Here is a 230,686-nt window from a genome sequence, read left to right as displayed (position 1 = left end):
CGATCCCGGACTGGTGTACCCGGCGGGTCCGAACGACTACCGCAGCTACATGGTCAGTCTCGGTGTCCAGTTCGCGCCGCCGTTCGACACCCTTCCGCCGGTCTCCGGCACGGACCTGAACCAGGCGTCGATCGCGATCGGCGGGCTGGCCGGCGTCCAGACGGTGACACGCACGGTGAGGAACGTCGGCTCCACGACGGCGACCTACACCGCCACGGCGAGCGTCCCCGGCTTCACCACCGTGGTGTCGCCGTCCAGGTTCACGCTGGCACCGAACGCGACGCAGACCTTCACGGTGACGTTCAGCCGGACCACGGCTCCGCTGGGCGCGTATGCCACCGGCAATTTGACGTGGTCGGACGGAACCCACAGCGCGCGGAGCCCAATCGCGCTGCGGCCCGTGGCTGTGAGGGCGCCGAGCGAGGTGACCGGGGCGATCACGGCCGGGTCGACGACCTTCGCCGTCACGCCCGGCTCCACGGCCCCGGCGCTGGGCACATCTGTCGCCGGGATGGCCGGGGTGACGCCGGTCGCCGACAGTGTCACGACCGGACCCTTCGACACCAACAACCCGGTTTTGGGTGCCGGCACGAAGGTCTACCACGTGACGGTTCCGAACGATAACAAGGCGGCCCGGTTCGACCTTGTCTCCAACGACAAGACGGCCGACCTCGACCTGTTCGTCTACAAGGCGGGCACGCTCGTGGCCCTGTCGGCCTCCGGCTCGTCGGACGAGCGGGTGACACTGACGGCACCGGCTCCGGGCACGTACGACGTCTACGTCAACGGGTTCGCAACGCCCGGCGGCTCGACCTCGTACGCCCTCAGCAACTGGGTGGTGGCGAACAGCGCCGCGGGCAACCTGAATGTCAGTGACAGCCCGGTTACCGCCGGCGTACCGGTAACGCTGACCGCGACCTGGACGGGTCTCGACCCGGCCAAGCGGTACTTCGGTGTGATCTCCTACGCCGGCGCCACCAACGTCACCTTCATCACGGTGGGCTGACCTCGGCAGGCACGAAACACGCAGGGGCCCGGCAGCTTCAGCTGCCGGGCCCCTCTCTGCCTGTCGAGCCGTCGGGTCACCCGTGGAGCTGCGCGCCCCAGCCGCCGCGGGCGTGCCGCGCTACACGCCGAACGCCGCGAGGACCTTGCGGACCGACTCGGCCGGCGCTCCGTCGGTCACCGGCGTAATCGACGCCTTCGATCGCCATCACACACCGTCGACCAGGATCTTGTTGATCTGCGCGGAGGATCCGAAGGACGAGAGGTTGCCGGTGCCGGTGTTGCGGACAGCCGAGACGCCAACGGTGATGGTGACGTTGACTCCGAACACGACGTGCGCGAGCAGCACGGCCAGGAAGCCCAGGCCGCCAGTGTTGCAGGGGGCCAGGATGGAGTCGATCTGCGTCCCTGAGGTGGTGACGCTTCCGCCGGAAGCCCATCGTAGGCGCATCTGCGCCGACTCGCCTGCGCCGGAACATTGCCCTGCTCACCGGTGACGCCCCGGCCACGCTTGCTTCCCTAGTCGCGCCCACTGCCCGTACCGGCGGGCGTCAAACACCTGGTGGCTCGGCGATTTCTTGAACCACCCCAGTCGTGCGGTCGACCACTTAAGGTCGTCCGCGCGTCTGCCTACCTGACACCGCCTTCAAGGTCGCCCAGGACGGGGCGCTGAAGGACCTGAAGGCCGGGAACCGGTCGCGGTGGAAGGGAACAATTCCGGGGGTACGATCGCCGCCACCACGGTCACCGGCCCGGCCAGGTAGTCGGGGGGTGCGGCCAGGTCGAGCGACGGGGAGGCTCGACCTGGCCGCGTGCACGTGTCGTGACCGACCTATGTGAGGCGGAAGTAGTCGAGGTTGAACCCGCCCGTCTCGCAGTACACCGTGACCAGTTGATCGCCCGCCGCCAGGACGACCGGCACGTGCACCGACTGGTAGGCGCCCCAGCCGCCCGTGTCCGGCACCGACGCGGTCGCCAGCACCTGGCCGCTCGCGTCACGGAACGACAGCGCGTTGGCCGCCACGGCACCCGTGCCGTTGGCGACGCGCAGCTCAAGGTCGTACGTTCCGGCCTGCCCGACCTCGACGCGGTACGTCAGCCAGTTGCCGGCAGCCGTCCAGCCGATGTTCTGCCCGCCGCTGGCGGCCGGGTTGCTCTCGACGAAGCAGCAGCCGCCCTCGACCCAGCCGTGCTGCTCGACGTACGACTCGGCCTCGACCTTCTCGCCGATGGGCGCACCGTGCGGCCGCACGGTCAGGTGGACGGTCACCGTGTCGCTCGCCTGGCCGTCGGTGACGACGAAGGTCAGGTCCTGCTCACCGGCCACGGTGGGGTGGATCGTCACGAGCGCGGTGGTGCCGTCGATGCTGACGCCGTCCGGCAGATCGGTAGCGTAGAAGGCGAGCGGATCGCCATCGGCGTCGGTCGCCGTCAGCGGCACCTGCACGGTGCTGTACTGGTCGACGATCACATCGGCCATGTTGTCCAGCACCGGGGCATGATTCCCCTTCGTCTTCGGCAGGTCCCCCTTCCACTGGAACGTGGCGAACGAGTGCGCCGGCACGGTCTCGACGAAGGACTGGCCGGCGAGCACCACGCGCACCTTGGTGTCAACATCGTTGCTGTTGCTGATGACGGCGACGATGTTGTCGGCCTTGTCCCGGTAGACCACGTTGCTGATGCCGTTCGCCGGGGCGCTCGACTCCAGGCGTACGTCGTCCGGGCTGAGGTACCGCGCGAACTGCCCCAACTGGTACAGCTCGTCGCGGACGGTGAAGTCACGGGTCGTGGTGTTGACGGTGACCAGGCGGTTGGGCCACTTCGTGGTCCGGCCGATTTCCGCCCAGTCGACGTTGTTGTCGCGCGCGGGCGTCCAGTGCAGTATCCCACCGTCCTGGTCAGTGGCCTGCGCCCACATGATGTACGAGCTGGCGTCCAGGCGGAAGTAGCTCAGGAGGGTGTCCGGGGAGACGCTGCCCGTCTCGGTCATCTCGACGGGCTTACCGTACTGCTCGTACGCGTCGCGCATGACGGTCGGGTCGCCCCAGTAAGGGTGGAAGGCAATGGCGTCGGCTGCCGCGCGGACCTGCGCTCCGGTCACCGAGCCATCCGGTGCGTCCTCGAAGATGCGGTAGTAGTTCTTCGTCTCAGCGCTGTTCGGGTCGCGCCAGTCCCAGAAGTTGAAGTCGTGCACGTAGAGCTGGGTGTCCAGGTTGGCCGCGGCGAACTCGCGCTTGATCGCGATGGCCAGCTTCTGCTGCTGCTCCACACTGATGTCCATCGCCGGGTAGACGACGTCCATGCCGGGCTCGTTCAGCAGCGTCAGCCCACCGATTCTGATGCCCTGCTCCGCGTATGCCCGGACGAACTTGACGTAGTAGCGGGCGAAGACGTCGATGCAGTCATCGCGCAGCTTGCCGACCTGGTAGTAGCTCGTCGTGCTGCCCGGTCGGAGCGCGACCTCACCGGTGAACCGGTTGTTCGTCTTCATCCAGGCCGGGGCGCTCCACGCGGACGCGAAGAAGGTGGCGTGCGGGTTGTAGCGCTGGATCAACTTGATGGTGTCGATGATGTGCAGGTCGATGTCGCGCTGGATGGAGAAGTACTTCAGGTCGAAGTCTTCGGTGACGCCCGCAGGCAGGTCGTCCTCGGACCAGAACGGCAGGTGCTCGATGACGTCGGGGCTGCCGATCGTCACGCGGAACCGATCGAGGCCCGCCCCGGTCTTCGGGTCGACGAGCAGCCGGATGGCCTCCTCCCGCTTCGCCGGGTCGAGCTTCCACAGGTTGGACACGCTCGTCTCGTCCAGGGAAAAGCCGACGCCGCGGTAGCGCTGACGCGTCTGGCTGGGGTCGACGACAACGGTGGCGTCGGCGGCCGTGCCCTTGTCATTGCCGACCCGAACGGTGGGCAACTGCTGCCACTGGCGCTCGGCGCCGGTGGAGTACGTCCCGGTCACGAACGAGCCAGAGTCGGCCGTCGCCGGCGGCGCCGCTGCCAGCACAGTGACGGTTGTCGATACGACGGCGAGTGTCGCGGTGATGGATTGCCTCACGGCGCCTCCAGATGTCGAGGGAAGTGTCCACGCGACAGGATCCGGCGCCGACTGCCGGTGCCGGTGAATCCGCAGCCGCGGGTGGTGGTGGTTCTCGCGTCGGGGGTGCGGGGGATGATCAGGCCTCCCCGTCTGCGGAGCCTAACTTTGGTCGATGCTTAATTCAAGATCTGACTTAATCACCGGTGGCCGGGGAACCCCGTGCTCGCCAACACCGGCGTAGCCCTCGCACAACCCGCCGCACGTCGGCGACCGCCTCGCGGGCCAGCGCGGCCAGGTCGGCCAGCGCGGCGACCACGGCCGGTTGACTGGCGAGCCGGGCCTGGGCCTCTGGGGCTCGGATACTCGGTTCGGCGTCTGAAGTGCGGTTCTGTGAGAGCTCGAGCCCTGCGCAGCCGTCTTGCTCGTGGCCATGAGCGCGTCGTTGCTGTACCGGCTGCTTCGCCAGATCCTGCAGATGTTGCCCCAGATCGCCCGCGACGGTGGGGCCAAGGGTGTGGAGATCCTGGTGCTCCGCCATCAGATGGCGGTGCTGCGCCGCCAGGTGACCCGCCCCGACCTGCAACCGGCCGACCGGGTGGTGCTGGCGGTGCTGTCGCGGCTGCTGCGGACCTGGAAACCGGACGGCTTGGCGCAAGTGATCACCGCAACCGCCTCAGATCCGGCCTGGCTGCAACTTCGCGCGGCCATCAACAACGCGCGTAACCATGGGAGGTAACCGAATCGAGCTGGTGACCCCATCGCCGGACTCTCGGCATTGGAGGATATTGCTGGCCGATCAGCGCGGCCCACGGACGCAGACGCCTTCGGATCCGCCGAGAGTTCACCACGCAGAAAGTCCTGGTCAACGCGCTCCCGGTGGGATCGGAGTCTCAATAAGCGGGACACTTGTCGGCGCTTGGGCGATGCCACGCAGGGTCGGACATCGATCAACCTGCCTGCCTGTCGGTCGGTCCGTGCGGTCGACGGGACCGCCGGCGCAAGGGGGTTGGCAGCGACGGCACTGTGACCACTTCGGTCTTCTCTGGGAGGTCACAGCCGCCAGACTGCTCGCATCGTCGCTGGTCAAGGCACCATCGGCCATCGGGTCTGGGTGAACACTTTGGACGCGGTGACCACTTCGGCGAGGTGCTCCCAATCTGCACCCATTTGCAAGGTGCCGGCCGGTCGGAACTCCTTACCGCTGTGACCTGCAGATACTCCCCTAGCAGCGGACATTGAGGACCGTAGAAGTCCGCTCAGTGCCGTTGAGCGCGCTTCGGTGTGAAGCAGGATGCTGCACCCACTCTCACCTGCAGAAACGGAAACCCGCAGGTAGGGGCCGATGCAGTTGAGTGCAGTTGGGCGCCGTTGCGTGCAATCCACCGCCGTTCAGTGCACCCGGCTGCTCCCCACCTGCTCCCCCGATTCCCGTGGCTGGCTCCGCATCAGTTGCATGCGACAGCCGCGCAGGCCACCGCGGCAGGCGACGCGGTAGCGGCCTTGACGTCGGGCGGATGGCGCAAGACATCCGGGCACTGGGGCATGGCGTCGACCTAGTCGACGCCGTCGACCTTCGCCAGTTCCGCGGCAAACTCGGCGTCAGTGAGCGCGCCACGCTGGTGTTGCCGGGTCAGCGCGTGGATGTTGCGCCGCTTGTCAGCGGTTAGGACATCGTGGGCCGTGCGTGTCCGGCTGACTCCGGCGGGTGCGCTCGGCGGCCGGTTACCGGCGGCAAAGGGCTCCGCCGGTCGAGGGGGGGCCGCCGTCTGCTGGCGGCGCTGCGCGTCACGGTGGTCTGGGGGGTTGCGAAGATAAACGGATCTTCGACGACACTCCCCCTGACCGTCCCGCCGGACACCGACGGGCCTGACCGCGCAGGGGATCCCATGCAGCCGTTGCACCCGGAGCCGACCTCACGGCGCCCGGTCTGGATGTGGGCCGGCGCCGCTGCGGGGCTCGGACTCGCCCTCACCATGTTCCTCAACAACAGCGGACCGCGCACCCGCGCCGCGACGAGCCGGCCGACCACCGGTACCTTCGTGGTCTCCGGCGCAGTGATGCTCGGCGACGGCGCATCCTTCACCAGGGACGGCCACGGCGGCTGCGCCGGCACCGACGCCCACGCCGACGTCACCGACGGTGCTCCGGTGCTCATCACGACCACAGGCGGGTTGGCCGTTGGGAGGCTGACCGACCCGCGCGCGCTCACTGACGGCACCTGTCGATTCTGGTTCTCCGTCCGCGGGGTGCCGACCGGGCAGGACGCCTACCTGGTCATGGTCGCCGACCGGGACCCCCGCCAGTACGCCGAACAGGAGCTGACCGGCGCGCTGGTGAGCCTGCGCGTCGACTGAAACCGGCCAGAGGTTCAGCGGCCCCAGGTTGGTGGCCAGTTCCCGGAACCGCGGCGGGGACCAGTTCTACCTGCGTCACTCGGCACCGGCCGGCACCAGGTGCGGGGCGTAGAGGCGAAGACCAGCCAGCGCCTCCCTACGCGCACCGGGCAGCAGGCAGGCGAAGATCGGTTCGTCGACGCGTCCCGATTCCGCCCAGATACCGTCGGCCTGCCCGGGGCCCAGCAGTAGAACGCGAGGTGGCGCTTCCGGGACGGTCACCGTCCCAGCAGTATCCGGCCTGCCCGCCGGAGGTCCTGCGAGGCTCTGCTCTCTCTACTCGCCGCGGAGGCCGGGCACCTTCACGACGATGAACTCGCTGTCGTCCGCGCGGCCGGGGTTGCGGCCCGTGTTAGGGAAATTGTTGTCACAGCCGAGCAGCAACCGGTTGCCGGCAATCTGATGGATGGCCTCGATCGACTCGCACGTCACGCGGTACGGGTCGCCGAGTCCCACGTCGCCGTTGTGGACGGGGGGCAGGGAAACCAGGTCCGGGTCGGGCACGGCCACCAGGTCGACGGTCGTCGTCTTCACGAGGGACCCGCCTGCAGCGGTATCGGTGAGGTTGATGAGGTACACCTTCCGGAACAGCGCGTTCAGCCCGAGACCGCCGTCGCGCTCGATCACCGCGAGGTGGTGCCGGTCGAGGGCAGCCATGTCTGACACGAAGTAGCCGGGCTGCTCGGTCTGGTACAGCCAGACCCGTCCCGTGAAGGCCTCGTCGCGGACGCTGAACTCGAAGACGTGGCGCCGCGTGGTGCCGAGTTCGGCCACCGTCGCCCCCTCCAACGCCGGGTACAGGTACTGGCCGTCCGGGCTGATGGCCATGGCCTCGAAGCCGCGGCTGTTGGGCTGGGTTGCCGCCGCACCGCCGAGGTGGGGGTTGTTGGGCGACCGCAGGCCGCCCGGAGCCGCGAAGGGCGGGTCGAGCAGTTTGCCGGTGGCGTCGAAGTGCAGCACCCACGGGCCGAACTCGTCGCCGACCCACAGGTCCCCATCAGCGCCACGCTGCAGGGACTCAGGATCGATGTCGCCGCCGGTCAACGACCGTTCGGTCGTCCCCTCGTTGACGATCGTGAAGCCGATCAGACCGTCGGGGTCACGGAACTGAATGAACTCGTTCAGATCGACGGCGACCTCGCCGCTTCCATCCTTGGCGGTCTTGAAGTCCGGCCGGATGTAGTAGGCGCGGATGAGGAAGTCCCTCGAGTTCGCCTTGGCGCCGAACCCGTTGTCTGGCATGGCGAGGTATTCCCCCGGGTGTCGGCCAGCGACGATCGCCGAGAACCCCTCGACCGGCTGCGAAGGCAGCGGGAGTGTGATCCCGTTGACGGTCCCGGGAGGCAAGAGGATCCCGGAGGGCGGGCCGGGGGCGTACGTCTCGACCGGCAGCACGGCGCGACCGAGCAAGGTCGGTTGCCCGCTTCCGGTGTCATCGGCGTGTGCGCAGAGGGATGGGATCGGCACCGTCGCCGCGAGCGCGACAGCGGCGAACGTAAACAGTCGCTTGATCATCACCGGCTCCTCAGGACGGTGTGAACCACTAGTGAGCTTGCGTAAGCCCGTGTCCCGGGTACACGTTGCCGAGGTCCGACGCCCGCACGGGACCGACTCGGTCTCCAGCCTGACCCAAATCGGAGCGCGTGACCATCCGCTCAACGATGCGATTGCGTGGACGATTGACCGGCCCGTGTCGGTCCGGAGTCAGATCGCCAGGGCGAGGTCGGCGAACGCCGCGGCCACCCGCGTTGCCGGCGACGCGTCGACGGCGAGTTCGTAGTGTCCGCGGCGGAGGTTCTGCATGAACGCGTGTCCGGCGATGATGACCTGTGCTGTCTTGTCGGTCCGTATACGGCGCATCGGTCTCAACCGGTGCTTGAGCTGGCTGCGATCAGCCTCGATCGGATTATTGGCGTATTGCTCGACGTGGTGCCACGCGGACGGGACCAACTGGTCGACCACGGCGGGGTAGACCGGCGCTGCGTCGGTGACGACTTCGCTGGGGTCACCTTCAACGTCGACAGCGCGCGTCGGAAGAACCGCCGGGCGGCGCCGGCGTCACGGCGGGCCGAGACCAGAACGTCGATGACCTGCCCGTACTGGTCGACCGCCCGGTACACATACCGCCATGCCCCGTTGACCCTGACGTACGTCTCGTCGACATACCACCTTCCCACGCACGTAGCGATTTTCGAGTCCGTCACTCACCCAGGCGCCTGCGGAGGCTCCGCCACCGGTCATGGCGGTGGCGTGGCAGCGGGCGACTGCAAATAATCCGAGGGTATATACGCGGCGTATACCTTCGGTGTAGTCTGCTGGCATGAGCGTTCCCCTCACCCTTCTCGGCCTGCTCGATCGCGAGCCCAGTCACGGGTACGACCTGAAGCGCGACTACGACGCCTACTTCGGACGCGGCAAGCCGCTGCCGTACGGGCAGGTCTACGCGACCCTCAGCCGCCTGGCCCGGGACGGCAAGGTGGTGATCAGCGAGATCGGCCCCGGCGCCGGACCCGACCGGAAGCGTTACATCATCACCGACCTGGGCGCGACCGAGGTCGACCACTGGCTGACCGAGCCGGTCGAGCCGGAGCCGCACCTGCAGACCGTGCTCTTCGCCAAGGTCGTGCTCGCGCTGATGCTGGACCGTCCTGCCGACGAATACCTCGACACGCAGCGCAGCGCACACCTGCAGCGGATGCGCGAGCTCACCGAGATCAAGCGCACCGGCGGCCTCGTCGACGCGCTGCTCGCCGACCACGGCCTGTACCACCTAGAGGCGGACCTCCGGTGGATCGAGATGACCGGCGCCCGGCTGGACGCCCTGAGGAAAGCGGTGCGGCCATGACCATCGTGATCGAAGCGCGGAGCGTGACGTTCTCGTTCGGCGAGACCCCCGCGCTGCGGGGCGCGAGCATCGCCGTGGACGCGGGCGAGATCCTCGCCATCATGGGGCCCAGCGGCTCGGGTAAGTCGACGCTGCTGCACTGCCTGGCCGGCATCCTGGTGCCCGACTCCGGCGAGATCCTGTTCGACGGCCGCCGGGTCGACGCCATGACCGAGACCGAGCGCAGCAGCCTGCGCCGGGACCGCTTCGGGTTCGTGTTCCAGTTCGGACAACTCGTCCCCGAGCTCACCGCGGCGGAGAACGTCGCCCTGCCCCTGCTGCTCAGCGGGGTCCGCCGGACGGAGGCGCTGCGCAAGGCGTACGGCTGGTTCGAGCGGCTCGGCCTGGACGGCATGGAGCAGCGACGCTCGGGAGAGCTGTCCGGGGGGCAGGCCCAGCGCGTGGCCCTGGCCCGCGGCCTGGTCGCCGAGCCGGAGGTCCTCTTCGCCGACGAGCCGACCGGGGCGCTCGACTCGCTCACCGGCGAGCAGGTGATGAACCTGTTGGTCGCCGCGGCCCGCGAGCAGGGCACCACCGTCATCCTGGTCACCCACGAGCCACGGGTCGCCGCGTACGCCGATCGCGAGGTCATCGTCCGCGACGGACGCGTGAACCTGCCGGAGAGGATCGCGTCATGATCGGCTTCGGGCTACGCCTCGCCCTGGCCGGCGGCCGGGAGGCGCTCACCCGCCTCGTCATCATCGCCGCCGCCGTCGCGATCGGCGCCGGGCTGCTGCTGGCCACCCTCGCCGGGGTCAACGCCGTCAACACCCAGCTCACCCGGTACGCCTCGATGTACCCCATGCAGACGTCGGGCGGCCACGCCGACCCGCTGTGGTGGTCGACGCGGGAGGACTACTTCCACGGCACCCAGATCATCCGCATCGACGTCGCCGCGACCGGACCGCATGCACCCACCCCGATCGGCATTCCGAAGACGCCGGGGCCGGGCGAGTACTACGCCTCGCCGTCGTTGCGGAAGCTGCTGGCCGCCAACCCGGCCGACCAGCTCGCCAACCGCTACCCCGGACGTGACCTCGGCTCGATCGGTCGGGCGGCGCTGGCATCGCCGGACACCCTGCTCGTCATCGTCGGCGGAACACCCGACACGGTCGCGAAGCTGCCTCGGGCACGGCAGATCTCCAGCATCGGCGACAACACTCCGGCACTCCCCGAGACCGTGGTGGACCTGATCCTGGGCGTGATCGCCGGCGGACTGCTGTTCCCCGTACTGATCTTCATCGGCACCGCCACCCGGCTCAGCGCCGCCCGCCGGGAGCAGCGGTTCGCCGCGATGCGCCTGGTCGGCGCGACACCGAAACAGATCTCGCTGATCGCGGCAGTCGAGGCGGCCGCGGCGGCCGTCGCCGGTACCGCGATCGGCTTCATCCTGTTCTTCGCGTTCCGCGGTTGGCTCGCGAACATCCCCTTCACCGGCATGCGGTTCTTCACCAGTGACATGTTCCTCAGACCGCTGGACGTCCTGGTGGTCGCGCTCGGCGTTCCGGCCGGCGCGGCGCTGGCGGCGCGGGTCTCGCTCCGGCGCGTTCGGATCTCCCCGCTCGGCGTCACCCGGCGGGTCACCCCCCGCCCCCCACGCGCGTACCGGCTGATCCCGCTCGTGCTCGGCGTCGCCGTGCTGGCATTCGCCCTGGTCTACCGGCCCCCCACGTCGGACGGCCAGACCGCCATCTTCCTGCCCGGGTTGCTGCTGATCATGACCGGCCTGATCCTCGCCGGTCCCTGGCTGACCATGATCGGCGCCCGGGTCATGGCGCGGCGCGCCAGCCGGCCCGCCACGCTCATCGCCGCGCGGCGCCTCGCCGACAACCCGAAGGCCGGCTTCCGGGCGATCAGCGGGATCATGCTCGCCCTCTTCGTCACGAGCGTGGCCGTCGGCGTGATCACCACGATCGTCGCCAACCGCGGCCCGGCGCCGATCGGATCGATCGGCGCCGGCACGATGTCCACCGTCTTCACCGAGAACCCGCCGTCGGTGCCCGACACGGTGCTGACCGACCTGCGCGCGATCCCCGGCGTGCGCAGCGCGACGGTGGTCCGCGAGAACCCGGTCCGCGGCAGCGATGGGTGGGTGGTCGCGTGCACCGATCTCCCGGCGGCGTACGGCCGGTGCGCCGACGGCGCCACCGTTGCCGAGGTGCCGATGAGCCTCATGCCCTTCGAGCAACCGGCATCGTCCACGAGGGTCTGGCCCGCCGCATCCGTCACGGTCGGCGACCTCCAGCGGTTGCCGGTGGCGTCGATCGTCGTCGGAACCGACGCTTCGGTCGCCGCGCTGGAACGCTCGCGCACCGTCCTCGAGGTTGCCTACCCGACGGAATTCTGGGTGGCCCCGAACGTGCCCGGCGACTTCGAGTCGGACTTCGCCAACACGCTGCGCGGCTGGAAACAGCTGGCCAATGTCATCATCGTCGCCAGCCTCGCACTCGCCGGCTGCAGCCTCGCGGTCAGCGTGGTCGGCGGACTGAGCGAACGCAAGCGCCCGTTCAGCCTGCTGCGACTCAGCGGCGCGCAGGTGCGGGTCCTGCGCCGCGTGGTCGCCCTGGAAAGCGCCGTACCGATGCTCGCCGTCGCCGTGGTCGCGATCGGCATGGGCTTCCTCGCCGCACAGCTGTTCCTCAAGGCGCAGATGGACTACACGCTCACCGCGCCGGGCGTCGGGTTCTACGCGATCGTCATCGTCGGCCTGGCCGCCTGCCTCGCCATCATCGCCTCCACCCTGCCGTTGCTGGAGCGCATCACCGGACCGGAGACCGCACGCAGCGAATGATTGGGCCATTCCGCGTAACGACAGGTGCTCGGTAACCGATCGCGCTTCGGTGCGGCAACACGCCGGATCCGTTGTAGTCCAACGCAAAGACGCAGAATCTCGGTATCAAGGTGGTCCTCCAACAGGTCAACTTCATACCGGGCTTCTGCGTCGACGATGAGCGTCACATACACCTCGATGCTGCCGGAAAGCGACGAGACGCTGGACTTCCTGACCCATCTGCTGATAGCTGAACGCGTGCGGCGGGGCACCCGCGGCCAGACGGGTCCCCGGCGCGTTCGGCGATGCCCCGAAGCGGTTCGCCGACGCAAAAGCGCGCAAGGACGCTATCGCCCGATGATCCCGTCCGGCTCTTTTGATCGTCGGAAGACTGCCTGAGCTGCAAGACTCGCTTGCCCCACAGACATCCGATGCGGGTCTGTCAATAGCTCCTCTGTCAAGCCTCGAGTACGCAGTCGGTGCGTAAGGCCTGGTAGACGACGTCAGATAGGCGTCGTTTCAGCACGCGGACGTTTCGAGGCCGCCGTCGCCGGAGTTCTTGCGACGTGCGATGAGGTCCTTGGCGGGCTGGTGACAGCGGGCCTGGGTCATCGCGATGCGGTGTAGGGCGGCGTTGAGCTGGCGGTTTCCGGTACGGCTGAGTCGGTGGCGGGTCCGGTTGGATCGTCTACGCTGACAGCCGCGGCCGCCACGCCATCTGAATTTGTTTCCACAAAACGTTGATGATCACGTGGCGGCCGTCTCCGCGCGTCCCGACACGTCGCCGCCCCCGCAGGCAAGCCACCAGCCACCGTCTACATAATGCTCCCCAGCTGGACTACTAGAGTTCGCTCCACAATTGGCTCCACGAACTTGACAGCATTCCTGGCGGCCGGGAACGATTTCGGTAAGCGACGCCAGGCCACGTGCGCGGCGTGGGGATGGTTACAGCCCGGGAGGCAGCGACATGCCCAGCGCGCAGTTGTACGACACCATCGGAGCCACTTACACCGTGACGCGGCGCACCGAGCCGCGGATCGCCGCAAGGGTCTGGGCTGCGCTCGGCGATGCGCGGACGGTATTGAATGTCGGGGCTGGTACCGGCTCCTACGAGCCCGCCGACCGTGACGTCACCCGCGGTGGAACCGTCGGCGCTCATGCGTGCGCAGCGCCCCGCAGGCGCCGCGCCGTGCGTGGCTGCCGCTGCGGAGAGCCTTCCGTTCGAGGACCAGTCCTTCGACGCAGCGATGGCTTTTGCCACCATCCATCACTGGCAGGACCCGATCGCGGGCCTGCGCGAGATGCGGCGCGTTGCTCGCCGCGTGGTGGTGTTCACGCACGACACCAGTGACACCGGATGGCTTCGTCGGTTCTGGCTTAGGGCGCGTCTCATTTGGTGAGGCGGCGGTAGCAGATCAGGGTGCTGGCGATGGTGGCGAAGGCTTCGAAGTGATCGCCCTTGCGGTCATAGCGGCGAACGAGGCGCCGGTAGCGCATCAGCCAGGACATGCAGGCTTCAACGACCCAGCGGTGCCGGCCCAGACGCGTGGAGGACTCGATGCCCTTACGGGCGATGCGTACCTTGATGCCCCGTCGCCGGACCTCGCGGCGCAGCTCGCGGGCGTCGTACGCCTTGTCGGCGTGCAACTTGTCTGGCCGCCACCGGCGGCGCCCGCTGGGTGTGCGGATCGCCGGGACGCTGTCGAGCATGGGCAGCAGCAGTTGGCTGTCGTGGACGTTCGCGGCGGTGACCAGCACAGCCAGGGGCAGCCCCTTCCGGTCGCAGATGACATGGAGTTTGCTGCCTGGTTTGCCGCGGTCGACCGGGTTTGGGCCAGTCAGATCGCCCCCTTTTCCGCCCGCACACTGATCGAGTCGACCACCGCCCTCGACCAGTCGATCCGCCGGTCGGCGCCGAGCCGGTCCAGGGTCGCCTCGTGCAGCCGGAGCCACAAACCGGCCGCGGTCCACTCGGTGAACCTGCGGTGCGCGGTGGCCCTGGTGACACCGAACGACGCCTCAGGCAGCTTCCACCAGGAACAACCCGCCTGGGTCACGTACACGATCGCGGCCAGCACCGCCCGGTCATCCACCCGCCGGCGACCACCACCCTGCCGACGAACCGGCGCGGGCGGGATCAACGGCGCCGCAATCTCCCAGAGATCATCCGGCGCCCAGGTGCGGATCATGACCTCGTCCACGGGAGCAGATCATGCCCCCAGGCCAACGACCATCCAAATGAGACGCGCCCTTACTCGCGACTACCTTCCTGAAGTCGCGGACCTACTTGTCGGCCGGCCTTCGCTGACCGAGCTGGCCCGCGCGATCGGAGCCCGCGTCGAGCCGGTGCTCATCCCGTGGGACTGCGCTGACGGCTTCTTCGAGGCCTACTGGCGCCGGCCCGAGGCATACCTGGACGAGAACGTCCGTCGCGGGGTATCGGTCTGGGCCAGAGTCGGGCCGGACGCCGAGCAGAGGGCAGTGCACAGCCTCCGTGATGACCTCGCCTCAGGTCGGTGGGCAGAACGCAACCGCGACCTCGTCGCTCTCGATGCAGCACAGCTTGACCTTCGCCTGCTCGTAACCTGAACCCCGCCGCAGACTGGGTACAAGTTGCTGCCCGCACCGGCTGGGCAGGCCCACCTCGCATCGGTCAAAGGGTCAGCTTCAAACCCTCGCTCCATGGTTTCGTACGTCAAGTGTCAGTGCGCTGGCGATGGCAGTGGCGGTCACCGCGGCCGCCACTGCCATCTGAAATTGGCTCCGTCGCGTGACGGGTTGAACGCCCGCGGCCGCCAGCCGGCCGGACGGCCGCCCGACCCCGTGGTCCGGGCGGGCGTCCGGCGCCGTGGCGGTGTCACTCGCAGAACACCTGCACCTTGCTGTCGGCGTCGTCGACGTCGACGGTGAGCTCATCGAGTTGCTCGATGAGCTCCTCGATGTGCTGCGGCTTGAGCTGGGTGAGGTCGATCGGTACCCCTGACTTGTTCAGCTCCGCATTGAGCTTGGTGAGCGCCTGCGGAGGGATAAGGCTCGTGAGCCGGACCCCAGCGCGCAGCAGCTGCAGCGGGACCCGGACGTTGACCCGGCTTGGCCCGTCGCCGCCGGAGTCGTCCTCCGAGTTCACCACCACGCGCAGGTACTTCGGTCGGGGTTTCGGGCGGAGCGCGGCTCCCGGCGGCGACTCGGGCCGTTCTCGTTCAAGGGCGTCGATCAGCCGCTCGGCCTCGTCCGCGGTGATCTTGCCCTCGGCTAGCATCCGCAGGATCTGGCGGCGCTGCTCGTTCATTGTTGCTCCTCCCCCTCTGACTCATCTGACGCTTACCAGCACGGCCGTTCGGCCGTCCTCAACCTCGAACCGGGTGCCGGGCAACGCCCACAGCAGTTGCCCGGTGCCGCGCAGCGCGCCCACCGGGCTCACCCGGGTGGCGAGGCATGCGACCAGCACGACGAGTAGCAGCAGCGGTGACAGCACCAGCAGTACCGGCAGGACAGGGACGTACAGCCGCAGCCAGCGGCCGTCGGGACGGCGATGGCGTACCGTCACCAGGTACGGAATCATCGGGACCCCTCCAGCTCGGCCAGCGCCTCCTGGACGCTGATCTCCCCCCGCCGCAGGCGGTCAACGACGTCGGCGCCGGTGGGCGCCGGGTCGGTGTCGACGAAGTCGAGGTGCTCCGCGATCCGGTTCAGCCGGGACTTGATCGTCGGGTAGCTCACCCCGAAGACCCGCTCCATCTCCTTGATCGAACCGTGCGACCGTACGAACGCGGCAACGAACACCTGGTCGTCGACGCTGAGCTGAGCCAGCTGCGGCAGCTCGAACTGACCCTCGACCACGACGCCGCTGCCGGCGAGGCGGACCCGCTCGACCACGAACGGCTGTCCGCGCGTCAGGTCCGTCAGTTCCTGCCAGTCCACCCTCGGCTCCCTTACTCTCGGCGAGGTGCTCGCCATTCATTTGTATCTTGATTTTTTTAAGGCGTCAACGCGTGGATCTTGATTTTTCTAATTTGATCTTCAATCCCTTGGGCCGCCGACTTCCGTCGTAGGCTGCATCCCGCACGTGACGAACAGGAGTCTGAGGTGGCCGAGACGACGCTGACCGAGGTGATGGCCGAGCTGGCCGAGCTCGAGGACCCCAAGACACGCGAGGTGAACGAGAAACACGGTGACGATCACGGTGTGAACCTCAGCAAGCTGCGCGCGCTCGCGAAGCGGCTGAAGACGCAGCAGGAACTCGCGTGCCAGCTCTGGGAGACGGATGACACCGCGGCTAGACTGCTGGCGATCCTGATCTGCCGCCCGAAGGCGTTCGAGCGTGACGAGTTGGACGTCATGTTGCGCGAGGCGCGCACCCCCAAGGTGCACGACTGGCTCGTGAACTACGTGGTCAAGAAGAACCCGCACTCCGAAGAGCTGCGCCTGGCCTGGTCCGCCGATCCGGATCCAGTGGTCGCGAGTGCCGGCTGGGCGCTGACCACCGAACGCGTGGCGAAGAAGCCCGAGGGCCTCGACCTCGCAGGACTGCTCGACGTCATCGAGGCGGAGATGAGAGACGCCCCGGATCGCCTGCAGTGGGCGATGAACCACTGCCTGGCTCAGATCGGGATCGAGCACGCCGAGCACCGCGCCCGTGCAATCGGCATCGGTGAGCGCCTGGAGGTGCTCAAGGACTACCCGACTCCCCCGAACTGCACGTCTCCGTTCGCGCCCATCTGGATCACCGAGATGGTGCGCCGACAGCACGATAAGTAGGAAGGTCCGCGCTCACGCTCGTGCCGCTACTCCCTAAGAACACGGCACCCGATACGAACCGGCCGTGAGGCGCCGAGCTGGTGTCGCGGGGTGTCCCGGTCAACGACGTCCAGGCGGTGATGGGCCACAAGAAGGCGTCGACCACGCTGAACCTCTACACCCATCGTTCCGACGGACGGCACGCCCGCGCGGAGAAATTGTCAAATGTTGTGGATCGGAGCGAGTCGGATCAAGCCGGGCGAGGGCGGTCTCTTGACCTGGAGGTCATCTCCGGACGGGATAGTACGGATCATGGGATCCTGGCCTGCATGGCCGAACCGATCGATTCCTCGCTCGCCGATGCCGAACTGGCCGCCTTCATCGAGGCCGTTCGGCAGGATCCCGGACCTCCTGCCCGTGCTGTGGGAGCGGCGGATCTGCGACGCGCGCAACGGCTCCGTGTCGAAGCCCGCCCCCCAGGCCCCGAGATCGCCTGGGTCGAGGATCTGACGGTCGGTTCGGCCGCCGTGGGGGCGCGCCTCTACCGGCCGTCGGCGGCGGCTCAGCCGCTGGTGGTGTTCCTCCACGGCGGGATGTGGACGATTGGCGATCTTGAGTCGCACGACCGGGCGTGTCGCCGCTTGGCGCTCAAGACCGGTACCGCCGTGCTGAGCGTCGACTTCCGACGCGCTCCGGAGCACCCGTGGCCGGCCGCCGTCGATGACTGCGTGGACGTCATCCGGTGGGCGGCGACCAGCGGGGGCTCGAGCACCGGCATCGGGGGCCCGACAGTCGTCATGGGCGACAGCTCTGGCGGAAACCTCGCCGCGCTCGCCTGCCTGCGCCTGCGCGATGAGGGCGGACCACTGCCGGCCGCTCAGATCCTGGTGTATCCCAACACCGATCTGACACTCTCCTATCCCAGCGCGCGGACGAAGACCACGGGTTGGGGCCTGATTACCGACGACGTCGCGTGGGGGGCTGAGCAATGGGTCCCGGATCCCTCCCGGCGCGCCGACGCCGAGGTCAGTCCGGTGTTCGCCGCCGACCTTGGCGGGCTGCCGCCCGCCGTTGTTGTCACTGCGGAGCACGATCCGCTTCGGGATGAGGGCAACGCGTATGCGGCCCGGCTGGCGGCCGCGGACGTACCGGTCAGGCACCGCTGCGAGGCCGGGATGGTGCACGGATTCCTCACCCTCGACACCATCTCGCCCGCCGCGGCGGCGGCCGGAGACCGAGTCTTCGCTGACGTCGCCGATCTGGCCGTCCGCCTCCGGTGACGTCACATCAGGCGGCGAGGGCCTCGGGGCGCTCGACCAGGACGCCGCGTGGGTGGTCGACCGCACGTTCGGCTGGCTGGTGCACAACCGGCGGCTGGCCCATGGCTTCGACCATGACCGTCAACTCCGAGGCATGATCACAATCGCGATGATGCGACTCATGACGATACGTCTGGCCGGCCGGACGGTCCGCTGAAGCAACGCCGTCGCGCGCGCAAAGCCACCGGACCAGCAACGCCGAACAGGTCCTCGCAACGCAGCCGCCCGTTACCCCGACACCCTGACTAATCCTCACCCCATCGGTACGTTTCCGGCCGCCGTCAACGGGTAGCACGCGCCATGCCTGGCCTGTCACTGGTGCCCCTCGGCGCCAGCCTCGTGCTCGCCGATCCGGCGCAGCTGCTGCCGGCGCGCGAGCAGATGGCCTTCACTCTCGGCTTCCACATCATCCTGGTGCCGTTCGGGGTGGCCTTCACATTCCTGATGCTGATCGCGAACGCCCGCGGCATTCGCCGGAACGACGAGACTGCGCTGCTGCTGGCCCGGCGCTGGTCACAGGTGGCGGCGGTGCTGTTCGCCGTCGGCGCCGTCTCCGGCACGGTGCTGTCGTTCGAGCTCGGGCTGCTCTGGCCGCGACTGATGGGCAACTACGGCGCGGCGTTCGGCATCCCATTCGCGATCGAGGGTCTGTTCTTCTTCCTGGAAGCGATCTTCGTCGCCATCTACGTCTACGGGTGGCGGCGGATGCGCCCATGGCCACACTTCTGGACCGGGGTGCCGGTGGTGCTCTCCGGGATCGGCGGCACGCTGTCGGTGGTCGCGGCGAACGCCTGGATGAACCAGCCGGGCGGATTCACCATGCGGGACGGCAAGATCGTGGAGGTCCGCCCACTCGAGGTGATCTTCAACGACGCGTTCTGGTACGAGGCCATCCACATGCTGCTGGCCGCGTACATGGTCGCCGGGTTCGTCGTCGCCGGCGTTTACGCGGCCGGGATGCTGCGCGGCCGCCGCGACCGCTACCACCGGCTCGGCCTGCTGATACCGCTGACCGTCGCGGCGCTGGCCACCCCGGTACAGATCTTCGTCGGCGACATCGCCGCGCGCGAGGTCTTCCGAAACGAGCCGGCGAAGTTCGCCGCGATCGAGGCCGTCCCGACCACGAGCACCCACGTACCGGAGGTGCTGGGCGGCTACTACGCGAACGGAGAGGCGCACGGCGGCATCAAGATCCCCTCCGGGGGCTCGCTCCTGTCCGGTTACTCGCCGTCCACCCGCATCCAGGGCCTGGACGCCATACCCGCCGAGCTGCGGCCGTCGGACCGGCTGGTCACAATCGTCCACCTCAGCTTCGACGTGATGGTCGGCATCGGCTCCGCGCTGCTGGCCCTCTCCGCCTGGTACGCGCTGGCCTGGTGGCGCCGGCGCGACCTGCCGCGCAGCAGATGGTTCCTACGGGCGACCACGGTCAGCGGTTTGCTCGCGGTGGTGGCGCTGGAGGCGGGCTGGGTGGTCACCGAGGTCGGCCGGCAGCCGTGGACGGTCCGCGGTCACCTCCTCACCCGGGACGCGGTCACAACCTCCGGCAACCTGTGGCCGTTCTTCGCCGCCACCGTCGCGCTCTATGCCGCGGTCGGCGCCACCACCGTGTACGTCCTGCGACTGCTGCGCCACCGCTGGCGCGACCAGGGCGGGGCTACCGAGACGGACGTGCCCTACGGCCCACCCCGGTCCTCGGAGTCCGCGCCCGCGGGAGGGCAGGCGTGAGTACTTTCGCCGCCGTCGTGCTGTTCATCGGCGTCACCGCCTACGCCGTGCTCGGCGGCGCGGACTACGGTGCCGGCTTCTGGGATCTCACCGCCGGTGGTGCGCGACGTGGGCAGGCCCCCCGGCACCTAATCGACCATACGTTGGCACCGGTGTGGGAGGCCAACCACGTATGGCTGATCTTCTGCCTGGTGATGCTCTGGACAGGCTTCCCGTCCGCCTTCGCCGCGATCATGACCACGCTCTACATCCCGCTGGGCCTCACCGCGCTGGGCATCGTGATCCGCGGCAGCGGGTTCGCATTCCGAAAGGTGGTGGTGAAGACCGACCAACAGCGGGCGACCGGGGCGGCGTTCGCCACCTCGTCGGTGATCACACCGTTCTTCCTCGGCACGGTCGTCGGCGGAATCGCCTCCGGGCGGGTGCCCGCCGACGGACACGGCAATCCCGTGACCAGCTGGGTCAACCCGACGTCGCTGCTCGGCGGGGTGCTCGCGGTCGGGGTGTGCGCGTTCGTCGCCGCGGTGTTCCTCACCGCCGAGGCCCGTACCCACGCCGACGCCCGCCTGGAGCGCTGGTTCCGCCGTCGAGCCCAGGCCAGCGCCGTGGCGACCGGCGCCGTGGCGCTGGCGGGCATCGCCATCCTGCACGCTGACGCCGGGCGCCTGTTCTCCGGGCTGACCGGCCGCGGCCTGCCCCTGGTGCTGGTCTCCGCGGCATGCGGGCTGGCCAGCATCGCCCTGCTTCACCGGGCCGCGCCCCGGTTGCTGCAGGCGCTCGCCGTCAGCGCGGCCGGCACGGTGGTGGTCGGCTGGGGCGTCGCGCAGTACCCGTACCTACTGGGCACCCACCTACGTATCGACGAGGCCGCGGCTCCCGACGCCACCCTGGCGTCGCTCACCCTCGTCGCCGCCGCGGCGCTCCTGCTCGTCGTGCCGGCCATGGCGCTGCTGTTCGTCCTGCATCAGCGCGGTCGTCTGGACACCGCCTGACTCCGTTCACGCCGGCGCCGTGCCGGACCGCGGCCGGTTCAAGATTCGTTGGTGGTCTCGCGGACCGGCATTGCGTTAGGGCGACGTAGGCTCCAGCGGATGGAGGAGATGGCCTTCTGGAGCATCGTCGAGGGTTGTCGCGCAGAGACTGGTGGCAACACCGAGCGTCTTGCCCAGCTGGTCCTGCGTCGCCTCAAGACGCTGAGCCCGGACCCGATCAGGAATCGAGAAGCGGCGGGGTGTCGTCGGGCCATAGCCTTCTTTCAGGCAGCAGGCACCACGCCGAGCCTTGAACGACGAAGGGGAGCCCGAGAATGTCCGCGAAGAGTTCGACGACCGTGTCAGACGGCTTCAGCGCCGAGGAGCGTGCCGCGATGAAGGAGCGTGCCGCCGAGCTGCGCGCCGAGGGCAAGAAGGGCGCCAAGAAGGCCGACGAGCTGCAGGCGGTCCTCGACCGGATCGCGCAGATGGCGCCGGAAGATCGTGCGCTCGCCGAGCGCGTGCACGCGACGGTGACCGCTGCCGCCCCGGGGCTGTCGCCAAAGACCTGGTACGGGATGCCCGCTTACGCGAACCCGGACGGCAAGATCGTCGTCTTCTTCCAGGACTCGGGCAAGTTCAACTACCGGTACTCGACCGTGGGCTTTCAAGACACGGCCAACCTCGACGACGGGGACCTGTGGCCGGTGTCGTACGCGCTCCAGCAGTGGAGCCCGGCGGTAGAGAAGAAGCTCGTCGAGCTGGTGAGGGCCGCGGTGTCCTGACGGACGGCGACTGGGTTGCTGCGTGTGGCCGGCTCATACCGGGCTGCCTGACGCGTCAGGCAGCGCGAACCAGCGGCCTCCAACCACGCAGCGGTCGGGGGCGGTGGCGGGATCACCGGACCAGGTCGCCCGCCGGGCCGCCAAGGGCAGCGCCGGCGGGCGGCCACCGACCTTCGACCGGGTGACCCACAAGAAGCGCAACGTCGTGGAAGCCTGCTTCAACCGCCTCAAACGGTGGCGGGATCGCCACCTGCTACGCCAAACGTGCGTCCCCCTACCGGGCCAGCCTCGTCCTGATCGCCGCCGTCATCTGGCTTCCATGATCGACGGGACAGGCCCTAGTCCAGGCTGTGCCGGCAGGTGCCCCACCCTGCCGGCACGCCAATGTCGGCTTGCGGGGCAGGAGGCGAAAGCCTCACGACCCGCAGTAGATGTCAGGGCTTGAGGATCAGCCGGATTGGGCTGCCTTCTTTCTTCACCAGCCTGTCGACGCCTCGGGGCGCCTCGGACAGCGGGAGCACATCGCTGATCGACCCGGAAAGGTCGAGGCGGTGGTGGCCCACCAGGGAGACGAGCTGCTCGACGTGCTCCGGTGCGCTGCCGTAGTGGCCGCGGATCTGCTGCTTCAGATAGCTGAACAGGGTGGTCTGGTGAATGGTCAGCGGCTGGGGCGCCAGTCCGACCAGGACCAGCCGGCCCTCGTTGGCGAGGACGGTCTGGGCCTGGGTCCAGACCGGCGGGGCGCCTGCCAGGTCGAACGCGACGTCGAGGCCGCGCCCGCCGGTGATCCGGCGTACCTGCTCGGCGAAATCGGGGGCGCCGGGGTCGAGGGCGTGGTCGGCACCCAGGGCGAGGGCCCGGGTCCGGGCATCCGGGATCGGATCCACGGCGACGATGGGGGCGGCCCCGACGAGACGCAGCAACTGGACGGCGTGGGCGCCGAGACCGCCCAACCCCCACACGCCGACGGCCTGGGTGGGGCGTACCTCACCGGTGCCAACGATCGCACCCCAGGGTGTGGAGACCGCGTCGGGGATGATCGCGGCCTGCTCCAGGGGAAGGTCGTCGGGGACGCCGACGAGGGTGAAGTGCTCGGCGATGGCGTACTCGGCCCAGCCGCCGTCGTAGTCGACCCCGCGGGTCAGCGGGTGCTGGCACTGGCCCACCCGCCCCAGGAGGCAGGGCGGGCAGGCGCCGCAGGGCTGGCCGGCCTGCAGCAGCACGCGCCGCCCGACCTGCCATTCGGCGGGCACCTGCTCCCCGACGGCGTCGATCACGCCGGCCACCTCGTGCCCGAGGGTCACCTTGTCCACGACGGTGTCCAGCCGCAGGCTCCCGTCGATGAGGTGAACGTCGGACAGGCAGATGCCGGCCGCGGCGACCTTGATCCTCACCTGGCCCGGTCCCGGCTGCGGGACGGGTACCTCCTCCATCGCGAACCGCCCCGTCTTGTAGTCGAGCCGGCCGGCAAGCATGGTGGACATGACATTCTCCTTGTCTCGCGGTGCGTGCGGTCGCCCCCACCGCGCGGGGCATGGGTGTCGGGTGCGGCGGCCCGCGCCGCACCGCCGAACCGGCAATCAGGCGAAGACGTCCTGCTGGTAGCGCCCGTCGGTGTCGAGCTGGTCGAGCCACTTCTCGGCGTCGTCGGCACTGCCGCCCGTGTGGCTGCGGTAGATGCCAGCCAGCGCCTGGCGTACCGACGGGGCCATCCGCCGGCCGTCGCCGCAGACGTAGATGTGGGCGCCGTTCTGGATCGCGTCCCAGATGGCGTCGCCGTCGGCGGTGATGGCGTCCTGGACGTACTTGTGCGGGTGATCGGGCACGGTGGAGAACGCCAGGTGCACCTCGGCGAGGCCGGCCTGCCGCCAGGCCTGCATCTCTTCGCGGTAGAACCAGTCGTGCTCCGGGTGCCGGCAGCCGTAGAACACCTTCGACAGGCCGACCTCGACACCGCTTGCCTGCTGAGCGGCGCGCTCCTGCAGGAAGCCGCGCAGCGGAGCGAAGCCGGTGCCGGGACCGACGAGGATCATCGGCGTGGCCGGGTCGGCCGGCGGGTGGAACGGCGGGGCCGGGACGCGTACGTACCCGAAGAACACGTCGCCGGGCCGAAGCCGGGCCATGTACTGGGAGGCCAGGCCGCGGTACTCCCCGTCGCCGGACAGTGCCGGACCCTCCACCAGGCCGACGGTCAGTCGCGGCCGGTTCGGCTCGACCATCGCCGCGGAGGAGATGGAGTAGAACCGGGGCCGGATCGGCCCGGCCAGCTCCAGTAAGGCGGCCAGCGGCAAATCGACGGCGGGGAACCGCTCCAGCAGGGTGAGGACCGAGACTCGCTTGGCGAGGATCTCGTCCTGGTAGCGCTGGCGCGCCTCGTCGGTCTCCTCGAGGTACCCCTGGAGCTGGCTGGTGGTCCACGGGCACTGGGTGTGCTCGGCCAGCGCCCGCAGGTGCGTGCGAGTGGCCACCTCCTGCAGTTCGACGAACTCCGTCAGCAGCAGCTCCGCGGTCACGGGCACATCGGTCGGCAGATGGGTGCCGGTGCTGGCGTCCTCGCGGCGCAGCCGTACCACCTGGTCGCGGGGTACCCGCAGCAGCCGCAGCGCCCGGGTCACCAGCTCGGGGTCATTCTTACCGAAGACGGCCAGGTGGTTGCCGGTCTCGTAGCCGACCCCGTCGGGCAGCCCGACGGTGATCGACAACGCCTGCGGGCGGGGTGCCTCCATGCTGAAGTCCCACAGCCCGGTCGGGTCGCCGACCAGCTCCTCGCTGGCCACGACGGTGATCGGGTACGCCTTCTCGGAAACCACTGCCGGGCGCACCTGCGCCTCGGTGAGGACCTCCAGCGACAGCCGTGGGCCGGTGATGGCGCTGGTGTCCGCACCGTATTGCTCGGCCAGCGCCGTCCACAGTGCGTTTATCCACGTGGTGGCCATGCCGTCGAAGTCGCCGTTCGCGTCGACCTCACCGCGCGGCACGATCGGCGTGGCACCGGCCGCCAGCAGCGCCGCCTCCACCCGCTTGGGGAATGCCTGGTAGGTGATCCAGTGCGTGTTGCCGTTGCCGAGCACCGCGAACCGCACCTGCGACATCGAATCCGCGGTCAGTCCGCCGGCGGCGGCGAGGGCGTCGAAGCGCTGCGCGTTGTCGGGGGCCTTGCCGTTGTAGCTCGGCGTGACCACGACGAGGATCCCGTCGGTGGGCGGGTTGTCGGCCAGTTCGTCCAGCGTGAGCACAGTGGTGTCGAAGCCGGACTGCTCGGCCCGGCCGGCCAGCTGCCGCGCGAGATCCTCCGACGCGCCCAGGTTCGAGCCGTACGCGACGCGCAGCGTGACGCCGACGGCGTTCACCGCGACCGCCGCCGCCTGCGGCTCCGGCATCGCCCGCAGCTCGCTGTCGAACCGCTCGTACGGCTGGCGGGAGCGCACTCGCACCATGAAGTTCTCCGGCTTGCGAGTGAGCGTCTCCTTGACCTTGATCTGATAGTCGTTCGGGTCGGTGATCGCGAAGTTCTGCAGGACCAGGGCCAGGGCGAGCCGGGCCTCGGTGAGGGCGAACTGCCGGCCGATGCAGGCCCGCTCGCCGTTGCCGAACGGCTTGTAGGCGTGCGGGTGGTGCTGGGCGATGTTCTCCGGCAGCCACCGGTCGATGTCGAACTCGGTCGGCCGGTCCCACGCCTTGGGGTGCTTGTGCAGCGCCGGGATCACGACCATGACCTGCTGGTCCTTCGGCAGTGCGTACCGGCCACCGAGCACGGTGTCCTCGTACGGCGCCAGGGCGATCGCCGGGATGGGGCCCCACAGGCGCAGGGTCTCGTCCAGGACCCGCGGGATCACGTTCAGCTTCATGATCGTCTCGTAGGTGGGCACCGTGTCACCGGGCAGCAGCCGGTCGACCTCCGCGTACGCCTGGGCCAGCACGTGCGGGTTGCGCAGCAGCTGGTACAGGGCGTACGACAGCAGACCGCTGGTGGTCTCGTGCCCGGCGATGAGGAACGTCACCACGTTGTTGCGGATGTTCTCGTCGGACAGCGGCTCGCCGGTCTCGGGGTCGACCGCGCCGAGCATCAGGCTGAGCAGGTCACGGCGGTCATCGCCCCCACCCGCGCGGCGCTCGCGGATGACCTCCTCGACGAGCGAGTGCATGACGCGGACGTTCTCCTCGAAGGTCCGAATCTGCCGGCGCCGAAGTGCGGTGACGAAGGGTGGCTGCTTCAGCCGCCCCATGGCCTCGTGCAGCGAGTCCGCCAGGGCCTGCAGGAACGGGTGCACCTCCTCGCTGCCGAAGGAGTCGAACCGGTAGTCGAAGCCGGTGATTCCGATCGTGTCGAGGGTCAGCCGGGTCATGTCGGCGACGACGTCGAGGTCCTTGCCCTCGTCGCGCCGCCACTTGCCGACCAGCGCATCGGCAACCTCGAGCATCTCCGGGAAGTACGACTTCATCGACCGTTGGCTGAACGCGGGCATCAGGATCCGGTGCGCCTTGCCCCAGTTCGGCTCGTCCCCCCTCGCGGTGAACAGGCCGTCACCGGCGATCGCCCGCACGTCGCTGTGCGGCTTCTCGATCGGCTTGTAGAAGCGCGACTCGTCGCACAGCTCCGCCACCAGGTCCGGGTCCGAAACCAGGACGAGCTCGCGGCCGGGCAGCGCGAGCCGGTAGATGCCCTCAGGGAACTGACCGGCCATCTCCTCGAAGAACGCCGCCGGTCCGTCGGACGGGATCTGCAGCGCGTTCCCGACGATCGGAACCCCGCGCGGGGCGGGGATGGTCGTGAGGTTGCTCGACACGTGGGTTCCTTTCCTGAGGTTGCCGGCGGTGACCGGCCAATGGATCCGGGTGCCGGACGTCAGCCATACGCTGTATGGCTGCTGCTACCATACGGTGTATGGCTACGACCGGACAGGCCGCAAGCGGCCGAGGAGACGCACGTCTCACCGAAAAGGGCATCTACACCGCGGCGCTCCGACTCGTCGACGCCGACGGGGTGGGCGCGCTGAGCATGCGGAAGCTGGCCGCGGTGCTGGGCGTCAACCCGATGTCGCTCTACCACCACGTGCCGAATAAGGCCGCGCTGCTACGCGGCATCAAGAACCTCGTCGCCGCGCAGTTCCAGCCGCAGGTCGACGGCGGCACCTGGCAGGAACAGCTGCACCGGTTCGCGACGGACTTCCGAGCGCTGGCGCACCGACACCCCAACCTCATCGTGCACAGCCTGGCCAGCCCGGACTTCATCGAGCCGGAAGACCCGTTCTGGATCGGGCTGACCGGCATCCTCACCAGCGCGGGCGTGCCGGCCACGGAGGTCGCCCCCGTCGGAGCGGTCCTCACCAGCCTCTTCTCCGGCTTCCTCCTCGCCGAGATCAACGGAACCCTCGGTCGCCTCGCCGCCATGCGACCCGCGCCGGGACGGGCGGAATCGACCGCCGCATCCCGCGCAGGCGCGGACGCCAATGACCGTTTCGAGTTGGCGGTCCAGACCCTCATCGCGGGCCTCAAGGCTCACCTCCCGCCCGCAACCGCCCGCTGACCTCCACCTGTGGCCCGTGACTTCGCCGGTGGGTCCGGGACGCCCTGACGACGATCAAGGAGAAGGATCAGGAGTCAGCTCGCCGGCAATGCGACCCCTGGCTCGGCCTCGCAACCGTTTGCCTGGTCCCGGGTCACTGGCTTGCGGTCATCCGCAGTCGTTGACGTAGCAACGCCAGGCGGCGAGCGGCGGCCGGGTACGGAAGGGCTTCTGCCAAGGCGGCCGCCCGGCGGAAAGCGTCCGCCGCATCCCGCTCGCGGCCCAGCTCCGCCAGGGCGGCAGCGTGCACCGTCCGCGCGTCCGTCTCCGCAAGCCGCTCCCCCGCCCGCTCCGCGCGTGCAGCCTCCGCCGCCGCCACCTCGACAGCCTCCTGGACGCGCCCGCATGCCAGCCACGCGCGGGCCGTCAGGTGCGCCGACCTCGTCCTTCGATCTGCCAGGAGCGCTGACGCCTCCTCCCGGCGCCCCTCCTGCAACGCCAACTCGGCGCGCACCGACCGCACCTCGTCCTGGGCCTGAAAGTCCCCCTGCGCGCGCGCCGCGCGCTCGGCCTCGTCCAGCAGCACCCCCGCACCGGGGTCTCCCATCCGGATCCGCACCCGGGCGAGGGCTGCCAGAGCGTACGGCACGCACCAGCCGAGGCCCGGCCCCGTCTCCCGCGCCGCGGCCTCCGCCAGGTCCCGGGCCTCGGCTGTCTCCTCCATCATCAGGTGGATCTTGGCCAGGTTCGCCCGCTCGAAGACGGTCGCCGTCGGATCGCCGGACCGCTCGGCGAGGTCCAACGCCCGCCGTCCGGTGTCGATGGCCTCCCGTAACCGCCCGGCCCGAAGAGCGATCTCCCGCAGGACCGAGAGGACCAGGGCGAGTAGCTGCGGATCGCCGTACGCCTTCGCGTGCGGCAGGGCGCGTTGCGCGACCAGGCCGGTCTTCCGGAAACGCCCGGCCAGGCCCAGGGACGTCGCGCGCATCGCCAATGCCCGGGCCAGCAGCCCCCGCCGCTCCGGATCCGGCACGGCCTGTGCTGCGGTCTCCGCCGCCCGCGCGGCCGCCGCTGACTCCTCGTACCGGCCGGCGACGAAACAGAGCACAGCCCTGGCCAGATGGTGGGCGCTCGCCGTCGCCGCCGGCGTGTCGGGAGCGGGCGGAGCGGCATCGAGCAACCGCAGACCCTCGTCCGTGCTCCGGGTCTTCGCCATGAGCTCGGCGAGCCGGGCGGCGGCGAGAACCCGTCCGTCCCGGTCGCCGTGGCGTTCCATCTCCGTCAGAGCCTCGCGGAGCAGCCGGGCCGCGTCCTCGAACCGGCCCATCCGGCGCAGCACGGCGCTGTGGTCCATCCGTGCGCGCGCCGATTCGCCGACGAGCGCGTCGAGCCGGTCGGTGAGCTCCGTGTAGTAGCGGTCTGCGGTGTCGTTCGCGTAATGCGCCGCCGCCCGTTCCGCTGCCCGCCGCAGATACCCGGTGGCGCGCGGGTCGTCAGCGCCCGTCAACTGGACCGCGAGCGTGTCCACGGCATCCGGCCGGCGCCGGAGCACCGCCTCCGCGTATGCGGAGTGCAGCAGCCGCCGCCGGGCCGCCGACAGCATCTGGTAGCAGGTCATCCGGATCAGGGGATGGCGAAAGGCAAGCCCGGCCACCGGACGGCCCTCGACGGCCACGGGCCGCTCCTCCAGCACCGAGGCGGCGACAGCGGCCTCCACGGCCTCCGTCGCCTCGGCCGCCGACAGCGGTGGCTGCCCGCAGCGCCGGGCGACGTCCAGGACCTCGGCGAGTGCCGCGTCCTGACCCGCCACGGCGACCACGTCCACCACTCGGCGGGCTGTCGGGTCGAGTCGTCCGAGCCGCTGGGCGACCACCTGTCGGATTCCCTCGGGTGCTCCCGAGACGCCCACGACCCCGTCCCGCAGCGCACGCGCCAGTTCGAGGGCGAAGAGCGGATTACCCAGGGACAGTTCCCACACCCGTTCGGGTACGGCAGCGGCCGAGGAGCCGAGCGCGTCGGCCGCCAGCTCGAGACACGCCTCCCGGGGCAGGCGGGGTGGTGCGACAGCGCGGGCGAGCGACTGGCGGACCAGCACGTCCAACGTGTGCCGCCGGGGATCGGAGCCGGGCAGCTCCTCGGGGCGCAGCGTGGCGAGAAAACGCCAACCCATACCGTTCTCCCGGGCCCGCCGGGCGAGGTAGCTGAGGAGCTGGAACGAGCCCGCGTCGGCGGCATGGAGGTCGTCCAGCACCACCATGACCGGCCGCTCCGCCGCCAGTTCCCCGAACAGCGCGGTCGCTGCCTGGAACAGCCGGTCCCGCTCCTCCTCGGGGCTGCGCCACGACCTCGGCTCCACCCTCCCCAACGGCAGGAGCCCGGCCAGTTCCGGATACTCCGCGCCCATGCTGGCCCGCTCCTCAAGGGAGCGGTCTGCCAGCCAGCCCTCAACCGCCTCCGCGAACGGGCCGTACGGCCGGCGCCCTTCCGCGTCGTGGCCGGCGCCCCACAGCACGGCCGCCCCCTTTTCGGCGGCCCGCCGCGCCGCCTCGGCGACGAGGCGCGTCTTGCCGAGCCCGGCCTCTCCGGTGACGAGGAGGACGGGCGTGGTGTCGACCTCCAGCAGCTCGGCCAGCACGTCATCCCGGCCGCGCAGCGGCAGGGCGGGTGGTAGCCGCACCGCCGCCGGCAGCGCAGGCTGGGTTGACCGGGCGGCCGAGGTGGGCGCGGCGAGGGCTCGACGGTACAGCGCTTCCGTCTCGGCGCCCGGCCGCACCCCGATCTCCGCGTCCAGCGCCTCCCGGCACAGGTGGTACTGGGTTACCGCCCTGCGTCGGAGCCCCTGCCAGAGGAACGCCTCGATGAGGACGCGGTGGGCGTACTCCTCGGCGGGTGCGGCCGCCAGGACCTGCTCGGCCGCCTCCACCGCTTCCTCGCTGGCACCCGCCGAAAGATGGGCGGCGGCCAGTGCGAGGAGGGTCTTCTCCCGAAGCGCGGCCAGTCGTTCCCGGCGGGCCCGCGACCACGGCGCGTACCGGTCCTCGGGAAGAAGCTCGCCGGTGAACGCGTCGAGCGCGGCCGCCAGTTCTGCTCGGCCGCCGTGCGCCAGCGCTGCCTCCGCGAGCCGTTCGGCTTCGTCGGCGTCGATCCACACGGCGTGCGGATCCAACCGCAGCAGCGCCCCCTCGCCGATCAGGTAGGACGACGTGGCCCGGGACGCGAGTTCCGGTTCGACGGCCCGGCGGGCGGCGTGCAGCGCCACCCGCAGGCTGCGCAGCGCTGCCTGGGGATCGGCATCCGGCCAGCAGATCTCCATCGCCTCCTCGCGATGGAGGCGATGGTCCGGGGCGACTGCGAGCAGCTTGAGCAGCGTCCGGGCACTCGGCCGGGGCCACCGCTGCGCGAGCGGCGGCCCGTCGTTCCGGTAGACCCGGAAGCCGCCGAGGAGGTGCAGCCGCAGCACCTGGGTCTCCCTACGCTGATGAGGGCTCCCACAATAGCGGGAGCCCCCATCAGCGGTGTCAAGTCAGGAATTGGTAACGACGCCCGTCACCATTCCATGCATCCGGCTGTCGACCCCCAGCTCGTGCCGGCTGCCGGACAGTTCGGCCACCCGGTCCTGCCCGAAGTTCTCGTTGTGCAGGCCGACGATCTCGTCCACGCCGTCACCGGTGAGGTCCCCGATCACCACGTTCTGCATCGCGTACCGCTGCAGCCGGGCCTCGTGATCCGGGTAAAGACCGCCCTTGAGTACCGAAGGATCCCAGATGTAGAACGTGCTTTGCGTGCCACCGACGAGCAGCCGGCGCCCACCGGGACCGGTCGCGAAACCGGCTCGGTGGAGGGGCCCCACCGTGTAGATCAGGTAGTCGTTGCCGTCCGCGCCGAAGGTCTGCAGCGAGGCCGTCCCGGCGAGGATCAGGCCCTCGTCGCCGGTGAACCAGTTGCCGAGCGTGAAGGATCCACCACCGATCGCGGTCTTCACCACCTCGCCCGTGCGGACGTCGTGGAACTCGAAGAACTCCCGCCACAAGCCGTCATCTTCGCGCACGACCCAGGTGGTGACGACCGCATGCCCGTCCGCGTACGGGATCGCGGGCGAGGCGTACACGCCGTGGAAGAGCTGCGCACCGTAGATCTTCGGGTCGCTACCCGTCCACACCGGCCTGGCGGTCCAGGCAACCGTACCGGTCCGGGCGTCCAGAGCCATCTGCCCGACCGTGACGGGCTCACGCTGGTAGGCCGTCTGGTACGAACCGACCACCCGGCCGCCGGCCACCGCCAGGTCCGAGAAGGCCACCGGCCCCGTGCCCTGGGGAGCGTAGGACCACAGTTGGCGGCCACCACCCCGGTAGGCGCGGACGGCGTCGGTCGGCACGAGCACGTCGTCAGCGCCGTCGCCGTTCAGATCGGCCACGGTCACCGAGCGGACGACCTGCCCCGGCTGATCGATGGTCACCCTGACCCGACCGGTGGTGGTGTCGATGATCACCGCGGCGGTCTCGGCGGCCACCACCAGGTCGTCGCGGCGTCCGTCACCGTCCGTGTCACCCGGCACGATGTCGCCGTACACGGGGCCGGGCAGGGTGGCCTGCCACAGCACCCGTGGCTTGCCCGCAACCAGCGACGGACCGTCGAACGCCCACAGGCCGCGGGACTGGCCGCCAACCAGCAGGTCCTTGCGGCCGTCTGCGTTCACGTCGACCGCGACGCCGCTGGACAGGTCGGCAAGGAGCGGTACGAGCCCCGCCGACGTGCCGTTGTCCAGCCGGTAGAAGTGGATGTTCTGGTCGTTGTCGATGGTGCGTACCAGCCAGTCGTCGCCGGCCTGGTACGGCTCGGCGTAGATCGGGGAGGCGACCACGCCCTTCTGCGACCACCGCACCGAACCGTCCGTGCCGCTGAGCACGGTGATCGTGCCGTAGCGGCGGGTCCCCGAGTTGACGGCGCGGCCCTTGTCCGCGGTCGTCACGTACGAGGCGATGGCCTTGCCGTTCGCGATCCGCAGGCCGAGAACGCTGTCACCATCCCGGTCGTTCGACTCGTCCCGCTTCAGCGTGTACGACCAGAGTTCCGTCCCGCCGTCACCGCGCAGGCCGCGCACCGTCGCCGCGTTGATGTCGAGGTCGTCGTCGAAGGTGGCTTCGGCGACCGCGTACTCGACGCCGTCGCCGCCCTTCAGCTCGCCGACCGCCAGCTCGGTACCGACCGCGTTGACCCGCTCATCGAGCACGGTCCGGACGCCGTTGGCCAGGTCGTAGCCGACCAGCTGGTACCGCACCCCGTCGGTGTAGTCGGACTGCTCGATGGCGACGAGCCGGTTCCGGGACGGGTCGACGACCGCCTCCCGCCCGTACATCGTGCCGGCGGTTTGCCAACGCGGCGCGCCGTTCGCCGTGTCGATCACGAGGGTCTGGCTCGCGGCCGGGTCGGTGTCGGTCTTCCGCACGTACCAGGAGAGGGCTGCCGCGGTGTCGGAGAGCGCGGTGACCGAGGCCCACCGGCCGTCGCGCTGGCCGGTGTCGTACGACCAGGTCGCCGCCGGGGTCAGTCGCCCGTCGGCGAACGTGAAGCGGAAGCCGTACAACTTCGTCGTCAACGTCTGGTCGGCGCCGAAGTTGTTGGACGGCTGGTCGGCGACGAGCAGGGTCGTGCCGGCGAGGGCGACCTGCTGGGCGTCGGGGAAGATCCGCGACCACAGGGTCGCCCCGGTCTTCCCGTCGAGGACGGTGACGAAGCTACCCGTCGTCAGGGAGGAGCCCGGGGACCTGAACGGGCGGTACGGGTTGGAGCCCACCCTCGCGGTGAAGACGACGTCAGCCACCCCGTCGCCGGTCAGGTCGCCCTGCGCGAAGCCCCGGTCGGCGAGGTCCGCGTACGGACTGTTGGCCTCGTAGCCGATGGTGATCCGAGCCGGATACGGCTCTCGCTCCCACGGCCGCAGCGGCATGACCTGCCAGTCGGCGTAGAAGGACTCGTTGTCGCGCTTCCACACCGTCCGGCCGTCCGTCGTGAAACGGGTGATCATGCCGAGACTGTGCACGCCGAGGAAATCGCCCTTGCCGCCGCCGAGTGGGGCGGTTTCGGCGTTCCCCCGGTACGTCTCCAGCGCGGACGCCTCGGTGAGGGTGACGGGTGTCGCTTCCTGCACCTGCTCGGCCGGCGGTTCGGCGGTGTCGCTCGGCGCGGTCGCCTGCTGGGCAGCGGGGGCCGCCTCGAACCGACTTTCGAGTTCAGCGGCCTGGGCCTCGGTCAGGATTCGCGCCTGCGACCCGTCCTCGGCGTACGCCGGGTTGGTGATCGCGGGGAGCGCGGCAAGCGCGAGCCCGGGCGCGAGCAGGGCACAGGCGAGGCGCACGGCGCCTCGGGATCGGTTCTTCATCATGCCGCCTTGAGGGTGATACGGAGGGCGCTGTGGTCGGTGATGACCGGTTCGTTGAAGGAGTACTGCACGGCATCGGTGCCGGCCTGGTTCTCGATGCCGACGGTCGCTGATCCGCCCTTCTCCAGCGCCGAGGCGCCGTCGATGGACTGGTACTGCAGGACGATCGCACCGGTCGCCTCTTCGAAGACCGCCTCGAAGGTCACGCGCCGGCTCGAGTCGGCGGCGAAGGCCGCGTTCTCCCAGACGATCGCGAACTTCCGCTGTCCGGTTGTGCCGGTGACAGCGGTCTTCACGGCCGACCTCTTGTCGAGGACGAGGTCGTCCCAGTAGGCAGCGAGGATGCCGTTCGGCTGCGACGTTGCCGGCAGGGCGGTGTTGACATAGTCGCCGAGCCGCGGGGCGAGGAAGTTCACCAGCCCGTTGGTGGTGACGCTCGCCTGGTTGTACGAGACGCCGTAGAACTTCACCGGGAACGGCAGGGCGACGCTCTTGGCGTTCTCGTCACCGGAGAGGGCGACCTTGGTGGCGCCGCTGACCCAGGAGTACGCGGCGGGCAGGCAGCTGTTGCCGAAGGCGTCGCTGTGGGCGGGCAGTCGGACCGGCACGCTCTCATCGCCGTCCACGGTCAGGGCCTGCTGATAGCTGCCGTTGCACAGGACCGGCGCGGCGGGCGTCGCCACCAGGGTGAAGGATCCTTCGGCGACGGCCGGGAAACGGAAGGCGCCGGCGGCGTCCGACACGGCCGGGGCGAGCGGCGCCTCGACGATCCGTACGCTGGCACCGGCCAGCGGCTTGCCCGTCGCGTCGTACACCGTGCCGGTCACGGCGTGCCGGGGAACGGCGTCCAGCGCGATGTCGTGGGAGAGGGCCTGGCCGTCGGTGACGGTGAGGTTCTCCGTGGCCGTGCGGTAGCCGTAGCTGACGCTGGTGAGGGTGTACGCGCCGGCCGCCAGGACCAGCCGGTAGGCGCCCGAGGCATTCGTGGTCACGGTGCGCTGGCCGCTCTGGCCCGTAGCGGTGATGGTGATTCCGGCCAGGCCGGCGCCGGTGGCCCGGTCGGTGGCGGTGCCGGTGATGGTGGCCGCGGTGTGCGGGGCCCGGTCGACGGCGGCGAAGATGTCGAGCTTGCCCTCGCCCCAGACGTTGTTGGCGTCGGCGGTGCCGCCGCAGTGGGTGTCGTCGACGTCCCGCGCGGAGTCGTTCAGAGCTGCCCGGGTGGCGTCGATGTTGCCGACGAGGGAGGGGGCCGCCGACCAGAGCAGGGCGACGGCACCGGCGACGTGCGGGGTCGCCATGGACGTACCGGAAATCGTCCGGTAACCGCCGCCCGGCCAGGCGGAGCGGACGTTGACGCCGGGCGCGGCGATGTTCGGCTTCATGGACCCGTCGACGAGGGAGGGGCCGAAGCCGGAGAAGTAGGCGATGGCTCCGGTCGCGTCGTACGCACCGACCCCGTACGACGGGGCCTGGGCACCCGGCGCCTCGGTGGTCGAACAGTTGAATCCGTCGCCGGCGTTGCCGGCGGCGAACGCCTCGAAGATGCCGGCCGCGTTCCAGGCCTCGATCATGTCCTGGTAGAAGGCGGTGTTCCCGCCGCCCCAGGAGTTGTTGACGATGTCCGGGGCGAGATCGGGCCGGGGGTTCTGCCCGTTCTGGTCGGTCGGCGCGAGAATCCACTGGCCGGCCTTCAACAGCGAGGTGTCCGTGCAGTAGTTGGCCTCGCAGCCCTTGACGGCGACCCACTTCGCGCCCGGAGCGACGCCGATCCCGCCCGCGCCGGCGATGGTGCCCATGGTGTGGGTGCCGTGGCCGTTGTTGTCGCAGGGGGTGCCGCTGTCGGGGCACTCGCCGCTCGCGTCGTACCAGTTGTAGTTGTGGTTGTAGGTGCCGTCGCCGAGGCTGCCCCGGTAGTTGCCCGCCAGGGCCGGATGGGTGAACTGCACGCCCGAGTCGACGTTGGCGACGACGACGCCCTCGCCGCGGTCGGCGTACTGGGACCAGACCTGGTCGGCGCCGATGTCCTTGACGCCCCACTCCGGGTCGGCGGTCTCGGTCGTGATGACGGGCCCCATCGCGACGGTGTCGATGGCGTAGCGCTGCTCCCGCCGCAGGGCGGCGACATCGGGCCGGGCGGCGAGCCGCTCGACCAGGTCCCGGCCGCCGGTGACCTTCACGGCGTTCGCGATCCAGTACGACTCGTAGCCGACCTTCGCCTGGTCCAGGTAGCCGGTCAGCGAGCTCTGGTCCCGGGTGGCCTCGGCGCGCAGCGTCTGGTACGCGGCGGCCTTCCGCTCCTTGCCGCGCTGGCGAATGGCACCGGACAGGTCGGGACGGCTGTCCAGGACGACGAAGAAGGTCGCCTCCTGACCGGCGGCAACGGCGGCGGCGAGACCCGGGTCGACGGCCGCATGGTGCCGGGGTGCGGCGGTCGCGGCCGGCGCGGCGAGTACGCCGACGACGGTGACGGCAACCGCCGCCCAGGCGGTGGCCGCGCGCCGCAGGGGTGAACGGGGGAAGTGCATTTATACAGCTCCTCGATCGCCGATACAGGGGCAAGCCGGTAACTCCGCTTCACGGGAGACCGCCGGAGGGGCGACGGGAAAGCACGGAGCTGGCCTGGTCGGGCAGGCTACGGCTGGACCGTTACTGGGGAATTACTGGCGCAGCGCACCCAGCACCGCAGCGATCGGCGCGAGGGGCGCCGGACATGGCAGGTTTATCGCCTCCCGCCGCGGCTACTCCGCCTCGTGTTTCCTGGCCGGAGGTCTGGGCTTGCCGAGACAGGGGAACGCCGTACGCGCCTGCGGCGGCGAAGCAGACTGATGCCGGATGGATGAGCCGGGCCGCGAGCGGCGCGTACGGGAGGAGGCCAACTGGCAGCGGGCGAGCATCCTCGAGTTGTTCTTCGACCTCGTCTTCGTCTTCGCGCTCAATCGGATCAGCTTGCGGCTCCTGGACGAGTTTCACTCCGGAGGGCTCGGGTTCAGTGAGTTCGCTGAGACCCTGCTGCTGTTTCTGGGGCTCTGGTTCATGTGGCAGACCACTGCCGCGTTGACCAGCCGAGTGCATCCGGATTCGCGGCCGGGTCAGTTCTTCGTGTTCTCCTCGATGGCCGGTGCCACCGTCATGGCGGTTTCGGTGCCGCAGGGGTTCGAGGAGCGGGCCCTGGTCTTCGCCGGTGCGTGGGTTGCGGTGCGGGTCAGCCTTCTGTTGGTCTATTTCTTGGTCAGGCAAGTGCGGACCGAGGGGTCCGCACTACCGGGGTTGCTGTCGCTCGGCGGAAGCACAGTTCCGTGGATCGCGGGGGCGTTGGTGCACGACCCGCTTCTGCGCGGTGCGCTCTGGGCACTTGCGCTAGCCATCGAGTTCCCCGGGTTCGTGGTCGGCTTTCGCCGATGGGCCGGCACACAGGTCGCGGGCGAGCACCTGGCCGAGCGGTTGCAGCAGATTTTCTTGATCAGCTTGGGCGAGGCCGTCTTCGTGTCCGGCCTGGCGTTCTCCGACAGCGACATAACCCTCCCCCACGGGATGGGGTTCGCGCTGGCCTTCGTCGGCATCGTGCAGCTCTGGCGCATCTACTTCTACCGGGCCGGCCTGCTCCTGCCGCTGGCCATCACCGCCGCCCGCGATCCGGCCCGGCAATCCGTGACGGCCGCCTTGAATCATCTGATCATGATCTCCGGTGTCGTCCTCGCTGGTGTCGGCTTCGAGCTGTACATCATCGAGCCCACCGGCCGGCCGGAACCGAACTGGCTCGTGGCCATCCTCGGCGGTCCTGCACTCTTCCTGGTCGGGCGGGCTCCCTTCGAGCTGCAGGTCTTCGGCCGGATCTCCCCGTCGCGGCTGATCGGGCTCCTCGCCCTCGGCCTGCTGATCCCGGCCGTGTGGCACGCTCCTCCGCTGGTCGCCGGTGCCGGCGCCACGGCCGTGCTGGTCGGAATCGTCGTCGCGGACGCGTGGCGCGCCCGCGGGCGAGAGCCCGAGCCACCCGCCCCGCTGATGTAGTTCCTCGCGCAGCATGAGCCCCATCCGCTGCGAGGCGGACGCGTCAGCCGCGCGGCCAGCGACTCTGGCCGGCACGGAGCGCCGATCGACCACACGTCCCCGGCGTCGACCCGTCCCATCGCCGCTATCGACGCGCCCGAGGCCAGGAACCCGCGCCACCCGCCCCGCGGATCTGACCTATCGGGGAATCCCGCCCGAATCCCGCCCCTCACGGAGCGAGCGTCAGCGCCGCTGGCCAAGCCGGCCGACCTCGTACGGATTTGCTGATGGATCTCGACCAGTGCGCAGCTGGGCAGCGGTTCCTGCTGCGCGACCGGGATAGGAAGTTCACCGAGGTCTTCGACGCGGTGTTCACCGCCGAGGGCATCGAGGTGATCAGGACTCGCCGCAGGCCCCCGGGCGAATCTTCACCGGCGCAGTGAATCTCGCTCGACCAGGAGGTCGGGCGGCACGCGACACGGTGCCGGTGGAGCGGGTATGAGTTGATCGAGGGTCAACGCGGCGTTGATCAGCGCAAGGTGACTGAAGGCTTGGGGAAAGTTGCCGAGCTGCTCGCCGGTCGGGCCGATCTCCTCCCCGTAAAGACCGAGGTGGGTGCTGTAGGTGAGCATCTTCTCGAAATTGATCAGCGCGTCGTCGACACGTCCCGAGCGGGCCAGGGCTTCGACGTACCAGAAGGTGCACATGCTGAAGGTGCCTTCGCTGCCGCGCAGGCCGTCGGGCGACGCGGAGGGGTTGTACCGGTAGACCAGGCTGTCGGAGACGAGCTCGTGGTCCAGCGCCCGCAGTGTTGACTGCCACATCGGATCGTCGGGCGCGATGAACCCCACGCTCGGCATGGAGAGCAGCGCCGCGTCCAGGACGTCGCTGCCGTAGTGCTGCACGAACGCTCGGCGTCCTGGGTGGTATCCCCGGTTCATGATCTGGCGGTAGATCGTGGTTCGTTCGGTGGTCCAGCGGTCGATGTCGGCGGGTACCCCGTGCCGCTGAGCGAGGCGGATGGCCCGGTCGAGAGCGACCCAGGACATGAGGCGGCCGAAGGTGAAGTCCCGGCGGCCGCCCCGGGTCTCCCAGATCCCTTGATCGGGTCTGTCCCAGTGCTCGCAGAGCCAGTCGATGAGCTTCACGGTGTTGAGCCACGCCTGATAGGAGCTGCGCAGCCCATGCGTGTCAGCCAACTGGATGGCGCTCAGCGCTTCGCCGTAAATGTCGAGCTGGAGCTGGTCGGCGGCGGCGTTGCCGATCCGCACGGGGCGGGAGCGTAGGTAGCCCTCGAGGTGGTCGAGATCCTCCTCGTCGAGGGCTGTCGAGCCGTCGACGCGGTACATGTGGTGCAGCGGTGCTGCGCGGTCTGCCGCCTCGGAGATCCGGTCGTTGAGCCATCGCAGATATCGGCGCGCTTCCTCGGTGAAGCCGAGCCCGAGCAGGGCGTAGACCGACCACGAGGCGTCGCGGATCCAGGTGTACCGGTAGTCCCAGTTCCGCGTCCCGCCGATCTGCTCCGGCAGGCCGGCGGTGGGAGCGGCGATCAGGGCACCGGTCGGCGCGTACGTCAAAAGCTTCAGCGTCAGGGCGGAGCGCTCCACCGCTTCCCGCCACCGTCCGACATAGCAGGAGCCGCCGAGCCAGTCCCGCCAGAAGTCCCGGGTCTGCTCGTACATGGACCGAATTTCCGCCGGTCTGATGAGCCGGGGTGGCTCGGTCGACCCGGTTTCGACGAGCACCCCGCTGGTGGCACCCTCGCGCAGGGTGGCGAAGGCGCGCACCCCGTCGCCGTCGCGTTCGATCGCGACGTCGTCCGGGGGCTGGTCGGCGTGGCGGACCCGATGCGCCGTCATGCTGAGCGTCGGGCTGCGGAAAACGGCGCCGTCGGCGTACATCTCGACCTCGTGCGGGTCGCGCCCATAGTTGAAGCGCGGCTGGCAATCCATCCGGAACTGCATGGTGCCCCGAACCACGCTGATCAGCCGGACGAGGCGATGGCGATCGGTCGCCGTATCGCCGGCCACCGGCATGAAGTCGATGACCTCGCCCACGCCGGCGGGAGTCAGGAAACGGGTGATCAGGATCGGTGTCCCCGGAAGGTACAACTGCTCCTTCCTGACGTAGTCGGCGCCATGGGGCGCGATACGGAAATACCCGCCCTTTTTGTGGTCGAGCAGTCCGGCGAACACGCTGGGCGAGTCGAACCGCGGCGCGCAGAACCAGTCAAGGGTGCCGTCGTCCGCGATCAGCGCCGCCGTCTGCAGGTCGCCGATCAGGCCGTGTGACTCGACGAATGGATACAACTCCACTCACCGCCCTCCTGCCAGGACTCCTGCAACATGCTCCTCACCGTAAGTGCTGGCGGGAGCTCAGCGGCGCACATCGGTCAGGACCAGCGCCAGGATCACGGTGCATGTCGTCGCGAGCATGGATGACGCCCGAAGCTGATCGCTGTTGATGTGTTCCGTCCTGAGACAGCGGGACCCGGATCGCGCGGTGCGGCCTTCGCCCATTACCGCCCACTGACCCGGACTTTCATGCGAAGCGGTCAGCCGCATCGCTACCGAGGCGAAGCCGGCCTGCGACTTGCCGGTAGCGGGCGGAGTGGCATCGGCCCGGGATGCCGGCCGGGACGGATGCGGGTCGCGCTAATCCTTGCCTGCCACGTTTTCGCACGTCAACGTCGATGTGTGACGGCCCTCGCAACGGGAACGCTGGATCGGGAAAGGGGGAGTCCAAGTGTCCGATCCGACGCAGGTAGCGCGGGACGCGCTCCAGCGGATTCACCTGGCCGCCGTCAAGTACCGGGACGACGGGCTGCACCAGGCGGCCAAGGAGGTCACTTCCGTGGCTCGCTCGCTGGGGCACGATCCGGGGCCGATCGAGACGTACCGCCCCTGCCCCGCCTGTGGTGCCGAGCGCCAGGGGCAAACTGCCTCAAAGTGCCGGGGCACTCGATGGTGAGCGGGATGCATCCCGAGCGAACGCAGGAGTAGCACGAAGGAGGACCCCTGTCTCACCTCACGCGGCTAGAAGCGTCGGGCGTCCACGTCGCCGGTCGAACTTCCGCTGGCGCGTCTGGCTGCCCTCGCCGGTCCGCGCCGGGCTGCTCGGCCGGGTTGTCGCCATCGGCCCGCGTGGATCCGCGCGGTCTGCCGACAGAGATCACGCCGACACGCCGAACCACAGTGGACGGACCTGACCTTGCCAGCGGGAAGGAAGCCCTGGTCAGCGCTTTGCCGCTGAGATCGATGTGCCAGAGAGTAGGAGGCGGCGAACACCTTTTCGTCGAGCTTCGCCTCATCGGACGGTCATCTCTGGGTGAGGTCGAGGGCGATGTCCATGATCATGTCTTCCTGGCCGCCGATGAGTTTGCGCCGGCCGGCTTCGCGCAGGATGTCCCGGGCATCGAGCCCGTACTGCCGTGCGGCGGTTTCGGCATGGCGCAAAAAGCTGGAGTAGACGCCGGCGTAGCCGAGGGTGAGGGTTTCCCGGTCGACGCGGACGGGTCGATCCTGCAGCGGGCGGACGAGGTCGTCGGCGGCGTCCTGGAGAGCGAACAGGTCGCAGCCGTGTTGCCAGCCTTGCAGCGTGGCCACGGCGATGAACGGTTCGATCGGGCAGTTCCCGGCGCCGGCGCCGTGGCCGGCGAGTGAGGCGTCGACACGGGTGGCGCCCTCCTCGACGGCGACGAGGCTGTTGGCCACGGCCAGGGACAGGTTCTCGTGGGCGTGGATGCCGATCTCGGTGCCGGGGTCGAGGACGTCGCGGTAGGCGCGGACCCGGTCGCGGACGCCGTCGAGGGTGAGCCGTCCGCCGGAGTCGGTGACGTAGACGCAGTGGGCGCCGTACGACTCCATGAGCCTGGCCTGGGCGGCGAGCTGTCCGGGTTCGACGAGGTGGCTCATCATGAGGAATCCCGACACGTCCATGCCCAACTCGCGGGCCGTGGCGATGTGCTGGGCGGCGATGTCCGCCTCGGTGCAGTGGGTGGCCACCCGGACCGACCGTACGCCGAGGGCGTGGGCCTGTTTGAGGTCGTGGATGGTGCCGATGCCGGGCAGGAGCAGGGTGGTGAGGCGGGCGCGGGCGACGGCGGCCGCGGCGGCTTCGATCCACTGCCGGTCGGTGTGGCTGCCGGGGCCGTAGGTGAGGCTGCCGCCGGAGAGCCCGTCGCCGTGGGCGACCTCGATGCCGTCGACGCCGGCGGCGTCGAGCGCGGTGACGATCCGGGTGACGTCGGCCGGGGTGATCCGGTGCCGGGTCGCGTGCATGCCGTCGCGCAGGGTGACGTCCTGGATGAACAGGCGGCGGGCAGGTGTGGTCGCGGTCATCGGCTGGCTCCCTTGGCTGCGGCGAGGCGTTCGGCGACCCGGAGTGCCGCGGAGGTCATGATGTCGAGGTTGCCGGCGTAGGCCGGGAGGTAGTGCGCGGCGCCTTCGACCTCCAGCAGGACGCTCACCTTGGTGGTGACCGCTGTCGTGTCGTCGGGCAGCAGGGTGTGCACCGGTTCGTCCGGTGCCAGCGGGGTGAACTGCACGGGCTGCTTGAGCCGGTAGCCGGGGACGTACGCGGCGACCTCTTTGATCATCTGCTCGATGCTGTCGCGGACGGCCTCGTGGTCAGCGGGACCGATGAGGCACTGCACGGTGTCCCGCATGATCATCGGCGGCTCGGCGGGGTTGAGGATGATGATGGCCTTGCCCCGCCGGGCGCCGCCGACCTGCTCGATGGCGGCGGCCGTGGTCTCGGTGAATTCGTCGATGTTGGCGCGGGTGCCGGGGCCGGCCGACCGTGAGGCGATGGAGGCGACGATCTCGGCGTACGGCACGGGCGTCACTCGGGACACCGCCGCGGCGACGGGGATGGTGGCCTGTCCCCCGCAGGTGACCATGTTGAGGTTGCGGGCGCCGAGGTGCGCGTCGAGATTGACGGCGGGCACGACGTACGGCCCGATCGCGGCCGGGGTGAGATCGACGAGCATCTTGCCGTACGGGGCGAGGGCGGCGGCGTTGGCCCGGTGCGCGCTCGCGGAGGTGGCGTCGAAGACGACGGCGATGTCGGCGAAGTCGGGCATCGCGATGAGGCCGGCAACGCCCTCGGCGGTGGTGGGCACACCGAGGCGGCGGGCCCGGGCGAGGCCGTCAGAGGCGGGGTCGATGCCGACCATCGCGGCCATCTCGAGGTGCTGCGACAGGCGCAGGACTTTGATCATCAGGTCCGTGCCGATGTTGCCGGATCCGATGACGGCGACCTTCGTACGCGACATCAACTGCCGCCTTTCGTGACGGGGGTGGTGAAGGTGGCCTCGACGCTGCCGAGGCCGGTGAGGTCTGCGCGGACGTGCATGGCCTGGTCGACCCGGACCATCGGCCCGAGTGCGCCGGAGAGCACGACGTCGCCGGCGCGGAGCGGGTCGCCGTGGGCCAGGGCGGTCCGGGCGAGCCAGGCGAGGGCCTCCAGCGGGTCGCCGAGGCACGCCTCGCCCGAGCCGGTCGAGGCGGGCACACCGTCCACGAACATGGTCATCTGCACCGCCGCCGGTTCGACGGCGTCGAGGGGGACCCCGTCGGCGCCGAGGACGAACAGGCCGCTGGAGCCGTTGTCGGCGACGGTGTCGGCGAAGCTGATGTCCCAGCCGGCGATGCGGCTGTCCACGATCTCCAGCGCGGGCACCGCGTAGGCGACCCGTCGGCGCACGGTGACGGCGGTGACGCCCGGGTCGACGACGTCGTCGGCGAGGACGAAGGCGATCTCGGCCTCGACGCGGGGTTGCAGCAGCCGGTCGAGGCTGATCACCGCGGACTCCGCGCACGCCATGTCGTCGAAGAGCATGCCGAAGTCGGGCCGGTCGACGCCGAGCTGGCGCTGCACTGCCAGGGAGGTGAGCCCGACCTTGCGCCCGACCGGCCGCCTGCCGTCCCGGACCCCGGCTTCGGTCAACCGGCGCTGAACGGCGTAGGCGAGGGTCTCGTCGTCGGGGCCGATGAGGTCGCGGACCGGCGGACACGGCGTGCGGGTCTCCGCGGCGGTGCGCAACCGACGAAAGGCTGCGGCAACGGGATCGGTGGTGCCGGTGGTCATTGGGCCTCCGTGGCGGGACTGCCGCCGGTCAGGCGGGTGAGGCTGTCGTACAGGGTGCGGCCGAGCAGTTCGAACAGCCGCGGGAGATCAACGCTGTCGCCGCCGATCTCCTTGGCGATGAACAGCCCGTCGGTGGCGGCGATGGCGTACGTGGTGATCGTTTCGATCGTGTCCCGGTCGGCGTCCGGGGCGACCCTGGCGAGCACGGCGGCGAGCCGCGCGCGGGCGGTTTCCCGGACCTGCAGGAACACGCGCCGGGCGCTGGGCTCGTCCGGGCGGCGCTCGAGGGTGAGCATGAGCCCGAGGCGAAGGAAGTCGGGCGAGTCCAGCAGGGTCTTGGCGACCTTCACCGCCATCGCGGCGAGGCGTTCCGGCATCGGCTCGCTGTCGTCGCCGGGGAGGGCGAGTACGTCGACCCAGATGTCGAAGCTGCGCTCGATGACGGCGGCGATGAGGTCGTCCTTGTTCTTGAAGTGCCAGTAGATCGAGCTGGCGGGCAGGCCGCACTTCTCGCTGACCAGGGCGATGCTGGTGCCCTCGTAGCCGCGCTCACCGGCCACCTCCGCGGCGGCGTCGAGGATGCGCCGGCGGGACTCCTCGCCGTTGGCCCGGCGCTTGCGTCCGCCGCGAGATTCCGTCATCGCTCGCTCCCTGTGTTTCCGGCTGATGTCTTGACGACGCTAGGAGCGAAGCTTACCGTAGCGGCCACTACAACTGGAACGATCACTACATTAACAGCACCGGGTCGTGGGAGGTCAAGTGAGCGTCGGGGAGAGCACCGCCGAGCAACGGCTGGTACGAGTCGGTGCGCGGGACATCGCCGTCACCGAGCGGGGAGCCGGGGAGGCGGTGGTGCTGCTGCACGGCGGCGGGCCGGGGGCCTCCGGGATGTCGAACTACGCCCGCAACGTCGACGCCCTCGCACAGCGGTTCCGGGTGATCGTGCCGGACCTGCCCGGCTACGGCCGGTCCAGCAAGCACATCGACCAGTCCGACCCGTTCGGTGACCTCGCCGGCGCCCTTCGTGGGCTGCTGGACGCGCTCGGCATCGACCGCGCCCACCTGGTCGGCAACTCCTACGGTGGCGCCGCGGCGCTGCGGCTCACGCTGGACCGGCCCGACCGGATCAGACGTCTGGTCCTCATGGGCCCGGGCGGGATCGGCACGACCCGACGTCCGCCGACGCCCGGCTTGAAGCGGCTGCTCGCCTACTACGGCGGCGAAGGTCCGACCCGGGCCAAGCTCGAACGGTTCATCCGCGACGACCTGGTCTACGACGGCACGGCCGTCCCCGCCGAGATGATCGAGGAGCGGTACCAGGCGAGCATCGACCCGGAGGTGGTCGCCAACCCGCCGCTGCGGCGCCCCGCCGGGCTACGCACCCTGCTGCGGATGGATCTGCTACGCGACCAGCGGCTGTCCCGGGCCGCCACGCCGACGCTCGTGTTGTGGGGCGCCGACGACAAGGTCAACCGACCGTCCGGCGGGCTGCTCCTCGCCGAGCGGATGCCCCGTTGCGACCTGTACCTGGTCGCCGGGACCGGCCACTGGGTGCAGTGGGAGCGCCCGGATCTGTTCAACGCCCTCACCACCGCCTTCCTCTGCGAGGGGTCCAAATGAACGTCTTCGGCAAGGTCCACCTGGGCTATCTGGGTATCGAGACCACCCGGTTCGGTGACTGGCGCCGCTTCGGCGCCGACGGCGTCGGCCTGCACGTCGACGAACTCGACCGCGACCGGATGCGCTTCCGGCTGGACGACCACGAGTGCCGCCTGCTGCTGCAACGGGGCCCCGCCGAGGACGTGACCACGGTCGGCTGGCACGTCGACGACCACGACGCGTTCGACGACATCGTCGCCCGCATCACTGACCGCGGCGTCACCGTCGAGCAGGGCCGCGACGAGGAAGCCGCGCTGCGCGGCGTGCAACGGCTGGTGCGCTTCCCGGGGCCGAAGGGCCTGGTCCAGGAGCTGTACACCACTCCGGTCACCACCACCACCCCGCTGCACATGCAGGCCAGCGGTTTCGTCACCGGCGACGCCGGCATGGGTCACATCGCCATCACCTCACGGCAACCGGACGCCATCCACCGCTACTACGACAACCTGCTCGACGCCCGGCTCAGCGACTTCATCGTCGAGACGATCAGCCGGGTGCGCTTCCGGATCCGGTTCCTGCGGGTCAACGGCCGCCACCACTCCGTCGCCGTGGCCAACACCGAGGGCCTGCGCATCGATCCGATCCGCACCACGATCCAGCACCTCAACACCCAGGTCGCCACGTTGGACGACATGACCGCCTCCTACCTGCGACTCAAGCAGCTCGGCTTCACCATGGCCCTGGGCATCGGGCAGCACACCAACGACAAGGAACTCTCCTACTACGTCCGGACGCCCTCCGGCTTCGAGTGGGAGATCGGCTGGAACCCGATCGTCGTGGACGAGGCCACCTGGGAACCCACCACCCACCAGGGGATCAGCATCTGGGGCCACACCCCGGAGGGCCAGACCGTCATCGACAAGCTCAACCAGTTCCGCCACGGCGCGACCTCGCTGCGCCGCGCGGAGATCACCGTCCCGGCACTGAGCGGAGCCACCGCATGAACACCGAACTGCACGAATACGACGTGATCATCGTCGGTTACGGGCCGGCCGGCGTCACCGCCGCCAATCTGCTCGGCGGCATGGGCGTACGGGTCGCCGTGGTGGAGCGCGACGCCGCGATCTACCCCCGGGCGCGGGCGATCTCCACCGACGAGGAGACGATCCGGATCTGGCAGTCGATCGGCCTCGCGGAGCGGCTCAAGGAGGACATGCTCGCCGGCCGGCCGATCGATTTTGTCGACGCGCGCGGCCGGTCGTTCCTGAGCCTCGCGCCGGCTCCTCGGGGCAACGGGCACCCGCCGCAGCTGTTCATCTACCAGCCGGCCATGGAGCAGGTCCTCCGCGACGGCGTACGCCGCTACCCGAACGTCGAGGTCCTCCTCGGCCACGACTGTCAGCTCGTCGAGCAGGACAGCGACACTGTCACCGTCACCGTGCGGGACCTGACCGACGACGCGGTACGAGCCCTGCGGGCGGCGTACCTCATCGCCGCGGACGGCGGCTCCAGCCCGATCCGGACCGGGCTGGGCGTCGGCTTCGACGGCCGCACCTACCACGACCGGTGGGTCGTCATCGACACCAAGGTCAAGCGGGGCTGGGACACCGTCGACCGCCTGCGCTTCCACTGCGACCCCGCCCGGCCCGCCGTGGACTGCCCGACCCCGCTGGGCCACCACCGCTGGGAGTTCCCCGTCCTGCCCGGCGAGGACGAACAGGATCTGGTCAGCCACGACTACATCTGGCGGCTGCTGCGCCGCTACGGCCGAACGCCCGACGAGGTCGAGATCCTCCGCGCGGTCATCTACAGCCACCACGTCCGCTTCGCCGCCCGGTGGCGCGTCGGTCGGATCTTCCTCGCCGGCGACGCGGCACACGCGATGCCGCCGTGGATCGGCGAGGGCATGTCCTCCGGCGTACGCGACGCGGGCAACCTGTGCTGGAAGCTGGCCGGGGTGCTGCGGGGTGAGCTACCCGATGACGTTCTGGACAGCTACGAGGTCGAGCGCAAACCACACGTGCGGGAGATGACCGCGCAGGCGGTCCGCTTCGGGCGCATCATCACCGAGCGACGTCCCGGGCTGACGGCCCTGCGCAACATCGCGTTCCGGCTCGTCATGCGGGTCCCGGCCATCCGCGCCTACATGCAGGAGGCCGGGTGGTTCCCGGACAACAGCTACCCGAAGGGCCTGCTGGACCACACCGGTGGCAATCGGGCGGTCGGCAAGCAGCTCCCACAGCCCTGGGTCCGGACAGACGGCGGTGACCGGGCCCGTCTCGACGAAATGCTCGCCGGTCGGTGGACGCTGTTGCACACCGGCCCGGCGCGGCCTTGGCCGGCCTGGGCGGCCGGCGGCGTCACGTGCCTGCAGGTCACGCCGGCGGGCTCGGCCCCCGCGCCCGGCACGATCGTGGACGACGAGGACGTGCTCATCCCCTGGATGCGCCAGCACCACGCCACCGTGCTCGCACTGCGCCCCGACGTCGTTGTCTACGCCGCCGCCACCGGTGACGCCGACCTGCCCCGCCCACCGTTCGTCCACCCGCCACAGAGCCCCGTCGCCGAACAGACGCCCCCGCCCGCCGCGACAGCGACGCCCTGACCTGACCCAACTCCATTGCATCGACGCCCATCACCACGTCGCCCACGCCATCAAGGAGAGCTGCCATGCTCAACCTCGCGCTCATGCTCGAAGGCAGCGCCGAACGGCTGCCGAGCAGGTCGGCCGTCGTCCTCGGTAACACTCGCTTGTCGTACGCCGAACTCAACGGCGCGGCGAACCAGGTCGCGAACCTTCTCGTCGAAAGCGGCATCCGCCCCGGCGACCGCGTCGCGCTGTCGTGCCCGAACCTGCCGTACTTCCCGATCGTCTACTACGGCATCCTCAAGGCGGGCGCCGTCGTCGTACCGCTGAACGTGCTGCTCAAGGCCGGCGAGATCGCCTATCACCTGCGGGATTCGGGCGCCAAGGCGTACTTCTGCTTCGAGGGCACTCCCGAGCTGCCCATGGGGGCCGAGGGCAGGCAGGGATTCGGCGGGGCCCCCGGGTGCGACCACCTCTTCCTCATCACCGCGGACCTCCTGGCGCCGAGCCCGATCGAGGGCGCCCGCACGCTGGGCTCCGCACTCGCCGGCCAGTCCCCCCGGTTCGAGACCGTGGTTACCGAGGCCACGGATACCGCGGTGATCCTCTACACCAGCGGGACGACGGGACAGCCCAAGGGCGCCGAACTGACCCACGCCAACATGGTCATGAACGCCCTCTCGTGCTGGCGCCTCTTCGGCGCCGTCGATGAGGACGTCCACCTGGTGACGCTGCCGCTCTTCCACTCGTTCGGGCAGACGGTGCAGCTGAACGCGGGCCTGTACGGTGGCGCCACGCTGGTTCTCCTGCCCCGGTTCGACGCTGGCACGGCACTCGCGCTGATGGTGCGAGAGCGGGTCACCTTCTTCGCCGGAGTTCCGACGATGTACTGGGGACTGCTCTCCGTGAGCCGGGAGAACGGGAACGCTCCGGCGATCGCGGCCAACCTGCGCATGGCGATCTCCGGCGGTGCCGCCCTCCCCGTGGAGATCCTCGAGCAGGTGGAGAAGGTCTACGGCGTCCGGATCCGGGAGGGCTACGGCCTCTCCGAGACCAGCCCCGTCGCATCGTTCAACCACCCCGGCCGGGAGGCCAAGCCCGGTTCGATCGGGCAGCCGATCTGGGGCGTGCAGATGACGCTCGTCGACGCCGACTGGAACGAGGTCCCGGAGGGCGAGTCGGGCGAGATCGCGATCCGGGGGCACAACGTCATGAAGGGCTACCACGGCCGCCCCGACGCCACCGCGGAGGTGATCCGGGACGGGTGGTTCCGCACGGGTGACGTCGCCCGCCGCGACGAGGACGGTTACTACTTCATCGTCGACCGGGCCAAGGACATGATCGTCCGCGGTGGCTTCAACGTGTACCCCCGGGAGATCGAGGAGACCATCATGACGCACCCCGACGTGAGCCTGGTGGCCGTGGTCGGCGTGCCGCACGAGTCGCACGGCGAGGAGGTGAAAGCCTTCGTGATCCGTAACCCGGGATCCCAGCTGACCGAGGACGAACTGGTGGACTGGTGCAGGGAGCGAATGGCGAGCTACAAGTACCCCCGCCTCGTCGAGTTCCGAGACGAACTGCCCATGACCTCCACCGGCAAGATCTTGAAGCGCAAGCTTCGCGACGAGGCGTGAACTGAACCCACGGATGTCGAGGGCTGGGTCCAGCGGGACGCGGGTCTGCACGCACCGTGGGCCCAGCCCCGAGGGTTCGAGCAAGGCTCAGGTGCGTGCGGTGCTGGCGAGTTCGTCGGCGTAGGCGCGGGCGTCGATGGCGTCCAGCACGGCCAGTTGAGCGTTGTAGGCCGCCCACTCGGCGAAGTCGAGGGCGTCGGCCGCGCCGCCTTCGGCCCAGTCCGCGTCGCTGGCGGCGGCCTTCGCGTCCAACTGCCGAGTCCGCCTGTCGATCTTGGCCTTGATGTCCTCGGTCTTTGCGGCGGCGTCGGCCTTCATCTGCGCCCACTGGCTCCGCTCGTCGGGGGCGGCCTGCTGCACGCGTTGTTGTGCCTCGGCTGCGGACCGGTTGAGCTCGCTCTGGGTTTGATCGATTCGCTGCCGGAGCTGCTCACGGGACTCGGCGGCGGCTGCCTGCACCTCGGTCTTGGCCGCCGCGGCACGCTGTTGCAGTGCGTCGAGTCGGTCGGAGAAGTCCATGGTTCCTCCCTGTTTTCCGTCATTGCCGGTCACAACTGCCTCCCTCCAGCCGACCTTCGTAAGCGCCGAGGTGAGCTGGCATCACCCGTGCCGGATGATGTGACGCCCGGTTCCGCCGCTGCATCCGACCGTCCGTGTCGCCCCGCACCATTGCGGCTGGCTCCGGCTGACCGCGCCTCCGGGGAGGGCCGACTGGCCGGAGCTGGCCAGAAGGGCTGCCCGCACAGAGAGCGAAGTCCCGAGACCGGATATCCGGACCTCCGTTTCGTGATTGAGTGTCAGCAGTGACGGGTGTGTCCTTGAGCCTGCCCGAAATGCCAAGCGGACTGCGGCTCGACCTCCTCGACATCGAAGCCTCGTGCCCAACCTGGGTCGGAGCAGTGGACGGTGGTGACGTGCGGATCGCGGTGGCACTCGGCGCAGGCGGGGCGCGCGGCTATGCGCACATCGGGGCGATCCAGGTCCTTGAGGAGCGTGGGTTCGACATCGTTGCGATCGCTGGCTCTTCCATGGGCGCCCTCGTCGGGGGGCTGTACGCAGCGGGCAAGCTCGACGCGTACGCCGAGTGGGTGCGCACCATCGGCCAACGCGACGTGCTGCGCCTGCTCGATCCGGCCGTCGGCGCGCCCGGCGCGTTCCGGGCCGAGAAGCTCATGGCCCGGGTCAGGGAACTGCTCGACGGCGTACGCATCGAACAGCTGCCCATGCCCTTCACGGCGGTAGCGACCGACCTGTGGGCCGGCCGAGCCGTGTGGTTTCAGCACGGCCCGGTGGACGTCGCGGTGCGCGCCTCCATCGCCTTGCCACCCGCCATCACCCCGGTCATGATCAACGGCCGGCTCCTCGCCGACGGTGGCCTGATAGAGCCGCTGCCGATGGCGCCCACCACCTTCATGCCAGCCGACGCGGTCGTCGCCGTGTCCCTCAAGGCTGCCCGCGCCGACTCCCACCCTGGGGCAGCTGTCCGGGAATCGGCCGACCCGCCGGGACAAGGGGGGCGGGACCACCCGCGGGGCCCCGCCGGATTCGTCGACCGGGTGATCTCCCCCGGCGGCGTGTCTGGTGACGGCAGCCCGACGACGGACGCCGCCGCGGAAACCATCACCACCGACGACGGGCCACCTGGCCAACTCCCCGCCGACCTGCGCGTATCCGACGTCATGAGCCTGTCATTGGAGGCCGTACGGGATCTTCTCATCCGCTACCAGTTGGCCGGCTACCCGCCGGACCTGCTGATCGAGATACCGACGAACGCCGTCCGGACGTACGACTTCCACCGGGCGGCCGACATGATCGAAGTCGGCCGGCGGGCAGCGCTCGATGCCCTCGCGTCGAGCCCGTTCGCCTGACGGCGCCCCCAGAGATCGAGACCACTCCGCTGGTTTTCGTTTGTTTCGCAGCGGGTAGCCGCGCCCGGTGAGCGACGCCGACGATCGGTCCATGGCTCGCCGGACGCTGATCGTCATCGGTCTGGTCCTCGCCACCCTGGCCGGGCTGGCGTTGGTGTGGGAGACCCGGCGGGTGCTGATGTGGGTGGTGGTCGCCGCGTTCTTCGCGGTTGCCCTGAATCCGCTGGTGGATCGGGTGCAGCGACGGCTCGTCCGGCGTCGGGCGGCGGCCACGCTGGTCGTGTTCGTGGCCAGCTTCGTGGCTCTCGCCGCGCTCGGCGTGCTCATCGTGGTGCCCCTGCTGGACGAGCTGGCCCGGTTCACCGACCGGGCCCCGGACCTGTTGCGCGAGGCTCGGGCCGGGCGAGGACCGGTCGGCGAACTGCTGGAGCGGTTCCACCTGCGGCAGTACGCCGACGTCCACGCCGATCAGTTCCAGCGCTTCGGCGGCCAGCTCGGCCGGTCGACGGTCGGGCTGGTCCGCGGAGCGGCGCAGGGCGTCGCCGGAGTGCTGACGGTGGTGGTGCTGGCGTACCTGATGGTGGTGCAGGGGCCGCGGATCACCGCCGGGACGCTGGCCCTGGCCGGCGGCGCCCGGGCCGAGCGGCTGCGCCGCATCGGCCGGGAGTCGGCGCGCACCATCACCGGCTACCTGAGCGGAAACCTCCTGATCAGCCTCATCTGTGGCCTGGCGACCTTCGTGGTGCTCGCGCTCACCGGCGTGCCGTTCGCCGCCGTGATCGCGCTGCTGGTCGCCATCGCGGACCTGATCCCGCTGGTGGGGGCGACCCTCGGCGCCATCGTCGCGGGCGGCGCGGGCTTCCTGCACTCGCCCACCGCCGGGGTCGTCGTGCTGGTCTTCTTCGTGGTCTACCAGCAGGTCGAGAACCACCTGCTGCAACCGGTCATCATGTCCCGCGCGGTCCAGCTGAACCCACTGACCGTGCTGGTCAGCGTGCTGCTCGCCGCGGAGCTGGGCGGCCTCCTGGGAGCCCTGCTGGCCATCCCGGCCGCCGGCATCGCGCGAATTTTGCTGCGTGAGTTCGTGCCCGCCGACCGGCAGGCCGGCTCCATGCCAGCCGAGCCCGGCCCCGCAGACCGCACGGGGGGACCTGCACCGTCTGAGCGGCCTCGGTCAGGGTGGCCCGGACCAGCCGGCGGGCGCCCATCCGGAGGACGACGCGACGGCCGGCAGCCGGCACCTGGCGACCGGGACCGGCCACCGGCCGACGAATGACAGGGCTCACCGGCGGCGTGCCGCCACCTCAAGCGCGCCCGCCCGGTCCAGGTGGAGCGCCCCGCTTGAGGTTTGACCCGGACCGAGCGGGCGCGGTCTGGTGGCCTCCGGTATGCGACGGGGCGGCGCCAAAGCGGCTGGCCATCCCGGAGCGCCGGGGCCAGGGCGAGCAGCCCTGGCCGCCGGAGGCCGGATCCGGGTCGTGGGGCTGGACCCCCGGAGGCAGCTTCCTTGCCGGATCGGCGCGGTACCCGCTGCGCAGACCGGCTGCCGTAGCGGCCGCGTCCCGCTGAGTGGGTGGGCAGGAAGGGCCGGCCCCGGGCAGTAGTCGTTGTGCGGCGGCCATGTCGGCAACGTTCGAGGCCCAACGGCACGGTCCGACTACGGTTAAGACGGGCATAAACGGTAGGAACGGGCGGCCGATGACGACGGGTAAGTTAGGGGTACTGCTGCGAAGACCCGGGCAGGGGCGGCCGGCATTCCTGGAACTGTTCTTCGACCTGGTGTTCGTCCTCGCGTTCTTCCGGCTCTCGCAGCAGCTGCTAGAGCATCTGAGCTGGACTGGCACGTTCCAGACACTGGTGTTGCTGCTCCCTGTGTTGGCGGTTTGGATCTCTACGGCGAGGTTGCTGGACGCGTTCGACCCGCAGCATCCGCTGGTACAGCTGCTGACCATGCCCATCATGTTCGGCACCCTCGTGATGGCGGCTGCGACGCCTGAGGCGTTCGGCCGCAAGGGCTTGGTCTTCGCAGGTGCGTACCTCACCGTCCGGCTTGGTGGCCTGGCTGTCGCCATCGTCTTTTTGCGTGGCCACGAGGCACAGCCCAGCGCGGTGCGGCTACTGTTCTGGGTCGGCATGGCTACGGTGCCATGGATCGCGGGTGGGCTCCTGACCGGCTGGGTGCGTGGAGCGTTGTGGATAACGGCGGCGGTCATGGAGTACGCGGGGATCGCACTCGGCTTCCCCACGCCGCGACTGGGCCGCAGCGGCGAGCGTCGACTCGAGGTCGTGGTTTCCGAGGAGCACACGGCCGAGCGGTACCAGCAGTTCTTCATCATTGCGCTCGGCGAGCCGATCCTGGTGACCGGACTGACATTCGGAAGCGGCGAGTTCGGGGCTGACCGCAGTGCCGCGGCCCTGGTGGCGTTCGCCACCACGGCACTGCTGTGGCGCATCTACATCCACCGCGCCGGAGCACTGCTGGCCGGCGCCATGACAATGGCCCCCAACCCACGCCGCGTTGCTGTCCTGACGATCTACTCCCACATGATCATGGTCGCCGGCATCGTCACCATCGCCGTCGGCGACGAACTCCTCATCACCCACCCGCTCGGACACCCGGACCCGGCCTGGACCGCCGTCATCCTCGCCGGACCCGCCCTGTTCCTCGCCGGACGAGCCACCTTCGAGTACGCGGTATTCGGCCGCGTGTCCGCCCCCCGCGTGATCGGCGCACTCGCCCTGGTCGCCCTTACCCCAGCAATGCGGCCGCTGCCGCTGCTGGCGGTAGCCACCACCGCCGCCCTCATCCTGGCCGGCGTCGCCGTAGCCGACATGCTCCGCACTCGAAGACTTCCATCCGAGCAGCCGTCACCATCTCGTTAGACGAATCGAACCCGCACTGTCAGATTGGGAATCCGGTTGAGTCGCGGGCTGTCTCCTGTGCCTGGTGCTGCCGCAACGGCTCGGGTCCAGCATCGTGGGTGATCTGAGGGGGTCGCTGTCGGCAATAAGCTGCCCGGCGTCGCCGAGCGCATAGCCATGGGAGCGGATGCAACCGAATCGCCTCGACTGGGAGAACGGGTCGCAGGTTTGTGAGGGCCGGGCGGGGTACCCCCCGCCATGGCCGCTGACCGGAGCCCCCTGCCCCGCCCTGAGGAGGTGGTCGAGCAGGGCAGAGACCTGGTGGCGCAGGCTGCACGCCGTGGTGGTAAGGCCGGCCGACTGCGGCTGCGTCAGGTTGAGATCGTCCTGGTCATCGCGGCCCAGTGCGGGCTCGCCGCCACCCTGGCCTGGGGGCTCGCGCACGAGGTGGCGGGGCGTCCCGCGCCGGTCTTCGCGCCCAGCGCGGCCGTCGGCACGATTGTCGCCGCACTCGGACAGCGCGCCCGACGTACGGCCGAACTGATGCTGGGCGTCGGGCTGGGCCTGCTCATCAGCGACCTTTCACTGCGTTACCTCGGGTTCGGGGCCTGGCAGATCGGCGTGGTGGTGGCGCTGGCCATCGCCGTCGCCCTGCTGATGACCGGGCACAGCGGCGCGCTGGTCGCCCAGGCCGGCAGCACCGCCGTGCTGCTCTCCACGCTGTCACCGGTCCAGCACAATCTCGAATGGGAGCGGCTCATCGAAGCCGGGTCGGGCGCTGTCGTCGGCCTGGTGGTGGTGGCGTTACTGGTGCCGATCGACCCGATGCGCACTCTCGAGCGCGCCGCCGCACCGCTGACCGAGACACTCGCATCGCAGCTTCGGGAGGTCGCACACGCGCTGAGACAGCGGGACCCGGACCGCGCGGTGCGGGCACTCGACCAGCTTCGCGGTATGGACGGCGACCTCAACCGGCTGCACGAGGCGCTGGGTGGCGCCGAGGAGGTGACGATGATCTCGCCGGTCCGGTGGAGGCGGCGCCGCGATGTCGAACGCTACCGGCGCGGGATCCAGTACATGGATCGAGTGGCGCTCGCGTGCCGGTCTATGTCCCGCTGGGCGGCGACCTCGCTGCAGTACGACGAGCCGGTGCCGGAGGAACTCATTGCCGCCGTGGAGAGGCTCGCCGAGACGGTCCGAGTGCTGCAGCGGGAGGCACGACAGGCTGGGCCGTTCGAGCAGACCCGCGAGGCGGTACTGGACGTCGCTCGGCTGGTCGGCAAGGCGTGCCGAAAAGGCCTGAGAGCGTACGGAAGTGCCATGGTGATCCAGCTCCGCACGGCGTCGAGTGACCTGCTCCGGGCGACCGGGTACGAAACGGACACGGCCAACCGTGTGGTACGGGAGGCGGTCAACGCCTAGATCAGTCGAGGGCCCTCCTGGCTGGGTGGACGTCGGTTAGGGACGGCCATCGAGGGCGGGCAGTGGCCGCTGGCAGATCTCGTGGGCCTGGTCGGGCGGAGGGCCGAGCACGCGCAGCAGGTCCTCGGTGACCCGGTCGGTGGCTTCGGCGTCGTCACGCTCGGGGTGGTACAGCAGGATGCCGCGCCGACGCAGCGGCGCTGCCGTACGTCTGCCCGGACCGGTCGTGGAGGTCGACGATCTCCGACAGCAGCCCGCGGTCTTCGACCTCCCGCGGCCCGGGGTCGGCCTCTCGATACAGCCGCACCGCACGCCGGCGCAACTTATAGGGCGACACAGCAGTCGCTGCGGGCAGTGCCAATGTCGGCAACGTTCAAGGCCCTACGGCATGGTACGACTACGGTCAAGACCGGCAGAAACGGCAGAAACGGGCGGCCGATGACGACGGGCAGGGCGAGCAAGCTGCTACGAAGGCCCGGGCAGGGGCGGGCGGGATTCCTGGAACTGTTCTTGGACCTGGTGTTCGTCCTGGCGTTCTCCCGGCTCTCGCAGGAGCTGCTGAAGCATCCGAGCTGGACTGGCGCGTTCCAGACACTGGTGTTGCTGTTCGCCGTGCTGTTTGTCTGGATCGCTGCCACGAGGTTTACGGACACGTTCGACCCGCGACATCCGCTGATCCAGCTGGTGGTCATGTCGATCATGTTCGGCACCCTCATGATGGCGGCTGCGGCGCCGGAGGCGTTCGGCCGGCGGGGCCTGGTCTTCGCAGGTGTGTACGTCTTCGTCCGGCTTGGTATCTTCGCTGTCGCGATCCTTCTGTTGCGGGGCCACGAGGGGCAGCGCAACGCGCTGCGGCTACTGTTCTGGGTCGGCGTGAGCGCGGTGCTCTGGATCGCGGGGGCTTTCCTGCCCGGCTGGGTGCGGGGAGCGCTGTGGATGACGGCGGCGGCCGTGGAGTTCGTGGGGATCGCACTCGGCTTCCCCACGCCGCGGCTGGGCCGCAGCGGCGAGCGTCGACTCGAGGTCGTGGTCTCCGAAGAACACGTGGCCGAGCGGTTCCGGCAGTTCTTCATCATCGCGCTCGGCGAGCCGATCCTGGTGACCGGACTGGCATTCGCAAACGGCCCGTTCGGGGCTGACCGCAGCGCCGCGGCCCTGGTGGCGTTCGCCACCACGGCACTGCTGTGGCGCATCTACATCCACCGCGCCGGAGCACTGATAGCCGGCGCCATCACAGCGGCCCCCAACCGACTCCGCGTTGCTGTCCTGGCGGTCTACGCCCACGTGATCATGATCGCCGGCATCGTCACCATTGCCGTCGGCGACGAACTCGTCATCACCCACCCGCTCGGACACCCGGACCCGGCCTGGATCGCCGTCATCCTCGGCGGACCCGCCCTGTTCCTCGCCGGACGAGCCATCTTCGAGTACGCGGTGTTCGGCCGCGTGTCCGCCCCCCGCGTGATCGGCGCACTCGCCCTGGTCGCCCTCACCCCGGCAATGCGGCCGGTGCCGCCGCTCGCGGTAGCCACCACCGCCGCCCTCATCCTGGCCGGCGTCGCCGTAGCCGACGCGGCCCGTGCCCGACGATTCCCATCCGAGCAGCCATCACCACCCGGTTGAACGATCACGAGCGGGCAGAGATCCAGCGGTCAACTGTCCTGGTGCTGCCGCAACGGCTCGCGGCCGGCATCGTGGGTGGTCTGAGCGGGGTCGCAACGCCCATAAGCTGCCCGGCTTCGCCGAGCGGGTAGCCATGGGAGCGGGGGCAACCGAATCGCCTCGACAGGAAGCTCGACAGGGAGGAGAACGGATCGCCGGGTTTGTAAGGGCCGGGCGGGGTAACCCCCGCCATGGCTGCTGAGCGGGGAGACCTGTCTCGCCCCAACGCCGCTGCCGGGCACGCCAAGGACCTGGCGGCGAAGGCCCGGCGTCACGGTGGCGAAGCAGGCCGGCTGAGGCTGCGCCTGTTCACGATCATTCTGTTCGTAGCAGCTCAATGTGGGCTTGCCGCCACGTTGTCCTGGGGGCTGGCGCACGACGTCCTGGGTCGCCCCGCACCGATCTTCGCGCCCAGCGCGGCCGTCGGCACGATCGTCGCCGCCCTCGGGCAGCGCGCCTTACGTACCGCCGAGATGCTGCTCGGCGTCGGGCTGGGCCTGCTCGTCAGTGACTTTCTCATTCGCTCCCTCGGGTTCGGGCCCTGGCAGATCGGCCTGGTGGTAATGCTGGCCATCGCCGTCGCCCTGTTGATGACCGGGCGCAGCGGTGCGCTGGTCGCTCAGGCGGGCAGTACCGCTGTGCTGATCGCCACGTTCTCCCACGTGCAGCAGGGCCTCGAATGGGCGCGGATCGTCGACGCGGGAGTGGGCGGCGCCATCGGGCTGGCGGTAGTGGCGTTGCTGCTACCGATCAACCCGATGCGCATTCTCGAGCGGGCTGTCGCACCGGTCGCCGCGACCCTCCACACGCAGCTTCGAGAGGTGGCACACGCACTCGCCCGGCGTGACCCGGACCGCGCGATACGGGCGCTGGACCAGCTGACCGGCATGGAACCCGACCTCGCCCGGCTGCACGAGGCCCTGGCTGGCGCCGAGGAGGTAACGACGATCGCGCCGCTACGCTGGCAACGCCGAATCGATGTCAAGCACTACCGGCGCGGCATCCAGCACATCGATCGGGTGATCCTCGGGTGCCGGGCGCTGGCCCGCTGGGCCGCGACCACGTTGCAATACGACGAGCCGGTCCCGGAGGAACTCCCCGGCGCAGTGGATAGGCTCGCCGAGGCGATCCAGTTGCTGAGGCGGGAGGCGCGGGCGGGTGGGCCGTTCGACCAGACCCGCAACGCGGTGTTGGACGGGGCGCGCCTGGCCGGCCAGGCGTACCACAGGGGCGTCAAGCCCTTCTCGGACGCCGTGGTGATCCAGCTGCGCACCATGGCGAGTGACCTGCTCCGGGCGACCGGGTATGAGCCGGAGACGGCCAACCGGATGGTGCGCGAGGCGGCCACTTCCTAGGAGCGGCCCGCTCGGGCGGATGAACATCGGCCTACGGGCGACGGCCATCCAGGTCGGGCAGCGGGCGTTGGCAGATCTCGTGGGCCTCGTCGGCCGCGAGGCCGAGCATGCGCAGCACGTCCTCCGTGACCTGGTCGGTGGCTGCGGCGTCGTCACGCTCGGGGTGGTCGTGCAGCAGTTGGCCAAGGCACAGCGCGGCTCCGGCCACGATCACCATCGCCAATTCGGGCTCGCGCACACGGAATCGGCCGGCGCGGACGCCGTCTTCGATGTCGCGCCGGGCTCGCGGCGCGAGTCCCCTGTCTGAACCGGCCAGGGCCAGGCCGTTGTTGAGCAGGACCTTGCTCAGTTCGGGATTCCGGCGGTGGAGGCGTCCGGTCAGCCGGAAGCTCTGCGCGAAGACGTGAGCCGGATCGTCCAGGCCGAGGGTCAGCTCGTCGAGCAGGCCGCCGTAGCGGTCGAGTGCGTCTTCCACCGCGGCCTGGAAGAGCTGCTCCCTGCTGTCGAAGTGGTTGTAGAACGTGCCCATACCCACGTCCGCGGCCTGGGTGAGTTCGAGAATCGGGACGTTCAGCTTGCCAGCCGCGATGAAGGCCTGCGCCGCGCGAACGAGCGCGAAACGGGTGCGCGCTTTCCGCCGTTCCAGGCGGTTCGGGGCGGGCCTGGTCTGCTGCGCCATGCCTGCTTACTCACCTCTCCCAGGTCGGTCTGCGCCCACCTTAACCCCGGCGACCCTCAGACATGACGGAATCGTCATCTGCCCTTGACTGACGTTACCCTCGTAAGTGACGATTTCGTCAACACCTTGAAAGGAGCGGGACATGATCGAGCAACACGACCCGCACACCGGTCTGCACAGCGAGCAGGGTGCCCGGCCGGGCGAGCACCCGGGGCGGGCGCGCAACCCGGTCGTCAAGGTGCACGACCTGGCCTGGCTGGAGTTCCAGAAGCCCGATCTGGAGCGGGCCGAGGTCTTCGCCCGGGCCTTCGGCTTCACCACGTCGCTGCGTACTCAGGACGAGCTGCACCTGCGGGGCACCGACCCCGGATCCCCCTGCGTGCTCATCCGCCGGGGCCCCCGGTCCCGGTTCATCGGCCCCGCGTTCAGGGCTGCCGAGCCGAACGACGTGCTGCGGCTCGCGGACGCGACCGGGCGGACCATGGCCAGCCTGCCGGAGAGCCTGGGCGGGGTGACCGTGGACCTGGTCGACCCGAGCGGGACGCGGATCCGCGTGGTCGCGGACACGCACGAACTCCCCGCGCTGCCCACGCAGCAACCCCTGACCTTCAACGTCGGACACGACGTGGCACGGACCAACGCCACTCAGCGGCCGCCGCGGGAGCCGGCCAAGGTGCAGCGCCTCGGTCACGTCGTGCTGCAGACGACCAGGTACCGGGAGACGCTCAACTGGTACCTCGAGCACCTGGGCCTGATCGTCAGCGACTTCCTCTACCACCAGGGGCAGCGCGAGCGGGGCCCGGTCATGAGCTTCATCCGCTGCGACCGCGGCAGCGCACCCACCGACCATCACACCCTCGCCATGACCCTCGGGCCGGCCACCCGGTACGTGCACTCCGCCTACCAGGTCCCCGACCTCGACTCGCTGGCCGCCGGCGGGGAGCACCTGCTCGACCGGGGCTACCAGCGGTCCTGGGGGATCGGCCGGCACATCCAGGGCAGCCAGATCTTCGACTACTGGCGCGACCCGGACGACTTCCTGGTCGAGCACTTCACCGACGGCGACCTGTTCGACTGCACGCTCGAGCCCGGCTGGGCCCCGATGAGCGCCTCGGGGCTCGCCCAGTGGGGTCCGCCCGCCACCAAGGACTTTCTCGGCATGAGACCCGGTCGGGAATCGCTTCGCGAGCTGCGCGCGGTCATCGGCGCGCTGCGCGAGGACAACGAATTCGACCTCCACCGCCTCCGCGGCCTGATGAAAGCGTTCACCTCATGAGCACCTCCGTCCTGCGCACCGCCGACGCCTGGTGGGTGCTTACCCCCACCGGCGCCGCCAAGGTGCACACCAGCGCGACCACCACCAGCGAGCTGCTGGCCGACCGGCCGGCGATCCTCGCGGCCGCGACGAGCAGCGACACCGTTCCGGTGGACGACCTTGCGCTGGTCTCCCCGGTGACGGCGCCCTGCCGCGTCGTCGCCCAGATGACGAACTTCGCCTCGCACGTCAAGGACAGCGGCGGAGATCCCGCAACCGTCCCCTTGACCTTCTTCCGCAAGACCTCGGGCTCGATCAGTGGGCCGTTCGCCGACGTGGTCCGCCCCGCCCACGTGCGTCTGCTCGACTACGAGGTGGAGATCGGCCTGGTCTTCGGCCGCGAGATGCCGGTCGGCACGACCGTCACCGACGACAACCTCGCCGACTACGTCGCGGGCCTGGTGGTCACCAACGACATCTCGGCACGCGACGTGCAGCTGCCCAAGACCCAGTTCTACGAGGGCAAGTCCTACCCGACCTTCACCCCGGTCGGCCCCGCGCTGGTGCTGCTCGACGCCGAAGAACTCAAGCGGTTCATCGACCTCCGGCTGAAGCTGTGGGTCAACGGCGAGCTTCGGCAGGACATGACCGTCGCCGACATGATCTACCGCCCGGCCCAGGCGCTGCAGGCGCTGACCCGCTTCCAGCGGGTCGACCCCGGCGACCTGCTGCTGACCGGCACGCCCGTCGGGACGGCCCTGAGCGCGCCGCCGAAGCCGATCGCGTTCGTCGCCTCGCTGCTGCCGCCCGCGGTGAAGTGGAAGATGTTCTTCAAGGGTCAGGCTCGCAACCCCAGGTACCTCAAGGATGGCGACGTCGTCGAGGCCACCATCGCCACCGACGACGGCGCGATCGATCTGGGTCGCCAGCGCACGGTTGTGCGGTACGCCCAATGACCGGGCCCCTGCTGTGGCCGGACTACGCCACGCCCGCGGACCTCGCCGCGATCGAGGCCGTTCCGCTCGAGGCGCGGGGCCTGCCGGAATCGACGTACGCGTTGCTCGCGCGAGCGGCCACGCGCTGGCCGGACCGTACGGCGCTCAACGTCCTGCCGGACGCCGCCCGCTGGCGCGAGCCGCTGCGCCGTACCTTCGCCGAACTCCTGGCCGAGGTCCACCGGTACGCGAACCTGCTCCATGACCTCGGCGTGCGGCGGGGTGACGCGGTCGCCCTGATGTCACCCAACTGCGCCGAGCTGATCACCGCGACGCTGGCCGCGCAGCTCGCCGGGATCGCGGCGCCGCTGGGCGGCGGACTGTCGCGGCAGCACCTCGCCGAGCTCCTCCGGCGCTCCGGTGCCCGCGTGCTGGTCACGGCCGGGCCCGAACTCGCGCCGGACACGTGGGACACCGCGCAGGCGCTCGCCCGCGGCGGACTGCTCGACGCGATCCTCGTGCTCCGGCCCACCGGGGCGGCGGACGCGCCCCAGCCGCTGCCGGCCATCGACGGCGTACGCGTCGGCTACCTCGGCGAACTCGCGGCGCCCTTGAATCCGGCCACCTTCGACGGTGCCCTACCCCGGCCCTCCGACCTGGCCGCGATGTTCCACACCGGCGGCACGACCGGCGCGCCGAAGCTGGCCGCGCACACGCACGCCAACGAGGTCGCCGACGCGTGGATGCTGGCCGCCAGCTCCCTGTTCGACGAGGAGACCGTGGTCTTTGCGGCCCTCCCGCTGTTCCACGTCAACGCACTCGTGGTCACCCTGCTCGCGCCGCTGTTCAAGGGGCAGGCTGTGGTGTGGGCCGGCCCGCTCGGCTACCGCGACCCCGCGCTCTTCGGCGAGTTCTGGAAGATCGTCGAGCACTACCGGATCGCCGCCATGAGCGCGGTGCCCACCGTGTACGCCGTACTGGCGCAGGTCCCGATCGACGCCGACATCAGCAGCCTGCGATTTCCGATGGTGGGGGCCTCGCCGCTGCCCACCGCGGTCCGGGACAACTTCCAGGCCCACACCGGGATAACCCTGGTCGAGGGCTACGGGCTTACCGAGGCGACGTGCGCGAGCGCACGTACCTTCCCCGACGCGTCGCGGCCGGGCTCGGTCGGGCAGCGCCTGCCCTACCAGCGGGTGCGGGTGGTCGCCGCGGACGGCACGTGGGAGGACCGACCCGTCGGCGCGACCGGCGTGCTGGCGATCAGCGGCCCGACAGTCTTCCCCGGCTACGTCACCGACCGTGACGAGAATGGCCACGTCCTGGACGGCCTTGGCAAGGTGGTCGACGGCTGGCTGGACACCGGCGACCTCGCGCGCCTCGACGAGGACGGCTTCGTCTACCTCGCCGGCCGGGCCAAGGACCTCATCATCCGCGGCGGACACAACATCGACCCCGCGATCATCGAGGACACGCTGCTGGCCCACCCGCAGGTCACCGCGGCCAGCGCGGTCGGGCGCCCCGACGCCCACGCCGGCGAGGTACCCGTCGCCTACGTCACCCTCGCGCCAGGCGCCATCGTGACGGAGGACGACCTGCGCGACTGGGCGAGCGACCAGGTGCCCGACCGCACCGCCGCGCCCAAGACCGTGACGATCCTCGACGAACTGCCCGTCACCGCCGTGGGCAAGCTCTACAAGCTCGCCCTGCGGAAGGACGCCGTCCGCGCGGAACTCCGTGCCGCGCTCGACCAGATCCCTGGAGTACAGGACATCGAGGCCGCGATCGAGGGCAGCTCCATCGTGGCAACTGTGAAAATTCATCCCTCTGCCCAGGAGAAGGCCGTCAAGGCGATCCTGGGCCGGTATGCCATTGAATGGCGATTGGTGGTTGTGTCATGACGCTCGCTGCGGCCATCCTCGCGGTACTGCTCGCGCTGGTCTTCCTCGCCCTAGGCACGGCCAAGATCCTGGCCTTGCAACCGATGCGGGAGCTGGCCGCGGAGGCCGGTTTCTCCGTCGCCGCCTATCGCCGCATCGGCCTGCTCGAGGTCGCCGGAGCGGTTGGACTGCTCGTCGGCCTGTTCCAGCCGCTGATCGGCGTCCTCGCCGCGGCCGGGCTGCTGCTCCTGCTCGGCGGAGCCGTCGTCGTACACCTGCGCAAGGGAGACGGCCCGCGCAAGTACGCCCCGGCGCTCGTCTGCGGGCTCCTGGCCGCCACCTACCTCGTTCTTCAGCTGGCGGCATGATGACAGTGGTTCCGGTCGTGATCGTCGGCGCGGGCCCCACCGGGCTCACCGCCGCGACGCTGCTCGCCCAGTACGGCGTCGAGTGCCTGATCCTCGAGCAGTGGGGGTCGGTCTATCCCCAGCCCCGGGCCGTCGCCCTCGACGACGAGGTCCACCGCATCCTGGCGCGCCTCGGGCTGCGGGACGGGTTCGCCGCCATCTCCAGGCCCCACCGGGGTCTGCGTCTCCTCGACCGAAACATGCGGGTGCTCGCCGAGTTCCAACGCGACATGGCGGAGGGCCGGCACGGCTACCCCCCGGGGAGCATGTTCGACCAGCCGGAACTGGAGGCGATCCTCCGTCAGAATCTCAAGCAGTACGACACCGTCACCCTTCGCGGCAACACCGAGGTCACCGCGCTGACCCAGGACGCCGGCGGCGTACGGATCGACGTTACCGACACGGCCACGGGCGAGCATGATGTCGTCCGCGCGGCGTACGTCCTCGGTTGCGACGGCGCCAACAGCCTGACCAGGGCCTCGATCGGCGCCACTATGCAGGACCTGAAGTTCACACAACGCTGGCTCGTCATCGATGTGGTCACCGAGGCCGACCTCGGCCAGTGGGAAGGGGTGCACCAGCTCTCCGACCCGGCCCGCGCCGGCACGTACATGCGAATCGGGAAGACCCGCTACCGGTGGGAGTTCCAGCTGACGCCGGGTGAAACCGCGGACGACTTCCGCGACATGGCCCAGCTGCATCCGTTGATCGCGCGGTGGACCGGAAACATCCCCGTCGGGGAGCTGGAGGTCATCCGTGCGGCGGAGTACACCTTCCGCGCGCAGGTCGCCGACCGCTGGCGCGACCGGCGGGTGTTCCTGCTCGGCGACGCCGCCCACCTCACCCCACCGTTCATCGGTCAGGGCATGTGTGCCGGGCTGCGCGACGGGATGAACCTCGCCTGGAAACTCGCCGGCGTGCTCGACGGGACCCTGCCCGAGACCGTGCTCGACACCTACGAGATCGAACGCAAGCACCACGCCCGCGCCATGATCAAGCTGGCGAAGATGATCGGCACCGCGATGACGGCCGGCGGCAGAGTCGGCGACGTCATCCGCCGCGCGGTGGCGCCGCGGCTGCACCTCGTACCCGGCCTCAAGGAACTGGCCACCGACAGCCAGACACCCCCGCTGCACCGGTCCGACCTGGTGAAACGGCCACGCCTGCGCCGCACCCTCGCGGGCCGACTGTGCCCGAACGCGACCGTCGACGGCGATCGCCGATTCGACGACGTGGCCGCCGGCCGATTCGCGATCGTCACATCTCACGAGCCGTCCCCCACCCAACGAGCCGACATTGAACGGCGTGGAGCAGTTCTCATCACTGCGGAACCCGGCAGCGAGCTACACCAATGGCTGAGGACAGGTGGGGCCCGGGTGGCGATCGTCCGTCCCGACGGCACCGTCCTCAGTGCCGGCCGCCAGCTGCCCGCCTGTCACTGACTCACACCGCCGTATCCGCCGCTCGCATTCCTCACCAGACTGCCCAGCCGGAGGCCCCTCCCCCACCATCCCGAAACTGATCCGTGCTGACGCCGGACATCCGGTTCTCACTTTCGTGATCCGGCGTCGGCACCGATGAGTGTGCCGTCGAGGGGTTGTTGGTCAGCGTTTCGTCCGCTTCGCAGCGGGTAGCTGCGCCCGGTGAGCGACGCCGACGGCCGGTCCATCGCTCGCGCTCACCGGCGTGCCGTTCGCCGCCGTGATCGCCCTGCTGGTCGCCATCGCCGACCTGATCCCCCTGGTGGGGGCGACCCTCGGCGCCATCATCGCGGGCGGCGCCGGCTTCCTGCACTCCCCCACCGCCGGACTGGTCGTGCTGGTCTTCTTCGTGATCTACCAGCAGGTCGAGAACCACCTGCTGCAACCGGTCATCATGTCCCACGCGGTCCGACTGAACCCACTGACCGTGCTTGTCAGCGTGCTGATCGCCGCCGAGCTGGGCGGCCTCGTCGGAGCCCCGCTGGCCGGTGGGCAGGAAGGGCTGCCCCCCGGGCAGTAGTCGCTGTGCGCGGCTTCTATGTCGGCAACGTTCAAGGCCCAACGCATGGTACGACTACGGTTAAGGCGGACAGAAACGGCAGAAATGGGCGGTTGATGACGGCGGGTAGGTTGGGCGTACTGCTGCGAAGACCCGAGCAGCCGCGGGCGGCATTCCTGGAACTCTTCTCCGACCTGGTGTTCGTCCTCGCCTTCGTCCGGCTCTCGCAGCACCTGCTGGAGCATCTGAGCTGGACTGGCGCGTTCCAGACAGTGGTGTTGCTGTTCGCCATGATGCATGTCTGGGTCTCTACGGCGAGGTTTACGGACCTGTTCGACCCGCTGCATCCGCTGGTACAGCTGTTCACCATGCCGATCATTTTCGGCACCCTCGTGATGGCGGCTGCGACGCCTGAGGCGTTCGGTCGGCGGGGCCTGGTCTTCATAGGGGCGTACCTCACCGTCCGCCTTGGTGGCCTCGCTATCGCCATCTTCTTTTTGCGTGGCCACGAGGTGCAGCCCAGCGCGGTGCGAATACTGTTCTGGGTCGGCGTGGCTGCGGTGCCATGGATCGCGGGTGCGTTCCTAACCGGCTGGGTGCGTGGAGCGCTGTGGCTGACGGCGGCGGGCGTGGAGTACGCGGGGATCGCACTCGGCTTCCCCACGCCGAGGCTGGGCCGCGGCGGCGCGCGTCGATTCGAGATCGTGGCCTCCCCAGAGCACGTGGCCGAGCGGTTCCAGCAGTTTTTCATCGTCGCGCTCGGCGAGCCGATCCTGGTGACCGGACTGACATTCGGAAGCGGCGAGTTCGGGGCTGACCGCAGCGCCGCGGCCCTGGTGGCGTTCGCCACCACGGCACTGCTGTGGCGCATCTACATCCACCGCGCCGGAGCACTGCTGGCCGACGCCATCACAGCGACCACCAACCTAAACCGCGTTGCTATCGCGACGATCTACGCCCACGTGATCATGGCCGCCGGCATTGTCACCATCGCCGTCGGCGACGAACTCGTCGTCACCCACCCGCTCGGACACCCGGACCCGGCCTGGATCGCCGTCATCCTCGGCGGACCCGCCCTGTTCCTCGCCGGACGAGCCACCTTCGAGTACGCGGTATTCGGCCGCGTGTCCGCCCCCCGCGTGATCGGCGCACTCGCCCTGGTCGCCCTCACCCCAGCAATGCGGCCGGTGCCGCCGCTCGCGGTAGCCACCACCGCCGCCCTCATCCTCGCCGGCGTCGCCGTAGCCGACGCGGCCCGTACCCGACGATTCCCATCCGAGCAGCCGTCACCACCCGGTTAGCGGGTGGGGTGACCGTTACCTTTCAGTGCGCTCTAGCGAGCGTGTGATCGGTAGTCCCGCCTTGCGGTGGGACGGTCCCGGTCTGACCAGCGGTGGCCGTGCCGGGTTGACGCTTCACAGCCAGCTGCCCCGGACAGGTCGGTGCGGCCGTCGACGACGACGAAGAAGGTCGCCTCCTGACCGGCGCCAACGGCGGCGGCGAGGCCCGGATCGACGATCGCATTGTGCCGGGGCGCGGCGGCCGCGGCCGGCACGGCAAGCCCGCCGACGACGGTCACGGCAGGAAAGCCGCCGGAAGGGCGACCGGGAAGCGCGGAGCTGGCCTGGTCGGGCAGGCTACGGCTGAACCGTTACTGGCGAATTACTGACGCGGCGCGGGAGCCACCCGTGGGTGGAACCGTCAGTGGCGGAGTGGGTGGCCCAACCGCCTCTCCCCTCTTCATGAGCCCCGGGGGCGCTGGAAACCGACGCCACGCTCGATGGGCGCGGCTAACGTGCGGCGCCGGCCCGCCGCTTGGTCCACACGTCGAACGCGACGGCGGCGAGAAGCACCAGCCCCTTGACCAGCATCACCTGCTCACTGGGAGCCCCGATCAGGGACATGCCGTTGTTGATGACGCCCATGATGAGGCCCCCGGTGATCGCGCCGACCACCTTGCCGACGCCGCCCTGGACGGCGGCGCCGCCGATGAAGGCCGCTGCGATGGCATCGAGCTCGAACTGGTTGCCGGCGGTCGGGCCGGCCTGGTTGAGGCGGCCGGCGAAGATGATGCCGGCGAGGGCGGACAGCACCCCCATGTTCACAAAGATCCAGAAGACATTGGACTTGACCTTGACGCCGGACAGGACGGCGGCTTGCAGGTTTCCGCCGACGGCGTAGATCTGCCGGCCGAACACGGCCCGGTTCATCAGCAGGCTGTAGCCGAGCACCAGGGCGGCGAGCAGCACGAGGACCCAGGGCAGGTTGCGGAATCGGGCGAGCTGCACAACGATCCCGAGGACGAGGAACGCAGCGAGCGCGATCTTGGCGAGGAAAGTCGGCAGCGGATCGACCGCCTGGTGGTAGCCCAGCCGGGCGGCGCGGGTGCGCCACTGGGTGATGGCTATTCCGGCCACGGCCGTGATGCCGACGAGCAGGCTGAACAGGTCCGCACCGCCGAGCGGTCCGAGGCCGACGTTGCCGAGGTAGCCCTGGGTGAAGCCGTTGGACAGGGTGCGGATCTCCTCGGGGAACGGGCCGATGCCCTGGTTACCGAGCACGGTCAGGGTGAGCGCGCGGAACAGCAGCATGCCGGCGAGGGTGACGATGAACGCCGGAATCCCGAAGTAGGCGATCCAGTAGCCCTGCCAGGCACCGATGAGAGCGCCTGCGATGAGGGTGATGACCAGGGCGAGCGGCCACGGCACGCCCATGTTGACGGTGAGGACGGCGGTGATCGCGCCGGTGACCGCGACCACGGAACCGACCGACAGGTCGATGTGTCCGGCGATGATGATCAAGATCATGCCGATGGCGAGGATCAGGATGTAGGAGTTCTGAACGATGATGTTGCTGATGTTCTGCGGCTGCAGCATCGCGCCGTTGGTCAGCACGGTGAACAGCAACACGATCAGCGCGAACGCGACGTAGATGCCGGACTGACGCAGGTTGACGGTGAAGCGGCGTGGCGCGCGGCCGGCCGGTTGCCCCGGCTGGGCCAGCGTGGTGTCGGCCATCGCAAGGTCGGCGTTGGTGGGTGCGACGCTGGTCATGCTGGTCTCCCGTTTACTGTCTCTTGGTCATGTACTGCATGAGCCGCTCCTGCGTGGCATGCTCGCGGGGCACCTCGCCCGTAATCCGGCCGGCGGACAACGTGTAGATTCGGTCGCACAGCCCCAGCAGCTCGGGCAGCTCGGAGGAGATCACGAGCACGGCCCTACCCTCGTCGGCGAGCCGGTTGATGATCGTGTAAATCTCGTACTTGGCCCCGACGTCGATGCCCCGGGTCGGCTCGTCCAGGATCAACACGTCCGCGTCGGTGAACATCCACTTCGACAGGACGACCTTCTGCTGGTTTCCGCCGCTGAGTTTGCCGGTGACGCTGAGCACGCTGGGGGCCTTGATGTTCATGCTGGCCCGGTACTCGTCGGCGACCCGGTACTCCTCGTTGTCGTTGACCCATCCGCGCGTCGCCAGTTTGCCGAGCGCTGCGGCGGAGACATTGCGCTTGACGTCCTCGATCAGGTTGAGGCCGTACCGTTTCCGGTCCTCGGTGACGTACGCGATGCCGTGCCGGATGGCGTCGCGCACGGACTTCAGGTGGATCTCCCTGCCGTCCTTGACGACCCGCCCGGTGATGTTCGTGCCGTACGAGCGGCCGAACACGCTCATCGCCAGCTCCGTCCGCCCGGCGCCCATCAGCCCGGCCAGCCCGACGATCTCCCCGCGGCGCAGCACCAGGTTGGCGCCGGACACCACGACCCGGCCGTGCTGGGTCGGGCTGTGCACGGTCCAGCCCTCGACGCGGAGCAGCTCCTCGCCGATCTTCGGCGTGTGTGGCGGGAAGCGGTGGCTCAGGTCCCGGCCCACCATCCCGGAGATGATCCGGTCCTCGGTCACCTCGTCGGTGGCCATGTCGAGGGTCTCGATGGTGCGCCCGTCGCGGAGGATGGTGATGGCGTCCGCGATCGCGAGGACCTCGTTGAGTTTGTGCGAGATGATCACGCAGGTGATCCCCGCGTCACGCAGCCCGCGCAGCAGATCCAGCAGGTGCCCCGAGTCCTCGTCGTTCAACGCCGCGGTCGGCTCGTCGAGGATCAGCAGCTTCACCTCCTTGGAAAGCGCCTTGGCGATCTCCACCAGCTGCTGCTTGCCCACCCCGAGATCCCTCACCGGGGTCACCGCATTCTCGGCCAGGCCCACCCGCGCCAGCAGCAGTGCCGCTTCGTGGTTGGTCTTGTTCCAGTCGATCAGGCCGCGGTGCGCCTGTTCGTTGCCGAGGAAGATGTTCTCCGCGATCGACAACTGCGGGCACAGTGCGAGCTCCTGATGAATGATGACGATCCCGCGGTGCTCGCTATCGCGGATGCCGGAGAATCGGCACGGCTCGCCGTCGAAGTGGATCTCGCCCTGGTAGGTGCCGTGCGGGTACACCCCGGACAGCACCTTCATCAGCGTGGACTTACCCGCGCCGTTCTCCCCGCTGATCGCGTGGACCTCCCCCCGGCGCACGGACAGGTTGACGTCCTGGAGCGCCGTGACTCCGGGAAACGTCTTGGTGATGCCCTGCATCTGCAGGATGTGGTCCGTCATCGCCGCACTCCCTCCGCCGGCACGTGTACTACGAGGTTGACGACTCCCGCCGCGCCGAGTGTCGGGCGCGGCGGGAGTCACCGCGGATCAGCCCAGCTGCGCGCCGGTGTAGTAACCGGTGTCGACGAGCGCCTGCTTGTAGTTGCTCTTGTCTACGATGACGGGCTGCAGCAGGTACGACGGCACCACCTTGACCCCGTTGTCGTAGTCCTTGTCGTTGTTCACCTGCGGTTTGCTCCCCTTGAGCACGGCGTCGGCCATCTGCACCGTCACCTTGGCGAGCTCGCGGGTGTCCTTGTAGATCGTCGAGTACTGCTCACCCGCGATGATGGACTTCACCGACGCCAGCTCCGCGTCCTGGCCAGTGACGACCGGGTACGGCTGGCCGGCGGTGCCGTAACCGTTGCTCTTGAGGGCCGACAGGATGCCGATCGACAGCCCGTCGTACGGCGACAGCACCCCGTCGACCGTGGCGCCGCCCGTGTACGTCGAGGTCAGCAGGTCCTCCATGCGCTTCTGCGCGGTGGCCGGGTCCCAGCGCAGGATGGCGACGGTCTTGAAGTCCTTCTGGCCGCTCTTCACCACGAGCGCGCCCTTGTCGATGTGCGGCTGCAGCACGCTCATCGCACCGTTGAAGAAGAACGTGGCGTTGTTGTCGTCCGGCGAGCCAGCGAACAGCTCGATGTTGAACGGCCCCTTCGCCTCACCGGGCGAGCCGTCCGGCTTGAGCAGCTTGAGGCCCACCAGCAGCGAGGTCGCCTGCTGCACACCGACCTTGAAGTTGTCGAACGTCGCGTAGTAGTCGACGTTCGGGCTCTTGCGGATGAGCCGGTCGTACGCGATGACCGAGATGTTCTTGTCCCTCGCCTGCTGCAGCTGCGTGGTCAGCGCGGTGCCGTCGATGGACGCGATGATGAGCAGCTTGGCGCCCTTGGTGATCTGGTTCTCCAGCTGGTTGACCTGGGTCGGGATGTCGTTCTCGGCGTACTGCAGGTCGACCTTGTAGCCGAGCGCCTCCAGCTGCTTCTTGACGTTCTCGCCGTCGCTGATCCACCGCTCCGACGACTTGGTGGGCATGGTGACGCCGACCAGTGCGCCGGCGTTGTTGCCGGACTGTGCCTGCTGGTCGACGGTCTTGGTGCTGGAACCGCAGGCGGTCAGGGCTGTGGCGAGCACGATGGCTGCCGCCGCTGATGCAGCACGGGTGATGACCATGGTGTCTCCTCTGTGGTGGGAAAGGGGTACCTCGGCCGGGTCTAGCGGCTGTGCATCAGCCGGTAGTAGGCCTGGTTCCACCGCAGCCGGTCACCCAGGTCGGACGGGGTGGTGCGGTGGTCGATGAGCAGGAATTCGGTGTTCAGCATGTCGGCGAAGTCCCGCAACGTCTCCGCGCCGACTGCCTGGGTCAGCACGGTGTGGTGCGGTCCGCCGGCCATGAGCCACGCCTCGGCGGAGGTGGACAGCGACGGGGCCGGCTTCCACACCGCGCGGGCAACCGGCAGGTTGGGCAGCGGCTCATCCGGCGGTGTCACCTCGACCGTGTTGGCGACCAGCCGGAACCGGTCGCCGAGGTCCGTCATGCCGATCACCACGCCGGCGCCCGCGGTGGCGTCGAACACCAGTCGTACCGGGTCCTCCCGGTCGCCGATGCTCAGCGGATGGATCTCGCAGGACGGCTGGAGCGCGGCGATGCTCGGGCAGACCTCGAGCATGTGCGCCCCGAGAATCTTCGGCTCGCCCGGCCCCAGGTGGTAGGTGTAGTCCTCCATGAAGGAGGTGCCCCGCCCGCTGCCGGCCCCCATGGCCTTGATCGCGGCGAGGAGAGCGGAGGTCTTCCAGTCCCCCTCGCCGCCGAAGCCGTAGCCGTCGGCCATCAGCCGTTGCACCGCCAGACCGGGTAGTTGCCGCAGGCCGCCGAGGTCCTGGAAGTTCGTGGTGAACGCGCCGAAGCCGCCCGCGGTGAGGAAGTCCCGCAGGCCGACCTCGATGCGCGCGGCGTACCGCAGGGACTCGTGGCGCCCGCCACCCCGGGCCAGTTCCGCTACGAGGCGGTACGCGTCGGCGTACTCGGCGACGAGCGCGTCGACCTCGTCAGTGGATGCGTCGTCGACCGCGGCGACCAGGTCGTTGACGCCGTAGGTGTTGACCGAGAAGCCGAACCGCAGCTCGGCCTCGACCTTGTCCCCCTCGGTCACCGCGACGTCCCGCATGTTGTCGCCGAACCGTGCCAGGCGCAGCCCGCGCAGGTGGTCCAGGCCGAGGGCGGCGCGGATCCAGCCGTCGAGTCGGGCGATCATCTCGGGGTCGGCGGCGTGGCCGACAACGGTCTTGCGGGTCACCCCGAGCCGCGTCTGGATGTAGCCGAACTCCCGGTCACCGTGCGCGGCCTGGTTGAGATTCATGAAATCCATGTCGATTGACGCCCAGGGGAGCGCCGCGTTGAGCTGGGTGTGCAGGTGCAGCAGCGGCTTGCGCAGCACGTCCAGGCCAGCGATCCACATCTTGGCCGGTGAGAACGTGTGCATCCAGGCGATGACGCCCACGCAGCCGGGGTCCGCGTTGGCCTCGAGCATCACGTGGCGTATCGCGGTCGAGTCGGTCAGCACCGGCTTCCAGACGATCTCGGCGGCGAGTTGACCCGAGGACACCAGGGTTCGCTGGATCTGCTGGGACTGGTCGGCGACCTGGTCGAGGGTTTCCGGTCCGTAAAGGTGCTGGCTGCCGGTGAGGAACCAGACCTCGGGTTTCGTGGCCGATGCCATGGCGGGTTCTCCTGTCGGGGTGCGGCTCACGCCTGCCCGTAGACGTTCTGGTAGCGGTCGTAGAGGGCGTCGATGTCGCTCTGCCGCATCGGCAGCGGTGCGCCGAGCTGACGGGCGATGTGGACGGTGCGGGCGACGTCCTCGCACATCACGGCGGCTTTGACCGCCGCTCGGGCGTGGGTCCCGATGGTGAAGACGCCGTGGTTGCGCATGAGGACGGCCGGTGAGCGGTGGGTCCGGAGCGTGGCCACGATGCCGCGACCGATGGAGTCGTCGCCGATGAGCGCGAACGGGCCGACCGGAATCTCGCCGCCGAACTCGTCGGCGATCATGGTGAGCACGCACGGGATGGGCTCACCGCGGGCGGCCCAGGCGGTCGCGTACGTGGAGTGGGTGTGCACGACGCCGCCCACGTGTGGCATGTGCTTGTAGACGTACGCGTGGGCGGCGGTGTCCGACGACGGTGCCAGGTCTCCGTCGACCAGGTTGGCGTCGAGGTCGGTGATGACCATGTTCTCCGGGCGGATGTCGTCGTAGCTGACCCCCGACGGCTTGATGACCAGCAGGTCCGCACCGGGCACGCGGGCCGAGACGTTGCCGGCCGTCCACACCACGAGTGCGTTTCGGGGCAGCTCGGCGTGCAATGCCGCCACCTGGGCGCGCAGCGACGTGATGGTGGCGTTGACCGACTGGATGACGCTCATCGGGCCACCGCCGAACGCTGGATCGCACGCAGCTTACGCATCAGCTTGTTGTCGCCTCGGCCGAAGTGGTCGTGCAGCGTGGTGTACTCGGCGAAGAGTTCGTCGTAGACCGCGGCGTCCGCCTCGTGCGGGGTGTACGCCGCGCGTTCGGCGCGGCCCATCCGCGCGGCCGCCGTGCGTACGTCCGGATACGCTCCGGCGGCGACCGCGGCGTGGATGGCCGCACCCAGCGCGGGTGCCTGCTCCGACGGAACTATGGACAGCGGTAGTCGGGTCACATCGCTGTAGATCTGCATGAGCATCGGGTTCTTGACGAGTCCGCCCGCGACGACCAGCTCGGTGACCGGCACCCCGGCGTCCCGGAAGGTCTCGATGATGGTTCGGGTGCCGAAGGCGGTGGCTTCGATGAGCGCCCGGTAGATGTCCTCCGGCCGGGTGGCCAGCGTCTCTCCCACCAACAGGCCGGACAGCTCGTGATCGACGAGCACCGAGCGGTTGCCGCTGTGCCAGTCCAGGGCGAGCAGGCCGTGCTCCCCCACCCGCTGGGTCGACGCCAGTCTGGTGAGGTACTCGTGGATGCTCAAGCCTTCGGCGCGGGCCCGGGTCGTGTAGCTGGCCGGCACGTGCGTCCGCACGAAGTGCGCGAAGATGTCGCCCACGCCGCTCTGCCCGGCCTCGTAGCCCCAGAGCCCCTTGACGATGCCGTTCTTCACCACGCCGCACATGCCGGGCACGACGCGTAGCTCCCTGCCGTTCATGATGTGGCAGGTCGAGGTGCCCATGATGGCGACCATCTGCCCGGGGTCGAGCGCGTTGGCCGCGGCTGCCGTGACGTGGGCGTCCACGTTGCCGACGGCGACCGGGATGCCGGGCGGCAGACCGGTCCACGCCGCCGCCCGGTCGGTCAGCGTGCCGGCGGTGTCCCCCAGCTGGCCGATGGGCTGGTCGAGCTTGGTCGCGACGAAGTCGGCGAACGCGGGATTGAGCTCGGCGAGGAAGTCCGGGCCGGGATACTGCCCGTCCTGGTAGATGCCCTTGTAGCCGGCGGTGCAGGCGTTGCGGACGTAGCGGCCGGTGAGCTGCCAGACGATCCAGTCCGCTGCCTCCACCCAGCGCTGCATGGCCGCGTAGCTCGTCGGATCCTCCTCCAGCAGCTGTAGCGCCTTGGCGAACTCCCACTCCGAGGAGATCTGGCCGCCGTAGCGGGCCAGCCATGGTTCGTTCCGCTTCGCGGCGAGCTGGTTGATCCGGTCGGCCTGTGGCTGGGCGGCGTGGTGCCGCCAGAGCTTGACGTAGGCGTGGGGCCGGGCGGTGAGCTGGTCCAGCTCGGACAGCGGGGTACCGTCGGCGAGCGTCGGGATCATGGTGCACGCGGTGAAGTCCGTGCCGACGCCGGTGACGTCGGCCGGGTCGATTCCCGCTTCATGCACCGCCTGCGGCACCGCCACCTGCAGCACCTCGCGGTAGTCCTGGGGCACCTGCAGCGCCCATTCCGGAGGCAGCGGCTGGCCGCCGGGCAGGGCCTCGGTCACCACCGCGTGGGGGTACTCGTGCACGGCCGACCCCAGCTCGGCACCGTCGGAGACGCGGACCACCAGGGCTCGTCCCGAGAGCGTCCCGTAGTCGACGCCCACCACGTACTTCTCGTCGCTCATGTGCTGGTCCTTGTCGGGGGGGCGGTGCTCTGGCGCACCACGAGCTTGGGAATGACCAATGGCGAGGGCTGGAGGTCATCGCCGTTGATCGCCTGGGTGATGACGTCTATCGCACGTCGACCGATGGCCTCGAAGTCCTGCTCGATCGTCGTCAGCGGCGGGATGAGGTAGGCGGCCTCGGGGACGTCGTCAAACCCGACGACGGAGATGTCCTCCGGCACCCGCCGACCGCGCTCGTGCAGCGCGCGGAGCACACCGATCGCCATCTGGTCGTTCGCCGCGAAGACCGCGGTGGTCTCCGACATCTCGCAGATCCGCAGCCCGGCGGCATACCCGCTCGCGGAACTCCAGTCGCCGGGCACCGGCTCGGCCGGGCGCAGCCCCGCCTCACTCATCGCCAGGCGCCAGCCCTCTACCCGGGCGCGCGCCTCCGCCCAGTTGAGCGGACCGCTGACGTGCACGATCTCGCGGTGCCCGAGCTTCAGGAGGTGCTCGGTGGCCAGCCGAGCGCCGAGCACCTGGTCGACGCCGACCGTGCGGGACGCCTTGGACAGGTCCCCCTCCACGACGACGAAGGGGACGCCGGAGCGCTGCTTGCGCACCACCTCGAGAGCCTCGTCGTGACCGGCGATCATGACGATGCCCTCCACGCCGACCCGCATGAGATGGTCGGTGGCGTCGTCGAGGGCTCGCCGCGTCACCTCGGACAGGCTCACCGAGGTGGCGAAGTACCCGGCAGCCCGCGCGGCGTCCTCAACGCTCCGGTGAATACTCGTCGGACCGAACAGCGTCCTGGCGGTGCCGATGATGCCGATCATCCCGGAGCGTCCGCGCACGAGGGCGCGGGCGGCGGTGTTGGGACGGTAGCCGAGCCGTTCGATGGCCTGGAGCACCCGCTCCCGGGTCTCCGGCTTGATGCTGGCCGACCCGTTGATCACCCGGGACACCGTCTGGTGCGACACGCCCGCCAGGCGAGCGACGTCGGCCATCACCGGCGCCTTGGCGGCAGCCGCCGTCACGGCTGCCTCCGCATGAAGACCCTCTGCATCACGATGAAGAGGAGCAGCAGGGTTCCGATCGCGATCTTTGTCCACCATGAGCTAAGCGTGCCTTGGAACGAGATCAACGTCTGGATGACACCCAGGACGAGAACGCCGAGCAGCGACCCGAGGACGTAACCGACGCCGCCCGAGAGCAGCGTGCCGCCGATCACGACGGAGGCGATGGCGTCCAGTTCCATGCCGACGGCGTGCAGGCCGTAGCCGGAGAGCATGTAGAGGGCGAAGAGGAGCCCGGCGATCGCGGAGCAGAGCCCGCTGATGACGTAGACGCCGACCTTGACCCTGGCGACCGGCAGGCCCATGAGCATCGCCGAGTTCTCGTTGCCGCCGACCGCGTAGGCGGTGCGTCCGAATCGGGTGCGGTGCAGGACCCAGCCGGCCACCGCCACGATGGCCAGCGCGATCACCACACTCCAGGTGATCGACACGTTCGCGGACAGCGGCAGGGAGGCGGTGGCGAAGCTGCGGAAGGTCGGGTCCTTGATGGAGATCGACTGGACGCCGACCACGAAGCACAGCCCTCGGGCGAGGAACATGCCGGCGAGCGTCACGATGAACGGCTGGATCTCGAAGTAGTGGATGACCAGGCCCATCAGCAGGCCGAGTGTCGACCCCATGGCCAGCACCAGCAGCACCACGAGCGGCGCCGGCAGACCGGCCCCCAGGCCGGCCGCGGCCACCATCGTCGACAGCGCGACCACCGCGCCCACCGACAGGTCGATCCCGCCGGTCACGATGACGAAGGTCATGCCCACGGCGAGCACGATCAGGAAGGAATTGTCGATGAACAGGTTGGCCACGACCTGGCCGGAGGTGAACCCGTCGTAGCGGCCGGCGCCGACGCCGAAGAGGAGCACGAAGAGCACGAACGTGGCGAGTACCGGGACGACCCGGCCGGGGATCGACCGGCCGCCCGCAAGCGTCCCGAGCAGGCCCTTCTCCTTGACCGGCGTTGCTGTGGTCGTCATGGCTGGGCCACCTTCTCCACCAGGGGTTCAGTCGGGGTCTGCGTACCCTGCCGGGCCGTTGGCTCGGCCTCCGGGTCCGGCGGGGCGTGCCGTCGCCGGGTGCGGCCCAGCAGGGCGGCCCGCACCTTGGGCGCCTGCAGGAGGCACACGGCGATGACGACGACGGCTTTGAAGACGAGGGTGATCTGGGGGTCAATGCCCATGCTGTACACCGTCGTCGTGAGCGTCTGGATGATGAGCGCGCCCAGCAGCGTGCCGGTGAGGCTGTACCGACCGCCGGCCAGCGAGGTGCCGCCGATGACGACGGCCAGGATCGCGTCCATCTCGATCCATAGGCCGGCGTTGTTGGCGTCGGCGGCGCTGACGTTGGAGCTGATCATCAGGCCGGCGACGCCGGCGCAGATGGCGGCGAACACGTAGACGGTCCACCGGATGGTGCGGGCGCGCAGGCCGGCCAGCCGGCTCGCCTCCGGGTTGATCCCGACCGACTCGATGAGCAGGCCGAGCGCGGTCCGGCGGGTCACGAGGGCGACGAGCACGAACACGGCGACGGCGATGAGGATCGAGACGGGCAGCACCAGGAAGCCGGCGCCGACGGTACGGAACGTCGGGTTGCGCACGGTGATGATCTGGCCGTCGGTGATGAGCATCGCAATGCCACGCCCGGCGGTCATGAGAACGAGCGTCGCGATGATCGGTTGCATGCCGAGGCCGGCGACGAGGAAGCCGTTCCACAGGCCGAGGACGGCGCAGAGCGCGAGCGCGGTCCCCATGCCGACGAAGGCGGCCCCGGCGCTGCCCGGCTCGGCCGCGCCCACGATGGAGGAGCAGGTGACCGCTCCGGAGATGGCGACGACCGCGCCGACTGACAGGTCGATCCCCCGGGTGGCGATGACCAGGCACATGCCGAGCGCGATGAGCATGGTCGGCGCGCCGTTCTTGAGGATGTCGATGAGGCTGCCGTAGAGGTGGCCGTCCTGGAAGCGCAGGGCGAGGAACGACGGGCGGACGACCGCGTTGGCCGCCAGCAGCACCACGATGGCCACCAGGGGCCACAGCAGTCCGCTGTTGCGGAAGCGGTCCAGGGGGCGCGTGGAGGTCATGCCGCCACCGCCTCGGAGCCCTCGTCCACGCGGGCGATGAGCCGCATGATGTCATCGACGGTGGCGTGCTGGTCGAGCTCGGCGATCTTGGCCCGGTCCTTCATCACCACGACGCGGTGGCTCAGGCGTACGACCTCCTCGAGCTCGGCGGAGATGTAGACCACGGCCATGCCTTCCTGGGCAAGCTCGGCGACGAGCTTCTGGATCTGGGTCTTGGCCCCGATGTCGATGCCGCGGGTGGGCTCGTCGAGGATGAGCAGCTTCGGCTTGGTGACCAGCCAGCGGGCGAGCAGCACCTTCTGCTGGTTGCCACCGGAGAGCTTGCCCACGAGCGCGTCGGGGTTCACCGGTCTGATGTCCAGCGCCTTGATCCACTTCTCCACCAGCTGGTCCTTGGTCTTACGGGGGATGGGCCGGGCCCAGCCGCTGGCGGCCTGCATGGCCAGAATCAGGTTGTCCCGGACGCTGAGGTCGGCCAGCACTCCCTCGCCCTTGCGGTCCTCGGAGCAGAAGGCGATCCCGGCGGCGATGGCGACGCGGGGGTTCCGCAGGTGCACCACCTTGCCGTCGACGGTCACCTGGCCGCTGTCCGGACGGTCCGCCCCGAAGAGCAGCCGCGCGAGCTCGGTGCGCCCGGAGCCGAGGAGTCCGGCCAGGCCCACCACCTCGCCGCGATTGATCTGCAGGTCAAACGGTGTGACGGAGCCCTTGCGGCCGACACCGGTGGCCTGCAGCACGGGGGCGGTGGAGGCCACCTCGCCGGCCTGTCCGGCGAGCCGCTCGACCTCCGCCAACGCGCCAAGCTCGCGGCCGATCATGAGGGAGACCAGCTCGAGCCGGCCGAGGTCGGCGCTCCGGTGCTCCCCCACCAGCCGGCCGTTGCGCAACACCGTCATCCGGTCGGAGATTTCGTACACCTGCTCGAGGAAGTGGGAGACGAAGAGGATGGCGACGCCCCGGTCCCGCAGGACTCGCATGATGCGGAAGAGTTCGGCGACCTCGTCCTGGTCGAGGCTGGAGGTCGGCTCGTCGAGAACGAGGACCTTGGCGTCCACGGCGACGGCACGGGTGATCGCCACGAGCTGCTGGATGGCGATGGGATGCTCGGCGAGGACGGAGCCGGGGTCGATGTGGAGTCCCATCTCGGCGAGCAGCTCGGCGGCGCGGGCCCGGGTCGCCCTGCCGTCGATCGCGCCGAGCCGCCGCGGCTCGCGGCCGAGCAGGATGTTCTCCGCGACCGTCAGGTTGGGGCAGAGGTTGACCTCCTGGTAGACGGTGCTGATCCCGGCGTCCTGGGCCTCGGCCGGGCCGGAGAACGACACCTCCCGCCCCTCGATCGTCGTGACGCCGGCGATCGGGCTGTAGACGCCGGTCAACGCCTTAATGAGCGTCGACTTGCCCGCGCCGTTCTCCCCCATGAGGGCGTGCACCTCGCCGGGGAAGAGCCGGAAGTCCACCTCCTGCAAGGCCTTCACACCCGGGAACTCCACCGAGATCCCGCGCATCTGCACGAGCGCGGCCGGTTCGGCCGCATGCGGCGCCTGCTTCGCGTCCACCGACATGGTGGTCCTCCCATATGTGCTACGAGCCATGGCCGGCTGTGGGCCGGACGCCGGGGGTTGCGCCCCCGCCATCCGTGGGAATGGCGGGGGCGCGGTGGGTGGAGAATCGGCCCGACCTCAGTACTTGCGGTTGGGCAACTCGGTCTTCGCCTGCTCCTGCGTGAACGTCGTCTCCTCCGTCACCACGCGCTGGGGCACCTGCTCGCCCTTGACGACCTTCTTGGCGAGATCCATCAGCTGGGGACCGAGCAGCGGGTTGCACTCGACGATGTAGTTGATCTTGCCGTCGGCGAGCGCCTGCACGCCGTCGTGCACCGCGTCGACCGTGATGATCTTGATGTCGACACCGGGCTTCTTGCCGGCCGCCTCGATGGCCTCGATGGCGCCCAGACCCATGTCGTCGTTGTGGGCGTAGACCACGTCGATCTTGGGGTTGGACTTGAGGAAGGCCTCCATGACCTGCTTGCCGCCGGACCGGGTGAAATCGCCGGTCTGGGAGGCGATGACCTTGATCTGCGAGGCGGCCTTGATCGCGTCGGCGAAGCCCTGCTTGCGGTCGATGGCGGGGGCGGCACCCGTCGTACCCTGCAGCTCGACCACGTTGACCTCGCTCTTGCCCTGGGACTCCTCCACCAGCCACTCACCGGCCTTCTTGCCCTCGGCGACGAAGTCCGAGCCGAGGAAGGTCTTGTAGAGCGAGGTGTCCTCCGAATCCACCGCGCGGTCGGTGAGGATCACGGGGATGTCGGCTCGCTTGGCTTCGAGCAGCACGGCGTCCCAGCCGGTCTCCACGACGGGACTGAAGGCGATGACGTCGACCTTCTGCTGGATGTAGCTGCGGATCGCCTTGATCTGGTTCTCCTGCTTCTGCTGGCCATCCGAGAACTTGAGGTCGATCCCGGCCTCCTTGGCCGACTCCTGGACGGACTTCGTGTTGGCGGTACGCCAGCCGGACTCGGCACCGACCTGGGCGAAGCCCATGGTGATGGTGTCGTTTCCGGCTCCGCCGCCACCGGACGCGGCCGAGTCACCGCCGCATCCCGCCAGGCCGACGGCCAGCACCACGCCAGCGACGGCCGCGAGGAACTTCTTCGACATTGGACTTTCCTCCACTTTCTGACGCCATGGTGGGCCCCTCCGTGCGGCTCGTACCTGGTTCGCCGCCTGGCAACCACTGCCCATCTGGCGCAGAAGTGTGAGCGTTAACATCTGCGGATGTCAACCCCCCGTGTCCTCTTTGTCAACAGAAGATGTCGCTGCAGGTAGGAGTATTGACACGATCGGAGGCCGTACGTATGTTAGCGCTCACTTTCGAGCATGTTAACGCTCACTTCGCAAGTCAAAGGCGTTCCTCGAAGCGCAACTGCTCCAGACAGCACCCGGCTGCACCACCCGTCCCGACGCCCGGCCTCGGCCGAGTCACCAGGAGGAAGCCCGGCAATGTCCCCGTCCCGGCACCGCCCGGCGCGCCACTCCGCGCCCCACCGAACCCGCCGCCTGCTCGCCGGCGTCACCGCACTTGTCACCAGCCTGGTCAGCGTCACCGCCCTGGCCCCGCCCAGCCAGGCGGCCACTCTCGACGACGGCCTGGTCCTGCACTACGACCTGACCCAGACCAGCGGACCCGTGACCGACAGCTCGGGGCACGGCCGCAACGGCACGCTCAGCGGCGACGCGACCTGGCAGGGCCCGGACGGCCTGCGCCTCGGCGGCGCCAACGGCCACGTCCGGCTGCCCGACAACATCCTGCGGAACCTCACCGACATCACCGTCTCGGTGCAGGTCAACATGGCGACCGACCAGGCCGCGCCGTACTTCATCTGGGGGCTCGGGAACACCGGTTCTGACGGCGTCGGCAACGGCTACCTGTTCAACACCGGCAATGCCTTCCGCGCCTCCATCGCCAGCGGCAACTGGTCCACTGAGCAGACCGTGACCACCGGCCGCAATCTCACCCGGGGCAGCTGGCGCACCATCACCTACACCCTCGGCGGCGGCACCGCAGTGCTCTATGAGGACGGCGTCGAGGTCGCCCGCAAGTCCGGCATCACCCTCACACCCGGGTCGATCGGCGGCGGCACCACCACCGCCAACTACCTCGGCCGTTCGGTCTACACCACCGACCGGTACCTCAAGGGTCAGGTCCGCGACTTCCGCATCTACGACCGGGCCGTGACCGCCGACGAAGCCCACACCCTCGGCGAACAGACCGCCTCCGGAAGGGCCGCGGCGGACGCGGCAGCCCTCGACCTGGGCGACACGTCCGGGGTCACGGAGAACCTGAGCCTGCCGACCCGCGGTGCCGGCGGCTCCACCATCACCTGGTCGTCGAGCAATCCCACGATCGTGTCGGACACCGGCGTGGTCACCCGTCCCGCACCCGGATCCGGCAACGCGACCGTGACGCTGACCGCCACCGCGTCGTACGCCGGCTACGCCGCCACCCGGGAGTTCGCCGTCACCGTCGTCGAGGACATCACCGACCAGGAGAAGGTCGAGGCAGCCCTCGCGGCCATCGTCATCCACGACCAGGACGCGATCCGCGGCAACATCACGCTGCCCACCCGGGGAGCCCGCGACGTCACGCTGGCGTGGACCGCCAAGGACTCCTCCGTCGTCAGCAGCACCGGTGAGGTGACCCGGCCGCGGTACGGGTCGGGCGCGGTCAAGGCCCGCCTCAGCGTACGGGCGACCAAGGGTGCGGCCAGCGGCGTACGCAATTTCACCCTGACCGTCCTCCCGCTGCCGAAGAAGGATCCCCTCGAGGGCTACGGCTTCGCCTACTTCACCGGTGAGGGCAGCGCTGACGGCGAGCAGATCTACTTCGCGGCGAGCCGCGGGAACGACCCGCTCAAGTACGACGAGCTCAACGGCGGCCGCCCCGTCCTCACCTCCACCGAGGGCGACGAGGGCGTGCGCGACCCGTTCATCATCCGCAGCCCGGAGGGCGACAAGTTCTACCTCATCGCCACCGACCTCAAGATCTACGGCAACGGCGACTGGGACGCCAGCCAGCGCACCGGCAGCAAGTACATCGAGGTCTGGGAGTCGACCGACCTGGTGAACTGGTCCCAGCAGCGCCATGTGCGCGTCTCTCCCGACACCGCCGGTAACACCTGGGCGCCCGAGGCCTACTACGACGACACCATCGGCGCCTTCGTGGTGTTCTGGGCCGCCAAGCTCTACGCGCCGGAGGACACCGCGCACGCCGGCAACACCTACAACCGGATGCTGTACGCGACGACCCGCGACTTCCGCACCTTCAGTGAGCCCAGGGTGTGGGTCGACCCCGGCTACTCGGTGATCGACTCGACCGTGATCAAACACGGCGGCACCTACTACCGCTTCACCAAGGACGAGCGGAACAACACCTCGAGTACCCCGTGCAGCAAGTTCATCCTGGAGCAGAAGTCGACCCAACTGCGCAGCACGAGCTGGGACTTCGTCCAGGACTGCATCGGCAAGGCGACGGACACCTCCGCGGGCATCGCCCAGGGCGAGGGTCCGACGATCTTCAAGAGCAACACCGAGGACAAGTGGTACCTGTTCATCGACGAGTTCGGGGGGCGCGGCTACGTGCCGTTCGAGACCACCGACCTCGACGGCGGGCGGTTCACCATGTCGACCGGCTACGACCTGCCGGCCCACCCGCGGCACGGCACCGTCCTGCCGGTCACCAAGGCCGAGCTCGACCGCCTGCGCCAGGGCCCCTCGCCGACTCCGGCGACCAGGAAGGGCGTCATCGCGGACTACCACCTCGCCGGCGGCAGCGGCACGACGGTGGCCGACAGCTCCGGCAACGGCCGGGACGCCACCATCCACGGCGGGGTCACCCGGGGCAGCGACGCGATGACGTTCGACGGCACCGACGGCTACGTCGACCTGCCGGACAACCTGCTGACCGGCCTGTCCGACGTGAGCGTCTCCGCCCGGGTGTGGATCGATCCGGCGCAGGCCACGCCGTACTTCATCTGGGGCCTGGGCAACACCACGAACGGCGCCGGCAACGGCTACCTGTTCGCCACCGGCAACTCCTACCGCACCGCCATCGCGACCGGGAACTGGTCGACCGAGCAGAACACCGGCACCGGACGCGACCTGAGCCGGGGCAGCTGGCACACCATCACCTGGACGCTCTCCGGCGGGGTGGCCCGCCTCTACGACAACGGCGTCGAGGTGGCACGCAACACCGGCGTCACGACCAAGCCGGGTGACCTCGGCGGCGGCATCACCACGGCCAACTACCTGGGCCGCTCCCTCTACGCCGCCGACCGCTACTTCACGGGCCGGATGCGCGGCTTCACCCTGTGGAACCGGGGCCTGTCGGCCAGCGAGGTGCTCGCCCTGCCCGGAAACGAGACCGCCATCGGCGCGGTGAAACTGGACGCGCTCAAGGTGCCGGCCATCATCGACAACGACGGCGGCACGGTGACCCTGCCGGTCAAGCCGGGCACCGACCTGACCGCTCTCGCACCCGAGTTCGGGATCAGCGACGGCGCACAGGTCAGCCCCGGCAACGAGTCCGTCCAGGACTTCACGCGACCGGTCACCTACACCGTGACGGGCGCCGACGGCAGCAGCCGCGTCTGGACCGTCAAGGCGGTCACCATGAACAGCCCGGTGCTACCCGGCTACAACGCCGACCCGAACATCGTCCGCTTCGGCGACACCTACTACATCTACGCCACCACCGACGGCTACCCGGGCTGGTCCAGCACCACCTTCAAGACCTGGTCGAGCAAGGACCTCGTGCACTGGACCGAACACCGTACCATCCTCGACCTCGGCCCCGACGTGTCGTGGGCCGACGGGCGGGCCTGGGCGCCGGCCGCGACCGAGAAGAACGGAAAGTACTACTTCTACTTCTGCGCCGACGCCAAGATCGGCGTGGCCGTCGCCGACTCCCCCACCGGCCCGTTCGTCGACGCGCTCGGCAAGCCGCTCGTCGCCGCCAATCCCGACGGCGGCCAGGCGATCGACCCAGCGGTCTTCACCGACGACGACGGCCAGAGCTATCTCTACTGGGGCAACGGCAACGCCTACGTCGTGCCGCTCAACCCGGACATGACGTCGTTCGATCCCGCCAAGGTCAAGCGGATCACGGGGCTGACCGGCTTCCGCGAAGGCCTCTTCATGGCCAAGCGCGGCGGCACGTACCACCTCAGCTGGTCCATCGACGACACCGGCAGCGAGAACTACCGCGTCGGCTACGCCACCGCCACGAGCCCGATGGCCGACGGGCTGGTCAACCGGGGCGAGATCCTCACCAAGGACGTCAGCCTCGGCATCCTCGGCACCGGGCACCACAGCATGATCCAGGTGCCGGGCACCGACGACTGGTACATCGCCTACCACCGCTTCGCCGTTCCAGGCGGCGACGGCACCCACCGCGAGGTGACCATCGACCGTCTGCGGTTCAACGCCGACGGCGCGATCGCCAACGTGGTGCCGACGCTGGAGAGCATCCCGCCGCTGGCGCAGTGAGTCCCGGGCGGGCGTCGCACCGTCCGGTGACGCCCGCCCGACCGTACCCGTCATCGCTCCCACCAACGACAGGGAGGCCATCACCCATGCGCACCCACCGCCTCGTCGCGGGACTGGTCACCGGACTCGTCACCACGACGTTGTCTACCAGCACGCCCGCCCTCGGCGCCGATGCGGCCCCGGCGCTCGACTACACGATCAACGTCGACGCGACCGGCACCGGCCCCGCCATCGACCCCGCCATGTACGGGGTGTTCTTCGAGGACATCAACCGGGCCGCCGACGGCGGACTCTACGCCGAACTCGTCCAGAACCGCTCCTTCGAGTACCTTCCGGTCGACAACGGCTCCTACACCGGCCTCACGTCGTGGAGCCCGGTCTCCTCCTCCGGCGGCAGCGGCAGCATCGCCACCGTCAGCGACGACGCCCGACTCAACGAGCGCAACCGCACGTACCTCAAGGTGACGCTCACCAACGCCGGTGCCGGCACCTACGGCGTGCTGAACTCCGGCTACAACACCGGCATCGCGCTCGAGGCCGGCAAGGCCTACGACTTCTCCGTCTGGGCCCGGACGGATGCTGCTGGCGGCACGCCGTTGACCATCACCCTGCGCAACCAGGACGGCACGACCAGGTACGCCGCGCCGGTCGCGCTCTCGGTCCAGGACGACGCCTGGCGCAGGTACACCGGCACGTTCGTGGCCACCGGCACGACCGACGCGGCCCGCCTGGCGGTGGAGGCCGGAGGCGACGGCACCCTGCGCCTCGACATGGTCTCGCTCTTCCCCCGCGACACGTTTGAGGGCCGCCCCAACGGCCTGCGCAAGGACCTCGCCGAGAAGATCGGCGCCCTGCGCCCGGGCTTCGTGCGCTTTCCCGGCGGGTGCATCGTCAACACCGGCAGCATGTACGGCTACGACGCCGCCAGCGGATACCCACGCGCTCGCGCCTACCAGTGGAAGGACACCATCGGCCCGGTCGAGGAGCGGGCGACCAACGCCAACTTCTGGGGCTACAACCAGTCCAACGGCCTCGGCTACTACGAGTACTTCCAGTTCTCTGAGGACATCGGCGCCAAGCCGGTGCCGGTGGTGCCGGCGCTGGTCACCGGTTGCGGGCAGAACCGGGCCGTCGACGACGAGGCGCTGCTGCAGCGGCACATCCAGGACACCCTCGACCTCATCGAGTTCGCCAACGGCGCGGTGACGTCGACCTGGGGCGCCAAGCGCGCGGCCATGGGTCACCCGGCGCCGTTCGGCCTCGACCGGATCGAAGTCGGTAACGAGGAGAACCTGCCCGACGCCTTCATGGCCCGCTTCGTGAAGTTCCGCGACGCCATCGCGGCGAAGTACCCGGACATCACCGTGATCAGCAACTCCGGCCCGGACGACATGGGGACGACGTTCGACCGGGCCTGGGAGCTCAATCGCGCCAACGGCGTGGAGATGGTCGACGAGCACTACTACAACGACCCGAGCTGGTTCCTGCAGAACAACAAGCGCTACGACAGCTACGACCGCTCCGGCGCCAAGGTGTGGCTGGGCGAGTACGCGTCGTGGGACAACAAGCTCTACAACGCGCTCGCCGAGGGCGCGTACCTGACCGGCCTGGAGCGCAACGCCGACGTGGTGACGATGGCGTCCTACGCGCCGCTGCTCGCCAACATTGACTACGTCCAGTGGCGGCCGGACCTGATCTGGTTCGACAACGACCAGTCCTGGGGCTCGGCCAACTACGAGGTGCAGAAGCTGTTCATGACCAACGTCGGTGACCGGGTCGTGCCGAGCACCTCCAGCGGCGCGGTAAAGGCACCCGAGCCCGTCACCGGCGCGGTCGGCCTGTCCACGTGGCGGACCGCGGCCAAGTACGACGACGTGGCGGTCACCTCGGCCGACGGCACACCGCTCTTCAGCGACGACTTCTCCAACGGCGCCGACCGGTGGACGCCGATCGCAGGCCGCGGCGCCTGGTCGGTCGTGGACGGCGCCTACGTCCAGTCCGACACGGGGGCGGAGAACACCATGGTTGAGGCGGGTGACGAGAGCTGGCGCGACTACGACCTCAGCGTCAAGGCGACCAAGCTCTCCGGTGCCGAGGGCTTCCTGGTCGGCTTCGGGGTGAAGGACTCCGGCAACTACTACTGGTGGAACCTCGGCGGCTGGAACAACACCCAGGGCGCGGTGGAGAAGGCTGTCAACGGCGGCAAGACCACGCTGATCGCCAAGCCCAACACCATCGAGACCGGCCGCACGTACGACATCAGGATCCAGATCCGCGACACCAAGGTCACCCTGCTGCTCGACGGGCAGGTGTGGGGCAGCTTCGACGACAACGCCGTCACCGAGCCCTTCGCCCAGGTCGTCACCCGCGACGTCGCGTCCAAGCAGCTGATCATCAAGGTCGTCAACGCCCAGGACGCCCCGGCCCGCACCACGATCAACCTCGGGGCCGGCGTGCGGGTGATGGACAAGGCGCAAATGACCGTCATCAGCGGTGACCCGCAGCAGCTCAACACCCGCACGGCGCAGCCGATCAAGCCGATGACCAGCACGATCAAGGGCGTCGCGCCCACCTTCACCCGGATCTTCGAGCCCAACTCGGTGACCTTCATCCGAGTGCAGACCAGGTAGGAGCCGCAGATGAGCATCCACCTCACCCGACGAACCCTCCTGCGCGGCGGCCTCGGCGTGGCGGCGACTGGGCTAATCCTGCCCGCCGTCGGCGAGGATGCTTGGGCAACGCCCTCGCCCACGCCCACGGACGCCGACATCTACGGCGCCCCGACCGCCAGCCCCCTCGTCTGGCAGCGGGCCGACCCGTTCGTCACGCCGCGCACCGACGGCCTCTACTACTTCACCGCCTCCGTCCCGGAGTACGACCGGCTCATCGTCCGCGCCTCGCCGACGATTGAAGGGCTGGGCAGCGCCGCGGAGACGGTGGTGTGGCGTCGCCCGGCCAGCGGGAAGATGGGCGGCCACATCTGGGCGCCGGAGCTGCACCGGATCGACGGCCGCTGGTATCTCTACTTCGCGGCCGGCGACTCCGACGACGTCTTCCGGATCCGGATGTACGCCATGGAGTCGATCGCCGCCGACCCCCGCGACGTCAGCGGCTGGTCGTCACCGCGCCAGATCATCACGCCGTGGGACAGCTTCGCGCTCGACGCCACCACCTTCGAGCACGACGGGCAGCGCTACCTCGTCTGGGCGCAGAGCGAGCCGGAGATCAACGTCAACAGCAGCCTCTACATCGCGCGGATGACCTCACCGTTCACCTTTACCGGCACACCGGCCCGCATCGCCACCCCCACCAGGTCATGGGAGGTCGAGGGCTTCCGGGTCAACGAGGGGCCGGCGGTGCTCAAGCGTGACGGCCGGATCTTCATGACCTTCTCGGCCAGCGCCACCGACGCCCGCTACTGCCTGGGCCTGCTCACCGCAGACGCCCGCGCCAACCTGCTCGACCCGGCCACCTGGAGCAAGAGCCCGGACCCGGTGTTCACGACCAACGAGCAGACCCGCCAGTACGGCCCAGGCCACAACAGCTTCACCGTGGCCGAGGACGGCGAGACGGACGTGCTCGTCTACCACGCCCGCGATTACCGGGACATCGTGGGTGACCCGCTCTACGACCCCAACCGGCACGCCCGGGCGCAGCGGCTGTACTGGTACGACGACGGCACTCCGCTGTTCGGTGTGCCGGTCGGCAAGGGCGGACCGATCCTGCGGCTGTCGCCTGGGGACGCCTCGTCCGCGTTCGTGCGCCACTACGCGTACGCGCTGCGGGTCGACCCGAGCGTGCGCGAACTCGCAGACTCCCAGTTCCGGTTCGTGCCGGGGCTTGCCGGCGAGGGCACCGTCTCCATCCGGTCGGTGAACTTCCCGGACCGCTACTGGCGGGTGGACGGCACGAGCCTGCGGATCGACCCGGTCGAGGACGGGAGTGGGTACGCCGCGCAGGCCAGCTTCCGCCGGGTGCCGGGCCTGGCGAACAGCAACGCGATCTCCCTGGAGCTGTCGGACCGCCCTGGCGTATACGTCCGCCACGACAAGGGCAGCCTCACGGTCGGCAGGCCGGCCGGCTCGAAGTCGACGTTCTGGCTGAGCTGAAGGAGGACCATCATGAGCACACCTGCACTGGACCGGCGCGGGTTCCTCCGGGCCGCAGGGCTGGTCGGCGCACTGCCGCTGCTGCCGGCGCTCGCCGGGCCCGCGGCGGCCTCGACCGCCGCCGCCGCGACGTCGGGTACCGGCCTCCCCGCCCCCGCGGCATGGCGGCTGCGCCCCTTCGCCCTCGCCGACGTCTCCCTCGGGCCCGGCGTCTTCGCCGACAAGCGCGCGCTGATGCTCGACTACGCGCGGGGCTACGACGTCAACCGGCTGCTCCAGGTGTTCCGCGCCAACGCGGGGCTGCCCACGCTCGGCGCGGTCGCGCCCGGCGGCTGGGAGGGCCTGGACGGCGAGGCCAACGGCAACCTGCGCGGCCACTACACCGGGCACTTCCTGTCCATGCTCAGCCAGGCGTACGCCAGCACGGGTGAGCAGGTGTTCGCCGACAACATTTCGACCATGATCGGGGCCCTCGTCCAGTGCCGGCAGGCGCTCAACCGGCCGCCCTCGGTGCGGAGTGTGCCTGGGCGGTTCGGGACGGCGGTGGAGAGCCAGCGCGGGTCGTACGAGTTCGCGCAGCTGCCCACAACGGTGCTCGGCGGCGCGGCGGAGCTGACCTTCGCGGCGTGGGTGAAGCCCAGCCACGGTGCGGCGTGGGCGCGGATCTTCGACTTCGGCAACGACACCACTCGGTACATGTACCTGGCGGCGCGGAACCAGAACGGCCTGCCCCGGTTCGCGATCACCACCGGGGGCGCCGGCCGGGAGCAGGGCATCAATGCCAACGTCGCCCTGCCGGTCGGCGAGTGGAGCCACGTCGCGCTCACCCTGGCCGACACGGTCGCCACCCTCTACGTCAACGGCGTCGTCGCCGGGCGCAACACCGCGATGACACTCGGCCCCGCCCAGCTCGGTCAGCTCAGGAACTACTGGCTCGGCCAGTCGCTCTACCCCGACCCGGTCTACGCCGGCGCCTTCGACGACGTCAATCTCTGGTCCCGGGCCCTCACCGACGCCGAGGTGGCGGGGCTGCGGACGCAGCCCGCGTCCGCAGCGCCCGCCGGTCGGGGTGACCTGGCCTCCTACGACCTGGACGAGACCGACGGGCACGTGCTGCACGACTCCTCGGGGCGCGCCCAGCACGCCACCTGGCTGCGCACGTGGGGCGGGCCCAGCCACCTGGGCTTCCTCGCGGCATACCCGGAGACGCAGTTCATCACCCTCGAGACCATGACGGCGTCCAACTACTTCGTCGTCTGGGCGCCGTACTACACGGCGCACAAGATCCTGCGCGGGCTGCTCGACGCGTACCTGGCCACCGGCGACCTGCGGGCGCTCGACCTGGCCGAGGGGATGTGCGACTGGATGTACTCGCGGCTGTCGAAGTTGCCCGCCGCGACCCTCCAGCGGATGTGGGCCATCTTTTCCAGCGGCGAGTACGGCGGCATCGTCGAGGCCATCTGCGACCTGCACGCGCTCACCGGCAAGGCCGAGCACGTCGCGCTGGCCAAGCTCTTCGACCTCGACCGGCTCATCGACAGCTGCGCCGGAGCGCAGGACATCCTCGACGGGCTGCACGCCAACCAGCACATCCCCATCCTCACCGGGCTGGTACGGCTGCACGACGAGACCGGCGAGGACCGCTACCTCGCCGCGGCCAAGGGCTTCTGGAACATGGTGGTCCCCGCGCGGATGTACTCGATCGGCGGCACGAGCACCGGAGAGTTCTGGCGCGCGAGCGGCCGCATCGCGGACACGATCAGCGACACCAACGCAGAAACCTGCTGCGCCCACAACATGCTCAAGTTGAGCCGAATGCTCTTCTTCCATGAGCAGAACCCCAAGTACATGGAGTACTACGAGCGGGCGCTGTTCAACCAGGTGCTGGGGTCCAAGCAGGACAAGGCCGACGCGGACAAGCCGCTCACCACGTACTTCATCGGGCTCACCCCCGGGCACGTCCGCGACTACACCCCGAAGCAGGGCACGACCTGCTGCGAGGGCACGGGGATGGAGAGCGCGACCAAATACCAGGACTCGGTCTTCTTCGGTGCCGCGGACGGGTCGGCGCTCTACGTCAACCTCTTCGTCGCAAGCACGCTGCGGTGGGCCGCGAAGGGGGTGACGGTGGAGCAGTCCACCACCTTCCCGGCCGAGCAGGGCACCCGGCTGACCATAGGCGACGACGCCACCTTCGACCTCATGGTGCGGGTGCCGTCGTGGGTCGGGCCGGGCTTCGCGGTGGCCGTCAACGGCAAGGCGCTCAAGGTCGACGCCGCGCCGGGCACCTACCTGCGCATCGCCCGCTCCTGGCGCAGCGGCGACGTGGTGACGGTGTCACTCCCCTTCACGCTGCGCACCGGGGCCGCCCTCGACGACCGGTCGCTCCAGTCGCTCTGCTACGGCCCGATCAACCTCGCGACGCGCGACGCCAGCCGCTCGTACCTGTCGTTTGGGCTCTACCGCAACGCCGCGCTCTCCGGGGATCTGCTGCCGAGCCTGACACCGGTCGAGGGCAAGCCGCTGCACTTCACCCTCGACGGCCGCGAGATCGCGCCGTTCCACGAGGGCACCGAAGACCCCTCCCACGTCTACTTCCGGCGCTCCGAGCCCACCGTCGTGTTCGGGGGCCGCGACTCCGGCGTCGCGAACCCGGTACGCGCCAACGGTGTCTCATTGCTGGACGAGCTGTGGTCCAGTGCGCCCTATGGCAGCAAGACCGAGCTAATCAAGAAGCTGGAAACCGTGACCAGCTCCTGGGTGACCGACGGCCTGCTGTCGGCCGATGACCGCAGCACCATCCTCGCCACCGCCAGGGGCGCGCAATTCGTGCCCTGAACGCCCTCGGCCGCCACTCGGTGCCGTACCCATGGGGGTGGCCGTACTGCCGAGGGGCCAGTTCTGGCCCACCACGCCGTCGACCAACAGGAGAAGAGGCGCTACCGATGAGACGAAACACGCGACGTTTACTCGCCGCGATCAGCGCGGCCACCATGGCGGTGGGCGGCACGGTCATCGCTGCAATGGCGACCGGAACGCCGCAGGCCGCGCGGGCCGCGGCGTCGCAGACCGCGTCGCTGCCGGCTGTCACCGTACGCCCCGACCCGTCCTATCAGGGGCAGCCGTTTGAAGGCTGGGGCACGAGCCTCGCCTGGTTCGCCAATGTGACCGGTGGTTACCCGGACGAGGTCCGGGAGAAACTCGCCGAGATGCTCTTCGGCTCCGACGGTCTGAACCTCAACATCGCCCGCTACAACGTCGGCGGTGGCAACGCCCCCGACGTGTCCGACTACCTGCGCCCCGGCGGCGCCGTCCCGGGGTGGTGGCGGGCGCCCGCTGGTACCGCCCGAAACGACAAGGACTGGTGGGACCCCGAGAACCCCGATCACTGGAACTGGAACGCCGACCAGAATCAGCGCTGGTGGATCAACCGCATCAAGAACAACATCACCCACTGGGAAGCCTTCAGCAACTCACCGCCGTACTTCCAGACCGTCAGCGGCTACGTCTCCGGAGGATTCAACGCGACCGACGACCAGCTCAGGACCGAAAGCATCGACGACTTCAACACCTACCTCGTACGGGTCGTCGAAGAGGTGGAGCGGGCGCATGGCATCAAGATCGACACCCTCGACCCCTTCAACGAGCCCAACACGAACTACTGGAGCACCCGGCTGAATGCCGCCGGTCAGCCGATCGGTGGGCGCCAGGAGGGGGCGCACATCGGCCCGGAGCTGCAGCAGCAGGTCATCCGATCGCTGGCGCAGCGGCTGCAGACCGCCGAAACCGACGCGGTGATCTCGGCGATGGACGAGACCAACCCCGGGCTCTTCGCGACCAACTGGAACAGCTACCCCGACGACGTGCGGGCGAAGGTGAGCCAGCTCAACGTGCACACGTACGGGACCGGCCAGCGCACCACCGCCCGCGACATCGCCAAGGGCGACAACAAGCCACTGTGGATGAGCGAGGTCGAAGGCTCCTGGGGCAACGGGCAGAACTTCGTGAGCATGGCTCCCGGACTCGGCATCGCTCAGCGCATGGTCGACGACCTGCGCGAGTTGGAGCCCACAGCGTGGGTGTTCTGGCAGCCGGTCGAGGACTACGACAACATGAAGCCGGGCGGCGAGTCCCCCGAGGGCGCGAACTGGGGAAGCATCCAGATGCCCTTCGACTGCACCGCCCAGGACACCCTCGCGACCTGCCCGATCTACACCAACACGAAGTACCACACGGCGCGCAACTTCACGCACTACATCCGCCCCGGCGACCGGCTGGTGAAGGTCAACGACACCAACAGCGTCGCGGCGATCTCCACGAAGGGCGCTAAGGTCGTGTACGTCAACAGCGGCACCGCGCCGCGCTCGGTGACGATCGACCTCTCCGCCTTCGGGACCGTTTCGCCAGATGCGACGGCAACCCCCGTCATCACCAGCGCGGGAAATGCGCTCAAGCACGGCGAGCCGGTGGCCGTGAACCGGAAGGGCCGTACCGTGACGGTGCAGGTCCCCGCCGAGTCCGTGTCGACGTTCCTCATCGACGGGGTCAGCGGCGTGGCGAAGGACGCCCCGCTCATTCAGGACGGGCACGTCTACCGGATCGAGGGGGTCCAGAGCGGCAAGTCGCTCACCCCGGCCAGCACCACGGCGGGTGCGGTGATCCGGACCACCGACCCGACGAGCGCGGCCCAGTTGTGGCGCGTGACGGAGCTGAGCGGCGGTGACAGCAACCGGGCCCGGTACTCGATCACCACGGCGGCGGGCGATCGTCAGGCGGCCGTGCAGAACGGTGCGCTCACGCTTGTCGAGCCGCAGCTTGAGCCGGACCGGAACCGGCAGTGGATCCTCTCCACCACCGGCAACGGCACCTACACGTTCGTCAACGTCGATTCCGGGCGGGTGCTCGACGTCGGAGGCTCGGCTACCAACGACGGAGCCAGCGTGTCGGTCTGGCTGGCCAACTCCGCCGACAACCAGCGCTGGAAGGTCATCGACGAAACCGTCCAGGACGTGCAGAAGGCCGAGGTCTTCACCACGCCGGGAACCGCGCCGACGATGCCGACAACGGTCGTACCGGAATACCGGGATGGTCCCCGCGGCACCCTGCCCGTCACCTGGGAGATGCCGGCGGACCAGGACTGGAGCAAGCCGAAGACCGTCAACGTGGCCGGCGTGGCCATCGACCCGCTGGGCCGCCAGTACCCGGCCAAGGCCGTGGTCACCGTCGACAACCTGGTGTCGACGCAGCCGGCCCGGGCCAAGACCTACGTCGGAGGCCAGCCCGACCTGCCGGCCCAGGTGACCGCCGTCGGCAGCCTCGGCGGGACCGTCGCCCGTCCCGCGACCTGGGAAACGCCCGCTGCGGACGCCTTCGACCACACGGGCGTCGTGACGCTTTCCGGACAGGCGGACGCGGGCGACGGGCGGGCCCTGCCAGCGACGGTACGCGTGCAGGTCACCGAGCCGGCGGAAGAGAACGCCGCGCTCGCTGCCGGCACGTCCATCACGGCGACGTACACCGAGCCTGGCTACTCCACCGCGGGCCTGCGTAACGGCGACCTGACCGACAAGGCCTGGTCGAACTGGAAGTCCGGCACGAAGAACACCTCCGACGCGATCACCATCACTCTGCCGAAGCCGCGTACGGTCAGCCACGTCGCGACGGCCTTCTACCAGGACGGATCGTGGGAGAGCTACGCCCAGAGCCTGAAGATCCAAGCCCGGAACGCGCAGGGTGCCTGGGTCGACGTCAGCGGGTCGGTGACGGTGCCCCTCGGCGGTGCCACGGCACCGGTGGTGGACGTTCCCGTCACGGTCACGACGACCGATGCCGTCCGGGTCGTGCTCACCGCTCGGACCAATACGCACATGACGATGAGCGAGATCCAGGTCTTTGCGTACGGGCCCGGCACCTCATCGGACGCCCGCGCCGAAACCATCGCGGTCAACGGCGCCGAGGTGCCCGGCTTCGATCCGGACACCACGTCCTACCAACTGCCGGTGCAGGGCACGCTCCCGCAGGTCACCGCGGTAGCCGCCGACCCGTACGCCACCGTCGCGGTGGACCAGGCAGACGCCCACGACGACACGGCGACTGTCTCGGTCACCAGCGAGGACGGCTCACAATCGCGGACCTACCGCATCGAACTGCAGCGGTAGCCGCCACGGCATTCCCTGATCGCTGACACCGCGGCCCCGCCCGGACGAACCCCCGTCCGGGCGGCGTCCGGCCGCGACATCATCGCCACGTGCGAGGCGTCGACGTCCTTGGTACGGGCACCGGCGCGCTCGGCCATGAAGCGCTGGGCGGCGGCCGGGATCACCTGGTCCTGCTTGGCCACGAGATACCACGACGGGATCGCCTTCCAGCCCGGCGGGCCGGACGGCTGCTGCAGCGTGCCGAGGTCGCCAAGTCGCTGCGTGGCGGCCATGACAGCCGTCGTGCTGAGCGGCAGGTCGGCGGCGAAGATCTCCCGGAAGACGCTCGGCTTGATGTAGCCGTCGAAGCTTTCCGGGCCGGTCGGGCGGATGTCGAGCGCTTCCAGGCCCAGCCGGCTGCCGGGAAACCTCGTCTGCAGCGCGACCAGCGGCTCGCCATCGTCGGGCGCGCACGCCGCGATGTACACGAGGGCATTGACGTTGGGGTTGCCGGTGGCGGCGTTCGTCATAACGATGGCGCCGTACGTGTGTCCAACCACGACGGTCGGTTCGGTGATGGTCGCCAGCACGCTGGCGATGTACGCGGTGTCCGACGGCGCGCCGCGCGGCGGGTTGGCGGGCGCGATGGTCGTGTATCCCTGGCGCTGCAGGCGATTGATGACGTCGCCCTACCGCGGGTGCGCAGCCGCTCCAGCAGTCCGCGCAGGAAGGCGAGGTAGCTTTGGCTACGGCGTCCACAGCGTGTCGCCGACCGGGACCCCCGCCAGTACGCCGAACAGGAGCTGACCGGCGCGCTGGTGAGCCTGCGCGTATGGTCACGAGCAACAGGCACCACGTGGCGGTGCCGGGGACCGCGCACCCCTTCCACCCGGTCGAGTTCGATCGACACGTTGGGCAGCGCCCGCAACTGGGGCACGGCGTCCGGTGCGCCGTTGTCGAAGGTGTCTTCGATGTCGGCGACGTCTGTCGGCATCGTGCTCACTCTTTCGAAGGTGCGGTGTCCTTCGAACCGGTCCTGCCGCCGTTGCTGCCCGAACGCAGCGCGGGCGCGTCAGCCGTAGCGGCACGGGGCAGTCTCCGCGGCACCGGTACAGGTCTTCGTCGCCGTACAAGTCGCACCGCCAGCACGGGGTTTACCGGGAAGTCAGGCGTCGCGGGGCCGGCCCAAGTCAGCCGGCGGGATCGACGAGGACACCGGGGTTGAGGATCCAGGACGGGTCGAGCGCGCCCTTGGCGGCGCGCAATGCGAGCGCGACCGGGTCCGGACGCTGCCGGTCGTACCACGGTCGGTGGTCGCGGCCGACGGCGTGGTGGTGGGTGATGGTGCCGCCGGCGGCGAGCAGCGCGTCGGAGACGGCATGCTTGATCTGGTCCCACTGGGCGAGGGTGGCGCCCCAGCGGCCGGTGGCGTACACGCCGAAGTAGGGGGCGGGGCCGTCCGGGTAGACATGGGTGAAGCGGCAGGTGACCACACCGGTCGCGGCGACGGCGCGGAGCGCGTCGCCGGCCGCGTCGAGCACGGCGGCGCGCAAGGCGGGGAATCGGTCCCAGGTGCAGGCGGTCTCGAACGTCTCCACGATCATCGACCGGGCGGCGAGCGCGTCGCGCTGGTACGGCATCCGCAGGAACGCTGACCGCCAGGCGTCGGCGGCGGTGCGCTGCCGTGGGCCGGACGAGTCGTCGCCGCGGGGCGGCTCCGGCAGGGTTCCCCCGTGGTCGCGGCACAGCTCGACTGCGCGGTCCAGCGACGGTGTGACCGGATGGTCGGCGGACTCGAATCCCAGGACGAGTACGCCGCCGGTCGTGGCGGCGCCGGCGTTGAGGAGCGCCTCGGCCGGGTCGAGCAGCCGGCAGTTGCTCGGGTGTAGCGCGGACTGGGCGATGGCCCGAGTGGCCGCGATCGCCTCGTCGTAGTCGGTGAAGTGCACCGAGGCGCCCGCCCGCCAGCGCGGCCGGTCCTGCAGCCGCATCCACGCCTCGGTGATGACGCCGAGCACGCCCTCCGAGCCGAGGAACAGCCGGTCCGGGGACGGCCCGGCGCCGGAGCCGGGCAGCCGGCGCGACTGGCTGGTGCCTGCCGGGGTGATCACCCGCAACGACTCCACCAGGTCGTCGATGTGGGTTAGGACGGTGGCGTAGTGACCGCCGGCGCGGGTGGCTAACCAGCCGCCCAGGGTGGAGAACTCGAACGACTGCGGGAAGTGCCGCAGCGTGAGGTCGTGCCGCCGGAGCTGGTCCTCCAGGGCCGGGCCGAACACGCCGGCCTGGATGCGGGCCGCCCTGCTGGTCGGGTCCACCTCGAGCACCCGGTCGAGGCGTCCGAGGTCGAGGCTGACCGCCGCGGGATACGCGTCGTCCAGCCGCGGCTCCACGCCGCCGACCACTGACGAGCCGCCGCCGTAGGGGATCACCGCGATGTCCCGGCCCGCGCACCAGTCCAGCACGTCGACGACGTCCTGCTCCGTCGCTGGCCGGACCACCAGGTCCGGCGGGTCGTGGACGTCCCCGTGCAGGTTGCGGACGACGTCCCGGAACGCCTTGCCGTGGGTGTGCGCCGCCCGGTCGGCCGGGTCCGTCGAGCACAGCCGGGCGAGTGACGTCGGCGGATCGACCCGCGGCGGGCGCAGGTCGAGTTCGGCCACCGGCGGCGCGACGTGCTCGGTCAGGTCGACGTCGGGCAGCACGGTACGCACCCGGTCGGCCAACGCCGTCGCCTCCGCGCCGGTCACTGCGTCCTCGACGTGCCCCCAGCCCCACCACGAACGGTGTTTCCCGGCCATGCGGCCTCCCCGCCGTCCACCATCGCCAGATCGACTCGCCGGTAACGTACTCGACGGCCGGCAGCCCCGTCGATGCCGTCGTGGTAGGCGTGGGCTGCAGCGGCCGAAGCTGCTCACCACGCGAGTGGACGCCGGAGACGCGGGCGGACTCGACTATTCGCTGAGCGCGTACGGCGGCACGGGGAGCATCAGCGGCAGAGAGCGCATGACCACGATCACCAGGTCCCGGCCGCGGCACCACCTTGCCGGCCGAGTTGATGTACTTCTGGAACTTCGCGCCAACCGGGTTGCCGTAGTAGCTGAACCGGGGTCCATCGTGGTCTCATCGCGTTGTTCGTGGGTACACCGCACTGACGGCGCGATCCGGCGAGAGGTAACAACCGGCCGATGTGACGCGCGTCTCCGGCGGCGAAGGCCGCACCGCGACGCGGCCTTCGCCCCGTGGGTTCACCGCGAGCGCGTCGCCTGACCGGTGCCGCGGCCCACCTCAAGCACCGCCGCGCGTTTCGGCCCAGTCATCGCATCATCCCGCCGGGACGTCCTTGACGAACACGATCCCATCATTGCTGGCCACCTGGGCCGGGTCCAACGGGGAGTAGCCGAACCAGGGGGACACGCGGGGAGCGGGCATCACGTCGCCGAGGGCGGTGGCCAGTCGGCGGGCGTCGACGATGTATCGGTCCTCCGGCAGCGCGTACAGCAGCCCCTCGATGGTGTCCGGAGGTGGGGCGTCCACGCCATGGTGGCGGAGAGTGCCGAGGGCTGTGGCCAGGAAGGCGTACCCGTCGCCCAGGTGGGCGCTGACGATCGCGCCGGCGCTCCACCACTCCAGCGGCAGGTTGCCCATCCGCATCGTGCTCTTGTTCCGCTGGAGGTGGCCGTTGTGGGCGTTCACCAGCGTCGGGCTCCGTTCGGCGATGGCGAGCAGGTTGGCGGCCATCATCGAGTCCCGCAGGGCCAGCAGCCGCGCCATGCGACCCGGTGACGTGTCGGCCATCCAGAAGTGGTAGCGCAGCAGCCCGGTGGCGGTGCGCCCGTACAGGCGTGCCCGGTCCCAGTCGTCCCGCGAGGACGCCGCGATCAGCTGTGGCGTCTGCGCGTCGAGCAGCGTCACCAGGTCGTCGGTGAGCAGCCGCAGCTGCTTGGCCTCGGGTGTCTGCCCCACGGACTGGGACGGGTCCATCATCGCGGCAGGGTTCGTCCAGCGGTCGTCGGCGCCGAGCAGGCGGTCGAGCGTATCGGCGGCGCAGGGGAGCAGGTCGGCGTCGGCCCAGGCGGTGAGGTAGGCGTGCAGTGCGGTGAGGGCCTGCCGCGGGCTCGCGGCGCCGGTGATCTCCAGCGGGCCGTCGAACCCGGCGAACCGCAGCCGCTCGGACCCGGGCCGGCCGTCGTTGTACGCGCGCATCCAGCGCACAAGCTCGCGGTTGGCCGCGAAGGCGCCCCACTCGTGGCTGAAGCCTCGCTCCATGACCTCGTCGAGGGTGCCCGTGCCGGACGTCACGTAGTCGTCCACGACCAGGCCCATCACGCAGTCGCTCTCGATGGCGATCGTCCGGTAGCCCTCCTGCTCGACGAGTTGCCGGAAGAGTTCGTTGCGTACGTCGAGCAGGAGGTCCTCGCCGTGGGTGGGCTCGCCCAGGGCGAGCAGCCGCGGCCGGGTCGGGAGCAGCCGCATGACGGTCGCGGCCTCGACAGCATGGGCGGTGTCCTTGGTACCAGCAATCATGCCCTCAACGGTATCGTTGAACCTTCGGTTGAAACTTCTCCGCGATGCTGGCAGGACAGTGGGGCGAAACCTTCAAGACGGTGGACGACTCAGGCCGGTCGATCTGGCGCGCGGGCACGGCCTGTCCACCCAGGCGATCAGGAACTACGAGGCGGCCGGCATCCTGCCGGGCGCCGAACGCACCCTGCACGGATACCGCACCTACACGCCGCTGCACGCGCAGGCCCTCCGCGCGTTTCTCGCGCTCGTGCCAGGACACGGCCACCAAACGGCCACCTCGATCATGCAGGCGGTCAACCGGGACGCGACCGAGGACGCGCTCCGGCTCATCGACGAGAGCCACGTCCAGCTGCTCGACGACCGCCGCACCCTCCAGGCCGTCGAAGCCGCGCTTCGCGACCTCGATCCCGTACCGCGGGAGCGCGGTGACACGTTCGTCGGCCCGCTGTCGCGGCGGCTCGGCATCCGCCCGGCCACCCTGCGCAAATGGGAACGCGCCGGCCTGGTCCAGCCGCGCCGCGACCCGCGGACGGGCTACCGGGTCTACAGCGAGGCGGACGTCCGCGACGCCCTGCTGACCCACCAGCTCAGACGGGGTGGCTACCTGCTGGAGCAGATCGCCCCGCTGATCGCCCAGGTCCGCTCCGCCGGAGGCGTCGCACCGCTGGAGTCGATGCTGCGCGACTGGCGCGCCCGCCTCTCGGCCAGGAGCCGCGCCATGCTCGCCGGCGCCGCCGCGTTGGACGCCTACCTCGACCGCCGCCCTGCTCCGCCCGGATGACGAACGGCCTGCTGGCCGCGAAGCTCCGGGGTGCCCGGCAGTTCGCGGCCAGTGGTGTCTCCTAGCTGGTGGCGACCCGGTGGTCGTACTTGATGTAGGTGAAAAGAAGTGTCGGACGTCCTCGGCGAGCAGCTCCGGCACCTCCATCGCGGCGAAGTGGCCGCCGCGCTCGAACTCCGACCAGTGCCTGATGTCGTACAGCCGTTCGGCCAGCGGTCGCACCGACTGCGTGATGTCGTGCGGGAACACCGCCACGCCGACCGGCAGCGGCTGTCCCTCTTACCTGAACCGGCCTGGTTGTCACGCTGACCATCCGTAGGCGTGTTCGCATGCCGCACGGTCCCTCTGCCCCAACCCGAAGACCTCACGTCGCTGGTCCTGCGTACCGATTTCACCGATAACGCGGCGTGGGACGCACTGAAAGCCGCCCTCGTCGCCGGAGACTCCTACCCCAACGCGACCTTCGTCAGCGACCCTCAGTACGCCCGCGTAGGCGTCCATGCCCTGGTCCAAGCCGATGCCGACGCGGACGACGACGACAAGCTGACCTACCTGCTCCTCGCCGACTCGACCACCATGGCCGACGACGAACACCCGCTGCTCGCCGTCGACCTCGACGACCCGCCCGGCCGGACCCTTCGGGTGCCGCCCCGCTGGTACGCCGAAGTCTCCGCCAACATGTCCATCGCGAACATGGACTTCGCCGACTTCGCCGACGCCGCGGACTGGAGAGCGAGGCACAAGGTCTACCAGTACCGGCCGCCCGCGCCGGAGACGACAGACTGACAGCTTGTCGCAGCACGTCGATAGCCCCCGCCGTCAGGTCTTATCCCGCGCCTTGAAGCGACACCCCTGTTGGCCCGTTCCGGCCCGTTCCGACCCGGTACCCGTTTCCCTACTCAGAAATTGGCCCGGCTTGCCGGCGGCGCAGCGTGCGGATCCACCCCTGGGCGGTGTGCCGGGGCACGTCATAATGGTCGGCGACAGCCGTCACACTGCCGGCCTGCTGGTAGACCGCTTCGAGATCGGCCGGTGAGCGCCGGTACACCCGTCCCTCGCCTCCGGAGGATCCGCCTTTGGCGATCCGCTTCGTGGCCTTCGCCGCCGTAGTCGTGGCCTTGGCGCCCGTTGCGGTCTTCGGCTTGCCCGCTCGGCTGTGGGTCGCGCCGGCGCCTGACGCCCGGGTGGCCTTCTTCGCTTTGCTTGCCTTGGTCGCCGGTGACGCCTGCTTCGGCACCACGGCGTCCACCGCACCAGCGCCTTCAGGGTTACTCGTAGCCGGCTCATCCGCACCCGTGGTAGGGGCGGTGGGCTGAACCGCCGCCGGCTCGGCGGCGGGCTCACCGTCGTCAATGGGCACGGCGCCGGCTGGCGCCTCGTCGGATACGGCAATGGGCGGCGTGGCTATCGCCTGCCGCCCACCGGCGGCGGGCGCGATCGCCCTCAAGAGCAGGTCCAGGTCGACCGCGGGGATCTGGCCCGCGGTCAGCCCGTCCCCCTGCCCGGCGCGAACGACCAGTTCGGTGATGCGCGGGGTGGTGTCGTTCACCTCGACCTTCAGGGTTGTGATCGCTCGACTGGGATCGTCAGCGGCGATGGTGATGGTGTAGGAACTCATCGAATCATGGCCTCCAATGTGGATACCGGCTGTCGCCTCATGTAAGACGTCCGGCAACGCGGCAGGAACTCCACCTGTTCACCGATCGGTGTTGGTGAAGAAAGTACCGCAGACCCCCTGAGCCGATATTTCAACCCATCACCCAGGTCGCGCGGATACGCGCGATGGTTGCGTTTTTCGATCTTGTCGATGAGGTCTTCGATGTGGTGGGGGCGGCCAGGCGCTGTCCGCCGCGCTATCCGGGGCGCTTCGCCGCCAAGCCGGTGCACCGCTGTGCGGTGGCGAGCTTGTCGAGGATGCGCTGCTTGCCAACCCCGGTCGCCGGCACCGGCTGGCCGCTGCCGGAGACCGTCGCCGGGACGAACTGGCTGTCCACCACTGTCCGGTCGCGTACGACCAGGGTCAGCACGCCGGAGTCCGTGCTGTGCGAATTGCCGTACCAGAGGAAGTTGCCCAGTCCGTAGTGCACGTAGGTCTGGCCCAGCCAGCCGTCGGCCAGCAGCGTGTGCGCGTGCGTACCGACCACTATGTCGGCGCCGGCCTCGGACAGCCTTGCGGCGAACGTCTTCATCTCCTCGCTCGGGCACGAATTGCCCTCGACGCCCCAGTGCATGAAGACGATGACCAGGTCGGCCTGCTCCCGCGCCGAACGCACTGCGGCGGTGGCCCGGGCGGGATCGAACGCCATTGCCACCCCCGGTCGGGTGTCCGTCGCCCGCCACGACCCGGCCAGGTCATGCACCTGTGACATGCCGAGCACCGCGATCCGCAGCCCTCGTACGGTGGTAAACCAGGGCGCATACGCCGCGTCGGCGTCGCGGCCCGCGCCGAACACCGGGTACTGGGCTTCCGTCGCGGCGTCGAGGGTGTCGGAGAGTCCCTGCTGGCCGTAGTCGAGGATGTGGTTGTTGGCGATCGACGCCGCGTCGACCCCGGCCGCGCGCAGCGCCGCGAAGGCGGTCTTCGGAGCCCGGAAGTGGTACGTCTTCGGCTGCGGGGTGCCCCGGTCGGTCACCGCCGTCTCGAGGTTGAGCAGCGTGACGTCGGCGTCGCGCAGCGTCGACGCGATCGCCCCGAAGGCCGTCTCCGGATCGTCGAGCAGGCGCAGGGTACGGCCGGTGAAGTGGACGTCACCGGCGAAGGCCAGCCGCACCTCGACCGGCGCGCTCGGCTCCGGCGTCGCGGTGCCGGTGGCGGACGGCGTCGGACCCGGCGTGGCCCCGCGCCAGACCGGCGCCGGGCCGGTCGATCCGGCGGCGCATCCGGCCAGCCCGACGCCGACCGCGACCGCCGTCAGCGCCGCCAGCGAGGTACGCGCCGTCCTGCGGATCACCCGGCCGAGGGTACGCGCTCCGGGGACGCCCCGTGACCCGGCGGCCACCACCTACCGCCGGACTGCCGCTTCCGTCCAAATCGATGGCAAGCCGGCGGCGGCGCTTCGACATGACCGCGAGGGCTTTCTGGGACAGTTCGTGGCGTCCCGGCGGGGCGACACCCGTGTCGCGGCACGCCGGCGGAACCGGACCCGCGGCCGGCGGCTCGTCGTTGGTGGAGGTGGTGAACATGCGCACCCGAAGTGTTCTCGCCGTACTGGCCACCGCACTGCTCGGGCTGATCGGCGGGATGGTCCTGGCCCCGGCTCCCGCGTACGCCGGCAACTGGGCGGTCACCGCGCTCGATCCGGTGCCGGACCGGATGGAGCCAGGCAAGGGGTACACGGTCGGCATGTGGGTGCTCCAGCACGGCTTCCACCCCTACGAGGGCGACCTCGGCAAGGTCGCGCTCCGGCTGGTCGACGCGGAGGGGACGGACCAAGGCTCAGAAGGCAACAGCGACCGAACACGCACCCACCGAGCAGGCTTTTGGCAAAGTGCGAGCCAAGAATGAGTAGATGGGGCGGCGATACAGCAGGTCACGCGGCTGCGAGCGTGAGCCGCAGGCCTGGGAGCACCGTGACGGAGGCTAAGAGCGCGACCGTGCACCAGAGTGACCATTGCGTTGGTCGACTGCCCGACGAAGAGATCAGCTCTCAGGTGACGAGCAGGTCGTCGAGCAGAGCCCGGATCGGGCACGTAGCGGGCGGCGGCCCGAGGCTTAGAAAAAGACCACGGATGGCTGGTCAGGTGACTGCCGCCCTGGTCAGCGTGTCCATAGTCGTCGGCCCGACTCGGCGCCTGTCCGGCTGCAAGTGGCACCTGGTTTCCGCCGGCGGGCCGAGGATGCGCCGCTTGCCAGCGGTCGGCTATCGTCCGCTGATGTCGCTGACCGAGGCCGCCATCGCGGCCGACTTGGCCCCGGCCGGCCTGCACTTCGTCGAACGGGTGCACGGAGAGGTCCGCCTCCCGTTGCCACCCCACCGGTCCGCTGCCAGCTGCCTGCCGGAGCACGGACGGTTCGACTCCCGCCCAGAGGTGGTGCAGGTCGACGACCCGGACCTGCCGGCGAAGGTCAACGCCGGATGGTGGCGAATGGCCACCGAGTACGGGCTGCTCGACGAGCGGCGGGAGTTCCTGTTCAGCGCCGGCATCGAGGATCCTGACGCCGAGGAGAGCGTGGTGATCTGGGTCAGGGTCCGCCTGCTCGACGAGTGGGACCTGGCCGCCGGCGGGTGTCTTCTTCGCAGCTCGTTCGCCGGGCTGCTCACCGACCGGTTCGTGCCCGAGTTCGTCATGACCTCCCTCGACGGCCGGATGGTGCTGGAGACAACGGTGTGGGGCAATGGCACTGTCAGCACCGTCGTGGTCCGCCCCGATCGTCTCGCGGAAAGTGCCAAGTAGATCCGGACGGTGCTGCGCCGAAGCCCTACCCGAAGACACGGGCCGGCCGCCGAGTTGTGCCGCTACCGCCGCTGCACTGCCCGCTGCGGTGCAGCGTTGGCCGCCAACCGTGTCGCTGCCTTTCGGCTGCCTCTGAGCCCCTGCCTTGCAAAGATCAAGACGATTGTCGACCAGCGTCGATGACTGCCGCTGACCTGCTCGTCGCGTCGCCTACCATCGACCCCTGACCGTGTTCGTCGGCGGGCTTGGCTGACGGATGGCTGTACAGCCACCTTCTGATCCGTAGCTCCGGGCGGTGTGATCTCCTGCGGTCGTCCCCGACGTCGGATAGCTCCTGGTTGTCGCGTGGTGGCTCTTGCGGCTCGGTCGGTTGCTGCTTCGCTGCTATCAGTGAGCCTTTTCCAACCTGATCTTGCAGGTCAGGGCGGGTGTGGCAGCCCCGGACATCGATGAGGGCGAGACTCCAGGTAAGACAGCAGTCGACCAAGACCCGATGCCCCCACCGGGAGCCTCGCTGTGCTGTCTTACCCCGCGACGATCTCGCTGTCCAGTCGAACCCTGAACCACCTCGCCGACCTGATCCGCCAACACCGCAGCCAGCATCGATCCCGCTGGCGGCGCCTCGCACCGAGTCGCCAAGCCCTGCTCGCACTGGCCCACCTACGCAGCGGTGACACCTATACCTGCCTCGCCGCCGGATTCGAGATCGGCGTCGCCACCGCCTGGCGCTACGTGCAGGAAGCGATCGCCCTGCTCGCCGCGGCTGCCGACGACCTGACCACCGCCATGGACCGGATCCGCAAGCTGGCGTACGCGATCCTGGACGGCACCTTGATCCCCTTCGACCGCGTCGCCGATCAGAAGCCGTACTACTCCGGAAAGCACAAGAGGCACGGCGTGAATATGCAGGTCATCGCGGATGCCTCTGGCCGGCTCGTATGGGCATCGCCGGCACTGCCCGGCTCGGCGCACGACCTGAGCGCTGCCCGCACTCACGGCATCATCGACGCGCTGACCAACGCAAACGTGATGACCTTCGCCGACAAGGGCTACCAAGGTGCCCGCGGCAGCGTGCGCACTCCGTTCAGACGGCGCCGATACCGGCCGAAGCTGTCACGGCGGCAAAAGGCGGTGAACAAGGCGCACGCGAGAATCCGCGCCCGTGGCGAACGGGCCATCGCCACGCTAAAGACCTGGAAACTCCTGGCCAAGCTGCGCTGCTGTCCACGCCGCGCCACCGCGATCGTGCAGGCCATCCTCGTCCTACACTGCGTCGAAACCGACCGCTACGCAGGATGAAAAGGCTCAGTATGCGAACAACCCGATCGAAGCTGATCACGGTCACCTCAAGCGCCGGCTAAGACCGATGCGCGGCCTACGAACTGACCGGACCGCGCAAGTCGTGATTGCCGGCCACGCCTTCGTCCAGAACCTGCGCCGCGCCCACTACGACCTCGGCGTCGACGCTCGTCCCGCACTGCGGGTCGCCGCGGCGTTCACCGAGCTCGCCGAAGCGATCTGACAGGTAGTCGGCGGGCCTAGCGTGTCCGCCGATCCGGTAACGCAACAGCGCCGGGGTTCGAATCCCTTCGGGCGCGCATCTCCCCAGGTGAGCCGGGTCTCGGCTCCAAGATCAAGCCCATCCTTTTCGGTGGACCTCGTGCCGTGCCCGTGCGTCCATGCCCGCCGCGTCGTCGTGAACCAGGCGACCCGGCACGCGCCAGGCGGTCGCGCACCCGCGCCCACTCCGGCGGACCCGCGCCCTCCTCGCCGTACCGCGCGTCGTGCTCCGCCACCGGATCCGTCACTGGATCAGCCATGCCGACCGACCCCAGTGATGAGTTGTCGCGCCCGCACCCGTCACACCTACGACGGGACACGACGAGGCGGAAGGATGACGTGATGAGTGCGGACACGCGGCTGGAGGAGCTGGGCGTGAGCGGGCTGGGCGTGAGCGGGCTGGGCGGGAGCGGGCTGGGCGGGAGCGGTCTGGGCGAGGTCGACGGGCCGGCGTTCTCGGGGCTGGCGGAGCGGCACCGGCGGGAGCTGCACGTGCACTGCTACCGGATGCTCGGGTCGTTCGAGGACGCCGAGGACACCGTGCAGGAGACGTTCCTCCGTGCCTGGCGGCGGCGGGAGACCTTCGAGGGGCGGTCGACGTTCCGGGCCTGGCTGTACCGGATCGCCACGAACGCCTGCCTGGACCTGCTCGCCAAGTGCCGCCCGGAGCCTGCGACCGGCGGCGAGGTGCTGTGGCTGCAGCCCTACCCGGACCGGCTGCTCGACGAGCTGCCCGCGGGCGACGCGGACGAGCCGGAGACCGTCGCCGTCGCGCGGGAGACGATCGAGCTGGCGTACCTGGTCGCAGTCCAGCACCTCGCGCCGCGCCCGCGGGCCGTGCTGATCCTGCGGGACGTGCTCGGCTGGCCGGCGAAGGACGTCGCGGAGCTCCTCGGGGACTCCGTCAACTCCGTGAACAGCGCGCTGCAGCGGGCCCGCGCCGGCATGCGGGAGCACCTGCCCGCCGAGCGGCAGGACTGGACCGGCGGCGGGGAGGACGCCGGGACGCGCGAGCTGGTACGCCGCTTCACCGACGCGAGCGTGGCCAAGGACATCGACGGGCTCGCTGCCCTGCTGCGGGACGACGTCCGCTGCTCGATGCCGCCCACGCCGGGCCTGTACGTCGGCCGCGACACGGTGTTGAACGACTGGGTCGAGGACGGCTTCGAGGACCTGGGGCACATGCGCTGCGTCCTCACCTCCGTGAACCGGCAGCCCGCCGTCGCCTTCTACCTCTGGCGGAAGCGGGAGGGCGCGTACCTGCCGCTGACGATCGACGTCCTGCGCGTCACCGGCAGGGCGATCACCGAGATCGTCATCTTCCACGACGACCAGTTCCCGCGGCTCGGGCTGCCGGAGCGCCTGCCGGCGGACGGCACGGGGTAGTCCCGGTGTGGACGCTCGCGCTGCGCGGTGGCGCGCGTGTCGCGGTGGTCGCGGCGGAGTGGTGCGACGCGTTCGGCGTCGTCACCCGCGGGCGGGTGCAGCTGGAGCTGCGCGACGGCGAGCCCGGGCCGGTCCTCGGACGCGGCGCCGGGTTCTGGCTCCGCGGCACCGGCGTCCGCGCCCTGCGGAACCCCGGCCGTCGCACGGCGAGGGTGCGCATCGTCACCCCCAGGGTCAGGACCGTCACATGCCAGTCAACACACCCCGTACGCCAGCTACCGAATGATGGAGGAACGACATGAACAGCATGGATGACACCGGGGTCGTCGCAGGCCCGGCATCGGGCCAGACCAGCCACACCCACCGACTCCGCAGGCTCGCCGGCACCGGCTTCATTGCCACGCTCGCAGCGATGGTGGCCACCACCCTCGCCGCTGCGCTTGCCCAGGCCGTTGGCGTCGACTTCGAGATCCCCGATGGTGGCGAGACGATCCCGTTGTCCGGGTTCGCCGTGGTGACCGGCTTCTTCTCGGTCGTGGGCATCGTCATTGCCGTCGCTCTTCTTCGTTGGAGCGCTCGCCCCGCCGAGCGATTCGTGTGGACGGCAGTGTCGCTGACCGCGATCTCGTTGGTCCCGCCCCTCCTCTCCGGGGCAAACACCGCCACCACCACCGCCCTCCTCGGGCTACACCTCGTCCCTGCGACGGTGATGATCCCCACCCTGGCGCGGAGCCTCCGCACCCGGACCGATTGACGATCCCGCAACAGGACAACGCGCGGCGCAAGGGCGCGCGAGCGCACTAACGTGGCCCCCGGTGCTGCCACCCTCCATTCCAGGTTCCTTTCTTGGTCAATTCGAAAGCTGAGTCGCGTGTGCGAAGAAGCACGGGGCACCTTGCGGGATGAAGACCAAACGCCATCCGCTTCGGTCGGGGCGCACCGGGTACCCCGGTCGCGTTCACCCTGGCCGACCCCGCCGTCGCGCGCCCCCCACGTGGGTTCGGCTCCTGTGCGGCGGCTTGAGCCGGGATCTGACCCTCTCTCGGGTCGACGTCAGGCTCAAGCCGCGCCAGGACGCGCTCGCAGCCGAGCCCTGACACCTACGCCCGCGGGAGGCTGCCACACCGTAGCCGGCGGGGCAGGGAGCGCTGTTTGTGACGTGGGAGGTTGGAAAAAGGCTCAATGAGCAGGAGCTAGCGGCGAAGCCGTGTCCCGCGCCCGCACGCCCGTTCTGCCAGCCGGCGCCTGGCTGAGTACTTGAACACCCGTGGCGGCGAGGACCGCGAGCTGAGGGTGAGGAACACCTCGGGCCGGGACGGGTGGACAGCCCACCCATCCTGCTCCGCGATCTGTACCGGTACCGGGAGTCTCTCCGGCCTTAGCTGGTCAGCTCAGAGCCGGCCCAACGTCGCTTCCAGTAGATCTTCGACGCGGGATGTCATGCCCGCGGTATCGACGGGAGCGCGGCCGGCAACCTGAACTGGGATGAACCGGCGCCACTCATCGCTGTATGCGGTAACCGCGTACAGGTCCCACCAGGGATCGATGGCACGACCAGCCTCGGCTTCATAAGCCAGGCGCAGCCGCTCAGCCCAGTCCGCCCCGAACAGGACGGCCAGATTGAGCCGGCAGTGCCCGGCATCGAAGTCGGCCGGACCGGTGCAGGACCTTGTCCAGTCCACGACGCCGGTCAGCCGGCCGCGCCGCCAGAGCAGATTGAAGTGCTGGAAGTCGCGGTGAATGAAGCAGGTAGCGGCTCAGGTGCCTGCTGCCGCAGGATGCCGAAGGCGGCCTCCCAGACCGCCGGGCGTGTCGCCGAGGCGGGGATTACCGGGGTGCCCGCGCTGGTCGGGATCAGGCTCCGGGTCCTCTGCCTCCAGCCATTCGTGGTAAAGGCGGCTGCATCGATCCGGGCCTCGAAAGGTCCCGCCGCGAGCTGCACATCATGGATCCGCACGGCCATGGCAGCGATCTGGCGCAGCCAGCCCTCCGGGTCGGCTGGCGTGACATCCAGCCGGCCTGGCAGACGCGTCATGAGCATGGCCGGGTGCCCGTCAGCTTCGCGGCCGTCCGCGTCAGCGGCTATCGGCTCGGGTGCCGGAAGTCCGGCGTCATGAACGGCACGAAGTGTCGCGGCCTCGTCCCGGACCAGCGCCGCCGTGTCGCTGTCTGCGTGCTCGTACTGGCGCAGGACCAGCACGTCCCGGTAGCTGCCGTGGTCGATCGTCAGCCGGTGAACAACAGAACCGATGCCGCCTGTCATCCTGCGCCAGGCCACAACCCTGGCCCCTGCGACACGCTCGACCCAGTCAAGGGTCTGCGATGACGGGCGTCGGCGGCGGAAGTCCACAGCCTGCCACCTTGGCATGGCCGCGCCCGGATGACCAAGCCGTTTTCCGGACTCAAGCTGCTGTGGCGCGAGCGTCGCGAAATCCGCCGCGACTGGTGGGTCTGAACTCCGGCGAAGATCAACGTTTGGTCGGGTGATCTTCAGTCCGTACTAGCGGTGGAGTACGACTGGTGACCCAGTAGCCCACGCTCCATCTGCGAGCTGCCATCCCGATGCTCATATAGGTCAAGTGGTCAGGGCGGTGAAGTCCGCGCGTAGGGCGGGGTAGACGTCGCGGACGATGTAGCGCTTGAGGCAGCGGAGGATCTCTTGCTTGCTGAGGCCTTCGGTGATGCGGCGGTGGACGTAGGCGCGTGTGCGTTGGTCGTAGCGCATGCGGCAGAGGGCGATGGTGTGTAGGGCGTGGTTGGCGCTGCGGTCGCCTCCTCGTTGGAGGCGGTGGCGGCGCACCCGTCCGGAGCTGGCGGGGATGGGTGCTGCGCCGCAGAGGTGGGCGAGGGCGGCTTCGGAGTGCAGCCGACGGACTGTGACGCTCGGTCGGCGGCATGACCGGATGTTCGGTGGAACGCCCCAAGCCCAGGGGAAGGTGCAGGTTAGGCCGCGAATAGCGCCTGCACCCAGGTTCACCGGTTGGTCTCGATTCCGATACGCACCCGGCCCGCAGCCTCCCCCGGCTCGACCTCCGCCCAGGCCCGGCCGCTCGGGGCGTGACCGGGCTCGGCTGGCGTCACTCGGGATGGCCCAGCCGCAGGTCGCGGCCGTCGTCGTCCCGGCCGTTGATGGTCACGGTGTCGGACACGGGCGGGTACTTGGTTACCGTTCCCAGGTCGGCTTGCCAGTGGCCGAGCGGGGCAGCGTCGTGACGATGACGATGTCACGGGGCAGTTCGGCGCGAGTGAGCCGGTGCCGTAGCCACTCGCGGAGGCTGGCCTCGGTCAACGTGCGATCTGTGCGCACCTCGACCGTGGCCAGCAGGCGCTGGCCGAACTCCTCGTCGGGTACCGGCCGCAGCACGGCGTCTGCTACGTCGGGGTGGCTGGTGATTACGGCGGCGACGGGGCCGGGGTACACGTTCTGTCCACCGGAGACGATCATGTCGTCGATCCGGCCGTCCAGCAGGAGCCGGCCCACCAGGTCGAGGTGGCCGAGGTCACCAGTGGCGAGCCAGGCTCCGTCCGGCTGCCATCCGCTGACCTGTACCTCGCCGACGTGGCCGGGTGGGAGGGGCGCGCCAGCGCGGTCAACGACCCGCAGTCGTACGCCGCGCGGTGACCGGCCGACGGTGCCGGGCGCGGCTCGCAGGTCGGTAGGCGTGGCCATCGAGGCCCAGCCTGCCTCGGTCGTCGCGTACATGTTGAAGACGCGGTCGCCGAAGAGTCCGCGCAGCCGCTCGCCGAGTTGGGCCGGCAGAGGGGCGGCGCCGCTGATCACCGCCCGCAGGTGGCGGAGCGGGGGGCGATCGGTCACGGGTAGGTCGCACATGCGCCGCAGCTGGATGGGCAGTGCGACGAGCAACCGGGCGCGGTGCTCCTCGACCGCGTCGAGGATGTCCTGCGGGTCGCGGCCGCTGACCAGCACCACCGGCCCGCCGAGGGTCAGGCCGGCCGCGAGGTACGTCAGCCCGTAGCCGTGGTGGACCGGTGCGGCGACGGCGATCGGTTCCCCAGGGCGGACCGGGGTGAGCCGCAGGTGGGTGATGGCCGGGCCGAGGAGCATGCGCGCCGGCAGGGGTCGGGACACGCTGCGAGAGGTGCCGGTGGTGCCGGACGTGAGCACCGACATCCGGCCCTTGCCGCGGCCTCGGGGCGGATACGTCGCCGGGTCGCCGGCCAACAGGGCGGATACCGGCACGGCGGGCACCGGGCACGCAAGCGCGCCCGACTCGTGTACCAGCGCGACCAGGCGTTCCCGGGTTACCAGGTCGGTTACCCGGTCGGCGGGCAGGTCCGGGGGCAGCAGCAGCACGTCAGCGCCGGCACGGGCCAGGCCGGCCGCTGCCGCGACGAAGCCGCGGTGGTCGCGGCAGGCGAGGCCCACCCGGTCACCGGGCTGTACGCCGAGGGTCGCCGCGGCCGCCGCCGCGCACCTGCCGGCGGCCGCGTCGAGTTCCGCGTACGTGGCCGGTCCGTCCTCATCAATCACGGCGATCGCCGTCGGCGACCCGGCGGCGACCGCCGTGGCGAGGGTACGCCCGTGGCGGCGGGCAGCCCGCGCCAACCGCACCAGCCGGCCCGGCCGCAGAAGGCCCGCGCCGACTGTGACCCGTACCGGTTCGGTCGCCGCCACCACCCGTAGCCCCGCGGCGAGCGTCCGCTCTACCGCGCGGGGAAGCGCGGCCGCCGCCACCGAGCCGAGCCGGGCCCACCATGGCCACCAGGTCCGCGGGCGCGCGACGGCGCGGCACACGATGCCCGCGGCCTCGGCGGCCGACATCGCCGGCGCACGCCGGTAGTGCGCGGTAGGTGCAAGCATCCGGGTACGCACCAGGTTGCAGTACACCGTGCTGACGGTGACGCCGTCATGCCGCAGCTCTGCGGCGGCAGTGCGCAGCCACGTGTCGAACGCCGCCTTCGAGGCGTGGTACGCCGACCAGTGCGCGGCGTTGATAGCGAGTCCGGCGGTCGAGACGTTCACGAGGTGCCCACCGCCGGTGGTCCGCATGCCGGACAGCAGCACCAGCAGCAGTTGCGCCGGCCCCAGGTAATTCAGGTTGATCGTGCGTTCGAGGTCGTGGAACCGGTCGGCGGTGTCGGCCACCGCACGGCGGATCGACCGCCCGGCACTGTTGACCACCACATCGATCCGGCGGTACCGCGTCAGCAACTCCTCCGCCAGCGCGGCGGCCTCCGCGGGTACTGAGAGGTCAGCGGGGTGAACGTGCGCCACGCCACCGCCCGCCACGATCTCGTCCCGAACCTGCTCCAGCCGCGACGCCGTGCGCGCCACAAGAAGCACAACGGCGCCCGCCGCGGCCAGACGGCGGGCAGTCGCCGCGCCGATCCCCTCGGACGCGCCGGTCACGAGGACAGTACGACCGGCGACCGCCGCGCGCAGCCGGTCAGGGCTCACCCCACGTCCGGTGACACCCGCAGCAATCCGCACCCAATGCATGAGCCCGCCCATCGGATGATTGTGGCGCCAGCTCGGAACCTGTCAAGATCAATGAGACAAGATCGGGTCAGCGGCGTCGTTGATGAGGTTGGTGGACATGCGGTTTCAGGTCTTCGTGGCCGAGTCGGTGCGTGATGGCTTGGGCCTGGGCGTGAGGATCAGTACCGTCAACCGGGAAGGTGACTACGTATCTGCCCGGCATCGCATACCGCAGTCCGCTCAAGTCACGGGCGTGGTAGCTGACCTCGACCACGTCCGGGCGTTCCTCCGGCGCGCGGATCGCTAGGTAGCTGCGTATCCATGCTCCGCCGTCCTGCCCATACCCTTCACGCCACAACACGGCCTGCAGGAACTCTGCAACCGAACGTGCTGGCCACATTCGGCTCGCCCGCGCCGTTGCCAGAGTCATCTCAGACGCATATGCCTGCGCGTCGAACCGGAAGATCCCTAGCCCACTATCCGGCCCCTCCTTGAGCACCGTTCCCAGGTCTGTCAGGCGCCAGTAGTCCCAGATCACTTCAGAGCCGACCTGATTAATGCGGACCGCAAGTTCGTCCTCGCCCGTGTCGGAGCCGCCCAACGGGACCTCTCGGGCTTCCGGTGAGACCGCCAGCCCACCCGGTCGGCCGGGCACGGTCGCGGTGACGGTGTCGAAGAACGCGACGCCGAGCAACCAGGAGGGCGTGAATCCGGCTATTGGCTTCCCGTAAAAGCCGCCGGGGGGATACGCCGCTGATACGACGTCAAGGCCGTTGACGAGGATCCGCATACGGTGCGACGTGAACTCAGCGGGAAACAATAGCGGCTCCAGCCTCAGGACATCGAGCACCGCGCGAGTCTAGCTTCGCAACGAGCATCGCCGGCTGACGGACGCCACCACCTCGGCATGTCAGTGCGGCGCCACCTTCACCCGCGGCTCTGCGCAACCTCGTGAACAATTAACGGAACGCGGCGCACTCATCTCGGCAGATCCGGTCGTTCAGCGACCGGTGAGCCGGCGCCCTGATCGCGGCAGGAGCGTGCATTCGATCAACCTTCGAACCGAGTATGAGGCCCGTGTGATCACCAATGGGCGAGGATCCGCGTGACGGGCGGCCGAGAAGGACGGCCACGTCAGCGAGTTCCTGATCGTCGAGGTCGTACCTCGCGCGAGTCGCATTCATGGCGCTCACCTGTCGGCCGAGCGGGTCCACAACACCCGGCGGCTCTGGGTGCAGGACGCCGACGTTGCCGGCATCGGTCACCTCGGCTCGTGGGTCATCGCCGTTTGATCCAGTCGCCCAGGATCGGCTGGCGGTTCGCTGGTGGCCGACCGGCGGCCTCCGTAGGAGGCGACCAACGCGTCCGCCACGATCGCAGCGTCTGCCTCCGCCACGTCCGCCGGGTACTCCGGCAAGAGGTCATCCCAGACGACAAGCCACGACCCGTACAGCTGGGCCTGTCCCTCGGGCCGGGCGAAGAACCAGATGTGCAGGTGTGCAGCACCGTCCCCGATGCGGTAGACGTGGGCCCGCGAGACGTGCGGCAGTGCCTGCATGTGGCGGACGATGCGTGTGTTTAACAGTCCCAGCTCGGCGGCCAGCTCATCGGGCAGGTCCGCCATGTCGTAGTGATCGCGCGGATATAGCATGAGCACCAGCGGCACGCCGACTCCCGTGATCTGGGCCAGCCGCCAGTGGTCGTCGAACCAAATTCCTTCGTCCCGGTTGCGACAGACGTTGCAGTCCGATGGGTCCTCGCCGTGCCGCGCCGGCTCGGGCAGAACCGGCGGGCGCAGCGGCGCGACGCGCAGCCCGTCCGGCTCGAACGGACTGATCTCCCACCCCGTCATACGTGCCAGCGGGAGCCGGCGCGCGCTATCCGCAGCGGCGACTGCGTGGTCATAGAACTCATCCGGTTGCAAGGCCATGATCCGCAGACTAGTCCGACAGAGACTCTTCATATCTACAGGCTCAGTGTGCCGGCCGGGCGCCGTCCGGAGCAGGCCCGGCGCCCCACGCTCGGTGGCCCGGGTGAGCCCGGCCCGAACATCCGCTCTTCTGCATGACAGGACGTTTCGTCAGCGGCCAACCTGCCGCCCCTAGGTTCTGGACCTGTCGCACATCAGTAAGCCCCGGTTCACCGCTGGGCCGGCGGCGTCGACGTGCAGGACCAGGCCCTCGACCTGCTCGTCGCCCCGAACCGCAGCTGGTCATGGAAGGACGAGGACGAGTTCGCCGCACAGACCGGCGACCCGCTCTTCTGGGATGCCGCTGACGCTGCCCAGATCCGCGCCGAGGGTGAACGACTCATCGTCCGCGCCGAAGGCGGTGAGTTTCCATTCGACGGCACCTGGTGCGACTTCCGGCCAGATCCAGCGTGGTCGGCAACCCTCTGCCCTACTGGTGGGACACGCCCAGCCATGGCGTCATCGTCCCCGACCTCGCTGCCACTTCCGGGGGCGAAGAGGCACGTCGGCACGGGTGCAGCCAGGCCACGAACTGGCCGCCGCAAACCGCGCTTGCTGCTCTCGACCCACACACAAAGACAGCCGGGCCCTGACTGGCCCGACTGCCTTTTAACGCTGCCCTGCCTCCTACACCTCTACGCCGCCAGCCCAAGCAGCTCGCCAGCGCGAGCGTTGAAGCGCTGAACTTCCGGCACCTTCGGGTAGGGCTTCATCCGCCGTTGCAGGTCGGGACGGTCTCAATAGCACGGGGCGAGTTGACTGATGCCGAGAGCTCGACAACCCGCGTTGCGCGAGACGCCGCGGCCTCTACGTCGGAGCGGTCGAGGTCGGCCACCGCCAGCGCTGCCTCGCTCAGCGCACCGCGGCGCGCCCTCCCCGCCGCCGTGCGCCGGCGGCGGATTCCGTGGCGAACCGTTCGATCTCTGCCGGCTGCTTGAGGTCACGGAAGCAGTGGGCAGCCTCGCCGAGCAGGTACGGAGTGTCAATGAACTTGGCCCACGCAGGTTCATCGTCGTGCTGGACTCGGGCGAACACCTGCTCAGCTCGTGCAACGGACGCAGCGGCGGCGGGGGCATCACCGAGGGCTGCGAGGGCACGCGCCTCAAGGATGTGCAGGTCTGCGAGGCATGCCACGGACTCACCTTCGGCAAGCCCTCGGCGGCCAGCTCGTGCCAGGATCAGTGCCTCGCGGGGATGCCCCAGCAGGTTCGCCTGGGCTGACATGCCCGCTAGGCCGTGTTTCATAGGTTGACTGGGTGGGGCAGGTTACGGCCGCTGGTGTGTCGGTGATCGATAAACAGCGAGGTCTCCGGTAGATGGTTCATCGACCAAGACGACCATCAGCACGGAGACCTCGTGACCACCATAGCGGTGACGAGGCGGTTCGACCTGACTGACGGGCAGTGGGCGGCGCTGGAGCCGCTGCTGCCGAAGGGCAGGAAGCCAGGACGACCGCCGAAGTGGAGTAAACGGCAGCTCATCGACGGGATCCGGTGGCGGGTGCGGGTGGGCTCACCCTGGCGGGACGTGCCGGAATGCTACGGGCCCTGGCAGACGGTCTACGGACTGTTCCGCCGCTGGCAGCGTGCGGGAGTCTGGCAGCGGATCGTCACCGGGCTGCAGACCCGTGCCGACGCTGCCGGTCTGATCACCTGGGACGTCAGTGTCGATTCCACGATCAGTCGGGCGCATCAGCACGCCGCTGGTGCCCGCACCCAACCTGAGCTGCAGAAGGAACCACCAGGCGGGGTCGAAGACGAGCCGGCTGATCATGCCCTGGGTCGCTCGCGGGGTGGCTGGACCACCAAGCTGCACCTGGCCTGCGAGCAGGGCCGCAAACCCCTCGCGATGCTGCTGACCGCCGGCCACCGCGGCGACAGCCCCCAGTTCACCCGGGTCCTGGCCCGCATCCGGGTCCCCCGGCCGGACGGTGGCCGACCCCGCACCCGACCCGACCGGGTCCTCGCAGACAAGGCGTACAGCTCCCGCGCCAATCGGGCGGAGCTACGCCGGCGCGGCATCCCGGCCACGATCCCCATCAAGATCGACCAGGCCGCCAGCCGGCGCAAGAAGGGGTCCAAGGGCGGCCGACCGCCGACCTTCGACCCCCACATCTACCAGCAGCGCCACGCGGTCGAGTGCGGCATCAACCAGCTCAAACGCCACCGCGCCGTAGCCACCCGGTACGACAAACTCGCCGTGCGCTACCAGGCCACACTCCACGTCGTCGCGATCAACGAGTGGCTCTGACCCGAGCTATGAAACACGGCCTAGGACGTGAGCGCCGAGAGCGGTGCTGTTCGACGCCTGGGCGAGCCTCACCACCGACCCACACCGCCACCGCAGGCCGGCCACCCATCACCAGGTTGACCAACGTCCCCGGGCAGTACAGCTAGCGCGTGCGGCTGGGGTCCCCCGCGCGGGATTGTCCGGGTGCCGGTCAGCAGGCTTCGGTTGCCGCGCAGAGCCGGGCTGCGACCCGGTCGCCCAGCGCGCGAAGCGCCTCCTCGGTCCACCGTTGGTCGCTCAGCCAGACGTACGCCAGGAGGTCACCCTGCCGCACCAGCAGATGGAAATCCACGTTGGAGAGCATGCCATTGCGCTCGATACGCTGCCGCACCGCGAGGGAGTCGGCGCCGGCGAAGCCGCTGCCCAGCACGGTCCAGGTCGTCGCGACGGTCACCCCGGGGTCGGCTGCTTCCTCGTATCGGGCACACGCCGTCAGCCTCCGTTGCGCGTACTCCATCGCGGCGGCTGCGCCGTCGCCGGCGTACCTCAGCACTTGGAGGGCGTCGTAATGGCCGCGCGGGGCGCGGAAGGTGCGGGCCGACCCGGCCACGACCTGGCCCTCCGCGGTGCCGGCCGGCGGCCGCCAGCTCGGGCAGGCGGAGACGAACCGCACGGCTCCCGGATCGGCCGGCCCGTCCGAGTCAACCGCATAGCCCGGACCGAAGTCCGCCGGCGTCAGCAGGGCGGCCGCCACCGCCGTCAGGAGCGACGCCGTCGCGGCTGGGGGCGGAGTCGGTGTGGCCGACGGTGCCGAACTGGTCGGGGCGCCGGCGATCGGTGATGCGCCATCATCGCCGCAGGCGGTCAGGATCATCAACAAGGTGACCGCGGCGAGCATCCGAAGGTTCTCCCTCATGGCAGCACCGTAAGGACCAGCGTCAACGCCAACCGCCGGCTGGCTACGCCAGCGCTAGGACCGACGTCGACACCGCAACCGCCGCTCACGGCCGACAGCCCACCAGACACCGCCCACCCACAGCACCCCGTCAGACGCCAAGCCGTCCGCAACGCACTACTTTGCCGAGATGAGGATGTGTACGCTCAGTCAGCTGCCGCATCCGTGCCGCTACGCCGGGTCCCCCTCGGCGAGCAGCCGGGCATAATTGCCCATCGACCGCTGGTAACGCGCCAGGTGCGGGGCGAGTGCGCCCAGCGCCAGCGCGACGGCCTCCCGCTCGCGTCCGACGTCGACCAGCGCCAGAGCCAGGAACCCCGCGACCGCGTCGTCGAGCTCGTCGCTGCCGGCGTCCCGTTCGGCCGTCAGGAGCGCCACGCTCTCCCCGGCGCGACCGAGGTTGCGCAGTGAGCTGGACATCTGGATGATCGTCCGTCGCCGCCGCAGCCCGGTGAGCCCAGCCTGCAGTGCCTGCCGGTAGAGCGGGACAGCCAGATCGGAGTGCCCGGTCGAGTCCCACGCGCAGGCGCGCTCGAACAGGCCGACCGCGCTGTCGGCGGGTAGTTCAGCGGCGAGCTCGCCTATCCGACTGACGAAGTCGTCCTCGGCGAAGCTGTCCATCGTCGCCCACGCCTCGGCGACCCGCCGCTCCCAGTCGGCGCTGATCTCGCTCTGGCTGGTCACGTCATGCATGGTGATCTCCCTCGTTGCGGGCGGCCGGTCGGCTCGCGCTCGCCCATCCTGGGAAGTCGCTAGACTCGACACCACTGATTCGGTCACAACCGAATCTCTCAGACCTCTGCGGGGAGGAGCCAGCCATCACGGCAACCCTCCGATTCAGCACCGCCGACCTGCTGCGCTGCCGCTTCGCAATCTCGCCGGCCTTCGAGACGCTGTCGGCGATCCGGCTCACCCTGCCGGCGGAGTCCCCCGGGCAGCACCGGCGCTGGCTGGACGCGGTCGCCGGCCAGGTCGCCGGAATCGACCTGCGGCCGATCACCCTGCTGCAGCCCCGACGCGGCTACACCCCGGACTTCCTGGCCCCGCCCCCAGCCGGGCCGCTCGCAACCTTCGAGGACGATCTGGCCCGGATCGCTGACACCCCGCCCAGCCAGGTCGCCGCCGAGATCGCCCGATCCCTGCACGACACTCCGGGTGCGGCCGACAGCGAGATCGGCCGATACCTGCTCGGCGATCCCGTCGGGGTCCTCGCGACGCTGACCGGCCTGATCCGTACCGCGTGGCACCAGCTCGTCGAACCCAGGTGGCCCCGCGTGCGTGCCCTGCTCGACGCCGACGTGGGCTTTCAGACCAGGCGGCTCGCGGAGGGTGGTCTCGACCGGCTCTTCGCGGAACTGCATCCCACCCTGCGCTGGCACGACAACACCCTCATCCGCGAGTACGGCGACGACGACCACCGCGACCTCGCCGGTGCGGGACTCGTCCTGATGCCCAGCGCGTTCAAGTGGGACCAGGTGGTCGTCGTGATGGACGAGCCGTGGCAGCCCACCGTGATCTATCCCGCCCGCGGATCCGGCACGCTCTGGCAGCAGCTCAGCGGCACGCCCGACGCCGCATTGCGTCGCCTGATCGGGCGGACCCGGGCCGCGCTACTGATCGGGCTGACCGAACCCGCGACGACGACCACGCTCGCCCACCGGCACGCTCTCGCCCCGGCCACCGTCTCGGAACACCTGACGGTGCTGCGCGACGCCGGGTTCATCATCGGCGAACGCCACCGGCACGAGATCCGCTACCGGCGTTCGGCGCTGGGCACCGCCGCGGTCGACCGGCAGTCTTGAGCACCCACATCTGCCGCTGGTCGCGCGTTGGAGGCTCCGGTGGTGGCGCACATCCGAAACTGCCGGTGTGAATGCGTCGAGGCAGCCGATGGCTGGCTCCGACAGGCAGACTTGATCTTCCCTTGGATCGCAGTAGTTGAGCGACGGTTATACCGTTCGATGGCCGTTATGGGCTGGTCAGGGTGGTGTCACCAGGTGTCGGGGTGGTCGAGGTCGCGGGCCGGCTGGTACCCGCTGAGGACCGCCAGGCCTTCCGACTCGGTGTAGCCGTTCCCCCAACCCTTGAGGAACGCCTCGATGACGCATGGCTTGACGAACATCTCCAGTACGTCGCTGCCCTGCCTGCGTGCCCCGTAGGGCCCTGCGGCAAGTTCGCCGGTCCTGGCTTCGTAGCCCGGCACGGGTTGCGCCCGAACCGTCAGCCAGCGACCGGATTCGTCACCTATTACGAGTGAGCCCTCAGCGAAGGAGCCACGCTCCGACCGGCCGAGCGTGACCGAGCATTCGAGCAGCCGCCCGCCGGGCGGCAGCGACTGCAGGCGGAACGGCACGACGCAGCGGTGGGCGCCGTCGAACCGGACACGACTCGCCGTGTCTGTCGCCTCGTCGCGGGTGGTCGCGTAAATGTCGAGCTGGGCCCAGAGCCCGTTGACGGGTTGCCAACGAACGAACCACAGGTTCACGTCACCGGACGGATCGAACCAGGCGACCCCCGGGCGGCCTCCGACTCGCACGTCGGTCGGTGGCTGCGGTCGTCCCGCCGACGATAACGTCTGCTGCAGCGCGTCCAGCGTCGCGACGCTGCGCGCCAGCACGAACCGAGCCTGACCGGTTGGGCCCCGGAACTCAACGCTCTCGGCGCCGCGACCGGCGCCCCAGGTCGCGGATTCGGCACCGCCGACCAAGGTGTCGGTCGTGAAGTGCACCACACCAGGATCAACCACCGCCGCCCCCACAGCGGCGCCGCGGACCTACCACCAGCCGCCTTCGAAGCCCTCTACCATCCCAACCAACCACGGCTGACCCAGCCAGAAACCCAACCCATCTAGCCGCTACCAAACCGGGGCGGTTCAGTCACTCACCCCGCCTGCGACGAGCGTCCGCCGCCGGCGCCGGACCGCGACGACCACCGCTAACACGGTGCCGACCAGCACGCCGAGGGATGCCAGGACGGAGGCGGCCAGCACCGCCAGTGCCTTCGAACGTGGGTTGTGGAACCGGGGAGGATCACCGATTGAGAGGGACGGTGTGCCGTCCGCAGCCGAGGCCGTGCAGGTCACCGTGTACGTTCCGGCCGGCTGGGCATGCACCATCATCACGCCGCGCCAGCGCTCGCCGTTCGCGTTCAAGGTGACATCGTCGGGACGCATCGAGACCGTGGTCCACCCGAGTTCCTGGGTGTCCGCCGGGGAGGGGGCGCAGCCAACGCCGGGGAAGTTCTGGGGGCCTCTGTCCTTGGCCCACACCATCTTCCCGGCCTCGGGCACGTGCACGGTGACCGGCTGGCCGGGCGTGATGCGCTGTCCGAGGTCACCCCCGGCGGGAACCAGGAACAGCACCGCGGGGGCGGCCAGCACACTACCGACGGCGATCAGCGCCGCGACCAGGTACGAGGTGCGGCGGGGCCGTAGCGGGTTGGCAGCGACGGCCGCCGCAGCAGGATCCATGGAGGCATGCTCACCTGTTGCCGATGGCCGCGCCAGTACCTGTTCGGCCACTTGACCGAGTCACGTTGTCGTTCCAAACGTCCACAATGGGTAGCCGTGCTGGTTGATCAATGAGCACGGAGCGTTCAGATTGCGGCTGCCGGCGTGCGATTGGAGGCCAGTGTTGAACCCTGCATCGGGCACGGATCGGGCATGAGCCCCGGACCTGCCTGGCAACAACTTCATCTGATGGTCCGGCCCAGCAACGGCCCGCGAGGTCGTCGACGGACTCCTCGATTACAAGTTCTAGGCGCCTCGTCCGGTGCGGTCCGCCCGCGTCCGCGACCTTGGGCGACTGTCCGCGCTTGGCAGCCTGCGGCCGTCCTCGTGCCAACCGGTTGCTAATGAGAGTTGCCGGGTCAGTTACGGCAGACTCGGGTCCGGTAGCCGCTGGCGGGTGAGCACTCCCCGTTGCAGGACGCGTGGCAGTCCTATTGACAGATCGTGCCCCTGCCGGTGGTCGGGAGACGGAATCGCTGATGGGATGTCGTGCCCGCCGCAGGTGCGTGAGCACTTGATCATTAGCTTGCGGAAGGTCTCCCGGAGGCTGCCAGACAGCTCGCGCGACTGTGGACCTGCGGGAGGACGACGTGTTGTTCGTGGGAGACGACTGGGCCGAGGACCACCACGATGTCGAGATACAGGACGAGGCGGGCCGACGGCTGGGCAAGGCCAAACTTGAGGAAGGGATCGCCGGCATCGCCCGCCTGCACGCGCTGATCGGCCAGCAGTTGGGCGAGGACGGCGACCCGGTCCAGGTGGTGGTCGGCATCGAAACCGACCGGGGCCCGTGGGTGCAGGCGCTGATCGCGGCCGGCTATCAGGTGTATGCAATCAACCCGCTGCAGGTGGCCCGGTATCGGGAACGGCACGGTGTCTCAGGTGCGAAAAGCGACGCTGGTGACGCCCACGCCCTGGCCGACATGGTGCGTACCGACCGGCATCAGCTCCGCCCGGTCGCCGGCGACAGCGCTGCAGCCGAGGCGGTCAAGGTCGTGGCCCGGGCGCACCAGACGTTGATCTGGGAACGCACCCGTCACACGTTGCGGCTGCGGCAGACGCTGCGGGAGTTCTTCCCCGCCGCCCTGGTCGCGTTCGACGACCTCGCCGCCGCCGACGCCCTGCAGCTACTGGGCAAGGCTCCCGACCCGGCGTCGGCGGCCCGGCTGACCACTGCGCAGATCACCGCCGCGCTGAAACGGGCCCGCCGCCGTGATGTGGCGGCCAAGGCCGAGAAGGTGCAAGCAGCCTTACGCACCCAGCAGCTGGGCCAGCCGCCGCTCGTGACCGCCGCTTACGCAGCCACCGTCCGCGCCCAGGTAGCGATCCTGACCACGCTGCACACCCAGATCAAGGCAATGGAAGAGCAGGTCGAGGCGCATTTTGGGCAGCACCCGGACGCTGAGACCTACCTCAGCCAGCCCGGCCTGGGCCGAATCCTCGGCGCCCGGGTGCTAGCCGAATTCGGCGACGACACCACCCGCTACGCCGACGCCAAAGCCCGCCGCAACTACGCCGGAACCAGCCCCATCACCCGCCAGTCCGGCAAGAAGAAGATCGTGCTGGCCCGCTACGTGCACAACGACCGACTCATCGACGCCATCGGCCGGCAGGCCTTCGCCGCCCTCAAAGCCTCCCCCGGCGCCCGCGCCTACTACGACCAGCAACGCCACCGCGGCCTCGGCCACCACGCCGCACTACGCCAACTCGGCAACCGCCTCGTCGGCATCCTCCACGGCTGCCTCAAAACCGGCACCCACTACGACGAGAACACCGCCTGGCAACACCGCGAACAGCACCACCAAGACGCCGCTGCTTGACCGCAGCGCTCATGGGATGTCTGTCAACGGAGCCACGCGGCCCAGCAGAGGACCACGACGCCGATCACAGATTAGTTCTGACTTCCTCCTGCGCACGCAGGCTCCGTCCAGCGGCTGACCGCTTAGGTGTGAATGTCGATCTCGCCTGCCGCCGCGCTTCAACCGGTGTCATCTGATGTCGTCGCGTGTGCCCCGGCCACCGTCCGAGGTCGCCCAAGGATGGATGACACCAGGCCTCTTGCTGACTTCTTGCTGACGCAGCGGGTCCGGCCTCGGCCACGGCGGGTGATGTCACGTACACGTTGCACGTCCCGCCGGGCCCTGCCGCTGCGCGTGGTCCCGCTGCGGGTCCGGCTGGACGACCGGGCCCAACGGCGCACCCGCCGTTGTGGCCTCCGCCACCGCGATGGTTGAAGTTGCTGACCTGGGGTAACAGACCGCGTGGGTCCGATCAGGACAAGGCATTCCTGATCGGATCGCTGGTTGCCAGGGTTGTCCGACCGTCCACTGGCGCCTCGGCGGGACCGCCCCGCCGTTTGCGGCAGCGTCGCCGCGACAAGCCCCTCTGGGGCTACGCCGTGTGACCGCGTTCGGCAGGGTTGGAAGGACAGCATGCGTCCCGTCATCGCAGTGTTCCGTCAACGCGAGCCGTGGCTCTTCCTCACCATCGGTGCCGGCGTGGCGGTCGCCGGTCATGCCCTGCTGGCGCTGCTGATCGGGTACGAGACACCTCCCGCGCTCGCCAACGCCGTGCAGATCGTGTTGACTCTCCAGCTCAGCTTCGTGGCGCACGACCGACTCACCTGGCGCCGCCACATCGTCGGCCGGACCGCGGGTCGCTCCCGCAGGTGGCGGCGGTTCCAGGCGGCCCGGGGCGCCAGCGCCGTGCTCAGTCTCGTCGCCTTCCCGTTCCTCGCTCCGGTCCTCGGCACCGGGCTGGCCTACTGGGGGCTGCTCGCCGCCGGGACCGTCGTCAGCTTCTGCTCCGACCGGCTCTGGTCGTTCTCCCACAAGGCAGGTACCACCATGGTCGAACCGAAACCCAGTCCGCGGTCCCGCGGAGCGTACCGCCAGCTGCCCGTGGCCCTGCGCATCACCTCGGTGGCCGGGTGGCTGGCGGTGCTGGTCGCCCTGGCCGCCGTCTTCCTCAACGTTTTCCTGGTCGTCATCTCACTGTTCATGCTGGTCGTCGCGGTGATCACGCTGACGTTCCAGCTGTACAAGTGGTGGTTGCCCGAGCACAACGACCCAGACCGCTACGGCGACCCGGACGACCCGCGGCTGCCCGGCGTGATCCTGGTGCCGATGCGGCACGAGGAGGCCGTCGCCGGGCACACCCTGGAGCGACTGGCCAATCTGGATCATCCCGACTACGTGGTGGTGCCGATCATCGACCATCCGGACGACCCTGGCACTGCGGCGATCGCGCACGCCAAGGCCGCGCAGTACCCGGGACGGGTACTGGTCGCGCCGTACCCGGAGGACACCGACGTTCACAACAAGCCGATCGGGCTCAACGCCGCCGTCCGCGAGCTCAACCGACTCGGCGTGCGATACGAGTGGATTGGCGTCGCCGACGCCGAGGACCTGTTCCACCCGGGGCTGCTGCGCATGGTCGACTACCGGTTCCGGAAGACCGGTGCGGGTATCGTGCAGTGCGGCGTGCAGCTGATGAACTTCAGTGTCGACCCGCGAACCCTGCCGTTGCCCACCGGCCTGCAGCCCCGCGTGCGGCGCTGGCTGCAGGCGAACACCTCCGGCTGGTGGCGGGCGGCGAACGTGCTGGAGTACTACAAGTGGTTCCAGTCCCGGTTGAAGCTCCAGGCGGCAACCAAGGTGATGCCGCTCGGCGGCAACACCGTCTTCTTCCGTCGGGAGTTCCTGGAAACGCTGCGCGCCCGGTACGGGGCGTACTGGGACGAGGACTGCCTCACCGAGGACTGCAAGATCGGCATGGTCGCGTCGGTGCTCGGCTACGACGTGGACGTCGTCTACATCGACGAGATGGTGACCCGGGAGGAGACCCCGGACACGCTGCGCGGCCTGGTCCGCCAGCGGGTGCGCTGGATGCAGGGCTTCATCCAGGTGTTCATCGAGTGGGAGTGGCTTGCCCTGCCCCGGCTGTGGCAGAAGGTGCTCGCCGTCTACGTGCTCGGCTTCCAGTTCTTTCAGGCGTTCTCCATGGTCTTCGCGCCGGTGGCGCTGGCCCTGGCGCTGGCGCACAAAGCGCCGGTCGTGGTGGCTCTGCTGGCCAGCATCCCGCTGGGGATCAGCCTGCTCACCATCGCGCTCGACGTGTTGATGTTGCACCAGTTCGGTCGCACCTTCAGACAGAAGGTCCGGTTCCGGGACCACCTCGGCGTGATCGTCGGCGGCTACCCGTACCAGGTGGTGCTCTCGGTGGCCGCGGTCTGGGCGCTGCTGCGGCATCTGATGGGGCGTACCAACTGGGTCAAGACCGCGCACAGCGGCGCGCACCTCGGCGCGGCGCCCATGGCCGAGGACGGTAGGCACCCGGCCCGGACACCGGTGGGGGTGGGCTCATGACCAGAACCATCGAGACAACCTCGTCGTCGCTGGATCTGCGCGAGGCCGTGCCGCTACGCCGCCGGCTCCTGATCAGCGCCCAGGTGTGGGGGAACCGGCACGCCACCAGCATCGCCGCGCTGGTACCGCTGCTCGCCCTGGTCGGGGCCGTGCACGCGATCGGCATGTCGACCTTCCCGGGATACGTCGACGACCCCGGCACCTACCTGTCGCAGGCGTGGTCGCTGCGGTACGAGGGCGAGCTGTCGCCGTACTCGTACTTTTACGACCACGCGCCGGGCGGCTGGATCCAGATCGCCGGCTGGGCGGCACTGACCGACGGCTTCGACCGGTACGACTCGGCGATCGCCTTCGGCAACGAGTGCATGCTGATCGCCAAGGTGATCGGCGCCGGACTGCTCTACGTGCTCGGTCGGCGGCTCGGCTTCGGTCGGGTAGCCGCATCGGTGGCCGTGCTGCTCTTCGGCCTCTCCCCGCTGGCGGTGGTCTACGGCCGGTGGACGTTCCTCGACAACCTGGTCACCCCGTGGCTGCTGCTGGCGTTCGTGCTGGCGTACTCGCCGCGACGCAGCATCGCCGCCGGCATCGGGGCGGCGCTGGCCTTCGCCATGGCCGCGCTGGCCAAGGAGACCACCCTGCTGCTGCTGCCGGCGTTCGGCTGGGCGCTGCTGCAGAACCTGGACCGGCGCAACCGGGCACAGGTGCTGGTCACCTCGGCTTTCGCCGGGGTGTTGCTGATGGCGATGTATCCGCTGTTCGCCCTCTTCAAGGGCGAGCTGTTCGAGGGGCCGGGGCACAACAGCCTGCTCGGCACCGCCAGGTGGCAGCTCGCCGACCGGGCCGCCAGTGGCTCTGTGCTCGAGCGCGGCAGCGCCACCTACCAGCAGCTGCAGAACTGGCTGCAGTACGACCACTGGCTGCTCCTGTTGGGTCTGGCCGCGATCCCGGTCGCGCTGCTGGTCCGCCGGCTGCGCCCGGCCGCCCTGGCCCTGGCCATCGGCTGGTTGGTGCTGGTCCGTGGCGGCTACGTGCCGTTCATGCACGTGATCAACCTGCTGCCGTGGAGCGCGCTGCTCATCGCCGGCGCGGGCAGCGCCCTCGCCGGCACCTCCGGCCTGGTGCCGACGGGTTGGCTGCGCCAGCGCGCGGGGCAGGGCTTCGGGTACGGATTCCGAATCACCACGGCGGCCCTGCTGCTGATCGGCCTGGCCGGCGTGGCGACCGTCTCCTGGACGCCGGAACTGCGGCGGATGATGACGGTGTCCGAGGAGCAGCCGCTGCGCTCGGCCACGAAGTGGGTGGGCCGCAACGTGCCCCGGGACAAGACCGTGGTGGTGCACGACTCCATCTGGACCGACCTGGTCCAGTACTACGACTTCGACCCGAAGCCGGTCATCGTCTACAAGCTCGACACCGACCCGGCCGTGCAGCGCAGCGTCAAGCGGGTCGACTACCTGGTCCTGCCCGACTGGTACTACCGCACCGCCGACGCCGAGGAGAAGTACCCGACCCTGATGGAGGCCCGCAAGCACGCCGTACCGGTGGCCAGCTTCGGCACCGGCGACGATCGGGTGCAGGTGTACCGGGTCAGCGAACACTGGGAGCTGCCGTGACCGTCCGTCGACCGCTGCCCGGCCCCCACCGAACCGGCGCGTTGGCCGCCGTGCTGGCCCTCGCCGCCGGCCTCGGCGCCGGCTGCGCCCGCCAGCCCGACACCGAGCTGCGCCCGGATCCGCCGGCGGTGACGTACGCCCCGCCTAAGCATCCGTTCCGCGACGCCACGCTGTACATTGACCGGGACACCGCGGCCGCCCGGTGGCAGGCCGCGAACGCGGCCGACTGGCTGAAGCCGATCACCGAGCGGCCGCAGGCGCGGTGGCTCAACGGGCCCATCGACGTGGCCAAGGTTCCGGACTTGGCATCCCGGGCCCGGGAGCGGCACCAGCTGCCGGTGTTCGTCGCCTACTACATCCCGAACCGGGGCTGCGCCAACTTCAAAGAGGGCGCCCCGGACGCCAGGGCGTACCAGGCGTACATCGGCAAGCTGGTCGCGGCGCTGGGGCGTACCCGGTCGGTGATCGTGATGGAGCCGGACGGCATCGTGGCCGATTGCTTCAGCGCCGAGCGGGGGGAGCTAATCGCCAACGCCACGAAGCGACTGGCCGCCGCCGGGCACGCCGTCTACCTCGACGCCGGCCACTCCCGGTGGCGTCCGAGCGGCGAGGTCGCCGAGCGGCTGTTGCGGGCCGGAATCCAGTACGCCGAAGGCTTCGCGGTCAACGTCTCAAACCGACAGACCACCGAGGACAGCTACCGCTGGGGCGTAGAGCTTTCCGACCTCGTCGGCGGACGCGAGTTCGTCATCGACACCTCCCGCAACGGCGCCGGGCCGCCACCGGACGACCCGAAACGGGACGACGAGTGGTGCAACCCAAAGCAGCAGGCGCTGGGCGAACCACCCCGACCGGTCACCGACCGGCCGGGACTGGCGGCGCTGCTATGGATCAAAGGCCCTGGGGAGTCGGACGGGAAATGCGGCAGTGAACGGACGTACCTGTTCACGCCCACCCAGGCCCGGTCGCTGATCGTCAACGCCGGCTGGGTGTCTGCCAGGGAGCGGGCCGACGCGAAGGTGGCCCGGCCGGCGCCGGTGGTCGACGTCGGTTGAGCGACTCACGTGCCGGCCACGGTGGCGGCGTGCCCGCGCGGCGCGCGGGGATGGTGGGCGATACTGGGATCGAACCAGTGACCTCTTCGGTGTGAACTCTCGGCGAGCCGGTCGGGTCGGGCCTGATGCGAGGTCAGATGGCCTGGTGACGCTCGTCTTGGTTCCGTTCAGCGGCCATGGTTGCTGTACTTCGTTGCTGTACTGCTGGCGTCGATCGGTCAGCCTCCCGGGCCCAGCCGAGGAAGCGGTGGTGCAACGCGCCGGCCGGCATGCAGGGCATGTCTTCGGCGGCCTGGACGAGGTAGGAGCCGAGGTAGAGGGCCAACGACACGGGGGCGTCTGCGTACTCCGCCCGCAGCTCCCGCTTCCGGGTCGGGCAGGGCCAGGGCAGGTCGCAGCCGCCGCAGCTCCAGATCGGCATGACTGGGCCGTGGGTGGTCACCGCACACCGCCGAGAAACCAGGCGGTGATCGTTCGGGCCTGCCGGCTGGTCGCCCAGTTCACCTGCCAGCACGGGTACGGAGCCAGCCGCGACCACCATGCGCGGCAACCAGCGCACAAGCCGTCGAGTCCTCGGACGTGCACCGAGAGGATTGTCTGCTCCAGACGGTCGTTCACTGCTCCCCCTCCCCGGGCCAGTGGCCGCGGTTGATCGGGATCCGGTGCCGGGCATGACACGGCAGGTCGGCTCCGCAGCGGCAGACCCGCCGCCATCGCCTCCAGCACCAGACCGGGCGATGCCGCCGCGCGAGGGTCATGGCGACGGCGAGCAGGTACTCCTCGTACGAGACGCGCCGCACCGGATCTCCCTCGTCATTCACGGGGGCACGCTGTTTCGCCCCCGAGTTGAGAGGAACGCGGCGACCAGGCCAAACCGCACCGCCCGCCGCATTCCGTGAGGAGGAACGTACGCAGCGTGGTAGAGCTGAATGGGTAAGGTTCGTACCCGCTGATCAGGCGACGAGGCCGACCTTCAGCGCGAGGTCATGCACATCGCCTCGCAAAGAGCGCGGTCCGTCCAGTAGATCGAGAGTGATCTGCCTGGCGTAGCCGTTGAAGCGGATCGTCTCCGGCGCGGACTCGTACGCCTGACGAAGAGTCACCACAGTGGCATCGTTGTCGCCCTTGCCGTAGTGACCGCGGGCCACCTCGATCAGGTGCCGGGCACGGCGCGGTTTCGATGGGATCGCCGCCGGGTCAAGGCGATTCGCCTGCCGCACCGCCTCACCGGACTTCTGAAGCTCGACGGCGACGGTAACGGCGTGGGCGCCCATGATGACCCGCGAGAACGAAGTCTGCGGCTGGTAGAAGTTCTCCGGCAGTCGCTGCGCCACCCGGTCCGCACGGTCCCAGTACCGCCAGGCGCGACCCTCCTCACCGGCCCGAGCGGCGGTATAGGCAGCTTCAAAGTTCAGGGCGCCCCAGAGAGCGAGCAGGTTCGGGTTCGCGTCGGTCGTTCGGGGTTTGAGCGCCGAGACCACGTCGAGCGTCACCGCCATACCGGTGTCCCAGTCCCCGGCGTCCCGGTGAACCTGGCACAGGAACCATCCCGCGCAGGCCAACGCCTCCGGATCTCCCGACTCCTGCGCCGCCACCATCGCGCGGTCAGCTACGCGCCACAGCAACTCGGCGGCAGGCTGGTAAGCAAGGAACATCTGGGCCAGGCCGAGCACTTCGGCAAGCAGCGCCTGAGCCTGACGACGCTCGTCACCCTCATACGTCAGCGCGGCACGCTGAGCGTCCCGGACCAAATCCGGTAGCAGAGCGCCGAGCACCGTTCGATGGTCTGACGCCTGATGACGGGCGCGCCAGGCTGCGGCGAGCCGGCCCTTGATCTGCTGTAGCGGTTGCGGTGACATGTCGTCGGACAACGCGAAGCGGTTGACGGCGTCGCGTACCGAGGCGAGTGCTGGATGCTCGGGCCCGTTGACGACCTCAGATCGATCGCTCAACTCCCCGATCAAGGCGGACACGTCGACCTTGAGGGCGCGCGGGCGATCCGATCGAGCATGTGGACACGCGGCGGCAGGATGCGATCGCTCTCCACGGCCTTGACCCACTCGGCGCTACGGCCTACCAGCCCCCCGAGCACAGCGCGGGTCTTGCCCGAGCGCTCACGGTAGACCTTGAGTCGCTGCCCAAACGTCAGCCCCGGCATGGGATCCATCCCGAACCTCCTCGTAGCGCGGGATGCGTCGCCGGCCTGTCGACCGCCGTCGTGCCCCACGGTACCCACGGGCTCCCCACCGGGTAACCCTTCGCGTCGCCGACAGGCCGGCTTATCAACTCGTCGACCGTCTCGCGCTGACCCCCGTCGGGGGGATGCGGTCTCAAGCTGTCGGCTGCTGCCATCTGGTGCGGACCCGGGTCGATGCGCAGGTGTCGGACCTCATCGGTTGACGTTCCGGACCGACCCGCATCAAGGCTTGCGCTGCCTCCTTGCTGCCTCGGCCCTCCGGCAACCTCTTCGTCCCGAACTCTTGGCGGTGGCTTCTGGTACGGCTGCGTCCGAGGTCAAGCGGCTTGTACAGGTCGGGAGTGGGGCGCCGCCGTGCTCCGTGCCTGCGTGCGGGCGCGAACGTTGCCAAGAGCAAGAAAGCAGAAGATCAGCGCGCTCTGGAGGGCAGCAATCACCAGCGCTTCCCCGAACGCGTGCATCGGCACGTTGTACGCCCGACCGTAGGCCAAGCCCACCGGGTACAACGACAAACCCACAGCACGGCTGGCAATCGCCACGATGGCCAGCCACACAAGGCCCCGTCTGGCCGGGACCAGCCGCACAGACCACCTACCCAGGTTGTAAACGACGAGCATCGCCACCGGAAGACCAATGATCATTTCCATCCGGTCATCGAATAGCTGCTCCTCGCTGTCGGTCGCCTGAACCGGCTCGAATCCCGAGACCACGCCCGCGACGACCCCCACCGTCAGGTAGATCGTCACGGTCAGCAGCACCGCGCGGAGGAGCACCTTGGGAACACCACCACCACTCACCGGGTCATCGTGGTGGTCGAGGCTTCGAGCGGTCCTCATCACCATCACCACACCGACGACGGCTACAGCTGTTTGGGTGAGCTTCTTAGCGGTGTCGGTGTTCCAGCCGAGCCCCATGAGCCCGAGGTAGCTCAAAGGAAGCAGCGCCAGTAGTAGGAACGCGACAGGCTTGCTCGATCGGCTGGAAGCCACACGTCCGTCCTTGGATCAATCGCGCCGCGCGCGTCACGACGGCTGGTCGCGTCATGATAGGCGGTCCCCTCGCCTCCGCCCAGGATCCGCCGGAGAAGGTGCCCCAGCAGCAGCTCATGGACCTGGCGATCAGATTCTCTTAGAGCCTGGTAAATAAGGGGGTTCGGGCGGTCGCCGGTCCTGGCGAAGATCGACAATCGTGACGGCGCCGGCGTGGCGGCGTGACATGGGGAAGGGCCTTCGGTACGAGCAAAGGCGACTAAACCAGCACGACCGAAGGCCCAACCCTGTCTGTATACCTTGTCGCCGGCGTCGCCGCATCCGCCACCCCGGCTATCGTTGACGATCACCTGCCCACCGCCCGGCCACGGCACTATCCGTCCGACACCTCGGATGCCGAATGGCAGGTCCTGGCTCCGCACGTGCCGGCCGGGACCGGGCGCGGCCGGCCAATCACGTACCCCCGCCGCGACGTCGTGGACGCGATCCGCTACCTCAACCGGACCGGCTGCCAATGGGACGCGCTGCCTGCCGACTTCCCGCACCACAAGCTCGTCTACCACTACTTCAAGACCTGGACCCGCGACGGCACCTTGAACCGCATGCACAACAGCCTGCGTGAACAGGTCCGCGAGCACGTCGAGGGGCGTCACCGACAGCCGTCGGCCGCGCTGGTCGACTCCCAGTCGGTACGGGGCGCGGAGACCGTCGGCCGGCCCAGCCGCGGCTACGACGCCGGCAAGAAGATGAACGGCCGGAAACGCCACATCGCCGTCGACACCTGCGGACTGCTCCTCGTCGTCCTGGTCACCGGCGCGAACGTGCAGGACCGCGACGCCGCCAAACCGCTGCTGTGGGCACTACGCGCATGCTTCCCCACCATCCGCCTGACCTGGGCCGACAGCGGCTACGCCGGCAAACTCGTCGACTGGGCCGCCACTCACCTCGCCCTGACCGTGCGCATCGTGGCCAAGCTCGCCGGGCAGACCACCTTCGTCGTGCTGCACCGCAGATGGGCGGTCGAGCGCACATTCTCCTGGATCAACCGGTGCCGACGCACCGTCCGCGACTACGAACGGCTACCCGACCACCACGCCGCGATGGTCCAATGGGCCATGATCATCGTCATGACCCGCCGCCTCGCCCGCCACCAAAACACCTGAAACCCTTATTTACCAGGCTCTTAAGCCTGCTCTACCCGCGTCCGGTAGCCGCGACTCAGGCGTCACCGGCACGAAACCGCTGACGAGTCCCCCACCAGGGACATGCTGACATGGGTCAGGACGGCCAGCACCAGCACGCGACGTGCCAGCTTCGAACGAGCTCAACTGGTGGTTGCATGTTCCTCGTGGTCGGGTTCGGCGCGGTGGTTTGCTGTGCCTGTCTGCTGCATCTGCTGATCGGCCGCTGGCTCCTCCAAGGTCCCCTGCCGCTCCTCACCGGTGTCGAAGAACGCCGTCAGGTACGCGTCCGGAGGAAGCTGGCTGTCTCTCATCAGCGAGTAGACCTCGGCACCGTGGCCGAGCTCATCAAACATGCGGTATGCCTGCGCGAAGCCGAGGTAGCTGCAGTCAACCTCGTTCGCGTACTCGGCGGCTTCAGCCTCGGCCAGGGCGACGGCCGCGTCGAAGCTCACTGCCCGCCACACCGTGATGCGTTCCTCATACACGAGCGGCGCATCGCTGCCATATTGGAAAACGCACCGCACCGAGAACCACCCCCGGTTGACGGTCTCGTCGGCGTCCTGCGCGTCGGTCACCGGCCCATCCTGCCGCACGGCGTCCCCGGCGACAGTTCACATGCGATCGCGGGCGTCCGTAGTTGTGCGCCCCGGTTGTCACCCACTTCGTCACCCAGCCTCGACGACCACCTGCGCATTACGAGTCGGTTTGCAGGGTGCTGGTGGGCCGTCTGCTCCTCGTGCCCGACGTTGTGTCCAGGTCCGCGATCGTCCGCTCTCGTTCGCCGGTTTGGCTGCTCGCTTGGCTGCTCGGCAGGATCCTTGATTATCCCCACTCGTAAGCTCAGCCCTCGGCCGTCCTGGGGTTGCCGACCCAGCGGATTGTCTGCTTGGCGGTCGTACGCCACGATGACGTCGTGCTGGTGCAGTGGAGGAACGAGTCCGGTCAACTGCGCGTGTGGCGGGTGGGCCGCCGCCGTCTCGCCTGGCGTCCCCGGTTTCCCCAGCACGCGCTTCAAGGCGGGGACGGGGGACCGTTCGAGATCATCGCGCTAGCCATCCTCCTGGTTCTGACTATTGGCTACATGCTCAACTGGCTTGCAGCGCTGCTTGTCACCGCGGTGCTATGGCCCTACCGAGCGGTGTCCGGCCACTGGCCGGTCGTGGCCTACCCGCTTCCATCCCACCTTGGGGAGGATGACCAAAGCAGCGACCATCCACATCAGCGACGGACAAGCGACCGCCTAGCGGCACTGGCGCTGACTCACCAGTGGGCTAGGGACATCGAACAGCTCGGCCGCCCTCAGGAGCCGCGCGACGAAGAGGGTCCTTCCGGGCTCGGGAGGTGATCCGCCACTGTCCAGCTTGACCCCTCCCCGTCCAGCCCCGTGCTGTCGACAGCAACCCCTCAGTTCACCAACTACAGGTAACCCGCAGCCACCCCCGCCGGTCGTCCGGCCGATCACCCGCTGTGACCTGAGCAGACGTCGTCGCCAATGGTCGTGGTTAGTCATCACTGCCTGACGCCCGACGGCCTGGCGACGGCCTGGCCGCCTCCCCACCTTGCTGCCCTGGTTCCCTAATCAACCCGCGCCGCACAGCGACTACCTGGCGGCCGACGGTCACGACCAGGGTGGGTCCCCCAGCAGTTCACGGCAGGCCATCATCACCTTCTGCTGGGCGTCGCCGATCCGGGCCTCGGCCTGTGTCATGTCCGCCTTGCCGTGGCTGCCTACGTCCAGCTCGCCAGCCTTCTGCGCAGCCTCCAGCAGTTCGCGGCCGCCGGCGCTGACTTTGGGGTCGGTCGCGCCGCTGGCCTGCCTCCCGGCGGTGAGATTCAGGGCGAAGAAGACGTTATTTCTCTCGACCACATACGCCACGGCGGTACAGCCGCGGCGGGTGGCGTCGTCCGGGGTGGGTCGGCTGGCGGCGGGCTTGTCGTCGGTGCAGGCACCGAGGAGCAGGGCGACGGCCAGCATGCTCGCCGTGAGGGGACGGTTCACGGGGGGCATGGTAGACCGGCGATCATGCACCGGGATAGCCGGTCGTCGTCGGCTCTGGTTCGGGCGGGCCGGTTGCTGTACTTCGCTGATGTACTGGCGGGCTGCCGACTCCTTGACCCCCAGGCAACAATCACAGCGCGCTTACCTGCTGCTCTGTCGGCTCCCGGCTGCTGGCATGGTCCACGCTCGTCCGCGCCCGTCCAGTGGCGTCCGACCCGATCGTCACCCAGTTAGTCACCCACGCCCCGCAGCACTGCGTCCGCCTCGCGCACCATGTCCTGTTCAAGTTGGGCGCGCTCGGCCGCGTTGTCCTCCCACAGGTCTGCCAGGAAGGCGAACGTGGCAAGGGGCTCCGGGAACCCTAGAGACCCGGCATAGGCGGCGATGGCATGCGCGCCATCCACCGGCGCGATGGCCCCGGCCACCAAACGTCGCGCATACGAGACCACCACCTCCCAGACGGCCTGGTCGTCGTCTGGCAGCTCAGGCAAGCCCAACTCGTCGACCACCTGGTCCAGCAGCTCGCGCGCCTCGCGGTACTCGCCTCGCGAGAGCCCAGCGAGTTCCCGCAACGATGGACCATCCAGCCCTTCGGCAAGCGCTTGCGCCGCAATCATCGGCAGCTCCTCGCTAGCCAGGTCACCGGCCAGGACCCGCACCCCGACGTCTCGCATGTCGATCACACGCCGAGTTTCGTGGCTCCGCTGATCCCCGTCCACCGCGTTGCGCTAGACCTCTCGCTTGTAAGAACTGCGCGCGCGGTCCGGCTGTATCCGTCCGCGACCTCGGGCGAGCGTCCGCGCTCCTTCGCCGACCGCCGTCCCTGTGCGCGTCTGTTGCTGTCGAAACCTAACCGCGCCGTCGTCCGGGCTGTTCCGAGTCCAAAGGTCCTCGGACGCGCCGGATCGCCGACTCCTCACATGCGCCGAGTCGCGCAAAGTTCTCTCGCGCTTGCCTCAGCGTCAGTGACCCGTTGGGGCCACCGACCTCGTCGGCGCTGCGGTCGTCCGCGCCGTCGTCCTCCCAAAAGCAAACTGGGCAGATCTGATACATGCCGCGCTCTTCAAGCGTGATGAAACGACAGCACGGACAGGCGTAGGGCCCGCCTTCCGGCCCACGTCTGACGTACCTCGGCTCCTTGGCATCCACGCCGAGCATCCTGTCAGGCAGAAGATCGCCTGGCTCGGGGCGAGGCTGGGACGGCTACAGCTACAGACGTTGAAGCGGAACATAGACGCTCGCTCGCGTCACCTGCGCCACCCCGCTCGACGCGCTGGCCATGCTCCGTCGTGGCCTCACGTCATTGGTCGCTGGTTGCCGACGTTTCACGCCGTCTTGTGCCCCGTGTGTGCCCCAAGCCCGGCGAGCGGTACTTCCTCCAACGCCGGAAACCCGCCCCCGTCATCACGCCGCCGATCGCACCCAACATCGCCTCGTTGAAGGGTCCTGGCTGCTCTACGTAACCCAGAGCGACCATGAGTCCGACCCCGGCCGCCACCACGCCCACAGCCAGCATCGTGAGGTAAAGGAGGCGGCCACGCATCCCACCAGTAGATCAGCCACACAATCCGGCGTACAGGTCGACTCGTCCGTCGCCCACCAGGTCAGCCGCCGTTACATGGTGGCTGACCTGCTGTTTCTTCGGGTGCTGCTGGTCGTCGCTGGTCATCTGTGGTCGGCGTTTGACGGCCCGGTGACGGCCCAGACGGCCCGGTAACGGCCCACAACCTGGGCTGCCGGTCACCCGGTGGTGGCCCTATTGACCGTGCCAGCCTCGTTGCTGACCTGTTCTAGAGTCCGGCCATGAACCGCCGACGGCCAAGCCGAAACTTCATGCGGGTGTTCTCGACGTTCGGTCTGGTCTTTGCGGTTGCGCTCACGGCGATAGGCACATGGTCGATGGCAGACGAGCGTCGGGGATCAGAGGCAGTAGCTGAGGCGCTGGACGTCGAGCAGCAGGGAGCGAGAACCTTCCTGACGGTTCAGTTCACGACAAATCGTGGCGAGGTGTGTCAATCACGCCTGCGCGTTACGGTCGACGCGAACCGTGCTGTGGGTACCGGTGACCGCATCCGTGTCCGCCACGCCAAGAGCGACCCTTGCCTCAGAGTGCGCGAGGCTGGCGATCAATCCGGATGGTTGATCGTCCTCGTCGCGGCGGTACTCGTGATCACGTTCGCCATCGTGACCTACGTCGCGTGGCGGCGGCCCCGACCTCCGCTCCCACTTCGATACGCGGGCATGCCCTGACGAGACGGACGAGCCGACCACCGACTCGTCGGCGTAGCTCGACTCCTTCGTCCCGAACGAATGATCGGCGGGCTGTGAGCTGCCCGTAAGCCCCTACTGAGCTGCTGCGGCAATCCGCCGTCGTCCGCGTCCGTCCGTCGGCGTGCGTACCGATCGTCACTCAGTTGGTCACCCAAGCTGATCGACTCGGCTTGCTATCAGACGCCATCGCTAGGCTGCGCGCCATGACCACACGACCCACGGAGAGGTGGGGCCGCGAGGTGCAGGACCAGAAGGGCCGCATCGCCGCAGGAACCCTCGCTGAGGATGACGCCTACGCCCTGCACCTCTGGCCAGAGGCATTCATCGCCGCTGTCGACACCGCTCTTGGCGCCTACGAAGCAGACGTACGCTCGTTCTCGTCACCGTCCGATGACGAGGTCTTCGCATCGGTCGAACAGGTCGTCATGGCTCTCAACGCGATCAATGAGGAGCACGGGAGGATCGAGACGGGCGAGCGCGAGAAGCTGTGCGAGTACATCGACGACGTCCTGACAGACGCGGGCATTGACGTCGAAGGCCTTACCTCCCGACGCGGCATCGAGCGGACCGAACTCACTGACGACTGGCGCGACTGGTGAGGCATTGATCCAGCCAGCGGAACCTCGCCATCCCGTCGCCGTCGACCCGCCCTTGCGGGAGCGGGCCACCGTCGGGGCCGCCACGTCAAGACGGCCTTGACGCACGGACGGACGCTGGCGGCCCCGGCGGCGGTCTGCTCGGCTCGCCCCGGGTCTTCGGCGGTGGGATGGCGCTACCGCAACCACCCACGGACCGCGACCCGCCGACGGAGCCCCGGCCATCCCGGAGCCGGAGCGCCCCCGCCGGAGGCGCACTAACCGCAACCCCGCGACCGCCGGCAGCTCGCCGACGCGGCCGGCGTGCCCTCCCCAACGCCGCGCGGGCTCGTGGCCGCGCGGCCCGGCCGGCTGCCGGCCCACCACCCGGTCAATGCCACTGTCGTCCTGCGGCGGCCCACCGGGCTCCCCGCTCTCCGCGCCAGCCGCCGGGCATCAGGCGTGACGGCCGCAGAGCGACAGCGGCAGCGGCCGGCACGCGCCCTGGCGGCGGCGCGTGCGGCCCGTTCAGGGCCGCCTTGATAGACGTACAGAAAGTCCTCCCACACAGGCCGGCGGCCGGCTGTCCGGTCTCGGGACCTGCGTGACGGGCGGGTTCAACCGGTGTGCGCAAGAGTTCGGCTAGCCGCTCTGATGGTGTCATGTAGCCGAGCGTCGGTGGAGATTTGCCTAGACGCCCAAACCCGATGCGGCAGCTTCCTTGGAAGACATTGTCAGCGGACCGCAATCGAGATGCAGTGCGTGCAGGATTGCATGATGCTGCTCGTCTGCCCTGAGTCCCGACCGGCTGAGTGCGACGCCTAGCTCCGACTCATCGACCAGCCCGACGCCGAGCGCCGCGAACGCAGCCGGATCGGCGCCATAGGCACCGGAGGGCGGGCTAGCGCCCGGCGGGTACGGTCGGCCGAGTAGGTCGAACAGGATCTCGTTGTCGTCGTCGTCCCATGTCTCTACGAGATAGGCCTGGTCAGACAGGTACTCGTGGTAGCTGCGACCATCGCGGAACAACGTGGCCACGATGACATCGGAGTCGAACACGTCGAACGAGGCGGCTACGCTGCCCTGTGCGAGGCTCAGCAGCTTCGCCAGGTTCTCAGTCTCGGCGTAGACGCCGTCCTCCTGCAACGGCACCACCGCCCACCGATCCTCGGCGACCGGAATGATCACGGCCGCCTGCTGCGAGGCGGAAACCGCCGCACGCACGTCGACGAGATTGCCTGTGGCGAGGATCGTCTGATAGCTGCTGCCCATGAGCGAGGATCGTACGGGCCCGAGCCGAAGAGACAAGATCGTGTAGCCGGACGTATCACCCAGGTCCCGAGACTGGTCAGTCATGCAGGTCCCGAGACCCGACACGCAGGCAGCCGGCCTGTCCGGTCTCGGGACCTGCGTGACAGATCGGTATCAGCACCTGCGTGACGCTGACACTCTCTTCCAGCTCTGGTGGTGCGCCGCAGCCGGTGGCCGGCAGGGGTATTCGCGATGGGCGGCACATGTCGCCGCAGCGGCTCACATGGCTTGCGCGGCAGTCGATTTGCCCCGGTGGCGGATGATGATCCAGTGAAGCTGCGGCGCCCGTACATTGACCGAGTCGTCGCCGTGTTGTTCGGCATGCTGCTACTTGCCGGAGCGGCCGCTATCGCGTACCGAACGGTGACGGAAAAGTTCGGCTGGTTCGGCTTGTTCTTTTGCGCGGCGGTTGTGCTGTTCGGCCTAGTGATCGGTGGCTCACTGGTGCGGCACGCGGTGCTGCCGTTCCGGGTAGACGTCGACTCGCAGGGCTGGTCGGTGCGGACACCGAAGCTCAACCACAACCTGCGTTGGGACGAGATTGCCGCAGTTGTGCTCGCCGAGGCCCCCGCATCGGCGCGTCGACGGACCGCAGCGGCTCCGCGGCTGCTGTTGGTGCCGGCGGCCGGGGTAAGCGTAGGAGTCCCGCTCACGGAGGAGAGCCCGGTGGACGGCCAGGCGGCCGTGGAACTGTTCCGGCTTAACGAGGTGGACTATGGCGAGGGCCGGCTAGTGCGGGACTTGGGGATGATGGCCGGCGAACGTTTTCACAACCTCTGCCGGCAGCTGACTCGGCCAGCGGGCGCGATTGCGCTGCGCCGCTTCCCAGACGGGCAAGATCATGTTCGGCTGACGCGGTGGCTGGACCGGCGCAAGGCCTTGCTGTTCGCCGGCTGGTACCTGCTCGTCCTTGTTCCCCCGCTGCTGCTCATCGGCTTGGCCGCGCAGCGCAATGAGCTGCTTGGCACCGCCGTATTGATCGCAGGCGTGGTGGCGATCGGCACCACCACCTTCAAGATCTGGCTCACCTTTGGCGATTGCCGGAACCTGGCCGACGGTGCAGCGATAATCGATGGCTCAGAGCTGGTGACCGGCATTGGCTCCCCGAACCACCGAACAAGCCTGCATTCCGGAATCGTCAACGTGCTGCAACCGGGCTCTCTGAGGGGCTACGGCAAGGCATGGCTGCTCACGCACCCAGGACACAAGGGGCGTCCCATAGCCGACCTGCTGCTCAGCGATCCACGCACCGGACGGCTACGCAGCCGGGACGACCTCCGCGCACTGGAAGCAATCCTGCGCATCTCCTCCCACGAACGGGACCGAGCCGCGGCGCGCCAACTCGAAGAACTGGCGGCGGAGGCACCGGCATCGGAGGCATTGTCCAGTACGCCGTCATCGGAAGCCCTACCTGCGTCCGCATACGCATTTGCCCTCTGGCAGGCTCTGCAAGGAGTGGGGCGCGCTGTTGTACTGCTCGGCGTCGTGCTCACCGTCGCGCTCGCAGGAGGTTGGGCAGGCGAGAACTCCGCCGTTGTGGGACCCGCCCTGTTCATCGCCGCTGCCTGCCTGTTCGGCGTGTGGATCCTGTACGCGCTGTACCGCACGCTGGGACTCCTCGACGCGCTGCTCACGATCGCAGCGCGCCCGTTCCGCTGACGCAGCGCACTTCGACACGAACCGCGAACCCAGTGAGGTTCGCATCCGGTTCTGAAGGAGCGCCAGCCGTCGTGGTGATCCGACGACCAGGCGATGCCGGCAACAATCGGAACAAGATTTTCTAGCCGGATGTGTCATCCACCTCCCGAGACCGATCTGTCACGGACGTCCTGAGACCCGACAAGGCCGGCGGCCGGCTGTCCTGCGCCGCTTGATGCGCCGCATGTGAGCGCGTTGAAAGCCGGTGGTTCGGCAACGGGCGATCGGGCTACGGTTCGCGGATGAGCATCCTGCCCGGCGCAACGAGGCAGTCGTTCGTGGGACGCGATCTTCGGCATCGCACCCTCGATAGGCACTCCTTCAAGTTTTGTGATTTCCGTGGCGCCGACCTTCGGGGTGCGTCTCTCCGGGGCGCCAGCTTTGCTGGCTGCGATCTGCGGGATGCCGACCTGCGCGACGCGGATCTGTCCTACGCGCGATTCAGCTACGTTAGGACTCACGATCCGGAGTACGGACGCACGGACGTTACCGGGGCCCGGTGGGACGGGGCCAATCTTCGAGGCGTCACCGCCGAACGCGTCATTGGGTGGCCGGACGGCCTATCAGACTCCGGCACTACTTCGGGTTGACGTGTCGGCACCCAGTGCTACTCTGGCCCTCGTTGAGGATGCCAGCGTGGCCTTTCTGCCGAATCGCTGGACTCAACTCCGGAGACACCGAGCGGCCTTCCTGCCGCTGATGCGGGCCACGTCCCGCCGGCTCTCGATCGCACCGGCCACCATGCCGGTTTCCCGAATCCGCTGAGCGGCCCAGCACGGCCTTTCCTGCCGTCCACGATGGCCCGGACTCGTAGACCTTCCACGGGTGGGGACAGCCCGCGGCAACCCGCCGGATGCCGATATCCCAGGCTCCTCACCCGTGCCGGCCCACAAGTCAGGTCCACGAGCGCGAAAGGACATGACCCATCGGCGGAAGTGGCACGACCACGATTCCGCCCTCCGGCGTCAGCCGCCCTCTCGGCGGTGCCAGGAGACACGACGAACACCACCAGCGGACCCAGGTCCACGGCTGGTGGTGCTTCGTCTCCCGTCCCTGCCACCCCCTGATGAGGAGACTGTCGTGTCCACCCCGCTCGCCCTGTACCGCCCTGACCTCGCCGTCGGCCGTGACGCCCAGGCCATGCAACGCGCCGCCACGCCGGAGTTCTCCGGCTGGCTGAAGCACACCCGCCCCGCCGGCGGCTGCGCCCGCCCGATCCGCCTCACCGGCACCATCGCCGCCATCGACCGGAACACCGGCCGCATCACGGGCCAGCTGCACACCGACGAGCTGCCCGACCGGACGCTCTACAAGGCGTGCGGCAACCGCCGCGAATCGGTGTGCCCGGACTGCGCCTGGGTCTACCGGGGCGACGCCTACCAGCTCACACGCTGCGGCCTGACCGGCGGCAAGGGCGTCCCCGAATCGGTCGGCCGGCACCCGGTCGTCTTCGCCACCTTCACCGCACCGTCCTTCGGCACGGTTCACCACCGGCACGTCCCCCATCACACCTGCACCGCCCGCCAGCGCTGCGACTGCCGCCCCGCGCCGTGCCGCGCCCGGAGCACCGTCGACGCCTGTCAGCATGGGCGGTCCGCGGTGTGCTTCGCCCGCCACGACGCCGACGACCCGCGGCTCGGGCAGCCGTTGTGTCTGGACTGCTACGACCACGACCACCAGGTCGTCTGGAACTACTTCGCGGGCGAGCTGTGGCGGCGCACCAAGCAGGCGATCGAACGCCACCTCGCCGCCCTCTGCCGCAAGCGCGGCATCCCCCTCGTCCGGGTCGTCACGGCCTCCGGCAAGGTCCGCTGGGTGCCGCCCGTGCGGGTGTCCCACGGCAAGGTCGCCGAGATGCAACGCCGCGCCGCCGTGCACTTCCACGTCCTGCTGCGCCTCGACGGCGTCGACCCCGACGATCCGGACGCCCTCGTGCCGCCACCGGCCGGCATCACCATCGACGACCTGGAAGATGCGATCCGCGTCGCCGCCTCGCGGATCACCGTCACCACGCCCGCGCACCCCGACCAGCCTGAAGGCTGGCTGGTCGCCTGGGGCGAGCAGGTCGACGTCCGGCGCATCAACACCGCCGACGGCGAGCTGACCGACGACAAGGTCGCCGCCTACCTCGCCAAGTACGCCAGGCCACCGAAGCCACCGGGCACTCGTTCACCCGGTTCACCCCCACCACCATCGACGACTACGCCGATCCGGCAGGCGACCACACCGCCCGGCTCGTCAACGCCTGCTGGCGCCTCGGCCGCCCCACCCACACCGACACCGCCAACGGCGCCGCAACCGCCGACGACCGTCAAGGCGGCCTTGACACCAAACGGCGCCCCTACGCTGGGCTGCGTCGCTGGGCGCACATGCTCGGCTTCGGCGGCCACTTCCTCACCAAGGCCCGCCGCTACTCCGTCACCTTCGGCCTACTTCGCGACACCCGCGCCACCTACCGCCGCAGAGAAGACGACGACACCACCGACACCAGCCTCGTCGCCACCCTCACCTACATCGGGGCCGGCTGGCTAAGCGACGGTGACGCTCTCCTCGCCAACACCGCCGCCCGACAGCGACGAGAGAGCAGACGCATCGGCCGGGAAGAACTCGCCCACGAAGCCTGGCTCATCGGGGCCGCCGCATGAACCATGACCTCACCCCGCGCTGGTACTCCCCCGCCGAGGTCGCCGTCCTGCTCGGCTTCGGCATCTCCAAGGTCAAGATGAAGATCGCCACTGGCGAGCTGCGCTCCATCAAGGACGGCAAGTACCGCCGCATCCTCCCGGAGTGGGTCGACGACTACATCCGCCAGCAGGTCGAACGCCAGGAGGCCGCCTGATGCCCGCCCGCGCACGAGCCAACGGCGAAGGCTCGACCTTCCCCTACCGCAACGGCTTCGCCGCCTACGTCTGGGTCACCAAGCCCGACGGCAAACGCACCCGCAAGTACGTCTACGGCAAGACGCGTGAGGCAGTCCACGACAAGTGGATCAGGCTGCACCAGCAGGCGAAGCAGGGACCGGTGGCGACCAGCGTCCCGACGGTTGGCAGCTTCCTGGCGCAGTGGCTGTCGGAGATCATCGAGCCGAACCGGGCACCGCTGACCTACGCGACCTACGAGACGATCGTCCGCCGGTACATCGCTCCGGGCCTCGGCACTAAGCGGCTTGACCGGCTCCAGTCGCGGGACGTGCAGACCTGGATTAACCAGGTGGCCCGGACCTGCCAGTGCTGCGCGCAGGGTAAAGATGCGGCCCGGCCGAAGGAGAAGCGGCGGTGCTGTTCGATCGGCAGGTGCTGCCGTGCGGTCCCGTCGACGCGCACGGTCAGCGACATCCGGGCAGCACTGCGGGCCGCCCTCAGCCACGCCCAGGCCGAAGACCTCATCGCCAAGAACCCCGCGGCGTCGGTCACCCTGGCCACGGTCCGCCGGCGGCGGGGCAAGTCGTGGTCGAGCCACGAGGCCCGCAAGTTCCTCGAATCCGCCCGCCACGACGAGGATCCGCTCTACGCGGCCTACGCCCTGGTCCTCGTCACCGGCTTACGCAAGGGCGAGGCCCTGGGACTGACGTGGGAGGACGTCGACCTCGACGCCGGCGAGCTGACCATCGGCCGCCAACTGCAACGGGTCCGCGGCCAACTCCTGCACCGCGACACCAAAACCCAGGCATCCGCCGCCACCCTCCCCCTGCCCGACATCTGCGCCACGGCACTAGGAATCAGGAAGGCACAACGGGACGAGGCACGAGCGGCCGCCGGCAACGCCTGGCGCGAAACCGACCTCGTATTCACCACCCGCTATGGCACACCCATCGAGCCACGCAACTTCCAGCGCTCCTGGCAGACGAGATGCGAAAAGGCGAGAGTCAAGCTGATCACCGTGCACGATGCGCGACGCACCTGCGCCACGTTGCTCGCCGACCTCGACGTCCATCCCAGAGTCGTCATGCAGATCCTCCGGCACGCCCGCTTCTCCGTGACCATGGAGATCTACACGCAGGTCTCGTCCAAGGCGACCCTCGACGCCCTCAAGCGCCTCGGCGACTCACTCGGCCACTGACCTACTGCTGTACAAAATTGCTGTACCGAAGCAGAAAGGCCACCTCCCGAACCCGGGAAGTGGCCTTTGACCTGCGTGGGCGATACTGGGATCGAACCAGTGACCTCTTCGGTGTGAACGAAGCGCTCTCCCGCTGAGCTAATCGCCCTCAGCGCCGATGACTCTACCTGATCGAGAACCCAGACCAAAAACCCGGGTCTCAGTGCGTCGCGAGGTAGTGCAGCGCCCGGGCGACCAGGTCGATGCCGAGGCTGTACTTGAGCGACAGCCACACCACGACGGCCACGAAGACGAGGCCGACCGCGCCGAGCACGAGCCGCACCGGCAGTGACCGGCTGGTCACCCAGCGCGTCCAGTTGTGCACGTGCCGTCGGGTGAAGCCGAGCAGCCGTCGTGCCCAGTGGAACTCGACCGCCCAGATGCCCAGCCCGGCGATCACCAGCAGCCAGCCGGGCCCGGGCAGCGGGATCAGCGCGATACCGACGGTGACGACGATGGCGCCCGCGATGGCGATGAAGATCTTGAGGGTGATCCGGCCGGTGGGGTTGGCGCGGATCAGGTCGAGGGTGGTGTGCACCCGCTCCCGCCAGCCGCCACGACGAGGCGGCGAGACCGCGGTGCCGGCCCGCGGGGCGGCGCCGCCGGAGGCGCCGCGCGGATCTCCGGGACCTCGCTCCGTCGACACTCCGCACCCCCGCCTTTCGGCTGCTCGGGCCGCTCCTTTCGGTGGGTCGGCCGTGGTCGTCGGATCCACTGAGGAACCCCTCGTGACCATTTCCACCCCCAGTGTCGCCCGGGACCGTCACCCCTGCAGAGGACTGGACGTTACCGGAGTAAGTCGACGACTGAACCACCCGATGCCGGGCGGCACCACGGTCTGGGCGGAACGGGCAATCCTACAAGAATATTCACATTCTGGCAGGCTTTCCGACCCTCTTCCCACCACTGGGTGAAGTCAGCGTATGGCGGAGCGTAGCCAGGAGTAGCACCTGAGTATGGGAAAAGCGGGACACGCGCGTTCCGCAGCGGTGCCGGGGGGAGAACGTCCATGAGTGTCATCCGACCGACGACCGTAGAGGTCGAGACGTCGCTAAGGCTCGTCGCACCTGACGCCACCGCCTTGCCGGTGCGTGCCAGTCTGCGTTACGACCCTGCTGACCCGTATGCGGTCCATGTCCTGTTCCATGCCGAATCCGCCGGCGGTGAGGCGGTGAGCTGGTCGTTCGCGCGCGAACTGCTGGTCACCGGGCTCGACGAGCCGGCCGGCATCGGCGACGTCCGGGTCTGGCCGTGGGCCACCCCGCGCGGCGACTTCGTCGCGCTCGCGCTGTCGTCCCCGGACGGCAACGCCCTCTTCGAGGTCCCGCGCAGCGTGCTCGTGCGCTTCCTGCGGCGGACCTACGTCGTCGTCCCGCGCGGCCGCGAGGCCGAGCATCTGGACGTCGACACGGCGGTGAACCGGCTGCTCGCCGGCCGCTGACCACGCAACCCGGGGCCGCGCGGATCTGCCGAGTCCGCGCGGCTCCGGCCACCACCGATCGGGTACGCCGCGGGCGTGCCCGAATCAGCCGTGCGTGGTGATCCCGCCGTCAACGGGGATCACCGCTCCGGTCAGGTACGCCCCGGCGCGGGACGACAGGTAGATCGCCGTGCCCGCCATGTCCTCGGGCCGGCCGATCCGGCCGAGCGGCACCTGCTGCTCGATCGCCGCCCGGGCGGCCGGGTCGTCCAGCGCGAAGGCCATCATCTTGCTCTCGAACGGCCCCGGCGCGATCGCGTTGACCGTGATCCGCTCGCCGGCGAGCTGATGGGCGAGGCTGCGGGTGAGCATGTGCACGGCCGCCTTGGTGGCCGAGTACGCGTACACCTCCATGAACGGCACCCGGAGGCCGTCGATCGACCCGATGTTGATCACGCGGGCCGGGTCGTCGGCGCTGGCTGCGGCGCGCAGCGCCGGCAGCAGCGCGGTGGTGAGCCGGAAGACGGCCTTGACGTTGACCGCCCAGAGCTTGTCGAACGCGGCCTCCGGGTACTCCTCCAGCGGCGCGCCCCAGGTCGCGCCGGCGTTGTTGACCAGCACGTCGAGCCGATCGGTGCGCTCCCGCACCGCGGTGGCCAGCCCCAGCGCGCCCTCGTCGCGACTCAGGTCGGCGGGGATCGCCTCGCAGCGTCCCTCGGCGGAGAGCTCCTCGGCCACCCGCTCGCAGACGTCGGCCTTCCGCGACGAGATGATGACCTTGGCGCCGCCCTGCACGAAACCCCGGGCGATCATCAGCCCGATCCCCCGTGAGCCGCCGGTGACCAGGACCGTCTTGCCTTCGACCGAGAACAGATCCGTCATGCCCATCCCATCGCGAGTCGGCGGGGCCGAGGGGGGTCCGCCGACCCAGGCGCTACCGATCGGTAACCTAGTCGGCCCGCGACTGTGACGACAAGCCCGCGCCCGCCGATCCGGCCTCGAGATGCAAGCTGGGCAGGAGACCGTTAACGTCGGGACGATGGTCACTCCCGGTCAGCTCTCCCCGGCCACCCGTACCGACCTGTCCCGCGTAGAGGGGGACCCTGACGAGATCACCACCGGCGCGCTCGGCGACCTACCGGTCGAGCCCGGCTGGCGCCGCCCGGTGCTGCTCGACGCCGACCTGCTGATCCTGGTCACCGGCGGACACGGCAGCGCCGAACTGGACTTCCGGGCGCTACCCTGCCGACCCGGCACCCTGCTGCGGGCCCGCCCCGGCCAGGCGCTGCGCTGCCTCGGCGCCCACCTGGACGCGACGGTGGTGCGCTGGGGCGCCGGCACGCTGCGCGGGCTCGACGTCGACCCGGACGCGGTGCCGACGTACCGGCAGCTCGCCGGTGAGGACGAGGACGCGGTGATCGGCGAGGTCACCCAGCTCGCGGTGGACGCGGAGCGGCACCGGGGGGTACCCGCCGCCCGGGCCCTGCTCCGGCACCAGCTCGCCGTGCTGCTGCTGCGGCTGACCCTGCTCGGCAGCCCGGACGAGCGGCGCGCGCCCCGCCCCGAGTCGGAGACCTTCCACCGGCTCTGCCGGGAGGTCGAACGCGGCTACCAGCACACCCGGCGGGTCGAGGACTACGCCGCGCAGCTCCGCTGCTCCGTGCGGACCCTCACCCGGGCCTGCCTGGCGGTGACCGGTCGCAGCGCCAAACAGGTCATCGACGAGCGGGTCGCGTTGCAGGCCAGCCGGCTGCTCGCCGCCACCGACGACCCGATCGCCCGGATCGGCCGCCGGCTCGGCTTCCCCGAGCCGACCAACTTCGGCCGGTTCTTCACCCGCGAGATCGGGGTCAGCCCGGGCGCCTTCCGGGCCGCCCGGGAACAGCCGCTACCTGTCCGGATGGTGCGCCCGCGCCCGCCCGCCGACGCGCCGGTGCCCAACGGCCAGGCATGATGGCAAGGTGCAGATCTCCGCGCGTGGCGACTATGCGGTCCGGGCGGCCCTGAGCCTGGCCACCGCGTACCCCGCCCTGCTGTCCACCCAGGCCATCGCCGCCGAGCAGGACATGCCCCGCAAGTTCCTGGAGGCCGTCCTGGCCGATCTGCGCCGGGCCGGGATCGTCCGGGCCCAGCGCGGCGCCGAAGGCGGCTACGCCCTGGCCCGCCCACCCCGCGACATCACGATCGGGCAGATCCTCCGCGCCGTCGACGGCCCGCTGGCCGGCGTGCGCGGGCTGCGTCCCGAGGAGACGCAGTACGCCGGCGCGGCCGAGAACCTGCCCCGGCTCTGGGTGGCCGTCCGCGCCGCCGTCCGGCAGGTGGTCGACGAGGTGAGCCTGGCCGAGATGGCCAGCGGGAAGCTTCCCGGGCACGTCCGCAAGCTGATCGCCCGCCCCGACGCCTGGGAACCCCGCTGACCGGCCCGGCGACTGATTCATTTACGACATCAGCTGCATAGCGATCGCACCGGCACTCCGCCCGGCCGGGTCGGTCCCACCGAGCCCGCACGGCCGGACGGCACCGACCAGCACCGACCGGCCAGCGCCGCCGCCGTCACCACGGCGACGGCCACGGGCCGAACGTGGTGGTGTGGCCGCCGCGGTGTTCAACGAGGGGATCGTCGTCCTCCCACGTGCCCAGGGCGAGCGGTTCACCCAGCACGATGGTGTGATCGACGGCCTCGATCCGGCGCACCACCCGGCAGAGCAGCACCGCCAGGGCGTTGTCGATCAGCGGCACTCCGAACGGTCCGGACGTCCAGCCCCGGTGGGTGACGAACTCGTCGATGCGGCTGGTGGCGAAGGTCCGTGCCACCTCCTGCTGGCCGGCGGCGAGCAGGTGCACCGCCAGGTGTTCGGCCCGCGCCACGGTCGGCCAGCTCGACGACTCCCGGTCCAGTCGGAACGAGACCAGCGGTGGGTCCAGCGACACCGGGGTGAACGAGGTGGCGCTGAAGCCGGCCGGGGGCAGCGCCGGCAGGTGCCGGTTCGCCGCCAGGCCGGGCGCGGTGACCACGGTGACCGTGGCCGCCTGCCGCCGCAGCAGGGTGCGGAGCAGGTCCCGGTCGACCGGGCGCAGCTCGACGGCGGCGGCGAGGGTACGCCGCAGCGGTTGGCGGGATGAGGCCATGCGGGAATCTCCTGATCTGTCCACGATGCGGTGGAGGGAGCCCAAGAGGGGCGCGACGGTACAACGCGCCGGGCCGGGCGGAGGAGGTGCGACGACGGGGAGCCGAGCCGGTGGAACCGGTCAGCTCAACAGAGCGCGCTCGCGTATCGGACCAGGTCGACGTGCACGCGGGCGGTGAGGAGAAGCTCGTCCCGCTGCGACATGACCTCATGCTGCCGGCCGCTCTCCGGCCCGGTCAACGCCCTTCCACATTGTGAGATGCGAGTCCTCTGCTTCGCTACAAGCCGCCTCCACCAGCATTCACCATCCCTCAACACCTACCCGTTGAATAGAGATTGTGGCGAGCGCTCGGGGCACCGTCCAGTCCGGATCCGACCGGGTTTCGCGAAACGCGGTTTCGGGCATGTTCGATGCCGCAGAGGCACGGAGACGACGAGAGGAGCCTGTGATGGGCATTCAGTTCCGCAAGCGTCAGAAGTACGGGCCGCTGGTGCTCAACTTCACCGAGAACGGCTACTCCTCCTGGAGCATCAAGATCGGCCGCTGGTCCTGGAACTCGAAGTCCCGCGCCCACCGCGTGGACCTGCCGGGGCCGCTCTCCTGGAAGCAGGACAAGTCCCGGGCGTGACGTCCCGAGGTCGAGCGGGGTGCCGGTGGTCCACCGGCACCCCGCCCGGCGTAAGGGCGCCGGATCGGGCGTTCCGGCGGAGCGGGGCCCGGTCGCGGCGCAGAATCGCGGCATGGCGGACGGGTCGTACCGGCGGGAGCGGTGGCGGACGCTGGTGGCCTGCGTGCTGCTGTTCCTCGCGTACTTCCTGGTGCCGGTGGAGCCCGACCCGAACGGGCTGCGGCTGACCCTGCGGTCGGCGGGCACCCTGCTCCTCGTCGTCGCCGTCGCTCTGCTGGTCACCGGCCAGGTACGCCGGCAGCTCACCGCGCCGGCCGGCGGCGCGGAGGTCCGCTCGCTGATCCACCTCGTCGTCGCCCTGGTCGCCGGGCTGCTGGTCTTCGCGCTCGCCGACTACGTGGTGGCGGACAGCCAGCCCGGCCAGTTCGTCGGCCTGGACACCCGGGTCGACGCGCTCTACTTCGCGCTCACCACGCTCACCACCGTCGGCTACGGCGACGTGCACGCCCAGGGGCAGATCGCCCGGATCCTGGTCTGCGTGCAGATGGCATTCAGCATCGGCGTGATCGCCACCGGAGCGTCCATCGTGGTCAAGCAGCTGGCCCAGCGCCCGCGGCGGCGCTGACCAGCACCTCACCGCCGAGCCGGCCGTGCTCCGGGTCGCGGGTCACCGCGCCCGAGGCGAGCAGCGAGGCCAGCGCCCGGTTCGCGTCAGCGGCCCGGTAGACGGTCGAGGTCACCGTGAAGCGGCGCAACTCGGTCACCGTACGCGGGCCGGAGCGGGCCAGCTCGGCCAGCAGCTCGCGGCGCAGCGGGCCGGGCTCCGGTTCGAGGGTGATGTCCAGCAGCCGCCCGGCCGGATCGGCCGGGTCGCGGTAGCGCACTCCGGCGTACTCGTCGACCGCCCAGAGCGCGTCCTTCACCGCCTCCAGGCCACGGTCGGAGCCCGTCGCGTAGGCGAGCCGCCGGGCCGGGCCGCCGTCGGCGGGCACGAGATCGACCTCGGTGACCAGCGGGAAGCCGGCCGCCGTCAGCGCCGGCCGCGGCGACCGGCCGACGTCGGTGACCAGCAGCAGCTCGGCCGGGCGGCCGGCGGCCGCGGCGGCCAGCAGGGCCGGCGTCGGCTCGGCCCCGTCGACGACGGTGAGCAGCGGCGCGCCGGCCGCGCCGGCGGCCTTCAGCGCCACCGGCAGCCGGTCCGGGTGCCCGGGCACCACGTGCACCGCGACGTCCGTGGGCAGGGTCGCCTCCGCCGGGCCGAGCCGGGCCGGCAGGTCGGGGTCGTCGGCGAGCACCAGCACGGTCAGCCGCCGGCCGCGCAGCCGGTCGGCGAACTCGGCCACCACCCCCAGCGCCGCGTCCGCGCCGCCGGCGTCGCCGCCCGCGTACGCGAGGGCGAGGGTGGCCCGCCGGGAGCGGTGCAGCGCTCCCGGGAGCCAGTGGTCGAGCTGTCGGACGAGCAGCTCGCGCAGGACCGCATCGGTGGACATCCTGCCGTTGTACCGCACGGCCGGTCAGGCCGGAACGGAGATCCCCACCCCGCCGCGGGTCTGGCCGCCGTAGCGCCGCCGCTCCTTGTCGATGTCGAGCCGGCCGATCCGCTTGCGGGCGGCGAGGGCGTCGTCGTCGAGCAGGTCGGCCGGGATGATCCAGACGATCTCGAACTCCAGCCCGTCCGGGTCCTGCCCGTAGAGGCTCTTGGTGGTGCCGTGGTCGGAGGTGCCGACCAGGGCGCCGGCGGCGGCCAGTCGCTCGGCGGTGGCGGCCAGTTCGTCGAGGGTGTCCAGCTCCCAGGCCAGGTGGTAGAGGCCGACGGTGGCCCGGCCGGCCTGCGAGCGGCCGGCCGCCGCGCCGATCTCGAAGAGGCCGAGGTCGTGGTCGTTGGTGGAGTCGGGGGCCTGGAGGAAGGCCGCGCCGCGGAACCCGTCCGGGGTCATCGCGACCGGACGGAAGCCCAGCACGTCGCGGTAGAAGGCGACGCTGCGCTCGAGGTTGCTGACGTAGAGGACGGCGTGGTTGAGCCGGTGGATTCCCATGGCCACCACGGTAACGCGATTTAGTTGAGCGTTCAACCAGTACGGCTATGATGGGCGTCATGACCCGGTGGCTGGACCCCGACGAGCAGCGGACCTGGCGGGCGTTCCTGACCGCCTCCCGGGCGCTGATGGACACCCTCGACCGCGAGCTGCAACGCGACGCGGGGATGCCGCACGCCTACTACGAGATCCTGGTCCGGCTCTCCGAGACCCCGGACCGGCGGCTGCGGATGAGCGGCCTCGCCGAGGCCACCGGCTCCTCCCGCAGCCGGCTCTCGCACGCCGTCGCCCGGCTCGAGGCGTCCGGCTGGATCCGCCGGGAGGAGTGCCCGACCGACCGGCGGGGGCAGGTCGCCGTCCTCACCGACGCAGGCTTCGCCGCCCTGGCCGCCGCCGCCCCCGGCCACGTCGAGGGCGTACGCCGGCACCTGTTCGACGCGTTGAGCCCGGCCCAGGTCGACCAGCTCCGGCGGATCAGCGAGACCCTGGCCGACCACCTGACCGGTTCCTGACCGATTCGATCACCGCCGGGGGTTGTACTTACCGTCGCCGGGCGGCCACGATGGGGCGTGCCCTCCGGCTTCGGCGAACTGACTGTCCAGGCGCACCACCTGGTGTCCTCGGGCGACCTGGCCGGTGCCCAGCGGCTGCTCGCCGACGCGCTGACCGACGCCGATCCCCGCCCCGCCAACGCCTCCCCCGAGCTGGCCGACGCCGCCGGGCTCCAGGCGCGGGTGCTGGTCGCGCTCGGCGAACCGCACTCCGCCCGCGGCTGGGCCGCCTTCGCGTACGCGGCGGCCACCCGGCTGTACGGCCGCGCCGACGAGCGGACCATCACCGCCGCCGCCACCCTCGCCGCGGTGCTGCACCGGGTCGGCAGCGACGCCCGGGCAGCCCGGCTCTACTCCGACGTCATCATCGAGCTGACCGCCCGCGACGGGCCCGAATCGATGCGGGTGCTGGCCGCCCACGCCGACCTGGCCACCGTGGAGTACGCCCGGGGCCAGTGCGAGGTGGCCCGCGACCGGCTCCAGGACGCCTGGGAGCTGCACCGCGAGGTCTACGGCGACGGCCACCCGAGCGGGATCAAGATGCTGGCCAAGCTCGGCGCGATGGAACGCGACTGCGGCCGTTTCACCGCCGCGCACGAGCACCTGGCGCTCGCCGAGGAGCTGTGCCTGGCGCACCTGCCCGCCGACGACCCGCTCGCCGCGCAGGTCGCCGCCCTCTCCCGGGCCGCGGCCGACCCGGACCACGCCTGCGCCGATCCGCCGCCACCCGCCCGCGAGACGCCCGTGGCGCCGACCGCCCGGGAGACGCCCGTGGTGCCCGCCGCCCGGGTGCCGCCGGCAGCCGAGGGGCCACCCGAACCACCGCCGCACCACCCACCCGAGCAGCCGCTCTACCACCCGCCGGACCGGGCGGCGGCGGCCCCGCACCCGACCGTGCCCACGCCACGGCTCCCGCCGGAGGCTCGTGACGAGCCGTTCGGCGAGCCGGGCGCCGACGACGACTGGTGGCCGCCGGAGGCGCACCTCGACGACCTGTACCGGGCCGGGGAGAGCACGCTGCCCCCGACGGTGGTCGGCCTCGCCGACGGCGAGGCGGAGGGCGTACGCCGGTTCCCCCGGGCCGCCGAGCCGGAACCGCCGTCGACGTACCTGCCGGTGCACGTGCCCCGGCCGCCCGAGCCCGAGCCGCGCGCCAACCGGTGGCTGCCGCTCGCCGTGGCCGGCGTGGTCGTGGTGCTGCTCGGCACCGGGGCGGTCATCGCGGGTGTGTCCCGGGTGGACGGAGGACGCGACGCCCCGCCGCCCGCGCCGGCCACGACCGGCGCCCCGGCCAGCGCGCCACCCACCCCGACCGCCGGTACGCCCCGCGCCGCGCCGCCCGCCTCCCCCGGCACCCCGCCCGGCGCCGTACAGCTGACCGACCGGCGGGACAGCATCGCCCTGCGCTGGACGTACCCGCCGGGCGCGGAGGGGCCGGTGGTCATCGCCGGTGGCCGGGCCGGCGAGGGACAGCACACCTTCGAGCAGCTGCCGGCCGGCACCGACAGCTACATCGCCTACGGCCTCAGCCGGACCACCGACTACTGCTTCACCGTCGCGCTGGTCTGGTCCACCGACACGGTGGCCCGGGCCGAGCCGGTCTGCACCCACCGCGGCTGACCGCTCAGCCGGCGTCCGGCTCGACCAGCGCCGGCAGCCGGACGCTCACCCGCAGGCCGGGCCCGCCGCCGGACGCGACACCCGCCCCCGCCGGTCGAGCCGCCTCCCCCACGCCGGCCTCCACCGCGCTGGCCGGGCCTACGGCGGCCTCCTGGGCGGCGGCAGCGGGGGCGCCGGCCGGCATCGGCGCCACAGCCGCAGGTGCTCCGGCCGCTGTTTCGGCATCCGAATCGGCGAGTTCGACGGTGCCGCCGGTCCGGCGGACCAGCTCGCGGACGATGGCCAGCCCCAGGCCCGCGCCGCCGGCGTCCCGCGCCCGGGCGTCGTCCAGCCGGTTGAAGCGGTCGAAGACCCGCTCCCGGTCGGCCGCCGGGATGCCCGGCCCGTCGTCGGTCACGGTCACCAGGTGGTACGCCCCCCGGCCCGCCGGCGCGCGCTGGCCGGGGACGGGATCGGCGGGCGGGACGTCGGCGGGGTGCGGGCCGGTGACGGTCAGGGTGACCCGGGAGCGGGCGTGCCGGACGGCGTTCTCCACCAGGTTGGTGACGATCCTGCGCAGCTCGTCCGGCTCCCCCTCGGTCCACAGTGGCGCGGGCGGCGGCACCAGCTCCACCGGCGGGGACGGGTGCCGGCCGGCGACCCCGCGCAGCAGCTCGCTCAGCTCCACCGGGCCGACCGTCCGGCGCACCGGGCCGTCCCCCGGCCCCGACGCCTCGTCGAGCCGCGCCAGCAGCAGCAGGTCGTCGACGAGCCGGGCCAGCCGCTCGGTGTCGGCGAGCAGGCTCTCCGCCACCGCCGGCCAGTCCGTCCGGTCCGCGAACCGCCGGGCCACCTCCAGCTCCGTACGCATGGTGGTCAGCGGGCTGCGCAGCTCGTGCGCGGCGTCCGCGACGAACGCCCGCTGCCGGTCCCGGGCCGACTCCAACCGGTCCAGCATGTCGTTGAGGGTGACCGCCAGCCGGTGGATCTCGTCCCGGGCCGCCGGTACGGGCAGCCGGCCCGCCGCGGCCCGCCCGGTGATCTCGGCCGCGCCGCTGCGCAGCGCCTCCACCGGGCGCAGCGTCGCGCCGACCACCCGCCAGGCGACCACGGCCAACCCGGCCACCAGCAGCGGGAAGCCGACCAGCAGCAGGGTGCGGACGACGTCCAGGCTGTGCCGCACGTCCGACATCGACTTGCCGACCACCACGGTGAGCGGCTCCCCCGGGCCGCCGGCCGGCACGGTCACCACCCGGACCGGGCCGGCGAGGCCGAGCCGCTGCCCGCCGACCACCAGCCGCTGCCGCGTCCCCGGTTCGAGCTGGTCCGGTCGGAGCATCGGGGTCAGCCGGTCGGCGTCGATCGAGGCGGCGCGGACCCGGCCCTGGGCGTCCACCACCTGTACCCGGAGCTGGCCGCCGGCCACCGGCAGCGGGTCGGGCAGGACGTCCTCCTCGGCGAGCAGCGCGACCGCCTCCGCCGTGCGCAGGGCCTCCGCGTCGACCGTGCGCTGCAGGGTCCAGCCGAGCGCGCCGAGCAGGAGCGCCCCACCCAGCGCCAGACCCACGGTCAGCCCGAGCACCCCGATCGCGATCAGCCGCGCCCGCAGGCCGAGGCCGGGCAGCAGCCGGCGCGGGCGGCTCATGTGGCGAGCCGGTAGCCGGCGCCGCGGACCGTCTCCAGGCGCTCCCGGCCGATCTTGCGGCGCAGGTAGCCGACGTAGACCTCGACGGCGTTCGGCGCGGTCTCCAGGCTGGCGTCCCAGACGTGGTCGAGCAGCTCGGTCTTGGAGACCACCTGGCCGGGGCGGCGCATCAGGTAGTCGAGCAGCGCGTACTCCCGGGTGGTCAGGGCGACCTCGGCGTCGGCCCGGGTCACCCGGCGCCGCGCCGGGTCCAGCCGCAGGTCGCCCACCGCCAGCACGGCGGGCCGCTCCGGCGCGCCCCGGCGCAGCAGCGCCCGCAGCCGGGCCAGCAGGACCACGTACGAGAAGGGCTTGGTCAGGTAGTCGTCGGCGCCGCAGTCCAGCCCATCGGCCTGGTCGTACTCGCCGTCCTTGGCCGACAGCATCAGCACCGGCAGCCAGTGCTCCTCGGCCCGCAGCCGGCGGACCACCTCATACCCGGAGAGGCCGGGCAGCATCACGTCGAGGATCATCGCGTCGTAGTCGCCGTGCCGGGCGGCGTCCAGACCGGCCGGGCCGGTGGGCGCCACGTCCACCGCGAAGCCCTCCGCCTGCAGGCCCCGCTGCAACGCCGCCGCCAGCCGCGACTCGTCCTCCACCACCAGCAACCGCACGCCCTCAAGGGTGCCACCCGGATGACACCCGTACGGGTTGTCCTCAGCACCCTCACAGCCAGCGGGGTGCAACATGGCAGGCAGGAGGTGTCCACCATGTCCGTACTGAAGAACCGCGCCGTGCTGCGCTGGCTGGTCCCGGTGACCGCGGGGGTCGCCGTGATCGGTGGCGGGGCAGCCGTCGGCACGTTCGCCGCCGACGCCGACCCGGCGCTGCCGCCCCGCACCGCGGCCCAGCTCTTGGTCGACCTGCAGACGTCCCGCCTCGACGGGCTCTCCGGCACCGTGGTGCAGCGGGCCGACCTGGGCCTGCCGGCGCTGGCCAACCTCGCCGGCCTGGCCGGCGGCAACGAGCTGACCACCCTGCTGACCGGCACCCACACCCTGCGGGTCTGGTACTCCGGCGAGGAGCGGCAGCGGGTCGCGCTGCTCGACACCCTCGGCGAGCGGGACGTGATCCGCGACGGCCGGGACCTGTGGGTCTGGGAGAGCCGGACCAACACCGCGACGCACCGCACCCTGCCGGAGGGGCGTACCGCGCCGCCCTCCCTGCCGGCCACGCCGGCGGAGGCCGCCGACCGGGCGCTCGCGGCGGTCGACCCGACCACCGCGGTCACCGTCGGCCGGTCCGCCCGGGTCGCCGGTCGCGACGCGTACGAGCTGGTGCTCACCCCGCGCGACGCGGACTCCCTGGTGCACCAGGTGCGGATCGCCCTCGACGCGAAGGAGCACGTGCCGCTGCGCTTCGAGGTGCTCGCCGACGGCGCCGACAAGCCGGCCATCGAGGTGGCCTTCACCCAGATCGACTTCAACCGGCCGGAGGCGGACCAGTTCCGGTTCAACCCGCCGCCGGGGGTGACCGTGAAGGAGGAGCCGGCCGGCAAGGCCCTGCCGGGCGGGAAGGCCGCACCGGACGTCAAGTCCGGTCACCGACCGGACGGCACGGACGTGCGTACCGTCGGCACGGGCTGGACCACGGTGGTGGTCGCGCGGCTCGACACAGCCGGCCTGCCCGGCGGCGCGAAGGCCGGCGGCGCCAAGGCTGGCGCTCCGGCGGCGGGCGGCGCGGACCAGGCGGCCGGGCTGCTCGCGGCGCTGCCGAAGGTCACCGGCGACTGGGGCAGCGGCCGGCTGCTGAGCGGAAAGCTGTTCAGCGTGCTGCTCACCGACGACGGCCGGGTGCTGGCCGGGCTGGTCACCCCCGAGCGGCTCTACCAGGCGGCGCAAAGCTGATCTGACAAATCGGGGCCCGGACGGCGATGCCGTCCGGGCCCCGATCCAGCCTGCCCGGCACACACGCACCGCACACCACCGGGTGGACACCCTGTCAGTCATACAGATCCGGCCGCCAGAGAGTTCCGCTGCTGCGGTCCACCTCCGGGCCCGTCGCGTGCCCGCTGCGCAGCTCGGGGTGTGCCCCCGATGAGCGGATCAGCGGTCCCGGGGCGGCGCGGGGGGCATGCGGTGGGCTGGGCTACTCAACGGTGATCTGGCGCATCCCACCCAGCTCCCCAACTGCCGGGCCCCGCCGGTCAGGCGTCCGGAGTCACATATCGCGAGGGCCGCGCGGCGCGGCGGTGTGACGTGGGCGCGGACGGCCGGGCCGGCTTGGTCCGGCGGCTCGCCGCGCGGTATCTTTCTCAGTTCAAACACAAAAAGGAACGGCCGCACAGGCCATTCCTTATGCCGATTTTAGCCCATGAGGAGCCGGCTTGTCAACGCACTCCACCGGTGAGCTGCACCAGGACGACGAGATCGGTCGTGAGCAGGAGTACGTCTCGATGCTCTACGGCCGGCTGGACGGCATGCGGGACCAGGCGGCCCGCCGGCTCGCCGAGGAACTGCGTACCACCGGCGGCACGTTGCAGGCCCGCTCCCAGCGCGACTCGGCCGTCCAGATGTACGCCGACCAGGTCGAGCAGTACTCGGCGGTGGAGACCGGCCTCTGCTTCGGTCGCCTCGACAGCGACGACGGCTCCTCCCGCTACATCGGCCGGATCGGCATCTTCGACACCGGCGGCGACTACGACCCGCTGCTGATGGACTGGCGGGCGCCCGCCGCCCGGGCGTTCTACCTGGCCACCGCCGCGAACCCGCAGGGCGTACGCCGGCGGCGGCACCTGCGCACCCGGGAGCGGAAGGTGACCGGGCTCAACGACGAGGTGCTCGACCTCGCCACCGCCTCCCCCACCGCGCACGAGGAGCTGACCGGCGAGGCGTCGCTGCTCGCCGCGCTCAACGCCGGCCGGACCGGCCGGATGCGCGACATCGTGGAGACCATCCAGGCCGAGCAGGACACCATCATCCGGGCCGACCTGCCCGGGGTGCTGGTCGTCCAGGGCGGTCCGGGCACCGGCAAGACCGCGGTCGCGCTGCACCGGGCCGCGTACCTGCTCTACACCCACCGGCAGCAGCTCGCCAGCCGGGGCGTGCTGCTGGTCGGGCCGAACGCCACCTTCCTGCGCTACATCTCCCAGGTGCTGCCGGCGCTGGCCGAGACGGGCGTGCTGCTGCGTACCCAGGCGGACCTCTTCCCCGGCGTGAGCGCCCGGCGGGCCGAGCCGGCGGAGACGGCGGCGCTCAAGGGCCGGGCGGTGATGACCGAGGTGCTCGCCGCCGCCGTCCGCGACCGGCAGTGGGTGCCCGACGAGCCGCTGGAGGTCGAGCTGCCGCAGCGGGAGGTCCTGACGCTCGACCCGGAGACGGTGCGTGAGGCCCGGGAGCGCGCCCGCCGCTCCGGCCGTCCGCACAACCTGGCCCGGGCGCTCTTCGACATCGAGATCGTGCACGCGCTCGCCGCCCAGGTCGCCGAACGGATCGGCGCCGACCCGCTGGGCGGGGAGAACCTGCTCTCCGAGGCCGACCTGGCCGAGATCCGCCGCGAGCTGCGCGAGGAGCCGGAGGTACGGGCCGCGCTGGACGAGCTCTGGCCGGTGCTCACCCCGCAGCGGCTGCTCGCCGACCTGTACGCCTCGCCCGAGCGGATCGCCACCGCCGCGCCGATGCTCACCCCGGCGGAACGGGCGTCGCTGCACCGGGAGCCGGGCGGCTGGACCCCGGCAGACGTGCCGCTGCTCGACGAAGCGGCCGAGCTGCTGGGCGAGGACGAGCGCGCCGCGGCGGCCCGCCGGGAGCGGATCCGGTCGCTGGAACGGGAGTACGCCGAGGGCGTGCTGGAGATCGCCCGCGGTTCCCGCTCCATCGACGTCGAGGACGAGGCGGACGGCGGCGAGATCCTCGGCGTCACCGACCTGATCGACGCCGACCGGCTGCTGGAACGGCAGGAGGAGTCCGAGCGACTGACCACCGCGCAGCGGGCCGCCGCCGACCGGAGCTGGGCGTTCGGGCACGTCATCGTCGACGAGGCGCAGGAGCTGTCACCGATGGCCTGGCGGCTGCTGATGCGCCGCTGCCCCAGCCGGTCGATGACGATCGTCGGCGACGTGGCGCAGACCGGCGCGCTGTCCGGTACCCCCTCCTGGCAGGAGGCGCTCGAGCCGTACGTGGCCCGGCGCTGGCGGCTGGAGGAGCTGACCGTCAGCTACCGCACCCCGGCCGAGATCATGGCCGTCGCCGCCGACGTGCTCGCCGAGATCGACCCCGCGCTCCGCCCGCCCCGCTCGGTCCGCGCCAGCGGGGTGCCGCCGTGGGACCGTACCGTCGACCCGGACGGGCTCGCCGCCGAGCTGGTCGAGGCGACCAGCCGGGAGGCGGCCGGGCTCGCCGACGGGCGGCTCGGCGTGATCGTGCCGACCGGTCGCGTGGACGAGCTGGGCACCGCGGTCACCGCCGCGCTGCCGGAGGCGGCGGTCGGCGAGCAGCCCGAACTGGAGAACCGGGTGGTAGTGCTGACCGTCGGCCAGGCAAAGGGGCTGGAGTTCGACTCTGTGCTGGTGGTGGACCCGGAGCGGATCGTGGCCGAGTCCCCGCGCGGGCACAGCGACCTCTACGTCGCTCTCACCCGCGCCACCCAGCGCCTCGGCGTCCTCCGCCCCGCCTGACCCACCCCGCGCCGATCGCACGCGGTGCGTGGTGGCCTCCGGGGAGGCCACCAAGTCCACGCTGGAGCGTGCTCTCGGTGACAGGGAGCCCCGGGCCGGAGCGTCGCCCGGCCCGGGGGACCGCCCTGGTCACTCCGTTGTCGTGTTGCCGACCTGGGTGGCGGCAGTCGACTGGTCGCTGGTGGAACCGCCGATCGGGGTGCTCATCCCGCCGGTTGTGGCGTCCCCGGTGGTCGTCGGTGCGACCTTGCCCCGGTGCCGCTCCGGCTGCCGGGCCAGCCGTCGGACGCTCGCCGGGCCGGCGGTGCCGCCGGTCGTCGTGATCGCCCCCTGGCCACGGGTCGGGCCGCCGTCCCGGAGCACGTTCGGATCCATCCGCACGTGCGCCGGGTCGTCCGGGTCCTCGTCCTGGATGACCCGCTCCACGTCGGTCTGCGGCACGGTGACCTCGTCGAGCGCGCCCTTGCCGTACACGCCGCCGGCGACCCGATCCTCGGCCCGGCGGGCGGCGTCCTGCCGCATGTCGTCCTCACGCACGTCAACCACCTCGCAGCTGTCTCGGATCGTTCTGCGTGCCCGTCGACCGGCCGGCCAAACCCCGGACGCGGGTCGTCCCCCGGGGTTCACCGGGGCGACGTCCGCCGCTCGCCCGCCCGCCGTCCCGACTGCCCATGCTGACCGGCGGGTTGGCGGGAACCGCCCGCCCCCGAAGGGAAGACAGCGTGCGAGCCGTACGCCGTACCGCCATCGCCGCCCTCGTGGCGGCGGCCGTGACCACCGGCCTCCCGGCCCCCGCCCAGGCGACCCCTCCGCCGGGCCGGACCTTCGACCTGCAGGCCCACCGCGGTGGCCTCGGACTACGGGTGGAGAGCACCCTCGCCTCGTTCGGCAACGCCCTCCAGCTCGGGGTGAGCACCCTCGAACTGGACGTCCAGATCACCGAGGACGGACAGGCCGTGGTCACCCACGACCGGAAGGTCAGCGGCGCCAAGTGCGTCGACACCGCCCCGGTGACCCCGGGTGACCCGGAGTTCCCGTACGTCGGGAAGTACGTCAACACGCTCACCCTGGCCCAGGTGCGCACCCTGGACTGCGGATCGAAGACGCTGCCCGACAAGCCCGGTCAGCTCGCCGTGCCCGGGGCCCGGATGCCGCTGCTGCGGGAGGTCTTCGCGCTGGTCAAGCGCTACCGCGCGGACGACGTGAAGCTCAACGTGGAGACCAAGGTGGAGGCCGGCGCGCCGACCGAGACCGCGCCGCGCGAACAGTTCGTGCAGGTCACCGCGCGGGAGATCCGCGACTCCGGGCTGTTGAAGCAGGTGACCGTCCAGAGCTTCGACTGGGGCTCGCTGATCCGGATGCACCAGGTCGAGCCGCGGCTGCCCCTGGTGGCGCTGACCAACTACGACTTCCTCCAGGTCGGCCGGCCCGGCGCCTCGCCGTGGCTCGGCGGCCTGGACATCGACGACTTCGACGGGGACCCGATCGCGGCGATCCGCAGCTTCGGCGCGTCCGCGTTCTCCCCGGTGCACGGCTTCCCACAGGACGGCAAGGTGACCGACGCCGGCTACCGGCCGTACGTGACGAAGGAGATGGTGGCGCACGCGCACCGCAACGGGATCAAGGTAATCCCGTGGACGGTGGACGACGTGCCGACCATGGCGAAGCTGATCGACGACGGCGTGGACGGCGTCATCACCGACTACCCGGACCGGCTGCGCGGGCTGCTCACCCAGCGCGGCTACGGGCTCCCCCGGGCGTACGCGTCGCCGTTCGACATCCAGGCCCACCGGGGCGGCCGGTCCACCCGGCCGGAGAACACCCTGCCCGCGTTCGCGAACGCGCTGGAGAACCCGGCCATCTCGACGCTGGAACTCGACACCGGGGTGACCGCCGACGGGCACCTGGTGGTGCTGCACGACCGGGCGGTCAACGGATCGCACTGCGTCGACACCGCCCCAGCGCGGCCCGGTGACCCGAAGTACCCGTACGTGGGCAAGCTGGTCCACGAGCTGACCCTGGCCCAGCTCAAGACCGTCGACTGCGGGTCCAAGACGCTGCCGGAGTTCCCCGCCCAGGTGGCCGCGCCGGGCGCCCGGATCCCCACCCTCGACGAGGTCTTCGCGCTGGTGCAGGCGAGCGGGCGGGACGACGTCCGGATGAACATCGAGACGAAGATCAGCCCGCTGGTGGCGGACACCGAGCCGTACCCGAGCTTCACCCGCAAGCTGGTCGACGCGATCGAGCGGGCGGGCTTCACCCGGCGCGCCACCATCCAGTCCTTCGACTGGCGCACCATCCGGTACGCCCACCGGCTGAACCCGCGCATCGACACCGTCGCCCTGGTCTGGCAGTACGGCCCCGCCGAGTGCGCCAGCCTCGCCGACGAGTGCTCGCTGCGCGCGGTCTACGACGACCCGTCGGTCAAGAGCCCGTGGACCGGCGGCCTGGACTGGTGGCAGCACCGGGACCTGGGTGAGCTGGTCCGGCGGTCGGGCGCGACCACGGTGTCGGCTAACTGGCAGGTGCACGACCCGGCGCAGGGCACGGTGGCCTCGGCCGACTGGTACCTGCGGCAGAACCCGGCATACTTCCACGGACCGGACGTCCGCACCCTCCAGGGTCGGTACGGGCTGGCCGTGGTGCCGTACACCGTCGACGACGCGGCGGTGATGCAGCGGGTCATCGACCTCGGCGTGGACGGGATCATCACGGACGACCCGGACCTGCTGATCTCCGTCGCGATCCGCAACGGCCTGCGCTGAGCCGACCGCGACGGCCCCGGGGAGGCGGCATCCGGCCACCGGCCGGCGTTACCTCTCCGGGGCCCCCGGGTAGACGCAGGCTGCCCCCGCCATGAACGCAAACCGCGCCGTGGCAGACACGCGGTAGCGGGGCGAGGGAGTGCAGGGAACGACTCATCGCATCCAGGAGGAAAGATGAGCACGCAGGCTGCATCCACCAGGCCGATGAATCGGCCGCAGGAGGCGCCCAACCGGGCGGCCGCGCAGGAAGCACCCACCCGCCAGATGCCGATGATGATCCAGGACGGACAGCGGCTTCCGGTGCAGGCGCCCGGAACGGAGACCAAGCCGTCGCTGCGGACCACCGAGTTCTGGGTGTACGTGGCGGCCGTGATCGCCGTGCTGGCCGCCTCGCAGCTGGCCGGCAAGAACTCGGTCGGCGTCGACATCTTCCGCGCCAACCAGGCCTGGTTCTTCATCACCCTGCTGACCCTCGGCTACCTGGGTAGCCGCGGTCTGGCCAAGGCCGGAAGCAACTGGCGCAGCGCCGAAGAGCGCAAGGCTCGGCACTGAGGGAGCGACACCTGAGAGCGACGGTGGCCCCGGGAGTCTTTCCCGGGGCCACCGTCGTGTGTCCGCTACTCGAAGTCACCGCCGAAGTCGCCGAAGTCGCCCTCGAAGGCGTCCCCGATCAGCTCACCGGCGACGAGGCCGCCGGCCACGCCCAGCGCGGTGCCCGCCACCACGCCACCCATCCCGTGCCCCCGGCCGTGGCCGTGCGGGGCGCGGAAGCCGTGGGCGCGCAGGTTGCCGTAGCGGGAGGTGATCTCGCGCAGCCAGCCGTCGACCACCTGGACCCAGTCGGTCCGGTCGGCGTCGGCGTGCGGGACGGCGTACCGGCCGACGACGTCGTGGCCGGCGCTGAGGAAGCCGCCGCGCTTGTCGCACTCCAGGATCACCTCGACGCCCCGCTGGCTGGTCACGAAGGTCAGCTCGACCTCGGTGACCGTCCGGGCGTACTGCGGCGCGGCGAAGAACTCGATCTCCTGGTAGAACGGCAGCGTCTGCTGCACGCCACGGATGTGGCCGCGTTCCAGGTCGGCGTGCTTGAAGCGGAAGCCGAGGGCCTGGAAGGCGTCGAGGATCCGCTCGTGGATCGGCAGCGGGTGCACCGCCAGGTGGTCCAGGTCGCTCTTGTCCACCGCGCGGGCCACCGCGAGCTCGGTGCGCAGCCCCATCGTCATGCCGTGCAGGCGCTGGCCGTACACGTCGGTGACCGGGGTCTCCCACGGCACCGGCAGCTGAAACGGGATGGCGAGCTGCTGCTTCGGGGCCAGCTCCAGCGGCCCGCTCACCGCCATCCGGTGGAACTCCATGATGCCGGCGTACTCGGAGTCGCCGCCCTCGATCTCGACCCGGGTGACCAGGCCGACGGTGATCTGCTCGATGCTGGCCGGCGCGTCCCCGCCGACGAGGTTCACGTGCCCGTCGAGGGTGAGCCCGGGTCGGGTGTTCGGGTTGGCCAGCACGGTGTCGACGCTGGGGCCGCCCACGCCGAACGCGCTCAACATCTTCTTGAAGACCATCGGTCACTCCCGCGGGACGGCGCTCCACCATGGAACGTCGGAGGCATTGCTCACGGAACCCTAACGCGACGTGCTGTGAAGTGCCTGTGAACGCGCTCAGTCCGCCTCGACGACGATCAGCTCGCCGACCTGCTCGCCGATCTGGCGGCGCCCCTCCGGCGGCAGCTTCCCGTCGCTGATCAGCACGTCGGCGTCCTCCAGCGGGGCGATGGTGGCGATGCCGATCGTCTCCCACTTGGTGTGGTCGGCGAGCACCACCAGCCGCCGGGCGGAGCCGATCAGCCGCCGGTTGACCGCCGCCTCCAGCAGGTTGGGGGTGGTGAACCCGGTCCGCGGGCTCATCCCGTGCACGCCGAGGAAGAGCAGGTCGACGTTGAGGGCGGCGATCGCCGCCTCGGCCACCGGCCCGGTCAGCGCGTCCGACGGGGTACGGATGCCGCCGGTCAGCACGACGGTCTGGTCCGCGCGCGGGTTCTGGTAGAGCGCGTCGGCGACGGGGATCGAGTTGGTCACCACGGTCAGCCCGCGGACGTCGGCGAGCCGGGCCGCGAGGGCGGCGGTGGTGGTGCCGGCGGAGAGGGCGACTGCCATGCCCGGCTCGACCATCGCGGCGGCCCGTTCGGCGATGGCCCGCTTCTCGGCCTGCTGGCGGATCGACTTCGCGGCGAAGCCGGGTTCCTCGGCGGACCCCGGACCGGCCAGGGTCGCCCCGCCGTGGACCTTGTCGACCAGCCCCCGCTCGGCGAGCACCTCCAGGTCCCGCCGGATCGTCATGTCCGACACCCCGAAGCGGCTGACCAGGTGGCTGACCCGCACGCCGCCGCGCTGCCGGATCAGCTCCAGGATGGCGCTCTGCCGTTGCTGGGCGAGCATGGGACCTCCTTCGGGCGCACGGGGAACGGTAGACGGGCTCAAGCCGGCTCGGCGGCCCGGTCCACCGGCGTCTCCGCCGGGACGCCGGCCGTGGACCCGGCGGCGACCGGCCGGTCGATGGCGGCCTCCTCGCGGACCACGGCCACCTCCCCGGCCGGTACGACCAGGTCGCCGTCGCAGCGGGCGGCGCCGAGCAGCTCGGTCCCGGTGACGGGCAGCCGGGCGTCGGCGTCGGTGTGATTGATGACGAAGAGCCAGCTCCGGTCGGCGGCGCGGCGGCGGACCACCTCGACGCCGGCCGGGGCGGCCACCGCTGGGCGGGCGCCGGACTCGGCGAGCAGCCGGGCCACGAGACGGTCGGTGGCCGCCTCGTCGAGCCGGGTGCCGACGTACCAGGCGGCGCCGGCGCCGACGGGGTGCCGGGTCAGCGCGGCCACACCGGGCAGCGGCCCGTCGGCGTAGGACGCGAGCACCTCCGCCCCCTCCGGCTGGAGCCACTCGGTCCACACGTCGGCGGTGGCGCCGTCGTCGAGGCGGACCCGCTCCCCCGCGCGGAGCGGGAAGAACTCCTCGGTGCGGATGCCGAGCAGTGCCCGGAACGCGCCGGGGTAGCCGCCGAGCCGGATGTGGTCGTGCTCGTCGACGATGCCGCTGAAGTAGGTGACCAGCGCGGTCCCGCCCGCCTCGACGTACCGGCGCAGCGCCTCGGCGTCGGCGTCGCGGACCAGGTACAGGGTGGGGACCAGGACCAGCCGGTAGCCGGAGAGGTCGGTGGACGGGTGCACCACGTCGGCGGTGACCCCGGCCCGCCAGAGCGCGCCGTGCAGGGCGGCGAGCCGGTCGGCGTACGTGACGTCGACGCTGGGGTGGGAGTCGAGCTCCGCGCCCCACCAGGCCTCGTAGTCGAACAGGATCGCCACGTCGGCGTCGACGCGGCTGCCGCGTACCTCGGCGAGGGCCTTGAGGTCGGCGCCGAGCCGGCAGACCTCGCGGTACACCTTGGTCTCCGGGCCGGCGTGCGGGACCAGCGCGGAGTGGAACTTCTCGGCGCCGGCCCGGGAGGCCCGCCACTGGAAGTAGAGCACCGCGTCGGCGCCGCGCGCCACGTGCGCGAGGCTGTTGCGGCGCAGCTGGCCGGGGGTCTTGGCGACGTTGCGCGGCTGCCAGTTGACCGCGCTGGTGGAGTGCTCCATCAGCAGCCACGGGTCACCGCCGGCGACGCCGCGGGTGTGGTCGGCGGCGAGCGCCAGGTTGACCTGCGGCTGCGGGTCGGCGGCGGTGAGGTAGTGGTCGTTGGCGACCACGTCCACGTCGGACGCCCAGGAGTGGTAGTCCAGGTACTTGATGCCGGTGCCGATCATGAAGTTCGTGGTGACCGGCTGCGGGGCCAGCCGGGTGAGCAGCTCCCGCTCGGCGCGGAGCTGGGCCCGCTGCTCGTCGGAGGAGAAGCGCAGGAAGTCCAGCTGCTGGGTGGGGTTGGCGAAGGTCGGCGCGGTCCGCGGCGGGTTGATCTCGGCCCAGTCGTGGTAGCGCTGGCTCCAGAAGGCGGTGCCCCAGGCGGCGTTGAGCGCGGCCAGGTCGCCGTACCGGTCACGCAGCCAGCGGCGGAACGCCTCGGCGCTGACGTCGCAGTAGCAGTGCACGTTGTGGCAGCCCAGCTCGTTGGAGACGTGCCACATCACCACGGCAGGGTGCTCGGCGTACCGGCCGGCGACGGCCTCGACCAGGGCGAGCGACCGCTCGCGGAAGACCGGCGAGCTGGGGCAGTACGCCTGCCGGCCGCCGGGCCAGAGGATCGCGCCGTCGGCGCGGCGGGGCAGCGTCTCCGGGTGCCGGTGGGCCAGCCACGGCGGCGGGCTGGCGGTGGCGGTAGCGAGGTCGACGTTGATCCCGCCGCCGTGCAGGACGTCGAGGGCGCGGTCGAGCCAACCGAAGTCGAACTCGCCGGGAGCGGGCTCCAGCAGGGCCCAGGAGAAGATGCCGACCGAGACCAGGTTGACCCCGGCCCGGCGCATCAGCGCGACGTCCTCGACCCAGGTCTGCTCGGGCCACTGCTCCGGGTTGTAGTCGGCCCCGTACCAGATCCCGTCGCCGTGCCAGCTCCGCATGAGAGCAGAGCGTGCACCTCGATGCCACCCAAGTCAACACTTTCCAACATCGACAGAGATTCCAACGTTTACCTTCTCTCGGCCGTGTCACGACTGGGTTATCAGTGCCCGTCGACCCTCTTGACAGCGCCGAACCAAGGGGTAGCTTGACGAGCCACCGGCTGTTTGTGTTCGGACATGTGGATTCACGGTGGATCTAATACTGCCGGCGCGAACACCGATCCCCGCTACCCGTCACGGCCCTTGGGCGCAGCGCACCTCTTCCACGCAGGAGGAACAATGTCCCGTCCCCGATCGCAAGCCGAGTACCTCGCCCGACTCGTACCCCCGTCCGTCGCCGGCCTGAACCGCCGCTCGCTGCTCGCCGGCGCGGCCGGCACCGGTGCGCTGCTCGGCACGGGACTGCTCGCCGGTTGCGGCGGCTCCGACTCCGGCTCCGGCGCGGACTCGAAGACGGTCTCGCTCGGCTCGAACCAGTCGGACCCGAAGCCGAAGGACGTCATCGCCAAGGTGATGGCGGGTTTCCAGACCGCGTCCGGGATCCAGCCGGCGATCAACACCGTCGACCACAACACGTTCCAGGAGAACATCAACAACTACCTGCAGGGCAAGCCGGACGACGTGTTCATGTGGTTCGCCGGCTACCGGATGCGGTTCTTCGCCGCCAAGGGGCTGGCCGGTGACGTCAGCGACGTCTGGGGCAAGCTCTCCGGCTACTCGGACGCGTTCAAGAAGGCGTCCACCGGCGACGACGGCAAGCAGTACTTCGTCCCGGCGTCGTACTACCCGTGGGCGGTCTTCTACCGCAAGTCGGTCTGGCAGCAGCACGGTTACCAGGTGCCGAAGACCCTCGACGAGCTGAACACCCTCGGCGCCCAGATGAAGAAGGACGGCCTCGCGCCGATCGCCTTCGCCGACAAGGACGGCTGGCCGGCGATGGGCACCTTCGACATCCTCAACCTGCGGATCAACGGCTACCAGTTCCACGTGGATCTGATGGCCGGCAAGGAGGCGTGGACCTCCGACAAGGTGAAGAAGGTCTTCGACACCTGGGCCGGGCTGCTGCCGATCCACCAGCCGGACGCCCTCGGCCGGACCTGGCAGGAAGCCGCCCAGTCGTTGCAGCAGAAGAAGAGCGGCATGTACCTGCTCGGCCTCTTCGTCGCCCAGCAGTTCAGCAACGACGAGCAGGACGACCTGGACTTCTTCACCTTCCCCGAGATCGACCCGGCGATCGGGGCGAAGGCCCTGGACGCGCCGATCGACGGCTACATGATGGCCCGCAAGCCGAAGTCCGAGGCCAACGCGAAGAAGCTGCTGGAGTACGTCGGCTCGAAGGACGCCGCGAACATCACGGTGAAGAACGACCCCAGCACCCTGGTCGCCAACAGCGGCGCGGACACCAGCGGCTACACCGCGCTGCAGAAGAAGGCCGCCGAACTGGTCGGCTCGGCCACCGAGATCGCCCAGTTCCTCGACCGGGACACCCGGCCGGACTTCGCCTCGACAGTGATCATCCCGGCGTTGCAGCAGTTCATCAAGAACCCGAAGGACATCAGCGGGCTGCTCACCAGCATCGAGAACCAGAAGAAGTCGATCTTCACCAGCTGACGGCGAGAGGGGGAGGACATCGTGTCCGACCTGCCCCTGATCCAAGCGGATCGCGCCGTGCCGCCGCCGGCCACGACCACCTCCACGGGTGGTCGTGGCCGCCGGCTACGGCTCCTGTCCCGCACCGACCGCGTGGTGATCACGCTGATGGTGCTCGTACCCCTGCTGCTCGTCACCGCTCTGGTCTGGCTGCCCGCCCTGGCCACCGTGCTGCTCTCGGGCACCGACTGGGACGGCATCGGCCCGATCGGCGAGATCGACTGGGTCGGTCTGAAGAACTACGACGACGTGGTGAACATCTACCCGCCGTTCGTGCCAGCGGTGCAGAACAACCTGCTCTGGCTGGCCGCGCTCTTCGTGGTGGCGACGCCGTTCGGCATGTTCCTCGCCGTGCTGCTGGACAAGGAGCTGCGCGGCAGCCGGTTCTACCAGACCGCCCTCTACCTGCCGGTGGTGCTCTCGCTGGCGCTGATCGGCTTCGTCTGGCAGCTCATCTACTCCCGCGACGAGGGCCTGCTCAACGCAGTGCTGGGCACCGCCACGGACTGGTACGGCGACCCGAACGTCAACATCTGGGCGGTGCTCTTCGCCGCCGGCTGGCGGCACGTCGGCTACATCATGCTGCTCTACCTGGCCGGCCTGAAGGGCGTCGACCCGTCGCTGCGGGAGGCCGCCGCCGTGGACGGCTCCTCGGAGGCGAGCACCTTCTTCCGGGTGGTCTTCCCGGTGATGCGGCCGATCAACATCATCGTGCTGGTGGTGACGGTGATCGAGTCGCTGCGCGCGTTCGACCTGGTCTGGGTCATCAACAAGGGTCGCAACGGACTGGAGCTGATCTCCGCGCTGGTCACCTCCAACGTGGTCGGCGAGGCCAGCCGGATCGGCTTCGGCTCCGCGCTGGCGACCATCATGCTGGTGGTCTCCCTGGTCTTCATTGCCCTCTACCTGACCACCGTGATGCGGGAGGACCGGCGATGAGCACCGCGACCCTGACCCGTGAGCCGGCGGCCGCCGCCCCGACCGGTCGCCGCCGGCCGCTGCGGCCCGCCCGGGTCGTCCTGCACGTCTTCCTGGGCGCGGTGGCCGTCGGCTGGCTCTTCCCGATCCTCTGGGCGGTGCTGACCTCGCTGCGGTCGTACCAGTACACCGCCAGCCACGGGTACGTCTCGCTCGGCGGCTGGACCCTGGACAACTACGTCACCGCCTGGAAGACCGCGGAGTTCGGCAAGCACTTCCTCAACTCGGTCTACATCACGGTGCCGGCGGTGCTGCTCACGCTCTTCCTCGCCTCCTGCGTGGCGTTCGTGATCGCCCGGTTCAGCTGGAAACTCAACATCGTCCTGCTCGGGCTCTTCACCGCGGCGAACCTGCTGCCGCAGCAGGCCCTGCTGATCCCGCTGTTCCGGCTCTTCACCCAGGTGCCGCTGCCGGAGTTCATGAGCGACTCCGAGCTTCTCTACGACAGCTACTGGGGGCTGATTCTGGTCAACGTCGCCTTCCAGTGCGGCTTCTGCGTCTTCGTGCTGAGCAACTACATGAAGGCCCTGCCGCACGAGCTGTACGAGGCGGCGATGGTCGACGGGGCGAGCGTCTGGCGGCAGTACTGGCAGGTGACCATGCCGCTCTGCCGGCCGGCCCTGGCCGCGCTGGCCACCCTGGAGGTGACCTGGATCTACAACGAGTTCTTCTGGGCCACCGTGCTCATGCGCACCGGCGACAAGTTCCCGGTGACCAGCTCGCTGAACAACCTGCGCGGCGAGTTCTTCACCGACAACAACCTGGTCTCGGCCGGCTCGGTGCTGGTCGCCATCCCCACCCTGGTGATCTTCTTCCTGTTGCAGAAGCAGTTCGTCCGGGGCCTCACCCTGGGAGCCAGCAAGGGATGACCATCGTCCACCTGCGCCGCGCGCGGACCAGCCTGGTGCTCGACGCGCGCGGCCCGGGGCTGCCCCGGATCGTGCACTGGGGCGCCGACCTCGGCCCGCTGCCCGCCGACGACCTGGCGGCCCTGGTCGACGCCACCATCCCACCGGTGGTGCCGAGCAGCTTCGACGCGCCCACCGTGCTCTCCCTGCTGCCCGAGGCGAGCGCCGGCTGGAGCGGGCGGCCGGGTCTCGCCGGCCACCGGAACGGGCGGGACTGGTCGACCGCCTTCCGGCTCGACGTGTCCGACGTCGGCTCCGACCCGGGTCGCGTGGCGCCGGGCGAGGGCGCGGTGGTCGTATCCGAGGAGGACGGTGCGCACGACGGGCCCGGCGCGGCGCGGGTGACCGTGCGGGCGGCAGACGCGGGCGCGGCGCTGTCGCTGACCATCGAGATCGCGCTCGACGCGCACGGCCTGCTGACGGTCCGGCACCGGCTGCGCAACGACGGCGACGCCCCCTACGAAGTGCGGGAGCTGACCCCGGTGCTGCCGGTGCCGGCGGTCGCCACCGAGCTGCTCGACCTGACCGGCCGCTGGTGCCGGGAACGCGCGCCGCAGCGGCACCCGTGGCCGATGGGCGCCTGGGTGCGGGAGGGCCGGCACGGGCGGACCGGGCACGACGCGACGCTGCTGCTGGTCGCCGGCACGGCCGGCTTCGGCTTCGGCCACGGCGAGGTCTGGGCGGTGCACACCGCGTGGAGCGGCGACCACGTCACCGTCGCCGAACGCCGCCCCACCGGCGAGTCCACCCTGGCCGGTGGCGAGCTGCTCGCCCCCGGCGAGATCATGCTCGCCCCGGGCGAGGAGTACGCCACTCCCCTGCTCTACGCCGTCCACTCGGCCACCGGGCTGGACGGGCTCAGCGACGTGCTGCACACCCACCTGCGCGCCCGCCCCGCACACCCACGCACCCCCCGGCCGGTCACCCTCAACGTCTGGGAGGCGGTCTACTTCGACCACGACCTGGACCGGCTGACCAGCCTCGCCGACCGGGCCGCCGAGGTGGGCGTGGAACGCTTCGTCCTCGACGACGGCTGGTTCCGGGGCCGCCGGCACGACCGGGCCGGCCTCGGCGACTGGTGGGTCGACGACGACGTCTGGCCGGACGGCCTGCAACCGCTCATCGACCACGTCCGCAAGCACGGGATGCAGTTCGGGCTCTGGGTCGAGCCGGAGATGGTCAACCCCGACTCCGACCTGTTCCGCGCCCACCCGGACTGGCTGCTCCGGGCGCCCGGGCGGCTGCCGCCCGAGTGGCGCCACCAGCAGGTGCTCGACCTGGCCCACCCGGAGGCGTACGAGCACCTGCTCGGGCGGCTGGACGCGGTGCTGAGCGAGCATCAGGGCATCGCGTACTTGAAGTGGGACCACAACCGGGACCTCACCGAGGCCGGGCACCAGGGCCGACCCGGGGTGCACGCGCAGACCGTCGCCGTCTACCGGCTGCTGGACGAGCTGCGCGCCCGGCACCCGAGCGTGGAGATCGAGAGCTGCTCCTCCGGCGGGGCCCGGGTCGACCTGGAAATCCTGCGCCGCACCGACCGGGTCTGGGCCAGCGACTGCAACGACGCCCTGGAGCGACTGTCGATCCAGCGCTGGACCGGGCTGCTGCTCCCGCCCGAGCTGGTCGGCACCCACATCGGACCGGACCGCTCACACACCACCCACCGGGTGCACGACCTGAGCTTCCGCGCGGCCACCGCGCTCTTCGGCCACCACGGCATCGAGTGGGACATCAGCGTCGTCTCCGCGTCGGAGCGGGCCGAGCTGGCCGCCTGGGTCGCGCTGCACAAGCGACTCCGCCCGCTGCTGCACGCCGGCCGGGTGGTCCGGGTCGACCACCCGGACCCGGCCGTCCAGGCGCACGGCGTGGTCGCCCACGACGGCTCCCAGGCGGTGTACGCGGTCTCCCGGCTGACCACCTCCGCCGCGCAGATCCCCGGGGCGGTCCGGCTGCCCGGGCTGGACCCGGCCCGGCGGTACGCGGTCCGGCCCGCGGCTGGAGTGCCGCAGCTGGCGGTACTCCAGCTGAGCGAGCCGGGCTGGCTGGGCGGCGGCGGCGGGGTGACGTTGAGCGGGGCGGTGCTGGGCGCGGTCGGGCTCCAGATGCCGGCCCTGCACCCCGAGCAGGCCCTCCTGCTGGAGGTCACCGCCGTCGACTGAAAATTTCCCGATTTTCTTACCCGCCGATGTCGAGAACCGGGGCGGCAGCTTCTACCCGAGGGTGAGAGCACCGAGAATCGGTGCAGGGACGTGAGGAGCGAACCGTGAAGTACATGCTGCTGATGCAGTTCAGCGCCGCCGGGACCGACTTTCCGTCGATCGAGACCTGGACGCCGGAGGAGATTCAGGCGCACATCGGTTTCATGACCGAGACCAACGGCAAGCTCGCCGCGGACGGAGAATTCGTCGACGGGCAGGGCCTGGCGGGGCCGCAGCAGGCGCGGATCGTCCGGGCGGGCGCGGGCGGCGCGCCGGTGGTGACCGAAGGGCCCTTCGCGGAGACCAAGGAGTTCCTCGCCGGCTGGTGGATCGTCGACTGCGAGACCCCGGAGCGGGCGGTCGAGATCGCCGCGCACATCTCCACCGCACCCGGTCCGGGAGGTCGGCCGCTCAACATGCCGATCGAGGTACACCCGATCATGTCGACGCCACCGCAGGAGATGTGACGCCTGGACGCCCCGGAGCGAATCGTCGAGGACCTACTGCGCGACCTGGCGCCGCAGGTCCTCGGCGTGCTCTCCCGCCGATTCGGTGACTTCGCCACCGCCGAGGACGCGGTGCAGGAGGCGCTGCTCGCCGCGGCGACGCAGTGGCCGGTCGACGGGCTGCCGGACAATCCACGCGGCTGGCTCGTCCAGGTCGGGTACCGCCGGATGATCGAGCTGGTCCGCGCCGAGGCGGCCCGTCGCGACCGGGAGGACCGCGCCGCCCGGCGGGAGGGCGACGACCGGCGGACCGCGCCGGCGGCCGACGAGGCACTGACCACCGAGCGGGACGACACCCTGGTCCTGCTCTTCCTCTGCTGTCATCCGACGCTCTCGACGGCGTCGGCGATCGCGCTGACCCTGCGGGCGGTGGGCGGGCTCAGCACCGCCGAGATCGCCCGCGCCTTCCTCGTCCCCGAGGCCACCATGGCGCAGCGCGTCAGCCGTGCCAAGCAGCGCATCCGCGCCTCGGGGTTGCCCTTCCGGCTGCCGGACGAGGCGGAGCGGCAGGACCGGCTCGCGGCGGTGCTGCACGTGCTCTACCTGATCTTCACGGAGGGGCACACCGCCAGCGTCGGCGCGGACCTGCGCCGGGTGGACCTGTCCGAGGAGGCGATCCGGCTGACCCGGGCGATGCACGCGCTGCTGCCCGACGACAGCGAGGTGGCCGGGCTGCTCGCGCTGATGCTGCTGACCGACGCCCGGGCCGCGGCCCGGACCGGCCCGTCCGGCGAGCTGATCTCCCTCGCCGACCAGGACCGCGGCCGGTGGAACGCCGAGGCGATCGCCGAGGGCACCGCGCTGGTCACCCGGGCGATGGCGCACGGACCGGTCGGGCCGTACCAGCTCCAGGCCGCCATCGCCGCGCTGCACGACGAGGCGCCCACCGCCGCGGCGACCGACTGGCCGCAGATCCTCGCCCTCTACCAGGTGCTCGAGCGCCTCTCCGGCAACCCGGTGGTCTCGCTCAACCGGGCGGTCGCGACCGCGATGGTGCACGGCCCGGCCGCCGGGCTGACCGCCCTCGCCGCGCTGGATGCCGACGCCCGGTTGGCCGGGCACCACCGCCTCGACGCGGCCCGGGCGCACCTGTACGAGATGGCCGGCGACCGGGAGCGGGCGGTCGCGCACTACCGGGCCGCGGCCGGCGGCACGACCAGCCTGCCCGAGCAGCGCTACCTGACGATGCGGGCCGCCCGGCTGGCGACCCTCGGCGCCCCGTCCTGACCCGGGTGTCGGCCCTGACCACAGATTTCGGTGAGCAGCGCCCGTGACCTGCGGCTGAAATCTCTCCGGAGGGCTGCTCGCTGGACCTTCTCCCACTCAACAGACGCACCCTCATCGGCACGACCGCGCGACCAGCGGCAAGAGAGGGCGTTCAACTCCTGTCCGGCTCAGCCAACGGAAACGTGGTCTGTCTGGTCCAAGTGCCGCTGTCATCGGCCTGAGCCATGAGCGTCATCTTCCGGGCACGTCCCAGGATGGGCAGATGCTGTTCGAGGGCCCGTTCTGCAGCTTGCATGTCCTCCGAGTCGCAGCCATGAGCCACTGTCAGGTGAGGCACGACGTCGTCAAACTGCCCCTCGAAGGGCGGGAAATCCGGGAAGGCTGTGTGCACGAGCTCTGTGAGGATCCGGAAGGGCTGGGGATCCTCCGGCGCGAGCCACAGAACCTCGTCGCCGAACCATGCGGTGCGGGTCAGTCGAAAGTCGAACGCCGCGGTGCCGGCGAAGATCCGCCGAAGCTCAGCTACGACCACCAGGTCGATCTGAGCTGGAGGCACGAACGGGAACAGCACGGTGACGTGGGCGGGGACCCCTAGCCGGGCGCTGGCGTCGAGCACGTCACGGTGGCGTCCCACTGCCGCTTCCGCCTCGGGAACCTCGAGTATCAGGCCACTTTGACGGAGTACCGCACCCATGGCCCGAGCCTAGATCTCGGCGTCGACCGGGGACGCACTGGACTCGGGATGCACGCGCGGACAGCGGCACGTCCGGATGTAGGGGCAGGCTCGCCCGACCGGGCCCAGTGTCCTTGATCTGCTGGGCTACCTCGCCGTCCACTCGGCGGCGCATCCCTGACCGACACCATGAAGGCGATCTGTCCGGCTCCCCACTGCGGCGCCTGATAGTGGCTGTCCGGCTGGGTTGGACAGCAGTTGTTCGATCGGATATTCGACACTCTGCGATCTATGGATGCAGCACACCGATTCGGGGCAGCACGCTTGTTCGCGTGTGTCTATTGTCACATGCGCCTGCACCGCGCAGGCCATAGCGGGCACCCGGAAAGCGCCCGCACGCACGAAAGGGGATCCCGTGCGAATCAGGAAATCCACCCGGCTGACCGCGGCGATGCTGCTCGCCGCCGGCATGGTCCTGTTTGGGGCAAGTCCGGCGCAGGCCGCCGCGCCGGAAAACGACACGTTCGGCGGCGCGATCGCAATCGGCTCGGTGCCATTCGCCACGACGGCTGACACGAGCGGGGCGACCACCGACGCGGACGACGCCAACGCGAACGCGGACTGTGGCGCACCGGCAACCGACGCCAGCGTGTGGTACTCGACGACGCCGGCGGCCGACGGCGCCCTTGTCGTGGACGTCTCCAAGTCGTCCTACGCGGCCGGGGTCCTCGTCGTGACCGGCACGCCGGGGGCGTTCGAGATCGCCGCATGTGGACCGGGCACCGTCGCCTTCCCGACCACCGCAGGCACTACCTACCATCTCCTGGTCATCGATGACCAGAGCGACGGCAGTGGCAACGGGGGAACGCTGGTCATGACAGTCGACGTGGCCCCGCCGCCGCCCACTATCGACGTCACGGTCGACCCCACGGCGGGCTTCAACTCGCGCACCGGCGCCGCCTCGGTGCACGGCACGATCAACTGCAGCGGCGTCGTCGAGTTCGCGTTTCTCGACGTCGAGCTGCACCAGCAAGTCGGGCGCGGCGAGGTGGTCGGCTCCGGCGGGATGGACGTGACCTGTGACGGCTCGGACCATCCTTGGTCGGTCGATGTCTACCCGTTCTTCGGGAGCAAGTTCACCGGCGGCAAGGGCGCGTCGGTGACATTCGCCGTCGCCTGCGGCCCGATCGAGTGCAGCATTGATTACGAGGAGCACAGAGTGCAGCTCAGCCGCCGCGGCTGACGGAGAAGGGGTTGACCATTTCGCGTCGCCTTTAACGCGAGGCCGAAGAGAGGTTGGGCTGCCCGAAGCTGGGCAGCCCAAGCTCTTGCGCTGGCCCCAATCCGCTCCTCATCACAGACCCCGGCCGCGTCTGCTAGGCATAACCAGCGGCTACTTATCAACTGGCGGTACGACCGCAGCCCGGCCATGAGCGGATCTCTCGCGCCGGCGATGGCCGGGTAGCCTCGCCCGGCGTCCCCGTGGCAGCATCATCGGCGTGCCGCATCCCGATGAACCGGCGCTCGTCGCGTACGTCGCCGACAACCCTTCCGGTACCGCGCTCGCCGTGTACGACGCGACCGACCCGGCTGCGGCCCGTGCCGCGCTGGAGGCTGCGGCGGCGGAGATCTACGAGATCCGCCACCCGGACGAGCCGGAGATGAGTCTGCCGAACTGGTGCGCGGTGCTCGACGACGACGGCGTACCCGTCCTGCACCTAGACATGAAGGACGAGATCCGGTACGCGGCTCTGGTCGTCCGGATCGTCCTCGACGAGTTGGCCAGCGCGGGGGTCGACGGGCGCCTGGAACCCAAGCGGCAGCCGGAGGCTCCGTTCGAGTACGACCCGAACGCCGACCTGTACACCGACATGCAGCCGCTGACCGAACTGGACGGACGAGTGTTGCCACCCGGCTTCCCCGACGGTTTCCCGGTGCCGGAGGAGGCCACCCTCGTCCTCGCCGAGCGCTCCCGGGATGGCACCGCTGAGCACGCGGCGTGGCGCCGGTCGACCGGACCATTCACCGGGTATCTCGAGCGGCTGCGCGCGTACGGCTGCACGTTCGGTGCGGTCCCACGGCTACTCACCGTCGGGAACGTCATGAGCGGCACGGTCCGGTACACGCTGTGGCGGGACGGGGCCGGGGGCAGCGTCACGCTGTACCAGTCCTGGCCACGGTCGACCCGCTCGCCGCTGTATTGGTACGTCAGCGTGGTCTGGCAGCCGCACGCCGGGCCGCCGGCCGTCGCCGTGGACGCGGATGAGGCGCCGGACATCCGGCCGGTCCCGTCCGGGCCGGCCGCCGCCCGCGAGGTGGCCGAGTTCCTGCTACCTCCCGAGCTCGTTCCTGGCTACGAGGCGGTGGCCGCCTTCGCCACCGCCGCCCACGCGCTGGAGCAGCTGGTCAGCGCCCGGCCAGACCCGGTCGACCGGCGCCCGAACCCGGTCGTGCTCGCAACCCGCTTCGCGCCGGTACTCGGTCGACTCGACGCCGGGCAGCTGACCATTGTCCGGCACACCTGCTTGACGATGGTCGCGAACCTCCTGGCCTCCGCGCGGCGCCCCCGGCCAGCCGGCCTGACCCTGGTCCCCGACGAGGACGGCCACCTCTACGCCGCAGATCTCCGTGAACACATGCGGGGTGCGGTGGAAACAGAACTCGTACCCGTCTTCGAAACCGGGCTGACGCTCGTCAAGGGCGGGCCGATGGTGGCCGAGCCGCTCTCCGGCATCCAGAGCAGCGCGGTACGGGCCCCGGCGGACCGGTACGCCTGGCTGTTCGCTGGCCTCGAGCCGGAGCAGCTGGCCGCGGCACGGGACGCCTGCTGGCGGATCTTCGAGGACTGACACCCGTCCGGTCCCAGGCGACGCGAGGATGGTCACCAGCGCGGCGGCGAATGAGGCTGGCTGCCGGACCGGTATTCGCAGCGCGCAGCCTGGACTCGAGTTCCATGGCGCCCCTGGTAGGCGTCAACTGGAGCGAACGGTCCGGCACCGGGGTATGACCTTGAGCCTGCGCAGGTCCTGGTTCGACTCAACGAGCGACGATGCTCTTGGCGCGACTCACGGCAGATGAGTGTGGCACAAGGGCCGGGGTGAGGACGGTAGCACTGCGCTGCGCCGAGTATGAACGACACCAGCCCGAGGTGCCTGCTGCTGGCCTCTGGTGGCTCATCAGTAGCGCGCCTAGCTCTCTAGACTGCGCCGGTGATCACCGCACCCGGCGATGTCCTTCTCGAACCATTGTCCAACCGCGAACTGCGGCTTCTCGGCGAGGCCGGGATCGCCCTGTTCGCTGGACGGCTCATCCTGGACGCGCAGCCGCCGATCGATGAGGCGACACTCGCGGCGGTGGCGGAGCGCTGCGCCGGGGCTTCCTGATCCGCTCGTCGCGTTGTGGCGTACCGCCTTCGGCGGGCGACTCGACTATGACCTGCGCGCCGACCTCGACGGCCAGGACGTCCCGGTGTCGTTCACGGAGCTGTTCTATCCGGACAGCGGTGACTACCACGACCTGTGGGGCTGGATCGAGCACGAGTGCGGACTGGCCGAGGAACATCAGCCGGACTGGTCCGGCCCGCTCGTTCACCTGCCGATCGGCGGCTTCGAGTATCTCGAACGTGTCTACGTGCACACCGCCGCCGGTCCGGACCACGGCGCCGTCGTGTGCTGGCGGCAGGGATTACCACCCGGCTGGGAGCTGCGGGCGGGCGACCGGGCCGGGCGGCTCGCCGACGATCTGGGCGCGCTGTTCGGTCAACTGGTGCTGGAGCAGGACCCCTGGGGAAACAGCGGCGACCCGCACGCCCGGTCCGCTGCGGCGAAACTACGCCGACTTGTGCGGGCAACCGTGCTTGACTGGCGCCGCGCCCTCGACCCGGGCACGCTGGTCACCCAGCGCCGGCTCGGGCGTCTCGCACTGGACCGGGCGGCAGCCAACGACGACGTGGCGCTGCTCGCGCGGTTGGTGGCGCTGGGATGTGATCCGACCGAGGAGGTCCGCAACGGGCTGACCGCGATCGACGTGGCCCTGCTCCACCGGGCCAACGCCGTCGTACAGTGGCTGCTCGAGAGACGCGTCCCGGTCGAGAACTCCCTGCAGGTCGCCGCACATGCCGTCGACCTCGACCTTGCCAGGGACCTCCTCCACCAAGGCGCACGGATCAATACGTGCGTGGTCTCGCGGGCACTGGACAACGAGGACGTGGAGGTTGTGCGACTGCCTGTCGCGTGGCGCGCAGCCGGACGAGGCGCTTGGCCGGCTTGGGCCGCGGCTGCGCATGATGGCCACCCAGGCCGCGCTCGCCAGCCGCCGCGCGACGGCACCAATCCGACGAGGCGACCGCCGAGCGTGAGCAGTGCCGGTCCGCAGCGCTGGCGGAACTCGCCGACCGATTCGACCCCGAACGCCGGCCCTGACCACGCAAACCGCGTTCGCAAGTGCCGTGAGACCAGGGCAACCCATTGTGCGCCCGCGCGAGTTCCCCGACGTCCGAGCACCGCAGAGCCCGACATGCCGCCCTGCTGGTGACGCGCGCACCGCGGCAGATGAGGATGCTGACCGCCACGGTTTTCCACGAGAAAGTCCTGGCAGAGCGGAGCGACCAACCGGCAGAATGCGCATGCCCCGATGATCGAGTTGTTGAGGAGAAAACCCATAACGGCTGCGTTGACCAGGCGTGCGCGAAGCTTCGTCCACGGCGACGGACACCGCCTCTACAGCGAGATGAGCAGCGACATCCGCGACCACTGGCTCAACCACGGCATCCCGGCCGCCGTTGTCGACCGGATGGCAGCGTTCGAAGCCTGTGGGGCGGCCTGTTGCTACCTCCAGCGCCACACTATGAAGGTGGCCCGAAGATGTTCCGTAGCGACATGCCCGAGATGGACTCTACGGGTGACTGGTGGTTCGACGCGGGTGACCAGCGGTTCTCAATGCCTTACGGATTTTCATCGGTCCTCGTGGGGAGTTCGGCATCGAGGACAGTCGCCGCAGGGCAGTGCTGCACGAGTCCGTCGCCGGCTGGGTCGAGTCCCTGGCGTTGGTGTACCGGGCTGGTCATTGGGCCTCCGAGATCACCAAGGTGCGGGGCGCAGCTGTTGAGCGACTGGATCTGTCAAACCTGGAACCCGTTCCCGGAAGTCGCCGGCGTGTCGGACACCTGGTGGCGGGGCGGGGAAAAGGTCATCGCGGTATACCGGGGTGAAGCTCATCTCTTGAATGACCCCGAACTGCAGGTCGCCACGGTGTACGACGGCATTGCCGAAGCCCCGATCTACCTCGACTACTGACCTCACATCGGCACGACCGTGCGTTCGACCTCACCGTGCCTCGTCCCGCAACGTGACGTCCGGTCGGCGGCATGAGCGTGCGGAGGTGACAGACCCACCAGCTCCGCGACACCAAGTAGTCTTCCCGTCGGACGATTCGGCTCGGACGAAGCTGTCCGATTCGTAGCGGGGTGTTCGTCATCTATGCGGCGGCCGTATCAGCCACACACGGAGAGCCACGGCGCCGAAGCGTATCCAGCCACGCCGCTTTTCACCTGGCCCCTCGCCGGAAGCCGGTCCTCATCAACAAGGAGACGAGATGTCCGACTCGATCCGGCTTGCCTCAGTCACGCTCGACTGCCCCGACGCGGGCCGCTTGGCCGCGTTCTACGCCGAGATCACCGGCGGGACGGTGACGAACCTAGGCGAGCACTGGGCCACGGTCGTTTGCCCGAACGGCCGCATGGACTTCCAGACGGTGCCCGACTACACACCACCGACATGGCCTGACCCCACGTCGCCGATCATGATGCATCTGGACTTCTATGTGGACGACCGAGCGGTCGCCGAAGAGCGCGTGCTGACGGCAGGCGCAACAAAGTACGCGTTCCAGCCCAACAGCGGCCAGTGCTACGTATATGCCGACCCCGCCGGCCACCCCTTCTGCCTCACCACCTGGGAAGACATGAGGCCCGAACCCGACGGCTCCATCGATTGAGCAACGCACCCTTTTCAGCAGAGTCGGACGTTTCGAGAGCATGGTCGAACGCGCGCATCGCGGCATGAGAGTGCGCTATACGGCGGCAATAGCACATTCCGCAGGGTGCATTACAGTAAGGCCTCGCAGCAGTCACGCATGGCAGCGCAACGGATCGAGGTTGATCCGCGACTCGTATACGAACAGAGGCCAGCACATCGTCTGCCGCCGCAAGCTCACAGGTGAATACTCGGCTATTCTGGTTGCTTGGTTGATGGTGTCGCGGTTTGCGTGACTCCTTCCTGCCGCAGTTCCAAGATGTAAGGCTGGTCGTTGGTCTGTAGGAACCGGACTTCCAGATCGAGTCCTGGGTGTAGGTAGCGACCGTCTGGGTCTGCCAGTAGTACAACCGGTTGCTGGGCAGCGGCGGAGAAGGTCAGTTGACCGTTGGTGACCGCGATGTCGACTGGGTAGTCGTCGTGTAAGACGTAGCGGCCCGTCACGTCACTAAGCGGCGCGGCTGTGATACTGGTGGCGTACCGACGGTCCGCGGCGGCGCGGATGCTGGCCAGCAGCTCCCATCCATCCTCAGAGTTAGTCATCGCAGCGACCGCGGTGCCGCTGTCGGGCCACACGTAGGAAAAGCAGGTATAGCCAACGTTCAACCCGGTGTGTCCGAAACGCCGGCGCCCGGCGCGGTCGTCGACCTCAGTGCCGAGCCCGTAGATGCCGCCAGGAATCTGCGGTGTCCACATCTCGGTGGCCAGGTCCCGGTCGAGCAGCTTCGAGTCTCCCGAGGCCGCCCGGGCGATCTCGAGGTCGAGCCGGAGCAGGTCGGTCGGGGTGCTCCACAGTCCACCTGCGGCCGTCTCCGGTTGCACTCGCCAACCGCCGGGAATCCCGGTGCCGCCACCGTGATGGCCACGAGCCACCAGATGCGGTCGCTGGTGCGGAAACTGCTGGTCGAAGCTGCTGTCGGCCATGGCCACCGGTTCCAGCACCAGAGTTTGCATGAGGTCCTCGAACGGGGTTCCGGTCGCGTCCACCATCAGCTGCTGGAGCACGGAGTAGTGGCTGCCCGAGTACCGGAAACGGCTACCCGGCAACAGGGTCGACCGAACCGGTGGAGTAGTCGTCGAGGCGCTGCCTTCCAGGACCTGCAACAGCGACGGGGCGCGATCTGCGGCATAGCCGCGGTACCAGGTGTCGGACAAACCCGCCGTGTGCGCCAGCAATTGTCGTAACGTAACTCCCGGTTGCTGACCCTCGCGGTCGAGTAGTTGCCACGAGGTGAGGTACACGCCGATGTCGGTGTCCAGATCCAGGACACCGTTTTGGACCAGTAGCAATGCGCCGAACGCGGCGACATGCTTACTGATCGAACAGGCCGCAAACGCGGTGCCCGCGGTCACCGGCGTCGACGTCTCGCCACCCGTGACGCCATACCCCGCCGCCCACACCCGCCCGCTCACGTGCCCGACGGCGATGCTGACCCCCGGCACCTGATAGATGCTCATCAGATCGGACAACGCCGCCGTGTCCGGCGAAAGCCGCCCAGAAGACACATGCCGGTCAAGTTGGCCCAGCAATGGGACCCAGTCCTGAGAGAAATCCACGTCTTCCACGGCGTCGATTCTCGACCACACGTACCCGGTGGATCAAATTGATCGAATAATCTCTATATATGCGACGCAACGGCGGTCGGCAGCAGCGGCATCACTCAGGCCAGTCGCTGACGAAATAGAGATCCGCACACTACGTGCCCGGATCACAAATTCGGCATGACCGCTCGGCGGCAGATGTGTGCGCTGCAATCCAGTCGTTCGCCGGCTGGTTGGTATGTCGGAGAATTACCGAGCTTCACGGGTCAGGGTCTGGTCAAGGTGGGTTCTGCGGGTGGCATCAGGGCGGTGACAGCCATCCGGTCACGGCGAGGAACCTCTCGACCAGACCTGGGCGATGCTGCATGCGTTGCTCGCCGGATCCTGATGTGCACCTGGACCCACCTCCACGCCGCGTCGCGTCGATGATGCGAGACACTTTCACCGTGCGAAACGACCTCGACCAGATCGAAGCGGCGTTCGTCGGCACGCCACTGGCCGGCCTGCCGATCGGGCACGGCCCGTCGGGCACTGTCCTCGTCGCCGACATCGACCCCAATCGCCTGCACGAGGCCTGGCAGGCTGCCGACGCACTGGTGCCGGTCATCGGACGCCGGCCCCTCATGGTCACCGACGACTTCGACGACGCGCTGAGGATCCGGCCCGAGCCCGAGCCGGGTCCGTCGGAGTCGGAGCTGCGCGCGTTCGCCGAGGCGGCCGAGTCTTCCGAACCCTGGCTGGCCTACCGCCACTACAGCGAGGACGACGAGGTCGACGAGGGCGAGGTCGAGTACTACGCGCGTGGCATGGCCGGCGTCGACCTGGACCTGACGGCCCTGGTGTCGGATGTGGCGCTGCCGACTTCGCGCCAGGCGCTGGAGCGGGCGCTGTACGATCGGCTGCTCGCCGACGCCGACCTGTACGCCCGGGTGCTTGGCAGCGTGCGGTTCGTGACTCAGACCGACTACTGGTACACGCCTGACAGCGTCCTGCTCATGTTGCTGCCCACCAGCGACGTCCGCAGCTCGGGGTACTGGGTGGACTTCTACGGTGCGCTCAGCCGGGAGTACCAGCGGACGCTCGCCGAGGTGTTGGCGCAGTGGCGTCACCGGTGGGACGCCCGCCTGGTCGCGTCGTGGGGCACCATGCTGCAGTTCCAGGTGGGTCGTCGCCCGGCACCGGGTGACGAGGCGTGGACCGCGGCCGGCCAGCTCAAGGCGCTCGCCCCGAACCTCGACCTGAGCCGGTGGGAGGTCGCCGTTGCCTTGCCCGCCGGTGATGCGTGGTTCGTGCACAACCGGCCCTGACAAACTCGACCAGACCGTGACCCGCCGAGCTCGGCCGTGGCCCTAGCTCGGCCGAGCCGCCCCCTCATTGGCAGAGTCGGTCGGTAGCGGCTGGTGGCGCGCGGTCGGCGGCAGAAGTGGATGCCTGTGGGGTTCATCCGCGGCTGGCGTACAGGTACACGGTGACTGCATCGGGTGCGTCGAGGTTGACCAGGAGCGCTCGGCGTGTGCCGTCTGCAGTGGGTTGCTCCTCGTCGAGGCCGGAGATGGTCTTGGCGGTTTCGGGGTCCCACAGGTTGCCGCCACCGACGTTGTGTTTGGCGTCGACTGCCCGAAGCCCCGGTGCGAGAGCCGTCGTGAACTTCGCCGTGGCGACGAAGGCGTCGAGTTCGGTGCGGGGCATGCGGAACTTCGCCGAGAGCTGGGTTTCCAGGCCGTTGCTGTACGCGGCGGTGAGCAGCACGCTGCCGGGCGGCAGGGTCACGTGAGCGACGGCTTCCACCTGGGCCGCGCTGGCGACCTCCGGCCTGGACTGTACCGGGAGCAGGTCTATGCCATTGCTGCCGACGGACAGCCCCGCCACACCGCACGCGATCAGCGACAGAAGCAGACTCATGCACGCAAGCATGAGTGCGGCCGTGCCTCTCCGGTTGCGCGTCCTCGGCACAGCGGTCTCGATCATGGCCAACACGATACGGCGCGCGCGCTCATCGGCAGATCCGCTCGTTGTGCTCGCTACCTTCCGGAGGCCATGTAGGCGGCGAGGATGTAGTTGGGGTGTCGGTTGAGGTTCTTGCGGGCGCGGTCGTAGCGCATGGTCGTACGCGGATCGGCGTGACGGGCCGCGATCTGCACGTCGCGTAGGCTCACGCCGGCGTCGGGCATGGTGGTGACGAAGGTGTGGCGCAGCATGTGCGGGTGCATCCTCGGCATCCGGATTCCGGCGCTGGCAGCGAGATGCTTGAGCCGGCGGGTCGCGGCGTGCCGGTCCATCCGGGCGCCCAGAGTGTTGCGCAGGATCGGACCATCGAGGCGGCCGTCGACCGCACGGTCCACGGCCCTGGCCACCGCTGGTGGCAGCGGGACGAGGACGACCTTGCCGCCCTCGGCGCGCACACGCAGGACGCGGTGGCCGTGTTCCTCGCCGATGTCGCGGATGGTGGCGCCGCAGGCTTCGAAGATCCGCAACCCGAGGAGGCCGAGCATGGCGATCAGGGCGAAGTCGTTCGGGTTGCTCGACTGCCGTGCGGTGGTGATCAGGGCTTCGAACTGGAGGTGGCCAAGGCCGAGGGTGGGTGATTCGGGTGGTACTACCGGTCGGCGGACCTAGTCGGCCGGTGAGTGCGGCAGGGAGGGCGTCGATGACGCACACGCGGTAGAAGCCGATCACCACCGATAGGCGGCGGGAGACGGTCGAGGGCTGGGGGCGGCGCTCGTCCTGGAGCCAGCGCACGTACCGCTCGATGTCTGCGGGTGTGGTCGACAGTGGCTGCAGCTCCTGGCCAGTGCACCAGGTCAGGAAGACACGCAGGTCGGACTCTGTGTGCAACCGCGTGTCACCGCGGTACCGACCGAGGTAGCCGGCAACCGCCGCACGGAGAACCACACGATCAGGAGAGACGACACCGGGACCGGAAGCGGGAGAGGTAGGCATACCTCACGGTGCGTCACCAGTCACAGTCAGCGCCAAGACCCTCCGCGCGGCAGAAGAGGACGCCGGCCACGGTCGGCAGGGGATCCTCCGCTGCCGTTAGTGTGGCCGCCGCTACGCTGTCACGATGACCGGTTCCGCCTCGCTTCCGGGAGGCGTCCTACTGCGTCCACTGGACGTCGGCGACGCGCCTGCACTGCTCGACGCGTACATCCGCAGTCGTGAGCATCTGCGTCCCTTCGACCCGGTGCGACCTGACTCGTTCTGGACGCTTGCCGGCCAGCAGTGTCGGCTCGACGAGATGGTGCAGCAGATGAAGGAGGACAGGCTACTGGCCTGCGCGATGCTGCGAGATGGTCGTGTGTTGGGGTGTGCAACGCTCAACACGATCGTGCTTGGTCCTTTCTGTAGTGCAAATTTGGGGTACTGGGTGGAACCCGCTGAGGTCGGACGTGGCCTGGCGAGCGCGGCTGTCGCAGCGCTTTGCCAGATCGCCGACCAGGAGCTCGGTCTGCACCGGATCCAAGCAAGTACGAGCCCGTTGAATGTCGCCTCGCAGCGCGTGCTGGCCAGGAACGGGTTCGAACAGTGGGGGACGGCGCCCAAGTACTTGCACATCAACGGTAGATGGCAGGATTCCTATCTGTTCCAGCGGATCCTCAACGATCGGCCGCCAAGCTTTCGCTCATGATGTAGAGGAGCATCCGCTCATCGGCAGGTCCGGTCGTCTCGTCTCGGACGCGCTGTCAGCAGCCAGATGCGGATGCCTGTGGCCCGGCTCGACGCAGCGGGGAGGAGCCGCGTCACTGCTGGCCGGTCCCTAAACACGTCAGGGGCGGATGGCGCGGAGGAACGTGGTGGCGAGTGTGTTGTGGGCGAGTGTGCCGGCCGCCAAGACAGCGCGCACATGGTGTTCAAAGCGGTGGCGCTCCTGATCGGTGAGCATTTGCGCCAACGCCTCCTCATACGTGGGGGCCAGCGGGTTGGGTGCCGTCTTCTTCAGCACCTCCCAATCGGTGGTCGGCAACGGGTACGGCACCTCGACCTCTGCCCGGTAGTCCAGCTCTACCGAAGCAAAGCCGGCGCCGCGCGCCCACCGCAGCAGGTCGCGCTCGTCGAAGTTGAGCATCGGGTTCTCGGCCTGCGGGACGCTCTCGTACGCCCGGCGTAGCTTCGCCGCCAAGTCGGCGATAGGCGTCATGTCCAACCCGAACAGAATGGGGCCTGCCTCGGTTACGCCGAAGCTGTTGATCGGCTCGAAGATGGACAGCCGCCCGCTCGGGCGCAGCACTCGGAAGAACTCGGCGAACGCGGCCTGCTTGCGCTCGACGTAGATGAGCACCGACCGGGTCGTCACGATGTCCACCGACTGATCCTGAACCCCGCGCAGGTCGTCGGCGGAGGCGTGCACGAACCGGGAGCGGTCCAGTAGGCCGCCCGCGGCCGCCCGGAGTCGGCACTCGTCGAGTAGATCCGTGGAGATGTCGCTGAAGATGACCTGCCCGCCCGGGCCCACCCGGTCCAGCGCGGCGAAGCCAAGCAGGCCGTTGCCGGTGCCCACGTCGAGCAGCACATCCCCTGCCGCGACTGCGGCACGGTCCAGCACCCCGTCGCGATAAGCCGCCAGCAGCGATGCCCCGTGCGCCCGGACGCCCGGATCACCCGCGTCCCGGCGCTGCAGTATCCACTGCGCCCACCGATCCTGATTGGCGCTCGTCATTGCCTCACGCTAGCCGACAGCGTGGTGTTGCCTGCGGCGGCGATCCGCAGCGGTCGCCGCACCACGCCTTCTGGCGCCGGTCAATCACGCGCATCGGCGGGACCGCGCACATCGCGGCAGATCAGCGTGCCGGAGCCGCCGTACGCTTTCGTCATGCCGAGCCGTACTTTCGCCGTCGTTGGGATGACTGCCGAGGCGACGAGTTCGACGGTTGGGGACACTCCGTCTGGTACTTCGAGGTCGATGACGGCGGCTGGCCTGTCCGCCAAGTGGAGGCATACGACGCTGGCCCTGTACTCCGCTACGGGCCCGATCATGAGGAAGACCAGTATGGAGGTCTGGGTCAGGTCAGCCTTGATGACCCGGAGGAGGACTGGAGCGCGTACCTGATCGGCCGAGACGAGTTCGAACGCGCCTGGCACTCGGCTGGCGAGTAGGAGTCGGCGATCGCCATCGGCGCAGGAGCGTGTGCCGCGGCATCTGGGGTCACCGACCGTGGCAACGCACCGACGACCGGCGCGCACGCAGGGCGGCAAATCCGTACGCCCGCTCCGGAACGGCGAGGCGTCGTACCGGCGCGCGGTCAGTCCACATCGGCAGTCTCCCCGCCGTGTCAGGGCTGGATCTGGTCCTCGATGGGGCTGCCAGAGGCGCCGAGATATGGCGGCTCGCCCGACTTGGGCACGACGACCGGGCCGTTACCGATGAGAGACGCCGGAAGCTCCATGTCCTGCAAGAACCCTCGTGTGTTGTAGCCGAAAACCCAAGCGGTCGGGAATTCCTGACAAGAGCAGATGACGACGTCGATACCGCATTGCGGACGCACCACCCGATCCAGCAGATCCTGGGCCGCCTCGTAGGCGTCCTGCATCACGATCCCTTGAAATGGCCACGGCCGATTCATGCGCATACCCCCTGCGTGCTGTCTCCGCTGATCCGGTTATCGCCGCGTTGATCATCGCACCCTGCGCGGGCACCGAGGCATCCGCTCATCGGCAAGACCGAGCGCCGTCTTCATCGACGATCGTGACGCTGCGTGACGCCCGGTAAGCGGCACAGCGGCTGACGTTCGTCCTGGGTCAGCAGTGGATGTGCACGTGCAGTAGCACCGCGTCGGGTGGCAGCTCCATCAGATAGAGGTCCGTGAAGTGCAGGTAGTCACGGCGAAGTCGCAGGTTGTCGAGCTGGCCAGCGAGGCCCGGTACGCTGGGGGCCATTAGATCGGGGTCGAGCCACTCACCTGAGCGCGTCAGCAGGCCGTTGGTCGCCAGCGCCTCGCGAGCGCGCAGAGCCATGAAATCGACCCGAGCCAGGCCGAACGAGACGACGGGATCGTCACCCCAGTTACGGATCCGCTGAAACGGCGCGGTGGTAAAGCCGTATCTGTTCGCCACGGCCGCGAGGAGCGGTTGCGAGTGATAGGCCTGCCATGCCTCGCGCCCGAAGTAGTCCTGGGCCTCCGCCGACCTCTCAACGAACTGAACAAGGGGGCGCGCCGGTGGAAAGGCGGCCGCCAGCTGCTGCCACTCGTCCCACTCCCGACCGGCCGCCTCGGCGGCCGCAGTGCGGACAGCCCCCAGGTCGAGCAGCGCCCGCGGCCCACCGTCGCAGTAACCCGGGCCCGCGTCCTCGGACGAGTCGCCGCGCACTAGCCGCAGATCGTCCTCGTACCCGCGCACGACGGGGATCCTCGCGGACGAACAGATCCGGTAGCGGTCCCACCGCCCACCCCACTCAGCGTCCGGGTCCTGCGGGGTATCCCGGTCGTACGGCCGCATCGCCGCGGCCAGGGCTACGTGGATCTCGCGGCGGTCCACCGGATCGAGACACACCGTAATGATCTCCCAAGCCATGCTGCTTCTCCTACGCCTGAGGACCCGCCGCCGGGCAGGTGGCGTCATCATTCGGCGTCCTGAGTTGATCACTGAACATGCCGCCGACCCTACTGGTCGTGGCAGCGGCGGTAGCCGCCAGCTATGCCGTCACGCACGGGTACGAGCCTCCGGCGCACTCAACTCGACAGACCGGCACACTCAAGCGGCACACCCGGACGCTCACGCAGGCTGGGCTCGCTACGGCCCGACGTTACGGCCGACCGGCGACGCGCAGTATGCGGCAGACATCCCATGTTTTTCGTTGTCAAGAACTGGGGTGGAGATGGGCCCAGGCCGTTGTCTCGTTGTAGGCGGTGCCGGTCTTGAGGCAGCCGTGCAGGATGCCGACGAGGCGATTGCCGAGTTGTCGCAGGGCGGCTTGGTGACCGGTGCCGCGGGCGCGGAGAGTGTCGTAGTAGGCGCGGGCGCCGGGTGAGCCTTTCAGCGAGCAGAACGCCCATTGGTGGACGGCGTCGCTGAGTCTTCGGTTGCGGGCGTAGCGCGCCAAGACGACTTTGCGAGTGCCGGAGGCCCGGGTGATCGGGGACGTGCCGGCGTAGTTCTTGCGGGCCTTTGCGTCGGTGAAGCGGTGCGGGTCGTCGCCGAACTCGCCGAGGATCCGGGCGCCGAGGACCACCCCGAGGCCGGGCTGGCTCAGGTAGTGGTCAGCGTCCCGGTGCCGGCCAAAATGGTCGGCCACCACCTGCCCGAGCTGCTCGACCTCGGCGTTGAGAGCGGGATCAGCCGAACCTGGGCAGTCACGATGGCCGCGTAAGCGGCCTGAACCGCGTCCGGTTGGCGCAGCTGCCCGGCGCGCAGCCGCTGCTGCAAGTCGGCGGCTTTCGTGTCGATGTTGCGGCGGTTCGCCCGCCGCAACGCGGCGGCGATCTGTGATCGTGACAGCCGGGCGGCGCGAGTCGGGTCCGGCGCGCGGCCGAGCAGCTCCAAAACGTCGGGCGCGGTCAGGTCGTCGAAGGCGTCCAGGGCGGCGGGGAAGAACTCGCGTAACGCGCTGCGCAGCCGCAGCATCTGCCGCGACCGGTCCCAGATCAACGTCTGATGAGTGCGGGCCACCAGTTTCATGGCCTCCGCCTCGGCGCTGTCGCCGGCAACCGGACGGTGATGGGCGTGATCCAAACGCACGATCTCGGCCAGCACGTGCGCGTCGCCGGCGTCGGACTTCGCCCCCGAGGTGGAATGCCGCTCCCGATAGCGAGCGACCGACATCGGGTTGATCGCATACACCTGATAGCCGGCCGCGAGCAGCGCCTGCACCCACGGGCCACGGTCGGTCTCGATCCCGATCCGCACCTGGGCTGCTGCCTCGGCCGGGTCGAGATCGGCCCAGTCGGCCGGCATGTGCTCGGCGATCAAAGCGTGCAGCCGGGTGACACCTTCGAGGCCTTCGGGTAGCCGTTTACGGACCAGCTTGCCACCGTTGCCGTCAACGAGTTCGACGTCGTGGTGGTCCTCGGCCCAGTCGTCTCCCAGGAACAGCATCACGCCTCTCCTCCTCTATGGACCACATCGTCCATGGCAGCGCGGAAGAGACCCCAGCGATCTAATGGCCAAGTGCTCACCGCAAACCCGGGGCACGTCATCCCATCAGCTGTCCAGCCTCCTCACGACCAGCGGGCGCACGGTCTGCCGCAAGGCCTCGAAGGCCTGAAGAGTGGAGTGCTGACCCGCCAGCCGCTACCGGAGCCATCCTGCACCAGCAGGCTGACGGAACCCATTAGAAGAGTGCACCTAATTTTCTTGACCGCAATCGAATGCGCATTGTGGGCGAGACTGCAACCTAGCGACGCCGGCTGAGCACCACCAGATAACGGCAGGGCAGTTCGGTGGGGTTCCAGTACGTCCCGGGCGTCGACGCACCGAGCTCGAGGCAGTCGCCGGAACTCAAGTCGTGCTCGACTTCGCCTTCACGGAAGCGCAGACTGCCCTCCAGCACCCAAATCTGGTGATTCGCCAGCGCGAATGATTCGGCTGGGTAAGAGACTTCCGCGCCAGCCGGCAGTTCGACTTCGACCAACTGGACCGAGCCGCCGGCCGGCGACACCGAGCGGCGCCGGTAACCGGTCGTCGGATCAACCCAGACAGTCTGATCCGCGATCCGTGCCAGCCGCGGAGTCTCACCCTCGGTGCGGGCGAACAGCTCGGAGAGGGTGAGGCCGAGCGCCGCAGTGAGGCGGCCCAGGAGCACGGCGGTCGGTTGCACATCGCCGCGCTCGATCTTCGCGATCATTGCCCGGGAGACGCCGGAGCGCTCGGCGAGAGCGTTGACCGACAGGTCCCGGTCGATTCGGGCGGTACGCAGGGTGGCTGCGATGTTCGCGGTCAGGGGGTCCGACATGGTGCCACTATAGTAAGCACATCGTCTACTATATCAACATGACGCTGACGATCCGTGACGGAGGCCAGGACGATGCCACCGTCTGCGCGGCCATCTACCGGCCGTACGTGCTGAACACCGCCATCACCTTTGAAACCGAGCCGCCAACTGTGTCCGAGATGTCCCGACGCATCGAGGCGGCCGTCCGCTCGTACGCCTGGCTGGTGGCCGAGGCCAACGACCAAATCATCGGGTACGCGTACGCTGGACTGTTCGCCGTCCGTCCGGCATATCGCTGGTCCTGCGAAGTCAGCGTCTACCTCGAGACCGGGCGTCGCCGCACCGGTGCTGGCCGCGCGTTGTACCAGGCTCTCCTGCCTCGGCTGATCGAACGCGGCTACCGCATCGCGGTGGCGAAGATGACCCTGCCCAACGACGCCAGCATGGGATTGCACGCAGCATTGGGATTCCGGCCGGTCGGCGTGCACCGACGAATTGGGTGGAAAAACGGCGCATGGCACGACGTGGCCATCGCTCAACTCGACCTAATCACCGATAACTCGCCGCCGGCTTCCGAGCGCGGTGCCGAGGGCCGCGCCGGTAGCGGTACCCGCCGTCCATTCGAAGATCATGCCGAGGAGGAACTCTGGACGCAGCACGTCGAGGACCGCGGCTTGCCACGTCGGCGGCACGGCGTCGCCGGTGCTCAGGTAGCCGGCGTGCTGGTTCGCCCAGACCACGGCCTCGGGGAGGCTGACGGCGAGCACCGCGACCAGGGCGGCGAGCCCGGCCAGTGCTCCGGTGCGCAGCCCGGCGCCGAAGGATCGGTTCCGCCAGGCCGTGGTGAGCGCGACGGCCAGCAGTAGGGGCATCGGGAGGAACACCCAGAAGCCGAGTATGCCGCCGCGGTCGTGCGCCAGCGACCAGCGCGAGGCGGCCAACGTGCTACCGGCCACGACGACCGCCGTCCCTGCGGCCAGCAGCCATGCGCCGTGCGGCAGCGCGGACCGCAGCGCGGCCCGCACCCCGCCGAGGGCGAACCTGCGGCGCTCGGCTGGCGGGTCGATCGCCGCGAGCTCGGCCCGCAGCGCGGCACCCCATGCGGACCGGTTGTCGGGCAGGTCGGCGGTGGCCAGGTCGAGCAGGATCTGCCAGACGTCGCGTGCCGCGTGCTGACGGCCCGCAGTGCGGGCGCCGAGCGCGGCTCCGAGGACGGGCCACGGCATGTTCCAGGCCAGCGCGACCAGGAGGACGTCGAACGGTATCAGCAGGTCGCCGTCGCCGAGGTTCGCGACGACCGGGAACATGCCGGGCTCGGCCAGATAGGCGGCGCGCAGCGGCAGGTACGCGGCCGCGGTGCCGACGACGATGGCGGCGAGGGCGAGCAGCCCGGCGATGGTGCCGGCTCCGAATCCGCGGGCGCGGGACATGGCGGCTGCAGCCGCGCCGACGAACGCGGCGCACCCGAGGGCCGCGAGCACTCCGAGCATCATGGACAGCAGCACCACGTCGAAGCCCCAGCGCGGGCCGTTGGTGACCGTGGCGAGGTAGAGGCGCTCCAGGCCGGCGGTGAGCAGCGCGGCGGCTGCGGCGACGGCGATCAGTCCCGGCCACACCGGGCGTCTGGTGCCGTCTCGCCACGCGGCGCGGGCGCGGGCGGCGAGCGTGCGCGCACCGCCCCGGCGTACGGCGTCACGCAGCCGGGCCGCGAGCACCACGATCGCGAGCAGGGGCACCGGTAGGAGCAGCACCAGGATGAAGAGGAAAGCGAGCATCGAGGGCCTCCGAACGGCAGGGCGGGTCGGGGGTCGAGCGGCCGAAGGTCAGATGGTCCCGGGCGCGAGCCGGGCCGCGCCCGGGGCGGGTGCGCCGTCGCCGGCGCGTGCCGTCGCGGCGACGGCGCGCGCGAGTTCGGCGCCCGCGGTGCTGAGCCGGTATAGGTGCCGGGCCGGCCGCCCGCGCGGCGGGTCGGTCTCCCAGGAGGTCTCCACGTGTCCGCGCTCGGCGAGGCGGATCAGGATCGGGTAGACGGTGCCCGCCTTCAGGTCGAGGGCGCGGCACAGGTCGTAGCCGTGGCTCCAGCCCTCACCTGCCTCGGCGAGGGCGGTGAGCACGGCCGCGGTCTGCGGGGAGGGATGTCGGGTGCGGACCATGGCACCATGGTCTACCTAGATAGAGTTATGCGCAAGACCCATCCCTTGATCTGCATTGCGCCTCCGGCTGACCGCTGGATGGCGAGCCGCTGAACCTCCTGCCATGATCAGGGTAGCGATGGTCGACTACATAGGCCCACGCCCGGCATCCGGATCTGCCGCGGATAGGGCGCGTCGCTCTCAGCACACCCATCACCGTCCGTGGCCAGCCAGCCTGGCGCAAAGCGTCCTGTCGTGCCGATGAGCGTGCGTTATTTTCTCGACCTGTGGTGGAGGATGGATGCATGATCGGTGACCGGTGGGGCGTGACCGACAGCGAGATATTGCGCTGCTATCCGTGCGACGACTTGGTCGTCTCACCCGCGCTGCAGGCGTGGCGGGGTGTGCGCGTCGAGGCGTCTGCCGAAATGGTGTGGCCGTGGGTTGCACAGGTGAGGCTTGCGCCATACTCCTATGACTGGATCGACAACCTTGGCCGCCGTTCACCTCGAGAGCTGGTAGGCCTTCCCGAGCCGCAAGTCGGAGAGAGATTCACGACTGCTGGTGGGCGGGAGCTGGGCAGGATCGTCTCGGTCGATCCGGGGAAACAGCTGACGGGCACCATCATGGGCGCCTTCATGTCCTACGTCCTCGTGCCCCAGGAGCACGACACGCGCTTGCTGCTCAAGGTCGTCATGCGGACCACCCGCTGGGCCGCCCTCGGGCTGTCCGTCGGCGACCTGATCATGGCTCGACGTCAGCTACTAAACCTGAAGCAACTCGCCGAGCGGCACTACCAGGGCACGGCCAAGGATTGAGGATCAGCCTCATCGGCATGTCCGCGCGCTGACGGCGCCGACTTGCCGAAACTGCGTAGCGCGCGGATCGCGGCAGGTCAGTGCACCGCCGGGTAAAGAGCGCGAAGGCTTCTATGCCGTCCTCGAGGGAGACGAACGCGTGCGTACCTTCGCCGCTGTCCATGCCTGGCAGGCACCCGCCGGTCGTCCGGCGGTGCCGGGGACCGCGAAGGCGTTGGTCGTCGCGTACCGTGGCGCCCGTGGGCGGACCCGGGCGGCGTGGGAGCTGACGTGGCTGATGATCCTATGTTCGTCGTTTCCGTAGTATTGAATGCCGTCTTGAGCGTTTACGCGCTCTGGCAGGTGGCCCTCGGGTGGCGTGCCAAGCGGCGGGGCGAGCACCAGAAGCGGCTGATGATGGCCGGTGCGGCAAGGCTGCTCCTTGCCTCCGCTCTATGGATAACGATCTTTCCCTATGCGCCCTTCAGCCACGACTTTGGCCCGATGACCGGAATCGTGGCTCTCGTTGCATGCTTGGCACTGCTGACACTTGCGGTGCTTGTGGACTGCCGTCGAAGGCAGTTGACGCGCACACCCCAGCGCTGACGGCCTGGCTGATAATCTGCGGTCTTTGACGCTGCGGTTTCAGTCTCGGCCTCGTCGATAGCGGACCGACCCCCCTCGCAGTTGGGGCACCTCTCATCGACACTCGCGCGAATACGCAGCCGGCGGTTGGTCCGCACTGTCATCGGCAAAGTCGGACGTTGCGGGAGTGGTGCGGAACGCGCGCATCGCGGCATGAGAGTGTGTCTGATCAAGCTTGGACCGAGAAGCAGCCTCTGGGATTAGTAGTGGGCAAGGATCTGCGCCACCGGATGGCCGAGAACAGCGCACACCTCGGCGAGTTCCTGCGTATCAAGCTCGTACTTGGCGCGCGTCGGATTCATGGCGCTCACCTCGAATCGCGCGAAACCGACTGGCCAGTCGTAGTGAAGAGCGTCCAGCGAAACGATCGCCTCGCAGCAGGGAACCGTCACGTCTAGCTCATTGAGCCATTTTCATCATGGCGAGGCAGCCCTTGATATGCCTGATCAACGCGGGCATGTCGTTGCTCCACACAGGACGAGACTCCCGGCAGGACAGCCGTCGACCAAACGACAGCCTTGTCCGGGAGTCTCGTTGCTTACGTATGTTGCCTGCGAGGATCCCTTGTTGGGTACCGTGCGGATGGGCGCTCAGCTATTGGGGTCAAAGTCGCTAAGTATCGACCCGGGGATGGATCCGGTAGATCTCACCGCCGTCTGTGCTGCTGACTGCGACTTCGCATCGCCACCGGTTCTGCATCACAGACAGGACCGTTATTAATACTCTGTCACCGTTCTCGGGGATAGCGGTGAACCAGAGGCCTTCGAAGTTGTCCGGGCAGCTCAGCTGAACCCACACAACGTTTTCCTCACCCGGCCCCGCGCTATCCACTGTGCAGTCAAAGAACCATTGCAGCTCTTCGAACGGCACCTTCTCGCTGATAGAGGCTTTCTTGCGGTCCGGGTAACGCTGGCCCTGTTCTCTGACAGTCATGCCGGTTCCCTCCTTCGACAGTGGTCGGAGTGCCCGTCCCCGGGCCCGGGTAGCGGTTCAGGCGTGAGGGAGATAGTCAGACGATGCGCCCTCCGGCCACCAGCGAGGTTCCACGATCGTCGCACTCGGACGGCGAAATCGGCTACGCAGCTGTCGACTACCTGGTCCCCCATGCTGAGCCCCTTCCGAGGCGACGAGACTGAGCTGAGCTTTCGCGATCAGGCGACCAAGAACGGCCATGACGGCAGTCCGAGAGACCCTGCGCCACCTACGATCCTCGCCCTGCGTGACCTGGGGTATCAGTTTCCCGACAGTCCCACAGGCTAGTGGCTCGTCTCGCATCGTTGGGTGGGTAATCGACGTCCCGTCTGATGGTCAGCAGAGTGTCTCCAGGACCTGATCTTGGAAGTGGTCGTCGTGGGACTTCGACCGAGTGTGTTCGTCCGTCCGGTCAGCACGGAGGAGGGCCGCCGCCTGCAGCGGATCAGCCGGACCGCGAAGGACCCGGTCAGGCTGCGACGGGCGATCGTGGTGCTGATGTCCGCCCAGGGCCAGACGGTCAAGGACATCACCTCGCTGATGCGGGTCGGCGAGGACTGCGTCCGCGATTTCATCCACGCCTTCAACGAGCGGGGGTTCGACGCGTTGGACCCAAAATGCCGACCACGCCATAAGGGGTATTTGAAAGGCCAAGGATCTGAGCCGAGCCACTAGTGTCCTGCGCCGGGAATTCGTTGAAGATATGAGGCGAGCCGGTCGAGGATCTCGTCAGCGGTCACACCCTCGGACCGCTCCTCGCCCTGGCCCCGGTCCGCCGGCGCCCGGTCGACCAGGTCGCGATCGTTGACGGCACCCTCATCCCCACCCGGGACCACCGGCTGGCCGCGCCGAGTAAGAACTACCGCTACTCGACGAACCTGCAGGTCGCCATCGACGCCAGCACCCGCCTGGTCATCGCCCTCGGTGACCCGCAGCCGGGCAACCGCAACGACACCATCGTCTACCGCAGCAGCGGCATCGACCAGAAGCTGGCTGGCCGCCCGGTCATGTCCGACGGCGGATACCAGGGCAACCGTGAGGTGATCATGCCGTACCGCAAGAACCGCGACGGCAGCCCACTACCGGCCTGGAAACAGGACCTCAACACCCAGCACCGCAAGGTCCGCGCGCAGGTCGAACACGCTCTGGCCCGCATGAAATGCTGGAAGATCCTGCGCGACTACCGCCGCGCCGCCCACACCTTGACCGACACCGCTTCCGGCATCGCCCACCTGCACAACATCGTCCTCGCCGGCTGAGCACCAAACGCGGCGACGGGCAACGCCTTCACCGAGTTACGAGACGTCCCTTAGCTCGCCCGGAAAGATGGCCACCGAACGGCTGCCCACGCGCGCCACGATCCGCCGATGGGTGGCCCGTCCAGCGGCCCATCGTTCAGCTCATCCAACGTCGGTACCTCAAAGGTTGATGCGAACGCCTCAAGATCAGCGGCCGTCATCGGAAACGTCGTCTCCGGAGCGCGGTTGAGGCGCTCCGCGATGCGCGCGATCTGGGTCTCGCGGTCGATCGGGAGGTAATTGACCCGGGCGGCTACTCCATGCTCGCTAGCAATCGCCCGTACTGCAGTTCGTTCGTCGCGGCTCCAGAAGCCGAAGTCAAGGACGACGCTGGTTCCCAGCGTTGCTGCCTCGAGAGCGAGCCACAGCAAGCGGCCCTCCAAGACGTCTCGTCGCCCGTCGCCTTCAGGTTCACCGAAGAGCGGGATCATCCACTCGTCGGGCGTCAAACGCAGGGCTCGATACTCGGCCGCCAGTTGGTGGGCCAGCCGTGTCTTGCCGGCACCCGGGAGCCCGACGATGAGAAACAGGATCGGCACACCGTCATGGTGTCGGTCGTCGAGTGCAGATGCCAAGCCATCTCCGTCAGAACGGTGTTCGCGAGATACCCCGCGCATCCGCTAGTCGGCACGACCGCACGTAACCGGGCTGATCCACTACCACGCTGTGTAACGAGCGGTCAGCGGCAGAAGTGCGCAGCTGACCTTGCGCTCGGATCGCCGGAAGCGGGCAGCACCGCAAGAATCGACGTGCTTCCCCGCGCTGGTCCCGGGCCTGCTCTGCCAATCCGAGAGCTCATATAGTCACGCGGTGAACATGGAGCAGGTCCGGCAGGCATATGCATCCGTTGCAGAGCTCTACATCGGGCTGTTCGGTACAAGCCAGCAGGTACACGCCGACGACCTCGCCTTCATCGGGCGACATCTGGCGGGCCGACCTGGCAAGGTGCTCGATCTGGGCTGCGGGCCTGGCCATATCACCGGTTACCTTCGCTCGCTGGGCGTCGACGCAACGGGAATCGACATGGTCCCCGAGTTCATCGCCCATGCGCAGGCGGCCCACCCCGAGCGGTAGGTACCAACTCGGGTCGATAGAAGATCTCGCCGTTGCCAACCACTCCATCGCCGGCATCCTGGCCTGGTACTCGTTGATCCATCTACCGCCGCAAAATCTCGACGTCGTGCTCGCTGAGTTCCGGCGAGCAATGGCCCCGGCGGAACCTTGGAGCGTGTTTGAGAAGGTCTGTTGTGGACGGCATGACGGTTCGACATTCGTCGGCGGTGCGGGCAGGGTGGCGCGGTGTCTGCTCGTCGTGGCTACCCCTCCGACCTGACCGACGCCCAGTGGGCGCTGATCGAGCCGTTGTTGCCGGAGCCGAACACGGACGGTCGCAGGGAGAAGCACCCGCGGCGGGAGATCGTCAACGCGATCCTGTACGTGGTGCGGTCCGGGTGTCCGTGGCGGTACCTGCCTGCTGACCTGCCGCCGTGGCAGACGGTGTATTGGTACTTCACCCGGTGGGAAGAAGTCGGTGTGACGGAGAAACTCCTGGCCACGCTGCGGGTCAGGCGCGGGTGCAGCAGGGCCGGCAGCCGGAGCCGTCGGCGGGGATCATCGACTCGCAGACCGTGAAGGGCGCCGACACCGTCGGCCGAGCCAGCCGAGGCTACGACGCGGGCAAGAAGATCAACGGCCGCAAGCGGTTCATCATTACCGACACCCTGGGCTTGCTGGTCACCGTGACCGTCGTGGCCGCGTCGTGGCAGGACCGCGACGGTGCCAAGACCGCCCTGCTGAGCGCCTACATGGTCACGCCGATCCGTCACGTCTTCGCCGACCAGGGCTTCACCGGCCGCCTGGTCGACTGGGCCCGCGACACCCTGCGCACCACGCTGGAGATCGTCCGCAAACCCGCCGACCAGCGCGGCTTCGCGGTCCACCCACGCCGCTGGGTCGTGGAACGCACCCTGGCCTGGCTCACCGTCTGCCGCCGGCTGGCCCGCGACTACGAACGCCACCCGGCCGTCTCCGAAGCGCTCATCCGCTGGGCCGCCATCGCCGGCATCACACGCCGCATCAGCCGCGGCCGACCCGCACGCCGTCAAACCCGCCGCACGTTCACCTGGAGCTGATCAACCCCATCTCAAACACGCACTGAGAGCACCAACGCTTGGTCCCGGCTCACTCTGATCGTTAAGTCCTCCGCCACCGTGCCGAGGCCACCGTCCGCTCGGCACCGTGAACGCTCTTGGTCAGGGGGCCATCGACGGCCGGGCTCCCGCCATCTGCCACGGCATGACTCATGGACTGCCCACGCGAACGGTGCAGACGATGCCGTCGAGTGCCCAGGCGCACCGTCGCTGCGCCCAGCAGGGTCGCGGCGGCCAGCGGCAGCCACAGCGCCGCCGCGCCCAGGCTGAGCAGACCGGTGATGATGATGGGATCGACGGCCCGGGCCAGGCCGTAGCTGAGCTGCCAGCGGGCGAGCGCGCGCCCCACCAGGTGCGGCGGTGCTGACTCGATCACCAGCGGCACGCTGCTGCCGGTGTAGAGAATTTCACCCAGCGTGTAAGGCACGATGACCAGCGCGACGAGCACCGTGCCGGGGCCGCCGCCGGTCGCCCCGCCGAGGCAGAAGCCGAGGTAGGAGGCGGCGAGCAACAGGCCGGACCAGAAGAGCACGGTGCGGTGCGGCCACTTCGCGAGGCGCACTACCACGACCAGCTGCAGCGCAATCACCATGACGGTGTTGGCGACGAAGATGCCCGAGGGCCACGCCAGGGACGCGTGCAGGCCCTGCACCAGCAGCAGCGGCAGGGCGATCTCGAGGATGTCGGCGTAAAACGCGTACGGAATGCCGGCCAGGGCCAGGATGGTAACGGTGCGTAGGCCGGCACCGCGCGCTTCCTTCGTTGCCGCAGCCGGGGCGGGGGCCGGAACATCTTGATGGGGCAGCGGCACCCGGGCGATCACCGCCGCGCCGAACGCGCACCCGAGCGCCGTCGCCAGCGCGAGCCAGCGGAGCACCTCCGGCCCGCTCGCGACCAGAACCGTGCCGAGCAGGGCGCCGGCGCCCAGGCCGGCGTTGCGCAGCGAGCGGCCCGCGGCCAGCGCAGCCGCACGCTGGGCCGGGCCGGCGAGCGCGGCGACCAGCGCGGAATTGGTGGGTGGAGCGATCTGCGTGCCGACGCCGATGAGCACCGCACCGATCGCGAATCCGGCGATGCCGGGCACCAGGGCAAGCAGCAGCGACCCCACCGCTCGCACCAGTAGCGCGGCGACGGCGGGGGCCCGCCGCGCCCCGCGGTCGATCCAGCATCCGGCGAGCGGGACGGCGCCGAGGCCGGCCAGCATGCCGACGGTCAGCGTCATACCGGCCTGCGGCGCGCTGAGCCCGATCAGCACGGCGTAGATCACGATGAACGGGCGCAGCATCCCGGAGGTCGCTGCCTCGACTGTGGCGCTGAGCGCGTAGCGGCCGCCGCCCGGGATGCGGGCCAGCTCACGAAGCGTCGTACGGGTGGTCGTCACGGCTCCGATCGTCCGGCCATACGGCTGCGAAGGGACCCAGGTTGGCCAGCGTCGTCAATCCATGCCTCGTCGATTGACAAAGTACGTCAATCGGTCTGCCCGGGCGCGGACCCCTGCCATGATCGGTACTGTGGTTACCTCGGTCGACATCGCCGGCGTACCAGCCGATCGGATCCGGATAACGCCGTCGCCGCTCGCGGAGCTCGGCGCGGTGCTGCACGTGCTCGCGGAGCCGCAGCATCATCCGGACACCGCCGCGGCGGTTGCGATGATGGCGGCGGCCCTTCCCACAGAGCTGGCTCCAGACCTCGAGGAATTTCATCTGCTCTGGCACTCCGGCCGGGCCGACTTCCTGTTCCCGCCCGATCCACGGCCGAGCCTGCGCGAGGAACTGGACGACGTCGACCGCCTGGACGACGAGCGCTGGGTCGCTGCGGCGCTCGCCGCCCATCGAGCCGTCTCACCGGCGCCGCGAATGTGGTCGCCGCTGCGTGACCCGATCGTGCGGCAGCGGGCGCTGGCTGCGGCCCGCGCCCGAGGGCCGCGGCAGGCGGCGTGGGCCGAGCGGGTGCTCGCCGATCCGGCCGCCGAGCGCGAACGGGTACGACGCTTTCTGCTCGCCTGCGAGTCCGCCTTCTTCGGCACGGTCTGGAAACGCGTCCGCCCAGCGCTCGCCGAGGAAGCCGACCGTCGACGCTTCGACCTGGCCCGCGAGGGTATCGGCGCCATCGGCCGGATCTCGCACGCAATCGGGGTCGACACCGATCGCGGCATTCTGACGATCGACAAGCTGCAGGACCAGACCGCAGACGGTCGCGGCGGCGGGATGACGCTCATCCCGAGCGCGTACGGCGCTCCGCATATGACCGTCGTGTACGCGCCCGGCTGGCTGCCCGTGCTGCAGTATCCGGCACCGGGCTGGGACCCGCGCCCGGTGTTGCGGGTGGACGAGCTGGATGCTCGGCTGACCGCGCTTGCGCACCCGCTGCGGCTACGTTTCTGCCGCACGCTCGCCCGAGGTCCGCACACGACCGGCGAGCTGGCCGACTTTTGGCAGGTGACGGCGCCGGAGGTGTCCAGGCACCTCGCGGTGCTGAAGGCGGCCGGGCTGCTGATCTCGGCGCGCCGCGGCCGCTACGTGACGTACCGCCTGGACATGGAGGCCTGCACCGGCCTGGGGCAGCAACTGGTGGACGTCCTCGGGCGCTGAACAGCCAGGACGCGTACGCGGGCAGGAAGACGAGGTGTAGCCCGAGGCTGCGGTAGACCTCCAGCCTGTGTTCCGGCTCGGCGTCCCGCAGGGCGCTCACAAGGTCGCCGAGCTCCTCGACGATGGCGATGATCTGCTCCTCGTTGAGGCGAGGGGGTGTGGGAGTCGGCGGACGGACGCAGACCATCAACCGGCTGCACCGGCTGCTGCTGGAGCTCTTCCCAGGCGGGGCAAAGCGATTCCTGTCCGCACGGCAGGCACGTGTGCTGATCGCGACCATCAAACCCCGCGACATCATGGGCAAGACCAGACGCCGCCTCGCCGTCGAGCTCATCGGTGAACTCGAGGGCATCGACAAGAAGATCAAGACCGCGGAGAAGGACCTCAAGGAGCTTGTCGTCGCCCGCGGCTGCACCCTGATGGACCTGCATGGGATCGGCCCCTCCGGGGCCGCCCGGCTGCTGGCAGACGTCGGCGACATCCGCCGGTTCGCCGACCGCGACCGGTTCGCGTCCTGGAACGGCACCGCCCCGCTGAACGTCTCCTCCGGCGACCAGAAGCGTCACCGGCTCTCCCGCGTCGGCCGGGTCGTCACAGCGCGGTGGTGAAGCCCGCTCGTCGAGCTCGTCCCTAGCCGTACACGTCTGTGCACTCAGCCGGTACGTCGGCAGCCCGGGCCATATTCGCGTCGGTGCGCCGACACCCGTCGTCGACGAGGCCATTCTGTTCGTAGAGGTCCTCTACCGGTCGCCGCTGTCTTGAGGCCCCGGCGTCAGCGCACTCGATGGCCGGCGCGGAACACGGCCGTGACGGCGCGCAGAGCGGTGACGTCGGCCAGGGGATCGCCATCAACGGCGAGCACGTCAGCGTCAAAGCCGGGAGCGAGCCGCCCCTTGCGCTCGCCGACCCGGCATGCCGCGGCAGCCAATGAGGTCACCGCGCGCAGCGCCGCGACCGACGGGAACCCGCACTCGACCAACATCGATGCGCCGTACGGCAGGACATCATGTGGCTTGGGTGGCCCGATACCGGCATCGCTGCCGCACACCACCGTCACGCCGGCATCCCGCATCCGCCGCAGGTTGGCCACGAACCCGCCAACCCGGGCGGCCATCCGCGGCGGGGGTGCAAATCCTGGAACAAACCCGACGGTCGCCGAAACAACAATGCGGGCCCGAACGATCGCGTCAATCACGTCCGGGCGCGAGTCCACACCGTCGGCCGTCATGAACGAGCAATGCTCGATCGTGTCGACGCCCGCCGCGACGGCATACTCAATGCCCCGTACGCCATGGGCGTGCACCGCCACCGGCAACCCGTGCCGGTGAGCCTCCTCGACGGCCGCGCGCAACTCATCCGGCCCGTACTGCGCCTCGTGGAATGGGTCCCAGGAGTCATCTCGCCACCGGTCGCCATCACCTTGATCACGTCGACACCCCGCTCCACACGGGCACGTACCGCGGCCCTGACGCCATCGACCCCGTCCGCCTCGCCACCGAGGAACCAGCAGTGGCCCCGGCTGGCCGTGACGGGCGGGCCGGCCGCGAGGATCTGCGGACCAGACGCGGGGTCGGTGGCGAGCTCGTCACGTAGCCGCAACGCCAGATAACCCCGGTCGCCCAGGTCCCGCACGGTCGTGATCCCCGCCGCCAGACAGGTACGCGCCGCGGTGCGCATCCGGCCGAGCAGCTCCTCGTCCGGCAGTTCCTCGAGCGCACCGACCGGGTCCGCGCTGGCGTCGAAGACCAAGTGCACGTGGGCATCGACGAGGCCCGGCAGCAGCGTTGCCCCGCCCAGATCGGCCAACTCGGCGCCCGCAGGTGGAGCCCCGTTGGCCTGTACGTTCACGATTCGCCCATCGTCGATGAGCACCAGGGGCCGCTCGACCAGGATGGGACTGACCCCGTCGAACGCAGCGCCGCCACGGATCGCCAACATATCTGCCACCACCAGACCACCGGAGACCTCTCGGTCCCACCCATCTGCGTTTCGGCCGCTGATAGTCACCTAACCCCGGCCCGACCCGTTGCCGCCATCCGGCGGTCGGCCACCTTCTTCCCGACTTCGGCCTAGCGCGTGGCCTCGTCCCCAACAGGCCCGCGGCACCGATCGCCGGGCAACCGGCACCGTCAACGCCCGCTCAGCGGCTTCGGACGTTGTCCACGCGACCAGACGCGCGACCTGCGGCAGATGCGCGTACGGCGATGACTGGCCGCAGTTTGATGCGGCTCTCAACTCGCGTGCGCCGTACCGGTTATCGCCTTGGTCAGGGGACAGCAGATCTGAGTGGCGGCGCCTACGATGCCCGGCATGACGGGGACGATCGATTACGCCGGGGCAGGTCCACTGACGAGGATCGACACGATCCACGAGCCGGCGCTGGCGAATCTCCCGAGCGAGGCCGTCGAGATCTGCCGCCTTGTTCACGACCTCGTCATCCAGCCCAGTGACGCGAAGGGCTTGGGCGTCCCCGACGAGCGGTTCGCCGAGAACCAGCTTCGTCCCGTCGACGGCCTGATCGGTGCCCTACTGGCCCTCGACCCGGCCCCGCTGACCGTCGCACGCGACCCCGAGCGGCGGGTAATCGGCACCTGCCGCCACTTCGCCGTGCTCAGCTGTGCCCTGCTGCGCTACCGCGGAATCGCGGCCCGGGCCCGCTGCGGCTTCGCCACGTATTTCCAACCTGGGCAGGGCGTGGACCACTGGATCACCGAGTACCGGCACAACGGCCGCTGGGTGCGGATCGACTCCGAGATCCTGGGCGGCTCCCTCGTGGCGAAACCCGAAAACCTCGCCGCTGGCGAGTTCCTCACCGGCGGCGAGGCGTGGACGGCCTTCCGGGACGGCCACATCGATGCCGCCCACTTCGGCGTGTACGGCACCGAAAACTGGGGGCCGGCCGAGATCCGGGGAAACGCAATCAAGGATCTTGCCGCGCTGAACAAGGTCGAGATGCTGCCGTGGGACGAGTGGGGACGCATGGAGGCCTCCTACAAGGGAAAGACCGGCCCCGACTACGACGAACTCATCGACGCAATCGCCGCCGTCTGCGCCACCGACGATCCCGGCGCCGTCGCGAACCTCTACGCCTCCGAGGACCTCGCAGTGCCTACCGCGCTCCTGCAGTGACGCCCGGGGCAGCTTGCTCTTGCAATGCCACCACGGTGCACTGATCTCGGCATGTGCGTGCGCTTAGGCATGCTGGCCCCACCCTGGTCGGCGTGGAACGCCCGCAGGGGTACTGACCGGCTTCAGCGACAGCCCCCGCCGCGTCCGCGGGCCGCTCGCGCAAGTCCCGGCAAGAGGGCGTTTTAGCACGGTGTGCGTACTAAAGTTTGAGTGGGAGAACGTCCAGCGAGCAGCCTCCGGAGAGAATTCCGACGGCAGGTCACAGGCGCCGTGCATCGAGATCTCTGGTGAGAGCCGACACCTCCCGCGCGGAAGCGGACACCAGGGTTGACCGCCGCGCCGCGGGGTATCCGGTGACGATCCGCCCGGAAGGAGAACCTCCATGGTCAGCGTCGGCTACACCCTGATGTGCGAGCAGGCCGGCCCGAAGCAGCTGGTCGACTACGCGGTACGCGCCGAGGCGGCCGGCTTCGACCAGCTCGTGATGTCCGACCACTACTACCCGTGGCTGGACTCCCAGGGCCACTCCCCGTACGCCTGGTCGGTGCTCGGGGCCGTCGCGCACGCCACCAGCCGGGCCGAGCTGATGTCCTTCGTGACCTGCCCGATCCGCCGCTACCACCCGGCCGTGGTCGCGCAGAAGGCCGGCACCATCGGGGTCCTCTCGGACGGGCGGTTCACCCTCGGCCTCGGCGCCGGGGAGAACCTCAACGAGCACGTGGTCGGCGGCTGGCCGCACGTGCAGCAGCGGCACGAGATGTTCGAGGAGGCCCTCCAGATCATCCGGCCGCTGCTCAACGGCGAGACGCTGACCTTCTCCGGCAACCACTTCGACGTCCCCGACGCGTACCTCTGGGACCGGCCGGACCGCCCGGTGCCGATGGCGGTCGCCGCCTCCGGCCGCCAGTCGGCCACCCTCGCCGCCGAGTACGGCAACGGCCTGGTCGCCACGGAGCCCGACGCGCACCTCATTCAGATGTACGACGACGCGGGTGGCGCGGGCCAGCCCCGCTTCGGCCAGGTCGCGATCTGCTACGGCCCCGACGAGGCCGAGTGCCGCAAGCTCGTGCACGACCAGTTCCGCTGGTTCGGCATGGGCTGGAAGGTCAACGCCGACCTGCCCGGCCCCGAGTCGTTCGCCGCCGCCACCCAGTTCGTCCGCGAGGAGGACGTCGCCGACGGCATCCCCTGCGGCCCGGACGTGGACAAGCACGCCGAGGCGTTCAAGAAGTTCGTCGACGCCGGCTTCACCCACGTGGCGATCGTGCAGGTGGGCGGCGAGACCCAGCCGATGTTCCTGGACTGGGCGCAGGAGCAGCTGCTGCCGCGACTGCGCGAGCTGTGAGCCTGACGCGGTCCAGGCCGGCGGGCTCCCGAGCCGCCGGCTTCGATGCGACGCGCTTCGGGGCGGCGGCCTTCCGGCAGCTGTCGCCGCCGGGGCGGTTCCGGGTGGCCGAGCTGCGGCTCGCGCTGGCGGCTCCCCGGCCGGCCGCCGGCCTGACCAGCGAGTTCCGGCTCGTCGACGGGCTGCGGACGCACACCCGGCGGTCGGCCGACCCGGGGGGCGGCGCGCCGCCCGTGGTGCTGGTGCACGGCCTCGCCGTCTCGCACCGCTACCTCACCCCGCTCGCGCTGACCCTGGCGGCCACCCATCCGGTGTACGTCCCGGACCTGCCCGGCTTCGGTCTGACCGAGCGCCCCGGCGCCGCGTACGACGTGTCCCGGCACGCCGCGCACCTGGCGGCCTGGCTCGCCGCGTACGGTCTCGGGCCGGTCTGCCTGCTCGGGCACTCGTTCGGCGCCGAGGTCGCCGCCCGGCTCGCCGCCGACCGGCCCGACCTGGTACACGCCCTGGTGCTGGCCGGCCCGACCAGCGACCCGGCGGCCCGGTCCCGGCGCGGCCAGTTCGGCCGGTGGCTGGTGGACACCCTGCGGGAAGCCCCGGCGCAGCTGCCGGTCCTGCTCCGGGACGTGCGGGACGCCCACCCCTGGCGGGTGTACGCCTCGCTGTCCCATTCGGTCCGCAACGCGATCGAGGCGGACCTGGTGCGGATCGTCGCGCCGACGCTCGTGCTGGCCGGCGCCCGGGACACGATCGCCCCGCCGGCCTGGCGGGAGGAGGTCGCCCGGCTCGTCCCCGCCGCCCGCACGGTGACCGTGCCGGCCGCCGCGCACAACGTCGCCACCACCGCCCCGGCGCAGGTCGCCGACGCGATCCGCGCCCTGCTCGCCCCCGCCCCGAGAGGTTGACGTCATGCGTATCGGCAACACGGAGATCCGTCCCCTCGGCGGAGGCCTCGGCTGCCTGCTGATGATCCTCTTCTCGGTCCTCGCCTCGGTCGTCCTGACCGTACTGCTCAACCTGCTGCTCTGACCCGCGCCGGCGCCCCGGCCGGGCTGGGAAAACCCGCGGGCGCGCCACCGCCGTGACCCAGAATGGGTCGAGGAGGCGTACCGGATGAACCTGCTGACCGTCCTGCCGCTGGCCTTCGTGATGGTCGCCGGGCCTCAGCTGATCAGCGCGGTGTTCCTGGCCGCCAGCCGGGACCCGCGGCGCAGCTCGGTGGCCTACCTGGCGGGTGCGGCGCTCGGCACCGGCCTCGCCCTGACCGTCTGGTACCTCGTCTTCCGGGCCGTGAAACACACGGCCGGCGGCGACGACCCGGACAGCGGCAGCCGGCACCTCATCGACTGGATCGTGCTGGCGGTGCTGCTGGCGGTGATGGTGGGCATCTTCCTGCGGCGCGGGCACAGCCAGACGCCGTCCTGGATGACGAAGCTGGAGGATCCCCGGCCGCGCCTCGCGTTCGGGCTCGGCCTGCTGCTCATCGCCGCCATGCCGACCGATGAGGCCATCATGGCCTCCGTCGCGGGCTCCCTGGCCGGGCACGACCGGCCGTGGTGGCACCTGCTGCCGTTCCTGGTGCTCACCATGCTGCTGCTGGCCCTGCCGGTGCTGGCGCTGCTGCTCCTCGGCCACCGCGCCACGGTCGCCCTGCCGAAGGTGCGCGGCTGGGCGAACACCCACTCCTGGGTGATCAGCGAGCTGGTCACCCTGATCTTCGTCGCGATCGTGGTCTCGGACCTGGCGAAGTGACCACGCCCGGATCGGGGCGGCGCGTCGACCGGCGGGGACCTCAGCGGCGCAGGCCGAGGGCGGTCAGCACCTCGCGGGAGGCGAGCCGGACCGGATCGAGCACGGCGCGGCGGACCCACCGCCGGGTCGGACCGACGGTGGCCCGCCAACCGGCCCGGACGGCGCGGGCCAACGGCACCGCCGTGTGTCGCCAGGTCGCCCGGACCGCCCGGCCCAGCGGCACAACGGTGTGCCGCCAGAGCCACCGCAGGGCCAGTCCCGCCGGGCGCAACAGCACCGCGCCCGCGTACCCCGACGGGCCGTCATCGGCGGGCCAGCCCGGCCGGCGGGCCGGGTCGGACGGTTGGCGGGTGGGCGGGCCGGTCACGGCGTGACGGTAGCCAGTCGGGGCAACGGCCGCCGCCCCGCTCAGCCGGGTGTCAGCTCCAGATCGGCGGCGACCGGGTAGTGGTCGGAGGCCCGGTCGGCCGCCCCGTCACGGACCACCCGGACCCGGCGGGTCAGCGCGGCCACCGCCGGGGTGGCGAGCAGATAGTCCAGGCGCATCGCGGCGAACTCGGCCCCGCCGTGCCGGGTCGGCACGGTCAGCCCGTCCGGCTCCGCGCCGTCGGTGTGTGGCCAGAGGTCGACCAGACCGGCCTCGAGCAGCCGGGAAACCGCGCGGGTGTCGACGGTACGGCCGTCACGGCGCAGATGCCGACGGCGGTACAGGTCGGGCAGCCCGGCCAGCCGCTCGGTGTGGTCGACGGTCGGGTCGAGGGTGTTCAGGTCGCCGACGAGCAGGGTGAGCGGACCGGCGCGGCGCACCGCCGCCGCCAGCCAGTCGGCCTCCATCCGCCGCCGGCCACCGGAGTACGGGTCGAGGTGGGTGCTGACCACGGTCAACGGCCCGGCCGAGGTGGCGACCACGGCCCGGGCGGCGGCGTGGTGGAACGGCCGGCGTACCGGGCCCGCCGAGAGCACCCGCAGCGGCGGACGGACCAGCACCGCGACCGGCTGGCCGAGACAGGAACGGGCCAGGTGGGGCGTCATCCCCACCCGGCCCGCCACGTCGGCCAGCAGCCCGCCCCGGTCGAAGCCCCGCAGCTCCTGGAGGGCCAGCAGGTCGGGCCGCTGCGCGCTGACGACCCCCGCGATCAGGTCCAGCCGGTCGGGCCCCCCACGGTCCCGTCCGCCGGTCCGGATGTTCCAGGTCATCACCCGCAGCATCGGCGCCGGTCAGTCCTCCCGGCTGGCCTTGGCCAGCTCGTCGTCCAGCTCGCGCACCTGCTCCGACTCGATGGCCGGCTGGTTGCCCTGGTGCACGTCGGCGTTGGGCCGCACCACCCAGTAGAGCAGGCCGATCCAGAGCGCGCCGAGCAGGATCGCGCCCATGAAGTCCGTCGGATGGTGCATGCCCCGGTACATCCGGGAGGTGGCCACCCCGACCGGCATGATCACGGCCATCGCCACGAAGAGCCAGCGCCACCAGCGGTCGGTACGGGCGAACACGATGATCGCCATCGCGGTCCACAGGCAGATCGTCGCGGCGATGTGGCCGGACGGGAAGGACGAGGTCGGCATCTGGCCGTCCAGGTTCTCCACCGGCGGGCGGGGCCGCTCGACCACCCGCGCGGAGGCGAGGAAGAGGCTCAGCTCGCCGAACAGCGCCAGCACCACGAAGAGCACCGGCCGCCAGCGCTTCCAGATCGCCAGGACGAGAGGGCAGAAGACCAGCGAGACCAGCAGGATCGCGTGGGTGTCGCCGAACTTGCTCCACCACCAGCTCAGGTCGGTCAGCGTGTCGGTGCGCCGCTCGGCGAACCACTGCGGCACCTCGGTGTCCAGCGTGTCGAAGAAGGTGCCCTTGGCGTGGTAGCTGACGAACATCCCGAAGCCGTACAGGACGCCGAACACGATCACCCAGCCGACCAGCAGCTCGGCGACGGAGGAGCGGGGGTGCTCCAGCACGTGCTCCTCGGCCGGGGCGGGGGTGATCTCCTCGCCCGCCTCGGGCTCCAGGCCCTCGGTGATCGGCGGCACCGGGCGGCCGCGCTCGCGCCGCCACAGCCGGAAGGCGTACGCGGTGACGCCGAGCCACGCCGCGCCGAGCAGCCAGCCGCCGAGCACGTCGGAGACGAAGTGCACGCCCAGCGCGATCCGGGTCAGCCCGATCAGCACGACCAGCACGCCGGCGATCACGATGGCCGGCTTGCGCCAGCGCGGCGACATGGCCGGCAGGAAGACCAGCAGCAGCGCCCCGTAAGCGACGAACGAGCCGAGCGCGTGCCCGCTGGGGAAGCTGTTGCCCGGCGCGCTGGCGACCGGCACGTCCACCACCGGGCGCAGCCGGCCGACGAGGGCCTTCAGCGACGGGTCGAGGATCAGCCCGCCGACCCCGGTGATGATCAGGTAGACGGCCAGCCGGGACTGGCGGCGGATCAGCAGGCCGACCACGGCGATGGTGACCAGCCAGATCAGCACCGGCCGGCCACCCAGGTCGGTGATCGCCTGGAGCACGGTGACCAGGGCGTGGTGCGGGGCGACGAGGCCGTTGAACCACTCGGCCGCCTCGTGGTCGGCGTGGTACAGCGGGCTCCACTTGAAGCGGACGAGCATCAGCAGCAGGCCGAACCCGACGCCCGCGCCGGCGATGACGAACAGCCCGGCGATGCTGCGTTCGGCGAAATGGCCGAGCGGCCGTCTGGTGGTCTCCTTGACCGCGGTCACTCCGCACCTCCCTTGTCTTCTGGCGAGGCGCGCTGTACCCGATTCGGGCTCCGCGTACACGCGGCGTGCGGCGCGCCGGGTCAGAGCGAGGTCATCTCGTCGGTGTCGAGGGCGTCCTCGCGCTCGGCCTCCGGCTCCCACAGGTCCGGCTTCGCCGGCTCCTCGACCCCGATCCGCATCGCCTCCAGCTGGGCGGCGAAGGCCAGCCCGCCGAAGAGGGCCATCCCGGTGAGGTTGGCCCAGAGCAGCAGGGCCATCATCCCGGTCAGCGGGCCGTAGGTCTGCCCGAAGCCGCCGCTCAACTTGACGTACGCGGCCAGCAGCAGGCTGGCCAGCCACCACAGCGCGGTGGCGATGCCGGCGCCGAAGAAGAGCCAGGAGAGGCCGGGCTGGTTGCGCCGGGGCGTGTGCCGGAAGAGCACCGCCACGGCGACCACGGTGAGCCCCAGGCTCAACGGCCAGCGGACCACGTCCCAGGCGGCGTTGGCGAAGCCGCCCCACTCGTAGTGCCGCTGCACCGAGTCGCCCATCGCCCGGCCGCCGACCAGGATCAGGAAGCCGATCAGCGCCGGCACGCCGGCGGTCACCGCGAGGATCGCCGCGCGGACGTACTTGGCCAGCGCCGGGCGGTCCCGTTCGACGCCGTAGATCCGGTTGGCGCCCCGCTCGATCTGGGCCATGGTCGTGGTGAGCGCGATGAGGCCGGTCAGCAGACCGAGGGTCAGCGCCAGCTCGCCGGCACGTTCGGTGCGCTCGCCGTCGCCGAGCAGGTCCTGCACCACCGACTCGCTCTGCCCGGGGGTGAGCGCGAGCACGGTGTCGGCGACGACCTGGCCGCCCTTGTCGGCGCCCAGGTCGGTGATCAGGCCGGTGAGCGCGATCAGGAAGGGCACCACGGCCAGGCAGAGCTGGAGCGCGAACGCCCGGGAGTGGCTGAACCCGTCGCCGTAGCGGAACCGGATGAAGGCGTCCCGCAGCAGGCACCAGCCGCCGTGGCGGCGCAGAGTGTGCCAGGCGTCGTCGGCCGACAGCTCCTCCTCGGCCATCAGCCGGGTCTCCGGCACCATCCGGGTGCTACTCACGTCGGGCCTCCTCGACCAGGCGCTCACCGCGCTCGGCCGCCGCCTCGGCGTCCACCGACAGGTCCGGGTGCTGAGCGGGACGCGGCACGCAGAGCCAGAGCGACTCCGGCTTGATCTCGGCCTTGAGCGACCGGCCCGGCTCGATCAGGTCCCCGTCGAGCTGCCGGGGCTGGGCCCGGTTGCTGGTGATCACGACCTTGCGGCCCTTGAAGACCTCCATCCGGGGCACGCTGCCCCGGCGGCGCATCAGCGCCCAGCCCATCGCGAGCCAGTGACCCAGGGTGCGGGGGGTGAGCACCGCGACGTCGAGCCAGCCGTCGTCCGGCTCGGCGTCGGTGAGCAGCCGTACGCCGCCCTGGAGGCGGCCGACGTTGGCCACCAGCACGGACCGCGCCCGGCGGCGCAGCGGCGGCTGGTCGTCGATCCGGATGGAGACCCGCATCGGCCGGTCCCGGAGGTGCTTCGCGGCCCCCATGACGTACGCCGGCCAGCCGATCCGCGCCTTGGTGGTCTCGGAGGTGGAGTCGAGCATCTGGGCGTCGAAGCCCATCCCGGCCATCACGGCGAAGCACTGGTCGTCGACGACGCCGACGTCCAGCCGGCGGCGTCCGCGTTCCACCGCGACCTCGAGGCCGGCGGCCAGGTCGTTGGAGAGGCCCAGGTTGGCGGCGAGCAGGTTGCCGGTGCCCTGGGGCAGCACGGCGAGCGCGACGTCGGTGCCGGCCAGCGCGGTGACGCAGGCCATCACGGTGCCGTCGCCGCCACAGGCGAAGACGACCTCGGCGCCGGCCCGCACGGCCTGCTCGGTCTGGCCCCGGCCCGGGTCCTCGACCGTGGTCTCGTACCAGGTCGGCGCCGGCCAGCCGGCGGCGGTGAGGGCGCCGTCCACGGTCCGGCGGAACTCGTCCGGATCGGCCACCTTGACCGGGTTGACCACCACGGCCGAGCGCAGCCCGGCGTCACCTGCCGTCGGCTTGTCCTGTCCGCTGTCCACGGCGCCAGTCTGCAGCAACTCCGGTCGGGCGGCGACTCGACCGACGGTGATGATGCGCGCACCGCGGAAAGGTTTCAGAATCAGTCAGCGCGGCCACTCGCCCCGGGCGGCCCACTCGGCCGTCCCGGTCACCCGACGCTGCCGGGTGTCTGCCCGTTTCGCCTTGCTTATCCATTCCAGCGCCGCCCGGCGGGTCGACCGGGGGAAGGCGTCCCAGCGCGGCCGGGCGCCGGGGTGGCGGTCGAAAGCGGTCGCGAGATCGTCGGGGACGATCAGCGCCTCCACCTCGTCCAGCCGGTTCCAGGCGCCGCCGGCCCGGGCCTCGGCGACGACCAGGGCGCCGGCCGGCGCCATCCGGCCGGCGGCCTCCAGCCGGGCGACCCGCTCCCTCGGCGCTCTCCGCGTGGAGCCGGTCGGCGTCCTCGGGCATCAGGCCGCCGTCCGCAGCGCCGCCTCCACCCGCCGACGCAGGTCGTCGAGGTCGACGCCCGCCTCGGTGAGGACCAGTGCGGCCAGCCCGTGCCCCTCGCGGAGCAGGCCGAGCAGGATGTGCTCGGTGCCGATGTGGTGGTGCCGGAGCCGGATCGCCTCCCGCAGCGCCAGCTCCAGCACCTTCTTCGACCGGGGCGAGAACGGGCCACCGACGTACCGCCGGCGGCCCCAGCGGCGACGCGGGGCGGGCATCGCCTCGCGCAGCGCGTCCGGCCCGAAGGACTCCTCGATCCGGGCCACGATGGCGGCCAGGTCGATGCCGATCTCCCGCAGCGCCGCCGCGTCGGCGTCGCCGAGCCCGACGCCGCCGTGCGCCACGTGCCGCGCGACGGCGGCCCGCAGGTCGTCGGCGCGGACGCCGAGGTCGGTGAGGACGCGCACGGCCAGGTTGCCGTCGTCGGCGAGCACGCCGAGCAGCAGGTGCTCGGTGCCGACCGGGCGCTGCCCCTCCGCCCGGGCCTCGTCGCGGGCGCGCCGGACGACGTCCCGGGCGCGGTCGGTGAACCGTTCGAACATCACGCCTCCCAGCTGCCTCGGACCGCCGGCCGCCCGGCGTGCTTCTTGTGGACCGCCTGCCGGCTGACCTCGAGCGCGTCGGCGATCTCCTGCCAGGACCAGCCCTGTCGACGGGCGTTGTCCACCTGGACGACCTCCAGCCGTTCGAGCAGCCGGCGCAGGGCGAGCACGGCGCGGAGCCCGACCTTCGGGTCGGTGCTGCCGGCGGCCGCCGCGAGTTCCGTTGCCTGACTCATGTTGTCAACTTACGTTGACGGTTCCACTGCGTCAACCCTCGTTGACACGGCGAGCGCACGTTCGGCTCGATCCGCACCCTGTTCAGCCAGCACGTGGCCGGCTACCTCGGGCCGGATCTACGTCGACAAGGGTCTGACCGGAACCAACCGGGCCCGGCCGGGCCTACGCGAGGCCCTCGCGGCGTGCCGGGCCGGCGACCAGCTGGTCGTGACGAAACTGGACCGGCTCGCCCGCTCGGTCTCCGACGCGCACGACATCGCCAAGGAGCTGACCGCCCGGCAGGTCAAGCTCAACCTCGGCGGGTCCATCCACGACCCGACCGGCGCGATGGGCAAGCTGCTATTCACCACTTTGGCGATGATCGCCGAGTTCGAGGCGGACCTGACCCGGCTGCGGACCCGCGAAGGCATGAAGATCGCCAAGGCCAAGGGCCGGCTGCGAGGCAAGGCGCCCAAGCTGAGCGCGAAACAGGAGGCTCACCTGGTGGCCCTGCACAAGGCGGGCGAGCACACCAGCGCTGAGTTGGCCGAGTTGTTCGGCGTGGCCCGCTCGACGGTCTACCGCGCGATCGAGCGTGCCACGGCCTCGGTACCTGGACCGGCGCGCTGACGCCACCGAGGCCGGACATACTTGCGGCCATGGCTGACATCACGCGCAAGACCGTCGATGAATGGGTCGAGATGATCGCCCGGCTGCACGACACGAGCGAACCTCATCAGGGCAGCGCCTACCGAGATCCGGTCCGCCTCGGGGGCAGCCAGGATCAGACCGTCGACCGTGACCGGGACCAGCCGGGCCGCCACGCCGGATTCGCCCTGCAACCGCACGGGCCCGTTTGGAGTCGTGATCACGTGGCTGGGAAAGGATTGGACGGGATGATGCTCGGGCTTGTAGCTTCCAGTTGACCGTGACACCGCCCGAGGAGGTGAGACCCATGAACGCTGTATCGATGTGGGTGCTCCCCCTTCCCGTCACGGTCGGGCGATTGACGTAGGTGTCGCCGGGAGCGCCTCGCCAACAAGGCACTCCCGAAAGGCAACACCTATGCACTCTCTGCAGTTCACCGCCGAGCCGTCGTCGAACGATACGGTCGAGCGCGACTTCACCGTGGGCGACGTCCCCGGACTCTGGTCGCCGGCCTCCGGCGCCGATCGCGCGCCCCTCATGTTCGACGTGATCATTGCCGGGTGCGGGCCGACTGGTGCGATGCTGGCCGCCGAACTGCGGCTGCACGATGTGCGGGTACTCGTCCTGGAGAAGGAAACCGAGCCCGTGTCGTTCGTCCGCATAGTCGGTCTGCATATTCGCAGTATCGAGCTGTTGGCAATGCGCGGGCTGCTGGAGCGCATTCTCGAACGCGGAAGACAGCGTCCGGCCGGCGGCTTCTTCGCCGCCATCAACAAACCCGCGCCCGAGGGCCTGGGTTCCGCGCACGCCTATCTGCTGGGCATCCCGCAGCCGGTCATCGTTCACCTGCTCGAAGAACATGCGATCGAACTGGGTGCGCAGGTCCGGCGCGGTTGTGCGGTGGCCGATTTCGAGCAGGACGACGAGGGTGTGACCGTCGAGCTGGCCGACGGGGAACAGCTGCGTTCGCGCAATCTCGTCGGCTGTGACGGCGGGCGCAGTACGGTGCGCAAACTGCTCGGCGTCGGCTTCCTCGGCGAGCCCTCGCGGACCGAGACGCTGATGGGCGAGATGGAAGTGGGTGTGCCGCAGGAGGAGATCGCCGCCAAGGTCACCGAAATCCGCGAGACCGATAAGCGATTCAGTCTCGGGTCCTTCGGCGAAGGGGTCTATCGCGTCGTAGTCCCCGCCGCGGGAGTCAGCGATCGTGCGGAACCGCCCACCCTCGAGGATTTCAAACAACAGTTGCGCACCATCGCCGGAACCGATTTCGGCGTGCACTCCCCGCGCTGGTTGTCCCGCTTCGGGGATGCCACCCGGCTAGCCGAACGTTATCGGGTCAGGCGGGTGCTGCTGGCCGGCGATGCGGCACACATCCATCCACCCATCGGCGGACAGGGCCTCAACCTGGGCGTTCAGGACGCATTCAACCTCGGCTGGAAACTGGCCGCACAGATCCGCGGCTGGGCGCCGGAAACACTGCTGGACACCTACCAGGCCGAACGTCATCCGGTCGCCGAGGACGTGCTGGACAACACCCGCGCCCAGATGGAACTGCTGTCCACCGAACCGGGCCCGCAGGCCGTGCGCAGGCTGCTCACCGAACTGATGGACCTCGACGAGGTGAACCGCTATCTGATCGAGAAGATCACCGCGATCGGCATCCGCTACGACTTCGGCGAGGGCCCCGACCTGCTCGGCCGCCGCCTGCGCGACATCGACGTGAAACAGGGCCACCTCTACGGTCTGCTGCATCGCGGCCGCGGCCTGCTGCTGGACCGCACCGAACGGCTGACCGTCGGCGGCTGGTCAGACCGGGTCGATTACCTCGCGGATCCCACTGCGGTACTGGATGTTCCGTGCGTCCTGCTACGCCCCGACGGCCACGTCGCCTGGATCGGCGACGATCAGCAGGACCTGGACGACCACCTCTCCCGCTGGTTCGGCAAGCCCGCCAACTGAACTCGCCTGAGCAGTGGTCATCCCGCATATACGTGGCGAGATGGCGAGCAGATCTGCGGCGCTGTCGGCCAGGATCTGGGAGTGGTCGGCATTCTCGTCGGACATCCACCGCCCGCTGGCATGGCGGAAAATGGCCGGTGGCCAGTCGTTGTCGGCGTACGGCTAAAGTGCAGAGCGGCGTACGCCAGGAAGTACACAGCAGCGATCGACATCTATAGGAGCGCAGGAGCGGCCATAAGAGTCCAGCGACTACGCGAAGTGACGGCAAGCTGCCGCGACAGCGTCCGGATTTGCCGGTGAGCGGACATCTGATCTTCCAGGGTCGGGCCGCCCGATCCGAGCGGCGATCTGAACAGTTGCGGGTGTCTATAGAGGAGGTTCGCGCGTTCGGCCTCGATCGACTGCACAGCGCGTTCTCAGTCTGCGGGTGCCGGTTCGGCGGGCCGGGCCGTGAAGAAGCGGATGATGTCTTCCGCCGCGGTTGGGGACAGCATCATCGCCTGGACTCGTACGGACATTTCGGCGATCGGGTGAGTCCTGGTGAACATCGCCTCCTCGTACGTCCGGATTGCCGAGTCCGGGTCGGCGGGGTTGGCGGCGAGTCGGCTGGCGAGTTCGGCGGCGTCGAGCATGGCCTGGTTGGCGCCCTCGCCGACCGGCGGCATGAGGTGCGCGGCGTCGCCGATGAGGGTGATGCCCGGCCGGCTGGCCCAGCGCGTACCGATGGGCATCGCTTCGATCGGGCGCGGCGTCGGCGCGCTGTCGCCGGCCTCGATGAGTGCGGTGAGGCGTGGGTCCCAGCCACCGAACATGTCCAGCAGAGCGCGCTTACTACGGTATGTGTCGATGGGGCGATCGTCTGCGCGCAGCGAGATCCCGACACGTAGGCTGCCGTCGCCGAGGCGTTGCGCTGCCAGGATCTGGTTCACGCCGACGCACCACAGGTTCCCGGGGCCGACCAGCTCGGCGAGATCGGGATGGCGCCGGTCGACGTCTTCGATGTTCAGCTCTACGAGGGTGGCCACATAGGATAGTTGGACGTCGGTCAGCAGCGACCGGACGATTGAGCGCGCGCCGTCCGCGCCGATGAGGATGTCGCAGCCGGTTTGGTGGCCGCCATGGAACGTCAGTTCCCAGCCCCCGTCAGGTCGCGGGGTCGCCGCGACAAGCCGGTGCCGCCAGACAACCGTGTCGCCGGGGAGGGAATCGAGCAGAAGATCACGCAGTGCGCTCCGGTCAATCTCGGGACGTCCGGAGAATGAGCCAGGTTGCGGCTCATGGTGTACCAGGATCCGTCCGGTCGGGTCGACGATGCGATGTTCCTCGCCCTCGGGCCGCGCCTCCGACCGGAACCGGCCGGCGAGACCCGCCTCGGCCAGGGCCTGTTGCCCGGACTCCGGGTGCAGGTCGAGCGCGCCGCCCTGCGGCCGCGCGGATCGGCTTGCCTCGCGCTCGTACACCACCGCATCGATGCCGTGCTGATGCAGGATCCGTGCCAGCGTCAGCCCGCCAAGGCCGCCACCAGCGATCGCAATTCGCATTCTCACCCCGTTACCGTACGCTGTATTCGTGGATACGCCGTACGGTAGCGCAGCGATGCCCGTTTGGGAACGGCCCGAGCCCCAGCCGCGGGCGGCACCGGTGCCGTTGAGCCGCGAGAAGATCGCCGCTACGGCGATCCGGCTTGCCGACGCGCACGGCCTCGACGGCCTGTCGCTTCGCAAGATCGCCAAAGCGCTCGGTGTCGGTCCGATGCGGCTCTACGACTATGTGATCAACAGATCTGAACTGCTCGATTTGATGGTCGACGTCGTTTATGCCCGGATCGCCGAGGTCGGCCAGCACTCCGAGTGGCGCGCCACGGTACTGGCCATCGCCCACGCGACCCGCGATGCCGCCCTTGATCATGAGTGGTTTGCCGACCTGCTCGGCGGAAGGCCACACTTGGGACCTCACGCGCTCGCCGTGGGCGAAGCGACCGCGGCGGCGCTGAGCCAGGCCCCCGGCGTGCGCGGCATCGACGATCTCCAGCGGGCTTTGGGCGCCCTCAACGCCTTCATCATCGGAGCGGTCCGCAGAGAGGTCACCGAGCGACGCACCGCCCGTTCCACCGGCACCGATGAAGCCGCCTTTCAGGCCAGCCTCGGCCCCTACCTCACACGCATGTTGAAAACCGGCAGGTACCCCACCGTCGCCCGGCTCGTCATCGACGGCGCCCACCTCAATGCCGAGGAAACCTTCAACCACAACCTGACCACCGTCTTGGACGGCATCACCAGCCGACCCGGACACGCCCGATGAGAGTCCATCGTTGCTGAGAGTGCATCGTTGGGGATCAGGCTGTGGGTGCTGACGCTGGCCGCTTTACACGACGCGGACGTGCAACGCCGTGGTGTCCGGTTCCGCGGCGAACCGCGCAGCGAACTCGTCCTGCAACGAGAACAGCTCGGCCATGGGCGCCGGCCGCCGGGTGGTGCCAGCGAGGTCCTGGTGCGCTTCGCGCGACCACAGAAACGGGTAGACCGTCATGCCGTGCGACAAGGGCAACCCGCGTGTCTCCTCTTGCCAGCCCGGCCAGCGCAGGGACTCGTAGAAATGGCCGGTACCACCCTCGGCGATCCACGAAAGCCAGGCGCCGTGACCAGCGCCGAGGGACTCCCACTCCAACGTGTCCGGCCCGAAGTAGCACACCTCGCCGGGCTCCCCGGGGCGGCCGATGTTCGCCGGATCGGGGCCGTTGACCTCGAACCGTCCGCCGAGCACGTCGTAGCCGACCACCAGCGCCGCGGGCGCCTGCTCATCGCCCGGCAGGCCGTTGACCTCCGCCAGCGAGGGCAGACCGCGCTCACCACCGCCGCCGAGCACACGCAGCCAGCCGTCGTCGACCAGCAGACCACCGGTGTGCAATGCCAACGCACCCAGCCGCGACCGTGTGGAGACCTGCAGGCGGTACAGGCTGTCCCGCCCGACGGCTGCAGAGACCGGCAAGATGTTGATCTGCGGATTCGACAGCAGTTCCATCTCGAGCGCTGGCCACGCCGGATCGGATGTAGCCGTCAGCTCCTCTACGGTGCGCATCCGATCATCATGCCCCGGCCGCTGCACGCCGGCGAAGTGCGTCCCGCTGACCCACTGACCCCGGTCGAGCAGCCTGACTGCCACCAGGTGGAGTTGGTTCGTGGGGTCGCTCCACATCGTAGAGATCCACGTGCCGCTCGGCGTCGAGCCAGAGAATTTCTCAGTCCCGTCGCATCGGTGTAGAGCGCCTCGGCGAGCTCTCCACCCCCAGCGTGGCCCGCAGCCGCACCAGCACGGCCAGCGCGATCTTCCCGAGTGGGTGGCCGTCAGCCGCGACACACCGTATGACGTTACCCTCGCAAAACCGGCCAGAATGGTCGCATTGGATCGGATCAGGCGCGCGATTCGGTCGACGGGCCTGGCACGTACTCGAGCACGACCGCCCTCAGGTAGCGCGGGGTGGTGGGGAGATCGGCCGCTCCCACCGCGAACATCAGCGGGCTGCCCGGGGTTCCGGCAATCCCGTGCAGGCTCATGCCGACAGCGTCCGTCGGCTGCGGCGCGGGCATGCCGACCCACGCGCCCGTGCTGTACGCGGCGAGCGCCGCGCTCGGCGCCGGGGAGTTCTCGATCAGCCACGGCAGTCCGGCCGGGTCGGTCGCCACGTCGGGCAGCGCGCCACCCGGCGCGTCCCGGAGCACCTCGAAGGATCCGCCGCCGCCGCGCACGGCCAACCCATCGTCGCCGACTGCCCACAGCTCGCCGGACGAGCGACCCGCGAGCGCTTCGAACGAGGACTCCTGTTCGTTGATGCCCACCTGGACCGTACGCCAGCCTGAGCCGTTCCAGTGAAAGAGCAGCGGGCCCTTGAACCCCTCCCACGCGCCGTTGCCGGCGGCCCAGACGTCATCCGAGCGAAAGGCCTTGATCGCGGTGAAGGTGCAGAAGTTCGGCATGCCACCGAAGGACGTGCCGCCGGTGCGGCATTCGGCGGGCGACTGGTGCGACCGCCAGGACCGGCCGTCCCACCGCTCGATGATCACCTCGCTTTGGTGATTGCCCACCACCCAGGCGTGTCCACCCACGACGGTGAGTCCGGTGATCAGCGCGTAGCTCCTGCTGTTGCCCCGCGCGAACGGCACCTCGCGCCAGGCGGTCCCGTCGTAGTGCAGGACGTGCGTCACCTGGTCCTCCGGGACGGCGGCGGCCGTGCTGCCAACCGCCCAGACGTTCGAGGGCGAGTCGGCCGCGACGAGGTCGAACCGACCGTGCCACGCGATCGCCGGCAGCGCCGCGCGTGCCCAGCGCGTCCCGTCCCACTGGAGGATCAACGGGGTGCCGGTGTCGTTCGGCTGTTCGGGCGAGTAGGCCTCGCTGCCGACGGCCCACGCGTGCGTGGCGTCCACCGACACGACGTCCCACAGCACGCTGGTCGGCCCGGCCAGCTCCGGCAGAGTGGCCAGGCGCCAGGCCGGTGCCGGCGCGTTGGTAACGACGGCTTCGGGCGACCCATTGGCGGCGGTCGCGGTGGGTCCCGAGGGTGATGCCGAGGTGCTCGTGCCGGCACGTTCGCCGGTGCACCCCGACGCCAGCAGGACAGCGGCCAGCGTCACGGCAATCTTGCGCATGGCACCGATGATCGCAGGGCGGCGCCACCCCAGGGTTCCCGTTGATCAACGCGCTATACGGGCGTGGATCACGGCGAAGGCGTTCAGGTGCCAACGCGGGACGCGGAAGGGCCCAGACCACCGTCAGGGCGTCGTGCCCGAAGACGTGCCGCATCTGGGCCAGCAGGGACGGGAAGTGGTTGCGGTGGTCCAGCGGGGTGGCGATGCGGTACAGGTCGGCGATCCCCTGCCTGCGGGCCGCCCGGCCGGACGTGATCGCCTTGCCCTGCGCGGTACGCGAGGCCCAGGTCGGCCAGCCGGAGTCGAGGGGTCAGCCCTGAAGCAGTGGCGTATCGGTTCCATGCGCCCTCGGCTTCGACCGCGAAGTCAACTGGCCGTTCGGCCGCCGACCAGCAACAGTGACTTGCCGACCGTAGTGCGCGGCTAGTGCGCCGAATTGAGTGCGCTCTATCCGCCGGCAGGAGAACACGCCAACCTCCATGATCGGATCCCCAGCACACAGAAAGCCGTAGCACCTAGACACTCGGCTCGGAGCCGATGTCAAGGCCAGCCCTTCGGGTCGACCTACGGTCGCGCCCTGCCCCCGCCCCCTTGCGGACGACTACCCGCTCCTAACCGGGAAACCACTACTACAGTCCCGGATCTTGAAACTGGATTCATGATCCGGGACTGTAGTACCAGCCGCCGCACCTCGATGCGCTGCTCGGGAGTCAACTCCACCGTCAAGACCTTCGGCATCGCCACCACCCCCACCAAAGCCCCTACCCAACACAGCGTTGAGCTTCGCCCCAAACCCCGCTTACGGCTGGAAGTACTCCGACATCAGGCGGCTGACCCATTCCGGCTGCTTGATGTTCATCGGGAGGAACTCCGCCATCGTCGGCTTCAGGTCGATGACCGGGGTGCCCGAGACCGCATCGAGGCCTACCACCGTCAATTCGCGGCCGTGGACGGATTCGATGGCGCAGCACGTTACCCCGATGCGGTTCGGTCTGCGGGGGCCGCGGCCAGCGAATACGCCAACGGGCGGGAGGTCGGAGCGGCCGCGGTAGGGGCGGGGTTCGCGGTAATCGCCGTGTTCCGGGAACTGGTCGAAGATGAAGAGGACCTCCACGTGGGAGAAGCCCTCCAGACCCTGAAGGCACGCCTCACCGAAGCGCTCGTCGATGGTGATCGTGCTGCGGACAGCACCCCAGTTGTCCGTGTGCTGGACATCCGTCCGGTCGTTCCGGACCGCACCTATCGGGGTGATCTCGAAGCTCAGCATGGCTAGAGGCTATCTGCACCGCGCCCATACCAGCGTCGAGGCCATCGGCGCCGCCGTCGACCACGCCCTGACCCGCCAACGAGACCGCATCCAAAGGATCAGCAGCAAACTTCACCAAGGCCGCTTTTAGAGAACAAGGCCATGTGCAGAGACTTGCAGCTCTCAGGAAGGCGCCGTCGGCCCTGACCAGCAGCGCGAAAGTTCCAACCAGGCCCTGACGGGCGACGAGGCCCTGGACGCCTGGCGTAGGTGAAACGCTTCCCGGATGGCGGGAAATTGCGCGGCGTGCGGTGGCCGGAGCGGCTAGGTTGCCGGGCGTGCGCAGGATTGTTTCGGTCAACCTGGCGGTGCCGGAGCCCAACCCGGCCAAGGGCGTTGGTGTCACGGGCATCAACAAGCGGCCGGTTGATCACCTGGTTCACGTGCGCGCGCCGGGGCCGAAGACGACCGGGCTGCACAGCGGCCTGGTCGGTGACCAGATCTTCGACATCGAGCACCACGGCGGCGACGACCAGGCGGTTTACGCGTACGCGCGGGAGGACTACGACTGGTGGCAGGCGCGGCTGAGCCGCCGGCTGGCCAACGGACTCTTCGGCGAGAACCTGACCACCGAGGGGGTGGACGTCAACGGCGCGGTCATCGGCGAGCGGTGGCGCATCGGTCCACGGTTGGTGCTCCAGCCGACGTTCGGCCGCATCCCGTGCGTCACGTTCCAGCACAAGATGGGCGAGCCGCGCTGGGTGAAGACCTTCACCCGAGCGAACCGCCCGGGCGCGTACCTGCGTGTGCTGGAGCCGGGTGAGGTGTGGGCCGGTGATCCGGTGACCGTGGAGGACCGTCCGGCGCACGGGGTGACGATCGCGCAGGCGTTTCGGGCGTACCTGACCGAGCCGCAGCTGCTGCCCGAGCTGGTCGAGATCGACGGGCTGCCCGACGACCTGCGCGAGACCCTCGCGGAACGGCTTCTCCGGCGGCGGTAGCTCGTGATCCAGTGGCCGACGCTGTCGATCGGCAGGCTCGTGTCGAGCAGCCCCCGCGGCCGTACCGGTGTGGGGCCTGGCCACCCCGCGTGTTCGACACCACGAGTAGCCCACGAGCCTCCTTCATAGGCACATCCCCAGCAAAGCGACCCACCCCGGTGCCGCATGATCGGGGCAGGCGTCACGACCCGCACCGGGCGCGCGGCGGTGAGCTGCATCGTGAACGGCGCAACGGCCTCTCTTGCCGCTGATCGCGCGCCTCTGCCGAGATGAGTGCGTGGCTGCTGTGGAACCTCGACCCCGATCAGCAACTGCGTAACGCCTGCCGCGGCTTGCCGCTCTGTATCTGGTATAGGTGCCCTAGCTGCCGCGGTCAGCCGCATCGGTCGTGGCGGTCGTGGCGGTCGGACGTCGGGGTCATCCGAGCCACCGGTCGAACCAGGCGCGGGTGCGGCGGAGCACGTCGAGTTGGTGGTTGCGTTCGCGGATCGAGTGGTTCTCTCGGGGATATACGACGTACTTGTGCTCGACTCCGAACCTGCGTAGCGCGCGGTGGAAGAACTCCGCCTGTGATACCGGAACGTTCGTGTCGTTCTCGCCGTGCAGGATCAGCACCGGCGTGCGGACCTTGGAGGCGTACGAGATCGGGCTGAGCCGGTCGTGGCGGTGTGGACCCGGTCCTTCCCAGCCGCTGCTGCCGCCGAGGGCGGACTCGAACGGCCCCTGCTCTCCGGTTGCGGCGAGCATTCCCCAGTCGCTAATTCCGGCGCCCATCACGGCGGCCTTGAACCGGTCGGTCTGCCCGACCGCCCATGCGGCCATGAAACCGCCGTGGCTCCAGCCGCCGATGCCCAGCCGGTCCGGGTTGGCGACGCCGTCGGCGATGAGCAGGTCGATGCCGGCGCAGATGTCGGTCCACTCATCGAGGCCGACCGCACCGGCGACGCGCACCGCGAAGTCGTGGCCGTGCCCTTTGCCGCCGCGCGGGTTCGGCAGAAACACGGCGTAGCCCGCGGTCGCCAGCCACTGGCCGGACGGGTCCCAGCCGAGCATGAGCCGGTCGGCGTGCCGGTCGTACGGGCCGCCGTGGACCAGTGTCACCAGTGGAAAGGGCCCGTCCTTGTGGGACCGGCCGGCGGGCAGGATCAGCAGGCCGTCGAGGGCCAGCCCGTCGGATGCCTCGTATGACAAGCGTTCCTGGACACCCCACCGGATGTCGCGCAGTTCGGGCCTGAGGTCGGTCAGCCTCGTCAGCGGCCCGCAAGTGGGGCCGGCGTGGACGTTTCCGGGCTCGTAGGACGTGCTGACCACCGCCGCGACGGCGTCACCGTGCCGGTTCGTGGTCAACGACGTCGCGAGGCCGTCGACTCGGGACACCTCGACGAGGGTGGGCCCGGCCGGATCGAGCCGGTGGATCGCGGTATCGAGCCCGTCGGCGACCAGCACCAGCGGCGGACCGGTGTCGACCTGGACCAGGTTGCTCGGGCAGCCGGTCGTGCCGGCGGTCAGGTTACGGTGCTCGCCCACCGGCCCGCTCACCGGTACGGCGACATCGAGAACCGCGTGTCCGCCCACCAGAGCTGGCGGGGTCTTCGCGACATATGCCAGGTGCCAGCCGTCGTCGGCGGACCACCAGACGAGCGACGACGCGTCCGCCGCGGCCGGTCCGAGGTCCCGCGTCACGCCGCTGTCCGGGTCGAGCAGGTGCAGACCGGGCTCCACAAGGCCCGGGTCCACGTCGGGGGTCGACCAGGTGAGGACCGCCAGCGTTCCATCGTCGGGCCGCTGGGCCACCTCGACGACATGGCGATCGCCGAACGCATCCGGTGTCCGGACCTCCCGGCTCCGTACGTCGAGCAGCCGCAGCCGGTCCGGGCGTACGCGTTCACCCCACACCCGAGCGTCGTCGCGCTCCCTGTCCCGACGTTCGTCCTCAGCGGACGGTTCATCGGCTGCGATCACGACGACCAGGTCGGGATCGGCCAGCGGGAGGTGACCTGACACCCCACTGGACCAGGACGTGACCGCCTCCACGACACCGTCGACCAGCCCGACCCGGTGTACTTGCGCCGTGCCACGCTCGGCCCGGTCGGAGAGAAAGTAGACCAGCAGCGAATCCGCGGCCCACCGCGGCGCCGAATCGTGCGCCTCACCCGCAGTGAATCGTCGCGGCGACCCGGTCCCGTCGGTGGCGGCGACCCAGAGTTCGCTAACGGGGTGATCACCAGCCCGTCCGACCGGGGCGACCACGTAGGCGACCCACTTGCCGTCCGGCGACAGCGCCAATGCCTGCGGAATACGACCGTCAACCACCAACTCGGCGGTGAGCTGTGTACGGGCCACCGAGGCACAGTACCGATCAACCACCACGGCGACCAACCGATGCCGCAACGCCTCCGCAGCATGGCTGCGGCGCCCTCCCAGGGGCTGTCCCGATCTCGACAACAACGCCAGGAGGAGACGATCTGGCTGCTTGATCGGGTTCGCACATCTGCCGCGATCCGCGCGCTACGCGGCGTTACGAAGTGCTGACTCGGCCGGCATACGCACATGCCGAGAACAGCGTCTCTGTGCGCTCGTGTGCGACGCTGCGTGCGACGCGTTGACTCGCCTGCTGGAGACACACATGGACGTGGCATGGATCGCGACCGATCCTGGAAGTGGCGACCTGGCCTCCACGGAAACCCGGTCTGACGTCGACGGCTTCATGTCCCGGCTCCAGCACCTTCTGAGCGCCGGAGTGGGATACACGGAGGTACGCCGCGTCGAGGCGGACTACCCCCTGTTGACGTTCTCGTTCAGAGGGGACTACGCAGTCATGCACCTGGTTGAGTCCCCAGACGACTGCCGCCTTCTTTGTGGGGATGGCGGGCTGCCCGCGACGAAAACCGTCGAAGTCCCGGTGCTCGGCGACGACTGCACATTCTCGGGTGACTTCGTCTCCAGCGTGACCAAGGCAACGGCGACGATCGCCGCCTTTATCGATGGTGCTCCAGCCGAACGACTCGGAGAGTGGGTTCGGCTCTAAGCCCGCGCAGTGCCGTTTTGGTCGTCACACCGCTTGATCAGGTGCGCGCTCGTGCCGAATCGAGTGCGGTCAGTGTGTTCGGGTCTCCCAGACCGGCTGCTGGGGCTCGTCGTTGTGCACGATGATGTCGACGTGATCGTTCGGGCGGACCGTAGCGAAGTAGAACTGTTGGGAGGGGATGTAACGCTCGCGCCAGCGCCGTTCGACTTCGGCCCGAGATAACACCGGGCGCTCTCGGATCAAGGCGCGATCCACGGTCTTCTCGAGCGCGGTCGACACGAAGATGCGCAGATCCCACCGATCAATCAGTTCCGGGCGCATGAGGAAGACGCCGTCGAAGACCAGCACGGCGTCGGCGGGGGCAGTCGTGACCGGCGGGGACAGCGCAGCATCTGCTGTGCGGTCGTAGACCGCGTATTGGAAGCGTCGATCTCCGCCCGGGCCGAGCGGATCGAGCAGAACCCGGTTCAGCGCGTCGTAATCGTGGGCGTCGAAGTAGCAGCCTTCGGCCGAGTACTCTCCGCGCGGATAGCGCTGTGCCCGGGGGAAGAGGAAATCGTCGATCGTCGCGCGGATGACGTCGCGGCCCTGTGTGCGCAAGACGACGGCCAGCTCGTCGGCGAGCGTGGTCTTGCCTGCGGCGGGCGGTCCGTCGATGGCAACCCGCGTCGGGTGTGCGACTGTGACGGACCCGACTGCCTCAGCCAGGCGGCCGATCACCTCGTCGCGGGTGCCTTGGTCCATCTCCTGCCCCGTCCTAGTCTCGCGAAGGTCGCCGTGTCGAGCCGACCTTATCCGCCAGCCTTTTCGCGCCCACCACTCCCCGATGAGCGAGATTGCCGCATGCGGAAGTGGCTGCGGTCGCGGCGCAAACGGACTGTCATGCCGGCGCTGGTCGCTCGGTATAGCATGACCGGTCATGCCGCTTCGCGCGTGCTGCGCGGCACCGCCGAACTCGCGGTATCAGGCTGCGCAGGGTGATGTCGCCTGCGAAACTCGGTGCGGACCGGTGGCAGAGGTTGGTATTGCGACGCTGGCGGCCGGGAGCCGGGCACGCCCGGCGGCCCGAAGGCGTATGGGCCCACCGGTGTGCCGTGCCCCCATCAGGGGTTCAAATCCCCTCCGGTCCGCCGTCCGCTCATGGCACCCCTTTATGTCAAGGCGTCGCCGGAACCGGGGGTCTAGTGTGGTTGGTGGCCGCCATAATGTGCAGGGTGCGGTTGATGCGGCGGTTGCCGGCGCGGGAGAGCCGGTGGCGTTGCTGGGCGCCCGAGGAGGCGTCCAGGGGTGCGGTGCCGTTCCAAGAGGCGACGGGCCGGTAACCGCAGTGCAGTGGGGCCAGTCGCGGCGTCCCGGCGAGCATGCTTGGTCTCTTCCGGCAATAGAAGATCAGGTTCAGTGAGAAGAAGACACCCTGGCGCTTCTCACCGAATTTGATCCGCTGCTGGTCGGCTGGCCGCCCCGGATCACCTTCGCTGAGAACCCACAACCTGCGCCGCCACGCGTCGGGCACCCCGGCCGCGACCTGCGGCGGTGCTCCGGTCCGCTGGTGTTCCGTCGCCGCTATCCGGACCGACCCGTCGAGGCGGCACGCCGGCTGACCGTCGGTCGCGTCACGCTGGAGATCGTCGGCGGCAGCGTGGTCGGGCACCGCTATCCGGAGCACTTCGACGTGCTGCACGTCGACCCGGAGCTGCCGATCGCCGCGGTGGCCGACGGGATGGGCGCCGGCGAGGGCAGCCGGGTCGCCGGGCGGACCGCGCTGGAGACCCTGGTGGAGCGTCCAGCTCGGCGACTCCCGGGCGTACCGGCTGCACGGCG

197 protein-coding genes, 1 tRNA gene and 17 pseudogenes (2 of these 215 only partly in view) are annotated in these 230,686 nt (G+C 69.8%); 110 read left to right on the top strand and 105 right to left on the bottom strand.

Annotated features, from left to right (window positions below; genetic code table 11):
• A protein-coding gene (locus tag ACTWO6_RS10705) for a S8 family serine peptidase (protein ID WP_446219468.1) crosses the window boundary here: on the top strand, nt 1–1,006 show its end. 1,871 nt of this gene lie to the left of the window's left edge; only the last 1,006 of its 2,877 coding nucleotides appear in the window; its start codon lies beyond the left edge, outside the window; its stop codon occupies nt 1,004–1,006.
• Between the two features lie 207 nt (nt 1,007–1,213).
• Here ACTWO6_RS10705 and ACTWO6_RS10700 read toward each other — a convergent pair whose 3' ends face one another.
• A complete protein-coding gene (locus tag ACTWO6_RS10700; RefSeq protein ID WP_446219467.1) occupies nt 1,214–1,456 on the bottom strand; it encodes a hypothetical protein in 243 nt (80 codons plus the stop codon).
• A gap of 381 nt (nt 1,457–1,837) precedes the next feature.
• On the bottom strand, nt 1,838–3,964 hold the full coding sequence (locus ACTWO6_RS10695; RefSeq protein WP_446219466.1) for a carbohydrate-binding protein: 2,127 nt from the start codon (nt 3,962–3,964) through the stop codon (nt 1,838–1,840).
• A 508-nt stretch (nt 3,965–4,472) separates the two neighbouring features.
• Here ACTWO6_RS10695 and ACTWO6_RS10690 point away from each other — a divergent pair.
• The 3 genes from ACTWO6_RS10690 (at nt 4,473) to ACTWO6_RS10680 (ending at nt 6,396) form a co-directional block, all read left to right on the top strand.
• Complete coding sequence (locus ACTWO6_RS10690) at nt 4,473–4,778, top strand: hypothetical protein (protein WP_446219465.1); 306 nt, start codon at nt 4,473–4,475, stop codon at nt 4,776–4,778.
• A 778-nt stretch (nt 4,779–5,556) separates the two neighbouring features.
• Nucleotides 5,557–5,709, top strand: coding sequence for a hypothetical protein (locus ACTWO6_RS10685; RefSeq protein ID WP_446219464.1), 153 nt, complete (start codon nt 5,557–5,559; stop codon nt 5,707–5,709).
• Nucleotides 5,710–5,928: 219 nt separating this feature from the next.
• Nucleotides 5,929–6,396: a hypothetical protein gene (locus ACTWO6_RS10680; RefSeq protein ID WP_446219463.1), complete on the top strand. Its 468-nt coding sequence runs from the start codon at nt 5,929–5,931 to the stop codon at nt 6,394–6,396.
• A 75-nt stretch (nt 6,397–6,471) separates the two neighbouring features.
• On the opposite strand, the gene ACTWO6_RS10675 is transcribed toward ACTWO6_RS10680, so the two are convergent.
• From ACTWO6_RS10675 to ACTWO6_RS10665, 3 genes and pseudogenes are all read right to left on the bottom strand, one after another.
• Nucleotides 6,472–6,657 (bottom strand): hypothetical protein, encoded by a 186-nt coding sequence (locus tag ACTWO6_RS10675; protein WP_446219462.1) that lies wholly within the window; start codon nt 6,655–6,657, stop codon nt 6,472–6,474.
• Nucleotides 6,658–6,711: 54 nt separating this feature from the next.
• The gene (locus tag ACTWO6_RS10670; protein ID WP_446219461.1) at nt 6,712–7,950 is read right to left on the bottom strand and encodes an esterase-like activity of phytase family protein; all 1,239 of its coding nucleotides are present in this window, start codon (nt 7,948–7,950) and stop codon (nt 6,712–6,714) included.
• A 189-nt stretch (nt 7,951–8,139) separates the two neighbouring features.
• Nucleotides 8,140–8,606, bottom strand: a pseudogene (locus tag ACTWO6_RS10665) (DDE-type integrase/transposase/recombinase); the annotation flags it as partial.
• 149 nt (nt 8,607–8,755) lie between these two features.
• On the opposite strand from ACTWO6_RS10665, the gene ACTWO6_RS10660 reads away from it, so the two are divergent.
• From ACTWO6_RS10660 to ACTWO6_RS10645, 4 genes and pseudogenes are all read left to right on the top strand, one after another.
• Nucleotides 8,756–9,280: a PadR family transcriptional regulator gene (locus ACTWO6_RS10660; RefSeq protein WP_130332589.1), complete on the top strand. Its 525-nt coding sequence runs from the start codon at nt 8,756–8,758 to the stop codon at nt 9,278–9,280.
• Nucleotides 9,277–9,957, top strand: coding sequence for an ABC transporter ATP-binding protein (locus ACTWO6_RS10655; protein ID WP_446219460.1), 681 nt, complete (start codon nt 9,277–9,279; stop codon nt 9,955–9,957). The genes ACTWO6_RS10660 and ACTWO6_RS10655 overlap by 4 nt, the downstream gene beginning before the upstream one ends.
• Nucleotides 9,954–12,110, top strand: a complete 2,157-nt coding sequence (locus ACTWO6_RS10650) for an FtsX-like permease family protein (RefSeq protein WP_446219459.1) — start codon at nt 9,954–9,956, stop codon at nt 12,108–12,110. The genes ACTWO6_RS10655 and ACTWO6_RS10650 overlap by 4 nt, the downstream gene beginning before the upstream one ends.
• Nucleotides 12,111–12,266: 156 nt before the next feature.
• Nucleotides 12,267–12,374 (top strand): annotated as a pseudogene (locus ACTWO6_RS10645) (IS5/IS1182 family transposase); the annotation flags it as partial.
• Nucleotides 12,375–12,686: 312 nt separating this feature from the next.
• On the opposite strand, the pseudogene ACTWO6_RS10640 reads toward ACTWO6_RS10645, so the two are convergent.
• Nucleotides 12,687–12,755 (bottom strand): annotated as a pseudogene (locus ACTWO6_RS10640) (hypothetical protein); the annotation flags it as partial.
• Nucleotides 12,756–13,065: 310 nt separating this feature from the next.
• Between ACTWO6_RS10640 and ACTWO6_RS10635 the strand changes: the two are divergent.
• Nucleotides 13,066–13,468 (top strand): annotated as a pseudogene (locus tag ACTWO6_RS10635) (class I SAM-dependent methyltransferase); the annotation flags it as partial.
• Between the two features lie 10 nt (nt 13,469–13,478).
• Here the strand turns inward: ACTWO6_RS10635 and ACTWO6_RS10630 are convergent.
• Nucleotides 13,479–14,278 (bottom strand): IS5 family transposase gene (locus tag ACTWO6_RS10630; protein ID WP_446220621.1). Its coding sequence is split into 2 segments (ribosomal slippage): nt 13,479–13,945 and nt 13,945–14,278, totalling 801 coding nucleotides; the frame shifts between segments, so codons are not numbered across the junction.
• Nucleotides 14,279–14,339: 61 nt separating this feature from the next.
• Between ACTWO6_RS10630 and ACTWO6_RS10625 the strand changes: the two are divergent.
• Nucleotides 14,340–14,678 (top strand): annotated as a pseudogene (locus ACTWO6_RS10625) (MerR family transcriptional regulator); the annotation flags it as partial.
• Between the two features lie 268 nt (nt 14,679–14,946).
• Here the strand turns inward: ACTWO6_RS10625 and ACTWO6_RS10620 are convergent.
• From ACTWO6_RS10620 to ACTWO6_RS10610, 3 genes are read right to left on the bottom strand one after another with little or no spacing between them, the layout of a single operon-like run.
• Nucleotides 14,947–15,378 (bottom strand): SHOCT-like domain-containing protein, encoded by a 432-nt coding sequence (locus tag ACTWO6_RS10620; RefSeq protein WP_446219458.1) that lies wholly within the window; start codon nt 15,376–15,378, stop codon nt 14,947–14,949.
• A gap of 21 nt (nt 15,379–15,399) precedes the next feature.
• Nucleotides 15,400–15,651 (bottom strand): hypothetical protein, encoded by a 252-nt coding sequence (locus ACTWO6_RS10615; RefSeq protein WP_446219457.1) that lies wholly within the window; start codon nt 15,649–15,651, stop codon nt 15,400–15,402.
• Nucleotides 15,648–16,010, bottom strand: coding sequence for a DUF2089 domain-containing protein (locus ACTWO6_RS10610; RefSeq protein ID WP_446219456.1), 363 nt, complete (start codon nt 16,008–16,010; stop codon nt 15,648–15,650). The genes ACTWO6_RS10615 and ACTWO6_RS10610 overlap by 4 nt, the downstream gene beginning before the upstream one ends.
• 165 nt (nt 16,011–16,175) lie before the next feature.
• Between ACTWO6_RS10610 and ACTWO6_RS10605 the strand changes: the two genes are divergently transcribed.
• The 7 genes and pseudogenes from ACTWO6_RS10605 to ACTWO6_RS10575 all read left to right on the top strand — a co-directional run.
• Nucleotides 16,176–16,847: a DNA alkylation repair protein gene (locus tag ACTWO6_RS10605; protein WP_446219455.1), complete on the top strand. Its 672-nt coding sequence runs from the start codon at nt 16,176–16,178 to the stop codon at nt 16,845–16,847.
• 308 nt (nt 16,848–17,155) lie between these two features.
• Nucleotides 17,156–18,106, top strand: coding sequence for an alpha/beta hydrolase (locus tag ACTWO6_RS10600; RefSeq protein ID WP_446219454.1), 951 nt, complete (start codon nt 17,156–17,158; stop codon nt 18,104–18,106).
• A 52-nt stretch (nt 18,107–18,158) separates the two neighbouring features.
• On the top strand, nt 18,159–18,302 hold the full coding sequence (locus tag ACTWO6_RS10595; protein ID WP_446219453.1) for a hypothetical protein: 144 nt from the start codon (nt 18,159–18,161) through the stop codon (nt 18,300–18,302).
• A gap of 143 nt (nt 18,303–18,445) precedes the next feature.
• Nucleotides 18,446–19,873 carry a cytochrome ubiquinol oxidase subunit I gene (locus ACTWO6_RS10590; protein WP_446219452.1) on the top strand — a complete coding sequence of 476 codons (1,428 nt, stop codon included), beginning with the start codon at nt 18,446–18,448 and terminating at the stop codon, nt 19,871–19,873.
• Entirely contained in the window at nt 19,870–20,865 is a 996-nt protein-coding gene (locus tag ACTWO6_RS10585; RefSeq protein WP_446219451.1) for a cytochrome d ubiquinol oxidase subunit II, read from the top strand. Before ACTWO6_RS10590 ends, ACTWO6_RS10585 begins: the two co-directional genes overlap by 4 nt.
• A 314-nt stretch (nt 20,866–21,179) precedes the next feature.
• Nucleotides 21,180–21,629, top strand: a complete 450-nt coding sequence (locus tag ACTWO6_RS10580) for an iron chaperone (protein ID WP_130333665.1) — start codon at nt 21,180–21,182, stop codon at nt 21,627–21,629.
• A 118-nt stretch (nt 21,630–21,747) separates the two neighbouring features.
• Nucleotides 21,748–21,952: pseudogene (locus ACTWO6_RS10575) on the top strand (IS5/IS1182 family transposase); the annotation flags it as partial.
• Between the two features lie 111 nt (nt 21,953–22,063).
• On the opposite strand, the gene ACTWO6_RS10570 reads toward ACTWO6_RS10575, so the two are convergent.
• Complete coding sequence (locus ACTWO6_RS10570; RefSeq protein ID WP_446219450.1) at nt 22,064–23,113, bottom strand: zinc-binding dehydrogenase; 1,050 nt, start codon at nt 23,111–23,113, stop codon at nt 22,064–22,066.
• Nucleotides 23,114–23,209: 96 nt separating this feature from the next.
• Nucleotides 23,210–26,416, bottom strand: coding sequence for a bifunctional cytochrome P450/NADPH--P450 reductase (locus ACTWO6_RS10565; protein ID WP_446219449.1), 3,207 nt, complete (start codon nt 26,414–26,416; stop codon nt 23,210–23,212).
• A 98-nt stretch (nt 26,417–26,514) separates the two neighbouring features.
• Here ACTWO6_RS10565 and ACTWO6_RS10560 point away from each other — a divergent pair, with 98 nt between their 5' ends.
• Nucleotides 26,515–27,156, top strand: coding sequence for a TetR/AcrR family transcriptional regulator (locus ACTWO6_RS10560; protein WP_446219448.1), 642 nt, complete (start codon nt 26,515–26,517; stop codon nt 27,154–27,156).
• A 133-nt stretch (nt 27,157–27,289) separates the two neighbouring features.
• Here ACTWO6_RS10560 and ACTWO6_RS10555 read toward each other — a convergent pair whose 3' ends face one another.
• From ACTWO6_RS10555 to ACTWO6_RS10545, 3 genes are all read right to left on the bottom strand, one after another.
• Complete coding sequence (locus tag ACTWO6_RS10555) at nt 27,290–30,595, bottom strand: ATP-binding protein (RefSeq protein ID WP_446219447.1); 3,306 nt, start codon at nt 30,593–30,595, stop codon at nt 27,290–27,292.
• A gap of 63 nt (nt 30,596–30,658) precedes the next feature.
• On the bottom strand, nt 30,659–33,517 hold the full coding sequence (locus tag ACTWO6_RS10550; protein WP_446219446.1) for a hypothetical protein: 2,859 nt from the start codon (nt 33,515–33,517) through the stop codon (nt 30,659–30,661).
• On the bottom strand, nt 33,514–36,039 hold the full coding sequence (locus tag ACTWO6_RS10545; protein WP_446219445.1) for a S8 family serine peptidase: 2,526 nt from the start codon (nt 36,037–36,039) through the stop codon (nt 33,514–33,516). Before ACTWO6_RS10545 ends, ACTWO6_RS10550 begins: the two co-directional genes overlap by 4 nt.
• Before the next feature lie 307 nt (nt 36,040–36,346).
• Here ACTWO6_RS10545 and ACTWO6_RS10540 point away from each other — a divergent pair, with 307 nt between their 5' ends.
• Together ACTWO6_RS10540 and ACTWO6_RS10535 are read left to right on the top strand one after the other, a co-directional pair.
• A complete protein-coding gene (locus ACTWO6_RS10540) occupies nt 36,347–37,522 on the top strand; it encodes a low temperature requirement protein A (protein WP_446219444.1) in 1,176 nt (391 codons plus the stop codon).
• 266 nt (nt 37,523–37,788) lie between these two features.
• The gene (locus tag ACTWO6_RS10535) at nt 37,789–37,944 is read left to right on the top strand and encodes a hypothetical protein (RefSeq protein WP_446219443.1); all 156 of its coding nucleotides are present in this window, start codon (nt 37,789–37,791) and stop codon (nt 37,942–37,944) included.
• Here ACTWO6_RS10535 and ACTWO6_RS10530 read toward each other — a convergent pair.
• The 5 genes from ACTWO6_RS10530 to ACTWO6_RS10510 all read right to left on the bottom strand — a co-directional run bounded on the left by ACTWO6_RS10530 (nt 37,930) and on the right by ACTWO6_RS10510 (nt 44,232).
• Entirely contained in the window at nt 37,930–39,816 is a 1,887-nt protein-coding gene (locus ACTWO6_RS10530) for a glycoside hydrolase family 15 protein (RefSeq protein WP_446219442.1), read from the bottom strand. The two genes, ACTWO6_RS10535 and ACTWO6_RS10530, sit on opposite strands and share 15 nt — an antisense overlap.
• 1,002 nt (nt 39,817–40,818) lie before the next feature.
• The gene (dmpG, locus tag ACTWO6_RS10525; protein ID WP_446219441.1) at nt 40,819–41,841 is read right to left on the bottom strand and encodes a 4-hydroxy-2-oxovalerate aldolase; all 1,023 of its coding nucleotides are present in this window, start codon (nt 41,839–41,841) and stop codon (nt 40,819–40,821) included.
• On the bottom strand, nt 41,838–42,776 hold the full coding sequence (locus tag ACTWO6_RS10520; protein ID WP_446219440.1) for an acetaldehyde dehydrogenase (acetylating): 939 nt from the start codon (nt 42,774–42,776) through the stop codon (nt 41,838–41,840). Before ACTWO6_RS10520 ends, dmpG begins: the two co-directional genes overlap by 4 nt.
• Nucleotides 42,776–43,591, bottom strand: coding sequence for a 2-keto-4-pentenoate hydratase (locus ACTWO6_RS10515; RefSeq protein WP_446219439.1), 816 nt, complete (start codon nt 43,589–43,591; stop codon nt 42,776–42,778). Before ACTWO6_RS10515 ends, ACTWO6_RS10520 begins: the two co-directional genes overlap by 1 nt.
• The gene (locus ACTWO6_RS10510; protein ID WP_446219438.1) at nt 43,588–44,232 is read right to left on the bottom strand and encodes a TetR/AcrR family transcriptional regulator; all 645 of its coding nucleotides are present in this window, start codon (nt 44,230–44,232) and stop codon (nt 43,588–43,590) included. Before ACTWO6_RS10510 ends, ACTWO6_RS10515 begins: the two co-directional genes overlap by 4 nt.
• A 118-nt stretch (nt 44,233–44,350) precedes the next feature.
• Between ACTWO6_RS10510 and ACTWO6_RS10505 the strand changes: the two genes are divergently transcribed.
• The 4 genes from ACTWO6_RS10505 (at nt 44,351) to ACTWO6_RS10490 (ending at nt 49,411) form a co-directional block, all read left to right on the top strand.
• Nucleotides 44,351–45,211 carry an alpha/beta fold hydrolase gene (locus tag ACTWO6_RS10505; RefSeq protein ID WP_446219437.1) on the top strand — a complete coding sequence of 287 codons (861 nt, stop codon included), beginning with the start codon at nt 44,351–44,353 and terminating at the stop codon, nt 45,209–45,211.
• Nucleotides 45,208–46,194 carry a VOC family protein gene (locus ACTWO6_RS10500; protein WP_446219436.1) on the top strand — a complete coding sequence of 329 codons (987 nt, stop codon included), beginning with the start codon at nt 45,208–45,210 and terminating at the stop codon, nt 46,192–46,194. Before ACTWO6_RS10505 ends, ACTWO6_RS10500 begins: the two co-directional genes overlap by 4 nt.
• Nucleotides 46,191–47,795, top strand: coding sequence for a bifunctional 3-(3-hydroxy-phenyl)propionate/3-hydroxycinnamic acid hydroxylase MhpA (mhpA, locus tag ACTWO6_RS10495; RefSeq protein WP_446219435.1), 1,605 nt, complete (start codon nt 46,191–46,193; stop codon nt 47,793–47,795). Before ACTWO6_RS10500 ends, mhpA (ACTWO6_RS10495) begins: the two co-directional genes overlap by 4 nt.
• Nucleotides 47,796–47,860: 65 nt before the next feature.
• Nucleotides 47,861–49,411 carry a long-chain-fatty-acid--CoA ligase gene (locus tag ACTWO6_RS10490; RefSeq protein WP_446219434.1) on the top strand — a complete coding sequence of 517 codons (1,551 nt, stop codon included), beginning with the start codon at nt 47,861–47,863 and terminating at the stop codon, nt 49,409–49,411.
• Between the two features lie 87 nt (nt 49,412–49,498).
• Here the strand turns inward: ACTWO6_RS10490 and ACTWO6_RS10485 are convergent, their stop codons facing one another.
• Nucleotides 49,499–49,930, bottom strand: coding sequence for a hypothetical protein (locus tag ACTWO6_RS10485; protein WP_446219433.1), 432 nt, complete (start codon nt 49,928–49,930; stop codon nt 49,499–49,501).
• 299 nt (nt 49,931–50,229) lie between these two features.
• On the opposite strand from ACTWO6_RS10485, the gene ACTWO6_RS10480 reads away from it, so the two are divergent.
• The 6 genes from ACTWO6_RS10480 to ACTWO6_RS10455 all read left to right on the top strand — a co-directional run bounded on the left by ACTWO6_RS10480 (nt 50,230) and on the right by ACTWO6_RS10455 (nt 58,580).
• Entirely contained in the window at nt 50,230–51,279 is a 1,050-nt protein-coding gene (locus tag ACTWO6_RS10480) for a patatin-like phospholipase family protein (protein WP_446219432.1), read from the top strand.
• Between the two features lie 91 nt (nt 51,280–51,370).
• On the top strand, nt 51,371–52,555 hold the full coding sequence (locus tag ACTWO6_RS10475) for an AI-2E family transporter (RefSeq protein WP_446219431.1): 1,185 nt from the start codon (nt 51,371–51,373) through the stop codon (nt 52,553–52,555).
• Between the two features lie 422 nt (nt 52,556–52,977).
• The gene (locus ACTWO6_RS10470) at nt 52,978–54,162 is read left to right on the top strand and encodes a low temperature requirement protein A (protein ID WP_446219430.1); all 1,185 of its coding nucleotides are present in this window, start codon (nt 52,978–52,980) and stop codon (nt 54,160–54,162) included.
• A 276-nt stretch (nt 54,163–54,438) separates the two neighbouring features.
• The gene (locus ACTWO6_RS10465) at nt 54,439–55,563 is read left to right on the top strand and encodes an FUSC family protein (protein ID WP_446219429.1); all 1,125 of its coding nucleotides are present in this window, start codon (nt 54,439–54,441) and stop codon (nt 55,561–55,563) included.
• A gap of 519 nt (nt 55,564–56,082) precedes the next feature.
• A complete protein-coding gene (locus ACTWO6_RS10460; RefSeq protein WP_446220620.1) occupies nt 56,083–57,186 on the top strand; it encodes a low temperature requirement protein A in 1,104 nt (367 codons plus the stop codon).
• 230 nt (nt 57,187–57,416) lie between these two features.
• Nucleotides 57,417–58,580 (top strand): FUSC family protein, encoded by a 1,164-nt coding sequence (locus ACTWO6_RS10455; RefSeq protein WP_231929299.1) that lies wholly within the window; start codon nt 57,417–57,419, stop codon nt 58,578–58,580.
• A 31-nt stretch (nt 58,581–58,611) separates the two neighbouring features.
• Here ACTWO6_RS10455 and ACTWO6_RS10450 read toward each other — a convergent pair whose 3' ends face one another.
• Nucleotides 58,612–59,259 (bottom strand): TetR/AcrR family transcriptional regulator, encoded by a 648-nt coding sequence (locus tag ACTWO6_RS10450; RefSeq protein WP_446219428.1) that lies wholly within the window; start codon nt 59,257–59,259, stop codon nt 58,612–58,614.
• Nucleotides 59,260–59,401: 142 nt separating this feature from the next.
• Between ACTWO6_RS10450 and ACTWO6_RS10445 the strand changes: the two genes are divergently transcribed.
• The 7 genes from ACTWO6_RS10445 (at nt 59,402) to ACTWO6_RS10415 (ending at nt 67,017) form a co-directional block, all read left to right on the top strand.
• Complete coding sequence (locus tag ACTWO6_RS10445; RefSeq protein WP_446219427.1) at nt 59,402–60,535, top strand: VOC family protein; 1,134 nt, start codon at nt 59,402–59,404, stop codon at nt 60,533–60,535.
• Nucleotides 60,532–61,470, top strand: a complete 939-nt coding sequence (locus ACTWO6_RS10440) for a fumarylacetoacetate hydrolase family protein (RefSeq protein WP_446219426.1) — start codon at nt 60,532–60,534, stop codon at nt 61,468–61,470. The genes ACTWO6_RS10445 and ACTWO6_RS10440 overlap by 4 nt, the downstream gene beginning before the upstream one ends.
• On the top strand, nt 61,467–63,350 hold the full coding sequence (locus tag ACTWO6_RS10435) for an acyl-CoA synthetase (RefSeq protein ID WP_446219425.1): 1,884 nt from the start codon (nt 61,467–61,469) through the stop codon (nt 63,348–63,350). Before ACTWO6_RS10440 ends, ACTWO6_RS10435 begins: the two co-directional genes overlap by 4 nt.
• The gene (locus tag ACTWO6_RS10430; protein WP_446219424.1) at nt 63,347–63,697 is read left to right on the top strand and encodes a DoxX family protein; all 351 of its coding nucleotides are present in this window, start codon (nt 63,347–63,349) and stop codon (nt 63,695–63,697) included. Before ACTWO6_RS10435 ends, ACTWO6_RS10430 begins: the two co-directional genes overlap by 4 nt.
• Nucleotides 63,694–65,178 (top strand): bifunctional 3-(3-hydroxy-phenyl)propionate/3-hydroxycinnamic acid hydroxylase MhpA, encoded by a 1,485-nt coding sequence (gene mhpA / locus ACTWO6_RS10425; protein ID WP_446219423.1) that lies wholly within the window; start codon nt 63,694–63,696, stop codon nt 65,176–65,178. The genes ACTWO6_RS10430 and mhpA (ACTWO6_RS10425) overlap by 4 nt, the downstream gene beginning before the upstream one ends.
• Nucleotides 65,179–65,422: 244 nt before the next feature.
• A complete protein-coding gene (locus ACTWO6_RS10420; protein ID WP_446219422.1) occupies nt 65,423–65,737 on the top strand; it encodes an AI-2E family transporter in 315 nt (104 codons plus the stop codon).
• A 110-nt stretch (nt 65,738–65,847) separates the two neighbouring features.
• Nucleotides 65,848–67,017, top strand: a complete 1,170-nt coding sequence (locus ACTWO6_RS10415; RefSeq protein ID WP_446219421.1) for a low temperature requirement protein A — start codon at nt 65,848–65,850, stop codon at nt 67,015–67,017.
• 32 nt (nt 67,018–67,049) lie between these two features.
• Here the strand turns inward: ACTWO6_RS10415 and ACTWO6_RS10410 are convergent, their stop codons facing one another.
• The 12 genes from ACTWO6_RS10410 to ACTWO6_RS10355 form a co-directional block, all read right to left on the bottom strand.
• Nucleotides 67,050–67,295: a hypothetical protein gene (locus ACTWO6_RS10410; RefSeq protein ID WP_446219420.1), complete on the bottom strand. Its 246-nt coding sequence runs from the start codon at nt 67,293–67,295 to the stop codon at nt 67,050–67,052.
• A gap of 211 nt (nt 67,296–67,506) precedes the next feature.
• The gene (gene mmsB / locus ACTWO6_RS10405; RefSeq protein WP_446219419.1) at nt 67,507–68,769 is read right to left on the bottom strand and encodes a multiple monosaccharide ABC transporter permease; all 1,263 of its coding nucleotides are present in this window, start codon (nt 68,767–68,769) and stop codon (nt 67,507–67,509) included.
• A 13-nt stretch (nt 68,770–68,782) separates the two neighbouring features.
• Nucleotides 68,783–70,309, bottom strand: coding sequence for a multiple monosaccharide ABC transporter ATP-binding protein (gene mmsA / locus ACTWO6_RS10400; protein WP_446219418.1), 1,527 nt, complete (start codon nt 70,307–70,309; stop codon nt 68,783–68,785).
• 87 nt (nt 70,310–70,396) lie between these two features.
• A complete protein-coding gene (gene chvE / locus ACTWO6_RS10395) occupies nt 70,397–71,524 on the bottom strand; it encodes a multiple monosaccharide ABC transporter substrate-binding protein (protein ID WP_446219417.1) in 1,128 nt (375 codons plus the stop codon).
• A gap of 41 nt (nt 71,525–71,565) precedes the next feature.
• A complete protein-coding gene (gene araA / locus ACTWO6_RS10390) occupies nt 71,566–73,071 on the bottom strand; it encodes an L-arabinose isomerase (RefSeq protein ID WP_446219416.1) in 1,506 nt (501 codons plus the stop codon).
• Between the two features lie 26 nt (nt 73,072–73,097).
• Complete coding sequence (locus ACTWO6_RS10385) at nt 73,098–73,775, bottom strand: L-ribulose-5-phosphate 4-epimerase (protein ID WP_446219415.1); 678 nt, start codon at nt 73,773–73,775, stop codon at nt 73,098–73,100.
• Nucleotides 73,772–75,430, bottom strand: a complete 1,659-nt coding sequence (gene araB, locus ACTWO6_RS10380; RefSeq protein ID WP_446219414.1) for a ribulokinase — start codon at nt 75,428–75,430, stop codon at nt 73,772–73,774. Before araB ends, ACTWO6_RS10385 begins: the two co-directional genes overlap by 4 nt.
• Nucleotides 75,427–76,449 (bottom strand): LacI family DNA-binding transcriptional regulator, encoded by a 1,023-nt coding sequence (locus ACTWO6_RS10375; RefSeq protein ID WP_242624044.1) that lies wholly within the window; start codon nt 76,447–76,449, stop codon nt 75,427–75,429. The genes araB and ACTWO6_RS10375 overlap by 4 nt, the downstream gene beginning before the upstream one ends.
• On the bottom strand, nt 76,446–77,459 hold the full coding sequence (gene yjfF, locus ACTWO6_RS10370; RefSeq protein WP_446219413.1) for a galactofuranose ABC transporter, permease protein YjfF: 1,014 nt from the start codon (nt 77,457–77,459) through the stop codon (nt 76,446–76,448). Before yjfF ends, ACTWO6_RS10375 begins: the two co-directional genes overlap by 4 nt.
• Nucleotides 77,456–78,562, bottom strand: a complete 1,107-nt coding sequence (locus ACTWO6_RS10365; protein ID WP_446219412.1) for an ABC transporter permease — start codon at nt 78,560–78,562, stop codon at nt 77,456–77,458. Before ACTWO6_RS10365 ends, yjfF begins: the two co-directional genes overlap by 4 nt.
• On the bottom strand, nt 78,559–80,124 hold the full coding sequence (locus ACTWO6_RS10360; protein WP_446219411.1) for a sugar ABC transporter ATP-binding protein: 1,566 nt from the start codon (nt 80,122–80,124) through the stop codon (nt 78,559–78,561). The genes ACTWO6_RS10365 and ACTWO6_RS10360 overlap by 4 nt, the downstream gene beginning before the upstream one ends.
• A 117-nt stretch (nt 80,125–80,241) precedes the next feature.
• Complete coding sequence (locus ACTWO6_RS10355) at nt 80,242–81,222, bottom strand: ABC transporter substrate-binding protein (RefSeq protein WP_446219410.1); 981 nt, start codon at nt 81,220–81,222, stop codon at nt 80,242–80,244.
• A gap of 342 nt (nt 81,223–81,564) precedes the next feature.
• Between ACTWO6_RS10355 and ACTWO6_RS10350 the strand changes: the two genes are divergently transcribed.
• The 5 genes from ACTWO6_RS10350 (at nt 81,565) to ACTWO6_RS10330 (ending at nt 95,875) form a co-directional block, all read left to right on the top strand.
• The gene (locus ACTWO6_RS10350; RefSeq protein ID WP_446219409.1) at nt 81,565–85,608 is read left to right on the top strand and encodes a family 43 glycosylhydrolase; all 4,044 of its coding nucleotides are present in this window, start codon (nt 81,565–81,567) and stop codon (nt 85,606–85,608) included.
• Nucleotides 85,609–85,694: 86 nt separating this feature from the next.
• Nucleotides 85,695–88,238: an alpha-L-arabinofuranosidase C-terminal domain-containing protein gene (locus ACTWO6_RS10345; protein WP_446219408.1), complete on the top strand. Its 2,544-nt coding sequence runs from the start codon at nt 85,695–85,697 to the stop codon at nt 88,236–88,238.
• A gap of 9 nt (nt 88,239–88,247) precedes the next feature.
• Complete coding sequence (locus tag ACTWO6_RS10340) at nt 88,248–89,717, top strand: family 43 glycosylhydrolase (protein ID WP_446219407.1); 1,470 nt, start codon at nt 88,248–88,250, stop codon at nt 89,715–89,717.
• Nucleotides 89,718–89,729: 12 nt separating this feature from the next.
• Nucleotides 89,730–92,555: a beta-L-arabinofuranosidase domain-containing protein gene (locus tag ACTWO6_RS10335; RefSeq protein WP_446219406.1), complete on the top strand. Its 2,826-nt coding sequence runs from the start codon at nt 89,730–89,732 to the stop codon at nt 92,553–92,555.
• A gap of 107 nt (nt 92,556–92,662) precedes the next feature.
• Complete coding sequence (locus ACTWO6_RS10330; RefSeq protein ID WP_446219405.1) at nt 92,663–95,875, top strand: RICIN domain-containing protein; 3,213 nt, start codon at nt 92,663–92,665, stop codon at nt 95,873–95,875.
• On the opposite strand, the gene ACTWO6_RS10325 is transcribed toward ACTWO6_RS10330, so the two are convergent.
• From ACTWO6_RS10325 to ACTWO6_RS10315, 3 genes are all read right to left on the bottom strand, one after another.
• Nucleotides 95,851–96,453, bottom strand: a complete 603-nt coding sequence (locus ACTWO6_RS10325) for an alpha/beta hydrolase (protein WP_446220619.1) — start codon at nt 96,451–96,453, stop codon at nt 95,851–95,853. The genes ACTWO6_RS10330 and ACTWO6_RS10325 overlap by 25 nt on opposite strands.
• 591 nt (nt 96,454–97,044) lie before the next feature.
• A complete protein-coding gene (locus ACTWO6_RS10320) occupies nt 97,045–98,655 on the bottom strand; it encodes an FAD-binding oxidoreductase (protein ID WP_446219404.1) in 1,611 nt (536 codons plus the stop codon).
• Nucleotides 98,656–99,178: 523 nt separating this feature from the next.
• Nucleotides 99,179–100,381, bottom strand: coding sequence for an erythromycin esterase family protein (locus ACTWO6_RS10315; RefSeq protein ID WP_446219403.1), 1,203 nt, complete (start codon nt 100,379–100,381; stop codon nt 99,179–99,181).
• Between the two features lie 58 nt (nt 100,382–100,439).
• Here ACTWO6_RS10315 and ACTWO6_RS10310 point away from each other — a divergent pair, with 58 nt between their 5' ends.
• Entirely contained in the window at nt 100,440–101,162 is a 723-nt protein-coding gene (locus tag ACTWO6_RS10310) for a TioE family transcriptional regulator (protein ID WP_446219402.1), read from the top strand.
• Nucleotides 101,163–101,264: 102 nt separating this feature from the next.
• Here the strand turns inward: ACTWO6_RS10310 and ACTWO6_RS10305 are convergent.
• Nucleotides 101,265–101,432: pseudogene (locus ACTWO6_RS10305) on the bottom strand (epoxide hydrolase); the annotation flags it as partial.
• A gap of 51 nt (nt 101,433–101,483) precedes the next feature.
• Here ACTWO6_RS10305 and ACTWO6_RS10300 point away from each other — a divergent pair.
• Nucleotides 101,484–101,948 (top strand): DUF6924 domain-containing protein, encoded by a 465-nt coding sequence (locus ACTWO6_RS10300; protein WP_446219401.1) that lies wholly within the window; start codon nt 101,484–101,486, stop codon nt 101,946–101,948.
• A gap of 109 nt (nt 101,949–102,057) precedes the next feature.
• On the opposite strand, the gene ACTWO6_RS10295 is transcribed toward ACTWO6_RS10300, so the two are convergent.
• The gene (locus tag ACTWO6_RS10295) at nt 102,058–102,780 is read right to left on the bottom strand and encodes a hypothetical protein (protein ID WP_446219400.1); all 723 of its coding nucleotides are present in this window, start codon (nt 102,778–102,780) and stop codon (nt 102,058–102,060) included.
• 235 nt (nt 102,781–103,015) lie between these two features.
• Complete coding sequence (locus tag ACTWO6_RS10290; RefSeq protein WP_446219399.1) at nt 103,016–104,113, bottom strand: CapA family protein; 1,098 nt, start codon at nt 104,111–104,113, stop codon at nt 103,016–103,018.
• Between the two features lie 230 nt (nt 104,114–104,343).
• Here ACTWO6_RS10290 and ACTWO6_RS10285 point away from each other — a divergent pair, with 230 nt between their 5' ends.
• The 6 genes and pseudogenes from ACTWO6_RS10285 to ACTWO6_RS10260 all read left to right on the top strand — a co-directional run bounded on the left by ACTWO6_RS10285 (nt 104,344) and on the right by ACTWO6_RS10260 (nt 109,257).
• A complete protein-coding gene (locus ACTWO6_RS10285) occupies nt 104,344–104,667 on the top strand; it encodes a hypothetical protein (RefSeq protein ID WP_446219398.1) in 324 nt (107 codons plus the stop codon).
• A 368-nt stretch (nt 104,668–105,035) separates the two neighbouring features.
• Nucleotides 105,036–105,557, top strand: coding sequence for a hypothetical protein (locus tag ACTWO6_RS10280; RefSeq protein WP_446219397.1), 522 nt, complete (start codon nt 105,036–105,038; stop codon nt 105,555–105,557).
• A 516-nt stretch (nt 105,558–106,073) separates the two neighbouring features.
• The gene (locus ACTWO6_RS10275; RefSeq protein ID WP_446219396.1) at nt 106,074–106,856 is read left to right on the top strand and encodes a transposase family protein; all 783 of its coding nucleotides are present in this window, start codon (nt 106,074–106,076) and stop codon (nt 106,854–106,856) included.
• A 16-nt stretch (nt 106,857–106,872) separates the two neighbouring features.
• Nucleotides 106,873–107,079, top strand: a pseudogene (locus tag ACTWO6_RS10270) (DDE-type integrase/transposase/recombinase); the annotation flags it as partial.
• A 380-nt stretch (nt 107,080–107,459) separates the two neighbouring features.
• The gene (locus ACTWO6_RS10265) at nt 107,460–108,503 is read left to right on the top strand and encodes an RNA polymerase subunit sigma-70 (RefSeq protein WP_446219395.1); all 1,044 of its coding nucleotides are present in this window, start codon (nt 107,460–107,462) and stop codon (nt 108,501–108,503) included.
• 298 nt (nt 108,504–108,801) lie between these two features.
• Entirely contained in the window at nt 108,802–109,257 is a 456-nt protein-coding gene (locus ACTWO6_RS10260) for a DUF6069 family protein (protein WP_446219394.1), read from the top strand.
• Between the two features lie 637 nt (nt 109,258–109,894).
• Here the strand turns inward: ACTWO6_RS10260 and ACTWO6_RS10255 are convergent.
• The 6 genes and pseudogenes from ACTWO6_RS10255 to ACTWO6_RS10230 form a co-directional block, all read right to left on the bottom strand.
• Complete coding sequence (locus tag ACTWO6_RS10255; protein ID WP_446220618.1) at nt 109,895–110,197, bottom strand: hypothetical protein; 303 nt, start codon at nt 110,195–110,197, stop codon at nt 109,895–109,897.
• A complete protein-coding gene (locus tag ACTWO6_RS10250) occupies nt 110,194–110,853 on the bottom strand; it encodes a phosphotransferase family protein (RefSeq protein ID WP_446219393.1) in 660 nt (219 codons plus the stop codon). The genes ACTWO6_RS10255 and ACTWO6_RS10250 overlap by 4 nt, the downstream gene beginning before the upstream one ends.
• Nucleotides 110,854–111,078: 225 nt before the next feature.
• Nucleotides 111,079–111,372: pseudogene (locus tag ACTWO6_RS10245) on the bottom strand (transposase); the annotation flags it as partial.
• A 294-nt stretch (nt 111,373–111,666) separates the two neighbouring features.
• Nucleotides 111,667–113,922: an SDR family NAD(P)-dependent oxidoreductase gene (locus ACTWO6_RS10240; protein WP_446219392.1), complete on the bottom strand. Its 2,256-nt coding sequence runs from the start codon at nt 113,920–113,922 to the stop codon at nt 111,667–111,669.
• Nucleotides 113,923–114,031: 109 nt separating this feature from the next.
• Nucleotides 114,032–114,793 (bottom strand): hypothetical protein, encoded by a 762-nt coding sequence (locus ACTWO6_RS10235; RefSeq protein ID WP_446219391.1) that lies wholly within the window; start codon nt 114,791–114,793, stop codon nt 114,032–114,034.
• A gap of 411 nt (nt 114,794–115,204) precedes the next feature.
• Nucleotides 115,205–115,873 carry a hypothetical protein gene (locus ACTWO6_RS10230; protein WP_425752719.1) on the bottom strand — a complete coding sequence of 223 codons (669 nt, stop codon included), beginning with the start codon at nt 115,871–115,873 and terminating at the stop codon, nt 115,205–115,207.
• Between the two features lie 990 nt (nt 115,874–116,863).
• Here ACTWO6_RS10230 and ACTWO6_RS10225 point away from each other — a divergent pair.
• Entirely contained in the window at nt 116,864–117,133 is a 270-nt protein-coding gene (locus ACTWO6_RS10225; protein ID WP_446219390.1) for a hypothetical protein, read from the top strand.
• 135 nt (nt 117,134–117,268) lie between these two features.
• Nucleotides 117,269–118,162, top strand: a complete 894-nt coding sequence (locus tag ACTWO6_RS10220; protein ID WP_446218210.1) for an IS5 family transposase — start codon at nt 117,269–117,271, stop codon at nt 118,160–118,162.
• Between the two features lie 190 nt (nt 118,163–118,352).
• Here the strand turns inward: ACTWO6_RS10220 and ACTWO6_RS10215 are convergent, their stop codons facing one another.
• Both ACTWO6_RS10215 and ACTWO6_RS10210 read right to left on the bottom strand, forming a co-directional pair.
• Nucleotides 118,353–119,039: a hypothetical protein gene (locus ACTWO6_RS10215; protein WP_446219389.1), complete on the bottom strand. Its 687-nt coding sequence runs from the start codon at nt 119,037–119,039 to the stop codon at nt 118,353–118,355.
• A gap of 228 nt (nt 119,040–119,267) precedes the next feature.
• Nucleotides 119,268–119,780, bottom strand: a complete 513-nt coding sequence (locus ACTWO6_RS10210; RefSeq protein WP_446219388.1) for a tetratricopeptide repeat protein — start codon at nt 119,778–119,780, stop codon at nt 119,268–119,270.
• Nucleotides 119,781–119,803: 23 nt separating this feature from the next.
• Here ACTWO6_RS10210 and ACTWO6_RS10205 point away from each other — a divergent pair, with 23 nt between their 5' ends.
• Nucleotides 119,804–120,898 (top strand): DUF5937 family protein, encoded by a 1,095-nt coding sequence (locus ACTWO6_RS10205; RefSeq protein WP_446219387.1) that lies wholly within the window; start codon nt 119,804–119,806, stop codon nt 120,896–120,898.
• Between the two features lie 188 nt (nt 120,899–121,086).
• Here ACTWO6_RS10205 and ACTWO6_RS10200 read toward each other — a convergent pair whose 3' ends face one another.
• The gene (locus ACTWO6_RS10200; protein ID WP_446219386.1) at nt 121,087–121,824 is read right to left on the bottom strand and encodes a hypothetical protein; all 738 of its coding nucleotides are present in this window, start codon (nt 121,822–121,824) and stop codon (nt 121,087–121,089) included.
• A gap of 144 nt (nt 121,825–121,968) precedes the next feature.
• Complete coding sequence (locus ACTWO6_RS10195; protein ID WP_446219385.1) at nt 121,969–122,616, bottom strand: hypothetical protein; 648 nt, start codon at nt 122,614–122,616, stop codon at nt 121,969–121,971.
• A gap of 578 nt (nt 122,617–123,194) precedes the next feature.
• Between ACTWO6_RS10195 and ACTWO6_RS10190 the strand changes: the two genes are divergently transcribed.
• From ACTWO6_RS10190 to ACTWO6_RS10175, 4 genes are all read left to right on the top strand, one after another.
• A complete protein-coding gene (locus tag ACTWO6_RS10190; RefSeq protein ID WP_446219384.1) occupies nt 123,195–124,424 on the top strand; it encodes an IS110 family transposase in 1,230 nt (409 codons plus the stop codon).
• 612 nt (nt 124,425–125,036) lie between these two features.
• On the top strand, nt 125,037–126,971 hold the full coding sequence (locus ACTWO6_RS10185) for a glycosyltransferase (RefSeq protein WP_446219383.1): 1,935 nt from the start codon (nt 125,037–125,039) through the stop codon (nt 126,969–126,971).
• Nucleotides 126,968–128,584 (top strand): glycosyltransferase family 39 protein, encoded by a 1,617-nt coding sequence (locus ACTWO6_RS10180; protein WP_446219382.1) that lies wholly within the window; start codon nt 126,968–126,970, stop codon nt 128,582–128,584. The genes ACTWO6_RS10185 and ACTWO6_RS10180 overlap by 4 nt, the downstream gene beginning before the upstream one ends.
• On the top strand, nt 128,581–129,639 hold the full coding sequence (locus ACTWO6_RS10175) for a glycoside hydrolase family 6 protein (protein WP_446219381.1): 1,059 nt from the start codon (nt 128,581–128,583) through the stop codon (nt 129,637–129,639). Before ACTWO6_RS10180 ends, ACTWO6_RS10175 begins: the two co-directional genes overlap by 4 nt.
• A 133-nt stretch (nt 129,640–129,772) precedes the next feature.
• Here the strand turns inward: ACTWO6_RS10175 and ACTWO6_RS10170 are convergent, their stop codons facing one another.
• From ACTWO6_RS10170 to ACTWO6_RS10155, 4 genes and pseudogenes are all read right to left on the bottom strand, one after another.
• Nucleotides 129,773–130,081 carry a hypothetical protein gene (locus ACTWO6_RS10170; protein ID WP_446220617.1) on the bottom strand — a complete coding sequence of 103 codons (309 nt, stop codon included), beginning with the start codon at nt 130,079–130,081 and terminating at the stop codon, nt 129,773–129,775.
• Nucleotides 130,078–130,437, bottom strand: a pseudogene (locus ACTWO6_RS10165) (hypothetical protein); the annotation flags it as partial. The gene ACTWO6_RS10170 and the pseudogene ACTWO6_RS10165, both read right to left, overlap by 4 nt.
• A 155-nt stretch (nt 130,438–130,592) precedes the next feature.
• Nucleotides 130,593–131,806 (bottom strand): annotated as a pseudogene (locus tag ACTWO6_RS10160) (helix-turn-helix domain-containing protein).
• 347 nt (nt 131,807–132,153) lie between these two features.
• The gene (locus ACTWO6_RS10155; protein ID WP_446219380.1) at nt 132,154–132,825 is read right to left on the bottom strand and encodes a hypothetical protein; all 672 of its coding nucleotides are present in this window, start codon (nt 132,823–132,825) and stop codon (nt 132,154–132,156) included.
• 422 nt (nt 132,826–133,247) lie between these two features.
• Here ACTWO6_RS10155 and ACTWO6_RS10150 point away from each other — a divergent pair, with 422 nt between their 5' ends.
• Nucleotides 133,248–133,988: an IS5 family transposase gene (locus tag ACTWO6_RS10150; RefSeq protein WP_446217774.1), complete on the top strand. Its 741-nt coding sequence runs from the start codon at nt 133,248–133,250 to the stop codon at nt 133,986–133,988.
• Nucleotides 133,989–134,149: 161 nt separating this feature from the next.
• On the opposite strand, the gene ACTWO6_RS10145 is transcribed toward ACTWO6_RS10150, so the two are convergent.
• The 4 genes from ACTWO6_RS10145 to ACTWO6_RS10130 all read right to left on the bottom strand — a co-directional run bounded on the left by ACTWO6_RS10145 (nt 134,150) and on the right by ACTWO6_RS10130 (nt 137,061).
• Entirely contained in the window at nt 134,150–134,584 is a 435-nt protein-coding gene (locus tag ACTWO6_RS10145; RefSeq protein WP_446219379.1) for a hypothetical protein, read from the bottom strand.
• Between the two features lie 1,043 nt (nt 134,585–135,627).
• Complete coding sequence (locus ACTWO6_RS10140) at nt 135,628–136,008, bottom strand: hypothetical protein (protein ID WP_446219378.1); 381 nt, start codon at nt 136,006–136,008, stop codon at nt 135,628–135,630.
• 230 nt (nt 136,009–136,238) lie between these two features.
• A complete protein-coding gene (locus tag ACTWO6_RS10135) occupies nt 136,239–136,691 on the bottom strand; it encodes a hypothetical protein (protein WP_446219377.1) in 453 nt (150 codons plus the stop codon).
• Between the two features lie 166 nt (nt 136,692–136,857).
• Nucleotides 136,858–137,061 carry a CPCC family cysteine-rich protein gene (locus tag ACTWO6_RS10130; RefSeq protein WP_446220616.1) on the bottom strand — a complete coding sequence of 68 codons (204 nt, stop codon included), beginning with the start codon at nt 137,059–137,061 and terminating at the stop codon, nt 136,858–136,860.
• Nucleotides 137,062–137,811: 750 nt separating this feature from the next.
• Between ACTWO6_RS10130 and ACTWO6_RS10125 the strand changes: the two genes are divergently transcribed.
• On the top strand, nt 137,812–138,258 hold the full coding sequence (locus ACTWO6_RS10125; RefSeq protein WP_446219376.1) for a hypothetical protein: 447 nt from the start codon (nt 137,812–137,814) through the stop codon (nt 138,256–138,258).
• A 224-nt stretch (nt 138,259–138,482) separates the two neighbouring features.
• Complete coding sequence (locus ACTWO6_RS10120; protein ID WP_446219375.1) at nt 138,483–138,878, top strand: hypothetical protein; 396 nt, start codon at nt 138,483–138,485, stop codon at nt 138,876–138,878.
• Between the two features lie 666 nt (nt 138,879–139,544).
• On the opposite strand, the gene ACTWO6_RS10115 is transcribed toward ACTWO6_RS10120, so the two are convergent.
• The gene (locus ACTWO6_RS10115; RefSeq protein ID WP_446219374.1) at nt 139,545–140,126 is read right to left on the bottom strand and encodes a hypothetical protein; all 582 of its coding nucleotides are present in this window, start codon (nt 140,124–140,126) and stop codon (nt 139,545–139,547) included.
• 309 nt (nt 140,127–140,435) lie between these two features.
• Between ACTWO6_RS10115 and ACTWO6_RS10110 the strand changes: the two genes are divergently transcribed.
• From ACTWO6_RS10110 to ACTWO6_RS10090, 5 genes and pseudogenes are all read left to right on the top strand, one after another.
• Nucleotides 140,436–141,824 carry a hypothetical protein gene (locus tag ACTWO6_RS10110; RefSeq protein WP_446219373.1) on the top strand — a complete coding sequence of 463 codons (1,389 nt, stop codon included), beginning with the start codon at nt 140,436–140,438 and terminating at the stop codon, nt 141,822–141,824.
• Nucleotides 141,825–142,105: 281 nt separating this feature from the next.
• Complete coding sequence (locus ACTWO6_RS10105) at nt 142,106–142,453, top strand: pentapeptide repeat-containing protein (protein ID WP_446219372.1); 348 nt, start codon at nt 142,106–142,108, stop codon at nt 142,451–142,453.
• Nucleotides 142,454–142,943: 490 nt separating this feature from the next.
• A pseudogene (locus ACTWO6_RS10100) lies at nt 142,944–144,508 on the top strand (replication initiator).
• Nucleotides 144,505–144,702: an excisionase family DNA-binding protein gene (locus ACTWO6_RS10095; RefSeq protein WP_446219371.1), complete on the top strand. Its 198-nt coding sequence runs from the start codon at nt 144,505–144,507 to the stop codon at nt 144,700–144,702. The pseudogene ACTWO6_RS10100 and the gene ACTWO6_RS10095 overlap by 4 nt, the downstream one beginning before the upstream one ends.
• Nucleotides 144,702–145,922: a tyrosine-type recombinase/integrase gene (locus tag ACTWO6_RS10090; protein ID WP_446219370.1), complete on the top strand. Its 1,221-nt coding sequence runs from the start codon at nt 144,702–144,704 to the stop codon at nt 145,920–145,922. The genes ACTWO6_RS10095 and ACTWO6_RS10090 overlap by 1 nt, the downstream gene beginning before the upstream one ends.
• 76 nt (nt 145,923–145,998) lie before the next feature.
• Here the strand turns inward: ACTWO6_RS10090 and ACTWO6_RS10085 are convergent.
• Together ACTWO6_RS10085 and ACTWO6_RS10080 are read right to left on the bottom strand one after the other, a co-directional pair.
• A tRNA-Val gene (locus tag ACTWO6_RS10085) sits at nt 145,999–146,070 on the bottom strand.
• Between the two features lie 51 nt (nt 146,071–146,121).
• Nucleotides 146,122–146,697 carry a TIGR02611 family protein gene (locus tag ACTWO6_RS10080; RefSeq protein WP_446219369.1) on the bottom strand — a complete coding sequence of 192 codons (576 nt, stop codon included), beginning with the start codon at nt 146,695–146,697 and terminating at the stop codon, nt 146,122–146,124.
• Between the two features lie 273 nt (nt 146,698–146,970).
• On the opposite strand from ACTWO6_RS10080, the gene ACTWO6_RS10075 reads away from it, so the two are divergent.
• On the top strand, nt 146,971–147,402 hold the full coding sequence (locus ACTWO6_RS10075) for an SsgA family sporulation/cell division regulator (protein WP_007457244.1): 432 nt from the start codon (nt 146,971–146,973) through the stop codon (nt 147,400–147,402).
• A gap of 84 nt (nt 147,403–147,486) precedes the next feature.
• On the opposite strand, the gene ACTWO6_RS10070 is transcribed toward ACTWO6_RS10075, so the two are convergent.
• Complete coding sequence (locus ACTWO6_RS10070) at nt 147,487–148,263, bottom strand: glucose 1-dehydrogenase (RefSeq protein ID WP_446219368.1); 777 nt, start codon at nt 148,261–148,263, stop codon at nt 147,487–147,489.
• Between the two features lie 157 nt (nt 148,264–148,420).
• On the opposite strand from ACTWO6_RS10070, the gene ACTWO6_RS10065 reads away from it, so the two are divergent.
• Both ACTWO6_RS10065 and ACTWO6_RS10060 read left to right on the top strand, forming a co-directional pair.
• On the top strand, nt 148,421–149,335 hold the full coding sequence (locus tag ACTWO6_RS10065; protein ID WP_446219367.1) for a helix-turn-helix transcriptional regulator: 915 nt from the start codon (nt 148,421–148,423) through the stop codon (nt 149,333–149,335).
• Between the two features lie 7 nt (nt 149,336–149,342).
• Nucleotides 149,343–149,798, top strand: coding sequence for an RrF2 family transcriptional regulator (locus ACTWO6_RS10060; protein ID WP_130333557.1), 456 nt, complete (start codon nt 149,343–149,345; stop codon nt 149,796–149,798).
• Nucleotides 149,799–149,934: 136 nt separating this feature from the next.
• Here the strand turns inward: ACTWO6_RS10060 and ACTWO6_RS10055 are convergent, their stop codons facing one another.
• Both ACTWO6_RS10055 and ACTWO6_RS10050 read right to left on the bottom strand, forming a co-directional pair.
• A complete protein-coding gene (locus ACTWO6_RS10055; protein ID WP_446219366.1) occupies nt 149,935–150,510 on the bottom strand; it encodes a flavin reductase family protein in 576 nt (191 codons plus the stop codon).
• Nucleotides 150,511–150,635: 125 nt separating this feature from the next.
• Entirely contained in the window at nt 150,636–150,713 is a 78-nt protein-coding gene (locus ACTWO6_RS10050) for a putative leader peptide (protein WP_446220615.1), read from the bottom strand.
• A 245-nt stretch (nt 150,714–150,958) separates the two neighbouring features.
• Between ACTWO6_RS10050 and ACTWO6_RS10045 the strand changes: the two genes are divergently transcribed.
• Both ACTWO6_RS10045 and ACTWO6_RS10040 read left to right on the top strand, forming a co-directional pair.
• A complete protein-coding gene (locus ACTWO6_RS10045; protein ID WP_089010394.1) occupies nt 150,959–151,138 on the top strand; it encodes a DUF4236 domain-containing protein in 180 nt (59 codons plus the stop codon).
• 112 nt (nt 151,139–151,250) lie between these two features.
• The gene (locus tag ACTWO6_RS10040; RefSeq protein ID WP_446219365.1) at nt 151,251–151,763 is read left to right on the top strand and encodes a potassium channel family protein; all 513 of its coding nucleotides are present in this window, start codon (nt 151,251–151,253) and stop codon (nt 151,761–151,763) included.
• Here ACTWO6_RS10040 and ACTWO6_RS10035 read toward each other — a convergent pair.
• Together ACTWO6_RS10035 and ACTWO6_RS10030 are read right to left on the bottom strand one after the other, a co-directional pair.
• Nucleotides 151,729–152,628: a hypothetical protein gene (locus ACTWO6_RS10035; protein ID WP_446219364.1), complete on the bottom strand. Its 900-nt coding sequence runs from the start codon at nt 152,626–152,628 to the stop codon at nt 151,729–151,731. The genes ACTWO6_RS10040 and ACTWO6_RS10035 overlap by 35 nt on opposite strands.
• A gap of 24 nt (nt 152,629–152,652) precedes the next feature.
• Nucleotides 152,653–153,174 (bottom strand): VOC family protein, encoded by a 522-nt coding sequence (locus ACTWO6_RS10030; RefSeq protein WP_130333549.1) that lies wholly within the window; start codon nt 153,172–153,174, stop codon nt 152,653–152,655.
• 50 nt (nt 153,175–153,224) lie between these two features.
• Here ACTWO6_RS10030 and ACTWO6_RS10025 point away from each other — a divergent pair, with 50 nt between their 5' ends.
• Nucleotides 153,225–153,686, top strand: a complete 462-nt coding sequence (locus tag ACTWO6_RS10025; RefSeq protein WP_446220614.1) for a MarR family winged helix-turn-helix transcriptional regulator — start codon at nt 153,225–153,227, stop codon at nt 153,684–153,686.
• A 57-nt stretch (nt 153,687–153,743) separates the two neighbouring features.
• A complete protein-coding gene (locus ACTWO6_RS10020) occupies nt 153,744–155,345 on the top strand; it encodes a tetratricopeptide repeat protein (RefSeq protein WP_446219363.1) in 1,602 nt (533 codons plus the stop codon).
• Between the two features lie 4 nt (nt 155,346–155,349).
• On the opposite strand, the gene ACTWO6_RS10015 is transcribed toward ACTWO6_RS10020, so the two are convergent.
• Together ACTWO6_RS10015 and ACTWO6_RS10010 are read right to left on the bottom strand one after the other, a co-directional pair.
• Nucleotides 155,350–156,918, bottom strand: coding sequence for an ATP-binding protein (locus tag ACTWO6_RS10015; RefSeq protein ID WP_446220613.1), 1,569 nt, complete (start codon nt 156,916–156,918; stop codon nt 155,350–155,352).
• Between the two features lie 47 nt (nt 156,919–156,965).
• Nucleotides 156,966–157,622 carry a response regulator transcription factor gene (locus tag ACTWO6_RS10010; protein ID WP_130333543.1) on the bottom strand — a complete coding sequence of 219 codons (657 nt, stop codon included), beginning with the start codon at nt 157,620–157,622 and terminating at the stop codon, nt 156,966–156,968.
• Between the two features lie 96 nt (nt 157,623–157,718).
• On the opposite strand from ACTWO6_RS10010, the gene ACTWO6_RS10005 reads away from it, so the two are divergent.
• Together ACTWO6_RS10005 and ACTWO6_RS10000 are read left to right on the top strand one after the other, a co-directional pair.
• The gene (locus ACTWO6_RS10005) at nt 157,719–158,855 is read left to right on the top strand and encodes a LolA family protein (RefSeq protein WP_446219362.1); all 1,137 of its coding nucleotides are present in this window, start codon (nt 157,719–157,721) and stop codon (nt 158,853–158,855) included.
• Between the two features lie 548 nt (nt 158,856–159,403).
• The gene (locus ACTWO6_RS10000) at nt 159,404–161,623 is read left to right on the top strand and encodes a HelD family protein (RefSeq protein WP_446220612.1); all 2,220 of its coding nucleotides are present in this window, start codon (nt 159,404–159,406) and stop codon (nt 161,621–161,623) included.
• Between the two features lie 129 nt (nt 161,624–161,752).
• Here ACTWO6_RS10000 and ACTWO6_RS09995 read toward each other — a convergent pair whose 3' ends face one another.
• Complete coding sequence (locus ACTWO6_RS09995) at nt 161,753–162,160, bottom strand: hypothetical protein (protein ID WP_446219361.1); 408 nt, start codon at nt 162,158–162,160, stop codon at nt 161,753–161,755.
• 185 nt (nt 162,161–162,345) lie between these two features.
• Here ACTWO6_RS09995 and ACTWO6_RS09990 point away from each other — a divergent pair, with 185 nt between their 5' ends.
• Together ACTWO6_RS09990 and ACTWO6_RS09985 are read left to right on the top strand one after the other, a co-directional pair.
• Entirely contained in the window at nt 162,346–164,388 is a 2,043-nt protein-coding gene (locus ACTWO6_RS09990) for a glycerophosphodiester phosphodiesterase family protein (RefSeq protein WP_446219360.1), read from the top strand.
• A 174-nt stretch (nt 164,389–164,562) separates the two neighbouring features.
• The gene (locus ACTWO6_RS09985; protein ID WP_446219359.1) at nt 164,563–164,940 is read left to right on the top strand and encodes a hypothetical protein; all 378 of its coding nucleotides are present in this window, start codon (nt 164,563–164,565) and stop codon (nt 164,938–164,940) included.
• A gap of 65 nt (nt 164,941–165,005) precedes the next feature.
• On the opposite strand, the gene ACTWO6_RS09980 is transcribed toward ACTWO6_RS09985, so the two are convergent.
• The 3 genes from ACTWO6_RS09980 to ACTWO6_RS09970 form a co-directional block, all read right to left on the bottom strand.
• Entirely contained in the window at nt 165,006–165,953 is a 948-nt protein-coding gene (locus tag ACTWO6_RS09980; RefSeq protein WP_446219358.1) for a sporulation protein, read from the bottom strand.
• A gap of 96 nt (nt 165,954–166,049) precedes the next feature.
• On the bottom strand, nt 166,050–166,826 hold the full coding sequence (locus tag ACTWO6_RS09975; protein WP_446219357.1) for a DeoR/GlpR family DNA-binding transcription regulator: 777 nt from the start codon (nt 166,824–166,826) through the stop codon (nt 166,050–166,052).
• Between the two features lie 38 nt (nt 166,827–166,864).
• Nucleotides 166,865–168,934: a beta-galactosidase gene (locus tag ACTWO6_RS09970; RefSeq protein ID WP_446219356.1), complete on the bottom strand. Its 2,070-nt coding sequence runs from the start codon at nt 168,932–168,934 to the stop codon at nt 166,865–166,867.
• 279 nt (nt 168,935–169,213) lie between these two features.
• On the opposite strand from ACTWO6_RS09970, the gene ACTWO6_RS09965 reads away from it, so the two are divergent.
• The 6 genes from ACTWO6_RS09965 (at nt 169,214) to ACTWO6_RS09940 (ending at nt 176,404) form a co-directional block, all read left to right on the top strand.
• Nucleotides 169,214–170,545, top strand: a complete 1,332-nt coding sequence (locus ACTWO6_RS09965; protein WP_446219355.1) for an ABC transporter substrate-binding protein — start codon at nt 169,214–169,216, stop codon at nt 170,543–170,545.
• Nucleotides 170,546–170,566: 21 nt separating this feature from the next.
• Nucleotides 170,567–171,523: a carbohydrate ABC transporter permease gene (locus tag ACTWO6_RS09960; protein WP_446219354.1), complete on the top strand. Its 957-nt coding sequence runs from the start codon at nt 170,567–170,569 to the stop codon at nt 171,521–171,523.
• Nucleotides 171,520–172,431 carry a carbohydrate ABC transporter permease gene (locus ACTWO6_RS09955; protein ID WP_446219353.1) on the top strand — a complete coding sequence of 304 codons (912 nt, stop codon included), beginning with the start codon at nt 171,520–171,522 and terminating at the stop codon, nt 172,429–172,431. The genes ACTWO6_RS09960 and ACTWO6_RS09955 overlap by 4 nt, the downstream gene beginning before the upstream one ends.
• Nucleotides 172,428–174,632 carry an alpha-galactosidase gene (locus ACTWO6_RS09950; RefSeq protein ID WP_446219352.1) on the top strand — a complete coding sequence of 735 codons (2,205 nt, stop codon included), beginning with the start codon at nt 172,428–172,430 and terminating at the stop codon, nt 174,630–174,632. Before ACTWO6_RS09955 ends, ACTWO6_RS09950 begins: the two co-directional genes overlap by 4 nt.
• 113 nt (nt 174,633–174,745) lie before the next feature.
• Complete coding sequence (locus ACTWO6_RS09945; RefSeq protein ID WP_446220611.1) at nt 174,746–175,138, top strand: YciI family protein; 393 nt, start codon at nt 174,746–174,748, stop codon at nt 175,136–175,138.
• 66 nt (nt 175,139–175,204) lie between these two features.
• Nucleotides 175,205–176,404 carry an RNA polymerase sigma factor gene (locus ACTWO6_RS09940; RefSeq protein WP_446219351.1) on the top strand — a complete coding sequence of 400 codons (1,200 nt, stop codon included), beginning with the start codon at nt 175,205–175,207 and terminating at the stop codon, nt 176,402–176,404.
• Nucleotides 176,405–176,555: 151 nt separating this feature from the next.
• Here the strand turns inward: ACTWO6_RS09940 and ACTWO6_RS09935 are convergent, their stop codons facing one another.
• On the bottom strand, nt 176,556–177,098 hold the full coding sequence (locus ACTWO6_RS09935) for a 2'-5' RNA ligase family protein (protein ID WP_446219350.1): 543 nt from the start codon (nt 177,096–177,098) through the stop codon (nt 176,556–176,558).
• A gap of 394 nt (nt 177,099–177,492) precedes the next feature.
• On the opposite strand from ACTWO6_RS09935, the gene ACTWO6_RS09930 reads away from it, so the two are divergent.
• The 6 genes from ACTWO6_RS09930 (at nt 177,493) to ACTWO6_RS09905 (ending at nt 183,068) form a co-directional block, all read left to right on the top strand.
• Nucleotides 177,493–178,320, top strand: coding sequence for a hypothetical protein (locus ACTWO6_RS09930; RefSeq protein ID WP_446219349.1), 828 nt, complete (start codon nt 177,493–177,495; stop codon nt 178,318–178,320).
• A gap of 256 nt (nt 178,321–178,576) precedes the next feature.
• Nucleotides 178,577–179,926 (top strand): hypothetical protein, encoded by a 1,350-nt coding sequence (locus tag ACTWO6_RS09925; protein ID WP_446219348.1) that lies wholly within the window; start codon nt 178,577–178,579, stop codon nt 179,924–179,926.
• 360 nt (nt 179,927–180,286) lie between these two features.
• Complete coding sequence (locus tag ACTWO6_RS09920) at nt 180,287–180,460, top strand: hypothetical protein (protein WP_446219347.1); 174 nt, start codon at nt 180,287–180,289, stop codon at nt 180,458–180,460.
• Nucleotides 180,461–180,473: 13 nt separating this feature from the next.
• Nucleotides 180,474–181,610: a hypothetical protein gene (locus ACTWO6_RS09915; protein ID WP_446219346.1), complete on the top strand. Its 1,137-nt coding sequence runs from the start codon at nt 180,474–180,476 to the stop codon at nt 181,608–181,610.
• A gap of 569 nt (nt 181,611–182,179) precedes the next feature.
• Nucleotides 182,180–182,371: a hypothetical protein gene (locus tag ACTWO6_RS09910; RefSeq protein WP_446219345.1), complete on the top strand. Its 192-nt coding sequence runs from the start codon at nt 182,180–182,182 to the stop codon at nt 182,369–182,371.
• 298 nt (nt 182,372–182,669) lie between these two features.
• Nucleotides 182,670–183,068, top strand: a complete 399-nt coding sequence (locus ACTWO6_RS09905) for a VOC family protein (protein ID WP_446219344.1) — start codon at nt 182,670–182,672, stop codon at nt 183,066–183,068.
• 233 nt (nt 183,069–183,301) lie between these two features.
• On the opposite strand, the gene ACTWO6_RS09900 is transcribed toward ACTWO6_RS09905, so the two are convergent.
• Nucleotides 183,302–184,672, bottom strand: coding sequence for a serine hydrolase domain-containing protein (locus tag ACTWO6_RS09900; protein WP_446219343.1), 1,371 nt, complete (start codon nt 184,670–184,672; stop codon nt 183,302–183,304).
• Nucleotides 184,673–185,094: 422 nt separating this feature from the next.
• Here ACTWO6_RS09900 and ACTWO6_RS09895 point away from each other — a divergent pair, with 422 nt between their 5' ends.
• Nucleotides 185,095–185,955 (top strand): DUF4253 domain-containing protein, encoded by an 861-nt coding sequence (locus tag ACTWO6_RS09895; protein WP_446219342.1) that lies wholly within the window; start codon nt 185,095–185,097, stop codon nt 185,953–185,955.
• 133 nt (nt 185,956–186,088) lie between these two features.
• Here ACTWO6_RS09895 and ACTWO6_RS09890 read toward each other — a convergent pair whose 3' ends face one another.
• The gene (locus tag ACTWO6_RS09890; protein ID WP_446219341.1) at nt 186,089–186,550 is read right to left on the bottom strand and encodes a hypothetical protein; all 462 of its coding nucleotides are present in this window, start codon (nt 186,548–186,550) and stop codon (nt 186,089–186,091) included.
• Nucleotides 186,551–186,669: 119 nt separating this feature from the next.
• Nucleotides 186,670–187,146: a tyrosine-type recombinase/integrase gene (locus ACTWO6_RS09885; RefSeq protein ID WP_446220610.1), complete on the bottom strand. Its 477-nt coding sequence runs from the start codon at nt 187,144–187,146 to the stop codon at nt 186,670–186,672.
• A 566-nt stretch (nt 187,147–187,712) separates the two neighbouring features.
• Here ACTWO6_RS09885 and ACTWO6_RS09880 point away from each other — a divergent pair.
• Nucleotides 187,713–188,276, top strand: a complete 564-nt coding sequence (locus tag ACTWO6_RS09880) for a GNAT family N-acetyltransferase (protein WP_446219340.1) — start codon at nt 187,713–187,715, stop codon at nt 188,274–188,276.
• A gap of 138 nt (nt 188,277–188,414) precedes the next feature.
• On the opposite strand, the gene ACTWO6_RS09875 is transcribed toward ACTWO6_RS09880, so the two are convergent.
• From ACTWO6_RS09875 to ACTWO6_RS09850, 6 genes and pseudogenes are all read right to left on the bottom strand, one after another.
• Nucleotides 188,415–189,305, bottom strand: coding sequence for a methyltransferase domain-containing protein (locus tag ACTWO6_RS09875; RefSeq protein ID WP_446219339.1), 891 nt, complete (start codon nt 189,303–189,305; stop codon nt 188,415–188,417).
• Between the two features lie 80 nt (nt 189,306–189,385).
• The gene (locus ACTWO6_RS09870) at nt 189,386–189,727 is read right to left on the bottom strand and encodes a hypothetical protein (RefSeq protein WP_446219338.1); all 342 of its coding nucleotides are present in this window, start codon (nt 189,725–189,727) and stop codon (nt 189,386–189,388) included.
• A gap of 191 nt (nt 189,728–189,918) precedes the next feature.
• Complete coding sequence (locus ACTWO6_RS09865; RefSeq protein WP_446219337.1) at nt 189,919–190,176, bottom strand: YrhB domain-containing protein; 258 nt, start codon at nt 190,174–190,176, stop codon at nt 189,919–189,921.
• A gap of 208 nt (nt 190,177–190,384) precedes the next feature.
• A complete protein-coding gene (locus tag ACTWO6_RS09860) occupies nt 190,385–191,158 on the bottom strand; it encodes a hypothetical protein (protein WP_446219336.1) in 774 nt (257 codons plus the stop codon).
• A gap of 286 nt (nt 191,159–191,444) precedes the next feature.
• Nucleotides 191,445–192,679 (bottom strand): annotated as a pseudogene (locus tag ACTWO6_RS09855) (IS110 family transposase).
• 298 nt (nt 192,680–192,977) lie between these two features.
• Nucleotides 192,978–193,535: a helix-turn-helix domain-containing protein gene (locus tag ACTWO6_RS09850; RefSeq protein WP_446219335.1), complete on the bottom strand. Its 558-nt coding sequence runs from the start codon at nt 193,533–193,535 to the stop codon at nt 192,978–192,980.
• Nucleotides 193,536–193,573: 38 nt separating this feature from the next.
• Between ACTWO6_RS09850 and ACTWO6_RS09845 the strand changes: the two are divergent.
• Nucleotides 193,574–193,981 (top strand): annotated as a pseudogene (locus tag ACTWO6_RS09845) (N-acetyltransferase family protein); the annotation flags it as partial.
• 78 nt (nt 193,982–194,059) lie between these two features.
• Here the strand turns inward: ACTWO6_RS09845 and ACTWO6_RS09840 are convergent.
• Nucleotides 194,060–195,289 (bottom strand): hypothetical protein, encoded by a 1,230-nt coding sequence (locus ACTWO6_RS09840; RefSeq protein ID WP_446219334.1) that lies wholly within the window; start codon nt 195,287–195,289, stop codon nt 194,060–194,062.
• A 48-nt stretch (nt 195,290–195,337) separates the two neighbouring features.
• A complete protein-coding gene (locus tag ACTWO6_RS09835; protein WP_446219333.1) occupies nt 195,338–195,667 on the bottom strand; it encodes a PadR family transcriptional regulator in 330 nt (109 codons plus the stop codon).
• 284 nt (nt 195,668–195,951) lie between these two features.
• Here ACTWO6_RS09835 and ACTWO6_RS09830 point away from each other — a divergent pair, with 284 nt between their 5' ends.
• Together ACTWO6_RS09830 and ACTWO6_RS09825 are read left to right on the top strand one after the other, a co-directional pair.
• The gene (locus tag ACTWO6_RS09830) at nt 195,952–196,464 is read left to right on the top strand and encodes a polyketide cyclase (protein WP_446219332.1); all 513 of its coding nucleotides are present in this window, start codon (nt 195,952–195,954) and stop codon (nt 196,462–196,464) included.
• A 270-nt stretch (nt 196,465–196,734) separates the two neighbouring features.
• Nucleotides 196,735–197,049 carry a hypothetical protein gene (locus ACTWO6_RS09825; protein ID WP_446219331.1) on the top strand — a complete coding sequence of 105 codons (315 nt, stop codon included), beginning with the start codon at nt 196,735–196,737 and terminating at the stop codon, nt 197,047–197,049.
• A gap of 239 nt (nt 197,050–197,288) precedes the next feature.
• On the opposite strand, the gene ACTWO6_RS09820 is transcribed toward ACTWO6_RS09825, so the two are convergent.
• Nucleotides 197,289–197,480, bottom strand: a complete 192-nt coding sequence (locus ACTWO6_RS09820; RefSeq protein ID WP_446219330.1) for a hypothetical protein — start codon at nt 197,478–197,480, stop codon at nt 197,289–197,291.
• 220 nt (nt 197,481–197,700) lie between these two features.
• Nucleotides 197,701–198,021, bottom strand: a complete 321-nt coding sequence (locus ACTWO6_RS09815; RefSeq protein ID WP_446219329.1) for a hypothetical protein — start codon at nt 198,019–198,021, stop codon at nt 197,701–197,703.
• 408 nt (nt 198,022–198,429) lie between these two features.
• Between ACTWO6_RS09815 and ACTWO6_RS09810 the strand changes: the two genes are divergently transcribed.
• Both ACTWO6_RS09810 and ACTWO6_RS09805 read left to right on the top strand, forming a co-directional pair.
• Complete coding sequence (locus ACTWO6_RS09810) at nt 198,430–198,735, top strand: helix-turn-helix domain-containing protein (protein ID WP_446220609.1); 306 nt, start codon at nt 198,430–198,432, stop codon at nt 198,733–198,735.
• Between the two features lie 65 nt (nt 198,736–198,800).
• Nucleotides 198,801–199,319: pseudogene (locus ACTWO6_RS09805) on the top strand (transposase family protein); the annotation flags it as partial.
• A gap of 50 nt (nt 199,320–199,369) precedes the next feature.
• On the opposite strand, the gene ACTWO6_RS09800 reads toward ACTWO6_RS09805, so the two are convergent.
• Nucleotides 199,370–199,933 carry an AAA family ATPase gene (locus tag ACTWO6_RS09800; protein WP_446219328.1) on the bottom strand — a complete coding sequence of 188 codons (564 nt, stop codon included), beginning with the start codon at nt 199,931–199,933 and terminating at the stop codon, nt 199,370–199,372.
• A 235-nt stretch (nt 199,934–200,168) separates the two neighbouring features.
• On the opposite strand from ACTWO6_RS09800, the pseudogene ACTWO6_RS09795 reads away from it, so the two are divergent.
• A pseudogene (locus ACTWO6_RS09795) lies at nt 200,169–200,574 on the top strand (class I SAM-dependent methyltransferase); the annotation flags it as partial.
• 83 nt (nt 200,575–200,657) lie between these two features.
• A protein-coding gene (locus tag ACTWO6_RS09790) for an IS5 family transposase (RefSeq protein WP_446219327.1) occupies nt 200,658–201,490 on the top strand; the annotation gives its coding sequence in 2 pieces (ribosomal slippage) (nt 200,658–200,894 and nt 200,897–201,490; 831 coding nt in all).
• Between the two features lie 61 nt (nt 201,491–201,551).
• Here ACTWO6_RS09790 and ACTWO6_RS09785 read toward each other — a convergent pair.
• Complete coding sequence (locus tag ACTWO6_RS09785) at nt 201,552–202,889, bottom strand: MFS transporter (RefSeq protein WP_446219326.1); 1,338 nt, start codon at nt 202,887–202,889, stop codon at nt 201,552–201,554.
• A 118-nt stretch (nt 202,890–203,007) separates the two neighbouring features.
• Here ACTWO6_RS09785 and ACTWO6_RS09780 point away from each other — a divergent pair, with 118 nt between their 5' ends.
• Together ACTWO6_RS09780 and ACTWO6_RS09775 are read left to right on the top strand one after the other, a co-directional pair.
• Nucleotides 203,008–204,099 carry a DUF5937 family protein gene (locus ACTWO6_RS09780; protein WP_446219325.1) on the top strand — a complete coding sequence of 364 codons (1,092 nt, stop codon included), beginning with the start codon at nt 203,008–203,010 and terminating at the stop codon, nt 204,097–204,099.
• Nucleotides 204,100–204,257: 158 nt separating this feature from the next.
• Complete coding sequence (locus ACTWO6_RS09775) at nt 204,258–204,707, top strand: transposase (protein ID WP_446219324.1); 450 nt, start codon at nt 204,258–204,260, stop codon at nt 204,705–204,707.
• Between the two features lie 164 nt (nt 204,708–204,871).
• Here the strand turns inward: ACTWO6_RS09775 and ACTWO6_RS09770 are convergent, their stop codons facing one another.
• Nucleotides 204,872–205,414 carry an amidohydrolase family protein gene (locus tag ACTWO6_RS09770; RefSeq protein WP_446219323.1) on the bottom strand — a complete coding sequence of 181 codons (543 nt, stop codon included), beginning with the start codon at nt 205,412–205,414 and terminating at the stop codon, nt 204,872–204,874.
• Nucleotides 205,324–206,037 carry an amidohydrolase family protein gene (locus tag ACTWO6_RS09765; protein ID WP_446219322.1) on the bottom strand — a complete coding sequence of 238 codons (714 nt, stop codon included), beginning with the start codon at nt 206,035–206,037 and terminating at the stop codon, nt 205,324–205,326. The genes ACTWO6_RS09770 and ACTWO6_RS09765 overlap by 91 nt, the downstream gene beginning before the upstream one ends.
• Before the next feature lie 372 nt (nt 206,038–206,409).
• Here ACTWO6_RS09765 and ACTWO6_RS09760 point away from each other — a divergent pair, with 372 nt between their 5' ends.
• From ACTWO6_RS09760 to ACTWO6_RS09745, 4 genes are all read left to right on the top strand, one after another.
• Nucleotides 206,410–207,228, top strand: a complete 819-nt coding sequence (locus ACTWO6_RS09760; RefSeq protein ID WP_446219321.1) for a transglutaminase domain-containing protein — start codon at nt 206,410–206,412, stop codon at nt 207,226–207,228.
• Nucleotides 207,229–207,610: 382 nt separating this feature from the next.
• Nucleotides 207,611–208,573, top strand: a complete 963-nt coding sequence (locus tag ACTWO6_RS09755) for a TIGR03557 family F420-dependent LLM class oxidoreductase (protein ID WP_446219320.1) — start codon at nt 207,611–207,613, stop codon at nt 208,571–208,573.
• Nucleotides 208,570–209,478, top strand: coding sequence for an alpha/beta fold hydrolase (locus ACTWO6_RS09750; RefSeq protein WP_446219319.1), 909 nt, complete (start codon nt 208,570–208,572; stop codon nt 209,476–209,478). The genes ACTWO6_RS09755 and ACTWO6_RS09750 overlap by 4 nt, the downstream gene beginning before the upstream one ends.
• Before the next feature lie 208 nt (nt 209,479–209,686).
• Nucleotides 209,687–210,325, top strand: coding sequence for a GAP family protein (locus tag ACTWO6_RS09745; protein ID WP_446219318.1), 639 nt, complete (start codon nt 209,687–209,689; stop codon nt 210,323–210,325).
• A 40-nt stretch (nt 210,326–210,365) separates the two neighbouring features.
• On the opposite strand, the gene ACTWO6_RS09740 is transcribed toward ACTWO6_RS09745, so the two are convergent.
• The 8 genes from ACTWO6_RS09740 to ACTWO6_RS09705 form a co-directional block, all read right to left on the bottom strand.
• Nucleotides 210,366–210,692 (bottom strand): hypothetical protein, encoded by a 327-nt coding sequence (locus tag ACTWO6_RS09740; protein WP_446219317.1) that lies wholly within the window; start codon nt 210,690–210,692, stop codon nt 210,366–210,368.
• Between the two features lie 41 nt (nt 210,693–210,733).
• Nucleotides 210,734–211,534: an endonuclease/exonuclease/phosphatase family protein gene (locus ACTWO6_RS09735; RefSeq protein WP_446219316.1), complete on the bottom strand. Its 801-nt coding sequence runs from the start codon at nt 211,532–211,534 to the stop codon at nt 210,734–210,736.
• Nucleotides 211,535–211,543: 9 nt separating this feature from the next.
• A complete protein-coding gene (locus tag ACTWO6_RS09730) occupies nt 211,544–213,034 on the bottom strand; it encodes a phosphatase PAP2 family protein (RefSeq protein ID WP_446219315.1) in 1,491 nt (496 codons plus the stop codon).
• A gap of 80 nt (nt 213,035–213,114) precedes the next feature.
• Nucleotides 213,115–214,116, bottom strand: coding sequence for a YihY/virulence factor BrkB family protein (locus tag ACTWO6_RS09725; protein WP_446219314.1), 1,002 nt, complete (start codon nt 214,114–214,116; stop codon nt 213,115–213,117).
• Entirely contained in the window at nt 214,109–215,110 is a 1,002-nt protein-coding gene (locus ACTWO6_RS09720; protein WP_446219313.1) for a diacylglycerol/lipid kinase family protein, read from the bottom strand. The genes ACTWO6_RS09725 and ACTWO6_RS09720 overlap by 8 nt, the downstream gene beginning before the upstream one ends.
• 84 nt (nt 215,111–215,194) lie before the next feature.
• Nucleotides 215,195–215,464: a YdeI/OmpD-associated family protein gene (locus ACTWO6_RS09715; RefSeq protein ID WP_446219312.1), complete on the bottom strand. Its 270-nt coding sequence runs from the start codon at nt 215,462–215,464 to the stop codon at nt 215,195–215,197.
• Nucleotides 215,465–215,539: 75 nt separating this feature from the next.
• Nucleotides 215,540–216,118, bottom strand: coding sequence for a Clp protease N-terminal domain-containing protein (locus tag ACTWO6_RS09710; RefSeq protein WP_446219311.1), 579 nt, complete (start codon nt 216,116–216,118; stop codon nt 215,540–215,542).
• On the bottom strand, nt 216,118–216,354 hold the full coding sequence (locus ACTWO6_RS09705; RefSeq protein ID WP_089010418.1) for an HTH domain-containing protein: 237 nt from the start codon (nt 216,352–216,354) through the stop codon (nt 216,118–216,120). The genes ACTWO6_RS09710 and ACTWO6_RS09705 overlap by 1 nt, the downstream gene beginning before the upstream one ends.
• Here ACTWO6_RS09705 and ACTWO6_RS09700 point away from each other — a divergent pair.
• The 3 genes from ACTWO6_RS09700 to rox all read left to right on the top strand — a co-directional run bounded on the left by ACTWO6_RS09700 (nt 216,353) and on the right by rox (nt 218,944).
• Nucleotides 216,353–216,964 carry a recombinase family protein gene (locus ACTWO6_RS09700; RefSeq protein ID WP_446219310.1) on the top strand — a complete coding sequence of 204 codons (612 nt, stop codon included), beginning with the start codon at nt 216,353–216,355 and terminating at the stop codon, nt 216,962–216,964. The genes ACTWO6_RS09705 and ACTWO6_RS09700 overlap by 2 nt on opposite strands.
• Nucleotides 216,965–216,993: 29 nt before the next feature.
• Nucleotides 216,994–217,260, top strand: coding sequence for a hypothetical protein (locus ACTWO6_RS09695; RefSeq protein ID WP_446219309.1), 267 nt, complete (start codon nt 216,994–216,996; stop codon nt 217,258–217,260).
• A 259-nt stretch (nt 217,261–217,519) separates the two neighbouring features.
• Nucleotides 217,520–218,944 carry a rifampin monooxygenase gene (gene rox / locus ACTWO6_RS09690; RefSeq protein WP_446220608.1) on the top strand — a complete coding sequence of 475 codons (1,425 nt, stop codon included), beginning with the start codon at nt 217,520–217,522 and terminating at the stop codon, nt 218,942–218,944.
• A 416-nt stretch (nt 218,945–219,360) separates the two neighbouring features.
• Here rox and ACTWO6_RS09685 read toward each other — a convergent pair whose 3' ends face one another.
• On the bottom strand, nt 219,361–220,485 hold the full coding sequence (locus ACTWO6_RS09685) for an FAD-dependent oxidoreductase (RefSeq protein WP_446219308.1): 1,125 nt from the start codon (nt 220,483–220,485) through the stop codon (nt 219,361–219,363).
• 28 nt (nt 220,486–220,513) lie between these two features.
• Between ACTWO6_RS09685 and ACTWO6_RS09680 the strand changes: the two genes are divergently transcribed.
• Complete coding sequence (locus tag ACTWO6_RS09680; protein ID WP_446219307.1) at nt 220,514–221,245, top strand: TetR/AcrR family transcriptional regulator; 732 nt, start codon at nt 220,514–220,516, stop codon at nt 221,243–221,245.
• A gap of 63 nt (nt 221,246–221,308) precedes the next feature.
• Here the strand turns inward: ACTWO6_RS09680 and ACTWO6_RS09675 are convergent, their stop codons facing one another.
• From ACTWO6_RS09675 to ACTWO6_RS09665, 3 genes are all read right to left on the bottom strand, one after another.
• Nucleotides 221,309–222,022, bottom strand: a complete 714-nt coding sequence (locus ACTWO6_RS09675) for a DUF2625 family protein (RefSeq protein WP_446219306.1) — start codon at nt 222,020–222,022, stop codon at nt 221,309–221,311.
• 332 nt (nt 222,023–222,354) lie between these two features.
• Nucleotides 222,355–223,590 (bottom strand): hypothetical protein, encoded by a 1,236-nt coding sequence (locus ACTWO6_RS09670; RefSeq protein WP_446219305.1) that lies wholly within the window; start codon nt 223,588–223,590, stop codon nt 222,355–222,357.
• Between the two features lie 799 nt (nt 223,591–224,389).
• Nucleotides 224,390–224,857 carry an SAM-dependent methyltransferase gene (locus ACTWO6_RS09665; RefSeq protein WP_446219304.1) on the bottom strand — a complete coding sequence of 156 codons (468 nt, stop codon included), beginning with the start codon at nt 224,855–224,857 and terminating at the stop codon, nt 224,390–224,392.
• Nucleotides 224,858–225,174: 317 nt separating this feature from the next.
• On the opposite strand from ACTWO6_RS09665, the gene ACTWO6_RS09660 reads away from it, so the two are divergent.
• The gene (locus tag ACTWO6_RS09660; protein WP_446219303.1) at nt 225,175–225,837 is read left to right on the top strand and encodes an MOSC domain-containing protein; all 663 of its coding nucleotides are present in this window, start codon (nt 225,175–225,177) and stop codon (nt 225,835–225,837) included.
• Between the two features lie 417 nt (nt 225,838–226,254).
• Here the strand turns inward: ACTWO6_RS09660 and ACTWO6_RS09655 are convergent, their stop codons facing one another.
• A complete protein-coding gene (locus ACTWO6_RS09655) occupies nt 226,255–228,180 on the bottom strand; it encodes a S9 family peptidase (RefSeq protein ID WP_446219302.1) in 1,926 nt (641 codons plus the stop codon).
• Between the two features lie 283 nt (nt 228,181–228,463).
• On the opposite strand from ACTWO6_RS09655, the gene ACTWO6_RS09650 reads away from it, so the two are divergent.
• Complete coding sequence (locus ACTWO6_RS09650) at nt 228,464–228,865, top strand: hypothetical protein (protein WP_446219301.1); 402 nt, start codon at nt 228,464–228,466, stop codon at nt 228,863–228,865.
• Nucleotides 228,866–228,934: 69 nt separating this feature from the next.
• On the opposite strand, the gene ACTWO6_RS09645 is transcribed toward ACTWO6_RS09650, so the two are convergent.
• On the bottom strand, nt 228,935–229,609 hold the full coding sequence (locus ACTWO6_RS09645; protein WP_446219300.1) for a cytidylate kinase family protein: 675 nt from the start codon (nt 229,607–229,609) through the stop codon (nt 228,935–228,937).
• Between the two features lie 259 nt (nt 229,610–229,868).
• On the opposite strand from ACTWO6_RS09645, the pseudogene ACTWO6_RS09640 reads away from it, so the two are divergent.
• A pseudogene (locus ACTWO6_RS09640) lies at nt 229,869–229,995 on the top strand.
• Between the two features lie 26 nt (nt 229,996–230,021).
• On the opposite strand, the gene ACTWO6_RS09635 reads toward ACTWO6_RS09640, so the two are convergent.
• Nucleotides 230,022–230,686: the 3' portion of a transposase gene (locus ACTWO6_RS09635; RefSeq protein ID WP_446219299.1), read on the bottom strand. Its footprint extends 19 nt past the window's final position; the window shows 665 of its 684 coding nt (coding positions 20–684); its start codon lies off the right edge, out of view; its stop codon occupies nt 230,022–230,024.

Source organism: Micromonospora sp. IBHARD004 (assembly GCF_052814115.1).
This window is presented reverse-complemented; position numbering and strand designations above follow the sequence as displayed.

Bases quoted from the DNA above. Each gene is read 5' to 3' on its own strand.
- ACTWO6_RS10700 (WP_446219467.1), bottom strand. From the start codon at position 1,456: ATGCGCCTACGATGGGCTTCCGGCGGAAGCGTCACCACCTCAGGGACG.
- ACTWO6_RS10690 (WP_446219465.1), top strand. From the start codon at position 4,473: ATGAGCGCGTCGTTGCTGTACCGGCTGCTTCGCCAGATCCTGCAGATG.
- ACTWO6_RS10685 (WP_446219464.1), top strand. From the start codon at position 5,557: ATGGCGCAAGACATCCGGGCACTGGGGCATGGCGTCGACCTAGTCGAC.
- ACTWO6_RS10680 (WP_446219463.1), top strand. From the start codon at position 5,929: ATGCAGCCGTTGCACCCGGAGCCGACCTCACGGCGCCCGGTCTGGATG.
- ACTWO6_RS10670 (WP_446219461.1), bottom strand. From the start codon at position 7,950: ATGATCAAGCGACTGTTTACGTTCGCCGCTGTCGCGCTCGCGGCGACG.
- ACTWO6_RS10660 (WP_130332589.1), top strand. From the start codon at position 8,756: ATGAGCGTTCCCCTCACCCTTCTCGGCCTGCTCGATCGCGAGCCCAGT.
- ACTWO6_RS10655 (WP_446219460.1), top strand. From the start codon at position 9,277: ATGACCATCGTGATCGAAGCGCGGAGCGTGACGTTCTCGTTCGGCGAG.
- ACTWO6_RS10650 (WP_446219459.1), top strand. From the start codon at position 9,954: ATGATCGGCTTCGGGCTACGCCTCGCCCTGGCCGGCGGCCGGGAGGCG.
- ACTWO6_RS10620 (WP_446219458.1), bottom strand. From the start codon at position 15,378: ATGAACGAGCAGCGCCGCCAGATCCTGCGGATGCTAGCCGAGGGCAAG.
- ACTWO6_RS10615 (WP_446219457.1), bottom strand. From the start codon at position 15,651: ATGATTCCGTACCTGGTGACGGTACGCCATCGCCGTCCCGACGGCCGC.
- ACTWO6_RS10600 (WP_446219454.1), top strand. From the start codon at position 17,156: ATGGCCGAACCGATCGATTCCTCGCTCGCCGATGCCGAACTGGCCGCC.
- ACTWO6_RS10590 (WP_446219452.1), top strand. From the start codon at position 18,446: ATGCCTGGCCTGTCACTGGTGCCCCTCGGCGCCAGCCTCGTGCTCGCC.
- ACTWO6_RS10580 (WP_130333665.1), top strand. From the start codon at position 21,180: ATGTCCGCGAAGAGTTCGACGACCGTGTCAGACGGCTTCAGCGCCGAG.
- ACTWO6_RS10570 (WP_446219450.1), bottom strand. From the start codon at position 23,113: ATGTCCACCATGCTTGCCGGCCGGCTCGACTACAAGACGGGGCGGTTC.
- ACTWO6_RS10560 (WP_446219448.1), top strand. From the start codon at position 26,515: ATGGCTACGACCGGACAGGCCGCAAGCGGCCGAGGAGACGCACGTCTC.
- ACTWO6_RS10550 (WP_446219446.1), bottom strand. From the start codon at position 33,517: ATGATGAAGAACCGATCCCGAGGCGCCGTGCGCCTCGCCTGTGCCCTG.
- ACTWO6_RS10545 (WP_446219445.1), bottom strand. From the start codon at position 36,039: ATGCACTTCCCCCGTTCACCCCTGCGGCGCGCGGCCACCGCCTGGGCG.
- ACTWO6_RS10540 (WP_446219444.1), top strand. From the start codon at position 36,347: ATGGATGAGCCGGGCCGCGAGCGGCGCGTACGGGAGGAGGCCAACTGG.
- ACTWO6_RS10535 (WP_446219443.1), top strand. From the start codon at position 37,789: ATGGATCTCGACCAGTGCGCAGCTGGGCAGCGGTTCCTGCTGCGCGAC.
- dmpG (WP_446219441.1), bottom strand. From the start codon at position 41,841: ATGACCGCGACCACACCTGCCCGCCGCCTGTTCATCCAGGACGTCACC.
- ACTWO6_RS10520 (WP_446219440.1), bottom strand. From the start codon at position 42,776: ATGTCGCGTACGAAGGTCGCCGTCATCGGATCCGGCAACATCGGCACG.
- ACTWO6_RS10515 (WP_446219439.1), bottom strand. From the start codon at position 43,591: ATGACCACCGGCACCACCGATCCCGTTGCCGCAGCCTTTCGTCGGTTG.
- ACTWO6_RS10510 (WP_446219438.1), bottom strand. From the start codon at position 44,232: ATGACGGAATCTCGCGGCGGACGCAAGCGCCGGGCCAACGGCGAGGAG.
- ACTWO6_RS10500 (WP_446219436.1), top strand. From the start codon at position 45,208: ATGAACGTCTTCGGCAAGGTCCACCTGGGCTATCTGGGTATCGAGACC.
- mhpA (WP_446219435.1), top strand. From the start codon at position 46,191: ATGAACACCGAACTGCACGAATACGACGTGATCATCGTCGGTTACGGG.
- ACTWO6_RS10490 (WP_446219434.1), top strand. From the start codon at position 47,861: ATGCTCAACCTCGCGCTCATGCTCGAAGGCAGCGCCGAACGGCTGCCG.
- ACTWO6_RS10485 (WP_446219433.1), bottom strand. From the start codon at position 49,930: ATGGACTTCTCCGACCGACTCGACGCACTGCAACAGCGTGCCGCGGCG.
- ACTWO6_RS10475 (WP_446219431.1), top strand. From the start codon at position 51,371: ATGGCTCGCCGGACGCTGATCGTCATCGGTCTGGTCCTCGCCACCCTG.
- ACTWO6_RS10470 (WP_446219430.1), top strand. From the start codon at position 52,978: ATGACGACGGGTAAGTTAGGGGTACTGCTGCGAAGACCCGGGCAGGGG.
- ACTWO6_RS10455 (WP_231929299.1), top strand. From the start codon at position 57,417: ATGGCTGCTGAGCGGGGAGACCTGTCTCGCCCCAACGCCGCTGCCGGG.
- ACTWO6_RS10450 (WP_446219428.1), bottom strand. From the start codon at position 59,259: ATGGCGCAGCAGACCAGGCCCGCCCCGAACCGCCTGGAACGGCGGAAA.
- ACTWO6_RS10445 (WP_446219427.1), top strand. From the start codon at position 59,402: ATGATCGAGCAACACGACCCGCACACCGGTCTGCACAGCGAGCAGGGT.
- ACTWO6_RS10440 (WP_446219426.1), top strand. From the start codon at position 60,532: ATGAGCACCTCCGTCCTGCGCACCGCCGACGCCTGGTGGGTGCTTACC.
- ACTWO6_RS10435 (WP_446219425.1), top strand. From the start codon at position 61,467: ATGACCGGGCCCCTGCTGTGGCCGGACTACGCCACGCCCGCGGACCTC.
- ACTWO6_RS10430 (WP_446219424.1), top strand. From the start codon at position 63,347: ATGACGCTCGCTGCGGCCATCCTCGCGGTACTGCTCGCGCTGGTCTTC.
- mhpA (WP_446219423.1), top strand. From the start codon at position 63,694: ATGATGACAGTGGTTCCGGTCGTGATCGTCGGCGCGGGCCCCACCGGG.
- mmsB (WP_446219419.1), bottom strand. From the start codon at position 68,769: ATGACCAGCGTCGCACCCACCAACGCCGACCTTGCGATGGCCGACACC.
- mmsA (WP_446219418.1), bottom strand. From the start codon at position 70,309: ATGACGGACCACATCCTGCAGATGCAGGGCATCACCAAGACGTTTCCC.
- chvE (WP_446219417.1), bottom strand. From the start codon at position 71,524: ATGGTCATCACCCGTGCTGCATCAGCGGCGGCAGCCATCGTGCTCGCC.
- araA (WP_446219416.1), bottom strand. From the start codon at position 73,071: ATGGCATCGGCCACGAAACCCGAGGTCTGGTTCCTCACCGGCAGCCAG.
- ACTWO6_RS10385 (WP_446219415.1), bottom strand. From the start codon at position 73,775: ATGAGCGTCATCCAGTCGGTCAACGCCACCATCACGTCGCTGCGCGCC.
- araB (WP_446219414.1), bottom strand. From the start codon at position 75,430: ATGAGCGACGAGAAGTACGTGGTGGGCGTCGACTACGGGACGCTCTCG.
- yjfF (WP_446219413.1), bottom strand. From the start codon at position 77,459: ATGACGACCACAGCAACGCCGGTCAAGGAGAAGGGCCTGCTCGGGACG.
- ACTWO6_RS10365 (WP_446219412.1), bottom strand. From the start codon at position 78,562: ATGACCTCCACGCGCCCCCTGGACCGCTTCCGCAACAGCGGACTGCTG.
- ACTWO6_RS10360 (WP_446219411.1), bottom strand. From the start codon at position 80,124: ATGTCGGTGGACGCGAAGCAGGCGCCGCATGCGGCCGAACCGGCCGCG.
- ACTWO6_RS10355 (WP_446219410.1), bottom strand. From the start codon at position 81,222: ATGTCGAAGAAGTTCCTCGCGGCCGTCGCTGGCGTGGTGCTGGCCGTC.
- ACTWO6_RS10350 (WP_446219409.1), top strand. From the start codon at position 81,565: ATGTCCCCGTCCCGGCACCGCCCGGCGCGCCACTCCGCGCCCCACCGA.
- ACTWO6_RS10345 (WP_446219408.1), top strand. From the start codon at position 85,695: ATGCGCACCCACCGCCTCGTCGCGGGACTGGTCACCGGACTCGTCACC.
- ACTWO6_RS10340 (WP_446219407.1), top strand. From the start codon at position 88,248: ATGAGCATCCACCTCACCCGACGAACCCTCCTGCGCGGCGGCCTCGGC.
- ACTWO6_RS10335 (WP_446219406.1), top strand. From the start codon at position 89,730: ATGAGCACACCTGCACTGGACCGGCGCGGGTTCCTCCGGGCCGCAGGG.
- ACTWO6_RS10330 (WP_446219405.1), top strand. From the start codon at position 92,663: ATGAGACGAAACACGCGACGTTTACTCGCCGCGATCAGCGCGGCCACC.
- ACTWO6_RS10320 (WP_446219404.1), bottom strand. From the start codon at position 98,655: ATGGCCGGGAAACACCGTTCGTGGTGGGGCTGGGGGCACGTCGAGGAC.
- ACTWO6_RS10315 (WP_446219403.1), bottom strand. From the start codon at position 100,381: ATGATTGCTGGTACCAAGGACACCGCCCATGCTGTCGAGGCCGCGACC.
- ACTWO6_RS10295 (WP_446219400.1), bottom strand. From the start codon at position 102,780: ATGAGTTCCTACACCATCACCATCGCCGCTGACGATCCCAGTCGAGCG.
- ACTWO6_RS10285 (WP_446219398.1), top strand. From the start codon at position 104,344: ATGCGCACCCGAAGTGTTCTCGCCGTACTGGCCACCGCACTGCTCGGG.
- ACTWO6_RS10280 (WP_446219397.1), top strand. From the start codon at position 105,036: ATGTCGCTGACCGAGGCCGCCATCGCGGCCGACTTGGCCCCGGCCGGC.
- ACTWO6_RS10265 (WP_446219395.1), top strand. From the start codon at position 107,460: ATGAGTGCGGACACGCGGCTGGAGGAGCTGGGCGTGAGCGGGCTGGGC.
- ACTWO6_RS10260 (WP_446219394.1), top strand. From the start codon at position 108,802: ATGAACAGCATGGATGACACCGGGGTCGTCGCAGGCCCGGCATCGGGC.
- ACTWO6_RS10230 (WP_425752719.1), bottom strand. From the start codon at position 115,873: ATGGCCTTGCAACCGGATGAGTTCTATGACCACGCAGTCGCCGCTGCG.
- ACTWO6_RS10215 (WP_446219389.1), bottom strand. From the start codon at position 119,039: ATGCTCGCCGCGGTCACCTTGTTGATGATCCTGACCGCCTGCGGCGAT.
- ACTWO6_RS10185 (WP_446219383.1), top strand. From the start codon at position 125,037: ATGCGTCCCGTCATCGCAGTGTTCCGTCAACGCGAGCCGTGGCTCTTC.
- ACTWO6_RS10180 (WP_446219382.1), top strand. From the start codon at position 126,968: ATGACCAGAACCATCGAGACAACCTCGTCGTCGCTGGATCTGCGCGAG.
- ACTWO6_RS10130 (WP_446220616.1), bottom strand. From the start codon at position 137,061: ATGTATCAGATCTGCCCAGTTTGCTTTTGGGAGGACGACGGCGCGGAC.
- ACTWO6_RS10125 (WP_446219376.1), top strand. From the start codon at position 137,812: ATGAACCGCCGACGGCCAAGCCGAAACTTCATGCGGGTGTTCTCGACG.
- ACTWO6_RS10120 (WP_446219375.1), top strand. From the start codon at position 138,483: ATGACCACACGACCCACGGAGAGGTGGGGCCGCGAGGTGCAGGACCAG.
- ACTWO6_RS10115 (WP_446219374.1), bottom strand. From the start codon at position 140,126: ATGGGCAGCAGCTATCAGACGATCCTCGCCACAGGCAATCTCGTCGAC.
- ACTWO6_RS10105 (WP_446219372.1), top strand. From the start codon at position 142,106: ATGAGCATCCTGCCCGGCGCAACGAGGCAGTCGTTCGTGGGACGCGAT.
- ACTWO6_RS10095 (WP_446219371.1), top strand. From the start codon at position 144,505: ATGAACCATGACCTCACCCCGCGCTGGTACTCCCCCGCCGAGGTCGCC.
- ACTWO6_RS10090 (WP_446219370.1), top strand. From the start codon at position 144,702: ATGCCCGCCCGCGCACGAGCCAACGGCGAAGGCTCGACCTTCCCCTAC.
- ACTWO6_RS10080 (WP_446219369.1), bottom strand. From the start codon at position 146,697: ATGGTCACGAGGGGTTCCTCAGTGGATCCGACGACCACGGCCGACCCA.
- ACTWO6_RS10075 (WP_007457244.1), top strand. From the start codon at position 146,971: ATGAGTGTCATCCGACCGACGACCGTAGAGGTCGAGACGTCGCTAAGG.
- ACTWO6_RS10070 (WP_446219368.1), bottom strand. From the start codon at position 148,263: ATGACGGATCTGTTCTCGGTCGAAGGCAAGACGGTCCTGGTCACCGGC.
- ACTWO6_RS10065 (WP_446219367.1), top strand. From the start codon at position 148,421: ATGGTCACTCCCGGTCAGCTCTCCCCGGCCACCCGTACCGACCTGTCC.
- ACTWO6_RS10055 (WP_446219366.1), bottom strand. From the start codon at position 150,510: ATGGCCTCATCCCGCCAACCGCTGCGGCGTACCCTCGCCGCCGCCGTC.
- ACTWO6_RS10050 (WP_446220615.1), bottom strand. From the start codon at position 150,713: ATGTCGCAGCGGGACGAGCTTCTCCTCACCGCCCGCGTGCACGTCGAC.
- ACTWO6_RS10045 (WP_089010394.1), top strand. From the start codon at position 150,959: ATGGGCATTCAGTTCCGCAAGCGTCAGAAGTACGGGCCGCTGGTGCTC.
- ACTWO6_RS10040 (WP_446219365.1), top strand. From the start codon at position 151,251: ATGGCGGACGGGTCGTACCGGCGGGAGCGGTGGCGGACGCTGGTGGCC.
- ACTWO6_RS10035 (WP_446219364.1), bottom strand. From the start codon at position 152,628: ATGTCCACCGATGCGGTCCTGCGCGAGCTGCTCGTCCGACAGCTCGAC.
- ACTWO6_RS10030 (WP_130333549.1), bottom strand. From the start codon at position 153,174: ATGGGAATCCACCGGCTCAACCACGCCGTCCTCTACGTCAGCAACCTC.
- ACTWO6_RS10025 (WP_446220614.1), top strand. From the start codon at position 153,225: ATGGGCGTCATGACCCGGTGGCTGGACCCCGACGAGCAGCGGACCTGG.
- ACTWO6_RS10005 (WP_446219362.1), top strand. From the start codon at position 157,719: ATGTCCGTACTGAAGAACCGCGCCGTGCTGCGCTGGCTGGTCCCGGTG.
- ACTWO6_RS10000 (WP_446220612.1), top strand. From the start codon at position 159,404: ATGCTCTACGGCCGGCTGGACGGCATGCGGGACCAGGCGGCCCGCCGG.
- ACTWO6_RS09985 (WP_446219359.1), top strand. From the start codon at position 164,563: ATGAGCACGCAGGCTGCATCCACCAGGCCGATGAATCGGCCGCAGGAG.
- ACTWO6_RS09980 (WP_446219358.1), bottom strand. From the start codon at position 165,953: ATGGTCTTCAAGAAGATGTTGAGCGCGTTCGGCGTGGGCGGCCCCAGC.
- ACTWO6_RS09975 (WP_446219357.1), bottom strand. From the start codon at position 166,826: ATGCTCGCCCAGCAACGGCAGAGCGCCATCCTGGAGCTGATCCGGCAG.
- ACTWO6_RS09970 (WP_446219356.1), bottom strand. From the start codon at position 168,934: ATGCGGAGCTGGCACGGCGACGGGATCTGGTACGGGGCCGACTACAAC.
- ACTWO6_RS09965 (WP_446219355.1), top strand. From the start codon at position 169,214: ATGTCCCGTCCCCGATCGCAAGCCGAGTACCTCGCCCGACTCGTACCC.
- ACTWO6_RS09955 (WP_446219353.1), top strand. From the start codon at position 171,520: ATGAGCACCGCGACCCTGACCCGTGAGCCGGCGGCCGCCGCCCCGACC.
- ACTWO6_RS09950 (WP_446219352.1), top strand. From the start codon at position 172,428: ATGACCATCGTCCACCTGCGCCGCGCGCGGACCAGCCTGGTGCTCGAC.
- ACTWO6_RS09945 (WP_446220611.1), top strand. From the start codon at position 174,746: ATGCTGCTGATGCAGTTCAGCGCCGCCGGGACCGACTTTCCGTCGATC.
- ACTWO6_RS09935 (WP_446219350.1), bottom strand. From the start codon at position 177,098: ATGGGTGCGGTACTCCGTCAAAGTGGCCTGATACTCGAGGTTCCCGAG.
- ACTWO6_RS09905 (WP_446219344.1), top strand. From the start codon at position 182,670: ATGTCCGACTCGATCCGGCTTGCCTCAGTCACGCTCGACTGCCCCGAC.
- ACTWO6_RS09890 (WP_446219341.1), bottom strand. From the start codon at position 186,550: ATGAGTCTGCTTCTGTCGCTGATCGCGTGCGGTGTGGCGGGGCTGTCC.
- ACTWO6_RS09880 (WP_446219340.1), top strand. From the start codon at position 187,713: ATGACCGGTTCCGCCTCGCTTCCGGGAGGCGTCCTACTGCGTCCACTG.
- ACTWO6_RS09875 (WP_446219339.1), bottom strand. From the start codon at position 189,305: ATGACGAGCGCCAATCAGGATCGGTGGGCGCAGTGGATACTGCAGCGC.
- ACTWO6_RS09865 (WP_446219337.1), bottom strand. From the start codon at position 190,176: ATGCAGGACGCCTACGAGGCGGCCCAGGATCTGCTGGATCGGGTGGTG.
- ACTWO6_RS09860 (WP_446219336.1), bottom strand. From the start codon at position 191,158: ATGGCTTGGGAGATCATTACGGTGTGTCTCGATCCGGTGGACCGCCGC.
- ACTWO6_RS09850 (WP_446219335.1), bottom strand. From the start codon at position 193,535: ATGTCGGACCCCCTGACCGCGAACATCGCAGCCACCCTGCGTACCGCC.
- ACTWO6_RS09840 (WP_446219334.1), bottom strand. From the start codon at position 195,289: ATGCTCGCTTTCCTCTTCATCCTGGTGCTGCTCCTACCGGTGCCCCTG.
- ACTWO6_RS09835 (WP_446219333.1), bottom strand. From the start codon at position 195,667: ATGGTCCGCACCCGACATCCCTCCCCGCAGACCGCGGCCGTGCTCACC.
- ACTWO6_RS09830 (WP_446219332.1), top strand. From the start codon at position 195,952: ATGATCGGTGACCGGTGGGGCGTGACCGACAGCGAGATATTGCGCTGC.
- ACTWO6_RS09815 (WP_446219329.1), bottom strand. From the start codon at position 198,021: ATGACTGTCAGAGAACAGGGCCAGCGTTACCCGGACCGCAAGAAAGCC.
- ACTWO6_RS09780 (WP_446219325.1), top strand. From the start codon at position 203,008: ATGATCGGTACTGTGGTTACCTCGGTCGACATCGCCGGCGTACCAGCC.
- ACTWO6_RS09765 (WP_446219322.1), bottom strand. From the start codon at position 206,037: ATGTTGGCGATCCGTGGCGGCGCTGCGTTCGACGGGGTCAGTCCCATC.
- ACTWO6_RS09760 (WP_446219321.1), top strand. From the start codon at position 206,410: ATGACGGGGACGATCGATTACGCCGGGGCAGGTCCACTGACGAGGATC.
- ACTWO6_RS09755 (WP_446219320.1), top strand. From the start codon at position 207,611: ATGGTCAGCGTCGGCTACACCCTGATGTGCGAGCAGGCCGGCCCGAAG.
- ACTWO6_RS09745 (WP_446219318.1), top strand. From the start codon at position 209,687: ATGAACCTGCTGACCGTCCTGCCGCTGGCCTTCGTGATGGTCGCCGGG.
- ACTWO6_RS09735 (WP_446219316.1), bottom strand. From the start codon at position 211,534: ATGCTGCGGGTGATGACCTGGAACATCCGGACCGGCGGACGGGACCGT.
- ACTWO6_RS09715 (WP_446219312.1), bottom strand. From the start codon at position 215,464: ATGGCGCCGGCCGGCGCCCTGGTCGTCGCCGAGGCCCGGGCCGGCGGC.
- ACTWO6_RS09710 (WP_446219311.1), bottom strand. From the start codon at position 216,118: ATGTTCGAACGGTTCACCGACCGCGCCCGGGACGTCGTCCGGCGCGCC.
- ACTWO6_RS09700 (WP_446219310.1), top strand. From the start codon at position 216,353: ATGTTGTCAACTTACGTTGACGGTTCCACTGCGTCAACCCTCGTTGAC.
- ACTWO6_RS09705 (WP_089010418.1), bottom strand. From the start codon at position 216,354: ATGAGTCAGGCAACGGAACTCGCGGCGGCCGCCGGCAGCACCGACCCG.
- ACTWO6_RS09695 (WP_446219309.1), top strand. From the start codon at position 216,994: ATGGCTGACATCACGCGCAAGACCGTCGATGAATGGGTCGAGATGATC.
- rox (WP_446220608.1), top strand. From the start codon at position 217,520: ATGTTCGACGTGATCATTGCCGGGTGCGGGCCGACTGGTGCGATGCTG.
- ACTWO6_RS09685 (WP_446219308.1), bottom strand. From the start codon at position 220,485: ATGCGAATTGCGATCGCTGGTGGCGGCCTTGGCGGGCTGACGCTGGCA.
- ACTWO6_RS09675 (WP_446219306.1), bottom strand. From the start codon at position 222,022: ATGCGCACCGTAGAGGAGCTGACGGCTACATCCGATCCGGCGTGGCCA.
- ACTWO6_RS09670 (WP_446219305.1), bottom strand. From the start codon at position 223,590: ATGCGCAAGATTGCCGTGACGCTGGCCGCTGTCCTGCTGGCGTCGGGG.
- ACTWO6_RS09665 (WP_446219304.1), bottom strand. From the start codon at position 224,857: ATGCTGAGCTTCGAGATCACCCCGATAGGTGCGGTCCGGAACGACCGG.
- ACTWO6_RS09650 (WP_446219301.1), top strand. From the start codon at position 228,464: ATGGACGTGGCATGGATCGCGACCGATCCTGGAAGTGGCGACCTGGCC.
- ACTWO6_RS09645 (WP_446219300.1), bottom strand. From the start codon at position 229,609: ATGGACCAAGGCACCCGCGACGAGGTGATCGGCCGCCTGGCTGAGGCA.